The organism is Microcoleus sp. S1D4 (assembly GCF_036700765.1).
Lineage (GTDB): Bacteria > Cyanobacteriota > Cyanobacteriia > Cyanobacteriales > Microcoleaceae > Microcoleus.
Map to the genome: position 1 here is coordinate 1 of NZ_JAUBPP010000014.1, position 194,307 is coordinate 194,307.

Annotated in this window: 150 protein-coding genes, 1 tRNA gene, 4 pseudogenes and 1 riboswitch; of the genes and pseudogenes, 68 read left to right on the forward strand and 87 right to left on the reverse strand. The window is 44.7% G+C overall.

Features of this window, described 5'->3' with window-relative positions:
• Positions 1-111 precede the first annotated feature (111 nt).
• The 3 genes from QT998_RS15820 (at position 112) to QT998_RS15830 (ending at position 3,459) form a co-directional block, all read left to right on the forward strand.
• Positions 112-1,908, forward strand: coding sequence for a CHASE2 domain-containing protein (locus QT998_RS15820; RefSeq protein ID WP_333115333.1), 1,797 nt, complete (start codon positions 112-114; stop codon positions 1,906-1,908).
• 64 nt (positions 1,909-1,972) lie between these two features.
• Entirely contained in the window at positions 1,973-2,803 is an 831-nt protein-coding gene (locus QT998_RS15825) for a DUF928 domain-containing protein (RefSeq protein WP_333089856.1), read from the forward strand.
• Positions 2,804-3,195: 392 nt separating this feature from the next.
• The gene (locus tag QT998_RS15830; protein WP_333115331.1) at positions 3,196-3,459 is read left to right on the forward strand and encodes a hypothetical protein; all 264 of its coding nucleotides are present in this window, start codon (positions 3,196-3,198) and stop codon (positions 3,457-3,459) included.
• Between the two features lie 329 nt (positions 3,460-3,788).
• On the opposite strand, the gene tsaB is transcribed toward QT998_RS15830, so the two are convergent.
• The 3 genes from tsaB to QT998_RS15845 form a co-directional block, all read right to left on the reverse strand.
• Positions 3,789-4,496: a tRNA (adenosine(37)-N6)-threonylcarbamoyltransferase complex dimerization subunit type 1 TsaB gene (gene tsaB / locus QT998_RS15835; RefSeq protein WP_333115328.1), complete on the reverse strand. Its 708-nt coding sequence runs from the start codon at positions 4,494-4,496 to the stop codon at positions 3,789-3,791.
• A gap of 2 nt (positions 4,497-4,498) precedes the next feature.
• Positions 4,499-6,208 carry a serine/threonine-protein kinase gene (locus QT998_RS15840; RefSeq protein WP_333115325.1) on the reverse strand — a complete coding sequence of 570 codons (1,710 nt, stop codon included), beginning with the start codon at positions 6,206-6,208 and terminating at the stop codon, positions 4,499-4,501.
• 240 nt (positions 6,209-6,448) lie between these two features.
• The gene (locus QT998_RS15845) at positions 6,449-6,697 is read right to left on the reverse strand and encodes a Ycf34 family protein (protein WP_333089860.1); all 249 of its coding nucleotides are present in this window, start codon (positions 6,695-6,697) and stop codon (positions 6,449-6,451) included.
• 108 nt (positions 6,698-6,805) lie between these two features.
• Between QT998_RS15845 and QT998_RS15850 the strand changes: the two genes are divergently transcribed.
• Entirely contained in the window at positions 6,806-8,059 is a 1,254-nt protein-coding gene (locus tag QT998_RS15850; protein ID WP_333115323.1) for a CCA tRNA nucleotidyltransferase, read from the forward strand.
• Between the two features lie 182 nt (positions 8,060-8,241).
• Here QT998_RS15850 and QT998_RS15855 read toward each other — a convergent pair whose 3' ends face one another.
• From QT998_RS15855 to QT998_RS15865, 3 genes are all read right to left on the reverse strand, one after another.
• Entirely contained in the window at positions 8,242-8,592 is a 351-nt protein-coding gene (locus QT998_RS15855; RefSeq protein WP_333115320.1) for a DUF952 domain-containing protein, read from the reverse strand.
• A 270-nt stretch (positions 8,593-8,862) separates the two neighbouring features.
• Positions 8,863-9,300, reverse strand: coding sequence for a cupin domain-containing protein (locus tag QT998_RS15860; protein ID WP_333309780.1), 438 nt, complete (start codon positions 9,298-9,300; stop codon positions 8,863-8,865).
• A 274-nt stretch (positions 9,301-9,574) separates the two neighbouring features.
• Positions 9,575-10,345 (reverse strand): cysteine hydrolase family protein, encoded by a 771-nt coding sequence (locus tag QT998_RS15865; protein WP_333115317.1) that lies wholly within the window; start codon positions 10,343-10,345, stop codon positions 9,575-9,577.
• Positions 10,346-10,575: 230 nt separating this feature from the next.
• On the opposite strand from QT998_RS15865, the gene QT998_RS15870 reads away from it, so the two are divergent.
• From QT998_RS15870 to QT998_RS15890, 5 genes are all read left to right on the forward strand, one after another.
• A complete protein-coding gene (locus QT998_RS15870) occupies positions 10,576-11,985 on the forward strand; it encodes an amidohydrolase (RefSeq protein WP_333115313.1) in 1,410 nt (469 codons plus the stop codon).
• Positions 11,986-12,117: 132 nt separating this feature from the next.
• Positions 12,118-13,320 (forward strand): glycoside hydrolase family 10 protein, encoded by a 1,203-nt coding sequence (locus QT998_RS15875; RefSeq protein WP_333115310.1) that lies wholly within the window; start codon positions 12,118-12,120, stop codon positions 13,318-13,320.
• A gap of 14 nt (positions 13,321-13,334) precedes the next feature.
• Positions 13,335-14,015 carry a DUF2459 domain-containing protein gene (locus QT998_RS15880; RefSeq protein WP_333115306.1) on the forward strand — a complete coding sequence of 227 codons (681 nt, stop codon included), beginning with the start codon at positions 13,335-13,337 and terminating at the stop codon, positions 14,013-14,015.
• 122 nt (positions 14,016-14,137) lie between these two features.
• Positions 14,138-14,911, forward strand: coding sequence for a 1-(5-phosphoribosyl)-5-[(5-phosphoribosylamino)methylideneamino]imidazole-4-carboxamide isomerase (gene hisA, locus QT998_RS15885; RefSeq protein ID WP_333115302.1), 774 nt, complete (start codon positions 14,138-14,140; stop codon positions 14,909-14,911).
• Positions 14,912-15,013: 102 nt separating this feature from the next.
• A complete protein-coding gene (locus QT998_RS15890) occupies positions 15,014-16,432 on the forward strand; it encodes a cation:proton antiporter (protein WP_333089871.1) in 1,419 nt (472 codons plus the stop codon).
• Between the two features lie 124 nt (positions 16,433-16,556).
• Here QT998_RS15890 and QT998_RS15895 read toward each other — a convergent pair whose 3' ends face one another.
• The 3 genes from QT998_RS15895 to QT998_RS15905 all read right to left on the reverse strand — a co-directional run bounded on the left by QT998_RS15895 (position 16,557) and on the right by QT998_RS15905 (position 22,955).
• The gene (locus tag QT998_RS15895) at positions 16,557-19,397 is read right to left on the reverse strand and encodes a PAS domain S-box protein (protein ID WP_333115299.1); all 2,841 of its coding nucleotides are present in this window, start codon (positions 19,395-19,397) and stop codon (positions 16,557-16,559) included.
• Between the two features lie 41 nt (positions 19,398-19,438).
• Positions 19,439-20,443 (reverse strand): BMP family protein, encoded by a 1,005-nt coding sequence (locus QT998_RS15900; protein WP_333089875.1) that lies wholly within the window; start codon positions 20,441-20,443, stop codon positions 19,439-19,441.
• A gap of 337 nt (positions 20,444-20,780) precedes the next feature.
• Positions 20,781-22,955 (reverse strand): glutamine synthetase III family protein, encoded by a 2,175-nt coding sequence (locus QT998_RS15905; RefSeq protein ID WP_333089876.1) that lies wholly within the window; start codon positions 22,953-22,955, stop codon positions 20,781-20,783.
• Positions 22,956-23,478: 523 nt separating this feature from the next.
• Between QT998_RS15905 and QT998_RS15910 the strand changes: the two genes are divergently transcribed.
• Entirely contained in the window at positions 23,479-23,622 is a 144-nt protein-coding gene (locus QT998_RS15910; RefSeq protein ID WP_333089878.1) for a hypothetical protein, read from the forward strand.
• A 181-nt stretch (positions 23,623-23,803) separates the two neighbouring features.
• Here the strand turns inward: QT998_RS15910 and QT998_RS15915 are convergent, their stop codons facing one another.
• The gene (locus QT998_RS15915; protein ID WP_333089879.1) at positions 23,804-24,406 is read right to left on the reverse strand and encodes a 2OG-Fe(II) oxygenase; all 603 of its coding nucleotides are present in this window, start codon (positions 24,404-24,406) and stop codon (positions 23,804-23,806) included.
• A 218-nt stretch (positions 24,407-24,624) separates the two neighbouring features.
• Here QT998_RS15915 and QT998_RS15920 point away from each other — a divergent pair, with 218 nt between their 5' ends.
• On the forward strand, positions 24,625-25,662 hold the full coding sequence (locus QT998_RS15920) for an ankyrin repeat domain-containing protein (RefSeq protein ID WP_333115296.1): 1,038 nt from the start codon (positions 24,625-24,627) through the stop codon (positions 25,660-25,662).
• A gap of 85 nt (positions 25,663-25,747) precedes the next feature.
• Here the strand turns inward: QT998_RS15920 and QT998_RS15925 are convergent, their stop codons facing one another.
• Together QT998_RS15925 and QT998_RS15930 are read right to left on the reverse strand one after the other, a co-directional pair.
• Positions 25,748-26,092, reverse strand: a complete 345-nt coding sequence (locus tag QT998_RS15925) for a type II toxin-antitoxin system PemK/MazF family toxin (protein WP_333115294.1) — start codon at positions 26,090-26,092, stop codon at positions 25,748-25,750.
• A complete protein-coding gene (locus QT998_RS15930; protein ID WP_194012076.1) occupies positions 26,085-26,276 on the reverse strand; it encodes a hypothetical protein in 192 nt (63 codons plus the stop codon). Before QT998_RS15930 ends, QT998_RS15925 begins: the two co-directional genes overlap by 8 nt.
• Before the next feature lie 143 nt (positions 26,277-26,419).
• Between QT998_RS15930 and QT998_RS15935 the strand changes: the two genes are divergently transcribed.
• A complete protein-coding gene (locus tag QT998_RS15935) occupies positions 26,420-28,756 on the forward strand; it encodes a glycoside hydrolase family 31 protein (protein WP_333115291.1) in 2,337 nt (778 codons plus the stop codon).
• Between the two features lie 51 nt (positions 28,757-28,807).
• Here the strand turns inward: QT998_RS15935 and QT998_RS15940 are convergent, their stop codons facing one another.
• Together QT998_RS15940 and QT998_RS15945 are read right to left on the reverse strand one after the other, a co-directional pair.
• Entirely contained in the window at positions 28,808-29,896 is a 1,089-nt protein-coding gene (locus QT998_RS15940) for a PIN domain-containing protein (protein WP_333115288.1), read from the reverse strand.
• The gene (locus QT998_RS15945) at positions 29,896-30,243 is read right to left on the reverse strand and encodes a helix-turn-helix transcriptional regulator (protein WP_333115285.1); all 348 of its coding nucleotides are present in this window, start codon (positions 30,241-30,243) and stop codon (positions 29,896-29,898) included. Before QT998_RS15945 ends, QT998_RS15940 begins: the two co-directional genes overlap by 1 nt.
• A 186-nt stretch (positions 30,244-30,429) precedes the next feature.
• On the opposite strand from QT998_RS15945, the gene QT998_RS15950 reads away from it, so the two are divergent.
• Together QT998_RS15950 and QT998_RS15955 are read left to right on the forward strand one after the other, a co-directional pair.
• A complete protein-coding gene (locus QT998_RS15950) occupies positions 30,430-31,200 on the forward strand; it encodes a phospholipase D-like domain-containing protein (RefSeq protein ID WP_333115283.1) in 771 nt (256 codons plus the stop codon).
• A 121-nt stretch (positions 31,201-31,321) separates the two neighbouring features.
• Positions 31,322-33,187: an ABC transporter ATP-binding protein gene (locus QT998_RS15955; protein ID WP_333115281.1), complete on the forward strand. Its 1,866-nt coding sequence runs from the start codon at positions 31,322-31,324 to the stop codon at positions 33,185-33,187.
• Positions 33,188-33,189: 2 nt separating this feature from the next.
• Here QT998_RS15955 and QT998_RS15960 read toward each other — a convergent pair whose 3' ends face one another.
• Positions 33,190-33,390 (reverse strand): hypothetical protein, encoded by a 201-nt coding sequence (locus QT998_RS15960; protein WP_333115278.1) that lies wholly within the window; start codon positions 33,388-33,390, stop codon positions 33,190-33,192.
• A gap of 68 nt (positions 33,391-33,458) precedes the next feature.
• Between QT998_RS15960 and QT998_RS15965 the strand changes: the two are divergent.
• A pseudogene (locus QT998_RS15965) lies at positions 33,459-34,054 on the forward strand (Uma2 family endonuclease).
• A 235-nt stretch (positions 34,055-34,289) separates the two neighbouring features.
• On the opposite strand, the gene QT998_RS15970 reads toward QT998_RS15965, so the two are convergent.
• Positions 34,290-34,712: a hypothetical protein gene (locus QT998_RS15970; RefSeq protein ID WP_333089901.1), complete on the reverse strand. Its 423-nt coding sequence runs from the start codon at positions 34,710-34,712 to the stop codon at positions 34,290-34,292.
• A gap of 288 nt (positions 34,713-35,000) precedes the next feature.
• Between QT998_RS15970 and gnd the strand changes: the two genes are divergently transcribed.
• Positions 35,001-36,455, forward strand: coding sequence for a decarboxylating NADP(+)-dependent phosphogluconate dehydrogenase (gene gnd / locus QT998_RS15975; RefSeq protein ID WP_333089903.1), 1,455 nt, complete (start codon positions 35,001-35,003; stop codon positions 36,453-36,455).
• Positions 36,456-36,556: 101 nt separating this feature from the next.
• The gene (locus tag QT998_RS15980; RefSeq protein ID WP_333115276.1) at positions 36,557-37,018 is read left to right on the forward strand and encodes a restriction endonuclease; all 462 of its coding nucleotides are present in this window, start codon (positions 36,557-36,559) and stop codon (positions 37,016-37,018) included.
• A gap of 189 nt (positions 37,019-37,207) precedes the next feature.
• On the opposite strand, the gene QT998_RS15985 is transcribed toward QT998_RS15980, so the two are convergent.
• Positions 37,208-38,170, reverse strand: coding sequence for an NAD-dependent epimerase/dehydratase family protein (locus QT998_RS15985; RefSeq protein WP_333115273.1), 963 nt, complete (start codon positions 38,168-38,170; stop codon positions 37,208-37,210).
• Positions 38,171-38,432: 262 nt separating this feature from the next.
• Between QT998_RS15985 and arfB the strand changes: the two genes are divergently transcribed.
• On the forward strand, positions 38,433-38,846 hold the full coding sequence (arfB, locus tag QT998_RS15990) for an alternative ribosome rescue aminoacyl-tRNA hydrolase ArfB (protein WP_333089908.1): 414 nt from the start codon (positions 38,433-38,435) through the stop codon (positions 38,844-38,846).
• A gap of 33 nt (positions 38,847-38,879) precedes the next feature.
• Here arfB and QT998_RS15995 read toward each other — a convergent pair whose 3' ends face one another.
• Together QT998_RS15995 and QT998_RS16000 are read right to left on the reverse strand one after the other, a co-directional pair.
• Complete coding sequence (locus QT998_RS15995) at positions 38,880-39,164, reverse strand: helix-turn-helix transcriptional regulator (RefSeq protein WP_333218078.1); 285 nt, start codon at positions 39,162-39,164, stop codon at positions 38,880-38,882.
• A gap of 56 nt (positions 39,165-39,220) precedes the next feature.
• Complete coding sequence (locus QT998_RS16000) at positions 39,221-39,502, reverse strand: helix-turn-helix domain-containing protein (protein ID WP_194012524.1); 282 nt, start codon at positions 39,500-39,502, stop codon at positions 39,221-39,223.
• A 361-nt stretch (positions 39,503-39,863) separates the two neighbouring features.
• Between QT998_RS16000 and QT998_RS16005 the strand changes: the two genes are divergently transcribed.
• From QT998_RS16005 to QT998_RS16025, 5 genes and pseudogenes are all read left to right on the forward strand, one after another.
• On the forward strand, positions 39,864-40,862 hold the full coding sequence (locus QT998_RS16005; protein WP_333089914.1) for a hypothetical protein: 999 nt from the start codon (positions 39,864-39,866) through the stop codon (positions 40,860-40,862).
• Positions 40,804-41,031, forward strand: coding sequence for a hypothetical protein (locus QT998_RS16010; protein ID WP_333089915.1), 228 nt, complete (start codon positions 40,804-40,806; stop codon positions 41,029-41,031). The genes QT998_RS16005 and QT998_RS16010 overlap by 59 nt, the downstream gene beginning before the upstream one ends.
• Positions 41,032-41,369: 338 nt before the next feature.
• Positions 41,370-42,117: pseudogene (locus tag QT998_RS16015) on the forward strand (IS1 family transposase).
• 565 nt (positions 42,118-42,682) lie between these two features.
• A complete protein-coding gene (locus QT998_RS16020; RefSeq protein ID WP_333115268.1) occupies positions 42,683-48,136 on the forward strand; it encodes an ATP-binding sensor histidine kinase in 5,454 nt (1,817 codons plus the stop codon).
• A gap of 266 nt (positions 48,137-48,402) precedes the next feature.
• Positions 48,403-55,056, forward strand: coding sequence for an amino acid adenylation domain-containing protein (locus tag QT998_RS16025; RefSeq protein WP_333115266.1), 6,654 nt, complete (start codon positions 48,403-48,405; stop codon positions 55,054-55,056).
• 262 nt (positions 55,057-55,318) lie between these two features.
• Here QT998_RS16025 and QT998_RS16030 read toward each other — a convergent pair whose 3' ends face one another.
• Together QT998_RS16030 and QT998_RS27540 are read right to left on the reverse strand one after the other, a co-directional pair.
• On the reverse strand, positions 55,319-55,690 hold the full coding sequence (locus QT998_RS16030) for a transposase (RefSeq protein WP_333115264.1): 372 nt from the start codon (positions 55,688-55,690) through the stop codon (positions 55,319-55,321).
• A gap of 59 nt (positions 55,691-55,749) precedes the next feature.
• On the reverse strand, positions 55,750-55,929 hold the full coding sequence (locus tag QT998_RS27540) for a helix-turn-helix domain-containing protein (RefSeq protein ID WP_442921980.1): 180 nt from the start codon (positions 55,927-55,929) through the stop codon (positions 55,750-55,752).
• A 225-nt stretch (positions 55,930-56,154) separates the two neighbouring features.
• On the opposite strand from QT998_RS27540, the pseudogene QT998_RS16035 reads away from it, so the two are divergent.
• The 8 genes and pseudogenes from QT998_RS16035 to QT998_RS16070 all read left to right on the forward strand — a co-directional run bounded on the left by QT998_RS16035 (position 56,155) and on the right by QT998_RS16070 (position 62,989).
• Positions 56,155-57,231, forward strand: a pseudogene (locus QT998_RS16035) (IS630 family transposase).
• 520 nt (positions 57,232-57,751) lie between these two features.
• Entirely contained in the window at positions 57,752-58,306 is a 555-nt protein-coding gene (locus tag QT998_RS16040; protein WP_194069665.1) for a bleomycin hydrolase, read from the forward strand.
• A gap of 84 nt (positions 58,307-58,390) precedes the next feature.
• Positions 58,391-58,885: a bleomycin hydrolase gene (locus QT998_RS16045; RefSeq protein ID WP_194012005.1), complete on the forward strand. Its 495-nt coding sequence runs from the start codon at positions 58,391-58,393 to the stop codon at positions 58,883-58,885.
• 369 nt (positions 58,886-59,254) lie between these two features.
• Positions 59,255-60,532, forward strand: a complete 1,278-nt coding sequence (locus tag QT998_RS16050) for a HEAT repeat domain-containing protein (RefSeq protein WP_333115262.1) — start codon at positions 59,255-59,257, stop codon at positions 60,530-60,532.
• Between the two features lie 103 nt (positions 60,533-60,635).
• Positions 60,636-61,247 carry a HEAT repeat domain-containing protein gene (locus QT998_RS16055; protein ID WP_333115259.1) on the forward strand — a complete coding sequence of 204 codons (612 nt, stop codon included), beginning with the start codon at positions 60,636-60,638 and terminating at the stop codon, positions 61,245-61,247.
• 288 nt (positions 61,248-61,535) lie between these two features.
• Positions 61,536-62,408, forward strand: a complete 873-nt coding sequence (locus QT998_RS16060) for an MBL fold metallo-hydrolase (protein ID WP_333089927.1) — start codon at positions 61,536-61,538, stop codon at positions 62,406-62,408.
• 135 nt (positions 62,409-62,543) lie between these two features.
• Positions 62,544-62,768 (forward strand): DUF433 domain-containing protein, encoded by a 225-nt coding sequence (locus QT998_RS16065; protein WP_333089928.1) that lies wholly within the window; start codon positions 62,544-62,546, stop codon positions 62,766-62,768.
• A 44-nt stretch (positions 62,769-62,812) separates the two neighbouring features.
• Complete coding sequence (locus QT998_RS16070) at positions 62,813-62,989, forward strand: DUF5615 family PIN-like protein (RefSeq protein WP_333115256.1); 177 nt, start codon at positions 62,813-62,815, stop codon at positions 62,987-62,989.
• A gap of 262 nt (positions 62,990-63,251) precedes the next feature.
• On the opposite strand, the gene QT998_RS16075 is transcribed toward QT998_RS16070, so the two are convergent.
• From QT998_RS16075 to QT998_RS16110, 8 genes are all read right to left on the reverse strand, one after another.
• Complete coding sequence (locus QT998_RS16075; RefSeq protein WP_333115254.1) at positions 63,252-64,940, reverse strand: glycoside hydrolase family 44 protein; 1,689 nt, start codon at positions 64,938-64,940, stop codon at positions 63,252-63,254.
• 215 nt (positions 64,941-65,155) lie between these two features.
• Complete coding sequence (locus QT998_RS16080; protein WP_333115251.1) at positions 65,156-65,767, reverse strand: RloB family protein; 612 nt, start codon at positions 65,765-65,767, stop codon at positions 65,156-65,158.
• A gap of 5 nt (positions 65,768-65,772) precedes the next feature.
• On the reverse strand, positions 65,773-67,170 hold the full coding sequence (locus QT998_RS16085) for an AAA family ATPase (protein WP_333115248.1): 1,398 nt from the start codon (positions 67,168-67,170) through the stop codon (positions 65,773-65,775).
• 170 nt (positions 67,171-67,340) lie between these two features.
• Complete coding sequence (gcvP, locus tag QT998_RS16090; protein ID WP_333115246.1) at positions 67,341-70,286, reverse strand: aminomethyl-transferring glycine dehydrogenase; 2,946 nt, start codon at positions 70,284-70,286, stop codon at positions 67,341-67,343.
• Between the two features lie 265 nt (positions 70,287-70,551).
• Positions 70,552-70,941, reverse strand: a complete 390-nt coding sequence (gene gcvH, locus QT998_RS16095) for a glycine cleavage system protein GcvH (protein WP_194070545.1) — start codon at positions 70,939-70,941, stop codon at positions 70,552-70,554.
• A gap of 255 nt (positions 70,942-71,196) precedes the next feature.
• Positions 71,197-72,348: a glycine cleavage system aminomethyltransferase GcvT gene (gcvT, locus tag QT998_RS16100; protein WP_333115242.1), complete on the reverse strand. Its 1,152-nt coding sequence runs from the start codon at positions 72,346-72,348 to the stop codon at positions 71,197-71,199.
• A 123-nt stretch (positions 72,349-72,471) separates the two neighbouring features.
• Positions 72,472-72,544, reverse strand: a tRNA-Ala gene (locus tag QT998_RS16105).
• Positions 72,545-72,692: 148 nt separating this feature from the next.
• Positions 72,693-72,896: a hypothetical protein gene (locus tag QT998_RS16110; protein ID WP_194070547.1), complete on the reverse strand. Its 204-nt coding sequence runs from the start codon at positions 72,894-72,896 to the stop codon at positions 72,693-72,695.
• 161 nt (positions 72,897-73,057) lie between these two features.
• On the opposite strand from QT998_RS16110, the gene QT998_RS16115 reads away from it, so the two are divergent.
• Positions 73,058-73,297 carry a hypothetical protein gene (locus tag QT998_RS16115; protein ID WP_333115240.1) on the forward strand — a complete coding sequence of 80 codons (240 nt, stop codon included), beginning with the start codon at positions 73,058-73,060 and terminating at the stop codon, positions 73,295-73,297.
• 252 nt (positions 73,298-73,549) lie between these two features.
• Here the strand turns inward: QT998_RS16115 and QT998_RS16120 are convergent.
• The 17 genes and pseudogenes from QT998_RS16120 to QT998_RS16200 form a co-directional block, all read right to left on the reverse strand.
• A pseudogene (locus QT998_RS16120) lies at positions 73,550-73,658 on the reverse strand (transposase); the annotation flags it as partial.
• Between the two features lie 200 nt (positions 73,659-73,858).
• Positions 73,859-74,023 (reverse strand): hypothetical protein, encoded by a 165-nt coding sequence (locus QT998_RS16125; protein WP_333115238.1) that lies wholly within the window; start codon positions 74,021-74,023, stop codon positions 73,859-73,861.
• 523 nt (positions 74,024-74,546) lie between these two features.
• Positions 74,547-74,693, reverse strand: coding sequence for a hypothetical protein (locus QT998_RS16130; RefSeq protein ID WP_194070560.1), 147 nt, complete (start codon positions 74,691-74,693; stop codon positions 74,547-74,549).
• A 192-nt stretch (positions 74,694-74,885) separates the two neighbouring features.
• Positions 74,886-75,371 carry a glutathione peroxidase gene (locus tag QT998_RS16135; protein ID WP_194070550.1) on the reverse strand — a complete coding sequence of 162 codons (486 nt, stop codon included), beginning with the start codon at positions 75,369-75,371 and terminating at the stop codon, positions 74,886-74,888.
• A gap of 159 nt (positions 75,372-75,530) precedes the next feature.
• A complete protein-coding gene (locus QT998_RS16140; protein WP_333115236.1) occupies positions 75,531-76,424 on the reverse strand; it encodes a YsnF/AvaK domain-containing protein in 894 nt (297 codons plus the stop codon).
• A gap of 265 nt (positions 76,425-76,689) precedes the next feature.
• Positions 76,690-77,538 (reverse strand): DUF2382 domain-containing protein, encoded by an 849-nt coding sequence (locus tag QT998_RS16145; protein WP_333115234.1) that lies wholly within the window; start codon positions 77,536-77,538, stop codon positions 76,690-76,692.
• A gap of 137 nt (positions 77,539-77,675) precedes the next feature.
• A complete protein-coding gene (locus tag QT998_RS16150) occupies positions 77,676-77,825 on the reverse strand; it encodes a hypothetical protein (RefSeq protein ID WP_333089954.1) in 150 nt (49 codons plus the stop codon).
• 48 nt (positions 77,826-77,873) lie between these two features.
• Positions 77,874-78,389, reverse strand: a complete 516-nt coding sequence (locus tag QT998_RS16155) for a DUF1499 domain-containing protein (protein WP_333115232.1) — start codon at positions 78,387-78,389, stop codon at positions 77,874-77,876.
• A gap of 71 nt (positions 78,390-78,460) precedes the next feature.
• Positions 78,461-80,119 (reverse strand): adenylate/guanylate cyclase domain-containing protein, encoded by a 1,659-nt coding sequence (locus QT998_RS16160; RefSeq protein ID WP_333089957.1) that lies wholly within the window; start codon positions 80,117-80,119, stop codon positions 78,461-78,463.
• Positions 80,094-82,661, reverse strand: a complete 2,568-nt coding sequence (locus QT998_RS16165) for a response regulator (protein ID WP_333115231.1) — start codon at positions 82,659-82,661, stop codon at positions 80,094-80,096. Before QT998_RS16165 ends, QT998_RS16160 begins: the two co-directional genes overlap by 26 nt.
• Entirely contained in the window at positions 82,658-83,050 is a 393-nt protein-coding gene (locus tag QT998_RS16170; protein WP_333089960.1) for a response regulator, read from the reverse strand. The genes QT998_RS16165 and QT998_RS16170 overlap by 4 nt, the downstream gene beginning before the upstream one ends.
• A 215-nt stretch (positions 83,051-83,265) precedes the next feature.
• A complete protein-coding gene (locus QT998_RS16175) occupies positions 83,266-84,690 on the reverse strand; it encodes a hybrid sensor histidine kinase/response regulator (protein ID WP_333089961.1) in 1,425 nt (474 codons plus the stop codon).
• Positions 84,691-84,697: 7 nt separating this feature from the next.
• Positions 84,698-88,642 (reverse strand): PAS domain S-box protein, encoded by a 3,945-nt coding sequence (locus QT998_RS16180; protein WP_442921981.1) that lies wholly within the window; start codon positions 88,640-88,642, stop codon positions 84,698-84,700.
• Positions 88,643-88,942: 300 nt separating this feature from the next.
• A complete protein-coding gene (locus tag QT998_RS16185) occupies positions 88,943-91,711 on the reverse strand; it encodes a family 10 glycosylhydrolase (protein WP_333115228.1) in 2,769 nt (922 codons plus the stop codon).
• A gap of 264 nt (positions 91,712-91,975) precedes the next feature.
• Positions 91,976-94,717: a DEAD/DEAH box helicase gene (locus QT998_RS16190; RefSeq protein WP_333115226.1), complete on the reverse strand. Its 2,742-nt coding sequence runs from the start codon at positions 94,715-94,717 to the stop codon at positions 91,976-91,978.
• Between the two features lie 865 nt (positions 94,718-95,582).
• The gene (locus tag QT998_RS16195) at positions 95,583-97,649 is read right to left on the reverse strand and encodes a phosphodiester glycosidase family protein (RefSeq protein ID WP_333115224.1); all 2,067 of its coding nucleotides are present in this window, start codon (positions 97,647-97,649) and stop codon (positions 95,583-95,585) included.
• 309 nt (positions 97,650-97,958) lie between these two features.
• Positions 97,959-103,436: a trifunctional serine/threonine-protein kinase/ATP-binding protein/sensor histidine kinase gene (locus tag QT998_RS16200; protein WP_333115222.1), complete on the reverse strand. Its 5,478-nt coding sequence runs from the start codon at positions 103,434-103,436 to the stop codon at positions 97,959-97,961.
• A gap of 1,117 nt (positions 103,437-104,553) precedes the next feature.
• On the opposite strand from QT998_RS16200, the gene QT998_RS16205 reads away from it, so the two are divergent.
• Positions 104,554-109,326: a glutamate synthase-related protein gene (locus QT998_RS16205; RefSeq protein WP_333115220.1), complete on the forward strand. Its 4,773-nt coding sequence runs from the start codon at positions 104,554-104,556 to the stop codon at positions 109,324-109,326.
• A 657-nt stretch (positions 109,327-109,983) separates the two neighbouring features.
• On the opposite strand, the gene QT998_RS27545 is transcribed toward QT998_RS16205, so the two are convergent.
• Positions 109,984-110,412, reverse strand: a complete 429-nt coding sequence (locus tag QT998_RS27545; RefSeq protein WP_442921982.1) for a helix-turn-helix domain-containing protein — start codon at positions 110,410-110,412, stop codon at positions 109,984-109,986.
• A 355-nt stretch (positions 110,413-110,767) separates the two neighbouring features.
• Between QT998_RS27545 and QT998_RS16210 the strand changes: the two genes are divergently transcribed.
• Positions 110,768-110,926, forward strand: a complete 159-nt coding sequence (locus QT998_RS16210) for a hypothetical protein (protein ID WP_333089970.1) — start codon at positions 110,768-110,770, stop codon at positions 110,924-110,926.
• A 49-nt stretch (positions 110,927-110,975) separates the two neighbouring features.
• Entirely contained in the window at positions 110,976-111,437 is a 462-nt protein-coding gene (locus QT998_RS16215; protein WP_333089972.1) for a VOC family protein, read from the forward strand.
• Positions 111,438-111,463: 26 nt separating this feature from the next.
• Here the strand turns inward: QT998_RS16215 and QT998_RS16220 are convergent, their stop codons facing one another.
• Positions 111,464-114,085 (reverse strand): PAS domain S-box protein, encoded by a 2,622-nt coding sequence (locus QT998_RS16220; RefSeq protein WP_333115218.1) that lies wholly within the window; start codon positions 114,083-114,085, stop codon positions 111,464-111,466.
• Positions 114,086-114,229: 144 nt separating this feature from the next.
• On the opposite strand from QT998_RS16220, the gene QT998_RS16225 reads away from it, so the two are divergent.
• On the forward strand, positions 114,230-114,445 hold the full coding sequence (locus QT998_RS16225) for a hypothetical protein (RefSeq protein ID WP_194074291.1): 216 nt from the start codon (positions 114,230-114,232) through the stop codon (positions 114,443-114,445).
• A 780-nt stretch (positions 114,446-115,225) separates the two neighbouring features.
• Here QT998_RS16225 and QT998_RS16230 read toward each other — a convergent pair.
• Positions 115,226-117,376: a sensor histidine kinase gene (locus QT998_RS16230; RefSeq protein ID WP_333115217.1), complete on the reverse strand. Its 2,151-nt coding sequence runs from the start codon at positions 117,374-117,376 to the stop codon at positions 115,226-115,228.
• Between the two features lie 148 nt (positions 117,377-117,524).
• The gene (locus QT998_RS16235; RefSeq protein ID WP_333115215.1) at positions 117,525-117,842 is read right to left on the reverse strand and encodes a hypothetical protein; all 318 of its coding nucleotides are present in this window, start codon (positions 117,840-117,842) and stop codon (positions 117,525-117,527) included.
• A gap of 44 nt (positions 117,843-117,886) precedes the next feature.
• On the opposite strand from QT998_RS16235, the gene QT998_RS16240 reads away from it, so the two are divergent.
• The 4 genes from QT998_RS16240 to QT998_RS16255 all read left to right on the forward strand — a co-directional run bounded on the left by QT998_RS16240 (position 117,887) and on the right by QT998_RS16255 (position 121,038).
• Entirely contained in the window at positions 117,887-118,099 is a 213-nt protein-coding gene (locus QT998_RS16240; RefSeq protein ID WP_333115213.1) for a hypothetical protein, read from the forward strand.
• A gap of 108 nt (positions 118,100-118,207) precedes the next feature.
• Positions 118,208-118,651: a cyanase gene (gene cynS / locus QT998_RS16245; RefSeq protein ID WP_333115211.1), complete on the forward strand. Its 444-nt coding sequence runs from the start codon at positions 118,208-118,210 to the stop codon at positions 118,649-118,651.
• 380 nt (positions 118,652-119,031) lie between these two features.
• A complete protein-coding gene (gene clpX / locus QT998_RS16250; protein ID WP_333115209.1) occupies positions 119,032-120,411 on the forward strand; it encodes an ATP-dependent protease ATP-binding subunit ClpX in 1,380 nt (459 codons plus the stop codon).
• 66 nt (positions 120,412-120,477) lie between these two features.
• The gene (locus QT998_RS16255; protein WP_333115207.1) at positions 120,478-121,038 is read left to right on the forward strand and encodes a type IV pilin-like G/H family protein; all 561 of its coding nucleotides are present in this window, start codon (positions 120,478-120,480) and stop codon (positions 121,036-121,038) included.
• On the opposite strand, the gene QT998_RS16260 is transcribed toward QT998_RS16255, so the two are convergent.
• From QT998_RS16260 to QT998_RS16270, 3 genes are all read right to left on the reverse strand, one after another.
• Positions 121,030-122,352, reverse strand: a complete 1,323-nt coding sequence (locus QT998_RS16260; RefSeq protein ID WP_333115205.1) for a serine/threonine protein kinase — start codon at positions 122,350-122,352, stop codon at positions 121,030-121,032. The two genes, QT998_RS16255 and QT998_RS16260, sit on opposite strands and share 9 nt — an antisense overlap.
• 100 nt (positions 122,353-122,452) lie before the next feature.
• Complete coding sequence (locus QT998_RS16265; RefSeq protein ID WP_333115203.1) at positions 122,453-124,435, reverse strand: serine/threonine protein kinase; 1,983 nt, start codon at positions 124,433-124,435, stop codon at positions 122,453-122,455.
• 6 nt (positions 124,436-124,441) lie between these two features.
• Positions 124,442-125,080: a Uma2 family endonuclease gene (locus tag QT998_RS16270; protein ID WP_333115201.1), complete on the reverse strand. Its 639-nt coding sequence runs from the start codon at positions 125,078-125,080 to the stop codon at positions 124,442-124,444.
• Positions 125,081-125,249: 169 nt separating this feature from the next.
• A riboswitch (cobalamin riboswitch) is annotated at positions 125,250-125,396 on the forward strand.
• Between the two features lie 22 nt (positions 125,397-125,418).
• Here QT998_RS16270 and QT998_RS16275 point away from each other — a divergent pair.
• The 3 genes from QT998_RS16275 to QT998_RS16285 all read left to right on the forward strand — a co-directional run bounded on the left by QT998_RS16275 (position 125,419) and on the right by QT998_RS16285 (position 128,124).
• Entirely contained in the window at positions 125,419-125,829 is a 411-nt protein-coding gene (locus QT998_RS16275; RefSeq protein WP_333089994.1) for a DUF1636 domain-containing protein, read from the forward strand.
• Positions 125,830-126,105: 276 nt separating this feature from the next.
• Complete coding sequence (cobW, locus tag QT998_RS16280; RefSeq protein ID WP_333089995.1) at positions 126,106-127,140, forward strand: cobalamin biosynthesis protein CobW; 1,035 nt, start codon at positions 126,106-126,108, stop codon at positions 127,138-127,140.
• A gap of 303 nt (positions 127,141-127,443) precedes the next feature.
• Positions 127,444-128,124, forward strand: a complete 681-nt coding sequence (locus tag QT998_RS16285; RefSeq protein ID WP_333115199.1) for a CADD family putative folate metabolism protein — start codon at positions 127,444-127,446, stop codon at positions 128,122-128,124.
• 691 nt (positions 128,125-128,815) lie between these two features.
• Here the strand turns inward: QT998_RS16285 and rimI are convergent.
• Positions 128,816-129,433, reverse strand: a complete 618-nt coding sequence (gene rimI / locus QT998_RS16290) for a ribosomal protein S18-alanine N-acetyltransferase (protein WP_333115197.1) — start codon at positions 129,431-129,433, stop codon at positions 128,816-128,818.
• Positions 129,434-129,597: 164 nt separating this feature from the next.
• Here rimI and lysA point away from each other — a divergent pair, with 164 nt between their 5' ends.
• The 3 genes from lysA (at position 129,598) to QT998_RS16305 (ending at position 132,860) form a co-directional block, all read left to right on the forward strand.
• A complete protein-coding gene (gene lysA / locus QT998_RS16295; RefSeq protein ID WP_333115195.1) occupies positions 129,598-131,016 on the forward strand; it encodes a diaminopimelate decarboxylase in 1,419 nt (472 codons plus the stop codon).
• A gap of 183 nt (positions 131,017-131,199) precedes the next feature.
• Positions 131,200-132,093: a diadenylate cyclase CdaA gene (cdaA, locus tag QT998_RS16300; RefSeq protein WP_194011314.1), complete on the forward strand. Its 894-nt coding sequence runs from the start codon at positions 131,200-131,202 to the stop codon at positions 132,091-132,093.
• Positions 132,094-132,113: 20 nt separating this feature from the next.
• Positions 132,114-132,860, forward strand: a complete 747-nt coding sequence (locus QT998_RS16305) for an isoprenyl transferase (protein ID WP_194069556.1) — start codon at positions 132,114-132,116, stop codon at positions 132,858-132,860.
• A gap of 192 nt (positions 132,861-133,052) precedes the next feature.
• Here QT998_RS16305 and QT998_RS16310 read toward each other — a convergent pair whose 3' ends face one another.
• The 8 genes from QT998_RS16310 to QT998_RS16345 form a co-directional block, all read right to left on the reverse strand.
• Positions 133,053-133,325 carry a DUF3143 domain-containing protein gene (locus QT998_RS16310; RefSeq protein WP_194069554.1) on the reverse strand — a complete coding sequence of 91 codons (273 nt, stop codon included), beginning with the start codon at positions 133,323-133,325 and terminating at the stop codon, positions 133,053-133,055.
• Between the two features lie 56 nt (positions 133,326-133,381).
• Entirely contained in the window at positions 133,382-133,861 is a 480-nt protein-coding gene (locus QT998_RS16315) for a J domain-containing protein (protein ID WP_333115193.1), read from the reverse strand.
• Between the two features lie 41 nt (positions 133,862-133,902).
• Entirely contained in the window at positions 133,903-134,820 is a 918-nt protein-coding gene (locus QT998_RS16320; protein ID WP_333115191.1) for an Rpn family recombination-promoting nuclease/putative transposase, read from the reverse strand.
• 61 nt (positions 134,821-134,881) lie between these two features.
• Positions 134,882-136,465 (reverse strand): chloride channel protein, encoded by a 1,584-nt coding sequence (locus QT998_RS16325; RefSeq protein ID WP_333090008.1) that lies wholly within the window; start codon positions 136,463-136,465, stop codon positions 134,882-134,884.
• 105 nt (positions 136,466-136,570) lie between these two features.
• Positions 136,571-136,696, reverse strand: a complete 126-nt coding sequence (locus tag QT998_RS16330) for a hypothetical protein (protein ID WP_333115189.1) — start codon at positions 136,694-136,696, stop codon at positions 136,571-136,573.
• Positions 136,697-136,855: 159 nt separating this feature from the next.
• A complete protein-coding gene (locus QT998_RS16335) occupies positions 136,856-138,301 on the reverse strand; it encodes a hypothetical protein (RefSeq protein WP_333115188.1) in 1,446 nt (481 codons plus the stop codon).
• 62 nt (positions 138,302-138,363) lie between these two features.
• Positions 138,364-138,879: a methyltransferase family protein gene (locus tag QT998_RS16340; RefSeq protein ID WP_333090011.1), complete on the reverse strand. Its 516-nt coding sequence runs from the start codon at positions 138,877-138,879 to the stop codon at positions 138,364-138,366.
• 190 nt (positions 138,880-139,069) lie between these two features.
• Entirely contained in the window at positions 139,070-140,014 is a 945-nt protein-coding gene (locus tag QT998_RS16345; protein WP_333115336.1) for an aldo/keto reductase, read from the reverse strand.
• Between the two features lie 144 nt (positions 140,015-140,158).
• Here QT998_RS16345 and QT998_RS16350 point away from each other — a divergent pair, with 144 nt between their 5' ends.
• Together QT998_RS16350 and QT998_RS16355 are read left to right on the forward strand one after the other, a co-directional pair.
• The gene (locus QT998_RS16350) at positions 140,159-141,592 is read left to right on the forward strand and encodes a BCD family MFS transporter (protein WP_333090085.1); all 1,434 of its coding nucleotides are present in this window, start codon (positions 140,159-140,161) and stop codon (positions 141,590-141,592) included.
• 142 nt (positions 141,593-141,734) lie between these two features.
• Complete coding sequence (locus QT998_RS16355) at positions 141,735-142,568, forward strand: inositol monophosphatase family protein (protein WP_333090012.1); 834 nt, start codon at positions 141,735-141,737, stop codon at positions 142,566-142,568.
• A gap of 204 nt (positions 142,569-142,772) precedes the next feature.
• Here the strand turns inward: QT998_RS16355 and QT998_RS16360 are convergent, their stop codons facing one another.
• The 5 genes from QT998_RS16360 to QT998_RS16380 form a co-directional block, all read right to left on the reverse strand.
• Positions 142,773-142,955, reverse strand: a complete 183-nt coding sequence (locus QT998_RS16360) for a hypothetical protein (RefSeq protein WP_333090015.1) — start codon at positions 142,953-142,955, stop codon at positions 142,773-142,775.
• 256 nt (positions 142,956-143,211) lie between these two features.
• Positions 143,212-143,793: an NADPH-dependent FMN reductase gene (locus tag QT998_RS16365; protein WP_333090016.1), complete on the reverse strand. Its 582-nt coding sequence runs from the start codon at positions 143,791-143,793 to the stop codon at positions 143,212-143,214.
• 37 nt (positions 143,794-143,830) lie between these two features.
• Entirely contained in the window at positions 143,831-144,715 is an 885-nt protein-coding gene (locus QT998_RS16370) for a ChaN family lipoprotein (protein WP_333090018.1), read from the reverse strand.
• A gap of 574 nt (positions 144,716-145,289) precedes the next feature.
• Positions 145,290-145,652 (reverse strand): cupin domain-containing protein, encoded by a 363-nt coding sequence (locus QT998_RS16375; RefSeq protein ID WP_333090021.1) that lies wholly within the window; start codon positions 145,650-145,652, stop codon positions 145,290-145,292.
• A gap of 94 nt (positions 145,653-145,746) precedes the next feature.
• Positions 145,747-146,022, reverse strand: coding sequence for a hypothetical protein (locus tag QT998_RS16380; protein WP_194069534.1), 276 nt, complete (start codon positions 146,020-146,022; stop codon positions 145,747-145,749).
• Between the two features lie 161 nt (positions 146,023-146,183).
• Between QT998_RS16380 and QT998_RS16385 the strand changes: the two genes are divergently transcribed.
• The 5 genes from QT998_RS16385 to QT998_RS16405 all read left to right on the forward strand — a co-directional run bounded on the left by QT998_RS16385 (position 146,184) and on the right by QT998_RS16405 (position 149,763).
• Complete coding sequence (locus tag QT998_RS16385) at positions 146,184-146,822, forward strand: peroxiredoxin (RefSeq protein WP_333090025.1); 639 nt, start codon at positions 146,184-146,186, stop codon at positions 146,820-146,822.
• Positions 146,823-146,951: 129 nt separating this feature from the next.
• On the forward strand, positions 146,952-147,533 hold the full coding sequence (locus QT998_RS16390) for a Uma2 family endonuclease (RefSeq protein WP_333115185.1): 582 nt from the start codon (positions 146,952-146,954) through the stop codon (positions 147,531-147,533).
• A 36-nt stretch (positions 147,534-147,569) separates the two neighbouring features.
• Positions 147,570-148,154, forward strand: coding sequence for a Uma2 family endonuclease (locus tag QT998_RS16395; protein WP_333115184.1), 585 nt, complete (start codon positions 147,570-147,572; stop codon positions 148,152-148,154).
• Between the two features lie 65 nt (positions 148,155-148,219).
• Positions 148,220-149,194, forward strand: coding sequence for a cysteine synthase A (locus tag QT998_RS16400; RefSeq protein ID WP_333115183.1), 975 nt, complete (start codon positions 148,220-148,222; stop codon positions 149,192-149,194).
• Positions 149,195-149,457: 263 nt separating this feature from the next.
• Positions 149,458-149,763 (forward strand): (2Fe-2S) ferredoxin domain-containing protein, encoded by a 306-nt coding sequence (locus QT998_RS16405; protein WP_333090030.1) that lies wholly within the window; start codon positions 149,458-149,460, stop codon positions 149,761-149,763.
• A 220-nt stretch (positions 149,764-149,983) separates the two neighbouring features.
• Here the strand turns inward: QT998_RS16405 and QT998_RS16410 are convergent, their stop codons facing one another.
• The 6 genes from QT998_RS16410 to QT998_RS16435 all read right to left on the reverse strand — a co-directional run bounded on the left by QT998_RS16410 (position 149,984) and on the right by QT998_RS16435 (position 156,530).
• A complete protein-coding gene (locus QT998_RS16410) occupies positions 149,984-150,265 on the reverse strand; it encodes an HNH endonuclease (protein ID WP_333090032.1) in 282 nt (93 codons plus the stop codon).
• A 191-nt stretch (positions 150,266-150,456) separates the two neighbouring features.
• On the reverse strand, positions 150,457-151,080 hold the full coding sequence (locus tag QT998_RS16415; protein WP_333090033.1) for a cytochrome c oxidase subunit 3: 624 nt from the start codon (positions 151,078-151,080) through the stop codon (positions 150,457-150,459).
• Between the two features lie 221 nt (positions 151,081-151,301).
• On the reverse strand, positions 151,302-153,107 hold the full coding sequence (gene ctaD, locus QT998_RS16420; RefSeq protein WP_333090035.1) for a cytochrome c oxidase subunit I: 1,806 nt from the start codon (positions 153,105-153,107) through the stop codon (positions 151,302-151,304).
• 201 nt (positions 153,108-153,308) lie between these two features.
• Positions 153,309-154,310 (reverse strand): cytochrome c oxidase subunit II, encoded by a 1,002-nt coding sequence (locus QT998_RS16425; RefSeq protein ID WP_194068229.1) that lies wholly within the window; start codon positions 154,308-154,310, stop codon positions 153,309-153,311.
• 325 nt (positions 154,311-154,635) lie between these two features.
• Positions 154,636-155,400 carry a class I SAM-dependent methyltransferase gene (locus tag QT998_RS16430; RefSeq protein WP_194068228.1) on the reverse strand — a complete coding sequence of 255 codons (765 nt, stop codon included), beginning with the start codon at positions 155,398-155,400 and terminating at the stop codon, positions 154,636-154,638.
• Positions 155,401-155,516: 116 nt separating this feature from the next.
• Positions 155,517-156,530, reverse strand: a complete 1,014-nt coding sequence (locus tag QT998_RS16435) for a S66 peptidase family protein (protein ID WP_333090037.1) — start codon at positions 156,528-156,530, stop codon at positions 155,517-155,519.
• 291 nt (positions 156,531-156,821) lie between these two features.
• Here QT998_RS16435 and QT998_RS16440 point away from each other — a divergent pair, with 291 nt between their 5' ends.
• Together QT998_RS16440 and QT998_RS16445 are read left to right on the forward strand one after the other, a co-directional pair.
• Positions 156,822-158,252, forward strand: coding sequence for a carotenoid oxygenase family protein (locus QT998_RS16440; RefSeq protein ID WP_333090039.1), 1,431 nt, complete (start codon positions 156,822-156,824; stop codon positions 158,250-158,252).
• A 581-nt stretch (positions 158,253-158,833) separates the two neighbouring features.
• Positions 158,834-159,643 (forward strand): SDR family NAD(P)-dependent oxidoreductase, encoded by an 810-nt coding sequence (locus QT998_RS16445; protein ID WP_194068224.1) that lies wholly within the window; start codon positions 158,834-158,836, stop codon positions 159,641-159,643.
• 95 nt (positions 159,644-159,738) lie between these two features.
• Here QT998_RS16445 and QT998_RS16450 read toward each other — a convergent pair whose 3' ends face one another.
• The gene (locus QT998_RS16450) at positions 159,739-162,105 is read right to left on the reverse strand and encodes a CHAT domain-containing protein (RefSeq protein ID WP_333115181.1); all 2,367 of its coding nucleotides are present in this window, start codon (positions 162,103-162,105) and stop codon (positions 159,739-159,741) included.
• 153 nt (positions 162,106-162,258) lie between these two features.
• Positions 162,259-163,938, reverse strand: coding sequence for a N,N-dimethylformamidase beta subunit family domain-containing protein (locus QT998_RS16455; protein ID WP_333115179.1), 1,680 nt, complete (start codon positions 163,936-163,938; stop codon positions 162,259-162,261).
• A 370-nt stretch (positions 163,939-164,308) separates the two neighbouring features.
• On the opposite strand from QT998_RS16455, the gene QT998_RS16460 reads away from it, so the two are divergent.
• From QT998_RS16460 to QT998_RS16470, 3 genes are all read left to right on the forward strand, one after another.
• Positions 164,309-166,261 (forward strand): FAD-dependent oxidoreductase, encoded by a 1,953-nt coding sequence (locus QT998_RS16460; RefSeq protein ID WP_333115177.1) that lies wholly within the window; start codon positions 164,309-164,311, stop codon positions 166,259-166,261.
• A gap of 485 nt (positions 166,262-166,746) precedes the next feature.
• Positions 166,747-167,433: a class I SAM-dependent methyltransferase gene (locus tag QT998_RS16465; RefSeq protein ID WP_333090045.1), complete on the forward strand. Its 687-nt coding sequence runs from the start codon at positions 166,747-166,749 to the stop codon at positions 167,431-167,433.
• On the forward strand, positions 167,433-168,503 hold the full coding sequence (locus QT998_RS16470) for an aromatic ring-hydroxylating dioxygenase subunit alpha (RefSeq protein ID WP_333115176.1): 1,071 nt from the start codon (positions 167,433-167,435) through the stop codon (positions 168,501-168,503). The genes QT998_RS16465 and QT998_RS16470 overlap by 1 nt, the downstream gene beginning before the upstream one ends.
• Before the next feature lie 379 nt (positions 168,504-168,882).
• Here QT998_RS16470 and QT998_RS16475 read toward each other — a convergent pair whose 3' ends face one another.
• Entirely contained in the window at positions 168,883-169,356 is a 474-nt protein-coding gene (locus QT998_RS16475; RefSeq protein WP_333115174.1) for a hypothetical protein, read from the reverse strand.
• A gap of 154 nt (positions 169,357-169,510) precedes the next feature.
• Between QT998_RS16475 and QT998_RS16480 the strand changes: the two genes are divergently transcribed.
• Positions 169,511-169,858, forward strand: a complete 348-nt coding sequence (locus QT998_RS16480) for a type II toxin-antitoxin system RelE/ParE family toxin (RefSeq protein ID WP_332983946.1) — start codon at positions 169,511-169,513, stop codon at positions 169,856-169,858.
• On the forward strand, positions 169,827-170,222 hold the full coding sequence (locus QT998_RS16485; protein ID WP_333090051.1) for a helix-turn-helix domain-containing transcriptional regulator: 396 nt from the start codon (positions 169,827-169,829) through the stop codon (positions 170,220-170,222). Before QT998_RS16480 ends, QT998_RS16485 begins: the two co-directional genes overlap by 32 nt.
• A gap of 16 nt (positions 170,223-170,238) precedes the next feature.
• Here QT998_RS16485 and coaBC read toward each other — a convergent pair whose 3' ends face one another.
• The 4 genes from coaBC to QT998_RS16505 form a co-directional block, all read right to left on the reverse strand.
• Positions 170,239-171,438 (reverse strand): bifunctional phosphopantothenoylcysteine decarboxylase/phosphopantothenate--cysteine ligase CoaBC, encoded by a 1,200-nt coding sequence (gene coaBC, locus QT998_RS16490; protein WP_333115173.1) that lies wholly within the window; start codon positions 171,436-171,438, stop codon positions 170,239-170,241.
• Between the two features lie 144 nt (positions 171,439-171,582).
• The gene (gene isiD, locus QT998_RS16495; protein WP_006632739.1) at positions 171,583-171,795 is read right to left on the reverse strand and encodes a protein IsiD; all 213 of its coding nucleotides are present in this window, start codon (positions 171,793-171,795) and stop codon (positions 171,583-171,585) included.
• Between the two features lie 47 nt (positions 171,796-171,842).
• Complete coding sequence (locus tag QT998_RS16500) at positions 171,843-172,469, reverse strand: alpha/beta hydrolase (RefSeq protein ID WP_333115171.1); 627 nt, start codon at positions 172,467-172,469, stop codon at positions 171,843-171,845.
• 173 nt (positions 172,470-172,642) lie between these two features.
• Positions 172,643-174,553, reverse strand: a complete 1,911-nt coding sequence (locus QT998_RS16505; protein WP_333115169.1) for an ATP-binding protein — start codon at positions 174,551-174,553, stop codon at positions 172,643-172,645.
• Between the two features lie 733 nt (positions 174,554-175,286).
• Between QT998_RS16505 and QT998_RS16510 the strand changes: the two genes are divergently transcribed.
• Entirely contained in the window at positions 175,287-175,484 is a 198-nt protein-coding gene (locus QT998_RS16510; protein ID WP_333090057.1) for a hypothetical protein, read from the forward strand.
• Positions 175,485-175,893: 409 nt separating this feature from the next.
• Entirely contained in the window at positions 175,894-176,718 is an 825-nt protein-coding gene (locus QT998_RS16515; RefSeq protein ID WP_333090058.1) for a cyanophycinase, read from the forward strand.
• A 254-nt stretch (positions 176,719-176,972) separates the two neighbouring features.
• On the opposite strand, the gene QT998_RS16520 is transcribed toward QT998_RS16515, so the two are convergent.
• On the reverse strand, positions 176,973-177,221 hold the full coding sequence (locus QT998_RS16520) for a hypothetical protein (protein ID WP_333115167.1): 249 nt from the start codon (positions 177,219-177,221) through the stop codon (positions 176,973-176,975).
• Positions 177,222-178,399: 1,178 nt separating this feature from the next.
• Here QT998_RS16520 and QT998_RS16525 point away from each other — a divergent pair.
• Positions 178,400-178,780: a BON domain-containing protein gene (locus tag QT998_RS16525; protein ID WP_333115166.1), complete on the forward strand. Its 381-nt coding sequence runs from the start codon at positions 178,400-178,402 to the stop codon at positions 178,778-178,780.
• 495 nt (positions 178,781-179,275) lie between these two features.
• Positions 179,276-179,692 carry a DUF2294 domain-containing protein gene (locus tag QT998_RS16530; RefSeq protein WP_333090062.1) on the forward strand — a complete coding sequence of 139 codons (417 nt, stop codon included), beginning with the start codon at positions 179,276-179,278 and terminating at the stop codon, positions 179,690-179,692.
• On the opposite strand, the gene QT998_RS16535 is transcribed toward QT998_RS16530, so the two are convergent.
• On the reverse strand, positions 179,661-180,122 hold the full coding sequence (locus QT998_RS16535; RefSeq protein WP_333090065.1) for a response regulator: 462 nt from the start codon (positions 180,120-180,122) through the stop codon (positions 179,661-179,663). The two genes, QT998_RS16530 and QT998_RS16535, sit on opposite strands and share 32 nt — an antisense overlap.
• A 669-nt stretch (positions 180,123-180,791) precedes the next feature.
• Here QT998_RS16535 and QT998_RS16540 point away from each other — a divergent pair.
• Both QT998_RS16540 and QT998_RS16545 read left to right on the forward strand, forming a co-directional pair.
• On the forward strand, positions 180,792-181,595 hold the full coding sequence (locus QT998_RS16540) for a DUF2267 domain-containing protein (RefSeq protein WP_333115164.1): 804 nt from the start codon (positions 180,792-180,794) through the stop codon (positions 181,593-181,595).
• Positions 181,596-181,963: 368 nt separating this feature from the next.
• A complete protein-coding gene (locus QT998_RS16545; RefSeq protein WP_333115162.1) occupies positions 181,964-184,612 on the forward strand; it encodes an EAL domain-containing protein in 2,649 nt (882 codons plus the stop codon).
• Between the two features lie 471 nt (positions 184,613-185,083).
• On the opposite strand, the gene QT998_RS16550 is transcribed toward QT998_RS16545, so the two are convergent.
• From QT998_RS16550 to QT998_RS16560, 3 genes are all read right to left on the reverse strand, one after another.
• Complete coding sequence (locus QT998_RS16550; protein ID WP_333115159.1) at positions 185,084-186,739, reverse strand: alpha-amylase family glycosyl hydrolase; 1,656 nt, start codon at positions 186,737-186,739, stop codon at positions 185,084-185,086.
• Between the two features lie 225 nt (positions 186,740-186,964).
• The gene (locus tag QT998_RS16555; RefSeq protein WP_333090071.1) at positions 186,965-188,149 is read right to left on the reverse strand and encodes an RNA-guided endonuclease InsQ/TnpB family protein; all 1,185 of its coding nucleotides are present in this window, start codon (positions 188,147-188,149) and stop codon (positions 186,965-186,967) included.
• Between the two features lie 423 nt (positions 188,150-188,572).
• Positions 188,573-189,292, reverse strand: a complete 720-nt coding sequence (locus QT998_RS16560) for a response regulator transcription factor (RefSeq protein WP_333090073.1) — start codon at positions 189,290-189,292, stop codon at positions 188,573-188,575.
• Positions 189,293-189,824: 532 nt separating this feature from the next.
• Here QT998_RS16560 and QT998_RS16565 point away from each other — a divergent pair.
• Positions 189,825-191,720 carry a sensor histidine kinase gene (locus tag QT998_RS16565; protein WP_333090076.1) on the forward strand — a complete coding sequence of 632 codons (1,896 nt, stop codon included), beginning with the start codon at positions 189,825-189,827 and terminating at the stop codon, positions 191,718-191,720.
• A 333-nt stretch (positions 191,721-192,053) separates the two neighbouring features.
• Here the strand turns inward: QT998_RS16565 and QT998_RS16570 are convergent, their stop codons facing one another.
• Positions 192,054-192,581 carry an orange carotenoid protein N-terminal domain-containing protein gene (locus QT998_RS16570; RefSeq protein WP_333115157.1) on the reverse strand — a complete coding sequence of 176 codons (528 nt, stop codon included), beginning with the start codon at positions 192,579-192,581 and terminating at the stop codon, positions 192,054-192,056.
• A gap of 327 nt (positions 192,582-192,908) precedes the next feature.
• Here QT998_RS16570 and QT998_RS16575 point away from each other — a divergent pair, with 327 nt between their 5' ends.
• A complete protein-coding gene (locus QT998_RS16575; RefSeq protein WP_333090078.1) occupies positions 192,909-193,274 on the forward strand; it encodes a hypothetical protein in 366 nt (121 codons plus the stop codon).
• 256 nt (positions 193,275-193,530) lie between these two features.
• Here QT998_RS16575 and QT998_RS16580 read toward each other — a convergent pair.
• A partial coding sequence (locus tag QT998_RS16580; protein WP_333115156.1) for a glycerate kinase occupies positions 193,531-194,307 on the reverse strand: 777 nt, incomplete at its 5' end.

Below are 194,307 nucleotides of genomic sequence, written 5' to 3' on the forward strand. Positions count from 1 at the left end.
ATGGTTATTAAATGGGATCGAAAAATCAAAAATAAAGGCAATGCTATTTTATCCGGTTTAGCTGCGTAGCAGCTTATTAATGTAAAAGAAGATGAGAAAATCCTGAAAAACTTGTCTCCTAATGCTGATGTTAAAGTTTTAGTAGAACCCAAACGCAAAGAGATTACTGACGAGCTTTGGGAACAATCTTGGGATATTATATTTTTTGCGGGACACGGCGAAACTGAGGATGGTACTGGAAAAATTTATATCAATAAAGATGATTGTTTAACCATTGATGAGCTGTGGGTTGGTTTGAGAAAAGCGGTAGATAATGGTTTGCAACTGGCAATTTTTAACTGCTGTGACGGGTTGGGTTTGGCTACAAAATTAGATGATTTCCAAATGATTCCGCAAATGATTTTAATGCGGGAGTTGGTGCCGGATGTTGTAGCTCAAGAATTTTTAAAATATTTTCTTACAGAGTTTGTAGCTGGCAAGTCTTTGTATGCAGCAAAGAGGGAAGCTTGCAACCGTTTGGGGGATTTAGAGCATAAGTTTCCTTGTGCTAGTTGGTTGCCGGTAATTTGGCAGCATCCGACGGCGGTGCCTCTGATGTGGAGCGATTTTTTGATTGAGTCCGATGGGCCTGTTGTTGCTGAAAATTTGACGGCGGTTCCTAGGTATGAGAAAAGACCGCCAGTTAAGGGTTTTTCGCCCTTGAAGTCGGTGATTTTGGCGAGTGCGGCCTGTACCGTGGCGGTGATGGGAGCGCGTTCTCTGGGGGTGATGGAGGTGTTGGAACTGTCAATGTTCGATCGACTAATGAGGCAGCGGGAATCTGAATTAATCGACAATCGGTTGCTGGTGGTGCAAGTGACTAACAAGGATGTTGACAAGTACGACTATCCGCAAACTGATGCTATTATAGCTAGGGCGATCGACAAATTACTACAATTGAAGCCTGCAGCAATTGGTTTGAATATGCACCGAAATTCGCCAAAGGAACCGGGAAGAAAAGATTTGATTGCCCTTTTTCAAAAAAATCCTAATCTCATTGCTGTATGCACCTACAATGCAGGCAAAATCCTGGAGCCACCCCCAGAATTGTTGCAAAGTAAATTAGAAAATCAAATTGGTTTTATCAATTTACCGCCAGATGAAGCGCGTGACAATAAAGGTAGAAGTATTCGCCGCCAACTTCTATCTTATCACCCGAATCTTTCTAATTTCAAGGATAGTTGCAAAGCTCCGAATAGCTTAAGTTTTCTGTTGGCTGCGCGATTTTTGGAAAATCAAGGCATAAAATTGGAAAAAAACCAGAATGAAGAGTGGGTAATTGGCGGTGTTACATTCAAAAGATTAGCCTCTCGTACAGGAGGTTATCAACCGTTAAAAGAGCCAAAAGTCAGTCAAGTATTGCTCAACTACCGCGCTAACCCCAAACCAGCTTTTAAGGTGACGCTGCAAGAAGTATTGTCAGGGAAAATAGACCCGGATTTAGTCAAGGGTAAGATTGTCTTAATCGGTCATACTTCGGAAGTTTCTGAGACTGAATTCGATACTCCTTACGGTAAAATGCCGGCAGTTTGGATTCACGCTCATATGGTGAGTCAAATTCTCAGCGCTGTAATTGATAAAAGGCCGCTATTGCGGGTTTTACCTCAATGGTATGGGTTTCAGTGGGGAGATGCGGTTTTTGTGTGGCTGGCTGCTGTGACTGGCGGGTTGTTGGCTTGGCGTTGGCGATCGCCCTTGCTATTGACGATCGCCAGCGGTGCTATGATTTTTGTGTTGTATCAAGTTTCTCTGATAATTCTGATTTTGGGGGGCTGGATGCCTTTGGTTCCTGCAGTTTTGGCTTTAGTTACGACCGGTGGTATGTTGTTTGTGTACGATCGCTCTTCACAATCGCAAACAAAGCTGTGACGTTTGAAACCGCGCCCGTACAGGCAAAGTCTGCAGAAGCGGACTGGGAGATATCAGAGGTTTTATGTATAAAATGCCATTGCAGTTAGTGTTAGGTTTCATTTTGGCGATCGATGCTGCATCAGCGATGTCACATTCTGCTAATCTAGCTATTTTAGCAGACAATAGTTTGCTGGAAAATCATCCAAGTGCGATCGGGCAAAACGCCAAATCCAACAGCAAACCGAAGGTAAAAACACCAGTCAAGCAGCCCGACAAAAACACTAAACCAGGGGCCGGATCAAAAGTATCGACAACTAGCACACCACCCGATTCTAATACTAGACCTGGTGGCGGTCTCGACCCATCGAAATCATGCAAAAGCACAAATAAAATACTTGCCCTGCTAGTACCCCGCCAAAATCCAGTATTCACAACTTCTGCCCATCCTACCTTTTGGTTTTACATTCCCTATGCTGCCGAAGATATAAAAAAAGGAGAATTTGTCCTACTCACTCAAGACGAAAAAACCTTAATTTACAAAACTTCTTTCCAGCCACCTAAAACTCCTGGCATTGTGAATATTAGTTTACCTACATCTCCAAACTATGCTTTACAAACAGAGCAATCTTATCGGTGGTATTTGAGAATATACTGCAAAAATAATACAAACAATCTAGCCGATTTGACAGCCCAAGGAGGACTGAAAAGGGTAGCCACAACTGCTGAAACAGAGCGTCTGATTAATGCAGCCGCACCTGATATTTGGTACGATTCATTGACTCGTTTGGGCAATTTGCTGTTAGCTTCTCCAAGCGATCAAAAATTGAGAAGTGACTGGAATAAATTGTTAGAGTCTATTGGGGAAAAAGAGTTAAGTCAAGAACCACTAGCCGGCCCGGTTGTGATACCATAAATTACAATTGTAGGGTTTTTCGTCCTCCTATCGTTTCCGCTTGCATCGGAATTATTTAACCACAGAGAACACAGAGTACACAGAGGGAGAGAATATATATCTGAATCATTCCGATGTTACGGAATTTGATATCAAGCGTCAACTTGGACAAATGTGATATGTATCTTTACTTTTTTTTGCTCCATCTTTGAGCCTGACCTTGATTTATTTCCGGTTTTTAGGTAGTGCCGTGTTCCTCCTGTATTTGATAGATTTAAAAACTGCAATATTTCCGTTCTTTTTTTCCTAATTTGCGTTCCAATATCATTGACGCGACTGAGTTTTAGTTGGCGAACTCCCCAAACAAGAAATTGCTAAAATGAGCGAGTAGTGCTAACGAACTTTTGCCGGAAATGAGCAACAGCCTCATTAACCCCAATCCCGCAAACACCCACTGGGATTGCCCCGAGTGCGGCGGCACAGGTACAATCAGCACAGAAACTTGTCCCGAATGTCTCGGAGCAAAATACATTGATATCGATGCAATAACTAGCTGGATTATCGCCTTTATGGAATCTCGCGGCTGCAATCCTGCTGAACTAGACCAATTGCGAATCGAAAACCCAGACCCACTAACATTAACATTTTGCCTGGAACTTTGTCTCGCTCTCAAATAAACAACAACAAAAACTATCTCTTCTTGTCTTTTCCTTTGCCTTCTAGCGCTTGGGCGGTTCGATAAAATCTCACAAATCCTTAAAAATTATCAAATCAATTCCCAATATTCATTAGATTTTTTGCGTGAGTCTTTGATTGATATTGTATCCGGTAGCATCGGAATGATTCAGATATATATTCTCTCCTTCTGTGTACTCTGTGCTCTCTGTGGTTAAATAATTCTTATGCACGCGGAAACGATATGATACAAAAACCGCAGATTTCAGGCAGATAAACGCAGATAAACGCAGATACTTTTAAGATGTTTTTCTAATTTTGCAATTCAAGTCTATTGCCCCTTCACGGGATGTTGCCCGTAATAAGGCAAAGCATCCCACAACTCAGGGCGACTTCCTTGTTTCCACTGCAAATAAGCCAATTCCAACACACCAGAAACCGACGCACCCAATTCGCTGCCAACTTCAATCAATCGATAGGAATTTTCCCAACTTTCCAACTTTTTCTGCCAAGATTCCGCCGTCATTACCGTATCTGTAAACAACTCAGTTACACCATAATTACTGTTAGCTGCATAAACCGCCCCAAACAATTCCCCGCGCCCTGCAGGCATTTGCAGCGCGATATCCAAAACCCCCCCCTTAGCAAGGGGTAATTCCTCACTCAAAACCTCCCCCTTAGCAAGGGGGGGTTGGGGGGGTTCCGCCCAAGCCACAGCCGCCAAAGTTGAAATCGCAAAAACCGGAATATCCAATTGTTGAGCCAAAGTCCGCGCCGTCACCATACCCATGCGAGTACCCGTGAAACCTCCGGGCCCCTTCGCCACTGCAATAAAAGCCAAATCCGCCCACGTTTGCGGCTGGATAAACTCGATTAAATGCTGGTGCAAATCCGTTGCTAAACTGCGGCCCAAATTCCAAGTTTGGCAGCGAGAATCGCCGGAAAAATTGCTGATTGCTAAACCTAATTCGGGAGTTGCCGTGTGCAGGGCTAGGCCGTATTTTTTAACTGATATTCTGTCTTGGGGATTGCTATTCACGATTAATGATAATTTTCCTTTACAAAAAACAAGGGCAAAGCGACAACCAAACAACCCAAAAGAACGCCAAATATTCCCGTATTTAATATTCTTGAATTACCCATACCACCAGTTATCAGAAATAGTAAGACTAAACTGGCAAATAAATTTTTATTGGCAAATTCTTTGTTTTGAGAAACTTGATGTTTGACCGTCATAAAACCAGATGCAACTATTAGTGCAAATATTGAATTAAAAATGACGATTTGAGAGCCAAAGATAAACCAAACCAAAGCAAACATTAGCGAATCGATCCAAAAATCCGTATTTTTTAACTTCGGTAGCCAAAATTCTTGGGTAGCAACAGGGGCGATTTTGTTGATTAATTGATTTTGGTGCAGTCGCACGATTTTGTTTCTTAGTTTAATCTTGGGATCGATTTGCAATACTTCCTTCCACTCTGGGATGCGAGAATTGTTGACTCTTCCCAATAGCTTAATGGCTGTGATTTGATTTAACTGCAAATCGGTTAACCGGGTGGCAATTATTTGGGATAGGTGCGGGTAGTAAATGGGGTTGTCTTCGGTTCGGTTGATGACGATATTTAGTTTTTGTTTGGCTTGACTGACTTGGATTGTAACATTGTATGGGGCGATCGCATCTTGCAAAGCTTGCTGAATTTCGGCTTGCTGTTGGCGAGTGAAAAGCGACACACCGGGCGCAGGTGTAACCACCCGTTCTGCGGATGTTTCCGGCGCATCCAGCACAAGCTGCCCCTCTAAATACACCGGCTTGGGGTTCAAGTGCCGGATGACCGCAGATGCTGAATTGTAGCGCCGGTTGGTGGCACTTTGGAGCATGGTGTCGAGGATGCGGCCGAAATCGTCGCTAACAGCACTCTTCAAATAATTTCGCCAAGCCCAAGAATCCTCGGCGCTGTCGAACAAATCGAAGGGAGGAATGTGAGTCAGCAAGTGAATGCAAGTAACGCCCAAACTATAGATGTCGCTGGCAAAAACTGCTTTTCCCATCAATTGTTCTGGGGCTGTATAAGCAGCGCTGCCGATAATTGTACCTGTTTGTGGCAAGCCAGTTGTTGTTACTTTTTTAGCTGCACCAAAGTCTACTAAAACGATATCTTTTTGGAAAGGAGATGGTTGATAGGAACTTTCTAAGGCTGGTAAGGGAGTTGGAGATAGGCGGCGGCGAATGATATTTTCTGGTTTAATATCCCGGTGAATGACTTTGGATTTGTGGACGAAGTGGAGCACTGGTAATAAATCGTTGAGGAGTTGCCGAATTTGAGTTTCGGTGAATGCTCCTTTTTGTTCTAATTCTTGGGCGAGGTTTTTGCCGTCTATAAATTCTTGTACTAAATACTGTCTCCCGTCTTGTTGAAAATGGGCGATTAATTCGGGAATCTGGGGATGTTTTCCCAAGATTTCTAGCTGGGCTGCTTCTTGCTGAAATAGTTGGGCCGCTTTTTCGGCAGCGGTGTTTTGCGGAAAAAATTGCTTGATTACGCACTGCGAAAAAATCAGGGGTTTTGTTTCATCAACTGCTAGGAAAGTTCTGCCAAAGCCTCCTTGTCCGATCGCCTTTATGGTACGGTAACGAGATGCTAATGGCGATTTTTCGTTAGTTAACAACAATTTCGAGCCGCAACTTTGGCACAATTCTGCATTCCCTGAATTTTGCGGATTCTGACAAGTTGGGTTTAAGCAATAGGACATTGGATTTTATCTTTTATCTTTTATATTTTTAATTGTTGACTGTTATTGGTTATTGGTTAGTTGTTATTGGTTATTGGTTAGTTGTTATTGGTTATTGGTTAGTTGTTATTGGTGAATTGTTAACAACTAACAACTAAGAGGGCCCGCACGCACCATCCACCGCCCCTACCAACTAACAACTAACAACTAACAACTGCCAACTGCCAATTGCCAATTGCCAACTGCCAACTGCCAACTAACTTAAGTCGGTACGAGTTCGCCCGGCCGCAATTTGGCCCATTTGCCGGTCTCTTGCTTAAAACTTTCACAGCCGACTACATCCCATTCCATTTCTATTTCGTCTTGGCGGGGGCGGATGTTGACGTTGATGGTGGGTTCTACGGGGTCAAAATCTGGTGTTTCGGTGAGGTGAATCTGTTCGTGCTGTTCTTCTACGGCGTGGTAGGTGAAGCAGCGGTCTACATAGTGGCAGTTAATACAAATACACATTCTTGATATCCTCTGTGCATTTCAAAAAAATTGGTGAATTCTGAGCTTTCTGTTAATCTAGCTTAGCAAGAGTTTAATGGTTTGTAAGGAAAGTAGATTTTTGTTGCGATGCCGATTAATTTGCCAACTGCGCTATCTCCTGAGACTTGGCCGTTCGATTTGGAACTGCTGACACCGCCTGTTTATCTGGTGGGCGGTGCGGTGCGGGATGCGCTGCTGGGACGCCGATCGCACTATTTTGATTTGGATTTCGTTATGCTAACACGGGCGGTGAAGACTGCTCGAAAAATTGCCGATCGCACGAAAGGCGGATTTGTCTTGTTGGATGCGGAACGACAGATTGCGCGGGTGGTGTTTGCGGGCGGTACGGCGGATTTTGCGGAGGCTGTGGGGGGGAGTCTGGAGGGGGATTTGTTGCGCCGGGATTTTCGGATAAATGCGATCGCCTGCAATCCTTTTACCGGAGAAATCATCGATCCTTTGGACGGTCAAACTGATTTGCGGTTGGGTTTGCTGCGGATGATTTCGCGATCGAATTTGGAAGACGATCCGCTGAGGTTATTAAGAGCTTACCGCCAAGCGGCGCAGTTGGGTTTTGCGATCGAACCGGAAACTCAATCTGCGATTCGAGAATTAGCGCCGTTGTTGAGTCGGGTGGCGGTGGAACGGGTGCGGACGGAATTAGGTTATTTGTTGAGCAATCATAACGGTATTCCTTGGATTTGTCGCGGTTGCGAAGATGGTTTGTTTTCGATTTGGTTTGCAAGTGCGATCGACCGTTTCGATATCTTGACAAAAATCGACTCCTGTGCTGCTGATTTGGCGGCAATTTATCCAGACTTGGGGAGAGAATTTGGGCGATCGATTCGAGATACAATTAAAACGCCGTTGTTGGCAGTTGGGAAGTTAGCTATTTTAGCAAATTCCGACCCGACAATCGCTGAAACAGAGTTGCTGCGGTTGAAGTACAGCAATGCAGAGATTAAAAGTGCGATCGGGCTTTTGAAATACTTGCCCAAACTGCAAGCAAAACCGATTGCAGAAATGTCCTTGCGAAAACAATATTTTTTGTTTCGGGATGTAGGAATAGTATTTCCAGTTTTAGCAGTTTTAGCCCTAGCCGCGGGAGTCGCAGTTGATGATATTTCCCTGCTAATTAATCGCTACCTCGATGCCGATGACATTATCGCTCATCCCACCCAATTAGTTAGTGGCAATGAGTTAATGGAATCTTTGAATATTCCCAGAAGTCCGCTCATCGGTCAATTATTAATGGAGATTCAATTAGCGCGGGTAGAAGGGAGAATTGCGACTCGCGAAGAGGCGCTGAAACTGGCCGCCGACTTGATTGAAGTTGATTAATATTTGGGAAATATCGCAACAACAGTCTTGCTAGAAGCCAGTTCACCAACCATCTGTAATTCACATCCCAAATATCTATCAACCAGCCCCAGCGATCATCTGTAAATGCGTCTACATTTATCTGCGTTGCATCTGCTTGACATCTGCGGTTTAATTATCAATCTAAAAACAATGCAATAAGTTTATTTAAGGCTGGCTGTTAATTCGGCCGGCAATTGAAACTTACCATCTGCACCCGCTTCCAACTCAAAAAATTGCAAGACAGCATCAACATTCAGCGGCCCGTAAATGTGCGGGTAATCTTCACCAGCGGCAAATTCATACTTAACTTCAGATTCTACTTTCTCCGAATCAATCCACAGCAGCAACAATCCTGTTTGTCCCACAAAAAATTTATTAGCAGATTTCACAACTTGCGGCAAAGTCGAACAGTGGATAAATCCTTCAGTATCTAGCGTATCCCCGCGATAGAATTGCACTTGTTTGGCTTGTTCCCACTGTTGGCTGCGGGTGATGTGAAAGATAACGCTCATAATTAGATTGGTTTTAAGTGCGACTGGTACAAAACTTACAAATGCGGGGTCAAAAACTCGGTTTCTGTACCAAAATATTTCGCTATTAGCGACAATTTTTCAAAGAAACCGGATTTTTTTGCCTTCGTTGCGCCGCAGTACAATTCGACAAGGAAAACTCCCGCCGCAACTTACTGTCAGCGTCTTAATTTTAGCATCGATGGCCCGCGCTGCACCCGGAGCCACGCCAGTCATTTTTTCTGTTTGCTGACGGTAATCCTCACTAGAAACTTAGCACGTCACCAGTACATCCGATCGCCCGAGAACTCTCATATCTTCCTCATCGAGTTCGACTGGTGTACCGCTGCGAATTAGTTCCACAAAATCCTCATTCGGCACCATAATGCACAAAGTGTACAAACGTTCATTGCCCGTATTTTTAATTACATGAGTACCGGTTGGAGGCACTAACAAACTATCACCCGGTTTAATACTAACTGTTTTGCCGTCGCAGGTGGCTTCCCCTGTTCCTTTGAGTACAAAAAACATTTCTACTGCAAATTGATGGCGGTTAGGAGGAGTTTTGCCACCCGCATCGAAGATTTCGATGCAAACTGTTAAGGAAACATTAGCTATTACCGGATCGAAGACGATAGCTAATCTATTAGTATCGCCCGGACTGATGCGAAATGCTTGGTAGTCTTTCGGAGATTTTATCACAGGAATCATGCACTGATTTGTCATTTTTTTATTGTTAGTTATGGTTGAAGGCAGTAGTCAGTAGTCAGTAGTTATTGGTTGTTGGTTGTTGGTTATTGGTTATTGGTTATTAGTTATTGGTGGCCACTCACAAATAATGTCAGACAAATAACAATGCTATAGATGGCCAATGCCCAATTCCCAATGCCGAATGCCGAATGCCGAATGCCGAATGCCCTGTTTGGCCAATTCCCAATTCCCAATTCCCAATGACTAATGACTACTGACTAATGACTACTGACTGTTATTTAATTGCTTCTAACATAGCCTGAGAATCAGACAAAAAGCCAAAACATTGTTTAACGTTATAAAGAGTAGCTTGCCAGCAATAATCTGGCGATGTCGTAGCGGTACAATCTTTGACTAAAATACAGTCGTAACCGAGGAAATTAGCATCTTGCAGTGTAGCCATGACGCACTGATCGGCGTTTACTCCTCCGAAGAAAAGTGTAGTTCTGCCGAGGTTCCGCAAGATACTATCTAAAGGAGTATCCCAAAAGCCACTCATCCGATATTTATCCACACAAATATCCTCCGGTTTCTGTTCCAATTCATAGACAACCTGCGCCGCCCAACTCCCCGCCATCAGTACAGGTGCGCCGTTTTTTGGCAGGGGATCTCCCAAACCTACGCCGTCGCCTGTGGGATTGTAAACGTGACGGGAAGCTGCACTAATATTGAGTAAATCGGGGCGGTTTCCCCAGTTGATCCAAATAATTGGCATTGCGTGCGATCGCAATTTTGGCAGTAAATTTTGTAAAGGATTAATTGGAGTGCGCGCAGGTGTAACATCGACGCCGATGTGTGCTAGCCAACCGTCGGGGTGACAAAAATCATTTTGCATATCTATCACCAACATTGCAGCTTTGGCTAAATCCACACGCAGGGTTTTAGTTTCTGTTTCTAGGGTAACAATTTGCGGGTCAATTTGCGGGCGGGTGATGTCGGCAATTTTGGCATCAACTTTCCAAGCATTCGGCGGTACGCCCAAGGTGCGGAGAGAATCAGAATTCATTGCGATCGCGAGTCAAAAACAATTATTATTTTACATGACGAATTTTTTATATTTGCTCGTTCCCCGGCTTTGCCTGGGAATGCCTTGTAGGAGGCTCTGCCTCCAGTAAAGCACAGGAGAGGCAGAGAGAGCCTCCAGATATGCGTTAAGAGGCAGAGCCTGGGAACGAGATTAAAGGAGATTAAATCATAAAATATAAATAGATGTAAATTTACAAAAAGGGTAAATCTGTGAGCTTTACAATTCAAAATGCTTTAATTTCAGTTGAGAACGGTTATGAAAGTGCAGACGTGCGAGTGGTGGATAACTGCATAAGTGCGATCGCGCCCAATTTAGATCCGGCGATAACAGTTATTAACGGCAAAAATAAGCTGCTGCTGCCCGGTTTTGTCAACGCGCACACACACTCTTCTGAAATGTGGCAGCGGGGAATTATTCCTCCTTTACCTCTGGAATTGTGGCTTACAGAATTGTACGATTTTACCCCGTTAGAACCAGAACAAATTTATTTAAGCGCCTTGGGAACAGCGGTAGAAACTTTGCTATCCGGCGGTACGAGTGTCGTCGATCATTTAGTGTTAATTCCGGGGCAAGAATTAGAGACGATCGCCGCCGCAGTTCGCGCTTATCAAGAAATCGGCATCCGCGCTTTTATCGGGCCGTTAATTCAAGATCAGTCCCTGACTGCAGGAATGCCGGCGGGCGACGGCGGGCTCGAACACGCGGCTTACATTCGATCGACAAAGGCAACTTTGGAATTAATGGAATCAGCGATCGAACAGTTTCACAATCCCGAAAAAGGTGTTAATATATTGTTAGCACCGACCGGAATTCAACTGTGTTCCGATGATTTATTTGAAGGCTGCATCGAATTGAGCGATCGCTACAATCTTTGCCGCCACGCCCACCTCCTAGAAACCTCAGCCCAAAAACAACTAGCTCACGAAAAATACGGTTGCAGCGCCGTCGAACACCTGCAAAAAATCGGTTTTTTAACTCCTCGTACTTCCTTAGCCCACTGCGTCTGGCTGGAAGATTCGGACATCGCAATTCTAGCAGAAACTGAATCGACTGTTGTACACAATCCCCTCAGCAACCTGCGGTTGGGAAGCGGGATTGCACCGATTTTGAAATGCCGCCAAGCGGGAGTAAACGTATCTTTCGGCTGCGACGGCGCCGCTAGCAACGACTCTCAGGATTTGCTGGAAGCAATTAAAATGGGTTCGATTTTGCACAATATTACGGATTTGGATTACCGCCACTGGATTACGTCGCGAGAGTCTGTAGAAATGGCATCGCTGGGAGGAGCAAAAGGCTTGAATCTTGCCGATGAAATGGGTTCGCTGACTGTCGGGAAAAAAGCAGATTTTGTGCTGTACGATTTAACCAGTTTATCATTGTTGCCGCGCACCGATCCGATCGGCTTGCTAATATTAGGGCGCCCGACTAATGCGGTACACAGTGTTTGGGTAAACGGCAAGCATATTATTGGCGAAGGTAAGGTAAAAACCATCGATGTTGATGCTTTGAGGCGGGAATTATTCGATCGCAGCGAGTGGACTAGCAAGCGTCAATCGCAAACCGTGAGCAAGATTGAATCGCACTACCGCCAAGTGATGAAATTGCCTGGTTATTCTTAAGGGAGCGCAGAAATACTCGGCGGTTGAAACCGCGGCTATACAGACAAAACCCGCCTCCGCGGGTTGAAGAATAAAGGTGCGCCATGCGCACCCTACAGTATGATGTTAAACTGTGGTGTTTGCGAAAAATTGATGATTAAACTGCACAAATGGCGGCGGATACTGGCTTTAATAGTTGTTTTTGCGATCGCCCTTACCTCCTCCGCCCTTTTCTCCCCCCGTCTATTGGCTCAAACCCCGCCCAAAACCCCAACAACCGAATTGCGAGGCGTGTGGCTGACTAATATTGACAGCGACGTTATTTTCTCGCGCAACAGCATCATTGACGCTGTAAATCGACTGGATAAACTCAACTTTAACACCATCTATCCTACGGTTTGGCAAGGAGGCTACACGCTTTATCCCAGTGCTGCAGCCAAAAAAGTATTCGGAAAGTCGATCGACCCATCACCCGGATTGAAAGACCGAGACATTCTCAAAGAAATTATAGCACAATCCCACCCAAAAAATATAGCAGTAATTCCTTGGTTTGAATTTGGTTTCATGGCTCCTGCAGAATCGGAATTAGCCACACTTCACCCCGACTGGTTGGCGAAGCGACGCGACGGTTCAACTATTTGGAAAGAAGGCGAACACGATCGAGTTTGGCTGAATCCCTTTCATGCCGAAGTACAGCAATTTATCTTAGATTTAATCCTAGAAATTGTCGATAATTACGATATAGATGGCATTCAATTTGACGACCACTTCGGTTTACCAGTAGAATTTGGCTACGAACCGCTAACAGTGTCAATGTATCAGGAACAAATCAAAAGCCCTCCTTCCAATGACCCCCGCGAAACCTTCTGGGTGCGCTGGCGCGCCGACAAAATCAACGACTTTATGGGACGAATTTCCCGCGCCATCAAATCCCGCAAACAAAAATGTATTGTCAGCTTATCTCCCAACCCCCTGCACTTTGCTTTGCCAGCCCACTTGCAGGACTGGTTCACCTGGGAAAGACGCGGCTATATCGAAGAACTTATAGTGCAGGTTTATCGCAGCGATATCAAGCGTTTTAACGCCGAATTGGAACGGGAAGAACTCAAATTAGCTAAAACGCACATTCCAACTGCGATCGGCATTTTAACAGGATTGAAAAATAATTCAATTCCGCTGAAACTAATTCAAGATCAAGTCCAAGAAGTGCGAAAAAGAAATTTTGCAGGCGTTTCCTTCTTTTTCTACGAAAGTTTGTCGAATTGGGCTAACGAAACCCCCGAACAGCGCAATTCGGCATTGCAAGAATTATTTCCCACAAAGATGCAGCGCCCGCCATCCGAAGGTAGAATTTGAAACTAACGGTTAAAATGAGAAAAATCATAAAGCGCTTAGGAATTGTCATCTTATCTTTTACCGCTGTCCTAACAATTGGCTATCTAACTCCCAGAAAGTGGGGAAATTACTCGCAAGCAGATTGCACAATCTCTCTCTACATTTCTAACGAAGGCATCCACACCGAAATCATTGTTCCAGTTAAAAATCAATATTTTGACTGGAATCAATTTTTACCGCTAACAGAAATAGGGCGAGATACCACTTCTGATTATAAATATTTGTCTTTTGGCTGGGGAGATAGAGCTTTTATGCTGGAAAATCCGAGTTCGGGAAGTATCAATTTAGTTACAGGTTTGAAGGCGCTGATTTTTCCTACTCCGTCTACTGTGCAGGTTCAAGGTTATCGAGTTTTTCCCCCAGATCGAGAAACCAAATGTGTTAAAATTAGTGGAGCAAATTATTTGAGGATGGTAATTTTTATTAAAAATACATTCCAATTAGACACCGGAGGTAATAAAATAAAAATTAGCTACGGTGACAACAAAAACGACAGCTTTTATGAAGCAAGAGACAGTTACTCTATTTTGAGAACTTGCAACGACTGGACGGCAGAAGGTTTGCAAAAAGCTGAGGTCAATACTCCTTTGTGGTCAACTCTACCGTCATCGATTATGTTTCATTTAAACAGCGGTTGCGAATGTAGAAGTAATTAGTCATTTGTTGGTTGTTATTTGTTATTTGTTATTTGTTACTCGCTTGGGGCTGGCAATAACGAATAACCGATTACCAATTCCCGATGCCCAATTCCCAATTCCCAATTCCCAATTCCCAAATCATGAATATAATTCCAGCGATCGACCTATTGGACGGAAAATGCGTCAGATTGTATCAGGGAGACTACGCCAAGTCTCAAACTTTTAACGACAATCCCGTCGAAGTTGCCAGACAGTGGGTAAATCAAGGCGCGACAATGCTGCATTTAGTAGACCTCGACGGGGCCAAAGCCGGTCATCCAGTCAACCAAGCAGCCATTGAAGCCATTGTCCGCGCCGTAGACGTTCCCTGTCAAGTAGGCGGCGGAATGCGCGATCGCGCTTCTGTTGCTGCTATCCTCAATTTAGGAGTCAAGCGCGCCATTCTCGGGACTGTCGCCGTCGAACAACCGGAATTAGTAGGCGAATTGTGCGCCGAATTTCCCGGTCAAATTCTGGTGGGAATCGATGCCAGAAACGGTAAAGTTGCTACTAGAGGCTGGTTGGAAACTTCAGAAGTTTTAGCAACAGAATTGGCGCAAAAAATGGCCGAATGGGGGGCAGCAGAAATTATTTACACTGATATTCACCGCGATGGTACTATGGAAGGGCCGAACTTGGAATCTTTGCGCGAAATTGCTAACGCTATTTCGATTCCAGTGATTGCATCGGGCGGCGTTAGTTCGATCGCAGATTTGTTGACATTGTTGGCATTGGAACCAATTGGTGTCAAAAGCGCGATCGTCGGTAGAGCAATTTATACCGGTGATATATTGCTAAAAGAAGCAATTCAAGCCGTCGGACAAGGGCGGTGGCAAGATGTACCCCCAGATTTGGGTTCTTCCAGTTTTGCTTGAACATCTGAATCAGCACAACCAGCCTTTAAAAAACAGGACTCCTTGAGTTTGTCTGCATCCAGAATTATCTGATTAGAATGTCTTTCTTATCATCATTGTACCATGTTTTTTAACCCAACAATTACAGCTTTAAGTTCTGGGATGGCATCCTTAATTGCTCCCATACCTTTGCTAGCAACAGTCGATCCCGAAAATTCGCCGATCGTTCTGAGCGGAGTTCTGCTCAGTTTGGTAGTGATTTATCTTGCCAGCAAATTAGGCGCGGAAGCGGCTATGAAGTTTAATCTTCCACCAGTTTTGGGTGAACTTGTAGCAGGGGTGATTGTTGGCGTATCCGCTTTACACCTGATCGTTTTTCCCGAAGGCGGACTGTCAGCTTCCAACTCAGGAATTATGACTGTTTTGCAGTCGATAAATTCTCTGTCCCCTGCCGCCGTCACCAGCGTGTTTGAATCGCAGAGCGAGATCGTTTCTGTGCTGGCTGAATTGGGGGTGATTATTCTACTGTTTGAAATTGGTTTGGAGTCGGATATCAGACAACTCAAAGAAGTGGGAATTCAAGCCACCTTTGTCGCTGTTGTCGGCGTAGCAGTTCCCTTTGTTGCGGGTACTGCGGGCTTGATGATAATTTTTCACACGGCGGCGATTCCGGCAATTTTTGCAGGGGCTGCTTTGACAGCCACCAGCATCGGAATTACCTCAAAAGTTTTGTCTGAATTAGGACGGCTGAAATCCAAAGAAGGTCAAATCATTGTCGGGGCGGCAGTAATTGACGACGTGCTGGGAATTATTGTCTTGGCGGTAGTTGCCAGTTTAGCGAAAACAGGTGAAATTGATGTTGTTAATGTCATCTATTTAATCATTGGTGCAACTGCATTTTTGCTAGGTTCAATTCTGTTGGGCGGCATCTTTAATAAAAGCTTTGCCGCAGTAGTTGATAAACTCAAAACTCGCGGTAATATCGTCATTCCGGCATTTATATTTGCTTTTTTCATGGCGTTTATCGGCAACGCAATTCATCTCGAAGCGATTTTGGGTGCTTTTGCGGCTGGTTTAGTGTTAGATGAAAGCGATGCCCGCAATGAGTTGGATGAGTTGATTAAACCCGTCGCTGATTTGTTTGTACCCATCTTTTTTGTGACGGTGGGAGCGCGGGCAGATTTGGGTGTTTTGAACCCAACAGTGCCGGATAATCGGGCGGGACTTTTGATTGCCGTGTTTTTGATTGTGGTGGCGATTTTTGGCAAGTTGGTGACTGGTTGGGCGGTGTTCGGTCAGCCTGGAATCAATCGATTGGCGATCGGAGTTGGGATGATTCCTCGGGGCGAAGTTGGGTTAGTTTTTGCCGGTATCGGTTCGGCTAGCGGGGCTTTGGATAAGCCGCTGGAGGTTTCGATTATTATCATGGTAATTCTGACGACTTTTTTGGCTCCGCCTTTTCTGCGGATTGCCTTTGGCGATACGGTAGAGCCTCCTGCTAGCGGGGAACCTTCCAGCGAGCAAACTGCTATTGGCGGGTGATATTAAGTCTATTTTGAGGTGGTTGGGGGCGATCGGCTGGTTTTGAATCAGAAAGGGCGATCGTCTCCATTGCTACTCATTCGCCTCCCGGTTCTCAAAGAAATGGGTCTAATTGCGATCGCGGTTATTTACCAACGAGTGCTACAGAACCGTTTTGCAAAACAGGAATTTCAATTAGGAACTCTGTTCCTTGATGGGGTTGAGAAAAGCACTGGAGGAAGCCACCGTGCTTGTCAACTACAATTTGATAGCTGATGGATAGCCCTAATCCAGTTCCTTTACCAGTTGGTTTTGTAGTGAAAAAGGGATTGAACACCTGTTGTCTAACAGTTTCCGTCATTCCAGGCCCATTGTCTTGAATTTGAATCACCACGTTTTTACAATGACCGGGCCCAGTTTCGTTTGTGACTAGCTTAGTCCGAATAGTGATGCGACTGGGATGCTTTTGGATGTCTTTTGGAGAACGCTGATTGTCGTAGTTTTCTAAAGCATCGATCGCATTTGCCAGAATATTCATAAAGACTTGGTTCAACTGTCCGGCATAGCACTCTACCAGCGGTAAGTCGCCGTACTCTTTGACAATTTCAATAGCAGGATGAGCCGGATTTGCCTTCAGTCGATTTTGCAAAATCATCAATGTGCTGTCAATTCCCTCGTGGATATCAACTGGCTTCATTTCTGCCTCATCCAGCCGCGAAAAGTTTCGCAGCGACAGAACAATTTGACGAATGCGATCGGCTCCTACCTTCATTGAAGTCAGGATTTTGGGCAAATCTTCACTAATGAAGTCTAGCTCGAACTCTTCAACTTTTTCCTGAATTTGGGGATTAGTTGGATAGGTTTGCTGGTAAAGCTGAATCAACTTTAGTAAATTTTGCGTGTAGTCCGCAGTATGGCTCAGGTTGCCATAGATAAAGTTGACTGGATTATTAATTTCGTGAGCAACACCGGCAACCAATTGCCCCAAACCCGACATTTTCTCTGCCTGAATAAGCTGTGCCTGAGTTTGCTGTAAGGTTTTGAGTGCAACCTCAGCTTCCTCTTTTGCTTGCCTTAAAGCAGCTTCGGCTTGCTTGCGTTCAGTAATATCCAGTGCCAAGGATGCAACTCCCACAATATTTTCAGCATCCCCTACTAAAGGCGTATTGAACCATTCGCAAATAATGATTTTGCCGTTTTTTGTAATATTTTCGTTGACGCTGTACATTCCTTCGCTCTGCATCAACAACTCGCTCATAATTTGATCGACCATCTTTCGGGCAGATGCAGGCACTATTAATTCTGCGGGATGGTGTCCGATCGCCTCTGTAGCCGTGTAACCAAAAATCTTCGCTGCCGCTGGATTCCAGGTAGTGACTTTAAAGTTTAAATCCCATTCCACAACTGCCAGTGAAGTTTTGCGGAATATAAAAGATAGCCGCTGCTCCGACGCTTTGAGTTCTTCTTCTACCTGTTTTCGTTGAGTAATGTCAATCCCTGTTTTGATGATGTACTCAATTTCACCCTGATTATCTACTAAAGCAGTATCTGACCAAGCAATCAGTCTGAGTTGTTGATCTTTGCTCAACCAACTGCCTTCATATTGCTGGGGAAAATTACCAGCTTTTAAAGACTCAAAAGTAGTTTTGGCAAGTCCTGCTAAGTCTGAGTTCGGAAACAAATCCCAAAAGTAGCACCCCTTTACTTCACTAAACGAGTAATCAGTCATTTGTTCGCAAGCTCGGTTAAAGCGAACGATTTGTCCCTTCGGGTCGAGCACAACTACCACGGCACCTGCAATTTCAAGAATGGCTGAAACGAAATTCCGTTCTACTTCAACTGCTGTAATCAGTTCCTCTAACTGGGTTGCCATATTGTTAAAGGCGATCGCCAATTTCCCCAGTTCGTTTTGGCTGTCGATGTTGACCCGCGTCTCTAATTGCCCCGCACTGAGTTTAGTAGCTGCCGTGGTTAAGCGCTGGAGCGGCACCACAATTTGCCGAATAAATAGATACCCAATGCCAACAGCCACGAGCGTCACCACCGCCAATGAGCCTCCCATAACTGAGAGCATCTGGTAAACAGGAGCATAGGCCTCAGCCGTTGGCAGTTCTACAACCACATTCCAATTCACGCTCCGAACTAAGGCACTGGCTCCCAATACTTCTACCTGCTTTAGACCCTGATAAACGTTAAGGCGCTTAGTATCTTCGGATTCTTTCAAGAATTGAAAGAAGGGGCGCTGAGCAATATCTTGAAGTTTAAAAGTTTCTGGCTTACTACCCTTTTGAGCAATCAGAAAATTACGCTCATCAACTACATAAACATAACCCGTCTTGCCGACCTCCGTTTGGGAAACAACAAACCAGAGAAAGTTGAGATTTATCTCTGCTAATAGCACCCCATCCACCTCATCTCGCTCATTCCGAATTGGAACCGCCAGAATGGTGGTTGGTTGGTGGGTTTGAGGATTAATTTCTACAGGACTGACATAATCTTCCTGTTGTTTAAAGGCACGAATAAACAGTGGCGAATTGGCTGGATTTTCTAACTTGAGCGGTTCGTAGGGTGAAACTGACGCGACAACTTGTCCCTTCCGGTTCAAAATGGCAACGGCTTCATAAGCATCATTATGACGAGTCAACCCTTCCAACAGGCTCTGCTGCGCTTGTGGTTGAAAGTTTGTGAGTCCTTTGACCCTAGCTAAATAGCTCAGTTTTCGTTTCAAGTCATCTAGATAATTATCAATCTGCGCTGCTGCTGTCTGACTGCGCTCTTCTTGGAGCGATCGCGATTGCTGTATCTGCGCCTGAAAGCTGAGGTAGATCAGCAAGCCACCAGTGGGCAGTAAGCTCAGGAGAACCAAAAATATCAAACCATAGCGGAGCTGATTTGCAATAGAAAAAAAGCGTTGCCAGGGATGATAACGGCAGCTTCTGGCAATCGGCAGAACGCGCTCGTTGCGTTCGTTGCGTTGATTTTTCATCGGACTTAGGACAAATAATGGTAAATCAATTAATGGGCAAACTAAGGAGAAACATCGATTTTGCCAGTCGTCACAGCTTCTCGGATTATCTTAAAATTGTCCTCTTCCTGAGACGTGAGACTACCACGGAAAGGGGCAAAGTCGTAGATTTTTTCCTTGAGGCCAAACTTGTAAAGTTTTCCTTCCCAGCGACCTTGCTGGGTTAACACTGCCACATTTAGCACCAGATGGGGAATGTCCTGCAGAACGCTAGTTAGGACTTTGCCGGGAGCCACTTCGTACTGATCCTTTGTCCTACCAATCACAAAGACTCCTGGCTTTTGCGAAACGGCTTTTAGGGCGGCTAACCCTGCCTCACCTGCGTTGAATGCCAAAATATCTACTCCAGAAGCAACCATATCCGTTGCGACTTTGATGGCTTTGTCCGTATCAACCCAAGAGTTGAGAAAAGCCGTCGAGGCTTGAACAGAGGGATTCGTTGCTTTCACTCCCCGCCTAAACAAGGCTTCTTCTTCTTTGTAAACCGGATAAGCTTCACCCGCAATATAGCCAACTTTATTGCTTTTGGTCTTCATGGCAGCCAAAGCGCCTGTGAGGTAGCCCACCTCACCCGATCGAAAGGCAACAGCCCCCAAATTTCTGTTATTCCCTGGATGCGTTGTAATCAGGGCAAATTTTGTTCGCGGAAATTCTTTAGCGACCTTTTCGGCAACTTTGGAATAGGCACCACTGGCTGCAATTACCAGGTTATAGCCTGACTGGGCATATTTGCGAATGGCAGCTTCACTATGTTCACCGTCAAGACTATCAGTAACGTCTACCTGAGCGTTAAATTTATCTCTGATGAGATTCAATCCTTCAAAGCAAGCTTGATCCCAACTTTGGTTGTCTTTGGAGCCTGTGGTGAGCATTGCCACTCTAAAGCTGCTGGAGGTACTTGCTTCAGGGGAAGAGTCTATCTTCGGAGTCGATCGACTGCACGCGATCGCAAAAAATAGAGCTAGAGCCGCCAGAGTCATTTGTTTCAAGAGAGATTGAATTTGCATAATAGCTTTTCTGAGCAATATTACTTTTTTTTCTGCCGACAAATTTGTTGAAGGATATCTCAACAATCTTCACAACTCTTACTCTCGCTCGCATTTAATGACTCTGACAGATTCAGCGTAACACTCAATTAAGCTCAAAAACAAGTAAGGACACGGCACTGCCATGTCCTTACAACTCTAAGGATCGAAAACTTAATAAATTAAGCACCTCCTACAGTCTTCTCTCCTGTAACTTGCGATATCAAAGGAGGCTCTTCCTCGCCTATCTGCATTACCAGGATCTTCCTGGTAACGAGCAAAGCTTACAACTCTAACTGCAAATTAACTCTATTTGCGATTACTTAACAAACAGCATTTCTTGATAAGTAGGCAGCGGCCACAAATCATCAGCCACTTCAGCTTCCAAAGCATCAGCATACTCGCGAACCTCATCCATCAAAGGGCGAATTGTTTGCGAAGCGTACTGCATATGCTCGTCTGTTGTAGCAAAATCGTGCTTGCTCAAAGCATCGCTCAACTTGCTCGCGGTATCCATCATTGACTTAACCAGAGCAGCTACTTTTTCGGCAGTTGCCTTTTCCAATTCAATGCCAATTTCTTTCAACTTATAAATCGTGTTAGAAAGATCGGACAAATAGCTCACCGCTGCCGGATAAATCAGAGTTTTTGTCATGCTCAGTACAAGTTTTGCTTCGACTTCTATTGCCAGCAAATACTGCTCTGCATACACATCATAACGGCTTTCTAGTTCAACGGGAGTTAGAACACCTGTCTTTTCAAACAAGTCCTCAACGTATCCTTCCTTCAACGCCGACAAAGCATCTGCCGTAGTCCGCAAGTTGGCTAAACCCCGTTCTTCAACAGCCATTTTGTGCCATTTTTCTGAATAGCCGTTACCGCCAAATATCACTGCGCCGTGGTCGTCCATCACTTCTTTCAGAAGTGTTTGGATGGCAGCATTCAGTTCAGTTCCGTTAGCCAAATCGCTTTCTAATTTGTTAGCAACCCAGTCCAAAGAATCTGCAAGAATAGTATTCATTGCCACCAGCGGGCCGGAAACAGATTGACCGGAACCTACTGCACGGAATTCAAAGCGGTTTCCCGTAAAGGCAAAGGGCGAAGTCCGGTTTCTGTCGCCGGCATCCTTCATGAAAGTAGGCAGTGTTTCTACGCCTAAATTCATGATGCCTCGACATTGAGAACCCTTAACTCCTCCTTTGCTAATTTGCTCGAAGATATCTTCTAATTGCGAGCCCAAATAGACAGAGATAATTGCTGGCGGAGCCTCATTTGCACCCAATCGGTGGTCGTTGCTGGCAGTAGCAACTACGGCGCGCAACAAGGGCCCGTATTTGTGAACTCCGCGAATCACAGCGCCGCAGAAAACTAGAAATTGTATGTTCGAGTGCGGTGTATCGCCGGGGTCTAATAAGTTGCCTTGGGTGGCGTTACCGACTGACCAGTTAACGTGTTTGCCGGAACCGTTGATTCCCGCGAAGGGCTTCTCGTGCAGCAAGCACATAAAACCATGTTTCTTCGCTGTGTTGCGGAGAATTGTCATGGTTAATTGTTGGTGGTCGCTGGCGACGTTTGCTGCTTCAAAAACTGGTGCAATTTCAAACTGACCGGGTGCTACTTCGTTGTGGCGAGTTTTGGCCGGAATTCCCAGGCGGTACATTCTTTCTTCTACTTCTTGCATGAAGACTTGAACGCGCTCTGGGATGGCTCCAAAATAGTGGTCGTCAAATTGCTGACCTTTGGCGGGAGCTTTGCCAAAGAGGGTGCGGCCTGCTAGCAGCAAGTCTGGGCGGCTGTGGCCGAAGTTGGAATCTATAAGAAAGTATTCTTGTTCGCAACCGCAACTGGAATTTACGGGTGCAACTTCGGTGTTTCCTAACAGTTTTAAGACTCTGGTTGCTGCTTTGTTCATGGCGCTAATGGAGCGCAAAAGCGGGGTTTTCTTGTCTAGGGCTTCACCTGTCCAAGAGATGAAAACAGTGGGAATGCACAAAGTCATGCCGTTGTCTGTTTCCATGACATAGGCGGGGCTGGTGACATCCCAGGCTGTGTATCCGCGAGCGGCGTCGGTGGAGCGAATGCCGCCGTTGGGAAAGGAGGAACCGTCGGGTTCGCCTTGTACTAAAAGTTTACCTGCAAATTCTGAGATGACGGAGCCGTCGCTTTGGAGTGAGATGAAACCGTCGTGTTTTTCGGCGGTGCTGTTGGTTAGCGGGAAGAATACGTGAGCGTAGTACAGGGCTCCTTTGGAAATGGCCCAATCTTTCATTGCTACTGCAATTACATCAGCTACGGAAGGATCGAGGGTTTGCCCGGTTTGAATGGTGTTTTTTACTGATTTGAAAATATTTTTGGGCAGTCTTGCTTGCATTTGGCTCAGACTAAAAACGTCTGTTGCCCACATATCTTCTAACCGCTTGGGAGGCTTGGGTGGGGTCAGTTGGCGGTTGACGATTTGAGAAATTGCTTGAACGCGCGATTGGTTTCCACTCATGGTTATTTTTATTGGGATTAGGGGAGCAGTAGTTGTGAAAAATAGTGGTTAGCGCAAGTCTAACCGTTGATGAATCTGTTAGATTTACTAACATTTTTAGTCAAGGCTAACTTTTTGGAGAATGCCTTTTTTGGCAGGATATGAAGAATTGGATGAGCGAGGCGCAATAACTTCGCTTTCTGTGTTGCTGAGAATCCAGTGTTCGATAGATGCGGTGGGATTTTAGTTCTTAGCAATAAAATAGATGACAAGAGGCTGTACTAACTTTAGTTAACATCATAGATGTGGTCGCTGCACAGATTTAGTAGCTCATTTTAACCCTGGTAAGCTCAAAAACTTTGTGCTAGTCAATTCCGATTAATTCTGGTCAAAACTACTTATGGTTTTTAACGGTTCAACGATAAATCGCAGCCCAGCAAACAACGCACTCGTTTATTGTTTTGGGGAATTATGGAGACTACACAACCTACACTTGGAGAGTGTAAGCAATCATTAACTTAATTAATGTAGCACAGGCTACAGAATGTTACTTTTTTTTGCGGAATGGTCGATCGCCCGATCGCGCGTAACCGCAAAAGTTGAGTTTGACAGGAGGCCCGCGACTGAAACGGCAGGCGATCGCAGCAGTTGTAGGGTGCGCCAGCAGTGGGTTATTCGGATTATTTAGAGTTCAAATTTGATAACCGCTATAGCTGATCTGATGTCGGTTGAATTGCGCGCGATCGAACTTTGTCGCGTCGTGCGGGCGGGTTTATAGATATTGTGGGTTTGAGTCATCAATTTTTGGTTAACCAGCCCCTACAATTATTGTGGCTAATTTACGGCAGGTATCAGCGATCGAATAAACCTTACTTACTTTTGGCTTTCGCGGCCCTTGACTCCACCGTAAATCCGGGAATATCTGACAATTCTGTGGCGCTCAAACTGTACTGTTCGCAAACCAAACTTAAACGAGTTCCGCTACTTTTAACGGCGTTGACAGAGTGAGTCAAATCTCCTTGAAAATAGATGAGCGAGTTGGCTTGCGGCTTAATCTGTCCGACTTGCTGTTTGTTGCGCCGCAGTATCAACTCTCCTCCTTGCAAGTTTGGCGGTACTTGTACGTACAAAACGCTGACGGCGGCGGGAGGTTCGACGGTTTTGCAGTACGATCGCAAAGATCGATCGATATGCGGATCGACGCGGGAACCTTCACCCAGCAACAGGGGATTGAGATAAAAAGCGTTGCATTCAGGGTTTAATGCTCTGTCTAGATAGGGTTTGAAAAAGGGGAAGCGGCGCTCTACTTCGGCAATTTCGGAACGCTTAAACACCACCGAAAAGCCTTTTGTGCCAATGAAATCGCGGTTGAGGTTGTTGATTGCCAGATACGGGGATGCTAGAATTGAGCCTCGCAAGTCGTTGAGATAGTCGATCGAGAAAGCGTTAGGATGTTGGCTGTAATATTTCAAGGCGCTTAAAAATCATCAAAGTTTAACGGAAACAGCGGATAGGAATGTAGCAATCGTTAATATTTCGGATTGTTTTGTTCCTCGCGCGGGATCTGTGGAAGTTAAAAATTATAGTCTATTCCAGGAGCGACTGTAAGATAATTATGCGTTTTTTTAGTTTTGGCTGTCTTGGTATTTTAGGCTTCTTAATTATCCTCTCGGTTGCGCCCCGAGAAATTATGAAATCGGGTATTCGCAGCGCTAGTTGGAGTCCAAACGGCCAATATGCGATCGCCATTGTCAGACATCCGATGCTGTTTGCTATGCCTGGTGGGGGCAGCGATGCGCCTTGCGATGTATTTTTGTTCGATGCGTCTGGAAGGGAGTTGAAGAGTAAAAGTTTTGAGATGGTGCAACTTGTGTCTGCGGGCTGGCAGGGCGATATCGTTGAGGTTGGGATGTTCGATCGGTGGGAATTGCCCAAAATAGATAATATCAACATTCTGCTGTTTAGTGCGGCTTACACGGGCAATTTGGCGGAAGTCGAAAAGCTGTTGCCAAAAAATGCGGATGTTCATTTCAAGACTTATTTAAACCAAACACTGTTACACGCGGCTGCTTTTGGCGGGAATCAGACTATTGTAAAGTTGTTTCTGCAAAAAGGATTGAATGTAAAGGCGATCGACAAAGCAGGAAAAACTGCCCTGCACATGGCGGCTGCTGGAGGGGGTAGCGGGGTGATAGACTTATTGATTGCCAGCGGTGCAGATATGGAGGCGATCGATCGCAATCAACGCACGGCACTCAACATCGCAGCAGAAAGCGGTAATTTTGCAGCAATGAAAGCCTTGATTAATCGAGGCGCTAATGTGAACGATGACAAAAATTTGTTTACTGTTATTAGCAGGTTTAAACCGGGAAAAAAGAAACTAGAGATGGTTGAATTAATCCTGAAAAATCAAGCCCAAATTCCTAAAGGCTTGCTGTATAGTGCGGTGTCTCGTGGAGATATTGAGACTGTGAAATTATTGATCGATCGCGGTGCTGATGTCAACGCTCCCGATCCTTACGACAATACTACTATATTGATGAGAATTGTTCAACCGAATACGGGTATTTCCCAGGAATTAAAACCTGAATTAGTGAAGTTGTTTCTTTCAAAGGGTGCGGATGTGAACGCTCGCAATAAAAATGGTGCAACGGCTTTAACCATTGCTGAAAAATCATCAACTTCGGAGATTGTTAAGTTACTCAAGCAGCACGGCGCTAAAAATTAAGCGGTTTTCTGACAATCAAGATTTACGATTAAAATTGAAAATAACAGCTAGTACACGCTCTGAGAGAGCTACTGATTATCAGTTATTAACCCATGCCTTCCTCAGCGCTTGCGTCTTTAAATCCCAACCATAAGAGCATAATCTTTTCCACTTCCGTCATTTGCTCTGTTGTTAGACTTCCCAAATTTCGCAGCAGCTTGGCGTGAGGGATTGTAATAATGTTCTGCACATCAAATACTCCCGATCGCAAAAAGTGAGTTTTAATATCTACCTCAAATCTAGATCGGCGCGAGCTTGTTGTATGTGGAATTATAGTCGCTAATGCACGGTCTATATCCAAAGCCGGAATACTAATTACTAGGCACGGTCTGACTTTCGCTACGTAACCTAGATCTACGAGCCAAACCTCTCCGCGATTGGGACTACTCATAAGCCGATTCTTCTCGATCTAACTCTAAAAAAATTTCTTCAGCATTCAGAACTAAATCATCGTCAGACAAAGGTGGCAAGTCTAAATGAATGACTCGTTTCAAAATTTCTAACGCCACTTCCAGCCGCTCTGAGTCTGGTAGGCGATCGAAGGTGTTTAGGAATTGTTGTACTAAAGCGGTCATAGTTATTTTCCTGAGACACATTTTTAGTATAACACAAAATCTATCTGTTCGCTGCATTTACCATGACTGCTTATAACCTCAGAGAGAGCGCATTTTCTTTCTAAACTGCCATTATAGTTAGAAACCGCAATCTCAAACTACCCATGCCGCAATACTTCGGAAAACTCCAAACCACAGAACAGCCTTGGTCAACGATCGGCGCTGTACAATCGATCGCTCGAACGAATCGCACAATTCACTTCAACTGCGGCGAAACTTCCCTAAACATCAGCATCCTCGCCCCCAATTTAGTCCGAGTGCGAATGTCCCCAACGGGCGAATTTAAAGAACGATCGCACTCAGTAACTCTCCCCGACGAACAGTGGGAAATTGTACCCTTTGAAGTGCGAGAAACCGACGAAAAAATCGAAATAGAAACAGCACAAATAATAGTTTCTGTCAAGCGATCGCCCGCTGCAATCGAATGCTTCGACAAATCGGGAAAACCCTTTGCTAGCGACTGCGATCGCGCCCTAGGATGGCGCGCGGGTGCAACCGCAGGCTGGAAGCGCATCGAAGCCGACGAACACTTCTACGGTTTCGGCCAGCGCACCGGCTTCCTCGACAAACTCTCCGAACTCAAGACAAACTGGACAACCGACGCGCTAGACTACAATTCCCTCACCGACGAAATGTACCAGGCGATCGCATTTTACATCGCCCTGAATCCCGATCGCGCTTACGGCATCTTTTTCAACACTACTTTTTGGAGTCAATTCGATATCGGCGCCGAAAAACCGGGAGTTTTGCGGATGGAAACCAGAGGCCCGGAACTCGACTACTACATCATTTACGGCCCGGAACCCGCCCAAATTCTCGCCACCTACACCCAGTTAACCGGTCGGATGCCACTCGCGCCAAAATGGGCGCTCGGATACCACCAGTGCCGCTGGAGCTACGAATCCGAGGACGTTGTGCGGGAGTTGGCGCAGGAATTTCGCGATCGCAGCATTCCCTGCGATGTCATCCACCTCGACATCGACTATATGCGCGGCTACCGCGTTTTCACCTGGAGCCCGAAGCGTTTCCCCGATCCCGCGAAACTGATCGCAGACTTGAAAGCAGCGGGTTTTAAGGTGGTGACGATTGTCGATCCCGGTGTCAAGTACGAACCGGAAGCAGATTATGAAATATTCGATAGCGGTGTAGAAAACGACTATTTCGTCCGCACCGCAGACGGAAAGCTTTTCCACGGCTACGTTTGGCCGGATAAATCGGTGTTTCCCGATTTCCTGCGGCCGGAGGTGCGCCAGTGGTGGGGCGAGTTGCACAAAACCCTTACAGATATTGGGGTTGCGGGGATTTGGAACGACATGAACGAACCTGCGATCGCAGAACGTCCTTTTGGTGACGGCGGCGAACACATTTGGTTTCCGCTGGATGCGCCGCAGGGCCCGGATGACGATCGCGCGACTCACGCTGAAACGCACAATTTGTATGGGTTGATGATGGCGAAAGCTTGTGCGGAAGGGTTGCAAAAAGTGCGATCTAATGAGCGGTCTTTTGTGCTGACGCGATCGGGATTTGCGGGCGTACAGCGTTACTCTTCCGTGTGGATGGGCGACAATCAATCGCTGTGGGAGCACTTGGAAATGTCGCTACCGATGCTTTGCAATATGGGACTTTCCGGCGTAGCGTTTGTCGGTTGCGACATCGGCGGTTTTGCGGGGAATGCAACCGCCGAAATGTTCGCGCGGTGGATGCAGGTGGGGATGCTGTATCCCTTGATGCGCGGTCATTCTGCCATGAGTACGGCGCAGCACGAACCGTGGGTTTTTGGCGATCACACTGAGAAGATTTGCCGCGAATATATCAATTTGCGCTATCAGTTGTTGCCCTACATTTACACCTTGTTTTGGGAAGCTGCAACGACGGGCACGCCGATTTTGCGACCGTTACTTTATCACTTTCCGCGCGATCGCACAACTTATCACCTTTACGATCAAGTATTGCTCGGCCCGTCGCTGATGGCTGCACCCGTTTACCGGCCTGGAGTTGAGCACCGCGCCGTGTATTTGCCGGAGGGTACTTGGTACGATTGGTGGACGGGCGAATGCTATCAGGGCCCGACGCACATTTTGGCCGATGCGCCTTTGGAGAAAATGCCGCTTTACGTGCGGGGCGGGGGGATAATTGCGATGGAACCTGTGAGGCAATTTGTCAGCGAACAACAGCTTGATTCATTGAAAATGCGAATTTGGCCCGGAACTGGTGAATGGACGCTTTATGAGGACGACGGACAGAGTTTTGAACAGGAACAAGGTGTCTGGGCTACGACTAATTACCAGGTGTATTTTGAGGGTGAAAAAGTGATAGTTGAAATTGCGGCGCGGGAGGGAGCATTTGCGATTTCTGAACGTGAAGTTACTGTCGAAGTTGTTGGCGTTGGCGAACAGCAATTTAGGGATGATGGTGCGGTGCGGCGTTTGACATTTGGATAATTTATGAAGTGGCGATCGCATTTTAATCACAATACTGCTAATCAGTAGGTGTTAAAAGGCGGGGCGGGATTTCGGCAAATCTATCTGGATATTGAAATAGGATTCTGTAAAAAGTTCGAGCTGCTTTGCTTCTGCTTCTTCTATTAATTTCCCCTTCTGTTTACCCTCACCAAGAGGTTTAACAAATCCATCCTTACCCCGCTTTTCCAGCAATCCTGTATATAAAAACCATGTGAGCATTCTACTGGTATAGTCCTGTGAGGTTTTAGTGCTTACAGGCTTTTTACTCGGATATATATCAGCTATTAATTTCTGCACTCCCCATCTTGTCATAGTTTTGTGATGCTCTAGTTTCCTATATATCTCTTTAGTAACTGCATGGTTTTTTAATCGCTCCGCTAAATATTCAGTGAATTCCTTATCTGATAAATTTGACAAATATGGTTCAACTACTACTCTATCCCCTTCAAAAGATACCATATTAAAATTTTGAAAATCCAAAATAATACTTTTGGTAGTTTCTTTTGAATGCTCAGTTTGTATACTTAATTCCTCAAGAGTTATACCTGGCAAGTATTCTTTTGTTAATAATTTAAAAATTTTTAATACAGTCCCAATGGGATTTCGGATTCTGTAGCTCATGCTCTCAACCTCCCAGGTTGGAAATAGACACAACTGTACGGGTTTTTCCTGCTGGTAAAAACTGCGATTCAATAATATTTCTTCTAGCTGGGAACGTTTTGATAAATCACTCACTGAGAGAATTGACAAACCCGAACCCTCAAACTTTTGAGGATTCTGGGTGACAATTGCACTTACATTCATCTCAATTGCACAAGCTACCTCCATTGCCGATTCAAAATGCCTGATAGGTAATGACCTTGCTTTCTCTTGAATACCGGGGTTAACAGGGCAGACTTTTATATGAAGTTTTTTAATGTTTAAAACAACTTCATCAGCAATTGGTTCACCATTCAGGTCCCTTAAATAAGAGTGAATTCCATTTAAACCGCTCTCAGTTATGTACCCCTGAACATGAGGAAGTTTAAGAATCTGCCAGCAATTTTCCGCATCTTCTACAAATTGACTACGATTTAGCAAAGCCTCCAATATGAGGCTTGGATCGACTTGAATCTGCATTATTCATATACCTCTTGCTTTTCAAACTCCCCCTTCGTTTCAGGATTAGCTGTTTGGGCGGGTTTGTGGGTATTTAACATCCTTCGCAAATCTTCTAATGTAGGCCGTTTTGCATTAGGCTCTGCGGGTTGAGTCTCTACGACATACTCGATCAAGTCTTCCGCGCTACAGTCAAACAGCTTGCAGACCTTGACAATCCTTTCTATCCATTCTATTCCACTTCGTCCTTTCTCCCAGTTGGCGACTGTGTTTTCCGTTACTCCAAGCAGTTGTGACACTTCTAACTGGGTCAACCCTGCCTGCTCACGGAGTTGAGCGAGCCTTGGGACTGGCTTTGTACGTTCCATAAGTCGTTTTTCTCCACGCTGATCAGAGTATAGCACAAATTTGCCTAAAAGAATTTGGGCAAACCCCTTGACAGCCTAAATTTTTTTGGGCAAAATAGGAGTATCCCTGCTCCTAGAGGCACGACCTCACAAAATCGTGTCGAGCTAAGGGAAGACAAGTAACCACCCTATGTAATGGAGCCAATTATGGGTAATCCCAGCTTTGACATATCAAGTTTGCAGGATTTTAAGCCAGCAAAGGCTCACTGCCAGAAATGCTACGGCCTGCACAAGGTCATCCCTCAAAATAAGAAGCAACAGATTCAGTGTCAAATTTGTGGTGTTCAATATGTTGTTCATGGTCACGCCCAAATAGAGAAATTTCGCTCCCATTTCAAAGAGCGGGGTCTTTATATTGAGTTGAATGACAATGTGAAACATATTGAGCGACTTGGATCTATCGCAAGTCGTTTACGGCAATACAAGCCAGATTATTCGCCTATCAATGGATTATTGGAAGGACTGAACCAAGCCCAAAATTTTGTCCATTTCACAACTTTTGGCACTTGCAAGGAGATTCTGGGCTATTTGAAGTACGCAGCACAGAAGGTTAAGGTGCGTGGCATTGTATCTATACCTTCCAACCAAGAAAATTGGCTTTTGCCTGAACTGGAAAACTACAAAAACGAAGCGCCGAATTTAGAAATTAGGATTGTTCGCAGTTCAAACTGGCAACAACTACCTCATCAAAAACTGCTGGTGATTGATGGTTTGGTAGCTTTCACAGGTGGCGCTAATCTCACTCTAACTGGATGGCGTAAAGCATATCGGGGATACGATCACGTAGAGGTTATAACTGATCTTGACAAGGTGATTGAACTACATAATCGCCTATTCTCACCCCGTTGGGCAGAATTGAGCAATTATGGCGACACGATAGCTATTGGTAATGAGCTGATTGACGATAATGCTGCTTGAAATAAGAGAGGCAGGGATTTGAATCCCTGCCGACCTAATTGTAAGGCAACTAGATTACTTAACAACTACTGTTATAATACAGCATGAGGAGATGAACAAATAAAATTATTGTGATTGAATTATGCAAGCCATCCAAATTACCACATTCCAAGCTTTGCGGCGCAGCTTGGGCCTGATAATCAAAGCCGCACCCATTGAACTCCGCAATTTAATATTACTCAATATCATTCGCGGTACAGCCCCATCTGGCGTACTATTTTTAGATAAATTAATCATTGATGAAGTCTCTCGCTTGCTGTCGCAACCCAAAACAGCACAGCCCTTAGCTTTGATACTTTCTCATCCAATATTGCTGTGGAGTATTGCCGGAGTCTTAACTCTCAAATTAGTCAGCGATTCCATCGATACAATGAGTTCCTTTACAGTAACATCTTTGCGCGATCGCCTTCAAGGCGCAGTTGAAGGAAAAGTCCTGGAAAAAGTCGCCAATTTCGACGATATCGCCCTGTTTGAAAACCCAGAACTCTTAAATATTGTAGAACTCGCAAAAACCGGAGTATCCCGAATACAACAACTAGCATTCAGCATCAGCATGACAATCACCGGAATTTTTATTTTTATTCCATCTGTCAGCCTTGCTGCTGCTATAGCGTGGTGGGTACCCGTGCTGATGTTAATCTCATCACTTCCCTCAATTTACATCGAAAGAAAATATACCAGAATCATCTGGAGAGTTCAAAAAAAGCAAGCTAAAATTAGTCGCGAAATGAACTTGTCATCCCGAGTATTAACTGGGGAAGAATACGCTAAAGAATTGCGTTTGTTTGGGTTGCAAGAACTTTGGCTGAAACGCTGGCAAAGTCAGTTCGTGCAGTTTTTTAGCGAGATGCAGGGCATCCGAAAAAAAGCATCAATTATTGTACTGTTGTGGTCAATATTTAGTAGAGTAGGAGTAGCTTTGCCTTTTGTTTATGTAGTAATGGGAGCTTTGGGAGGGCGCTATACTTTGGGGGATTTGGCGCTATATTCTGGCTTGATAGTCCAAGTAGAAAACAGTTTAGAATTATTGATTAATAGTTACACTAATTTGTACGATATTGGCCTCGGTGTCAGTCCGATTTTTCAACTATTGGATCTGAAGCCAGAATTGCAGTCTCCGCTGGTAAATGTAGCATCTCGCTTGCCAAACTTGCCGGCTCGCAGCCAAGATGTTGAGGTGAGAAAAGATAAAATTGGCATCGAAATTAAGGATTTATCTTTTGGCTATCCCGGTAGCACTAAAAACACAATTACAGATATCAACTTAACCATCAATCCGGGGGAAATGCTCGTGCTTGTTGGGGAAAATGGCGCGGGGAAAACGACTCTTGGCAAACTCCTCGGCCGCCTGTACGACCCGACAAGTGGTACGATCGCCTGGAACGGTCAAGATTTGCGATCGTACTCTCTAGCATACGTGCGATCGCGCATAGCAGTAGTCATGCAAGATTACGCCCGTTTCCCCTCCACAGTCCGCGAAAACGTCGGTTTCGGCGACTTGCTTTCCCTGTCGGATGACACCGCAATTAATCAAGCAATTTCCGAATCAGGAATTGCAGCTAAAATCAACAGTTTAGACAAAGGTTTAGAAACACCCTTGGGGAAACAATTAGAAGACGGCATAGACTTATCGGGGGGACAGTGGCAAAGAATTGCGATCGCCCGCGCCCTCATGCGGCTTTCTACAGCCGAAGTGCTAATTTTTGACGAACCAACCGCCGCCCTCGACCCCAAGACAGAACACGAAATTTACAGCATCTTCCGCCAAATCGCCGTCGGAAAAACAACGATTGTCATCAGCCACAGATTGGGATTGGCCAAAATTGCCGATCGTATCGCCGTGATGGAAAATGGTAAAATAGCCGAAATCGGAACCCACAACGAATTGATAGCATCAAACGGAATTTACTGCTCAATGTTCACCCGTCAAGCTAGCAGCTATATTTAGAGTCAAACAAACAAAATTTCGGTAGGGGCGGCTTCACCAACTATATCCAACTCCAACAGACAATCTACATAAACCCGCCCCCACCAAGCGACAGAAATACGATCGCACTTCCATCGCTGCGTAGCGACAAACCGGGTTTCTGCGACAATTTGCAGATGAGTACCAGAGATATCGGCAGAAACCAAGTTTCTGGGGTTAGCCACTTTTTTGAGAAACTTGTCAGAAAGTGCGAGTTATAATAAAACCAACCTAGTTGGCAATAATATCAACGATGGAAACTATAACTCTCAACCTACCTGCAGCCGTCGCTTTAACCGACGAACAATTTATCAATTGTGCATCGCTAATGAAGAGTGGCGATTAGAACAAACCCCAGAAGGAGAACTAATTATTATGCCTCCAACAGGCGGCGAAAGCGGCATCAGAAATTCCGAGTTGACTACAGACCTAAATTTGTGGAATCGTCAGATTCGATTGGGAAAAGTCTTTGCCTCTTCCACCGTCTTTCAATTACCTAACGGTGCGAAGCGTTCCCCTGATGCTGCTTGGGTACTCCTAGAACGTTGGGAAGCATTATCCGCAGAAAATAAGCGCCAATTTCCTCCCCTGTGCCCGGACTTTGTAATTGAATTGCGTTCTGCAAGTGATTCCCTAGAAACATTGCGGGCTAAAATGCGGTATTATCGAACTAATGGCTGTCGCTTAGGTTGGCTAATTGACCCGCAAACGCCTTTAGTAGAAATCTATCGGTTGTCCGAAGATGTAGCAGAAGTAATTAATTTCTCTTTTGACCAACCGCCAAAACTTTCGGGTGAAGACGTACTTCCCGGATTTGTTCTCGATCTTACACCTATTCTCAATCCTTGAATCTCGATCGCACTTCAATCGCTGCGTAGCGACAAACCGGGTTTCTGCGACAATTTGCAGTTGAGTACCAGAGATATCGGCAGAAACCAGGTTTCTAAGATTAGGAAAAATAGCGACAAACCGGGTTTCTGCAACAATTTGCAGTTGAGTACCAGAGATATAGAAAGAAACCCGGTTTCTGAGATTATTGTGCCTCCGAAAAGTCGTAGCGTAGCGGGGCGTAAGCCATCGCCAATTACCTCCCAGTCAGCGTATCAGCATAAGGATCTGGCAAAGCTTGCTGCACCTCCAAAACCGACAAAGAATTACCAGTCAACGGTTCGCTAATCAACTTTTTTTTTACCCCATCCCCGCGCCTGTCCCGTTCTTGCAACTTCAGCAATTCCTCTTGATACACAGCAACAATTCGCCCCAAACTCACCACCAAATCATCCCAATTCTCATCTCCCACCAACTTCTCAGAAATCCCCTCAAATAACTCTCCAGCTTGCCTTTTTTGAACATACGCTTTCAAAAGCTTTCCCGACTTTTGCAAAACCGCCTGATAAATGTCCCCATCAGACCACCACAGCCCCTGTTGACTCAGCAGCCAAGTTAAAATATACTCGCGAGCGTGTTGCTCCTTCACCCAGGCCGCCAGATACTGCAAATCTTCCATAGTTACAAAAGTCTCCTAAATTTTCCTCAAAATGTGCGCTTGTTTGTATCTATCGTTACTGCGATCGGCACAATAGTGGCCTTAGCATCACCAGTCCTTGTCTTTAATATCCCTTAAATCTTAAAAAAACCCTACTGATTTACCAAACAGCAATTCTTACAATATAAAAATAAACCTAAACCTCCTCGGTCTATTGTCCAATACTTTAGTCCACCGGAAAGCGGTATACCCCGCCTCGCTTTCCTCTATCTCAAATCAAACCTCCAGCGAAACTAGCGGGTTATTAGCATGACAAAGCAAAATTTTGGTTTAATCGGTCTAGCCGTAATGGGCGAAAACCTAGCCCTCAACGTCGAAAGCAGAGGCTTCTCGGTAGCTGTATACAACCGCACAACAGCTAAAACCGACGAATTCATGGCCAAACGCGCCCCCGGCAAAAACATTGTAGCCGCCAAGACTCTCACAGAATTCGTCGATGCCCTAGAAACCCCGCGCCGCATCTTAGTCATGGTGCAAGCTGGGAAAGCCGTAGATGCAGTCATCGATCAGCTCAAACCCATGCTGTCACCGGGCGACATGATCATTGACGGCGGAAACTCGCTATACGACGACACCGAACGCCGCACCAAAGATTTAGAAGCAGCCGGACTGGGATTTGTCGGCATGGGCATCAGCGGCGGCGAAGAAGGCGCGCTCAACGGTGCTAGCCTGATGCCCGGTGGCACCCACGCCGCTTACGGCATCCTAGAGCCAATTCTCACAAAAATAGCAGCTCAAGTAGATGACGGCCCCTGCGTCACATTCATCGGCCCCGGCGGTGCCGGTCACTACGTGAAGATGGTGCACAACGGCATTGAGTACGGGGATATGCAGCTCATTGCCGAAGCCTACGATTTGCTCAAAAACGTGGCGGGACTCAACGGTCAGCAGTTGCAAGAAGTATTTGCCGAATGGAATACCACCGACGAACTCAACTCGTTTTTGATTGAAATTACCGCGAATATTTTCAAGTACATTGACCCAGAAACTAAGCAGCCCTTAGTTGAGGTAATTATGGACGCGGCCGGTCAAAAAGGCACGGGCCGCTGGACTGTCATGAGTGCTTTGGAATTGGGCGTGAGCATTCCCACAATTATCGCTGCGGTGAATGCGAGAATTATGTCTTCTTACAAAGAAGAGCGCGTCAATGCTTCCCACGTACTGACGGGGCCTACCACCAAGTACGAAGGCGATACTAAGGAGTTTGTTAACAAAGTTCGAGATGCGCTTTACTGCTCGAAGATTTGTTCCTACGCCCAAGGCATGGCGCTGTTGAGCGCGGCCTCGAAGTCGTACAATTATCACTTGAGTTTGAGCGAAATTTCCCGAATTTGGAAAGGCGGCTGTATCATTCGGGCTGGATTTTTGGACAAGATTAAAACAGCTTTCAATGACGATCCGGCGCTGCCGAATTTGCTGTTAGCGCCGGAGTTTAAACAGACTATTCTCGATCGCCAATCAGCTTGGCGCGAGGTGTTGTCTACCGCTAGCCTGCTGGGGATTGCAGTACCGGCCTTCAGCGCGTCGCTGGACTACTTCGACAGCTACCGGCGCGAAAGATTACCGCAAAACCTGACGCAAGCTCAGCGCGATTATTTTGGGGCTCACACCTACGAGCGCACCGACAAACCGCGCGGTGAATTCTTCCACTCTGAGTGGACGCAGGCTGCTGAAGAGTCGCTGCAAACCGGCACTACGGACTAATTTGGTGTAGGGTGCGTCAGGCGAGGCGATCGGCAAAGTGAGAAAACATTCAGCCCGCTCCGCACCCTACAATCTACTTGCAATATTATAAATCTAATTTTATGAAACCTTTTATAGGAAAAGCCACTGCTGTTATCGGTGAGATGGCAGTAGCAGTATTTGACACACTTAAAGAAGAAAAGTCAAGAAAACGTTTATTAGAAAGTGGTATTGTGGAAGTGGATGAAATGACAGGAAAAGAGTTTGAAGAATTTCTACGTGTTCATTTTATAAACTGTGGCTACACTGTTAATTTAACTCAAGATAGTCAAGATTATGGGGCTGATTTAATTTTATACAAAGATGGCTCAACAACAGTGGTTCAAGCAAAAAGAAGCAAAAATTCAGTTGGGATTAAAGCCGTTCAAGAAGTAGCAGGAGCCGTCAGACACTACAAAGGAAATAAAGGCAGAGTAATCACTAACAATAGATTCACAGAAAACGCTCAAAAAATTGCTAAATCTAACGAAGTAGATTTATGGGATCGAAAAAAACTAATCGAATTCATCCTGATATCTGAATAGTGTAACTAATTTATATATAGCAATCCTAAATCATTTGTGAATTTCTTACTCCCTCCCCGAACTCGCGGGGAGGGTTGGGTGACGAGAAATATAGAGATCAACCCGGTTTCTGAGATTTACGCAGAATAGATATCAAATGGTTCTATACAAGTTCTGCATCGCGAACTAATTGCCTCAAATCAAAACAATTCAACTAGCACTCGCTCCCCAGGTATCAACCGTTTGCTGCAAACCCTCTCGGTAGCTTGCATAGCGCGGACTCCACCCAAACTGCTTGCGGAATGAGTCGCTGTTGACAGTAGTAGAAAGCTTTAATAAATCGACTTGTTGAGGGGTGACAACTAACACCAGTGCTAGCGGTGTCAGCCACATGGGGATCCGCGCGGGGCGTTTTCTGCCCAGGGTGAAGGCGAATCGATCGATAAAATCAGCAAAAGACACCGGCACACCATCGACAACGTTAAAAATTGCACCCTTTGGTTCCGATTCGTCGGCTACCTTTACCAAAGCCGCCGCCGCATCCTCAAAGTGCAGCCAGTTTCCCAGATTGCTCTCAGGCCCGGCAAAATAAGGACGACCCATTTTAAACGATTTTATATACAGTTTGAGGTCTTCCGATTCAGGCCCGTACAGGTATCCCATCCGCAATACACAAGTCGGAATCTGACTGTTTGTCACCTGATTTTCGGTGGCGATCGCCATTTTGAAAATTGCGTCATCTCCTGGTACGCTCAATGGTGTGTTTTCTGTTGCTTCCTTGGTGTTACCGTACAAAAAAGTGTAGCTAGTGTGAATTAGCAACTTAATATTTGTGTCTTTTACCGCTGTCAGCAGTGCGCCAGTTGTTGTAGAAAGCGTTTTATCGAATCCTTTCCAATCTTGTCCGTCGCTGAGCAGGGTATTTGCTTTTTGCGGGGTGAGGTTGACAACCACATCTGGATTGGCGGCGAGAATCGCATCCCTGAGTTCCACACCGCTGGAATGGTCAGTTTCTACTGCAACTCCGCCGGCTGAATGCACGGCTGCTGCACCGTCTTTTTCCTGTGTCAATCCAGTTACTTTGTGTCCCTGCGCTACAAACTGCCGGACTGTTGCTTCTCCGAGTTCGGAGTCGGCGCTGGTAATAACAATGCTCAGCTTTATATCTGCCATCTGCTGGATCACCTATTTTTTCTGTTTCTACATACTTACTATTTTTGCAACCTCAAAAGCGACTATCTCTTGGTAGAAAAAGTAGTGATTAGGATTTATGCAGGAGGGATGAGAAACCGGGTTTTTGGAGAAAATATTTAGTTGTAACCCGCAGTCAGGGTAAAAAAACCGGTTTCTGTGGTCTAGATGTGTCAGTCGCGGTTATTCTAAAGATTAAGTTACCCAAATTATCTCTACAGCTTGCTCGATCGCCCGCCCAATCATGCTAGAAATTTCCAACACAGTATTTATTGCCGATCGCGAAATCGAGATTAGCGCCATTCGCTCCCAAGGCGCGGGCGGGCAAAATGTCAATAAGGTGGCGAGTGCTATTCACTTGCGCTTTGATATCCCAGCTTCCTCATTGCCCGATCGCTACAAGCAGCGTTTGTTGCAAATCAACGACGGGCGCATCACCTCCGAAGGTGTGATTGTCATCAAAGCGCAGGAACACCGCAGCCAGGAACAAAACCGGGAGGAGGCTTTGAGGCGGCTGCAAGAACTGATTAAAAGTGCGATCGTCATCCCCAAAAGGCGCAAACCCAGCAAAGCGACTCGCAGTTCCCAGCGCAAGCGTCTCGACAGCAAAACCAAGCGGGGGCAGATTAAGGCTCTGAGAGGGAAAATTACCGATTGATGGACGAATCGGGCGATCGGGCTTTTTGACTTTTTATTGGTCAGGATTTTGTGGGCCTAAATCGTTGGGTAAATCGTTAAGCGTTTTTCCCAGAGCTTTGCAAAGGGCTTTCATTTGAGCAATAGTCAGTTCGGGTTCGTCTAATCCTCGCTCCCACTTGCTAATGGCTTGCTGACTTAGGGTTTTTGCGCCCGTTTTGTCGGGAATTTGCTTTGCTAAGGCCGATTGCGATAAACCCACAGCCTCCCGCCAGATTTGCAGTGCTGGTATATCTTTGGACTCTTGAGTTTGTTTATTTTGGGGCAGATCATAGCAAATTCACAGCCAAAGTTGTTGACAAATCGACGATCGAGATCTTGGTTTAGCTGTGCTTGTTAGTTGTCGTTCGGCGAGGGCTCGCGACTTGGTAAGTCATCGGGAATTTCGGTTACGTCTAATCCTAAAAGCTCAAACATAGTTTTTAGAGAAACCTGGTACAGGTTAGCCATCGCAAGTATGTTTTCAGCATTAGGTAGAGCCTTGCCGAGTTCCCAGTCAGCTTGTCTTCGCTCGGAAATTCCGATTTTTTCTTTGACTTGAGGGCGTGTTAGTCCAGCTTGTTCTCTGAGTCGTCTCAATGGAGACTTCTCCTTTTCTTGTAAATCTTCTTCAATCATAGGACGAAATATTCATGATGCCAACGTCTTGACAAAGAGTTTAATAAGACGTAAACTTCATGTTGGTAGGCAAAACAAAGGCGGCCGAGCGAGCCGAACATTCAAAACGTGCAGGTTTGAATAACCGCCTTATTTGCAGTGTCTGTCAATTGTGCTTGCATACCCAAGCTGATTTTTGGAGGTTGGGCGCATACCTCAAGCCTCTTTTCCTCAGCGCCGAGGATGTGGTGCCCTGCTGTAAGGTCGATCGACCTACAGCACAACCCAACTCAAAATTGTATCAAAGAACCCGACCAAAACTTCCACTTTGCGATCGCACAACTTCCGTGTTATCGTTCCATTTCTCCACCCATTCCCGATCGTGACCACATCTACCGAAAACTTCTACCTAGGCGATATCGCCTCCAACTTTCACTTTGCAGGCCCGCTGCTAGACTTTGAAGAAGAAATCCAAAATCAATCTCCCTTTCACGATTTAGACTACCTGACAGGGGAAATTAAAAGGGGATTTCTAGACTACGTGCGGCAAGGAATCATGCTGGACGCGATCAGAAAACTGCGATTGTACAAACACAAATTCAAAACTTTTAAAAGTTACTGCGAACAAGCATTAGGCAGACAGTATTTTTACTGCACACAAATCATCAAATCTGCTGGCATTTGCCTGCGCTTAATCAAAGCCGGATTTGAGATTTTGCCAAGCTGTGTCGCTCAAGTTGTGCCTTTGTTCAAACACGCAGTTACAGACCAGTACGGTGACTGTGCTTTAGAGGAAAAGTGGCAAGAAGTGGTGGATGTCATCCCCAAAGAAAGGATTACGGCAGTAACTATTGCCGAAACTGTTGACAACAATCCCAACCTCCGGCTCAAGCAAATTCGCATCAAAACCGATACCTACGACCTTTTAACCAAAAAGGCGGCCGCCGCAGGAATGTCAGTTTCGGAATTTTTGGCAAGGTTGGTTGACGAATATAACCCCAGAAACCTAGAGCAGCCGGCGGAACACACTCCCGAACAAGAGGAGATTTTAGACCAGTTGGACGCGGAATTTAAGAAGCCCGCAGCGGAACAGTCTGCAACTGGAGCTAAAGGTAAAGTTAAATCTAAAGGTTTTGGAGGTAAAATTGAGCCGAAAGGTGCTAAAAGGGAAGTTAATGCGAAAAGTTCAGAAAGTGAAATTAAGGCGAAAAGTTCAGAAAGTGAAATTAAGTTGAAAAATCAGAGAACTGAAATTTTAGCAGAGCAACAGTCCACTTTATTTAAGGAGAAAAATAATGAAATCCTCAGCCCAAAATCCTATCATGCGTCAACTGAAGCTGATGGAGGCTCAATTAAGCCAGATTCAGTGCCAACTGATTAAAGCCACTGTGTTGAATTGGTGGCAAATTGTTTTGCCTGACGGACAAAAGATTGCGATCGAGCACGCGGGCGGCGGACACTGGATTTTTCGGGCTAACGGGCTGGAGAAATCGCATCCTGAAGTGCGTAAAGCTGTGTTAATGGCGATCGCCGAAGGTTGCCGCAAGTAATCTACGGATCTCGGGCGCGGCACGGTGCCGTGTCCCCGATCTAGTGGGCGATCGGGATTTGACAGGATGTTGGGTTGATTTGGGGATGTACGGGGGCGATACCTTCGGTCTGCTTCGCTTACGGCATTAGTATCGAGATTGGTTAAAAGTGCGATCGGAATACCCCAACTGTGCGGCGAGATTTAAGATTCCGGCCTTGTGGACTGATGACGGGTGTCAACGATTTATTCTGGGGTTTGAGAAGATGGGTGAGGATCAGAAATCGGCGTTGCTGAATTAGGATATGATGAAGTGGTCGTGCGAATACCAAAAAATAACACTCATTAAAATACAATATTATGCAATGCCCTGAATGTCACTCAACTAATTTTAATAAAAATGCTCATAAAAAAGGCAAACAGAATTATATCTGTGTGAAATGTAAGAGACAATTTATAGATTATCAAGCTCAAAAAGGCTACTCCGAAAAAGTGAAACGTGAATGCTTAAAAATGTATGTTAATGGCATGGGTTTTCGAGCAATTGAAAGAGTCAAGAATGTGCATCATACTACAATTATTAATTGGGTAAAACAAGCAGAAAAATTCTTGCTAGATTTTTATGAGCCACAAATAAATCCATAAGTGGGAGAATTAGATGAATTACAAACATTTGTCTGTTCAAAAAAAAACAAGACCTGTATCTGGAAACCAGTAGACCACTTTAAGCCAGGTATTTTAGGATGGACTTTAGGCGACCATAGCGCAAAAACTTTTGAACTACTATGGGATGTTGTTAGTAAATGGAAATGCTATTTTTATGTGACAGATGGCTGGAAAGTTTACCCAAATTTTATTCCAGAGGGAGATCAGATTATTAGCAAAACCTATATGACAAGAGTTGAGGGTAAAAATACAAGACTAAGACACCCGGATAGCTCGCTTAAAAAGAAAAACTCTTTGTTATTCTAAGTCTGAACAAATGCTAGGCTATTCAATTAAATTACTAATTCATTATCTAAAATTTGGAGATGTTCCAATTCCCCATCAAAATCCCAGAAATCATTTTCGGCTCCCCTCTCGTACTTGGGCCCGTATCATACCCTGATTCAGCAACGCCTATTTTTTTAAAGATGTGCTATAGATCAAGTCCTAGCCCCCCGATGCCTTGGGGGGGGTAAGATGTAACGCTACTTAATGAAATTGGTATTAGACACCAGCTCAGATAGAGGAATGGTACAAAGCCAGAAAAATCCAGCTTCTTCTGGCTGAGTGTTGGAGAGCAAAGTGGCTCGTTAAGAACTATTATTCAATTGAAGAAGTGCTATATCTTTAGGAAAATGCCAAAAAAGGAAAGATCGGATTTCAAAGTTTTAAAATTTCTCAACCCGAATCCACTACATTTTAACAGTTTTAACTTATTATTAATTCTCCAACATTTGAGATTTGATGCCAGCACAAATGAAGCGAGCGCCCCACTCTCGCAGAACCCGTCAATGAAGCCATCTTCCACCCATCTACTATGTCAATCAAGCGATCGCACTCCATCGAACTCACGTTCAGTTATATTTAAGTTGCAGGATCGAAACCGTAAAATCACTGATGCAAAACTAAGATGAATCAATTACAATTATAAGAATTATAAACTTTCTGCTGACAATTAGGAAAAAGCCATGTTTATTATTGCAGGTTATGAATACTTAGAAAAAATTCACGATAGTTTAATGACCCAGGTTTATAGAGCGCGGAGAATTCGAGATCTTCAACCTGTTATTGTTAAAATTCTAAAAAAGGCATATCCTTCCAGTCAAGACATTTATGTATTTAAACATCAGTATGAATTGCTGAAAAACTTAGATTCAGAAGGCATTGTCAAAGCTTATAGCATAGAAAAATCTAACAATTATATAGCTATAATTTTAGAAGATTTTGGTGGTAATTCACTGAAAAAATTTTTAAATACTGATACAGTTATAGATTTATCTGTATTTTTGCAAATAGCAATTGGATCAACTAAAGCTTTAGAAGAAGTACATAAAATAAATATTATACACAAAGATATCAAGCCCGATAATATCATTATTAACCAGCGAACATTAAAAATAAAGATCGCAGACTTTTCAATTGCATCACTTCTGATGCAAGAAAAATATCTAGCCAGCAATCCCGATCTATTAGAAGGAACTTTGGCCTATATGTCCCCAGAGCAAACTGGTAGGATGAATCGCGCGATTGATTATCGTACTGACTTTTATTCTTTGGGTGTCACATTTTATGAAATGCTGACTAGACAGTTGCCATTTCAAACTACAGATGCGATGGAACTCGTTCACAGTCATATTGCCAAAATACCCGCTTTACCGCATGAACTAGATCCAACTATCCCGAAAGTAGTATCTGATATCGTGATGAAATTATTAGCCAAAACTGTTGAGGATAGATATCAAAGTGCTTATGGAATTAAGGCAGATTTGGAAGCGTGTTTAACTCAACTACAAACTAATGGAAGAATTGAAAATTTCATTCTCGGTCAGCATGATGTTTTTGCTAAATTTCAAATACCCCAAAAGCTTTACGGTCGCGATGGAGAAATTGCTACCCTAAACGCTGCTTTTGAAAGAACCAGTCAAGGTAAGAGTGAGATGATACTTGTTTCCGGTTCCTCAGGAATCGGCAAGACAGCCTTGATTAATGAAATCGATCGACAAATTGTGCGGCGAAAGGGTTATTTTACTTCAGGAAAATGCGATCAATTTAAACGCGGTATTCCTTATGCTGCACTAATTCAAGCTTTTCAGACCTTGATTCGCCAGCTATTAACTGAAAGTGAAAAAAAAATTCAGATCTGGAAAGAAAAATTATTAAAAGCTTTGGGTACAAATGGCAGAGTTATTATTGAAGTCATTCCTGAAGTCGAATTAATTATGGGGTCGCAACCCCCTATTCCTCAATTAGAATCTGGAGAATCACAAAATCGATTTTATTTAGTCTTTCAAAAGTTTTTAGGTGTTTTTACCAGTAAAAAACATCCTTTAGTTCTTTTCATAGACGATTTACAGTGGGTTGATTCTGCCTCATTAAAATTACTCCAGCTACTAATGATGTCATTAGATAGTCAATACTTTTTGTTAATTGGAGCTTACCGAGATAACGAAGTGAATGAAGCTCATTCATTGACGTTGCTTTTGAATGAAATTCAAAAAGCTGGAGTTAAAGTAAATCAGATCGATATACAACCTTTAAATACTGTTCAAGTTAATGAATTAATTGCAGACACGCTTCACTGCGAATTAGAAAAAGCCTTACCTTTAGCAGAAATAGTCTTTAATAAAACGGCTGGCAATCCCTTTTTTGTAACTCAAATACTTAAAACATTCTACCAAGAGAACCTACTCTCATTCGATCCGAATGCTGGTAATTGGCCGTGGGATATTCAGCAAATTAAACAAGTTCAAATTACGGATAATGTTGTTGAATTAATGGTTGACAAAATTGAAGAACTTCCTAGTTTTACGCAAAATGTTTTAAAAGTAGCAGCTTGTATTGGTAATACATTTACATTAAACGATCTAGCAATAGTCAATGAAAAATCTTTATCATCTACAGCAACAGAGCTTTGGCAAGCACTTCAAGAAGATTTAATTTTTCCTTTAAGCGGTGCTTATAAAATTCCTTTAGCTAATGATTTAAATACATCATTAACATTAGTTGATGAGTCAGAAAAACAAAGTAATTTATCTCTAAATATTGAGTATAAATTTTTGCACGATCGCGTTCAACAAGCCGCTTATTCTTTGATTCCAGCAGAGCAAAAAAAAGAAATTCATTTAAAAGTCGGTCAACTACTACTAAAGAATACTCAAACGACAGAAATAGAAGAGAAAGTTTTTGATATTGTCAATCACTTAAATATGGCTATAGAGTTAATTACAAGTGAAAAAACTAAACAAGAGCTAGCTGAGTTAAATCTGTTGTCTGCGCGGAAAGCAAAGGCAGCAGCAGCTTATGAACTCGCGCAGAAATACTTAAATTTCGGGCTAGAATTACTTGCAGAAGATAGTTGGAATAGTAATTATAAATTAACTTTTTTTCTGTATATAGAAACAGTAGAAGTAGAATATTTAAATAACAATTTTGAAAGTTCAAGTTCTCTTGGTGATATTGTTTTAAAAAAAGCTACTTCGCTTTTACAAAAAGTCAAAGTATATGAAATAAAAATCCAATTTTATATTTCTCTCAATCAGATGCAAGCAGCGCTTGACACATCGTTGTTAGTGCTGGAAATGTTAGGAGAACCTTTAGTTGAAAAATTGCCTGAAGAATTAGATATTGATAATTTAAGCAATTTACCAGAAATGACTGACCCTGATAAACTTGCAGCCATGCGAATATTAGTTAAAGCGATAACACCTGCTTATGTAATGAATCCAGCACTTTTAGTACCGATCGTGTTTACGATGGTCAATATTTGCATTAAATATGGAAATTCATCACTATCTACTTTCGCTTATACTTTTTATGGCTTACTCCTTTGTACTTCAATAGACAACATTGAACGTGGATATCAGTTCGGTAAATTAGGAATAAATTTAGTCGATCAATTGAATGCCAAAGAAGTTAAAGCTAAAGTGTATGAACTATTTTATGTTCATATCAAACATTGGGTAAGCCATGTTAGAGAAACCATAGAACCTTTACAAGAAGCTGTTCAATATGGTTTAGAGAGTGGTGATTTAGAGTATGCTGGTTACGCGGCTATTTACACTTCAGTTTATCCTTTTTTTGTAGGCGAGCATCTAAATGAAGTGTGTGCCAAACAAACTATTTACACAAACATATTAGTTAATTTAAAACAAAATTACTTGAGCTTTTCTATTATAATTTGGCGACAGTTAGTTTTGAATTTATTAAATAAAACCGAAAATGAATGTAGAGCAATCGGTAATTTGTTTGATGAAGAAGTAATGCTACCTATTTTTACTGAATCAAACAATGGTGCTTTACTTTTTTCTACGTATCTTTCCAAATCAATATTTTTATATTTACTTCAAAACTACGCAGAAGCAGTTAGTTATGCAAAGCTAGCTGAGCAATATTCTGGTTATTCGGCTGGGTTAGTACATACAAGCGAACAAAATTTTTACTATTCTATGATTCTACTTGCACAATGTTCAATTGTAGGAGAAATTGATAGAGAAATCAACCTGAAACAAGTGGAAGCAAACCAAATTAAATTAAAAAAATGGTCGTTATATGCTCCCATGAATTACGAACACAAATATTATTTAGTAGACGCAGAAAAGGCTAAAATTTTAGGGCATATACTGCCAGCAATGGAATATTACGATCTAGCAATTCAAGGAGCCAAAGAGCAAGGTTATATTCACGAAGAAGCACTAGCGAATGAAAAAGCAGCAGAATTTTATCGTAGTCTTGGAAGAGAAAAGATAGCTCAAACATATTTACTAGAGTCATACTATTGCTATGCTCGTTGGGGAGCCATAGCAAAAATTAAAGATTTGGAATCAAAATACCCGCAATTACTATCTTTAACCTCTAATGAAACTTCTAGTCGAGAACTAACTGTTACGACAAGTTCTTCAAGCTTCGGAACTAAAGCCGATGTTTTAGACTTAGCAACTATAATCAAAGCATCGCAAGCTCTTGCTGGCGAAATTGTACTTGATAAATTTTTGGACAAATTGCTAAAAGTTTTAATGGAAAATGCAGGCGCTCAAACTAGCTGCCTTGTTTTAGAAGCCAATGGTATTTTAACGCTCAAAGCAACTGGTACTGTAGAACAAGAACAAATAACTTTGTGGACATCGATATCTATAGAAAACAGTCCAAATTTACCAGTTTCTTTAATAAATTACGTAGCTAGGACAAAAGAAAATGTTGTTTTAAATAATGCCGCAAAAGAGGGAATATTTGTCAAAGACTCGTATATCATTAAAGCTCAAGTTAAATCCATTTTATGTGCTCCAGTTATCAATCAAAATAAACTAATTGGAATAATTTATTTAGAGAATAATTTAACTGTTGGGGCATTTACACCTGCTCGTTTAGAAATCGTTAAAATCCTTTCGACGCAAATAGTTATTTCCTTAGAAAATGCTTTGCTTTATAAAAATTTAGAAGAATACAGCCGTACGCTAGAAGAAAAGGTGAAAGAACGCACCTTTGAACTAAGCGAAAAAAATGATAAATCAAAAGATCAAGCAATTAAATTACAAAAAGCTTTGGATGACCTAAAGCAAGCTCAAGCACAACTTATCCAAACTGAAAAAATGTCTAGTTTGGGACAATTAGTTGCTGGTGTTGCTCACGAAATAAACAATCCAGTCAACTTTATTTATGGTAATTTAAGCCACGCTAGCGAATATAGCGAACAATTATTACATTTAATTGCTCTCTACCAAGACAGCAATCCTAGTCCTCAACCAGAAATTCAAAATTATATTGAAGAAATTGAGTTGGAATACTTATTGGAAGATTTACCTAAATTGTTTTCTTCAATGCAACTGGGAGCAACCCGTATTCGCGAAATCGTTTTGTCACTCAGAAGTTTTTCTCGTTTAGATGAAGCAGATATCAAATCAGTAGATATCCATGAGGGTATTGAAAGTACGCTGTTAATTTTGCGAAACCGTTTGAATAAAAAGGCAGATAATTCAGCAATTCAGGTAACTAAAAACTATGGTGAACTGCCATTAGTAGAGTGTTACCCAGGGCAATTAAATCAAGTATTTATGAACGTTATTGCTAATGCTATTGATGCGTTAGAGCAGCGCGATCGCCATCGCTCGCAAACACAGATGAAGGAAAATTCTAGCACCATTCTTATCGTAACTGAAGTAATAGATTGCGATTGGATAAGAATACGGATTGCTGACAATGGAACTGGCGTAACAGAAGAAGTGCGTACTAAACTATTTGATCCATTCTTCACAACCAAACCCGTTGGTTCTGGAACGGGTTTGGGGTTGTCTATTAGTTATCAAATTGTGGTTGAAAAACATGGCGGACAACTGAACTGCGTTTCAACACCAGGTCAAGGTGCGGAGTTCATAATTGAGATTCCCGTGAATCAGCAAAATCGCCAAAAGTCAAGCTCCCTAATGTAGATTTTATTTGGTTGATTCTGAAGGTAGTAAATATTTTTGGATCGCTCCTACCTAAATTTGTGATTTTTTTCAATTTGGAGTAATCTATATTTAGTAGCACCGATCCAAAAAATAGCGAACAGAAGAGTAAGCTTTAAACTTAGCTCGAACCTGTCAAGCTTTTCGCTAAACACAAAGGCTTTTAGTTGAGCATTGCTTCAGAGTGAAAGTTATAGATAATCGCTGACAATCAGTCACTTAGTATAATTAGTTGGAGGAAACATCAAATGTCCGATCATTTGAAAGGTGGAGCTATTCATCAACTGTTTGAATCTCAAGTAGAGCGTACACCGGATGCGGTGGCGGTGGTTTTTGAAGGACAAAAATTAACTTATCGAGAATTGAATGTAAAAGCGAATCAGTTAGCGAATTACCTGCGATCGCTCGGAGTAAAGCCAGAAGTGTTAGTAGGCATCTACGTCGAACGTTCCTTTGATACGATCGTGGGAATCCTGGGCGTACTTAAAGCTGGTGGTGCTTACGTCCCCATAGACCCTGCCTATCCATCTGAGCGCATCGCTTATATGCTAGATGATTCGCAACTACCAGTTCTATTAACTCAGAAACAACTGATTGCCTCGTTATCAGAACATCAAGCACAGGTAGTTTGCTTGGATACTGATTGGGAAGAAATCTCTACCGAAAGTGAACTTCCTCCCACCACGGGCGTAACGCCCGATAACTTGGCTTATGTCATTTACACCTCCGGTTCAACAGGAAAGCCCAAAGGGGTTTTGATTCCCCATTCAGGGCTGTTAAATCTAGTTTTCTGGCACCAACGCGCCTTTGAGGTAACATCATTAGACCGGGCTACTCAGCTAGCTGGAAGTGCATTTGATGCTTCTGTGTGGGAAGTGTGGCCTTATTTAGCATCAGGATCCAGTATTTATTTAATCGATCCTGATATTCTTCTGTCTCCAGAAAAACTGCGCGATTGGCTATTGACCAAAGAGATAACAATTACTTTTGTCCCTACCCCCATAGCAGAAAAGCTGTTGTCGCTACAATGGCCTTTTGATGGAGCTTTGCGAATCATGCTGACGGGTGGAGATCAGCTTCATCAGCATCCATCAGCTTCCATTCCCTTCAAATTAGTCAATAACTACGGGCCGACTGAGAATACTGTAGTCACGACTTCTGGGTTGGTCGAAAGCGATGGTACAAATAATACTTTGCCTCACATCGGTCGTCCGATCGATAATACTCAAATCTATATTCTCGATCGCGATCTCCAACCAGTTTCCATCGGCATTCTTGGAGAACTCCACATTGCTGGTGTGGGACTAGCAAGAGGCTACCTCAACCGTCCCGAAACTACTCAAGAGAAATTTATTCCCAATCCCTTTAGCAATGAAGCTGGTTCGCGCCTATACAAAACTGGTGATTTGGCTCGTTACTTACCAGACGGTAATATTGAATTTATCGGTCGCATCGATCATCAAGTCAAAATTCGCGGATTCCGCATCGAACTGGGAGAAATTGAAGCATCACTGCGACAACATCCTGACGTGCGAGAAGCCGTTGCGATCGCGCGGGAAGACGTACCGGGTGACAAGCGTTTAGTCGCCTACATCGTCTCTAATCTCATACCGGAACGGATACCTTATCAAAGTCCTTGCTTGGTTGAATTTGATGGTAATCGTATTATAGAAGTAACCACGGAAGACATTTCAATAGGTGGGATTAGCTTAGTAGGAATGACAGAAATTTTAGAGCAAGGTAGTCGCGTCCGCTTGCACCTACAGCTACCAGAAAATTCTCAACTTTTGTGGGTAGAAGGTAAAGTAGTATGGCAAGAAAAACAGCAAACGGGGATTCAGCTCGAGCTAACGCCAACGCAGCAAATTACCATCCAAGCCAGCTTAGATAATCTCCTGGAAAAACAGAAACTTTTGAGAGTTTTGCAACGCACTGTTAGCCGTAACCTACGCAACTTCTTGAAACAGAAGTTGCCTGAATACATGGTGCCTTCTAACTTTGTCATCCTGAAAGAATTGCCGCTAACTCCTAACGGAAAACTGGATCGTCAAGCGCTACCTTCACCGAAACAAATTAGAAAGAAACTGACAAATAGCAATATTGACTCTGTAACTGATATTGTAGATAACCCAGATGTTTTAGAACGGGAGCGAGAGCTTGAGTTAATGCCTTTCGTTCCTCCTCGCACTCCGGTTGAAGAAGTGATAGCAAGAATTTGGGCGGAAATTTTAGATTTAGAGCAAGTTGGGATTCATGACAACTTTTTGGAATGCGGAGGACACTCGTTACTAGCTACTCAAGTTATCTCTCGCATCCGAAATACGCTTGCAATAGAATTGTCTCTGCGCTCTTTGTTTGAAGCACCCACAATAGCCGAATTAGCCCAGCAAATAGAAACAGAACTTCAAACAAACTCAAGTTTACAACTTTCTCCAATCGAAGTGATTTCTCGCAACCAGAATTTGCCTCTTTCTTTTGGCGAACAACAGATGTGGTTTTTGGCGCAAGTGGAACCGGGTAATCCTTTTTATAACGAACACTTTACAATTTACTTACCTAGTTCCCTCGATCGATTAGCGTTAGAACAAAGTTTCAACGCAATTATCGATCGCCACGAAATTCTGCGAACCAACTTTTCTATCTTCGATGGGCAACCAGTTCGGATCGTTCAGCCAAGTTGCCATTTACCTCTGCCATTAATTAATCTTCAAGAAATAGCGTCAGAAAGCGATCGCGAAACAGAAGCTTTGCGGTTGGTAACAGAAAAAGCACGGCAACCTTTTAATCTTACCTCTGATTTGTTGTTGAGAGCTACTCTAATTCAACTCAGCGAGACGGATTACAGACTATACATAACCGTACATCACATTATTTTAGATGCGGTTTCTATATACAGCGTACTATTTCCCGAACTGGTGACACTCTACGAAGCTATTTGCGATCGCAAACCCTCCTCCCTACCAGAACTAACCGTTCAGTATGCCGACTTTGCCTACTGGCAACGGCAACAATTACAAGTAGAATTACTGAAGTCACAGCTAGCTTACTGGAAACAGCAATTAGCAGATTTGCCCCCGCTACATTTGCCCACCGATCGTCCAAGACCGCCAGTTCAAAAGTTTCGGGGCGCAATGCAAACTCTGGCACTTTCCAAGAGTTTAACTGAAGCTCTGAAAGCTTTATCTCGTCAGGAAAATGTCACTTTATTCATGACATTAATGGCGGTATTCAAAATTTTGCTCTACCGCTATTCGGGACAAGAAGATATTCCCGTCGCCACCGTTACTGCTGGGCGCAACCGACCGGAAATTGAAAGATTAATTGGGTATTTCCTCAATACGCTGATCCTACGTACTGACCTTTCTGGTTTTCCCAGTTTCAGACAGTTACTTTCCAGAGAAAAAGAAGTAGCTTTAGAAGCTTATGCTCACCAAGAATTGCCATTCGAGAAGGTAGTGGAAGAACTTCAACCAGAAAGAAAGCTGGGTCAGAATCCATTATTTCAAGTGTTGTTTATTTTGGAACCACCAATTGCAACCTTGGATTCTAAGGATTGGCAAATCAACCAGATGAACATTCATATCGGTACGTCAAAATGCGATTTGTTTCTTCAATTAGAAGAAACACCGGAAGGAATTCTGGGTCGTTTTGAGTACGATACGGACTTATTTGAGGCTGCTAGTATTTCCCGGATGGTTGGACATTTTATCACTTTGTTGGAAAGTATTGTTGCCAACCCAGATCAGTCTATCTTGAAGTTGTCTTTGTTGACAATTGACGAACAAAAGCAGTTAATAAATTGGAATGCTACTGGAGTCAATTATTCGCATAATAAGTGCGTTCACCAGTTATTTGAAACTCAAGTAGAACGAACTCCCGATGCGGTAGCAGTTATCTTTGAGGGGGAGCAACTCACTTATCGGGAGTTGAATCAACGGGCGAATCAATTAGCGCATCATTTACGATCGCTAGGAGTTGTACCAGATACGGTAGTTGGTATCTGCTTAGAACGATCGCTGGAAATGGCGATCGGACTTTTGGGCATCCTAAAAGCAGGTGCAGCTTACTTACCTCTCGACCCAGCTTATCCGCAAGAACGGATAGCTTATATGCTGGAAAATGCCGGAGTTCCAGTAGTGCTAACTCAGGCAAGTTTATTGCCGCCACTGTTAGAGTATGGGATACCAGCGATCTGTTTAGATCGGGGCTGGAAATCGATCGCCCAACGCCCGCAAGATAACCCCACGACAGCCGTATTACCCGACCATTTAGCTTACGTTATCTATACATCAGGTTCTACAGGCAAACCTAAAGGGGTGGCAATGAGTCACCGTCCCCTGGTGAATCTGATCGATTGGCAATTACAAAATTTCGCTTTCCCTGCTACTAAAACCCTCCAATTTGCCCCCATCAGTTTCGATGTTTCTTTTCAGGAGTGTTTTTCCAGTTGGTGTTCTGGCGGCACTTTAGTGTTAATTTCAGACATGATTCGGAAAGATGCAGTAGCTTTATTGCAACTTCTCCAAGATGAAGCGATCGAACGTTTATTTCTTCCTTTTATTGCCCTTCAACATCTAGCTGAGGTTGCTGAGGAACGAGGAACCGTACCTCATAGTTTGCGAGAAATTATGACGGCTGGTGAACAGTTACAAATTAGTCGAGCGATCGTCAATTGGTTTAGTCAGCTAAAAGATTGCACTTTGCACAATCAATATGGCCCTTCTGAAAGTCATGTTGTAACGGTATTTACTCTCACTGGTTTACCTGAAAACTGGCCTAAATTGCCTTCTATCGGTCGTCCTATTGCCAATGCTCAAATCCACATCCTCGATTCACAATTACAACCAGTACCTATTGGTATTCTAGGAGAAATTTACATAGGTGGTGTTAGTTTAGCCAATGGTTATATCAACCGACCAGATTTAACACCCCAACGGTTTATTGCCAGTCCATCATTAAATAGTAATGAGTTATTAGTTTTGAACTCTGAATTAGAAGAAAACTCAAAATTCAAAATTCAAAATTCAAAGCTGTACAAAACTGGCGATCTAGCCCGCTATTTACCAGATGGTAACATCGAGTATATGGGTCGAATGGACGACCAAGTAAAGATTCGCGGTTTTCGGATTGAGTTAGGAGAGATTGAGACTGCATTGGGGCAACATCCAAATGTATTGGGAGTTGTTGTTATTGTTAGGGAAGATATACCGGGCGACAAGCGTTTAGTTGCTTATATAGTTGTCTCCAAAGAGTTAGCATATTCTGCCAACGAACTGCGGCACTTTTTGCAAGAAAAGTTACCTGAATACATGATTCCTAATGCTTTTGTATTTTTAGAAGCACTGCCTTTAACTCCTTCTGGAAAAGTAAATCGACGAATCTTACCAGCGCCAGAAGGAAATCGAGAAGAACTAGAAACAGCATTCATTGCGCCTCGTACTCCTGTGGAAGAAAAGTTAGCTGAAATCTGGAAAAAGATTCTCGGTATCGATCGAGTTGGCGTTTACGATCGCTTTTTCGATTTGGGCGGCCATTCTTTAAAAGTTACTCAGCTAATGTTTAAAGTGAAAGATGCTTTTCAGGTAGAAGTATCGCTAAGACAATTCTTTGAAGTACCGACTATTGCTGGAATTGCGGATGTGATCGCTCTCGCTAGTCGCCCAGATTTCAATTCTACATCACCACAAAAAGAAATTATCAATCTCAACGGGGAAGCAATTCTAGATCCTACCATCTCTCCTGAAAATATTAATTTTGAATGGGGTAAAGAACCATCCCATATCTTATTAACAGGAGCAACCGGATTTCTCGGTACTCACTTACTTAATGACTTACTAAACAAAACGCAGGCAAATATTTATTGCCTGGTAAGAGCATGCAACCTCGAACAAGGCATCGAAAGAATCCAAAAAAGTCGAGAACGCTACTTACTTGATAACCAACCTATCAGCAACCGCATCATTCCCATTTTAGGAGATTTATCTCAACCCTTCTTAGGGCTTACATCAAATCAATTTTACGCATTGGCAAGCGAAATCGATGTAATTTACCATAATGGTGCATCAACAAATCTGATTTATCCATACTCTGCATTGAAAGCGGTAAACGTTCTCAGTACGCAGGAAGTTTTGAGATTAGCCTGCATTATAAAAGTAAAACCCGTGCATTTCGTTTCTACCATTGGCGTATTTTGCTCGGATACTTACGAGGGATATACAGTAGTTCGAGAACAAGACGAACTACCTGATAGTGAAACTCTTTCTGAAGGTTACGATCGAAGTAAATGGGTAGCTGAAAAATTAGTTATGATTGCCCATTCTAGAGGGCTACCCGTTTATATTTATAGACCGGGATTCATCTCAGGAGACAGCCAAACGGGTATTTGCAATACTGCCGATCTGCTCCGCAGAATACTTATAGGTTGCATTCAAATGGGAAAAACACCTGATTTAGACATGATGGTAGACATGACTCCTGTGGATTATGTTAGCCAAGCGATCGTTCATTTATCCAAACAAAAAGAATTGGTCGGGAAAGCTTTCCATTTAGTTAACCCTCACCCCATTGTTTGGAATCAGCTTTGCGATTCAATTCGCTCTCTTGGCTGCTCACTCGAACGCATTCCTTATAAACAGTGGAAATTTGAGTTATTAAAATTGGTTGAAAATTCACCAGAAAATGCTTTGCATCCAGTGGTCAGCCTTTTCTCTAATGAAACCGTAATTTTACAGACAATCACAAGTCTTTACTTTGATTCTCAAAACGCGATCGATGGTTTAGTTGGTAGCTGCATTAGCTGTCCACCTATAGATGAAAAATTGTTAAATACTTACTTATCGTACTTACTGAAGTTTAGACTAACCGCGCCTTATACCAATTCTCTAAATGCCGACTACAGATAACACCTCCAATATATATGTTCTTCCAAGAATTATAGATATTGTCTACTTATTTTGACGAACAGTAGAAACTAAAACGGTAGTAATAAATATGTAGTGATATCATGTCCGGTAGCATAACCATAATTAAGCCACCACTTGGGGCCACCAATGGAAATTTGTCAAACCTCGAACTAAGTCTTGCTGTTGGAGTAATTGTTGGCAACGATTAAATAAAATTTCCTCTAATTCATCAAGATTTTTAAATGTTCGATTAGCAAGAGGCTCATTTGTAAGTGGCTAAAGTCTTTCTGCGCCTTTCTAGTTCTGGAGAGTGAGAGGGCATTTCTATAATATGAATGCCCTGCGGTACATCAAGTTTTTTAGCGGTATGCGATCCAGCTCGATCTAAAGTCAATACGACTTGTTTATTTTCCCCGACTTCAAAATGTTGGGCGAAATCGGCTAAAACTTGATTAAAAATTTCGGTATTCACAAAAGGTAGAATCCACGCCTTTGTTTCTTCAGATTGTGGGTGAACGAAGCCATACAACCACAACCATTTAAATCGCCAATTTACCGATGCTACGGGTACTGTCGATTCATCTACCCAAATACGTCTAATTATTGGTTTCAGCCCAACTCTATGTTCATCCATTGTCCAAACTTCTACATCGGCATTTGGGTACTCTTCTTGAACTTAATTCACCGTTTTTGCTAATTTTTTTTCCATTGTTCCTGTTCCGTAAAGTCTGCTTCCTGATGAGAGGGTCGAGGTACTCTCAAACGTAGTCTCATTGCCTTCAAATACTCCCAACCTCGTTGTCTACTAACTGAACGTCCTAATAATTCACTCATCCAATTTGCAACTTTCTGTCCGTTCCAAAGCCCACCCACAGTTGGAGGTGATTGTCGCGCTTGCCATAGTTGTGCTTGTTGTACATCATTCAAAAGTGTATGGGCATCTGGATGTTCATGCCTTTTATCTCCAAGTGATTTTGGACCAATGCGGTTAAGCTGATACGCAGCTATACCGTATAATTTAAATATAAATTAAGGGATAATTAGTTGTAATATATGCTAGCTCAAAACCATCTATCTCAAAATAAAAAATAGAGACTTATTAAACTACTAAAAGAGTCTGATGATAATTACATGAGGGAAAAAGCTCTAATTTTATTGCTAATAAATGACGAAAAAACTTATCGAGAAATTAGTGAATTTATGGAAATTGCTTACACAACAGTGGCTTATTGGTCAGTTCATGGCGATCCGGATAATTTGGATAGTTTTTTAGATAAAAGAAGCCCAGGAAATTTTCGCAAAGTCACTCCAGAGTATGAACAAATATTGATAGATACAATCGATAAAGCTCCGGAAGAATATGGATATGAATTTGGGAGATGGACGGCAGCCAGATTAGCAAAATATTTATAAAAAGTCACAGGAATTAAATTGAGTGGTTCCCAAATATCCCGGATATTACATAAAAAAAATACGTTTACATTTGGGCTAAATACAGCTTAAAATCCAAACAGAATCCCCTTGAAAGGGAAGTATTTAAACAGAAATTATCGGAGTATTTAAGAATAACTGAACAAACGCCAGAGCTTTTACAGGTATGGTAAAAGGCGTGAGAGTGGATTCAGTTTACGAGTGATAAGAAGAAAAAATTGGGGTAAAAAAGGTAGTCGAAAAAAAATTACATATCAAAGGGAAAGAGGCAGAGTAAATATCATGGCTGGGTTGAGATATCATGACAAAAAAAGGTTAAATTTTGTGATAAAAAGAGGAGACTAGAATACATTTTATGAGCAAATTAATGCTTTAAATGATTCGATAGTTCAAGAGTGGAGAGAACTGGGCAATCAAACTGAAAACTTTGCCTAATCTGGAATGAAGATTGTAATCATTTTAGACAATGCTAGTTTTAATAAAAAGAAAGATATTTAGAGCCAAATCTCAGCCGAAATGCCTCAGATTATTTTAGAATTTTTGCCGCCTTACAGCCCCGATTATAATTTGATTAAATTGGTATGGCATTCAGCGAAAGAATATATCGCACATCGACTGTTTAAGTCGGTAGAAGAATTGTCTGATTTGCTACATAAATTATTAAATAAAGGAGAAATGGTTATTAAATGGGATCGAAAAATCAAAAATAAAGGCAATGCTATTTTATCCGGTTTAGCTGCGTAGCAGCTTATTGGCGGAATCGGTGGCGGGCAGCGATCGCCCTCGACGGTACTCAAGACTCCCAAGCTAAAGAATTGCTCTCGGAAGTGCAGCGGGATGAGCATTACAGGGTGGTTGCTGCGGCTTTGGAAGGCACTGTGGCAGAAAACTGAGAAAACTCGCGAGGGCGATCGACTCACGGGCGAGATCGAGGAGCTCGACCAGACATACATAATTTGTTACCCGTGAGCCGAGGATCGGCAACTGTCTCGCAGCTTCCCCCAGAAATTCTCCCAAGCAGTCTGGCTGGACGCAGGCGGACTCAAAAACCCGCTTTGGGCCTCAAGCATCTCTCGGAGAAACCGCGTTTTTGCGTAAATCCTCCCCTGGTAGGATGATCCACGCCCTGTATCCCCTATAGCAGAATGTTACAGATTATTACTTTGTTTCTAATAAATGAGACTGAGAGGCCCGTTGTCTTTTATGTTCTAAATCGACTTGTTAAATAACAAGATTTTTACCTTTTATTCAGAAGGAGAGCTCAATGCTAGACGCATTTTCCAGAGCCGTAATCACGGCAGATGCCAAAACCGGTACTATTGGTGGCGCTGAACTTACTTCACTAAGAAGCTTTATTGCTGAAGGCAACAAGCGCTTGGATGCAGTAAACGCGATCGCTAGCAACGCTAGCTGCATAGTTTCTGATGCCATCGCCGGCATGGTCTGCGAAAACCAAGGTTTGATTCAAGCCGGTGGCAATTGCTACCCGAACCGCCGCATGGCTGCTTGCTTGCGCGACGGCGAAATCATCCTGCGTTACATCAGCTACGCTTTGTTGGCTGGTGATGCTTCCGTTTTGGACGATCGTTGCTTGAATGGTTTGAAAGAAACCTACATCGCTCTGGGCGTGCCTTCTGGCTCCGCAGTTCGTGCAGTTCAAATCATGAAAGCTAGCTCTGTTGCTCACATCAATAGCACCAACACAGAAGCTCAAGCTGGTAATCGCTTCCGCAAAATGGAAACCATCGATGGCGACTGCTCCTCTTTGGCATCTGAAGCTGCTAGCTACTTCGATCGCGTTGCTTCTGCTCTGAGCTAATTCAAGCAGACCAATAGTTACTGGCTCTGCGGCCAGTTGAATTGAAACAAACTGTCAAAAATCTATTTCTGGAGATCTCAGAACATGAAATCAGTAATCACCACAGTAGTTACGGCTGCTGATGCGGCGGGGCGTTTCCCCTCCTCTTCTGACTTGGAATCGGTTCAAGGAAGCATTCAACGCGCTGCTGCTCGTTTAGAAGCTGCTGAAAAGCTGGCTGCTGGAATCGACGCAGTTGCTAAAGAAGGCTACGATGCTTGCATCAAAAAATATCCTTACTTGAACAACGCTGGCGAAGCCAACGAAACTCAAGTCAAAAAAGACAAGTGTATGCGCGACATCAAGCACTACCTGCGCTTGATCAACTACTGCTTGGTAGTTGGCGGCACCGGCCCTCTTGATGAATGGGGTATTGCTGGTCAACGCGAAGTTTACCGCGCCTTGAACTTGCCTACAGCTCCTTACGTTGCTGCTTTGGTGTACACTCGCGATCGCGCTTGCGCTCCTCGCGATATGTCTCCTCAAGCCTTGGTAGAGTTCCGCGCTCTCCTCGACTACACGATCAACTCTCTTTCCTAGAAAGCTCGATCGCTTAATTCACGGCTAGGTTGGACATAAGTTCGATCGGTTGTGGGGGACTCTTGGGACGCTGCAAAAGCCTAAATCGGGTTTAGTGTCGTGCTAAGAGTCCCTTAACATTTGTTAGTTGTCAGTTGTCAGTTGTCAGTTGTCAGTTGTTAGTTGTTAGTTATTGGTTATTAGTTATTGGTTATTAGTTATTGGTTATTAGTTATTAGTTATTAGTTATTAGTTATTAGTTATTGGTTATTAGTTATTGGTTATTAGTTATTGGTTATTAGTTATTAGTGATGAAAAGGGATTAAAAGAAATAATTTGTGTATCGGTGTTTTTGGTGGTATCGTACTGTTAGTTGTTGGTAATTGGTAAGTGGATAAGCGTTTTTTTAATTTATTTAATCTGACAGAAGAACAGGCGATCGCCATTTTGGAAACGCCGGCCCAAAAACTAGATGACCCTTACGATCGCTACATTGCAGCTTCTCATTTAGTGAATTTTTCCACAGAAAAGTCGATCGCCGCCCTGATTGTAGCCGTGGAAAATACCGACGATGGTCTTGACAATCGCTCAGTTCGCCGCAAAGCAGCAGAAACCTTGGGGCGCTTGCAGGCAAAATCTGCACTCACATCTCTCCATGCTTGCTTGGGCGATGATGACTGTTACGTGGTAGAAAATGCAGTTTGGGCGATCGGCGAAATCGGCACAGAAAATCCCGATATCTTAGAAGATATTGCCAAATTGCTCGACAAACCAGCTCAAAGCTATCGGGTAATCATCCACGCTTTGGCAAAATTAAATTACACAGCAGCAATCTCGCGCCTCAACAAATTTGTAGAGGATAAAGATGGGATGATTCAAGGTGCAGCAATCACCACAATCTGCCGCTTTTCGGGAGATTACTCGCAAATGTCGCGTGTGGTAGAGTTGCTACAAAGCAGCAATGTTAACGATCGCCGCAGCAGCATTCAAGATTTAATAGACGCCAAATATTACAAAGCAATTCCCGAAATTTCGCGCTGTCCCGTGTCTTTGGTGTTTCGCCTGCGGGCCGTGCGGATGCTAGCGAGTGCGGGGATTCCTGCTGGAGAGATTGCTTTTGCCGAAATTGAACCGATTCTCGATCGCATAATTGGCGATCGGCCCGACGACCTCGATTTAGTACACGAATACGACCAACTACCAAGCCTCGAATTTGCCATTAATGAACTCTACGAAACCGATTTCGGACGCTGTTATCTGGCAACCAAAACCATCCTAGAATCCTACAAAGATGAAGCACCGGAGGCCTTACTGGCAACTTATGCAAAATCAGCATACAACGATTACGGCGCGCACTATCATGTCATGAAACTGCTGGGTTGGCTCAACTACGCCCCTGCCTTCGATTTACTCATAGAAGCCCTGCACAATCGAGAACCGCAGTTTCAAAAATCCCGCGCCGCCGCAGCCTTCGCCCTCGGCGAAATCGGCGACAAGCGCGCTATTGCTGAACTAAAAGTTTGTCTGGAAACTAGAATTTGGGATTTGAAATATGCTAGTTTGATGGCATTGAAAAAATTAGGAGACAAAAGCGGCTGTGAGATTTTGGCTGCCGATGAGGATTTGCTGCTGCGGGCAAAAGCGGCGAGTTTAATCTCTAGAGTATAATAATTTAAGGTTGTTGACTGTTGACTGTTAACTGTTAACTGTTAACTGCCAACTAACAACTGCCAACTGCCAACTAACAACTGCCAACTGACTACTGACTAAAATGCCGAAAGAAGAACTTTTCCAACAGCTAAAGCATCCAAATCCGCACCTGCGGAAACGCGCAATCAGCGAAATAGCTGAAACTCGCGATGAAACGACTATTGGGCAGTTGATGGGAATTTTGGACGAGGAAGATGTTGTTTATCGCCGATCGGCAGTGCAAGTTTTGGGGATAATCGGTAACGATGCTGTGCCGTTGCTGGTAGATTCTCTGCTCAATAGCAAGAATGCCACGATTCAGGCGAGTTGTGCAAAAGCATTAACGGCGATCGCTGTCAACTATCCCGATATAACTTTTCCAGAATTAGGATTGCAAGGGCTGCAAAAAGCACTAAGCGATCCGAATCCGGTGGTTTATATCTCCTCGGTAATGGCGCTGGGACAAATTGGTACAGCCGCGTTGGATATCTTGATTGAGACGATCGAGAATACTGACAATATTGCCTTGGCTGTGGCGATAACTGGTTCCTTGGCGACAATCGGAGGTACAAAAGCCCAGGAGGTTTTGGAGGCGGCGGCGGCCAATCCTGATGCCGATCCTTATATTCGTGAGTCTGCTGAAAGTGCTTTGTCTCGAATGAATCAGGTGACTAAGTGGAATTCCGGCGGTTAGTTGGATTGAATGGGCGATCGACCATTTAGATCAAATTCGCTTAGATCCAAATAATACCGCAGTGCTGTCTGCAGCGGACAGAACTGCACTCTCAGAAAATTATGATTCCGATACAAACGGAAAGAATATCAGAGCCCGTCCGATCGATTACCATAACAAAACGGTTAATTCGCGCGTGCGGACTTGCATACGCTTGCTTGGTTGCGCCCCAAGTCCCCACTAAGAAATGTAAAATGGTAGAAGATGTTAGCGTGAACTAACATTTTCAATTTTTCAAGAGGTAAAAAAATGGCTAATATAAATTTGCGCCGCCCCGAAAATATCAGCGGTAACTTTTATGTAGACAGTACCTGTATAAACTGCGATACTTGTCGCTGGATGGCACCGGAAGTATTTACTGAAGCCGGAGAAAAGTCGGCGGTTTACCAGCAACCGACAAACGAAATAGCATCCATGCGAAGTCTCGCGGCTCTTTTATCTTGTCCCACAAGTTCGATCGGCACTGTTGACAAACCGAAAAACATTAAAGAAGTTCAGCAAAATTTGCCTGCACTCGTAACAGAAAATATTTACCACTGCGGCTACCACTCCGAGAAATCCTACGGGGCTGCTAGTTATTTAATTGTTCGTCCAGAGGGCAATATTTTAGTCGATTCTCCCCGTTTTGCGCCGCCGCTAGTTAAAAATATCGAAGCAATGGGCGGCATTCGCTATATGTACTTGACTCACCGCGACGATGTAGCAGACCATCAAAAATACCACGATCATTTTGGGTGCGATCGCATTCTCCATGCTGACGAAATTAACGCGGATACTCGCAGTGTAGAAATTCACTTATCAGGCAGCGAACCGTATCAATTAGCCGATGATTTGTTGATTATACCTGTTCCCGGCCACACGAAAGGTCACACAGTTTTGCTTTACAATAACAAGTTTTTGTTCACCGGCGATCATCTTGCTTGGTCGGATAATTTGCAGCAGCTAATGGCCTTTCGCGAAGTCTGTTGGTATTCTTGGCCGGAACAAATCAAATCTATGCAAAACTTGGCTAATTACTCGTTTGAATGGGTGTTGCCGGGACACGGCCGCCGATATAATGCCGATCGAGAAACGATGAGCAATCAAATGCAAAAGTGTATTGCTTGGATGGTCGATGCTTAATCTGATATACTGAATACAGCCTTTCGAGATATCATATGAGGTACTATCCGGCATAGGGCATAGGGCTTTGCGGGCCTAGGGCATACCTCACTTTTTTGAGAACCGCTATATAAGTTTTTACCATCATTAACTTGAATGTTGGAACTACTTGCAAGAATCACAATTAATCCCAGACAGTGTAGCGGTCGTCCCTGTATTCGCGGCATGAGAATTCGGGTATCAGATGTACTAGACTTATTTGCGGCTGGTTTGAGTGCGGAACAAATTCTCGAAGAAATGCCCGATCTGGAAATAGACGACCTCAAAGCATCTCTTTTGTACGCCTCACATAAACTTAATCATCCAGTATTGGTTGCATGACGATCGGGGTAGATGCACATCTGTCACCAGCGATCGCAACCTCGATGACTAATACACTAGGAGTAGCAGCGGTAGCCTTGCGCGACATTGGACTCAGAGATGCTGAAGATCCTGAGATTTTCGAGGCAGCCAAAGCGCAGGGAGTTATTTTGATGACTAAAGACAGTGATTTTGTTGATTTAGTCGATCGTCTTGATTCCCCCCACAAATTATTTGGTTGACGTGTGGCAATACATCAAACGATCGGTTGCGAGAGATTCTCAGTGCAACGTTGTTAGATGCGCTGGAACTTTTGAGAACAGGTGAAAGGTTGGTGGAGATTAGCGGGGATTAGTCGCCACAGTAAAAATTCCAATGCTAGGGGATTTGACAACTGATATCAAATCCGGTAGCATCGGAATGATTCAGATATATATTTTCTCCCTCTGTGTACTCTGTGTACTCTGTGGTTAAATCATTCCGATGCAAGCGAAAACAATATGACTAAGCTTTTTCCTTGGGAATGGCAACCAAAGTGATAGAATTAGCGGGATAAGTTGCCTTGAATCCAGCACCGCTGACAGCCAAATCATCCTGACGGACGATCGCCTGCAAATTTGCCTCGCTGTAAGTGTAAACTTGAGCTTTACCCGCCGATTTAAATCCTTTCAAACTCAAGTTGCTAGTCAATTTTTTACTGGTTTTGTTAATGATTACTAGCGTCAAAGCACCGTCGTTAGTGCGTTGCGATCCGTAGATTGACAAAAGTTCTTGGTCTGTGCTGTGCGATCGCACCCAAGTATCGCCGTACTTGCTGCCCTTCCCGTCATAATTCAGGTACGTGCGGAAGGCATAGGAACCCGGTTCAGAAGACTTCGGAGGCCCCCACAGCGTCGCTAAATCGAGTTGTTCTCGCCCAAAAATCCCCAGGATATCGGCTTGAGTTAACGCGCCGTTCATCGACTCCAAACCGCCCCAATTGTATTCAGTAATTGCAAGTTTTGTACCTGGATAATCCTGCTTTATCCAGTCTCGAAACCGGGGAATAATTGTTAGCGGCGGATTCGATTTACCAATCCAACTTTCATCAGTATAAGTGCTGTCCCACAGAGAACGAGTCGATCGCAACCGGGCGGATTGCGTCTTAGCGTCACCTACGGGACAATTCGCCAAACAGAGGTCATCGACGACAGGATAGTAGTGTTCGTCGAAATAGTCGAGAATCCGCACACCTTTTTGCTGTTCGTAGGCGCGCATTTGCTGCAAGTACCACCGCCCAAACCAGACACCGCCGTGTTTTTCGCGATCGCCCTTTACTCCCGAATCCACATAAACAGGCCAGCCAAAATCCGACGGGCCCAGTACCTTAGCGGTGGGATCTGTGGCTTTTACCATTGACGCATATTGGTAAGTGCGATCGCGCAATTCATCATAACTTGTCGCTTCTGGATGAACATCGCGGTGAGTGTTTCCCCAGCCGCTTGGTTCGTTGTCCATTTGATAAATTTGCACGCCGCCCGATTCAGCAGTACCGTGGGTTTTAACTAAGTGTTGAACCCAAGCTTTCTGGAAAGCGGCATCGCTAACAATACTAACATCAAGGCGATTATTATCAGTTATCAAACTGCCATCTGGACGCTTTCCGTTACCGCACTTGTCGCCTTCTGGAAAAATGTAAGGATTGGTTTTTTCTTGGGCGCCGTATTTGGCTACTCGAAAGCCGCAATTCCAGATGCTCAATTTATTTACATAGCCAATCATCGGGATAGTAACGATGCTTTTGCTGCCGTTTTTGCGGTTGGTGTTGACAATTTTGTCGATCGAATCGCCGGGAATCGGGTTTTTGTTGTCGCCGCCGCCCACGAAGAAGAAGTCATCGCCGCTGTTGGAAGAATCGACTAACCAGTTGTAGCGGCTGGTGTGATTTGCGCCCCAGCGTTCGAGTGGAATTCGCAACTCTTTGGCGATGGCGGGATCTAGGGCATAATCGTTCATACCGTAGATGTCGGGGCTGATGGAATGGCGATCGGCTGTAACGTCTACAGATAAGGTGAGATTTGCTGTTTGGGCGATCGCGCTTTTGAAGTAAGCTGCGGTGGCGATCGTTGCCAAAGCAGCCAAAACGCCTAATAATAGTAGGATAATCCAACCTAGTTTGTTGGAGGGCGATCGCCACAAAAATCGTTTATTCATTTTGATACTGCTTTCAAACTGGTTGTGCCTGCCAAAAATGTTAATTAAATTATATTAATCTCTTATTCACATTGTAGCAAATGTTGAAATCATAATCATGTCCGTTCGATTGACTGCAATAAGTAAAGTTCGTAGTGCGGACTTGTATCCTCCGCCCAAGAACAAACTTTCGGGCGCACTACGAACCATTTTCGAGTAATTGACCGGACATGATATTAGAAGTGACTACCCAAGCTTTCCAGCACAATCTCCACAAGTCTATAAACATGGGTTCCTAGTGTTGGGGGCCAACTTTGTTGAGAATTTTGATGTAGATTTTTCGCTCTATTTACTGCATTTTCAATATTGTCTCTGTAAGCACAAATATCTAAATTGCTACCATTGTAACTTCCTAAAATAGTTCTCAGTCTTGCCTTGAAATTATCGCAAGTCCTATCCTGGGAATTAAGATCTTCAAAATGTAGAGTCAACCATACTTCAAAACAAGGATTACTAATTGCTAAATTATAACCTTTTTGCCTAGCTTGACTGCAGACAGAACTCAACTTCCTTGCACCCCAACGATCCACATCAGAAACCAGCCAAAGCATATCATCCTCATTGAGATCGTATCGTTCTTTGAAGATATCTAAACGCTCTAAGACATATTCAGGTGAAGATTTGCCATCTTCTGTAGTTGCTAATATCTCTAATTTAATTCTCGTGCTCTTAAACATCCTAAAATATTGTTTTTCAGTTTCCTTACCTTCCGTAGCAACTATAAAAAGTTTGGCATCTCTGCGATCCTGTTGGCGATCTAATAATTTTGTACGCTTAATTTTTCCCATTGCTATTAGTTTATTTGCACAGATAAATCGGTTTCGCAATTAAGCCAGCCTAAACTTTGTGGATTTCCAAAGAATGGAATAGCCCCAAAACGTCCGTTCAAATAACCTTTCTCAATCTTAAGATCGGGCTTCATTTTAAATTCGGCTAAAGAGTAAAGATTAGACACACCTTTTTCGCACTTTTCCACAAACCAAATTTCATCTCGTCTGAGTAAATCTAAGTCTAACAAATTGGTATCATGGGTTGTAAAAATAAGTTGATTATTTGTGTCTTTACAGTTAATTGCTACTTCTACAAAAATCCGAGAAAGCAGAGGATGCAAACGTCTATCAAGTTCATCCAGAAAAATAACTTTTTCTTCTTCTTGTTTTAAAATAAAAAGAGCGGGAATCAAATTAATGAGACGTTGAGTTCCTTCTGATTCCTCTTCTATTGAAAAGTCAAAAAAATCTCCATCTTCACTGCGATGACGAGTTCTGAGTTGAATCAAGCTTACTTGATTTTCATCATCCTTAAACAACAGAAATCTTCCACCTCCTAAGTTTTCAATCATTGCGATGGAATTTTTTTCTGCTTCATTCAGTTTTTGAATAATATTATCTCTTAAAACTTTAGGCATAGTTGGAAAGTGTCGATCGAAATCTAACTCTACTTCGTCTGTGATTATGGAATCAATTCCTGTTCCTGCAAACTTCAGAAACTCACTCAGAAAGTCTGTAAATGATTCATCACTGAGTACACCAATTTCTAAGCCAGTATAATCTGCTTCTGCTGGAATAATAGTCAATACTTTTCTAAACCAATCAAAAATAGGTTTTAAAATAAGAACATTTCGTTCAAGACTTTCTGTCAAAAATAGTTGATTGGGGCGAGTACCTTGGGCAATAAAATCAAGAAACTGTTGGCGCTTCTTACTTCGACCTTTAAGTTTTGAACCAAAGTCAACTTTAGTTTGTTTTTGTGATGACGTGACTCGCTCAAAGTACATTACTTCCTGCTTTTTACCATTAGGAATTCCATAAAGCCATTCTTCAAAAATTTGCTCTCTATTTAATTTAAATCCGTAGGAGTATTGCTCGCCTTGGTGCGTAAAAATAAACTCAAATTTGCTTGGTTGCTTACTATAATCACCCAGTTTAAATGAAGAAACAGGGATAGTTTGGCTGCTGCGAGTTCCCTGTACCACTAAGTTTTTTGCAAAACTTATAGCTTCGATTAGATTAGATTTGCCGGCTGCATTTGCTCCGTAGATTGCTGCAATTGGCAATATCGATCGCCCTTTTCCTGCTGCATCTTCAGCAAGGTGATCTATATGTTGTCTATCACTATTAACTCCCACCATACTAAAAGTGACTTCATCCCTGAAGGATAAAAAATTTTGTATAGTAAGTTGAATTAACATTGTTTTCACCCATTAGGAGGCATTAGATTATACTACTTTCAGCCACTATGGTAGCCTAAAACTGGTATTTAGGAGAAAAAATCTCCTAAACTACCTAGTTTTATGCAAATTTTCTCTCTATAGACAGAGATGTGGAGATACTACGGGCTCTAGACTCGTGGATTGCAATCTTAAGTGTAAGCCTCCATTGGTAAACAAGAACAGACAAAATTACGATCGCCAAAAGCATTATCTATCCGGCCCACCGCAGGCCAAAACTTATATTCGCGAGTCCCAGCAGTCGGATAAGCAGCTTGCGCGCGAGTATAAGGACGGTTCCACTCATCAACCATCAGAGATTCTGCGGTGTGCGGCGCATTTTTCAACAGATTATTTTGCGCGTCAACATTGCCTTTTTCAATCTCCGCAATTTCGCCTCGAATCGCAATCATCGCATCGCAAAAACAATCTAATTCCTGTTTTGATTCGCTTTCCGTCGGTTCCACCATTACCGTACCCGCGACAGGCCAAGAAACAGTCGGCGCGTGATAGCCGTAATCCATCAAGCGTTTGGCGATATCATCAACTTCGATAGCAGCAGATTTTTTGAGAAGGCGCAAATCCAGAATACACTCGTGCGCCACTAAACCCGATTTGCCTTTATACAAAACCGGATAATAAGATTCTAAGCGTTTTGCCATGTAATTAGCATTAAGAATTGCAACTTTTGTCGCCTCAGTTAAACCCACTCCTCCCATCATCCGAATGTACATCCAAGAAATAGTCAAAATGCTGGCACTTCCCCAAGGTGCGGCAGAAACAGCGCCAACTGATGTTTGTTGACTGTTCACTGTTGACTGTTCGCTGTTAAGAATAGAATGACTGGGCAAAAATTCCACCAAATGAGGCATAACTCCAATCGGCCCCATCCCCGGGCCGCCGCCGCCGTGAGGAATGCAGAAAGTTTTGTGCAAATTTAAGTGACAAACATCAGCACCAAAATCACCGGGGCGGCACAAACCAACTTGAGCATTCATATTTGCGCCGTCCATATAAACTTGTCCGCCGCAGTTGTGGACAATCTCGCAAATCTCTTTAATTTCTGACTCAAACACGCCGTGGGTAGATGGATAAGTCACCATCAAAGCAGCAAGTTCGTTTTTGTGTTTCTCGGCTTTTTTCTGCAAGTCGGCGACATCAATATTCCCCTGGCTATCGCACTCGACAGCAACTACTTTCATCCCCGCCATGACTGCGCTAGCCGGATTTGTACCGTGGGCTGACTGGGGAATTAAACAGATATTGCGGTGAGATTCGCCTCGGTGTTCGTGGTATTGGCGAAGGACTAACAATCCCGCGTATTCTCCCTGGGAACCGGCGTTTGGCTGCAAAGAAATTCCCGCAAAACCGGTGATTTCTGCCAGCCACTGTTCGAGTTGCACGAACATCATTTGATAGCCGCGAGTTTGATTGCGGGGTGCAAAGGGATGTATCTTCCCAAATTCGGCCCAAGTTACCGGCAGCATCTCGGCTGTTGCGTTCAATTTCATCGTGCAGGAACCCAAGGGAATCATCGATGTGTTTAGCGATAAATCCTTGGTTTCTAAACGGTGCAAGTACCGCAAAAGTTCGGTTTCGGAATGGTAGCTGTTGAAAACTGGATGGGTGAGATAGCTGGTTGTGCGATCGCAAAAATCTGGTAAAGTCAAATAGGAATTTAATGCGTCTGCATCCAGCGGAATATTGAGAGCGTTCTGCCCCTCGACCCTGATATAATCCTTATGCTGTCCGAAAATTTCCCATAAATCTTGCACGTCTTCAACAGTAACAGTTTCATCTAAAGTTATTCCGACTGTCGCCTCATCAAAAACTCGAAGATTAATGTTGCGAAGTTGGGCAGTTGCTAGAAGTTCTGACAGCGGTTTGTCTCCCAATTCTACTCGCAGAGTATCGAAAAAAGGTTGAGAACCAATTTTGTATCCGAAACTTCTTAAACCGGATGCCAAAAGTGCAGTTAAACTCTGTACTTTTTCTGCAATGTCTCTGAGTCCAGACGGGCCGTGATAAACAGCATACATACTCGCCATCACTGCCAGCAAAACTTGAGCAGTACAAATATTGCTAGTTGCTTTTTCGCGGCGGATGTGCTGTTCGCGAGTTTGCAAAGCCAAGCGTAACGCAGACTTGCCGTTGGCATCTTTGGAAACGCCGACAATTCGCCCCGGAACTTGCCGTTTAAACTCTTCTTTTGTGGCGAAATAGGCTGCGTGGGGCCCTCCGAATCCCATCGGCACTCCGAAGCGCTGGGTGCTTCCTACGGCTATGTCAGCGCCGAATTCGCCGGGGGGCGTAAGCAGGCAAAGGCTCAAAATGTCGGCGGCGACTGTGACTAATGCGCCGACTTCGTGTGCCGATCGAATAAAATCTCTATAGTCGTAAATTGTGCCGTCTGTTGCTGGGTATTGCAGGAGCGCGCCGAAAATTGTACGATCGAACTCAAAGCTTTGATGGTCGCCCACAATAACTTCAATTCCCAGCGGTTTAGCGCGAGTTTGCACCACTTCCACAGTTTGAGGGTGGCAATCTCGGGACACAAAAAACGCTTTTGCTTTATTTTTATTAGCGCCGTAACTCACCGCCATCGCTTCCGCCGCCGCAGTCCCCTCATCCAGCAAAGAAGCGTTAGCAATTTCCAAACCCGTGAGCTCGATTATCATCGTTTGGAAATTCAGTAAAGCTTCCAATCGTCCTTGGGCAATTTCGGCTTGGTAGGGAGTGTAAGCTGTATACCAGCCGGGATTTTCCAGAATATTGCGCTGGATGACCGGCGGTGTGATGCAGTCGTGATATCCTGTCCCGATGTACGATCGAAATATCTGATTTTTTGCAGCAATTTCTTTCAATTCTGCCAAAGCAGCGTACTCGCTTTGCGCTGCGGGAAGTTGCAGGGGTTGATTCATGCGAATCGTCGCTGGAACAGTTTTGTCAATCAACTCATCAAGGCTGGAAATACCCAAAACATCCAGCATTTGCTGGATTTCGCTGGGTGTCGGGCCAATGTGCCGCCCCGCAAAACCACCGATGGGGGAAAGGTTTTGCTGCTGGCTGGGTTCAACTTTCGGGCTGTAGAGTACCAAGGCTGATTCTCCTGAGTTAACTTTTGCTTCTTTGTTTGTAACATTTAGTCACAAAAGAAGTCATTAGTCATTAGTCATTAGTCATTAGTCATTAGTCATTAGTCATTAGTCATTAGTGCTGTCCCCCCGAGCGAACGTCTAACGTCATCAGGAAGATGGAAGAAGGAAGATGGAAAAAGGAAGATGGAAGAGAAACGATTTCCCCCTCTCCCCCTCTCCCCTCTCCCCTCTTCCCTCTCCCCCTCTCCCACTCTCCCCCTCTCCCCTATTCCCCTTCCACCATTTTGCGGTACTCTTCGACAGACAAAGCATCACTGGCGTCGCTGAGATTGTCAACGCGCACTTTCAGCAGCCAGCCAGCCCCATAGGGGTCTTCCGCCAAGTTTTCGGGAGACTCTATAATGTCATCGTTGCGTTCTACGACTGTACCCGTAACAGGCGCTTTCAAATCTTCAACTGCTTTCACAGACTCGACTGTACCGAAAGCTTCGCCCTTTTCCAGCCCTGCGCCGACTTCTGGCAAATCTAGAAATACAATATCGCCGAGTTGGTCAACGGCAAAAGCGCTAATCCCGATGGTGGCGATTTCCCCTTCGAGTCGGATGTATTCGTGGGTGTCTAAGTATTTCAGGTCATCAGGGTATGTTTGTGCCATGTCAATTCCTTGCAATCAAAAAGTATCAGTTAAATCTTATTAAATTATGGGCGTTTAATATCTGAAACTCCCACGGTGCGTCAGAGGGCGATTTTCTCAATTTGCAGCAGACTTCTGGCATCCCTTCGCTTTCCTTTGTTAAAAGCATCTGCGTTTATCTGTGTTGCATCTGCCTGACATCTGCGGTTGTCATATAAATCAAATATCTCTGCTATCTTGTCTGGCGCAGATAATTTAAGCTGACGCACTCTACATTTAATTGGGGCGGTTGGGAGAGCGATAAAATGGTTTTTTAACCACCGTCGCGGGATAATTTTTCCCGCGAATCTCGACTTCTAACCGCTGGCCGATTTTCGCTAATTTTACCGGAAGCATCGCGAGGGCGACGGCCCGATTCAAGGTAGGCGACAATGTACCGCTAGTAACTTCTCCTACTGTTTCGCTTTCAAATATTATCGGATAGCCGTGGCGCGCAATGTGTCGCCCTTCCATTTCTAACCCTACCAACCGCTTCGATACTCCATTGGCTTTTTGCTGTTCCAAAACCTCGCGCCCAATAAAATCGCCTTTGCTGTCGAGGTGAACTACCCAACCCAATCCAGCTTCAAAAGGTGTGGTACTGTCGTCGATATCTTGACCGTAAAGTGCCATTCCTGCTTCTAAACGCAAGGTATCTCTGGCCCCCAATCCGCAGGGAACAACGCCAGCATCGAGGAATTTTTGCCAGAGTTTTTTGCCTGTTTCTATATCCACCATGATTTCAAATCCATCTTCGCCGGTGTAACCTGTTCTGGCGATAAAACTCGGCTGTCCTAACAGTTTTGTTTCTAAGTGTCCGAAGGCTTTAATTTGTGCTAGGTTGTCTTCCACAAAAGGCTGGAGATAGTTGACAGCTTCCGGGCCTTGAATTGCAATTAAAACTTGGTCTTTGGAGGTGTCGGTAAAACTAATTTCGCTAGATGCTAAGTGGGCTTCTATCCAGGCTTTGTCTGTGATGCGAGTGGCGGCGTTGACAATGATTGTTGCACGTTCTTCGTTGGTGTTCGCGTCGGGTTCTTGGCAGTAGAAAATAATGTCGTCTATGATGCAGCCTTGGTTATTTAATAAGACTGTATATTGAGCTTGACCTGGTTGCAAGCGACTCAAGTCTGAGGGTACTAAGGGTTGAAATTTTTCCATTAGTTGTTTCCCTTTCAAGCAGAATTTTCCCATGTGGGAAATGTCGAACATTCCAGCTTGTTGGCGTACTGCTTGGTGTTCGCTGCTGATGCCTGCGTACTGCACTGCCATCTCCCACCCGGAAAATGGTACCATCCGACCTTTGAGCTGTAATGATAGGTCGTACAGAGGCGATCGCGCAAGCTGGCTCGGCCTCTCTGGATTGTTGGGTTCAGTTGACTTTGCCACGGGATAATTGCTTTTTTTGCGGGTAGATTGTTTTAATTTTACGGGAAAGTGCGATCGAATTTAAGAAGACGCTGGCACTTTCAACCGCCGTCCGATCTAATTTTGTTGCTCTAATCTTGTTTATGGAGAATAGCGGGCTCGAACCGCTGACCCCTACAATGCCATTGTAGTGCTCTACCAACTGAGCTAATTCCCCTTTCTTTTCGCGCTCTCAATCATGCCTTAATGGAGTAATGTTTGTCAAGCCTTTTTGAAAAAATAGTTTGAAGCCTTGAACTGGCAAGGCTTTGGACTTTTTTTAAAATCTCCTGGCTGCTTTTCAATGAACGAATCCCTAGGATTATTTAATAAGTGTGTTGGGATATTGCGGTTAAATGGCTCAAGCAAGAGCCCATGAGGAAGTAGACGACGATCAGGGCTGCGGCTGAGACCGCGACTAGGATGCCGGCTAGGATTAGTGAAAATTCCCGTTGCGCGATCGCCTCTTGCATTAGGTGCAAGGACCAGGCAACTAGGGCCACGTCAATTATTAAAATAGAAATCAGCATAAGTTACGTTTTGTAACAGCGTACCCATTGTAACAAAACTTTTGACTGCTTGCAGATTAGGTTATACGCATTTAATTATTGGTGTAAAACCACGAGGGAGCAGCAAAAAGGCACTGAGAAAAAAGGATAGCTCTGCCTAATCATTACGATATGCAAAGTAAATGAGAGCTGGCTCAGCTATGGAGGGGCGGCGGGTGCGATCGCTTTTTTTGAGGGTAGGTGCGTTAGGGAAGCGCGCGCCTGCGGGAGGCCGATCGACGAAGAGGATCGCCCGTTTTGAGTGTAGCTGGATGGGAGAATGGCAAAACCTAAGAGTGCGATCGACTTTTTTGGTGATGAATCGATTTATCAAGAATTTGTCAAGAGCGATGGGGTTAAAAGTTGCACTCCAGTTTAACTAAAAAGAGTTACGCACTCCGCCAAAGAAACCGGGTTTTTGACCTAATCTGTCGGTAAGAACCAAAGATTTTTGGAAAAAACCCGGTTTCTGACCATCTGTGAATCAGCCATATTTATGACATACAGCACTTCCGGATATTATGAGGTACAGTAGCAGCAATTAGTAAACCAGTTTTGGAGATGTTTCGGATTAATTAAGTCAATAGCCACAGCAATTATCGTTTCAACCATTTTAGTGCTGGTTGGTGAAAACTGTCGCAATAAAGATTTGAGTTGCGACCACCATAATTCAATTGGATTAAAATCAGGAGAGTATGGAGACAAACACAAGACAGAAGCACCCACCGCTTCAATCATAGGCTTAATTGAATCTACTTTAGGCGCTGGTAAGTTATCCATATAGGCTCGCTTTGCCTCGTTGGAAGCATGAGTTCTGGTTAAACAAGTGTAATACTCCAGTTTCATCTAAAAATACTAGATTTTTTGTGTCGATATGCTTGACTTTCCCCCCTACTCTAACCTTAATTTCATGACTCTTTCAGTGCCGAATTGGCTACTTCTTACTATTTTTTTTGGGGATTATAATCCCAACTTTTGTAAGGCGTTACACATGGCTGTTCTACCACCAAATTTCCTGTCTTTTGGGCGAATAACTCACACAATTCTACCAAGGTTGTATCGGGATGTACTGCCACTATTTCTCTCAACTCTTTTGACGCATTATTCAAATGACTGAATCTGGGTTTACCCCTAGGTTTAGGCTGTAAATTCCCTCGATTTTTTGTTTATTTATAAGTTTTTGAACTAAGATGTTACTGCAGGCAAATATTTTTGCTGTTTTTCCGATCGACAGCTTCTGCTGTAGATGGGCTGCTACTATGAAAGGCTCGCAAATCTACTGAGTATGCTTTCATTAGTATATTATTTTTAGTCGATTCTATTGTACCTCACAACATCTGGAAGTGCTGTAGGATAGAAATGACTACAGAAAAAGGAAATATCCGCCCTCAGTCATTAGTTAGTAGTCATTGGTCATTAGTCATTAGGAAGAAGAAATCAACCATCAAATCAAGGCTTTCAGAAATTAAGAACTTCCTAATTTTTTTGGCCGTTGCTATAAAAATGAATGCTTTTAAATTTATTCAAATTTTAATGGTACGGACTTCACTTTTCATAGAAATTGGAGGACTGAAGTCCTCACTACGAACCAATTTGATTGGAGTCGCAGTCAGGATATAATCTCAATTATTATTACTTTTCTTTAGGGAATGATGCCATACCTACAAACAGCATGGCCAGCCCACCTCCCAGAATCGCGAAGGCTAGTAAGCCTACAGCTAAATCTAATCCCGATGTATTTTCCATTAAATTAAACGATTCTCCAATTAAATAATTCAATCATCAGTATTTATTAATTGCTGATTACTTCTCAACAATGGGGAAGAGAAGCAAAAATAAGTCAACTAATCGTAGTATGGTGCGTCTGGGGGAAAATTGTTAGTCTGTATGCAAAACATTCACCCCAGACGCACCATACAATAACTAAACATCCATCTGTTATATCTGTTGAAAAATTCGTTACCGAACTGCTTATTTTGCCAATTCTTTTTCAATGGCGGCGATCAGTTCGGGGGAATCTGGGCCTACGCTGCTGCGGAATCTGGCAACTACTTCACCTTGTTTGTTAACTAAGAATTTCTCAAAATTCCAGGAAACATCACCCTTGGGGTCGGCTTCACTCGTAAGTTTAGCGTACAGCGGATGCTGCTGACTGCCTTTGGCGCGTACTTTGTCAAACAATTCAAAGCTGACTCCGTATTTGGTAGTACAGAAATTGACTATTTCTGCGTTACTTCCAGGTTCTTGTGCTCCGAAGTCGTTGCAGGGAAATCCTAAAACGCGGAGTCCAGCAGCGCTGTATTTCTGGCTCAATTCTTCGAGTCCTTTGTATTGAGGTGTATAGCCGCATTGAGAAGCTACGTTAACTATCAAGAGTACCTTACCAGCGTACTCTCCTAGCTGCTTGTCTGCGCCTGCGATCGTTTTTACTTTAATGTCGGAGATGGTGCTGGGCATTTTCAAATACTTGTAAATTTGACCACCACGATTTTACCGCAATTTGGTAAGATTTGGTCGGTATGCCGATCGCTCAAAATTTATAGGTGTTGCTAGTAAGGAATGCAAGTCCTCATAAAAATCAGAGGACTTGCATTCCTTGCTACAAACTAATTTTATTTAACTGTCGGAGTGGCTTTCCGTCATCCATTTTTGGTAAGTTTCCTCTAGTTGCGGGTTCTCCAGAACGAGTTCGAGGCGGACTTTTACGCAACCGTGGCGGGGTTGAGAGGCGATCGAATTTAAGATTTTGCTGGCTTTCTGCACCGAGGTAAACTCAGCCTTAACTGTCGGTTCATCGCGATCGTGCTTAATTCCCGTCAAATCTATACCCGTGATGCTTCCCTCGCCCAAATCTATTTCGGCCAACACCTTCGGATCGTCGCCGACTTGTTCGACAATTAGCTTTTCCCACTGGATGGGCACTTGTACCATCCGAGTTTCAATTTCTTTGCGGACAATGACTTCGCCAACTTTACGCTTGCTGCGATTGATCACCAATCGTTCTTCTAGCAGGCGAATTACTTCTCGATCGACAATATCAAAGTCTTCATCCTCTTCACTCGTCTCCAAATTCTCATTTTGGCGATCGGAATCTGTTAGATTTGACATAACTTTTGAGGGTTGGGTTGACTCGCTATTGGTTAATTCATTCAGCGCGTCTGAGGAATTTTCTACAGACTGAGCCTCACTATTTGCCGAAATTCCCGGCAGCCGATCGACTTCATCTGAATTAACACTTACAAACAAAGATTTTTGGTGATAATCTACTTTTTTGAGCAGCTTAATACTCACTAAAAAAATCCGAGCTTTCTCGCTGCCTAGCCCTGCTACCACAAAATTGAGTTGACCGCTTTCATCAAAATATACATCTTTTATTTTACCTACCAAGTGACCTTGATTGTCTTTTACTGTAAAACTTTTTAGCTTAGTTCTGACTTTTTCCGGTACCCGGTTGAGACGAGTAATTGATTTTGCCGCTGCTATTTTTTCGGCTGATGCTTGACCGTTCATTTTTAAATTTTCCTGCTAAAAAGACGGGGCGGTGGAAACCAGGTTTATACTTGTCTTTCACCCGACAGTAGCGGGGTGAAGAACGGGCGGTTAAAATTACGTTATTTTCTTGAGCCCGTTTGGCACGGACGAAAGTTTTTGTAAAGCTGATTTCAACCGCCGTCTGCATCTAGGAATTGCGCGACTATCGCACAATTTCAACCAGCGATGTGACAGAATTATGTGATTAATCCGCAATTCCTATTCAATACCTGCTGCAGTTGGTTTAGATCTTTTTATTATCTACAACCGGAGTGCCATCGGTGTTAATGTCCAATTCTTCACGGCGCAAGGTTTCTTCGCCCTCAACCGTGCTGCGAACAACTTCTTTTCTGATGTTGACTTCTTCGCGCACGTAGGCTTCCTTGTGAATGTCGGCCGTTTCTTCGTAGACTTCCATGCGTGCAACTTCTCCTGATTGGAAGTCAGCTTCACCGACTGAAACTACTCGACCCGCTTCTACGGGCGTTACTCGCTCGATTACAACTCGTTCCTTCTCGATAGGTACTGATGCTCGTGCTGTTTCAGTTTCCACGCGCTTGCCCACTGCTACTTCGCCTGTTTTGGCGCGGGTTTTGTTGGCAATCAAGCGTTCTTCATAAAGCTTGAGGTTTTGGTGTTGTTGTTCGTTTGTTTCGTAGAGGGGGCGATCGAGATCGTAGCTGTAGTTACTGCGATCGTAGCTGGCAGGAGTGGCAGTTGCGGCTGTGCCTTGATTGCGGTAAACGCCTCTTACCTGTTCTTCGCGATCGTAATCTAGTGGTTCTAATTCATTGTAAGCAGGCAATCTTTCTGCTTGATCTTTGCTGCGAAGGCCTGTAGCGTAGACGCGACGAGCTCCGTAGTCGAAGCGGGCCGAGCCGATCGGCAGCAATACTTTTTTGCCAAAAATCCAAATCCCGGTATCAATTACCAGATAGCGAAAACGACCGCTTTCATCAACTAAAGCATCATAAACGGTTCCTACTTTTTCATCAGAGTCGCCGGCATAAACATCAAATCCCTTGATGTCGTCTCCAGCAAAAATTTCTTCTTGATAGTTAGGATAAAATTCTTCTAATCTTTGAAGTGTCATGTGTTTTTTCCTCGCTTGTTTAATTAAATTTATAGTAAAAATTAATTGGGTTGACTTACATCTCCCTAAAGTCTGAAGTGTACAATTTAGGGCGTTTAATACTATAGGAATAGTGCCTGGTGCGGGGACGAGCGCACTCAGCTATGCAAAGCCCGATCGACAATACCTAGCGGTTGAAAGTGCCGATCGAGGCAAACTCTCACTCCGGCGGATAGGGTTTGACTCGATCGGGCGGTTAAGACTCGGTTATGCTCTTGAGTCCGCTGGGAGGGGACATCGTTTGACAACACCAGGTTTCAACCGCTGTTTGAGCTTCGGGATATCTAGAAATTAGCTCACTGTGGATTTAGTTGAGCTCTGAGTGTCTCAATTCGTTTGCGGTTAACTCCTAAATCCGACTGTCCCAGACGCGATGCCGATCGCGCGTGAATGACTTTTGCGCCATCATCTACCAAAAATTCCACGTCATCGACAAACCCCATCAAAGGACTCGTGAACTCCGCATAGAGGTAATTATCAGTTGCAGTGATAATTTTAGTTTTCCCCGACGACTCGATCGCCCCTTTGAGCTTTGCCATTGCTTCTGTAGGCGACGAAGTGTAGGCCAAAGGCTCAATTTGGTGTTCGGCATCTTGACTAAAGCTGCTGACGCAGTTAGGCGAAGCAGGGCACGCTGCGAGTTTTCCTGACACAATACCGATATTGGCGGGTTTTTTTCCAGCAAACATTGTTTTTTCTCCGGGAATTAGGATAAAAATAGCGATCGACAGTACCGCTACCGCTAGCAGTGATATTAAAATAACTAGGACTCTTTTCAATGCTTGAGGCGATTTTGTTTCAACTGTCTGCAAAGGATTATCCCTCCTGAAAGTGCAAATTCATTCTAATTTTAATATTATTAATTGAAATTGACCTCAAAAAATCAAAAAACTTTACCTTGTTCTTCAATCAACCAATAAGTCAACATTGTTCCTTTACCTTTTACCGAAATCTCACCCCGTTCTTCAAAAACAAACCGAGCTTTTAATCGCTCGTAAGTTGTCGCAGTCACTTGAATTTTACCCGGCAATCCGTTCGACTCCATCCTAGACGCAACATTCACAGTATCCCCCCACAAATCATAGCTAAATTTGCTAATTCCAATAATTCCCGCCACCACCGAACCGCTGTGAATTCCGATCCGCAATTCAAAACTTTCTCCAACTTTAGTATTAAAACTTCTCAAAGCTGCCTGCATTTCCAAAGCTAAAAGTGCGATCGCCTCAGAGTGATCCTCCCGCACCGTCGGCAAACCTCCAACCACCATATAAGCATCCCCAATCGTCTTAATCTTTTCCAACCCGTGCAACTCAGACAACCTATCGAACTCCGAAAAAATCGCGTTCAAAATTTCTACCAACTGCGTCGGACTTTTGTGAGCAGAAAAATCTGTAAAACCCACCAAATCAGCAAACAATACCGTCACATCATCAAAATGATCCGCTATCAACTTTTGCTCTTTTTGCAAGCGATCGGCAATAGGTTTCGGTAAAATATTCAGCAGCAATTTCTCTGTTTGCTCTTGCTGCAATTTCAGCGCTGCTTCAGCTTGTTTCCGCTGAATCAGCGAACCTAGCTGCATCGCAACCGCACTCACCAATTCCAACAAGCGCGGCTGACATTCCAGATTGTTTTCTTGATAAAAAATCAAAATTGCTAACACTTGATTGTCTGCCAAAATTGGCACACCAAAAGCCGCTTTTAACCCCACATTCATCGCAATTTGCGATTGTAAAAAAACTTGTTCTGGTGCAGTAGAAACATCCTCTATCCATTCAGACTGCTGCGACTGCCAAATCCTCCCCGGGAGTCCCACACCAGCAGCAAAAGTTAACTCCCAATTTGTCTGTCGGAATTGGGCAAAACTCGAATCGCTGACGTACCTACCTGTAGCGCATTTTAAAACGCCCTCACTGCAAGGAATCCAAGCTTCGCCCAGATTCCATTCAATAGTTTGGCAAATTAAACCTAAGATCACATCTATAGCCGACTCAAAACTCTCAGATTTACTAATAGCTTGAGTAGCCTTCAGCAGCAACCTCGTTTCCATTTCCACCTGGTGACGTTCGGCAATTTCCTCGTGCAACTGGACATTTTTAGTCGTCAATATTTGATTTTTTTCTTGCAATTGCATTTGCAAGGAACGCACAGTCAGTTGATTGCTAACTCGCGCCAATACTTCTTTTACCTGAAAAGGTTTTGTGATATAATCTGCTCCGCCCACCTCAAAAGCTTGTGCCTTATTTATTCCTTCTTCTAGCGCGCTGAGAAAAATAATCGGAATTTCTTTAAATTCCGGTTGTGATTTCAATTTCTTACAGAGTTCGTAGCCGTCAATATCCGGCATCATAATATCTAGCAAAATCAAATCTGGTACGCTAGATTGAATTGCATCTATAGCAGAAAAACCGTTGGTAACAGGTCGGACTTTATAACCATTTTTTTGCAGAATTCTAATCAACAAACGCAGATTATCTGGCGTATCATCAACTACTAAAATATCTGCTTGATAGTTTTCAGTTTGTTCCGCCTTCATCTGCATTATTTGATTCCTCCGCCTCGGTAATTAAATTAAGAATTTTCTGATAATCAAAATTATCGAGATGCCCCTGGAGGATGTCGGAAAATTCACGATGAGCATCCCTTATTTCCTCGATTGTCCTGGAAATTAAGTCAAAATCAGCATTACGGATTACCTGCTTCATCTTCTCTATCCATTCTGCGGGAAGTGCAGGTAAATAAGCAAGCGCAACAATAGAGGGAGAGTTAGATAGATTATCGCCCCTTGACATCAAATAAGTCGAGGGAGAGTAGAGATACTTGACCCCTAAGTGTTGGTTGAGGCTATTAAATATATCATTTTTGCGGAAAGGTTTGCTAATAAAATCGTCGCAGCCGACTAATAAAGCAAAGGATCGCCTGCCTTCAATTGTACTAGCAGTCAAAGCAATAATCTTCGGAATCGGGGATTCAAACTCACAAACACTCATTGGAGCCTTGCCTTGCTGCTTTTGCTCTCTCTGCTGTATTCGGGTTCTAATTTCTTTAGTAGCTTCGTAGCCGTCCATCACTGGCATTCGCACATCCATCAAAATTAAATGCGGCTGCCAGTTTTCCCAGATTTCTACTGCTTCGCTGCCGTTGCTGGCTTGTTGCAGCACAAAACCCAAAGGAGAAAGCATTTTGACTAAAAGTTGGCGGTTGTCTTCGCGATCGTCCACAATTAAAATCCGGTAGCAAGGTTGATTTGGTTCCAATCCCGTAACTTCCAGGTTAATTTGTGGTTCGGGAATATCCGCAGCATAAACCGCACCGACTGGAATCTCAAATTTAAAACTCGTGCCAATTTCCAGTTGACTTTCTACGACGATTTCTCCTCCCATCAAGCGGACAAATTGACGGCTGATAGTCAATCCTAAACCAGTACCTTTCTGAGCATTTTGACCCGAAGTCGTCTGCACGAATGCCTGGAAAACATTGCCCACTTCTTCGGGAGAAATGCCTACTCCTGTATCTTTTATTTCAAACTGAAGGAAAACCATCGGTTCTGAGTTTAAATCTTCAGTATCCTTTGTCAATTCAACTATTGCTAATTCCCTGGAAGTTATGGCGAAGTCCCGAATACTTGTTGCGGTATCAAACATAACTGTAGGTCTATCTAATAAATCTACTATTCCAGAATATTTTAACTTTCTAATTCTTAAAACTATTCCGCCTGTCGGTGTGAATTTAACGGCATTGCTGAGGAGATTTATCAGGACTTGCCGCAGTTTAACCTCATCGGTTCGCACGTACTGGGGAACGTCAGCCTCGCGCTCGAAAAGCAATTGCAATTCTTGACTCTGTGCTCGAAATTGAAACATATCTTCCAAGTCATCAAGCAAGCGGTAGAGGTCGAAGTTTTTCGGGACGACCGCCATCCGTCCCGCTTCGATTTTTGACAAGTCTAAGGCTTGATTGATCAGAGTCAGCAAGTGTTCGCCGCTGCGGTGAATAATTCTTAAATTTTCTCGATTTTCAGCAGAAAAATTGGGGCTTGGTTCCATGATTTGTGCAAACCCGAGTATGGAATTGAGAGGGGTTCGCAACTCGTGGCTCATATTAGCAAGAAACGTGCTTTTAGCTTTGTTTGCTGCTTCAGCAGCTAAGGCGGCTTGTTGCAGTTGTTCTGTGCGTTCGTCAATTTGGACTTCTAAGGTGTGCTGGTAGTCTGCTAGTATTTTTTCGGCTTGTTTGCGATCGCTAATATCTTGAAAAACTGCGATCGCATAAGTAATATTTCCGCTAGCGTCAAAAATCGGTGTGGTATTGATCTCGATCGCAATTATTTTGTCATCCTGACGGATTTCTACATCGTCAACCCTGACAAATTCCCCTTTCAGCGCGCGCAAAACTGGCAAATTATCCGGCGGGTAAAGCTCATCAGTATTGGCAACATAAAGTTGATAACTTGCAGCTAATTGTTCCGCTGTGCTTTCCGGGATCGTGTCTGCACCCAGCAAATCCCGCGCTGTCTGGTTAAAATAGGCGATCGAGCCGTCTGGATTGTAAACAGATACCCCCACTGGTAAAGCTTCTAAAAATTGATTCAGGCGGCTTTCACTCGCAGACAGCGCCGCATTTACTTGCTTCAACTCCTGATTTACTTCTTGCCGTTTCAGGATTTCATCTGTTAACTTTTGGTCTTGCAAATAACTGTGAACAGCTTCTACTACCGTTAATTTCAAATCTTCATTTTGCCAAGGTTTAGGGATATAACGGTACAACTTAGCATACTTAATAGCATTGCTCAAAGCTTCCAAATCTGCTTGGCCCGTCAGCATAATCGTCAGCGTATCCGGCGAGCGTTCGTGAATTTGCTTGAGCAATTCGTCCCCTTTAATATCCGGCATGATATAATCGGAAAGCACCAAAGCAATCTCGTATTCATCTGCCTGCAAATCTGCCAGCAACTCTAAAGCATCTTCCCCTCCTTCCGCCGTTTCAATAATACAACTATCCCCGATCGCCTTTTTCAGCTCAATCTTTAAACTCTTCAAAACATCAGGTTCGTCGTCAATACAAACAATTACAGGTTTTTTCATAACTTGGCCAGCCCAGATTTTATTGTCTCTATTAACTCTTTGCTACTCCAAGGTTTGTACAAACAGCAGTATAAATCGGCTTTTTTGACTGCCCGCTCAACTGCCGCTGCATCCGCTTGTCCCGTCAACATCACCGTAATAATTTTAGGATATTTTTGGTGAACTTTAATTAAAAGTTCGTCACCTTTAATTCCCGGCATCAGCCAATCAGAAACAACCACAATCACCTGAAATTTTTCTTGAAAATCCTCAAGTAAATCTAAAGCTTCATCACCACTTTCAGCCAATTCGTAAAAGTAATCATCTTTAAATTCATTCTTGAGCTGCATCTTGAGAGTATTCAAGATATCTGGTTCGTCGTCAACGCAAAGGATTACAGGCTTACTCATTTGTTTAATCGCTGTTGGGATTTTAGCCAGCGGGCTTGCGAAAATTACTTGCTGCTAGGTGATTGATTTCAGGCGAGCAGACAAGGTATCTATCCCCCATCTTATACCATTTTCCATTGGAGCATAGGAATTGTCAATTTGGAATCATTCATGACATAATAGTAGGGAGCGCCGGTTTAAATTTGCCTTCTTTTTTAAAAAAAAGTAAGTTTTATTTAATAGATTGGCAGCGACACTGTAAAGGTTGTCTGCCCCGGTACAGATTCTACATCAATTGTGCCTTCGTGTTTCTTAACAATTTTTCTCACAATATCCAATCCCAAACCGCTACCTTCCCCCGCAGATTTAGTCGTAAAAAATGGCTGAAAAATTTTGGGAATAACTTCTGGGGGAATACCTTTGCCATTATCAGTAAACTTGAGAATAATATTTGCCTCTTGCTGCTGAGTCTCTAGAGTCAAAATACCTTTATAATCCATTGCTTGCAGGGCATTGTGAATCAAATTCGTCCAAACTTGATTTAAGTCATCGGGATAGCAAGTTATTTCGGGTAGATTTCCATAATCTTTAACTACTTCTATACCGTGTTTCAGTTGATTTTGATAAAGAGTTAACACCGTGTCAATACCGTCGTGCAAGTTCGCATGGACTTTTTCTTGCTTGTTATCGAAATGAGCGTAACTTTTCAAGGCAAATACTACTTTCCCCGACTTAGCTGTCGCTCTTTGGATCAGGCTAATACTTTTTTTAAAGCTCGAAAATTGATAAGCAGTATTGAAAACTACTTCCCAATCAGGCAATTTGAAAAATGGCAACAACTGTTCTATGTTGTCGTAAATTTCCATATCAACTAAAGTATCAGCAATTTCATCAGGGGTTGGAACCGATTCTGCAGTCAAATCTCTAATCAACTGCTGCTTAAATTTGCGTTTCTCCCTACTGGTAAATAAATTTGTTTGATTGGTAGATCGGTAAAGTAAACTTAAGAAGTAACCTTTACTTTCTTCAGAAATCTCTTGAAAAAATTGAGGCATTTTGGGTAAATTATCGTCCCAAAAATTAGCTATGTTATCAATAGAGGAACCTATAATGCCCAGGGGCGTATTGATTTCGTGGGCAATGCCGGCAATCAGTTGTCCTAGTGCAGCCATTTTTTCCGATTGAATCAAATGCTCTTGGGTGGCTTGTAGTTCCTGGATCGCAGTTGCTAAATCTTGATTTTTTTCTTGCAAAATTTGTTGTAGCGAACAAATTTTTAAATGAGTTTCGATCCGGGCTAAAACTTCTTCAACTTGAAACGGTTTGGTAATAAAGTCCACTCCCCCAACTCCAAAAGCTTTGACTTTATCCATCACGTCATTAATCGCACTGATGAAAATCACCGGAATATCTTTTGTGATTTCAGAATCTTTAAGCTGCTGACAAACTTCATAACCGTCCATTTCTGGCATCATCACATCGAGCAACACTAGATCTGGGGGCATTTTTTGAGCTGCAGAAAGTGCTAGTTTGCCGTTGGGAACCGGGCGAACTTTATAGCCTTTTTCGCTCAATATTCCTGCCAGCAATCGCAGGTTTTGTGGCGTGTCATCTACTACTAAAATATTAGCTCGATTAATGTTAGTCAAAGTTGAATTCATTGGGTATTTACTGTTTTTGGCTGCGAGAAATTGTGTTTAAAATTCTGTCGTATTCAAAATTATTAATGCAGTCTTGAAGCGCGTCCGCAAGAGAGGGGTTGACAGTGCGAACTTGTGCGATCGAACTGGCGATCGCCTCCATGTCCACACTCAAAATATTTTGCTTGAATTGAGCCATCCAATCGTCGGAAACAGAGGCGATCGCCTCCGGTGTCAGTATATCTTGACTTGAGTCCCCTAAACCTGTCGCGCTGACGGCAGTTGAATCTTCATAAATATAGCGTACTCCTAAATGTTTACCCATTGCCACAAAGATATCCTCTTCTCGGAAGGGTTTACGCATAAAATCATCGCAACCGGCCGAAAGAATCACCGCCCGTTCTTCCTCCAAAACACTAGCAGTCAAAGCCACAATCGCCGTTGCTTGCCCGCTAGTTGTAGTTTTAATCTGTTTCGTTGCCTCGTACCCGTCCATCACAGGCATTCTCATGTCCATCCAAATCAGATGCGGTTCCCACTCCATAAAAATATCCACCGCTTCTTTACCATTACTTGCTTCTCTCAACTCAAATCCGAGCGGACTCAGAAGTTTTACCAAAAGTTGACGGTTCAGGGGTTTGTCGTCCACAATTAGCAAGCGGTAACGCGGCTGATCGGGTGCGAGGGCAACAACTCGAACTTGAGTTTTTTTGCTTTCAATATCGGCAGTTTCCACCAGATGAACTTGGATGTCAAACTGAAATATTGTGCCATTTTCTAGCTCGCTGCTAACAGTAATTTCACCTCCCATTAATTGTACAAACTGTCTGCTGATCGCTAAACCTAAGCCAGTTCCTTCCTGAGAATCTTTACCTGTTTGTGTCTGTACGAACGCTTCAAACAAATGAGGAATTTCCTCAGCAGCAATACCTGCACCAGTATCTTGAACTTCAAAATGCAGCCAGTAGCGACCGGGCAATTGGTTAAGGCTGTTTTTGTGTAGCTTTCCTCTTCCTGCTTTGACTTGCACCGACACTCCCCCTTCGGAAGTAAATTTAATTGCATTGTTGAGCAAATTAATTAAAACTTGGCGCAATTTGACTTCATCGGTGGAAATATAATGGGGAACTTCCGCCTCTCGATCGAAGATTAAATGCAAGCTTTTTTCCTCAGCTTTGAGCGCAAACATATCTTCTAAATCGTCTATTAATCGGTATAAATCGAAGTTTTTTTCATAAATAGTAGTACGTCCTGCTTCGATTTTTGACAAGTCTAAAACTTGGTTTATTAAAGATAGTAAATGTTCGCCACTCCGCAGGATAATTCCGACATTTTCTTGATTTTCTTGAGACATAGTTTTACTGCGGAGCATGACTTGAGCAAAGCCGATGATTGCGTTTAGGGGCGATCGCAATTCGTGACTCATATTGGCGAGAAATGTACTCTTAGCTTTGTTTGCTGCTTCAGCCGCTTCTTTCGCCTGCTGCATTTTGATTTCCGCTTGTTTGCTATCAGTAATATCCTTAATAAAACCTTCGTAGTAAAGTAGACTTCCGGCGACATTGCAGACAGCGCGAGAATTTTCAGAAATCCAGATAATGCTGCCATCTTTGCGGTAAATTTCCGATTCAAAGTTAGCCAGTATTCCGTACTCGTTCATCAGCGTAATAAATTCGTCGTGGCGATTGGGATTTACATAAAGCTGGTTATTGAAATTCGGCTGGGATGCGATTAGTTCTTGCGACGATTCGTAACCGTAGAGGTTAGCTAAAGCGGGGTTAGCGCTGATGTATTGTCCGTCAGCAGCAGTCTGAAAAATGCCGTTTAAAGCGTTTTCATAAATGTTGCGGTACTTTTCTTCGGCTTCCCGGAGAGCGTTTTCTGCTTTTTGGCGATCGGTAATATCGCTCGAAATCGACAGAAAACAAGGTTCTCCGTCAATTTCGATGGTTTCAATAGACAGCAGCGCCGTTCTTTCTGTACCGCTTTTATTGCGAAACCTGAGTTCGTAATTGTGAATAGCCGTTTTATTTTTTAACATTTGAATCATCCGATCGCGCTCTGCCAAAGTCGCCCAAAAATTCAGTTCAACCGCTGTTTTTCCAATAATTTGATCGTGACTATAGCCCATCATCCGGCAAAAGCTGTCATTAACTTCAATGTGACTACCATCACTGATTCTCGTGATCGTAATCGCATTGGGACTGGAACGAAAAGCCTTAGAAAACTTTTCTTTTGCTTTCACAAAATCGGCGGTACGTTCTGCAACTTGTACTGCTAAATTTTGGTTGTATTCGGTTAACAGTTTGTCCGCCTGTTTGCGTTCAGTAATATCTTGAAAAGCGCACATTCCGTAGATAATGTTGCCTCGATCGTCGTAAATAGGAGTGCCCCAAACTTGCAGGGGAACAATTTTGTCAGTCAAGTAGATTTCAACGTCATCAACAGTGACACTTTTGCCCTGCAAAGCGTTTAAAACTGGGTCGCGCTCTGCTGGATAAATTTCCTGAGTACCAGCTAAATTAACTCGGTAGGATTGTCGCAAATTTTCAGAGTTTGCTGCTATAATTCCTTGACCTAAAAGTTGCTCCCCTGTAGGATTAATATAGTGAGGTTGACCATTTGGCTCGACAATAAAAATGCCAATCGGTACTGCATTTAGAAATTGTTTTACTCGGTTTTCGCTTTCTAAAATCGAAGTAAATGAGTGCTGTAATTGCTCTGCCATGCTGTTAAAAGCAGCCGCAAGTTCTCCGAGTTCATCTTCGCGATTCAGAGCGAGCTTTGTATCCCATTCATTCTTTGCCAAAGCTTTCGCCGCTGCATTCAATTTTAAAATCGGCTGCACCACCCATTTAGCAGTAAAAATTCCTAGAATTGTCGCTACGATCAAAGCTGCAACCGACAGCAAAACAGTCGTGCGGGTATTGGCGTTAATTTGCTCCATAAAGTCGGACTCTGGTACAACTACGACAATCAGCCAATCCAACCCCCGATCGTCTTTAAAAGGAGTTACCTCCATAAAATTGCGCTTTCCGTCAATATCAAAAGTAAGCTGTTGAGAATTTTTGATTTTAGCTAAGCTTTGGTAGGTTTTTTCTAAATGCTGTGCGGTTAGGCGAATTACGGGATTTTTGCTGACTGAAGCTTGGACGCGCTTTGCTTCTTTACCTTCCACTGCGAATTTTTCGCCCGCCGTTGAAGAGGCAATTAACATTCCCGATCTTTCCATCACAAAAGTTTGCCCAGATTTACCAATTTTGAGGCTGACGAGAAATTGTTTAATTTTGGAAAACAGCAAATCGCTGCCAGCTATTCCTAACAGCTTCCCCGCAGCATCGTAAATAGGCATAGCAGCAGTAATGGCTAGCTCTCTTGTCAAAAAGTCTGTATAAATTGGACTCCAGATAGGTTTTTTTGCGAGCGCCGCTGCTACGTACCAAGGACGAATTCGCGGGTCGTAAATATTATTAGATATTTCTACTAATTTAACGCGGTTTCCTTGAGAATCACCAGTATATCGAGCTAATTTATTGCCAGTAGATTTGTCAGCAGCAGAGATGAGAATCCGATCTTTAGTGCGAATTGCTCCAGAGTGTTCTCCATTTTCTGTGGCTACGTAAATGATGCTTATTGTATCAAAATATTGAATTTGTTCGAGGAAATGAAGTTCTAATTTTTGTTTGTCTTCGAGGTTCAACTGCCCCAATTTTATGCCTTGAACGTTGAGGTGATTGACAATGTGGGGAATTGACATATAGTTTTCCATGCGGTCTTTGATGCGATCGCTAATTTCTCCCCGCAACTGAGCTGCTACATCGTTAACCGCCCGCTGACCGTTTTGGAATGATAGCCAACCGACAACTCCTACGGTGCCGACAATTTGCACTAAAAAAGGCACTACGAGCACTGTTTGTAATGGAACTTTACCTAACATTTTGGTGGCAAAGCGATTCAGCGGTTTAGGAAACATATTCATCCTAAGAATAATTGAAATTGGCAAGTGAAATTAGTAGATGTTAAAATTTTGGAGCGATAGACGAGCTAGTTTTATTGAATCCGGTTACTTACTTAAAAAAAAGTGGGGAGCATTTGGGACTTTTTACAAAGCCCCAGATGCTCCCGAGAGATTATTATGAGTGCAGGGCTGGGATTTTACCTTTTTGACAAACGTACAGGCATTCATTAATATTAATATACCGTATTTTTGCGGAGAACAGGTGATTGGGCGCGATCGCCCTATCGGTAGCTGCCGGCCCCCCTAAAACTGCTTTTACTTGCGATTCAACTCCACCCTTTCGCCGTAACGCAACAGCATATCCAAACTCTCCAAACGATTTTGCCAAGTTTGTACCTGATAGCTATTGTCCCGAGAATGCAGCCGCATCAAAGATGAAAACTGAGATTGAAAATTTGCCAACAATCTTTTAGCCGTCGCTAAACTTTCACCCGAAGGATTTGCCGCCAATTTGCTCAAAGCTTGCGCCAATTCATCCGATCGACTTTGGAGAACTTTCAGTTCAGATTCCGACACCTGCAACTGATTGTTAGCCAACAAAAAACTCCATTCCTGCTTGAGAGCAGTATAGCGCGAAGCCGCGGCTGCAAACGGCTGCCGGTAAGGAATCGGTTCTGCAGCATTCGTAGAACGCACCCCTCGCCCTTGAGTGCGGTTAAAAAAGCCTTGCATGGCGCTGCTGATACTTTCCACCGCAAAAATAGCATAGCCCCCTGTCGGCAAATCGCGCAAAGCTTGAATTTGGTCGATCGCCACAACTTGCGGGAGAGTCAACAACTTAACCGACGGAGAAATCAAAGCCGAACCGAGCATTTGTTCCTTCGCCAACGGTTCCGTAACGCGCTGAAGTCGGTTAGTATCCAAAGCATAAGTCATCGGCACAATCAAATCTACAATACCCTGACGGGCCCAAACTTCCCAATTTTGCTGAATTTTGTAAATCCGCTGACTTTCTGGGTGAGGAAACACCGCCACCGACAGAATTGTGCGGGGAGAATTCGACCCCAAAAGCCGATAAACTTCAGCGACAAAACTATTAATTTGATTAGTTTTAAATTCAACCCACTGCCGCCACAAACTGCCGTCCTTGGGGGAAATATTCACTGGATCTGTACCAGTCAACTGTTTGAATTGCTGCCTCGCCACAGCACCGTAGCCGTAGGTAAAACCCGCGTTATCATTTTGAAAAGGATAGCGAATGTAGTCTAACTGTACTCCATCTACTTTGTAGCGGGTGGCAATTTCGTTGATAATTTGGAGTAGATAACTGCGCGCTTCCGGGTTTGCTGGATCGATATAAAATTTACCGTCATTAGGATTTTGGATGCGTCCTTTATTGTCAATATTTGCCCAACTTGGATGAGCGGAAAGCACCGGGCCAGGATAAGAATCAGGTTGACCAATTAAAGCATTGTGGCGTTTATTTCCGGTGGCAAAAATCCAAACCCAAGCGTGCAGTTCCAGGCCTCGCTCGTGGGCTAATTTAACAGCAGATTCCAGCGGGTCCCAGCCAACTGTGAGGGGGTTTTGTTGGGGTGCAACTTGACTGGGATAAATTGGATATCCGGCATTCACAGTTTCAAAGAAAACGGTATTGATACCAGCGGCGGCGAGCCGATCGAACACTGCGGCCAAACCTTGTTCAGATCGAGCGGCCACGATCGTACCGCGATCGAGCCAAACCGCCCGAATTTCCGCCCCGACGCGCGGCCCTTCCTGGGGGTAATTTTGCCAGAGTAACTGGCGCGCTTGCACCCACTGCTGTCTGGCCTCGGCGTATTTTTGTTGTTGCAGGAGTTGGTCAAAATTTTGCAAAACCTCCCGCGCGTTGGCGATCGCCCGCATCATAGTCCCTGGTATCACAGACGGACGAATGGCGGCTGGGCCGCCGGCACTGTTGCTTCCAGCCACGAGTTGAGCGGGGTTAGGAGCACTGAGATTGACGGCGGTATTCCCGGAATTAGATGCTGTCAGGGCGCTTTCAAACCTACCGAGGAGGTTGGTGAGTTCTTGGCGCATCAAGTAGGCTTCAATGCTGACGATCGGCTGATTGGAATTTGCCTGCACGTCCAAACCCGCCGGCGCTGACTGATCTGAAGGGTCTGTAAAATTTGCGGGGACTGGTTCGGGAAGCGAGGGAGCAGGAGAAAGTGTGCTCAGCGGGGTACTGCGCGGCGCAGGGGCGGTGTTTCTTGGGACTCTGGAGGGGGGGGGAGAAGGAAGTGGGAGAGCAGCGGCTGTTGGCGCTGTTGCGGCGGAACCGGTTGTGCCTCCCCAGCGGGCGATCGAGGCCTGCAGCCAAGCTTTGTCTAAATTTGACGAACCGTCGGTACCCCAGCGCCAGCCGAGATAGGTAGCGCGATCGGTGGCGATCGCCGCCGAGGAACCGGAACTATTTTTCCAAGTCGCGACTGTTTGACTGTTGGCGTCGGCGGGAATCAGGACACCGCCTAGAACTGAGCCGTTTTGTTGTTGGGCCGGCATCCAATTGCTAGAAGTATTACAGGCGAGATCCCGACAGCGCGCGCGCGGTTGTGGTACCGCCGGCTGGGTTAACGGAAAAGCCCAATAGGCCCCAAGGAGCGATCGTAAAGATTGGCGCACCAAAGCCGGGGAACTGCGCCCTACAGGGCCAGAAGCAATCAAACGGCCGCCCTGGGATGCCCAAGCTTCTAAAACTTTAATTTGCGCCGGGGTCAAAGTTTCTATGTTGGGCAAAAACAGGACGTTAACGCCTGCTAAATCCGCCGTACTTTTGATTTCTTCGAGATTAATTGGTTTGTAAGCAATGCCGCTTTCCCAGAGGCGCGTGGTAATTTTTACCCAGTCAGGAGAATTTTCGGAACTGCGAACAACGCCCAGAACTACTTCGGCGAAACTGGGTGAGGGAAATAGAATGAATGTATTTAGTAATGTACTCGCTAGGGTTCCAATCAAGACTCTTTGCAAGAAGGTGAAAAGGCGATTTTTTTGAGTCTGAGAGATGGTTTTAGGCGTTTGACTGGTTCTTTTGAGCTGTTGCATTGACACGAGAATTACCCACCACACCGCTTAATAAAATTTTAATAACAATTTAGATCGATCCGCACCATACAATTTTTTCTTCTGTCGTGCAACGTGCGATCGGGAAAATATACGATCGCCCGCTGAGGATGGGAGCGCATTCGATCGCAAATTTTATCCTAAACTCAGATTGCGCGCGATCGAACAACCGCCATAAAAAAGGTTCGATTGTTCGGACTTTAGTCCGCAAAAATCAGGACTTTAGTCCGAACGATCGAACCTTCACTACTGAATTGCAGTTTCATTTACCGGGAATCGATCGATCAACTGCATCGCCCGACAAGCATTCCTCCGCAAAGAATCCGAAACGTGAGGAACATGAGGAATCTGAGACAAGAAATCCAAAGTCCGGCGCAAAATTCGCACCACATCTCCTTCATCCAAACTCGTATGACTAATCAGTTCCAGCCATTCCACACCCAGAGCCCACTGTTCCACCAAAGTCACTAAATCCCGTTCCAGCCAAATCGGGATCGCAGCTTCGTGGCGGTACTGCACTTGAAACAACCGGCGGCGCAGGCCTTTTTGCAGGTTGTCCAAAGGTGCTAAAACTTCCGGCGACAGCGAGTAATGAGTCCAACTGTCAGGCCTGGAAACTTCTGTAACCAAGGCCGCGCAAGCAGCAGCGAGGTGGTGGGGGTCGAGTTCGTCAAACTCTGAAGACATCAGGGACAAACCCAGCCACAGTTCGTTATCGCCGCGAATGGCGGCGCAGGCTTGGCCCAAAACTGTGGGTACTAACCTGTCGGAGGAGTCGTCTCGGTTTCCATCTGCCGAAATTACTCTTTCCAAACAGCCGAAGTTTAGCAAGATGTCAATTAAGTTGAGAAATTGCTCCCAATAGCGAGCTCGCTGCTTTTCTAAGTCTTGTTCGCTTTTGCGGATTTCTTTTTTCAATTCTTCCCGGCGGCGCTGGCGTTTGAGCAAAGTACCGGGATTGCCCCATTCTAGAACTGGGTGAATTTCTAGTCGATCTTCTAGGGCTGCGATTTTCTGCAGTTGCTCGATCGCCTCCGGGCTCGGTTCTGGTGGGGGCAATTCTGGGATCGATCGGGCAATTGCCACGGTTTCTTCGGTTCCCAAGCGACACTGGCCGAGTCTCAGAGTCAGTTCGGCCGGGGGGATCAAGGTATCTGCGACACTCAAGCGAGGTAGTTCGGCGTGGAGGGTGGCGACATCGCTAATGGCGACGATGTACCAGCGGTTGTCTTTACCCAAGCACACCAAGTTTGGTGCTTGGCCCGAACCTGCGATTTTGGCAACTAAGATGGCGGGTACGGGGGTTGCGTGCGATCGTTTGGCTGTCGGAACGTGCTTGCCTTTGAGACTCAGAACCGTGCCGAGCACTGCAAAAGACACGGCTACGGACATCTCCTTAATGCGCGCTTCTTCTGCTTGCTGCAATAAAATTTTGAGCAAACGTTTGTCTTCTTTGAGTCTTCCCTGCAATTTTTCGTAATCGGCGAGTTGTTTTTCTAGGTAAGAGACATTACCTCCGGCCGCCAGGGATTTGTCGATCGCCACTAATTCTGTTTCCAGTCGGTCTAATTCTGCTTGCTGCGGCTGCAAGTACAAGGTAGACAGGTATTGACCGAAACTGCGCTCTACTAACTCTTGAGCTTCATCGATCGTGTGAGTTTGCAGCAAATTCAGCACCATGCCGTAGCTGGGCGTAAATTGACTGGCGAGGGGGTCGGCTTTGGCTGTTGCCAAATAAGAGGCTTCTTTTGCACCTTCAAAGCGCGTCTGAACTGCGACAACGTGCCCCAGTTCGTCCATCCCACGGCGACCGGCCCGACCGGCCATTTGCAGGAATTCTGAAGCGTTTAGCAGTCGGTGTCCCTTGTCGGTGCGCTTGGACAAGGTGGAAATGACTGTGGTGCGGGCGGGCATATTAATCCCGGCTGCGAGGGTTTCGGTGGCAAATACGACTTTAATCAAACCTCTGCCAAAGAGTTCTTCTACTAAGCCTTTCCAAGCGGGTAAAATGCCTGCGTGGTGGGCTGCGATGCCTTTTAAAAGTGCTTCTTTTTGACCTAAGCGTTCTGCTTCTGGGTTTCGCTGTAAAAAATCGTCAATGATGCGTTTGAGTTCGGCTGTTTCGGCTTCGTTAACCAGGGATAAATTTCCGACTTCTGCGACTGCTTGGTCGCACCCGCGACGGCTGAAGATAAAGTAGATTGCTGGTAGCATATCTCGATCGTCCAACCGGCACAAAACATCGGTCAAACTGGGAGTGGGAATGCTGCCTCTTTCTGCTTTTTGCTGCTTCTTTTTGGGGACTAACCGCGGATTAGCTCTTTTGCCGGTTTCGTCTAGCAGGGGAAATATGCCTTTTTGATTGGCAAAGTGGAATTGCAGGGGTACTGGTCGAAAGTCTGAGTAGACTAGCTGTGTGGGCCCGTGAACTTTGTTAATCCAGTCTGTGAGTTGGTCGCTATTGGCGACGGTGGCTGAGAGGGCGAGCAGTTGAATTTCGCCGGAACAGTAAATGATCGATTCTTCCCAGACTGTACCGCGCTGGCGATCGTTCATGTAGTGACATTCGTCGAGCACTACGGTTTCGACTCCGGTGAGGGAAGCGCCGACTGCTCCGATCGGCGTACCGTAGAGCATATTCCGAAATATTTCCGTAGTCATCACCAAAATCGGCGCATCTCGATTGACAGAGATGTCGCCCGTGAGCAAACCTACGCTGTCGTCTCCAAATTGCCTGCGGAAGTCGCGCAGCTTTTGGTTGGAGAGAGCTTTTAGGGGAGTGGTGTAGAACACGCGCCGCCCCCGGAAAAGTGCTTGATGGATGGCGTATTCGCCGATTAACGTTTTCCCGGAGCCTGTGGGAGCGCACACCACAACGGATTTACCTGCATCGAGGGCGGCGATCGCCTCTCTCTGAAAGTTATCTAGCTCGAATGGAAATATGGTCTTCAGATCCAGCTCTGGGCGGTTCTGGGAATTATCTGGCACAAGGATTATTCTGAGGTTGCAGGGTAATTATGCTTAAATCTTGCTGAAAGCAAGGCAGCAGAGGACTGTATTGATTTTAAACCTTTGTCAGCCGATCGGCACTTAAAGGAAGAAGAGAGGGGGCATGGGATAATTTTTCTTTTGCTTTCAATTGTTGCCTAACTCAACTTTCAGCACTCAAGTCCTGAGTACAAACTTACAGCGCTTTTGAGGTATTCAGGTGCGCGACAACTCGGTTGCTGCAGGCTTGGGCCTCCTGTAGGCCCTGATTCCCGGTTGGGAGTGCGTACTGAATCGGCCTGCAATCTGCTTTTTGCGATCGGCAAAATTTTAATTTTATGACATATTATTTTATGACCTCATGTAGATTTTGGCTTAATTTGAGAAACCGGGTTTTTGGCAAAAATACCGACTCAAAACCTGTAATCCCGGTAAAACCCGATTTCTTGGCACGGCGGCGGTTCATAAATCGGGTTTTTTACGACAATATTTCGCGTCACAGATTCTCTAAAACCCCGGTTTATTCGATCGCAAATGCCCCAAATTAATGCCGCAAATTAATACCACAAATTTACGCTTTGCACGCAAATTCTCCGGCGGTTGGAAACCGCTCCTACACAGACGAAACCTGCCTCCGCAGGTTGGAAAATTCACATTTCCCAGCAAATGCCCCGGCGGTTGGAAACCGCTCCTACACAGACGAAACCTGCCTCCGCAGGTTGGAAAATTCATATTTCCCAGTCCACGTAGGTGGACTTTGTTTGTGTAGTAGCGGTTTCTAACCGCCGAAAATTAACGCCGAAAATTCATGCCGAAAATTCATGCCCCAAATTAATACCCCAAATTAATACCCCAAATTAACTAATTAAGGTTGAATGAAAATGCCGATCGCATTATGGACTCTCGCAGCAGTAGACGGCGGGCGATCGATCAAACTCCCTCCCAAATACAAACTCGTCGAACTTCCCCCATCCAAATTTAAAGCCTCCACAGCACCCATTTGCTGCAATATCTGCGCCAGTTCCGCAAAATTTGGACCCGCCCCGCCCGCGCGATTGTGCACCGCTACAATCAGCAAATTCCCCGCAGCAGTTCGCCCGATCGCACTCCGAATCGCCGTCTGTCGAACATAGGCATCGCTAAACCCTTCCGCCTTAGCATCCAAAACAACTCGACTGTTTTGTACCAACACCGGCCCGCCGCCTAGAATGTAAGGAAAACGGTTAAAATCTGCCGGAATTGTGTTAGTTTCCAAACGCAATAAACTGCCAGCAGTTAATTGAGAAGCAGGGGAAAAATTGGAACGCCAAGCCAAAACATAACCGTTTGCTGGAATCGGGAAATTTGTTGTTCCCGGCGCGCCTCCGGGAGATTGGCTGACAACTCTATCGCCCGTAACTGTCACAACTATTTCATTATCAGAAAACGGAGTATAAGTTTTTCCCCAATCGGGATTGTAGCGGCCGATTCCTGATGTCACATAGGCACTATTTAACTGTGAAACAGACAAACGTTGATTTGCAGGAGTTATTAAAGTTTCTTGCAAAGTCAAACGATCGATCGCAAATTCGCCCCGATCGTTCCAAGCGATCGCCCCCCGATTCAAAATTGGCCCGGAAAGCCATTTATTTTCCCGCCGAATCGCGCCTAAAGCTAATCGATTGATGCGATTGAAAAATCCGGCATTAATTGCAGCCACAGTTCCCGAAAGTTCTGCTGTTTGCAATAGAGGTGCAGTACCTTGATCTGTCGGCGGATTGCTCAAAAGCGGTCTAATTGTGACACCGGATTGGCGGGGATTAATTTCTAACCCAACTACGGGAAAACGAGCGGTTCCTAAATTTTGATATTGCTGCCGCCACCGCACGCCCGGAGCCCAAAGAATGTTTTTTTCTACTAGGGAATCCGGGCGAATGTCGATAACTAATCGATTGGGATTTCCTAAACTGAAAACTTGTGGCCGCCAACCTAATGGAATTTGTACCTTGACTTTGGTTTGATTCCCCGCAGGTTCGATTTTTAACGATCGCACTTGTTTGCTGGTTGCAAAAGCGCGATCGATCGAAGTGAGATCGATCTTGGCATCGATCGCGATCGACCATTCTTGAGTGGCGATCGGCGCAGAGGGCGCTAGCGGCTGCGAGAACGCGGGTTTAGTCGGGTCGTCTGGTGTTTCGAGGTTTCGGGCTGGGGGCGCTGTCTGCTGCGGGATAGCGGGCTTTGTGGGGTCGTCGGAAGTGTCTCGCGGTGGGTTTGTTGGGGACGGGCTCGGTGTATCGACGAAGTTGACTTGCCACGGGGCGGGGCGATCGAGATCGATCACTGTGCGATCGCCCCATTCTCTCGCTGCTTGCCGAATGCCAGTAATATTGGCAGTTGGAGAAGTAATTTTTAGAACATTGCCCTCAGCAGATATCTGCCAGCCTGCAAGTTTAGCAAAATCTGTAACATCTAAGTAACGATACGAGCCTGTTGCCCTGGCTGTCAAACTTTTAGCATCGGTGAAAGATACCGAAAACCACTGCACCGGTTGTTTGTTACTGTCGGCGGTGTTGAGCAAATCCACTCCCGCACTCTGCATCAAGCCCACATCAGCAATCCAAGTTCGGAAATTTGCCGAAGTGCTGTTTGTTGGCTGCACAGTCCAAGCTAAGGGCAGAATCCGGCCGTTGAGAGACACTTGGCGGCCTTGTTTAATTCTGGCAACTGGCGGTACAGATTGAGCCAAATTGACCTCCGTTAATTCACGATTCAGGAACAAGGAAGAGGGCAATAAATTGTGTAATGGATTGGAGGAAAAACTAGAAGTTCTCCCACTCGAAGCCTCTTGCGCTATTCCGGGTTGATTCCAAAGCAAAGACTGGGCGATCGCCAGTACAGGTAAAATCGAGACTGACAATATTGAACGCCAATAAGACAAATTACATTTCATATCAAATCCTCTCTTCATCGGAATAGTAAATTCACTGTTGACTGTTAACCGTTAACCATTAACATCATAAAGAGTGCAACCGGAATTGATATCACAACTTACAACTCACAATTTCAATCCTAAACGAATATAGGAATCCTAAATCATTTGTGAATTTCTTACTCCCTCTCCTTAGAAAGGGGAGGGTTGGGGTCGGGTAAAAAGTTTACGACTCATTTAGGATTGCTATAGGTATATAGCAACCCGGAATATCCCTATGTTTCTTCTTACTAAACGGCGCTAATTGCGTTAAAGTCTAGCACGAACTGCTCATACCGGAATAGAAATCACAAACTCCGAACCCTGCCCCAAGGAGGAATTCACGAGTAACGTACCTCCATGTTTTTCCACAACAATTTGGTTGGCGATCGACAATCCCAATCCAGTTCCTTGACCCACAGCCTTAGTTGTAAATAAATGGTTAAAGATGTTTTCCTTGACTTCCTTCGACATCCCCACTCCATTATCCTTAATCCGAATCAAAACCTGATTTTTATCTTCGCTCAGAACAGTTTGAACCGTGATTTGATTAGGTAGGACTTTAATTTCACTAAAACTGCGCTCCTTATTTGACTCTTCCAGAGCGTCAATGGCATTAGCCAGCACATTCATAAATACCTGGTTCAACTGTCCGGGAAAGCATTTCACTAGGGGCAAGTTACCATACTCTTTCACAACTTCAATAGCAGGGCGTAACTCGCTCGCTTTTAAACGGTGCTTGAGAATCAGCAGAGTGCTTTCAAGTCCGTCGTGAATATTGAAAGAAACTGGTCGATCGCTATCAGCCCTAGAAAACGTTCTCAAACTCGTACTGATATTACGAATGCGATCGACTCCCTCATTCATTGAGCTAATCAATTTCGGCAAATCTTCTCGCAAATACTCCAAGTCCATCTCCTCAATTTCTGCTTCAATTTCCACTCCCGGAGCCGGAAATTTTTCTTGATACAAGTCGATCAAGTGGAATAAATCCCCCACGTATTCTTGAGCGGGTTGCAAATTGCCGGCGATAAAGCCTACGGGATTGTTAATTTCGTGGGCTACCCCTGCTACTAAATTTCCGAGAGCAGACATCTTTTCACCCTGCACCAATTGCAGTTGCATCTGTTGAAGATTGTGGATAGAGGACTCTAGTTTTTGGGCATAATCCTGAGATTGTTGATACAATTGGGCGTTTTGTAAGGAAATTGCTGCTTGCGAGCAGAGGATGTTGAGGATGGCGACGCGATCGCGCGTGAATACTCCTGTTGCTAGATTATTTTCCAGATACAAAATCCCCATCATTTTGCCTTGATAAAGGATGGGAGTGCAGAGGATACTCTTAGATTGCTGTTGGAGAATGTAGGGGTCAGATGCAAATCTTGGTTGAGTGCTACCATTATCCAAAACTAGGGTTTCTTTTGTACGTTTGACGTAGTTGATTAGGGTTAGAGGAATTACTTCGCTCTCCTCAACCGGAATAGATTGCAGAAGGCAGTCTTGACGGTTTGTGCAGTGGACGTTTATCTTCCAGTTTCCCTCTTCATTCAAAATTAATGCTCCGGTTTGTGCTCCGGCATTCTTCACCACCACTTGCATCAGGGTAGTGAGCAATTGATCGAGTTGAATTTCGCTAGATAAAGCTTGAGAAGCTTTGATAACTGTCGGCAAATCTACTAATTCCGAACTGCAGCTAGTGCTACCGATAAGTGTTCTATTCGTGTTAGATAGGGATGATTCACTATGGCTGGAGGTATGAATTGTTTCGCTTGGATACTGGCGAGTTCGCTCCTGTTGCAGGATCGGAGCAAGCAATTGGGGATAGCGCTGTTCTAGATAATCAATCTTTGCTTTTGCTCCCCAACGAGCGTAGGCATAGTAAGCATCGATTAGATAGGGTTGTGCAAGTTTTTCTTTCCCCCATTCTAAGTAAAATTTGGCGGCAAGTTCGTGAGCTAGTGCTTCTTCGTTGATGTACTCGTTTTCTTGGGCGAGGGCGATCGCTTTGTCGTACATCTCGATCGCCTCTATTTTTTGGTTTAAAACCCGATGCCGTTCTGCCTCCACTAGATAGAATTTGTGCAGATAATTCATGGGGGCATGATGCGCCCATTTCTGCATTTTTTCTTGATTAGCTTGTACTCTGTCAAGAATACCCTGTTGCTCTGACTGTGGAGTATCAAAATACACCGCCAACCTCACTAGAGAATCGTAGAAATAGAAGATAGGAACAGCAGGTAATCCTATCACTGCGTCTAAATAATTTTCTACTAAAGCAATATTTTCCATCGCTTTTGAGTAATTTTCAAACCAGTAATTAAGTAAAACTTTGTTCCAATATATGTAAGCAACACCCAATCTGTCGTTTGCTTGCTGGTGCAATGGTAACGTAATTTGCTCGTCGCAGGCTTCACCCTTTAAAATGCAGGAACTTTCACTTTTGCCGAGCATATTTAATGTAGCCTGCCAATAGGTTTCTATATAATGAAGCGGTGTTTCTTGCTTGATTTTATCAACAGCATCTCTGTAAGTTGCCATCTCTCTTTCAAGGACAGTCAGTTCTTTGCCACTCAAGTAACTGAAACACGAGTACATTAGTAGACCATAGCCAGCAAACTCTAAATCACCTGTCTCCAGTCCGCTAGAGTAAACTGACAGTAAAGGTTCTAAGGTTTCTCTCAGATGATCTTTCCAAGGTCGGATAAATATATTTACTATGAGGAGTGTCTTGGCTTTAATTTCTTGAGCATTTAACTTTGACACGAGAGTTAAAGCCAATTGACCGAACTGATAACCTGAATCAATATCTCCTACAACTCCGCAAAGCAGAAGACCATAATTGGCATAAGCAAAGGGAGACACGGAAGCATTACCATATTGAACGGATAAATCTACTTGTTTGCACACCGTCAAAGGCACCAGTTCTGGGGCTGCTATATATGCAGGAGTAAAGATAATTGATAAAAGTCTTATGGCTGCTAGTTTATAGGGATCGCTCATTTGAGGTAGGTCAATTAAATCCTCAATTCGCTTCCCCTTGAAAATTGATGCAGTTGCCCCTAGTGCCTGCTCAATATCTGACGGGTTCACTTGAGAAGGAAATTCGACTCCCAACACCTTTAAGACTTGTAGCGTTGTATTAACTGCTTCTAGTAACTTGTTTTGAGCTATATAAGCTTGAATTTGAACTTCGTACACTTTTACTTTGTCCAGCAGCGTTTTGGCGCAGTTTTCCACGACTGATGCTAATTTGTCCATCTGGTCAAAATCACCGCTGAGATAGGCCGCTTCTGCTGCTTTTGTAGACAATGCTAAGGTTAGTTCGTATTGATTGTACCAACAATTTTCTGTCAGTAATTTCCTGCCAATATTGAAATATTCAACCGCTGCAGTATAAGCGGTAGCAGCTTTGGCTTTTTTTCCAGCAACCAGATTCAACCGTGCTAGTTGCTCCCGTTGTGCCTCTTGGGTAATTAGCTCAACTCCCACATTCAAGTGGTTGACAATATCAAAAATTCTTTCTTCTCGATCGGCTTCGGGCGTATTCTGTAATAACAGTTGACCGATTTTTAAGTGAGTCGAGCGCTTTTGGTCATCGGGAATTAGGGAATAGGCTGCTTGTTGAACGCGATCGTGTAAAAACTTGTATTTGGGTAATTGGTCGTGGGTAATTGATAATTGATCAAATTCATTCCCATTCCCAATTACCGATTCGCTATTTCCCTCTCCTTGATAAAACTTGTAAACCTCGCTAACAGGTAAAATCAATCCTTCTTGCAGCGCCTTCCATAAAGCTGTTGCGGTTTCTACTGGCGAATTTTCATCAACAATTGCTAACGTCGCCAAATCGAACTGACTGCCAATACAAGCAGCTAACTTTAAAACGAACTGTGTCCTGGTTGGCAACTTTCGCAACTGAAGTGCCATGAATTCTACTACATCATCTGTTAGTGCCAAGGTTCGCACTCGGACGATATCGCACTGCCAATACCGAGATTCACAATTAAATTCAATTAGCCTATCTTCATGCAAAGACTTGAGGAATTGTGTGCTAAAAAATGGATTGCCTAGGGTTTTTTGATAAACGAGTTCTGTCAAAGGTAGAGCCAACGCTCTAGAACAAGCTAGAGTATCGGCAACTAAACTATTTACGTCGGCTCGATCGAGGGGAGCTAAGGTAATAGTATTCACCTGGGCCGCGGTTTTTTGAATCTCTGCTAACGTCAGCATCAATGGATGCGCTGGAAACACTTCGTTATCCCGATAAGCCCCAATTAATAAGAGATAGCGGTTATCAATATCGCTCATCAGCAGTTGAATTAATTTTAACGATGCTGAGTCTGCCCATTGCAAATCGTCCAAGAAAATCACTAAAGGATGTTCTTTTACTGTGAAGACTTGAATGAATTTTTCCAACAACAAATTGAAGCGATTTTGACCGGCACTGCCCGAAAGTTCGGGGACTGGCGGTTGCGGCCCCATAATACGTTCGAGTTCGGGAATGACTTCAACTATCGCCCCAGCGCTATCGCCCAAAGCTGCCACAATTTCTAACTTGAATTTTTCTAGTTTGGCATCTGTTTCCGATAGCAATTGTCCCATTAAATCGCGAAAAGCTTGGACAAATGCTGAAAAGGGGAGGTTGCGTTGGAATTGGTCGAATTTGCCTTTAATAAAGTAGCCGCGCTGCCGCACGATGGGTTTGTGGACTTCGTTGACGACGGCGGTTTTACCAATGCCGGAGAAACCGGCCACTAGCATCATTTCTGTGCTGCCGCCACTGACGCGCTCGAAGGCGGATAGCAGGGAGAATACTTCGCTTTCTCTACCGTATAATTTTTCGGGGATGATGAAGCGATCGCACAAATCTCGCTCCCCGATTGTAAAGTTAGTCAGCGCCCCTGTCTCTTGCCACTCGTGCCAACAAGTTTCCAAATCAAACTTCAGGCCTAGGGCGCTTTGATAGCGCTCTTCAGCATTCTTTGCCATCAGTTTGCTAACAATTTCAGACAGCACCAATGGAACTCTCTGGTTGATAATTGAGGCTGCGAGTGGTTGTTTGGCGAGGTGGCAGTGTACCAAATCCATTGGATCGTCTGTTTGGAATGGTAATTTTCCTGTTAGTAATTCGTAGAATGTTACTCCTAACGAGTAGAAATCTGTGCGGTAATCAATGCCTCGGTTCATTCGCCCAGTTTGTTCAGGAGATATGTAAGGTAAAGTGCCTTCGAGGACGTTGGGAGTTTGAATTTCTTGGGTTTCGCGAGGTAGCAGTGAGGCGATGCTGAAGTCAATCAGCTTGACTTCTTTGCTGGTGGGGTTAATTAGAATGTTGGCGGGTTTGAGGTCTTTATGAATAACGTGGTGGCGATACAGTCCATCAAGCGAGTTGGCAATTTGAATTGCAATGGGAAGAAACTCGTTAATGGGCAAGCCTTCCAGAGGTTCCTTGCTGGCGAATACTAAACTAGCGAGGTAGCTATTTAAGGAAATTCCGCCAAAGTCTTCCATCACCAGAGCATAGTGGTTATGGTAAGTCTCCAGGCTGTATGCCTTGACACTGCCGGGGATCTCTAAGTTTTTAGCAATGACGTACTGGTTACGGAAGTGAACCAGTTCGTTGAAGCAGGGAAAGTTATTTCGCAGTAGTTTGATCGCGACCGGCTGCCCATTTGAAGAGCGAAGACCGCGATACACTAGAGTTCGAGTGCCTGCGTATATTTGCTCGTTTATGTGATATCCTAGAAAAAGATTTGTTATGCTACCCATACCTACGTATTCCTACTGTTTTTGTCAAGCCTGAAGCTTTTTATAGTTGCTATCTACTATTGTCGCTCTATCTCCCGTGCTCTAGCTTGAATTACATCTTTCTTAACATATTTGGGAGAGCAATTTATGAAAGAGCTATTTGAACAACAAGACTTAATATTTTATGTAAGAGCTGTTGATACGGCAGTTGAGACTAAGTAGAAAATGACTTAGCTAAAGCTGATGGAACAACAGCAGTTCAGGGAAGAGGAACTTCAGAAGCCCATTAATAGGCGTGGCATAATTATGGGATAATTTTTGACACTCTCGGCCCTAAATAAACTGAGATTCTTGATTCAAAAAGGTGGCGCTGGCTCTACCAGATACTCCCAAGTTGTCAGAAATCCTTGAAATAGCCTTCATTGATGAGTTACAAACGAACGTTTGTAGCTAAAAAAATACAAATTAGGGTTAGGGACAACTGTCAACCTTTTTCGGCAAGCCATCTTAGCCGGGGTTCTGGACGATCGCTTATAAGACTTGCACCCCAACTCTGACTATAATGGGTGAAATTTTATCAATTTTTTGATAAACTTGATGTTCGCGGCTTGAGAGTTGACTTCACAATAAGACAGGTTTCACCAGTTGTGAACCGCGCTGCTACATTGCACCTACCGACTGAGCGGGCAGGTGGTTTTTGTGTCTGCGGGCGCTGACGAAAGCAACTCAACAGCGCAGCAAGCAAAATAACGCTAAAGTTACTATCTACCTGAGTCCGCAAGGCTACCCTTCCGAACTCAGGAAAAACCCACACAAAAAACTCGCGAAGCGCAGCTATCCCGTAGGGAATCCCCTGCAATGTATCTAGTTGCAGGGCGGCGATCGCCCAAAGAATCACTGTTTTTTCACAGCAGGGTATTCTAGGAGACATCTCCGAGAGGATGCGAGCGACATAATTTAAAATTGGCAAACAGGGTTTCAGTCCTCAGTGCAGGCAGCATCGACGTAAATTTTTATCTAAATCAGCTTGCTATGTGCTGTTTCAAGATTTACTAAGATCCCACCACTCGGCAGCCTTCTCTCTCCGAGCTATAAAAACGCATCAACCACACAATCACGGAAATAACATTCAATCAACATGGGTAACACGATCGATCCAAACAGAAACGTGCATCAGACTGAGCGAGGAACTCCCTATGCCGGCCAAAGCTGGTTAGTGGAAGAAAGAGATGCCTGCGGTGTGGGGTTTATTGCCAACCAAAGCGGCGAAGCTACGCACTCGATTATTGAAAAAGCACTCCCAGCTTTAACTTGTCTGGAACATCGCGGCGGTTGCAGCGCCGACCAAGATTCCGGCGACGGTGCGGGTTTGATGACCGCGATTCCTTGGGAATTGCTGGATGCTTGGTTTGCCGAACAAGGAATTGTGCCTCCGGCGCGGGAAAACTGCGGCGTGGGAATGCTGTTTCTGTCTCAAGATAAATTTCAAGCAACTATAGCGCGGCAGGTGGTTGAGCAAGTTCTGACCGATCGCGGGCTGAAACTTTTGGGATGGCGCAAAGTTCCCATTGTACCGTCGGTTTTGGGCGAGCAAGCGCTAGAAAATCAACCTCAAATCGAACAAGTAATAGTCAGTTCACCGCACTTAGCCGGAGATGAACTCGACAAACATCTATTTTTGGCGCGCCGCACGATCGGACACGCGCTGTCAAATCGCCCCAACTTCACCCGCGAAGACTTTTATACTTGCTCTTTCTCTTGTCGCACGATCGTCTATAAAGGCATGGTGCGATCGGCCGTACTAGCAGAATTTTACCCAGACCTGAAAAATCCCGCTTATAAAAGCTCCTTTGCCGTCTATCACCGGCGCTTCAGCACCAACACCCTGCCCCGCTGGCGCTTAGCCCAGCCGATGCGCTTGCTGGGACACAACGGGGAAATTAACACGCTGTTGGGCAATATTACCTGGATGAAGGCGCGGCAAGCCAATTTAGCTCACCCGAATTGGAGTCAAGCTGATATCGACACGTTTAACCCAATTGTCAATCCCGAAAGCAGCGATTCGGCAAACTTGGACAACGTGATGGAGTTGTTGGTGCACTCCGGCCGCACCCCCCTGGAATCCCTGACAATTCTGGTGCCCGAAGCTTACAAAAATCAGCCGGATTTGGCTGACTATCCAGAAATTGTCGATTTTTACGAATATTACAGCGGCATTCAAGAACCTTGGGACGGCCCCGCACTGCTGGTATTCAGCGACGGCAAACAAGTAGGTGCTACGCTCGATCGCAACGGTTTGCGGCCGGCCCGCTACTGCATTACTAAAGACGGATTGGTAATTGTGGCTTCCGAAGCCGGAGTTGTCGATATTCCCGAAGCAGATATTGTCGAAAAAGGCCGTTTGGGGCCAGGACAAATGATTGCAGTTGACCTGCAAACCCAGGAAATTCTCAAAAATTGGCAACTCAAGCAGCGAATTGCTAAGCGGCATCCCTACGGTGAATGGCTGAAACAAAACCGCGAAACCTTGGAACCGCAGCCTTTTGCGGAAACAGCAACCCTCGACTCGCAAACGCTGTTAGCAACCCAAACTGCTTTCGGCTACACGGCCGAAGATTTGGACATGGTGATCGTCGAGATGGCGAGTTCTGGGAAAGAACCGACTTTCTGCATGGGCGATGACGTTCCCTTGGCTGTGTTGTCAGAAAAGCCTCAGTTGCTGTACAACTATTTCAAACAGCGGTTCGCTCAAGTTACAAATCCGCCGATCGACCCCCTGCGCGAGGGGATGGTGATGTCGCTGACGATGAATGTGGGCCTGCGGGGCAATTTACTGCAAGCAGTGCCGGAAAATGCCAAGCGGATGAAAATTGATTCCCCCGTACTCAACGACGCTGAACTGTCTGTCTTGAAAGACCAAAAGTCTTTCCTAGCTACGGAATTGTCAACGCTTTACAAAATTTCTGCCGGGCCTGGAGGTTTGAAGAGCGCAGTCGAGCAACTTTGTCAAGAGGCGGCTGCTTCGGTGCGCGAGGGTTCGAGAATTCTGATTTTGAGCGATCGACCATCGAAGGAAGAAGGAAGAAGGAAGAAGGAAGAAGGAAGAGGGGAGAAGGAAGAGGGAGATTTATCTAGTGTGGGATTGAGTGCAGAATGCACTTATATTCCGCCCTTCCTGGCAGTTGGTGCGGTTCACCACCACTTAATTAGCGTCGGGCTGCGGATGCAAACTTCGCTGGTTGTCGATACCGCGCAATGTTGGAGCACTCACCACTTCGCTTGTTTGCTGGGTTACGGTGCGGTGGCTGTTTGCCCTTACCTGGCCTTGGAAAGCGTGCGCGCTTGGTGGTATGACACCAAGACTCAAAATTTGATGCAGCACGGCAAAGTTGCCAATATTACCGTGGCACAGGCTCAAGCTAGATACCGCACAGCGGTGGAAAATGGGCTGCTGAAGATTATGTCGAAAATGGGGATTTCGCTGCTGTCTAGCTATCAAGGGGCGCAAATCTTTGAGGCGATCGGCATTGGCGGTGATTTGCTCAATTTGGGCTTCAAAGGCACTGTTTCTCGCATCGGCGGTTTGAGTGTGGCGGAATTGGCTAACGAGGTAATGTCTTTCCACAGTCAGGCTTTCCCAGAATTGCACCTCAAAAAGCTGGAAAATTACGGCTTTGTGCAGTACCGCCGCGGTGGTGAATATCACATGAACAGCCCGGAAATGGCGAAGGCTTTGCACAAGGCTGTGACTACTTTTAAGGCTCAGACTAACGGTAACGGCAATGGGGCCGAACCAAAAATGACACCCATGGGTGTCAAAAATTCTGAAACGGCTTACGATCACTACGAGGTTTACAAGCAACTGCTCGAAAATCGCCCGGTAACGGCTTTGCGGGATTTGCTGGATTTTGTGAGCGATCGCCCTTCCATTCCCATTGAAGACGTAGAATCTGTAGCAGATGTGGTCAAGCGCTTCGCCACCGGCGGAATGTCTCTCGGCGCTTTGTCCCCGGAAGCCCACGAAACGCTAGCGATTGCGATGAACCGTATCGGCGGCAAATCCAACTCCGGCGAGGGTGGCGAAGACCCGGTGCGCTACAAAGTGCTAAACGATGTGAGCGAGGCAGGTTTCTCACAAACGCTACCTCACTTAAAAGGTTTGCAGAACGGCGATACAGCTTCTTCATCCATCAAACAGGTAGCTTCGGGACGCTTCGGGGTGACTCCTGAGTATCTGATGAACGCCCAACAAATCGAAATTAAAATCGCACAAGGTGCGAAACCGGGTGAAGGCGGTCAATTGCCAGGGGCGAAAGTGAGCGAGTACATTGCTTATTTGCGCCGATCGAAACCGGGTGTCACGCTGATTTCGCCTCCTCCTCACCACGACATTTATTCGATCGAGGATTTGGCGCAGTTGATTTTTGACTTGCACCAAATCAATCCGAAAGCAGGAGTTTCGGTGAAATTGGTGTCGGAAGTCGGCATCGGGACTGTAGCCGCTGGTGTCGCCAAGGCAAATGCTGATGTGATTCAAATTTCCGGCCACGATGGCGGCACTGGTGCTTCTCCATTGAGTTCGATTAAGCACGCAGGTTCTCCGTGGGAACTCGGATTGACAGAAGTTCACCGGGTGCTGATGGAAAATAAATTGCGCGATCGAGTTTTGCTGCGCGTTGACGGTGGCTTTAAAAGCGGCTGGGACGTGATTGTAGGCGCTTTGATGGGTGGCGAAGAGTACGGTTTCGGCACGGTGGCAATGATTGCAGAAGGCTGCATTATGGCTCGCGTTTGCCACATGAATAGTTGTCCGGTGGGTGTGACTACTCAACAAGAACACTTGCGGAAACGGTTCCCCGGAACGCCGGAACACGTGGTTAATTTCTTCTATTTCGTAGCACAAGAAGTGCGGAGTTTGCTGGCAAAATTGGGTTATAAGTCGATCGCAGATATCATCGGCCGTGCGGATTTGCTGAAAATGCGCGATGGGGTGAAACTAACTAAAACTCAAGCGATTAATTTGGATTGTTTGACGAAGTTACCGGATACTAAGAGCGATCGATCTTTCTTGATCCACGGCGACGTAAACACCAACGGGCCTGTGTTAGACGACGATTTGCTGGCGGATGCTGAGATTCAAAGGGCGATCGCCAATCACGGCACTGTTAGCAAGAGTGTAAAATTGGTGAATACCGATCGCACTGTAGGCGCAAGAATCACTGGTGCGATCGCACAGCAACACGGTAACACCGGCTTTAGCGGTCAAATCACCCTCAATTTCACTGGTAGCGCGGGCCAAAGCTTCGGCGCGTTCAATTTGCCGGGGATGACGCTGGTACTGTCAGGCCAAGCCAACGACTACGTTGGTAAAGGGATGCACGGCGGCGAAATCGCGATCGCACCGCCGGCTGGTGCGACTTATGATGCTTCTGAAAATGCGATCGTCGGTAACACTTGTTTGTATGGTGCGACGGGGGGAACTCTGTTGGCTGCGGGTAAAGCTGGCGAACGGTTTGCGGTGCGAAACTCGATGGCGAAAGCTGTGATCGAGGGTGCGGGCGATCACTGCTGCGAGTACATGACTGGCGGCGCGATCGTGGTGTTGGGAAAAGTCGGCCGCAACGTCGGCGCTGGAATGACTGGCGGCTTGGCTTATTTCCTCGATGAAGATGGCAGTTTCCCGGCTCATGTCAACGGGGAGATTGTGAAGATGCAGCGGGTTTGTACGGCGGCTGGGGAGGCGCAATTGAAGGAGTTGATTGAGGCTCAGTGCGATCGAACTGGCAGCAAGAAAGCTGAGAAGATTTTGGCAAATTGGGCTGAATATTTGCCGAAATTCTGGCAAGTTGTGCCGCCAAGTGAAGCGAATTCGCCGGAGGCTTCGGAACAAAAGATTGCTGTGGAAGTGTAATTTTACAGTTGCTTAAATAGATGAGGGGCGACGCGAGTTGCCCCTTTTTTGGGATTATTCCTTACTATAGCAATCTTCAATCATTTTCTATGTATAGGTGTACTGATGGATTTTGGGAAAATCAAATTTATGTTCCTTTGTGAAAAACTCAAACAAAAATTTAATTATCTTAAAAAACTTACATAAATACCAATACTTTCGTAAAAAATTTTTAGATTGTAACCAAATAGCTTCCACGGGATTCTGTTCGAGAGCATTGGGAGTAAATAAAATACAAGTGATGGATTAATCATCAGGTTATTTCTCACGATTAACTTCTGACAAATAATCTCTAAATTCTCCATATCTATGATAAATAGCTACATCCAAAATCAAGATAATTTTCCGCTCTTTGTATTTATTTTGTAAGTATTTTTTTATGAATTAAAATGTTGATTTTAAATCCCCAGATTTATAAACTTTAACATGGAATTGTTTGGTTTGATAATGAGCGTGCGCCAAAATAAGTTTGTCTATTTTTTTGATTGGTAATTGGGACTTCAATTCTTAGATCGGAGCGAGCCCAAGCTTCGCCATTAATATCGCCATGAAGTAGATGACATTCATCTAAAAAAAATACTATTATTTCTCTAGATTCTATACCAACCTTGTTTTTGGCTAAAATATTGTTAATTTATTCCCTCTTTCTTTGACCAGTTCTGGTTCAGATTTGGGATTGATTTTCTGAGTTTTTTTCCAGATGATCTTCGCCAGAGATAAGAGTTCATAATAGCTATGTTTAGATTTATAGCTGACACCAAATTCTCGCTCTAAATAAGTAACTCGCTCATCAAAATCCCAATATTCTTTATTCTTTAGCCCTTCGATTACTTCAGTTTTGTGTAGAGATGTTAAATATCCTTTTGACCCTTTATACCCTAGTTTGATTCCTGCGATGCCTGTGGTTTTAAATTGTTTTTTCCAATAACCAATAAAAAATTTACTTACACGCCATATTTTGCTAATTTCATGGTAGAGCTTACCTTTGATAGCTATCCTTACAGCTATTGCTCGCTTGAGTTCTCTTACAGTTCGATCGCTTTTAATGAAAGATTCTAACGCCGCTCTTTCTTTTTCTTATCTTTCTGTGGCAGTTGTAAGTTATTAATCTTTTTATTGTCACAATCAATTATTGCATATAATTATAGCGGTTTTCACAAAAGTGAGGTATGCCCTATGCCCACGGAGGCCTATGTTCTATCCCAAATAGTACCTCCTATGAGAGCTTGAAAAGCTATATATCATAATAAGTTTAGATAATGATTTAGGATTGCTATAGTCTTAAACATTATCAGCGCCTAAACGAACCAAAGTCTTTTGATGTAAGGGTTTTAGGCTTATTCAGCAAGCCCTATTTACTCACTCCCCCTTGACAGATCAAGACAGTATCTACAAAATGCTAATGACCAATGACTACCCTTCGACTTCGCGATCGGCTAAAATGACTAATGACTACCCTTTGACTTCGCGAGCAGCTAAAATGACCACCATTCGACTTGCTTCGGCTCCCTTCGGCTTCGCGATCGGGCAAGACGCTGGCTCACAAGTCGCGAGCGGGTAAGATGACCAATGACTAATGACTTCTTCTATAACATTCGCAATTGACAACCATGCAAACTAGCGAAAACACCGTCAAAATTGCCCTCGCGCCGGGGAATTTGCGCCGCGTTCACCATATCGCTTTAAACGTGCGGGACATGAAAGCTTCCCGCTACTTTTACGGTACAATTCTCGGTTTGCACGAACTCACAGGTGCAGAAATTCCCGCAAGTTTAACAGAAATGGTAGCAGCGGGTAAAGTGGCTAATTTCATCACCCCAGATGGGACTGTAATTGACTTATTTTGGCAGCCAGATTTGGAACCGCCAAACCCGAACCCGGAGAAAGCTTTTACTCGCGCCAACCACTTGGCTTTTGATATCGATCGCGATTTGTTCGATCGCGCGATCGAAGTGCTAAAATCTCATCAAATTGCGATCGACAGCGGCCCCGTAACGCGCGCTACAGGACGCGGCATTTACTTTTACGATCCCGACGGATTTATCATCGAAATCCGCTGCGATGCAGCTTAAACGGTCGCTATCAGGTTTGCGGTGCGCTATCCACGCCCCACATTTACTAGATTTAAAGTTGTGTCACTTCCCTCTTTGCTAACAGGTTGCTTCGGCCAAGTAAATCTAAAAATTGCTCCTTCACCTTCCGCAGATTCCAGCGAAATAGTGCCCCCTTGGCCTTCCACAATCTTCTTCACCAGCGACAAACCAATACCAGTATTTTCAACTTTATCGCGAGCTTCCAAGGTCTGAAAAATCACAAAAACTTTATCGTGATATTGAGCAGCAATCCCCGGCCCGTTATCGGCTACTGAAAATTCATAAAAATCATCTAACTCTGTAACGGATATATTTACATCACCGGATTCAGCTCGATTGTGCTTGATAGCGTTACTAATTAAATTAGCAAAAACCTGGTGCAACGCCAATTTTTCGGCGACAAAAGTTGGCATTCCCGATTCAACTTTCACATCAAATCCCGCCGGCGGTGCCAAAGAATCAATAATTTCTGCTAATAAATTCTCAACTTTTACAGTTTCTGAAGCTACTTGAATGCGCCCGACGCGGGAATATTGCAGCAGTCCCTCAATCAATCCTTCCATCCTGTGAACTCTGCCGCGCAGCAGGTTCATTTGGTGCAGAGTATCCTCTGTCATGGACTCGCTGAGGTCTTCTTCTATCCAACTGCTGAGATTGGCGATCGCCCTCAGCGGCGCTTTCAAGTCGTGAGAAACCACATAAGCAAACTGGTCTAATTCTTGATTCCGCTTTCTCAAAACACTCGTCATTTGAGCCAGCGACTGCGCCGTCCAACTCAACTCTCTAGCGCGCAACTTAAGGGATTCCTCAGCTTGTTTGCGTTCCCTAATATCCTCTATCACACACATCAAAAATTGACTGCCATTTTGTTCTCGCAGCAGCGAAACCGTCAAGTTTGTCCACACCAACTCTCTGTCTGGGCGGACAAAGCGCTTTTCTACACAATAATTATCAATTTCTTCTGCTAACAATTGGCGCAAAAATTCTAATTCCTTTGCCAAATCTTCCGGCAAAGTAATCTCCTGATTTTTTTTCTGCATCAATTCTTTCCGGCTGTAGCCCAAAATTTCGCAAAGTTTTTGGTTGACTAACATAAATTTGCCTTCTACAGTGGTTTGGGCCATGCCGACTGCCGCTTGTTCAAAAGTATGGCGAAACCGGAGGGCACTTTCAGCTAAGGCAATTTCTGAACGTTTGCGATCGCTAATATCGTTGCTGATCTCCAAAATTGCCACCGGTTGATCTTGCTCGTCGTGCTGCAAAGTCCACCTGCTGGCTACCGTTATTTTTCTGCCGTCTTGCTTGGTTCGCACCATTTCTCCTTGCCAAGAACCATGCTCAAAAAGCATTTTTTGAATTTGCTCAAAAGGCTGCTTCCATTCAGTTTGCAAAATATCGTGAATATTTTTGCCGGTTGCTTCCGACTTCCGCCATCCGTAGAGCAACTTCGCCCCCAAATTCCAATAATAAATCTCCCCTTTCAAGTCTAGTACCGCGATCGTATCGTTCGCCAAATCCAGCATTTGCGCTTGCTTGCGGAGAGTTTCTTCAGTTTGTTTTCTTCCTCTGATATCGCGGCAAATCGCAATAAACAAGTGTTGATTTTTCAGACGCATTTCGCTGATGGCCAACTCCATCGGAAACTTGATTCCGTCGCTGCGAAGTCCCATTGTTTCTTGCTGGTAAGTTGTCAGCTTAGCATTAGGATTTAATGTGAAATATTCGATCGAATAATCTCCGGCGCTGCAGTGCGGTTGCGGTTGAGCTATCAGCCGGCGCAGGTTCGAGCCAATTGCGCGATCGGCACTTTTGCCAAAAATCTTTTCGGCTGCCGTATTAAAAGACTCAATATTTCCCCGTTCATCCAAAGTAATGATCGCGTCAGCCGCATTATCTACCACAGCTTGAATGCGAGTTTTGCTTTCTTCTAAGCCAGCTTCCCGCTTCTTCAATTCCTTCTCTAAACTATCAAATAAATACCAGCAAGCCACGGCACCCAAACAGCCGACAAGCAAACCACCTATTTGCAGGAAATTAGTTAAATCTCTCAACTCCCGTATTTGCCGCTCTTGAACGTTCTGGTAAGCTTTGTTTGCTTCACCAAACGCATCAATTTTATCGCGCAGCTTATCCATCTTCAATTTGCCTATACCGAACACCTGATTTATTTCTGGCGACGGCACTCTTGTTGCCGAACTATCGAGCTGCTTTAAAGTGTTTTGCAAGAAATTGATGTGTTGTTCGGTAATTGTTTTAATTTCTGCAAATTCCTGAGCTTGCGGTTGATTTTTCCCCACCCTCAACTTGAGTTTAGCTAACAGCGGAGGCAATTTTTTTTTTGCTTCTAAATAGGGTTCTAGAAATTCGGGGCGCTTCGTTAACCCGTAACCGCGAATTCCGGTTTCTGCATCCACCATTGCTGTTAACAAGCGGTTGGTTTCGTTAAGTATTTCCTTGTTAGTATTTGCTTGATTTCTGAGCTGTATGGCACTCTCGCGGAGTCCTGAAATTGCGATTAGTGAGGCAAACATACCAATCAAGGGGATGGCAACGATGACTGTTCCCCGCTGGCGAATTGGTCGGTTTGTCCAGATCAGTTGGACTAAGCGATCGAGCAAATACTTCACGGATCTTCAAGGAGAAAGTTTGCTGGCAGTATATCGCTTTTTGGCAATTTATGCTATTGATTAAGTTGTTTTTTTTGTTGGGCGCGAGCCCGGGCGTAACCGTGGAAACTAGATCCGGCCCGGGGCGATGGCTATCTGCTGAGAGTGACAACAGATTTTTTAGCCAGCTTTTTGAAGGGAGGCAATGAGAAGGAAAGGCGTTTGTTCGGCAACGATATTGTAGGCGAAACAGGAATTGTTGTTTCTGCTTTACCTGCGTTTTCGCTTTCGGCTTTTGCTTTCCAACTAGAGTCTGTTGCGGAAGGGTTCTCAACTGTTGCGATTACAGTAGTCCACCTGCCTGTAGCGGGATCGCGATGACAAGTGAAAGGATTTGTGTTTAGCGGTTGACTGCAAGGTTTAATCGACATATAGATGCACTCCTTTGATTCTGATAACTTGCGCGCTGTTGAAGGCGGCATTGCTATGAAGCCTGTAGAGGCTGCTGTTGGAAGGCCCTTCGGATTCGGCAAAAGACACCTATGGTGTTTCTGCCTCCTTAAGCCTGTGAGAATTCCTGATTTCCTGTTAACTTTTGCCTTCTACTGGTTAGCGACCCTAGCATTATTTTTAACAAATTGTCTTTCTACAAGCAATCCCCCCTCAATCTGATTGAGGTGCGACTTTTGAATAATGCAGCGAGGCGCTAGATCCGGGCGACGGCAAAAGTTTAGGATAATAAGATATTCTAAGCTGGGAACAAATATTATTGTGTGATGAGCAACAGAGGTCGATCGCGATCGGTGTCACAATTAACAGATTATGATAATTAGGGATAGGTCTTTAGGAATAGCTCATATAGCCTGTCTCAAAAAGCTCAGGATTTTAGATTTTCGATTTTCGATTGGGGGATTGAGGGATTGATACCTCATTTTTGTGAGAACTGCTAGATTAAGTGCGATCGATTACCACAACAAAAAGGGTTCGTAGTGTGGACTTTATTGATTGCATTTAATCCACCGAACATGATATTATTAGGAGTTTGTCATTGAGAATCGCTTGACCCATGACCAATGACCAATGACCAATGACCAATGACCAATGACCAATGACCAATGACCAATGACCAATGACCAATGACCAATGACTAATGACCGATGACTAATGACTAATCTCAACTTGTGCCTTTAATTTAACAGTAAAAGTAGAGCCGACATCCAACTGACTATCAAGACTAATATCGCCGCCCATCATCTGACAAAACAAGCGGCTAATCGTCAATCCCAAACCGGTGCCGCCGTACTTGCGAGTAGTCGAAGCATCGCCTTGCACAAAAGGTTGAAACAAACTCTGCTGCTGCCAGACCGACATTCCAATGCCCGTATCAGATACCTGCAAATAAACCCAATCGCTACCCCCTGCTGCTTCCTTAGTCGCACTCAGCAGCACAGTTCCACCTTCGGTAAACTTCAAGGCATTCGATAGCAAATTGAAGAGAATTTGCCGGACTTTAGTTAAATCTGCGTACATAATTCCCAAATTCGGAGAGTAAGAAACCTGCAATTGATTGTGATTTTTTTCCACTAAAGGGTGCAAAGTTGCAACGACTTCTTCTATTAAATTACCGATGTCGAATTCTTCTAAATAAAGCTCCATCCGACCTGCTTCTATCTTAGACAGATCGAGAATGTCGTTGATTAAAGTCAGCAAGTGTTTGCCTGCGTTACGAATTTTTTGGGTATCGGGAATGATGTTTTTTAGTCCTGATTCGAGTGCTTCTTCTTGTAGCATTTCGCTGTAACCGATAATGGCGTTGAGCGGTGTTCGCAACTCGTGGCTCATATTGGCTAAAAAAGTGCTTTTAGCTCTGGAAGCTGCTTCAGCTTTGTGTAAGGCTTCTTGCAAGGCTATTTCGGCTCTTTTGCGCTCGGCAATTTCGATGCGGAGCAGTTTGTTGGCGGCGGTGAGTTGAGCGGTGCGCTGATCGACGGTCATTTCTAGCTGGGCTTTGGCTTTGGAAAGTGCTTCCTGAGCGCGCTGGCGTTCAAATCCTTCGATCGCCAGCGCGACCAAATTTGCTAAAGAATCGGCGAAGGTGCGTTCCTCCAGAGCCCACTGGCGGGGCGCGCCGTGTTCCAAGGAGAGGATGCCTACGATCTGACCGCCGAGCCTGATTGCTACATTTAATATAGATGAGTTTGGTTTGTTGGGATTCGGTAGCGCGGGGGAGTGTTGGGCTACCGGAGATGAGTGGCACAAATTTGTGGCGATCGAGTTTGAAGTGTTGGGCGCAGTTTTTAATGCTTTGTCCTCAGCTAAGTTTTCGCCCGGTGTGTCGCCTTCGACATCATCTAAGATTGATGAAAGTTGTAAATCGCTTGTCGCCGATAGGGGCTGGCGGCTCAAATGATTCTCGCTGGTGCGATCGTACAGGTCGAGACAAACTAATCTGAGGTTGGAGATTTTAAATTTAGAATGATTGACCAAATCTGGGTTTTCTTCTCGGGCGGCGGTTTCTGGATCGAGTGATTCTGTTTGGCTGCGGGCGATCGCTCGGTTGATAAAATTTAGCTGGGGTTCGATCGAATAGCGACTGCCAAATCTGAGATGGTTGTAAAGCCAGACGCTGACTTTTTCCACCTCCAAAGTGCGGGCTGCAGCCTCGGTAATTTCGCGAATTCCCACATTCAGCGCACCGCTGTTGAAAGTCCTCTGCCGGCCTAGCTGCAACAAAGCCAGACTCTGGCGGCGGAGACGCTTTTCGCTCTCTTTAAGGGTTTGTTCTGCTTCCTTGCGCTGGGTGAGGTCGTACAAGGCGCACAATGCTGTCTGTTGACCGTTAAACAGCAGGGACTCAACGGAGATTGTGGCCCAGAAGGGAGTACCATCTGACTTTTTGCAGTGGAGTTCGTAGTTTTGGAGGTATCCGTTTTTGGCGAGGGCTTCTAGTACCTTTGGGCGATCGTCCGGGTTTAAATAAAAGTCTGGGGTGCTGCAGCCGATCAATTTTTCTAGGGGTATGTTCAGCAGAGAAGCCAATTGAGAATTCGCATACATAATTAAGCCGTCACCGAGGCGAGAAACCAATACCGGAACGGGAGTTGTTGAGGCGATCGCCCGAAACTGCTCTTCGCTCGATCGCAGCGCCACATCAGCTTTAGAGAGCAATTGAGCGTCCATCGTGTCCGAATGTTCGGTGGTAGTCTCCAGCAAAATTTCTAGGTCAGCTTTTTCGCGCTTCAAGTTTTCAAGTTCCGCACTCAGCCGCTGAACGTCCAAAAGTAGCTGTTCTCTCGATGGTTCTTCCTGCATGGCAATTGACAATTAGTATTTTTTAGTTGGGTCGGAAGTTTTTTAAGGTTCGGGGCTAGCTTAACTATGACTTACGAGCCTTCACTTGAGTCTCCCGATCTCGGTTCTCGGACTTGGGGTGGGACTCACATAGAGCTTTTGCGATTTACTATTCCAATTGTAAGTGCAAGGAAGGGATCGGCCGCTGTAATTTTTTCAGGAATTTTTCCCGCCAGGGTATTTGTTTAGAGCCTTTTAGGGTTATTTGAATATTTTTTTGCTGGCGCACTTCGATCGCAAATTTTGAGAGGATGTTAATTCCCGAAATATTTAAGAATTCTGGCTTTCGTAAGTCTAAAGTAATCGTGTTTGGCGAGGAGTCAGCAACAAACTTGAGCAGCATGGGCGATCGGCGCGTATTCTTGGGCCTGTCTGAGCCGGAACGAGCCGCAGCAGGTGATTGTTTGGGCAGCGCGATCGTACTCAATGCTATAATCTTTAACCTGAATCTCCATACTTCAGTTGCCGGTTGTGAACGGTAAAGAAGTTGTGGCTGCGGTAGCCAGCCACCCGTGCGTCAGGCTGGAGCGATCGAATTTCTGCCTAAATGTGGCCCAATGCCTTAGTTGGTGTAACTTGCACTGCATCTACTGCCAACTCTACCATTGCGGCCGGGCATTTATGAGTTATTTTGCGATCGATCTGTTGCAAGTTGTGGAAGTTGACGAGACCAGCTTTTGCTGAAATTCCGAGTTATCAATTCAGTTTGTTTTTTCGGTTTGCTATTGACAAAATCCCCAAAATGTGAGAGAAATTTCACATCTAGCATCTCAGTGAGTTGGAGAATATTTAATGGCAATTTCTGAAATTACAGAAAAGCTTTTGGCTGCTAAAAAAGCTAAAGGAATTAGTTTGGCAGAATTGGAAAAACTTTTGGATCGCGACGAAGTTTGGATTGCTGCGGTTATTTACCGTCAAGCTACGGCATCGATCGATGAAGCAGAGAAAATTGCCTCAGCCTTGGGACTGTCGGGCGAGATTGCTGCGGTGCTGACCGAACCTCCGTTAAAAGGTTCTTTGGATGCTGCTGTTCCGGTAGACCCGTTGATTTATCGCTTCTATGAAATCATGCAGGTGTACGGAATGCCGCTCAAAGCAGTAATCCACGAAAAATTTGGTGACGGGATTATGAGCGCGATCGACTTTACTATGGATGTCGAGAAAGAAGCAGACCCAAAAGGCGATCGAGTAAAAATAATTATGTCAGGCAAATTTTTGCCCTACAAAAAATGGTAAGCCCGTGCCGCTTTGCCCGAAAGTGAAAATTTAAAATTTAAAATATGGTCGCAGGGCTGACGACTAATGACCGTGCCTCAAAAGTGCTAACTTAGAAATAGAGACCGCGAAGCTTGACCAGGCAAAAATTGAGACTAGCCCCTGACTTAACTCGTGTATATCCCCAAGTTTTAGACCAAGGTTCAACTTCAAAAATTTATTTGTGGAGTAAATCTCAAATCTCAAATCTCAAACTCGTACGCTCGCGAAGCCGAAGTATCTCAAATCGACAGACTGGCTTGGGTGTTCTTTCGGGAAATTTTTCTAGGGCAAAGATATCGCTCCCGCCGCAACTTCCCCAGTCAAAACAAGCAACCGCAACCGTAAAGTAAGAGGCAAATATGTCAAAGTATGACTCCAATCTCAGATGCTCCTTTTGCGGCAAGTCGCAGGAGTACGTCCGCAAGTTAATAGCTGGGCCCGGCGTGTACATTTGCGATGAATGCGTGGAACTGTGCAATGAAATTTTAGAGGAAGAATTTTTTGACTCTAGCAAAACAATTGGTCAACAGATTCCTCAATCAGAGGTGCGAGAGTCTCAGGGACAAGGAACGCGACGCCCGAGTCGATCGAACAAATCTAAAATTGTCTTAGCCCAAATTCCCAAACCCACAGACATTAAACAGCATTTAGACAACCACGTCATCGGCCAGCACTCAGCCAAAAAAGTCCTTTCTGTCGCAGTTTACAACCATTACAAGCGCTTGAGCGCCGACCAAGCCAAAGACAGCGGCAAATCTTCCCCCGACGGCGATGTCGAACTGCAAAAATCCAACATCCTGCTAGTCGGGCCCACAGGTTGCGGTAAAACTTTGTTAGCGCAGAGTTTGGCACAAATGCTCGAAGTTCCTTTTGCGGTAGCCGACGCAACAACGCTAACAGAAGCTGGATATGTCGGCGACGATGTAGAAAATATCTTGCTGCGGCTGTTGCAAATGTCGGATTTTGATGTCGAATCAGCACAGCGCGGGATTATTTATATTGACGAAATTGACAAGATTGCTCGCAAAAGCGAAAACACTTCGATTACCAGAGATGTATCGGGAGAAGGAGTGCAGCAAGCGCTGCTGAAAATGTTGGAAGGAACGGTGGTTAATGTTCCCCCGCAAGGCGGCCGCAAACATCCTTACCAAGATTTTATTCAAGTTGACACTAGCAAGATTCTATTTATTTGCGGCGGTGCTTTTGTCGGTTTGGAAAAAATAGTCGATCAGCGTTTGGGTAAAAAATCCTTGGGCTTTATTCAGCCAACTGAAAGTGACAGCAACTCGACAATGGCTGCGAAGGATAAGCGGGTTGTTGATATTTTGCAACAGGTACAGCCGGACGATTTAGTTAAGTTTGGTTTGATTCCTGAGTTTGTCGGGCGGATTCCGGTGGTGACGGTGATTTCGCCGCTGGATGAGGCGGCTTTGATGCAGATTTTGACTGAGCCCCGGAATGCGCTGGTGAAGCAGTATCAAAAGCTGTTGAAGATGGACAGTGTGGAGTTGGAATTTGAGCCGGATGCGCTGCGGGCGATCGCCCAGGAGGCCTATCGGCGCAAAACCGGCGCAAGAGCTCTCCGCAGCATTTTAGAGGAGTTAATGCTGGATGTGATGTACGAGTTGCCTTCTCGCAAGGATGTTGCTGACTGTATGATTACCAAGGAAATGGTCGAGAAGCGATCGACTGCTGAATTGCTGTGGCATCCCGCATGGCGGAAGCACGAAACAGCTTAATTTGTAGTATGTAAGGTTCGCGCTGCGTACCTTACATACTTAGCAATATTTTATGACACTAAAAAAATGTCAGCAAATTTAACTAAACCCAGTAAAAAATCGAGATTGCCAGTATCCAGTTTGCTGCCGAGGATTGCAATTTACAGTGCAGTTGTTGCTGGCATCATGGCGTCATTTTACGATTTTGAACTCAATAAACTTTCCCCATCCCTTAACATGGAAGCCTCAGAAGCAAAACAAGTTATGGCTAGCATTAATAAAGCGCAGCAAGCTTACTATGCAGAAAACAGTCAATTTAGCGATTCCATTGCAAAATTGGGTATGGGAGTTCAAGAAAAGATGGGGAACTATCGTTACTTTATAACTTCATCACTCGGCCCTGTTCAAAGTTTACACAATCAACGCGAACCTGCACAATTTGAAAGCGTACTCGCGTTCGGCAAATCTGAAGGCATTGGTGGAAAATCGTATATAGGTGCAGTATTTACTTTCAAAAAAGAGGGTAGCAATCTACTAACAACGATGTCAGCAATCTGTGAGTTCAGTAGCAATAACCCAATTAGCAGTATGCCAATTTTTGACAGCCAAGAAATTCACTGCCCGCCTGGGAGCACTATTTTAAGGTAAGACCTTGAAAATTTTTTGCACCTTTCTTTCATTGGGTGTATTGTGTAAGGTAAATTTAAACTTCCAATTGCCAGGTTTGTCATCTTTTTGAAAATTGTACCAACACCAAGTATTTAATCTATCTCCCGTCGTTTTCAAATAAAGATCATAACCATTACTCTGGGCTACTAATTTTCCTTGAGAGTTGAAGACCTCACAAAATGCTAGATATTTTCTCTCTGGTAAGTTAGCAGCACTTACAGTAAAATAGACTTTCTTGTGCTGTTTCAAGGACAAAACATCTTTAGTCTTTCTCGATTTTAGTTCGTCAGTTAACATCACTTGAATCTGAGGTTTCAACGTTTGTCCATTGGTTATTTTTTCAGATTCAACTACTGCTTGAGGTTCTGGTTTAGATTCAACTATTGCTTGAGGTTCTGGAAATTTTACAAAAAGCGAGATAAAAATAGCAGCAATTGCTGTTAATAATCCGACTGATATCAGTGCGAGTTTTGACTTGTTACGCTGCTGAACTACCTCTAGGGGAATCAAAGCATTTAGGGCTGCATCTGCCGAAGCGTAGCGGTGTTTAAAATTGGGTTCCACCATTTTTTGCAGCCAGTCAAGAAATTCTGGAGTTAGGTGCAGCAAGCGATTTTTAAAATTAATCCGCCCCGTCTCGTCCATCAAGCTGCCAACTTCGGTAGAATTGATGCCGATTAGCAAGCAAATTAGCGTGGCGCCGAGACTGTATAAATCGGATGCGACTGTTAGCTGGCGGTTGAACATTTGTTCGGGCGGCATAAAGCCCAAGGTGCCTTTGACAACGCTGCTGGCGGCAACTTCTCCCCCACCGATTCTAGCAAATCCGAAATCGACAAGGCTGACATTTAGGCGATCGTCCACCAAGATATTTTCGGGCTTCAAATCTCTGTGAATAACTGGCGGCACCCGATTTTGCAGGTATTTGAGTATTTCTAACACAGAAATAGCAATTTGCTTAGTTTTTTGCGGTGTTTGCTGCGGCGAAGTTGCCAGGGAATTGGCATCTTTGTATTCCTGTACCATGCAGAAACCCGATGCAGTTTGGAATGAGTCTAAATAACGGGGAATGTTGGGGTTATCGAGTGCTCGCAAAATCTCAATTTCTTTTTCGTAAGCTTGATATTGGGCCCAATTAGCACCAGTCTGGGCAAATTGAAATTGTTTAACAACAACGGAACGTTTGGTATTAATTTCGGTAGCGAGATAGGTAACTCTACCGCCCGCGCGGTTGTGTCCGAGTTCGCGAGTTACTTGATAGCCGTAGTTGGAAAAGTCAGGAAAATCATTCATAGGTAATTTGTAAGGTTCGTAGTAAAGACTTCAGTCCTGAAAAAGCTTGTAGTAAGGACTTCAATCCTTGAGCACTAAAGTCCTTACTACGAAAAAAAATTTACGGTTTAATTAAATTTGGTTTAGATTTGCGATACTTGGCAATAATCCTTTTTGGTTTAAAAATAATTAGGTCAATTAAGGGAATTGCAGTGACGGCTAAAGATGCCATTGTTGTTCCTCCTACAGCTATCATTTCCATTGGTTCCACCCATTCTAATTGAGTATAAAATTTAAAAAAAAGTGGAAATGCTGCTCCCAAGCTAGTACAAAATCCGGCAGTAAGAAAGGCTATTTTGGCAGCATCTAATTTAAGGATTTTTCTGGTTATCTGCTCGGAAACTAGAGTGTTAGCAATCGGATTGACTATCGCGTAAGCCAAAGCGGATATCAACATCATAAATGCGATCGGCAGAATAACCAGCAACAATGAGGGCCACGTCAAACCACACAATGAAAGAAATAAAAACAGCGAAACCACTAAAACTCTAGCATTCATTATATTGCCGACTAAAGCTCCAAGTAAAATTAATGATACAGGAACAACCACTATAACAATGAACTGATAAATTATATTACTGTTATAGGCTAAATTATTAGTAGGTATTAAAAGATTTATGAAGACAGACAGTATAGCTGCCATTGCACCTGCAAACAACGCTCCGAACCAATTTGAATGGTATTTGTTTAACTTTGCCACGCTTGTGATTTCAGCAACTGAAAACCCAAATAATACACTCACAAAAGTGGCACTAACAATATAATTTTCGGTTGCTTTATCGTCAAAGAAGTTGGGGCTTGCAATCTGGTGTAGCATAAAACCTGATAAAATAAAAAAACTGCACATGAAAGCCAGCCTGCCTACTGACACAGCATTAGTTTTTTGCGGTACTGGTAGGGCAGATGTGGTGACTTGCAACTCTATTGTATGAGTTTCTGGCTCGGAATTGGCGCGCAGAAGAATTTGGCGTTTGTAAGTTTGACTTGCCAGCAATGTGCTTGTATCAATTCTAATTTGACACTCGATATTATTGCTTTCAAATGACTGCGGTTCAAAGGAAATCCAAGAGTGGTCGTAGGGCGTGTGGGGCGGATCGTTCGGATGCGGCGCGACTTCCCATCTCCCTGAGAAAATTGTATCGGGAATTGGGTTGCTAATGGCTATCGCGCCTGTTAATATTTCTCCATATTCAGTAGCTGTAAATTCAAGCAGATCGCGCTCAATTCTCACTTTAGGTAAACGGCTGACATCCAGAGATTTCAAAACGGTCAAAGCATCACCAGCCGACTTGTATCTATCTTGAATTCTCGGCGCTACCATTGTTTCCAGCCAATTCATCCAACCCTGCTGCAACGGCGGTACTAAATGCCGAAAATGAATGCCATAATTAGCATCAATTAAATTACCGACATCCGCAGATTTTGTACCAGTTAACAAACAAATCAGCGTTATCCCCAAGCCGTAAAGATCCGAGGCTTTGGTTAATTCTCGGTTGAACATTTGTTCCGGTGGCATGAATCCCATCGTGCCTTTGACGACGCTGCTGGCGGCGATGTTTCCGCCTCCCAAGCGGGCAAAACCGAAGTCTACTAAGTAAACATTTAACTCGTCATCGATTAACAAGTTTTCCGGTTTTATGTCGCGGTGAATTACGGGCGGTTTTTGGGATTGCAGGTAAGCTAGAATTTCTAAAGTGCCGATCGCAATTTGTTTAATATCCGGCGGCGAGAAATTTCGGGCGATCGCACTTTCGGCATTTTTGTATTCCTGCACCATGCAAAATCCGCTGTCAGTCCCGAAAGCATCGAGATAGCGGGGAATTCCAGGGTGTGCGAGCTTTTTGAGCACTTTGATTTCCTGTTCGTAAGCTTCGTATTCTGTCCAACTAGCACCTAATTGCGCGAATTGAAATTGCTTAATTACAACTAATTTTTGAGAGTTCGTATTTTTTGCTAAATAGGTAACTCTGCCACCGAGACTGTTGTGGCCAAGTTCTCTTTCAATTTGATAGCCGTGAGTTGAAAAATCGGTGAAGGCATTCATATAGTTTCACTCCTCAGATTCAGATTCAGATTCAAAATCCACGCGGTCGTAAATATCACCCAACCGCATCTCAAACTCCACACAACTCAATTGTAATACCGTATCAGCACCATCATACTCAGACAAAATCCACTTATTATCATCCGTCTTGCAAAAATGTTCAACGTGCATCTCGTATTGATCGATCAAAACATACTCTCGAAAACTAGGAATAGAACGGAAAAGCTTAAACTTGCCGCCCCTGTCATAATCCTCCGTCGATGGCGATAAAACCTCAGCCACCATCACCGCATTAGTAATCGTATCTTTCCTACCCTCAGCAAACTCCAATTTCCCCGCCACCAACATTACATCAGGATAAGTATAAACCCGCTTCGACGGTATCCACAAACGCAAATCGTTGATAAATACTCGATACGGTTGTCCTTTCGTAGCAAAATTTAGTGTACCGCTCAAATTAAGAGCTATTTGATTGTGATTTGGTGTTCCGCCTGTCATAGGGATTATCCTGCCATCCTGATATTCACTTCTAAATTCTGCGATTTCTTCCAGTTTTAAATACTCTTCAGGAGAGTAATAAGTATGTACTTTTTTCTCAACTTTTTCCTCAACTACTTGTTCGCGGATTTCTGTTAATGCAGTCATAGTACATCCTCGGACTATCGTACTTACAATTATACAGGAATTCAATCCTTAAAAAATTGGAATGTCAGGACTAAAATCCTTGCTAAGAACGGGGTTGATTTATGTGTGTAGATATTAAAACTTGCTTTTACCAAGATAACTTTTTTGGAAAAGGGCGCCAAGTGCGGTATGATGTGAAATTGCGATCGGTTCTAGCGGGGAGCAGCCGCTAGAGGAAACGGGGAAAGTTCGGTGCAAGTCCGGCGCTGTCCCGCAACTGTAATGAAACCCTTGTGGTTTATAAAGTCAGAATGCCCGCCGATATCTAACTCACTTTTGAACGCATCTGCGAGGTACGGATGATGGATGGAATTAATGCTGCTGTACGCACAAAGCACAGTCTGTTTGTTTGTACTGCTTGCGCTAGTATTTGGAAAGACGGCAAGCGCGAAGGCAAAAGCGGCGGCCAACAATTTATGGAAGATTTATCGAAACTTGCTAAAGATTGGGAGTTTTGCGATCGATTTGAGATTCAAGAAGTTGAGTGCATGAGTGCTTGCAGTCACTCTTGTGCGGTGTCTTTTGCTGCTGTGGGAAAGTACACTTATCTATTTGGTGATTTGCCTGCAAATGAGCCGGAAAGCATCGAGGCTGTACTGGAATGCGCGGGTCAATACTATGCTAAACCTGATGGTTTGTTGCCTTGGTCAGAGCGTCCTCAAGCTCTGAAAAAAGGCGTTTTGGCTAAAATTCCGCCGCTGGGGAATTAGAGCCTTTTCTCGTTACCAGGCTCTGCTTATTGGTGACAACTTAACGTCAAGCCGACCGGATCTCTTGTTTTTATCAAAATCTAGATCCCCCCTAACCCCCCTTAATAAGGGGGGGACAAGAAATATGCTCAAAGTCCCCCTTCTTAAGGGGGATTTAGGGGGATCTAGACTTCGCATAAAAACGACATTTATTGTGGGTTTTAGTCTTAAATTCTCACCTATGGGCAGAGCCTGGGAACCAAAGATCCCATCACAAAACAAAAAACAAAATTATCAATGCACAAAATTCCTGTTACGGTTATCACTGGTTTTCTCGGTAGCGGCAAAACTACCTTAATTCGCCATTTGTTGCAAAACAATCAAGGCCGCCGCATTGCTGTTCTGGTTAACGAATTTGGCGAGATTGGAATTGACGGAGAGTTGCTGCGCGATTGCCAAGTTTGCGATGAAGAAGAAACTGTCAGCAGCAATATTGTTGAACTGACAAATGGTTGTCTTTGCTGCACTGTTCAAGAGGAATTCTTGCCGACTATGCAGGAGTTATTGAAGCGCAAAGACCAAATTGATTGTATCTTGATTGAGACTTCTGGCTTGGCACTTCCTAAGCCTTTGATTCAAGCTTTTCGCTGGCCGGAAATTCGCACTGGCGCTACTGTAGACGGTGTGGTTGCTGTTGTTGATTGCGAAGCTATTGCTAGCGGTAATTTTGTCGGTGATATCGATGCTTTGATGGCGCAGCGGCAGGCTGATGATAGTTTGGATCACGAAACTCCGATCGAGGAATTGTTTGAAGACCAGTTGGCCTGTGCTGATATGGTACTGTTAACGAAGGTCGATCGCGTGGATGCGGAAACTCAACAGAAAGTTCAAACCTGGTTGCAGCAAGAGTTGCGCCCGAGTGTGAAAATTGTTCCGTCTAAGGGTGGCGAAATTAACCCTGATGTGCTGTTGGGATTTAATGCGGCGGTTGAGGATGATTTGGAGTCCCGCCCGAGTCACCACGACACGGAGGAGGAACACGAGCACGATGATGATATTAACTCGACTTTCTTTATTGCCGATCGCGAATTTGAACCGGAAGCTTTGGTGAAAAAGCTGAAAGCCTTGATGCAGCAGGAAGAAATCTATCGGATTAAAGGGTTTGTGGCGGTTCCCAAGAAGCCGATGCGGATGGTGTTGCAAGGTGTGGGCGATCGTATAGAATATTTTTACGATCGCCCTTGGCAACCTTCCGAACTCCGTCAAACCAAATTAGTGCTAATCGGAAGAGAGTTGGAGCGCGATCGAATTGCAGCTATAATTAGCAGTTAATTATCCGAAATTCTTAGTCATATCGCGTGCGATCGACCCACTACAAACGGTTCGTAGTGCTGACTTCAGTGCGCTTTCATGTGGCGGACTTAAGTCTGCACTACGAAAAACTTTGATGGCGGTTAATAATAATCGCCCGCGATATCAGCATCAACAACGATTCGATCCAAACACAAACAATTGAAAATTTAGTCTTGACAAAATGCTAGATTACGATAACATTTTAGTCAAGGACTGAATTCCTCACTACTAACCCATTTTATCGCAGGTTTGCTGCACTATCCTTAAGGGCGATCGACAATTATGAACAAACAGCAATTTCTCGAACAACTCAACAGCATTCTCGACCAAAATCACCTGCTGAAACACCCATTCTACCAAATGTGGAACGAAGGCAAACTAGACATCGCAATGCTGCAAGAATACGCACAAGAATACTACCTGCAAGTCCACAATTTCCCCACCTACGTCAGCGCTACCCACGCCGCCTGCGACGACATCAAAATTCGTCAAATGCTCCTCGAAAACCTGATAGAAGAAGAGAGAGGCGCAGCAAATCACCCCGAACTGTGGCTGCGCTTTGCCGAAGGTTTGGGTTTAGACAGAAACGCAGTTCTCTCGCGCGAACACTTAGAAAAAACCACCGAATCCGTCCGCATTCTCAAAGACTTAGCCCGCAGCGAATCTCCCGCCAAAGGTTTAGCAGCCCTTTACGCTTACGAAGCGCAAATCCCCGAAGTTTCCACAACCAAAATCGCTGGTTTAAAGGAATTTTACGGCATCGATTCACAAGCAGCTTTGTCTTTCTTTCAAGTTCACGAAAAAGCCGACGAGTTCCACTCCGAAGCCACTCGCGAAGCTTTGTTACAGGTTTGTGAAACTGAAGAAGCACAACAGGAAGCACTGTTAGCTGCTGAGAAAGCAACTTCTGCTCTTAATTTACTGCTTGATGGGGTTTACGAAACCTTTTGTCAAGCTAAGTAAGCTTCAGTTGACTGTTGCTTTCTGGTAAAAAACGCATATTTGCAGGGCGGGTTTAGGTAGTGATTTTGACACTCGCAAACAATCCTAAAAAACCCGCCCCCTCTCGCTTTGTTTATCTCTTAAAACTATCTGCGTCGCTCTGGGTTAATCTGCCTTATATTAAATCCTCTCTTCATCGGAATAGTAAATTCAGGCGTGGCTTAATCAGGGTATGAAAAAAATAAATTGAAAATTTAGAAGTTTTGTGGATTCTGGTTTCTATGACTTGCATATTTAGCATTTCATACCGTAAATCAGCAACGCCCTACAGTACACAATTTCTAACCAAACTAACGCGAACTAACCAGGGTTCGCCCGTTATCGCATCCTACACGCGAAAAACAACTGCTGCTCGTTAGTTGCAGTAGCACTACATCGCTGCTAACCTCAACCCTGTTGGCAAGAAACTTCTTCTTGACAATCCAGGCGACACCAGCGCTTACAGCCGCGTTCACGCCCGCTACCACCCGGTTTTTCGCAATATAGTTGAAAAATACGGTTACGATTAAGCGTCAGAGGGCGTGAATTCAGGATTAGCTATCTTGACTCGATTTCGTGGGACTTCGACCAAATTAATCGCTGCGTTCAAGTCCCGATTCAGCAACAAACTGCAACACTCACATAGACGGTAGATTCTTCGCTTCACTCAGAATCACAAGTATTTAAATCGATCGCCCAATGTGAATTTTTCTCTCTGCAAGCGATCGCAAATTTGCACTTTTTCAACCGCCAAATATTGCTGAAACTCCGGTTTCTCCAAACCGCTGCGCCACATCACCAGAGCATCTTCTCCGGTATCTTCGTAGTATCGTTTCCGCCTTCCTGCTTCTTTAAATCCAAATTTTTTGTACAGCGCCACTGCTGCTAAATTAGATTCTCGCACTTCTAAAGTAGCCCGCTCTAATTGCCTGTCGCAAGCCGATTTTAGCAGCGCCCAAAGCAGAGCTTGCCCGAAACCCCGACCTTGAAACTCAGGATGAATTGCCAGCATGATAATGTGAGCTTCTTCTAAAATTACCCACAAACAACCGATACCGATGAGAGTTGGGGGAATCTGTAGGGGCGGTGGATGGTGCGTGCCCGCCCGGTTTTGACTTGATTCAGAGTCCTCAATTTCGCGCAGCCACAAACCCAATAAATCGCTGTTAGGACTGTCTAATTCGCGCCTGTAGCCTTCGATCGTCCAAAGTCCGCCAAAACAAAGGCGATCGAGCTCGACCGCACTGTTGAGGTGTTCGGTGGCGATCTGTTTAATTTCTAGAAAACGCACGGCAGTAAATTGTACACTAGAAAATAAAGTAGCGATTAGTTTTTTTTTGCTATTGTCGAGTAATTGCTAATCAGTCTCCTAACATTAGTCTACAGCAGCGACTGTTCGCTGCCGGCTGAGGACTGCTGACACATGAATAATCACCAAGGATAGTTATTGCGCCGATGGTATCTACTCAATCTCTGAGGGCGGAATCTGGACTTCAGTACCTGTCTGAGTCTCAAGAGGCTCTCTCAAGCCGATCGCCCAATCAAGAACTTTTACCGCTGACAGCCCGCGTTAACAGCCGAGACAGGCTGGAAATCGGAGGCTGCGAAGTGACAGCTTTGGTGGAGCAATTTGGCTCGCCACTGTACATTTTAGACGAAGAAACGCTGCGGGCGGCTTGCACGCAGTACCGGGATGCTTTTGGACGTTACTATCCGGGCGAAACTCAAGTGCTCTATGCTTCTAAGGCTTGGAGTTGTTTGGCGGTTTGCGCGATCGCAGCTTCGGAAGGTTTAGGAATAGATGTAGTATCTGCAGGGGAAATTTACACTGCACTGCAAGCTGGCGTTAGCCATGACAAAATCTATTTCCACGGTAACAACAAGTCCCGCGAGGAATTACAGCTAGCTGTCGAAAGCGGCTGCATTACCGTAGCCGACAATTGGCAGGATTTAGAAACTCTTTCTGAGTTGGGAAAATTGGGTGTCACCAGTAAAACAGGCGGGCCGACACGAGTTATGGTGCGGTTTACTCCGGGAATTGAGTGTCACACCCACGAGTACATTCAGACTGGTCAAATCGACAGTAAATTTGGCTTCGATCCCAATTCGCTCGATCGAGTATTTAAGTTCATCAGCGAACAGCCGTCCTTATATTGTGTGGGAGTGCACGCTCACATCGGCTCTCAGATTTTTGAACTGCAACCCCACGACGACTTAGCCGAGGTCATAATTCAGGCCTTGACAAAAGCACAAAGTTATGATTTGCCTGCGACAGAAATTAATATTGGCGGTGGGTTGGGCATTCGCTATACTGAAACGGACGATCCTCCTAGCATTGACGATTGGGCTCGGACAATTTGCACCGCAGTGGTAGCAGCTTGCGAGCGGCACCAATTGCCATTACCGAAATTGCTTTGCGAACCTGGTCGATCGCTCGTCGGTACAGCCTGCGTCACCGCTTACACCGTAGGTTCTCAAAAAGTTATTCCGGGAATGCGGACGTATTTAGCTGTGGATGGGGGAATGTCGGACAATCCGCGTCCTATTACCTATCAATCAGTGTATCGAATCCTCGCAGCCGGCAAAATGCGCGATCCCTTAACGGAAACAGTGACAATTGCTGGAAAACACTGCGAGTCAGGCGATGTTCTGATTAAAGATGCTAAATTGCCAGAGTGTCACGCCGGAGATATTCTCGCCGTTACGGCGACAGGAGCATACAATTACAGTATGTCTTCTAACTACAACCGAGTACCCCGACCGGCAGCGGTTTTAGTGAAAAATGGGGAAGTTAACACGATTTTACAGCGGGAAACTTACCAGGATTTGCTGAGGCTCGATCGCCTTCCGGCACGACTCGGAACTCAAAAGTAAGAAGTAAAAAATAAAAAGTAAAGAGTAAAAAGTAAGATAATTCATTTTGATTTCTTGATGATTGTCTTTTAACTTTTTACTTTTGGCTTGTTTAGTCACGCGATTGGAATAACAACTGTTCATGGTTCACGGGTTCGAGTGCATCACGGTTCGCGGTTCACAGGCGGTAGCGTTCGATGAACCATGAACAATCAACAATCTGGCTATAACTTTGGCCTCGTTGAGTCCTTATTGGTTCAGGCGATCGATATTGGACTGGTATTTACGCTTGCGTATTTGGTGCTCGTCATTGTCGGGGAGCGCCGGACGCTGTGGATGGTACGGGGATTTATTATTTTGATGCTGGCGACGGCACTGAGCAACTGGGCTGGATTGAGACTGTTGCACGTTGCCCTCAACAGCTTGGTGACAGGTTCTGCTGTGGCAATGGCGGTAATATTGCAGTCGGAGTTTCGCCGATTTCTGGAACAATTAGGGCGGGGGGAAATTGTACAATTGTTTGGACGCGATCGCCGACCAACTCCCGCACCGGACAGCGTAATAGATGAAATTGTGGACGCAGTAAAAGAACTTTCGCAAAACCGCACGGGCGCTTTATTAATTGTAGAAACAGATTCTCCGATCGACGATCGGGATTTTTCAGTGCCGGGAGTCAAGCTAAATGCTGAAGTCTCTAAAGAATTGTTGCAGACAATCTTTCAGCCGCAAACTTTGCTGCACGATGGTGCGGTGTTGATTCGAGCTTCGCGGATTGTGTCGGCGGGGGTAATTTTGCCTTTGTCCGATCGCAGCGCGTCGCGACAGTTGGGAACCCGCCACCGGGCGGCGATGGGGATTACCGAACGGGTGCAAGCTTGCGTGTGCGTGGTGGTGTCTGAGGAAACGGGTTCGATTTCTCTAGCGCAGATGGGAATGTTAAATCGACCTTTGACTAGCAGCAAACTTAAGGAATTGCTGGAAGCAAAGCTGTTTCCGTCGGAGGGAGAAAGAGTTGTGGCTCCAATTCCGATCGGCAATTTCGGACGGCAGATAGGATTGAAGGGAGTGACACTGTTAAAGCGGATACTGCGCCGTTAGTCGGGTAATCGGGAGAAACCATGAGTCAAGGAATTTGCTTGGAAAAGCTGCCGGAGGATCTACAACAAGAACTACTGCCTAAGCACATAGCAGTGATTATGGATGGCAACGGGCGCTGGGCTAAGAATAAGGGGTTGCCGCGGATTGCGGGACACCGCCGGGGAGCTAGCGCCCTGAAGGAATTGTTGCGCTGCTGCAAAGATTGGGGGATTCCCGCTTTAACGGCCTATGCTTTTTCGACGGAGAACTGGGGGCGGCCGGCTGGAGAGGTGGATTTTTTGATGAGTTTGTTTGAAGGCAAGCTGCGACAAGAATTGCGGGAGATGGTGGACGAGGACGTACAAATTCAATTTATGGGGAATTTGGAGGCTTTGCCGAGGTCTTTGCAGGCGGAAATCGAGCGTTCTGTAGCCGCAACGGAGCACAATCGGGGGATTTTGTTTCGGGTGGCGACGAATTATGGCGGCCGCCAGGAGATTGTACAGGCTTGTCGGGCGATCGCCACTCAAGTACAAGAAGGCAAGTTGCAGCCGGAGGAGATTGATGAGGTTTTATTTAAACGCTATTTGTATACTGCTGATGTTTGCGATCCGGATTTGCTGATTCGGACTAGCGGGGAAATGCGGTTGAGCAATTTCTTGCTGTGGCAAATGGCTTATGCGGAAATTTACATTACTGAGACGCTGTGGCCGGATTTTGATCGATCGGAGTTTCACCGCGCTTTGTCTGATTATCAAAAACGCAGCCGCCGATTTGGCAAAGTCTAAGGATTTGGGATTTGAGATTTGAGATTTTTTGGTTGATTTGTCAGTTTCTAATTAGATGTGGATTCTCGCTTGATTCCCAATCTAAAATCTCATAGCAATTTCACCGATGTCTCGATCTACAGAACAATCCGATTTTAGATCGTCGATTTGATTACAAATCTAAAAATCTCAAATCGCCAATCTAAAATCAAATTAGGGGCCCGAGAAAACGGCATCTTCAATGTCGTGACGCGAGAGAGAGTATTTGAAGGCTCTTTGAATGTCTTTACCGTCGGCCCCTGCGTCAATGTAGCGGACGGTGATTTGGTCGATATCCAGGAAAAGTTCTGCTTTCCAGGTAGGTCGATCGATCTGCCAGCAGTGTAGTTCTTGCCGGTCTTGCTCGCAGCCGCGGCTTTTTAGCCACTGCTCGATTTCTGGCAGCGGATGGTTGTACAAAGGAGTATCAGCGGAAGGAAGAGTCATGGGATTTTAGATTTTAGATTTTAGATTGGGAGATTTTGGATTGGGGATTTGAGCGTTTAATTGCCGCGAATTAAGCCGATCGCGATCGCCAGTACCAAACATCCGATTAAAGTAGTTCCCATGATAAACAGGGCGAATATTTCTCCTGGGGAAAGAGGGCGATCCGTGGGGTCTAGATAAGCCGAGTTAGAAGTTTTTTCACGCGATCGAGAAACCGGAGTGTTAAAACCAGGGGGCTGCTGAATCACGTTCATCCGAGAATAGCCTATTTTGAGGTCGTAGGCGAGGCGGCGTTCTGGGTTGCTGAGGGTGGCGTAGGCGTTGTTTAGCTGCTGAAATTTAGCGGTGGCGACGGAGGGTGGCAGGTCGGTGGTATCGGGATGGTAGAGTTTGCTCAGTTCCCGGTACGATCGCCGAATTTCGATCGCGCTGGCTGAAGGATGGAGCCCTAACAAGCCGTAATGACTGGAACCCAAGGGGGTTTTGCCTGGTGTTTTCTGACTTTTGTTTTTAGCAGTTGCCTGGTTAGGATTCACCTCAGCGCCTCTAGGCTTGTTATGAATACTTTTCGATCATTTTAGCCTAAAGTTGGGGGCAACGCCTGTGTCGATCGCAAGTTCCGCACATCCTCCAGCGTCAGCCCTGTTGTTTGGCTGATGGTTTCGTCATCTAGACGTGAAAGTAGTTGTCGGGCGATCGCCAACTTCTCCAATCGCATCCCTTGTTCTATGCCCTGTTCTATGCCTTGTTCTATGCCCTGTTCTATGCCCTGTTCTCGCGCTTCTAGAGCCGCTTTCATAATCGCCCCCTGTTGGTCATAAATAAACTGTTCTCTTCTGTCCAAATCTGCCACTTCCTCTCGGCTTAACTTGGATTGATTCGCAATATTAAAAGCTGACTGTATTTCGGGTATGCTATCCATTGCTTCTGGGATTGATGTGAGACTTCTGGCATTTTTCATGAAATAAATCCATTTATCTGCTAAGGTTTCCAGTTCCTCCTCTCCTTTAGTAAACTTGGGCAACTCTACAAACACTAAATCCAGGTCGTTTTCGGGATAAGTAAAGTTTTTATTCACTTCCTTGAACACAAATCTCGAAATAAATTCTTCACTGTTAGCAAACATTTCAAAATCCGTAATTGTCAAAGCAATCACTGGCTTCAGCAATCGATATCCTTGTGCTGCTTCCAATTGAAAAGCATAGGTTTTTGCTGCATTGTACAAAACTCGCTTGCCAAAAGACTGGACGTTTAGCACTTGCATTTCAATGATGACTAAAGTGCCGTCTTTGAGTTGGGCTTTCACATCCAGATAACTATCTTTTAATCCTTCAAGTTTGGGCGGCAGATTTGGGTTGATAATTTCTAAGTCTTCGATGGTAGAATTACCTTCATAAATTAAGGCGTTGAGAAAGCTAATCAGAATATCTTTGCTTTCTGATGAACCGAAGATTTTTTTGAAGGCGTAATCGGTTTTTGGGTTGATAAATATCATGGCTTTAATATTTAGGTTTTTGGTTATTAGTTTTGTGACGGAGTAGGGGATTTGAGAGCAGTCAAACTGCTGATTTTGTTTCAGGCAAAGACTTGACATCTTTGGGTAAATGTGCATTAGCGATCGCCAGCACAGACTCATCGTCTCTTTGTTCGCCGTCAATGGGGAGCTGGCAAGAAATTAGTTCTGTGACAATCCGATCGCCCAGAGCATCTTCCCAATCCTGCAACTGTTCTCTGGCTGCGATCGGGGAATTGACAGCAACATCTACGCCCATTTGGTGCAGGTTAAGGCTGTGAGTGGTCGATCGGCGGTTGACAAACTCCACCAACCAAACGCTCAATCCGACAGCAGCCATCAAAGGCAAGACAATGCGGTAATCGCGGGTTAATTCAAACATCAACAGGATGGCTGTCAGCGGTGCTTTGGCGCTGCCGGCAAGGATCGCGGCCATGCCCACCATTGCATAGGCAGCAGGGCCTGCAACTCGATCGCTCATTGCCGGCAACATTTCCAAAAAGATGCCGTAAGCCGAACCCAGACAAGCTCCCAAAAACATCGCCGGAGCGAATATCCCCCCTACCAAACCGCTGCCGAGGCTGATTGCTGTCACCGCCAGTTTGACGAATAGCAGCAACAACAGCAAAGGCAAGGAAAATTTCACATCTTGCAGCATGGCTTCAACTGTTTCGTAGCCTACGCCCAAAACTTGAGGAAATTGCAGGGCGACTAAACCAACAATCGCACCGCCGACGATCGGATGAAACGGGCGGGGCATTCGTCCGAGCCAACCAAATCCTCGGATTTTTCCTTGAAAACAGCGATCGGTCAATTGAATTGCTTCTGTATAAGCTAGGGACACACAGCTCGCCAAAAGCCCCAATCCCATGTATAGCGGCAGTTCTAGGGGGCTGCGGACATCGTAGACAGGCAAAGCAAAGGCCGGCTGAGCTCCCAAACAAATTTGAGCGATCAGCGCCGAAACGACAGCAGAGAGCAAGACAACGCTGACTGACGAAGTGGCGAAGGTGCTGCCGAGCACGACTTCTAGCGCAAAAAAGACTCCGGCGATGGGAGAGTTAAACCCGGCGGATAAACCTGCTGCTGCTCCGGCGCCCAGGAGCAAGCGCTGCCGTTCTGGGGAGAGCTGCAAGACTTGAGCTAGCAGCATTCCGAAGTTGGCGCCGATTTCGACGCTGGGGGCTTCCGGGCCGAGAGATGCGCCGGTGCCGAGGGATACTGAGGCGGCCACCATTTTGGTGATGGGTTTGAGGGGGGAGAGTTCTTGCAGCCCGCGGGTGGCTGCAATTAACGATGACATATTCGGGCCAAAATCCCGAAACCGCCAGCGCATCAGCCCGATGATGACTCCGCCTAGAGTGGGAATGCAGGCTAGCGTCCAAGGGCCTTTCGAGGCGATCGCCCCCATGAAGTCTTCCAGCATCACGCTGTGGATGAAGTGGATCAGATAGTGAAAGGTGACGACGCCCGCGCCCGTAACTCCCCCAATGACTAGGGAGAGGATGAGCAGGAGGGTTTCGGGGCTAGGGTGCAGGCGGGTGAACAACGGGCTGAGGCGGGAGGCGTCGGGAGTTTCTGCGGTTGGCTCAGGTGGCGGCAGATCCACAGGAGGGGTGGCTGTCATTGAACGGTTAATTCTTCTGTGAGAATTTAGATAAATATTACATTTTATTTCTTATTTTCATTTTGAGTGATTTTAGGGGAATTGACAACTTAATTAAGGCGTATTTTACGGTAGATTTTGGCGGCCAGTGGTTGGGGTGGAACGACCGATTCTGAGAGTCGGCAAATTGGGCGCGATCGAATTCTCAGTTACATTCAAACCTAGATAGATTCTGGCGATAATAATGCTCATTAACTATATTTACAGTGTTGGCGCTAGCGGGCGATCGCATCCATGAACTTGTAAAATCGTATAATTCAGTGAAATACAACATTCCGATTGAAGAATTGGCGATGCGAGATTCTACCTTAAAACCACAAATCTCAAAGCTCAAATCGATCGCGCCCAACATCAGATATGTTGTTTATCCGGCGGGATTCTTGGTCTGGCTTTGGCGATTAACATTAACGGATCGCCGATGGTGGCGACTTTCCAGGGAGGGGATTCTAGCTGGCGGGCTGCCATTAAAAAGGGTGCACCTCGTGTTAGGCGATCGACCATTATTTTAGGTGGAAGAAATGCAGCCAAAAAAGGTTCGTTGACGCTACCAATATAGGCGTAAGCGCCATTTTGCAACCACCTACCAGCAACGGTATTTACATCATCGGGAGCTGATGCTGACCAACTGTGAATCATGTGGATTGCTGCAGGAAATTGCAGCTTTGGTATGTCGTCAACTGCCGCGTCGCCGTTACCGACTTGAAATGATTTTGGATAGCCTTTGGAATTCATCAATATTAAGTCAAATGCCCAGGGTATTGCTGCTAAACTCCGCCACTTTTCCAAGCTAGCTTCTGGTTGTTGCACTAATTCTACGTTAATGCCTATGCTTTTTAGTTTGTTAGATGCTTCTTCCATTCCATATTTTCCCCAGTTTCCTTCTGTGGGGTAACTGTTATAAAGCATGGCTGTTTGGCTGTCAAGAAATATGGCACACATGGCTTGATATATCGATCGCACTTCGGAGCCGTAAATCCAGCCGGCAGCGGCCCACCGTTCGCCGTTGGGATGCCTTCCTAAACCGTCGGTAACAGCCCATTGTTCGTCTTTGTTTTTGGGGGATTGATATTTTACTGCTAGTTGGCGTACAATGGTAATTGTGTCGATCGGATCTCCGAGTTGAGAGTAAAAATATCCAGTGGATTCGACGGCTTTTGTAACCGCTGCTTGCAGATTTTTCCACTGTGTATCATTGAGGTTATCGTTGGGTTTTCCGAAGTTACCTTCGAGAAATACTAAAGGTTCGCCGCGGGCTGCTGCTAAGGCAACTGCTGCTGTACGTGCGGGGTCGTTTTCTGATGTGATTACTACTCCTGGAGGTTCCCAGCCCAGCTCAGTCCATTTTGCTTTTAAGGTTTTAGTATCCGTGGCATTCCAGGCTGCTGCTGCGCTGTTGAGCATTAATTGTTGGAGTTTTTGACCTTTTGGGAGTTGCTGTTTGATGCTCGGCAAACGGATGATTTCTTCGGGTTGGAAGCGCTGCACAAACATCGGCGCATATTTTTTATCTTCGATGAGAATGGGCCAGTTTCCTTTGAGATTCCATTTTTGGATTGCTGCTAAGAATGTGGCTTCGTCTGGTACTAAAACTATGCGATTAACTGTTGGGATGTTTTCGCGGAGGATGTTGACTCGGAGGCCTGTTTGTACTGGCCAGGGTTCTTGTTTGGCTGAGTCGGGAAGTTTAAAGGATTTTGTTGCAATAAAAAAGCTACATCCATTAATTATTGTTAAAAACGAGCACAAAAATAGGATTAATGCTAGAATTTTAATGTGTAACTTTTTGCGATTTTTCATATTTTTTTTACCGCAGATTGAAGCAGATTTACGCGGATTAACTCAGAGGTCGATGGGTTCTATTAATAAATGCCCGGAATGAGTTTTTTGACTCGCTGGCGATATTCTGAATAGTCGGGATATTTTTCACTCAACCAGGTTTCTTCACGATTGGCTTTGATATCAAAAAATATCAGTAAAATTGCAGTTGCTATTAAGTGCGATAGGCTCATTTGAAAAATTGCCCAACCGAAAGCTGCTAAAACTAAGCCGCTGTATAAGGGATGCCGCACTATGCTGTAAATTCCTGTTTGGATTAATTCTCCGTTTTCTATGGGATAGGGTAAAGGTGTGAGGTTTTTTCCTAAGTCTATCAATCCTTTGACGATTAAAATTAATGCACCCAAGCCGAGCATAGCTGCCAGAAACCAGGTAACATAAATTAATTGAGTTGATTCAATTTTGAATCCCGGCATTTGATAAACTGGTAAAATGGCAAATCCTGCTAGCAATGCTCCTTGCAGTAATACTAAATATTCGCCGCGGCTGTTGTGACGCAAGCTTTCGCGGGTGAAACCCCAGTCAGTTAAAATTTTCATAGTTGAAGGAATTGGGAATTGGGAATTGGGAATTGAGAATTGGGAATTGGGCATTGGTAACTAATGACAACAGTCAACAGTCAGTAGGGGCGGTGCCCCCGTGCCCGCCCTCAAGCGTCAACAGTCAACAGTCAGTAGGGGCGGTGCCCCGTGCCCGCCCTCAAGCGTCAACAGTCAACAATTAACAAATTTATTCTAGCCAAGGACGTGTCATTAGCTCTAGTTGGTTGACTTCATCTTGGCTTAAAGTCCAACCTAATGCGCCTGCATTTTCTTGGGCTTGTCTTGCGGTTTTAGCGCCGGGAATGGGGATGACTCCGTTTTGGGCTATTAGCCAGTTTAGGGCTACTTGGGCGGGCGTGCGAGATCGCTTTTTGCCCATTTTCCGCAGGGTGGACATGACTAATTCGATTTTTGCGATGCCTGTTTTGCTGAAGCGGGAGTCCAGTTTGCGGGCTCCTGCCGGTTGTTCTTCGGCGGTGTATTTACCTGTCAGCAATCCTTGGGCTAAGGGGCTGTAGGCTAAAATTGTTACTCCCAATTCCGAGGCGGTACTGACAATTTTTTGTTTTTCTACTTGCCGCGACAGCAATGAATAACGGACTTGATTGGTTGCTAGGGGTACGCCTCTGGCTGCGAGTATTTTGTGGGATTCTCGCATTTGTTCTGCTGAATAGTTGCTGACTCCTACTGCTTGAATTCTGCCTTTTTTTACTTCGTCTGCTAAGGCGTTCATTAGGCTTTCTTGACTCAGTAAAAAAGTGAAGGGCCAGTGGACTTGGTAGAGGGTTATTTGTTCTACTTGCAAGCGTTTTAAGCTGGCACTCAAAGCGTCGGAAACAGATTTTCCGGTAATCCGCCAAGGTACGGGGCCGAATTTGGTGGCTATTTGGACGGGTTGGCTGGTTTTTTTGATAAACTGTCCCAGCAATTCTTCTGACAAGCCGTTACCGTAGACTTCGGCTGTGTCGAAAAAGTTGACTCCTGCGTCTAGGGCTGTTTTGAATGCTGCTTCTACTTCGGTGGCGCCGTAGTTGCTACCGTAGTTCCAAAATAGTTTATCGCCCCAAGCCCAAGTTCCGACGCACAGGGGAATGACGGCTGGGCCGTTTTGTCCTAGGGTAATGGTTGTCACGGTTGGTAAATCCACAGTTATTGATTCTCTTTATTTTTATATTAATTTATACGAATAATCGCATTTGAGCTTCGGGCTTTGGGAGGAAAGGCGGCTGTATCTCAGTTACTATAAATGAGTCATGCTGTATTTATTTTAATAGTTATGTCGATCGACCGTTTGCCAGATTCTAGATTAACAGATTCCGCGACTGCTGCTATCAAGAGAGTTACCCTCGTGACTATGTTCCGGCTGGGTTTGTTTCAGATGGGGCTGGGTATGATGTCGATTTTGACGCTGGGGGTGCTCAATCGCGTGATGATTAAGGAGTTGGCGATTCCGGCTACTGTGGTGGCGGGTACTCTGGCGATGCACCAGTTTGTCGCCCCGGCTAGGGTGTGGTTCGGGCAAATGTCTGATGCTAAGCCTTTGTTCGGGCATCACCGCACGGGTTATGTGTGGCTGGGAGGGCTGTTGTTTGTAATTTCGGCTTTTTTGGCGGTGCAGGTGATGTGGTGCTTGGGCGACAGTTTGGAGGCTGTGGGATGGACGACTCCTACTTACGGTTGGGTGGGTTTGTTGGGTTTGGTTTTTGCAATTTACGGTATCGCGATTTGTTCGAGTTCGACTCCTTTTACTGCTTTGTTGGTGGATGTTTCGGATGAGGAAGACCGATCGAAGTTGATTGGTGTTGTGTGGTCGATGCTGATGGTTGGTATCATTATCGGGGCGATTGTCAGCAGCGGTTTGCTGAAGCAAATTGATGGGGATGTGCCTCGGGAAGTGTTGCAGGCTTCGATTAACGGTTTGTTTGTGAAAGTGCCGGCAGTTGTTTTGCTGTTGGTGGCGGTTGCAACTTTTGGGGTTGAGAAAAAGTATTCGCGGTACGGGGTGCGATCGATCTCAGTTAATCGAGAAGATAAAATTACTCTGGGAAGTGCGCTGCGGATTTTGACTGCTAGCCGTCAAACCGGTTTATTTTTTACTTTCCTGCTGATTATGACAATTTGCTTGTTTATGCAGGATGCGGTTTTGGAACCTTACGGCGGGGAAATTTTTAAGATGCCGATTTCGGAAACTACGCGGTTGAATGCTATTTACGGTACTGGCGTGCTGTTTGGTTTGAGTGCCACTGGTTTTTTAATTGTGCCGCGCATTGGCAAGCAAAATACGATTAGGTTGGGTTGTTTGTCGGTGGCTGCTTGTTTTTGTTTGATTATTTTATCGGGATTTACTGGTAATCCAATTGTGTTTAAGTCGGCTTTAATGTGCTTCGGATTAGCTTCAGGAATTACGACGACTGGTGCGCTAAGTTTGATGTTGGATTTGACTGCTGCGGAAACGGCGGGGACTTTTATTGGCGCTTGGGGTTTGTCGCAGGCGATGGCGCGGGGTGTGGCGACTGTTAGCGGCGGTGCTATTTTGGATTTTGGCAGGAGTTTGTTTGGGGTGCCGATGTTGGCTTACGGGTTAGTATTTGCTGTACCGGCGGTGGGTATGATTCTGGCTGTTTGGCTGTTGGGTAGGGTGGATGTGCGGGAGTTTCAGGATAATGCTAAAAGTGCGATCGCCACTATTCTTGAAAATGAACTAGACTGATATTTTGTCAGTTGGCAGTTGGCAGTTGCCCGTTGCCCGTTGTTAGTTTCAATAACTAATAACTAATAACCAATAACCAACAACAAATAACCAATAACCAATAACCAATGACTAACAACAAATAACCAATAATCAATAACCAATGACTAATTTTTGGGACTCTATTTTAACTTTTTCTCAAACTACTGTCAAGACAATTGGACAGCAGTTTTTGAAAGATTTCGGTTGCGTACAAGCCGATGAGAAGGATGATGGCACTTTGGTTACGCAGTCTGACAATTGGGCGGATGCGGAAATTAGAAGTGCGATCGCAATTGCGTTTCCCAGCCACGGGATTTTGAGCGAAGAAGGAGAACACGTTTTGCCCGATACTGAATGGTGTTGGGTTGTAGATCCCTTGGATGCTACGACTAATTTTGCTCGCGGAATTCCAATTTGGGGGATTTCTTTAGGCTTATTGTATCGCGGAACTCCAGTTTTTGGCTGCGTGCATTTGCCGCCGCTGAATCAAACTTTTCACGGTTTTTATGCAGAGGATTTGGCGGGCAATGATGTATTGACAAATATGCCTCAAGGTGCGTTTTTAAACGATCGCCCAATTCGCCCTAGTCCTGATAAAATGAGCGGAAATCATATTTTTAATTTGTGTTCCCGGAGTGTGGGAATCGGGCCTAATCTTCCGAGTAAAATTCGGATGTTGGGGATGGCTAGTTACAATTTTTTGATGGTGGCTTCGGGTGCCGCTATGGGAGGCGTGGAAGCGACTCCGAAAATTTGGGATATTGCCGGGAGTTGGGTAATTGTGAAGGCTGCGGGTGCGGTTTGGTTGCCGCTGGAGTCCCAGGCGATTTTTCCGTTGGAAGTGGGGAAAAATTACGGGAGGGTTTCTTATCCGACTTTGGTAATGAACCGGCAGGAGTTAGTGTCGGTATTTTTGCCGTTTGTGGAAGCTTGGAAGAAAAAGAAAATGGGCTGATATTAATGTAGCCTCGAACCTGTTTTATCGTCGTGCAGGGATGACCCAATCGGACAATTTTAAATAAAACTGCATGGCAGGTGTGACGGAGGAGTCTCCCACGCCTGCCGTGCGGTTTGTAACAAGTATAACCGACCGATGACCGATGGTTAAATTATGCTTGCTCTTGTGCATTTCTGCCAATGTGCGATCGGGTGGTTTTCTTTAGGTCGATCGGGTGATGCGGTAGTGGTAAAATTTGTGGTAATCTTTTTGCGAGTTCAGGGATTCGTCAGACGGATGATTTTCTAAGTGCGATGCTAAAGCACGGCTGCTGGTTTTTGCTAGCGCTGCTTCTTCAGTTGTCAGTAATACAGGTGCTGAGTTTGGATTTCCGGTGAATGTCATGTTAATTTTGGGGTGAGAATCACCAGCAATCAACTATAGCCTTTATCAGAAAGATGAGGTACTATCCGGCATTGGGCATTGGGCATAGGGCATACCTCACTTTTTTGATAACCGCTATATAATTGTAGCAATTTGAGGACGCGATTTGCGATCGGGATAGCCCATATGCACGTACTTTATACAGCAAGTAAAATAACAAATATTAGGATTGGGACACAACATTGTTGTGTCCCTACCGCCAAATCAATTTATCGCCTTATGCGATTAATTTAGACAGGATATTCGACAATTTAGCACCGAGATTTTCCACAGATTCCTGCTGTTGGGCATCTTTCATCGTACCGTCATCATTAAACGCTTCAAAAGCTTTGGGAATTGCTTTCTGATCCGGGAGGACAAACACGCTAATATTCCCCAGGATAGAGCGCAAATGAACCAATCCCCGCAAACCGCCAAGTCCGCCAGGGGAAGCACTCATAATTACCGCTACTTTGCCAGTAAATGCCACTAATCCCGGTTCGCCGGGAGCTGGGCGCGATACCCAGTCGATCGCATTTTTCAACACAGGCGTAACCGAACTGTTATACTCAGGGGAAGCTATCAAAAACCCGTGATGCGCTATCATCAATTCCTTCAACTTCCGGGCATTTTCTGGCATTCCCTCTTTTGCTTCCAAATCTTCATCAAATATCGGCATCGGCAAATCGCGCAAATCTACATAGGTAACTTCTGCACCCGCCGCCCTAGCACCAGCCGCAGCAACTTTTACCAGCAGTTTGTTGTAGGATGCTTCGCGGGTACTTCCGGCAAATGCCAGTATTTTTGGTCTGTTTGTCATTGATTTTTAGGGATAATTGCTTCCGAGTAAAATTTTACTATTCTTGGTGCTGCCAAACAAAGTCAGCAATGGATTTTTCTGCCGACAAAGTAGAATTTTCACTGGAATTGAATACAACGGATCGCGTTTTTACCTTCCCGACTCCCAAACGCCTCTCGACGCGGCTGGGAATGCCGTAACCGTAAATAATATGCCCTTTTCCCGCCAACACTACAACTTGATAGTCGGGGTTAGCTTTGACAAATTTAGCTATACTTTCGGCCATAGTTTCATCCCACAAAACTTGGGCTTGCAAAAATCTTTCAAAAGCCGTACTATTTCCCTGTGCTGCCTTTTGGTGTTGCTGGTAAACTTCTAGCAGCATTTGCCGGTATTCGGCGTTGTCGGTGCGAATTTCCGAAATCGGCGGAATGTGCTTTTTTTCCTCGGCTGTCAGGCTTTCTAAACCTTGACTGGCAACTTTTCTCGTTACTTCGGACGGTGTATTTAAGGCGAGGACTGGTAGTTGATTTAATGCGGCAAACCGCAAAATGGGGGCGTAAGATTCCCAGGGAAAACGCCATCTGCGATCGTACTCTGTTTGCTCGACTAATTGCTCTTCAGTCAGTTTACCTGCTAAGTAGTTGTCGATCGCACTTTGGAACGGACGCTGAAACATTTCAAGGGCGATCGCAATTTTACGATTTTGCCGCTGCATTTCTCGAATAATTTTCAGTTGAGCTTGGTGGTCTGCCTCGCTATCGTGGGTTTCTCCGAGATACACAATTTTCGCCTTCACCAACTGTTGCAGAATCTCTTGGTTAGTATAAGTTTGCTGGGGTTGAGGCTTCACAGTCGGTTCTGCTGTCGCTATTACATTGCTACACAGCAGGAAAATGCTCAGCGATAAAACACACAGTTTGATGAGTTTGGTTGTTTTCATAAAAATATTATGCCTGTTTCTCGCAGCAGCAACCACAGCCGAACTCTAGGATTTTACCTGGGCATCCACAAAGCTCAATGCTTCATTTAACTTCACAATTTTCCGCAATTATCTACGCCCCTAGAGGGTTGTCTTCCCTCTTCCATATTCCATATTCCATATTCCATATTCCCTCTTCCATATTCCCTCTTCCCTCTTCCATATTCCTTCTTCCTTCTTCCCTCTTTTGTAAAGTTTAGTTGCAGGTGCTTGCGCTTCTTGAAAAAGGTGGTAAATTAAAAATATGAAGCGAACAAAAAGCTTCTCTGACAGATACCACATCCAGATACCACAGCGAAGTTCACAATAGAATCTAAGGAGTAAAACGCTGTTTAATCTCACATCTGTCTCATTAAAAACCAATAGCAGCACCCACCAACAAAGCTGATACTTCCTCAACTAATTAGAAGGGAGAAATGCAAGTTAATCCGAGGATTATTGCAGCTCCGAATCAAAGTTGAAAAAGAGGAAATCACTCGGTATATATGGCTGGGTGCTGTTGTTGTTAAAGTTGTTAAAACAGAATTATCGACACTTACTGAAAAATTGTCTCGTCTTCCTTTCGCCACGCGGGATCGACGATACAAATAAATATTAGCGGCTCTGTGCCGCAGTTGTAAATAAACTGCTTGGCGTTGGGCGGAATGTAAACTGCATCTCCGGCTTCCACCAATTGAGTCTCATCATCGATGTGCATTTCCCCAACGCCGCTGAGGATGTAGTAAACTTCAGAAGTTGTCAGGGAGTGCAGCGCCGAAGTTTGTCCCGCTGGCAAAGTGGCGCGGGCTAAACTGTAACGCAAATCCACAGCTTGTTTGTCTGGATGCAGCAATTCTCGCAGTTGAGTACCGTCGCCAGCAATAAACTCGTCACAGTCATTGAGCTTTTGAATTAGCATTCTTTCCACACTCCTGAAAATCTCTTGAGCACAACTTAAGTTTAATTGAAAGAGCGAGGAATATTAAGAAATGTTTAAAAAGGCGGTCGATTTTTTAACCGTAAGTTCCCGAATGCGATCGATAATCAGGACAGTCGATCGCATCTTCAGATAAAGCTATTGTAGGCTGAACGGGACACTTGAGGTGGTAGTCGCCGGTAAAAAATACGCAGTTAGCGCAAGGGATTTGGTGCATCCGCCCAGCTCGGTGCACAGAGTCGGCGACAGCGCGCCCGACACTCGAACACAGCAAAAAAACTAAAGCCCAAGCGGAGACAAAACACAGCGGAACTAAAATAGGTCGTATTGCCTGAAGCAAAAAATAAAGCATAGCCAGAAAATTTAGCGGTACAAGGCGGGCTATAGATTACCGTAATGGAATTGGCGGGCGATCAACCAAAAAGTTTAGAATCATTTACAGTGCGATCGATAAACCGGGCAATTATGGGATGATAGAGAACCGTCGTTAAATAAAATTAGAGGAAATCAGTTATGTCACTGCGATTAGGCGATACAGTTCCCAACTTTACCCAAGCCTCGTCTAAAGGGGAAATCAATTTCTACGACTGGGCCGGCGATAGTTGGGTGGTGTTGTTTTCACACCCGAAAGACTATACCCCAGTGTGCACCACCGAACTCGGTGCAGTCGCCCGTCTCAAGTCGGAATTTGACAAACGTGGCGTGAAAACCATCGCCCTCAGCGTCGATGATGTGGATTCTCACATGGGTTGGATCAAAGATATTGAGGAAACTCAAAATGTCACCCTCAATTATCCGATTTTAGCAGATGGCGATCGTAAAGTTTCCGACATTTACGACATGATCCATCCCAACTCCCTCAACAACTTAACAATTCGCACCGTTTTTGTAATTGACCCAGAAAAGAAACTGCGTTTGAGCATTACCTATCCGGCGAGCACCGGCCGGAATTTTGGTGAAATTCTGCGAGTAATTGACTCCTTGCAACTTACGGACAAATACAGCGTTGCGACTCCAGTTGATTGGAAAGACGGCGACGACTGCGTAATTATACCTTCGATTACCGACCCTGCTGAGTTAGCAGAAAAATTCCCTAAAGGTTACACACCAGTCAAACCTTATTTGCGGATGACTCCTCAACCGAATAAATAAGTTTGATTTACAAACAAGTTTGTAGTTAAGGCTTTAGTCCTCAATCCTGAATTTTGAGGACTAAAGTACACACTACAAACACAGAAATCAACATTTTTATTTAATGATTTAGATTTCAGGAAAACCAAAATGCTGTCATCAAAAATCCTGTTGCGAATACCGCCCAAATTGCAAATGACAGACGAAGATTTTTTCGAGTTCTGTCAAATCAATAGTGAATTACGCATTGAACGCAACAAATCGGGAGAATTGCTAATTATGCCCCCTACTGGTTCGGAAACGGGAAACCGCAGCGGTAGCGTCTTTGGAGAGTTGTATATTTGGGCCGGCCAAGATGGAACCGGTATTTGTTTTGACTCCAGTACGGGATTTAAGCTTTCAATGGGTGACAAGTCTCCCGATGCTGCTTGGATTAAACTGGAAAGATGGAATGCTTTGTCACCAGAACAAAAGCAAAAATTTGCTCCTATTTGCCCGGATTTTGTAGTAGAACTCAGGTCTGCTTCAGACAATCTCAAGCCGCTGCAAGAAAAAATGCAAGAATACATGAAAGAACCAGGAGTGCAGTTGGGCTGGTTAATAGACCGCAAAAATCGCCGAGTTTACATTTACCGTCCCGATTTGCCAGAAGAATGTTTGGAGAATCCGGCTACAGTCAGCGGCGACCCCGTTTTGCCCGGATTTGTACTCAATATGAGCAAAATTTGGTAAGCTTAGCACAGGAGAAACCCACCTAAAAACTCAATTATGCTGTCATCAAAAATCCTGTTGCGAATACCGCCCAAATTGCAAATGACAGACGAAGATTTTTTCGAGTTCTGTCAAATCAATAGTGAATTACGCATTGAACGCAACAAATCGGGAGAATTGCTAATTATGCCCCCTACGGGTTCGGAAACGGGAAACCGAGAAGGCAACATATTTGGGCCTCTGTGGGTTTGGTCAGAACAAGATGGTACAGGTTTAGCGTTTACTTCCAGTACAGGATTTACTTTATCAACTAATGCAGAAAAGTCTCCCGATGCTGCTTGGATTAAACTGGAACGGTGGAATGCTTTGTCACCAGAACAAAAGCAAAAATTTGCCCCGATTTGCCCGGATTTTGTAGTAGAACTCAGGTCTGCTTCAGACAATCTCAAGCCATTGCAAGAAAAAATGCAAGAATATATGAGAGAACCAGGAGTGCAGTTGGGCTGGTTAATTGACCGCAAAAATCGCCGAGTTTATATTTACCGTCCTGGTTTGCCAGAGGAATGTTTGGAGAATCCGGCTACAGTTAGCGGCGACCCCGTTTTGCCCGGATTTTTACTCAATATGAGTAAGATTTGGTAAAACTGCTAGCAATAAATATCAACTTATTGTAAAAATTAATCATAGGATGCAAACACGCAAAAAATATGGATATTAAAAACGGCTTTGTAGGCACAATCGGTAACACACCACTAATTCGGTTAAACAGCTTCAGCGATGAAACAGGTTGCGAAATTCTGGGCAAAGCAGAGTTTCTCAATCCCGGCGGTTCTGTTAAAGACCGGGCTGCTTTATACATCATCAAAGATGCAGAAGAAAAAGGCTTGCTAAAACCTGGCGGCACCGTTGTTGAAGGCACTGCCGGCAATACTGGCATCGGTTTGGCGCACATTTGCAACGCCAAAGGTTACAAATGTTTGATTGTGATTCCCGATAACCAATCTCAAGAAAAAATCGATGCTTTAAAAACCTTGGGCGCTGAAGTTCGGACTGTTCCCGCTGTTCCTTATAAAGACCCGAATAATTATGTCAAATTGTCGGGAAGATTGGCTGCGGAAATGGACAATTCAGTCTGGGCAAATCAGTTTGATAATTTAGCCAATCGCCGAGCTCATTACGAGACAACTGGCCCGGAAATTTGGGAACAAACAAACGGAAAAATTGATGCTTGGGTAGCCGCAACGGGTACGGGCGGGACTTTTGCTGGGGTGGGAATGTTTTTGAAATCAAAAAATCCCGCGATTAAAGCTGTTTTGGCAGACCCGATGGGCAGCGGGCTTTACAGTTATTTTAAAACTGGGGAAATTAAGACTGAAGGTAGTTCGATTACTGAGGGTATTGGTACCAGTCGCATCACTGGGAATATGGAGAATGCGCCGGTAGATGATGCTATTCAAATTGATGATGCTGAAGCTGTCCGCGTGATTTACCAATTGTTGAGACAAGAAGGGCTGTTTATGGGCGGTTCTGTGGGGATTAATGTGGGGGCGGCGGTGGCTTTGGCGAAGCAAATGGGGCCGGGACATAGGATTGTTACGGTACTCTGCGACGGCGGGGCGAGGTATCAGTCGCGTTTGTTCGACAGAGAATGGTTGGCGGCAAAAAATCTGTCGCCAGACTAATCGTTTGATGCGCGCGCCGCTGCGGTTCTAGAGGCATGATGGCTCAAAAAAACTGGTTTTTTGCAGAGTCTGCGGGGCTGACGGGAGTTTTGTGGAAAAAAAATCGGTTTCTGACTGCTGGCGAGTTCAAAACTGATTAATCATCAAGTAGGCAGCGCGCAACCTAATTTTCCAAAAATTGTCACAATAGATGTTATATGGCCGCACCTATTCCCATGATAAAAAAAATAGCATATATGTAGTCGAATGTCAAGTAAAAAAACATGAAAATCACAGAATCTTCTAGGCGAGTTCTTGTTTGCCAAAACCGCACTTGTCGCAAGCAAGGTGCAGCAAAAGTACGAGCAGCATTTGAGAAATTGTCCCCCTCAGAAGTTGAAGTTGTTGCTAGCAGTTGTTTGGGGCAGTGCGGCAACGGGCCGATGGTGTTGGTGCTGCCCGAAGAGGTTTGGTACAGTGGGGTTTGTGCTGAGGAAGTTGCGGCAATTACCGATCGACATTTGCGGGGAGGAAAGCCGGTAGAGGCGATGCTTTACCGCAAGTTTCACGGGCTTTCTCAGCAGCCATAACCCGGTGTTTGAGCAATTGCTATCTATTAATTAAAAACAATAAAATTGGTTCGATCGTTCGGACTTGAGTCCTTGATAAATGCTGACTAAAGTCCGAACGATCGAACTTGGGGACTAGATATAGCGGTTATCAAGCGTGGTGAGGTATGCCCCATGCCCTATGCCGCATAGTACCTCATCTTTATGAAAAAGGCTATATCTGAGTGCTAGTTTTGCATTGTCAAGCTTTTTTGCCATGTACTTGAATGCGTTTGTCGTTTTTTTGTTTCTTCACCCAAGAGAGAAATTTCTGGAATTGGGGGTCATTTTTGAGCTTTTCTAGGGTGTTGAGCTCTTGGGCGAGGTGTTTGTTGTCGAACAGAGAGTGAATCTGGCGGTGACAAGCGGAGCAAATGTCGATCGTCGGGCTGGGATCTTCGTTTTTCCGCTTGGTGTTTTGTTTGGGGATGAGGTGGTGGGCGGTTAATGCTGCCATTTGTCGATCGCACAATTCGCACTGCATAATTTTCTCAATGCTGTTTGATAGGCAATTGCTTCTTTTAATTTAGCGTAGTTTAGGGCGATCGGCTTTCAGAAAGTGAGTAAAGGTCGATCGCACTTTGCAAACAATAAAAAACCCCCAACGGGGGGTCATATTAATTTCTAGTGGGGCAGGCCGAAAAGCCTGCCCGCTAAGTAGAAAAACCTACAGGTTCAAATCACGTACAACAGTACAAACAAAACAATCCAAATCACATCGACAAAATGCCAGTAAATCTCGGTAGCTTCGATGCCAAAATGGTGTTCGCTAGAATAATGACCTTCCACGCGCGATCGCCAAACTACCCCGGCCATCAGCAGCACTCCAAATGTAACGTGCAAGCCGTGAAAAGCAGTCAAAACGTAAAAGCAACTAGCGTACAAATTAGTTGTCAGGCCAAACTCTAAATGAGTGTATTCGTAAACCTGACCGCACAAAAACACTACGCCCATGAGGATAGTTGCAAGCAACCAATTCCTCATACCCGCTGCATCGTTCTTTTTGATTGCAGTATCGGCATTGTGAATCACAAAACTGCTAGCAATCAAAATTATCGTATTAATTCCCGGCAGCAATAACTCGCGATCGGGCGTACCTTCAGGCGGCCACACCGGGGCCATCGCTCGATAAATCAAATAGGCCGCAAACATACCCAAAAATATCATGCCTTCAGCGCCCAAGAACACAATTACCCCTAAGATTCGGTGGTCGGGATGCTCTTCGTGCCCTTCTATTTCGGCGCTGTGGTGGTAATTGAGAGCTGTTTTTTCTGGATCGATCGTTGGAATTTGTTGCATGATAAATTGCTAGTTGGTAATCAAGAAGTCAGTTGGCAGTTAGTTGTTGGCAGTTGGTTGTTGTCATCAGTAGGGGCGGTGCCCCTGTGCCCGCCCTTCTTACTTAGCAGTCATCAGTCATCGGTTAGTTGTTGGTTGTTAGTTGTTGGTTATAATAACTAATTAGCAATTCCCAATTCCCAATTCCCAATTCCCAATTCCCAATAACTAATGACTGATGACTAATTGTCATCTTGACTTTCATCCGCAGGAGAATCAGCTTTTATTTCTGATTCAGGAGCGACTAAAGTTGCAGTACCGCCAAAGAAAGTTGAAGCTTGAGCCTCTGCAATCGGAATACCTTCTTTCTTGGCGCTGCGGGTGGCATTTTCCCTCAACTTCAGCCTGAGACGCTCCCCAGTATGCTGAATTTTTTCCATGCCGTAATCGTAAGGCCCGGTTGCTAATACCGGCACTCCTTCAAAATTTTCGATCGGCGGTGGCGAAGTCGTCATCCATTCCAAACTCAAAGCTTGCCAAGGATTGTCACCTGCTTTCGGGCCATATCTCCAGCTCCAAATCACGTTAACAATAAACGGGATTGTAGAGACTGCCAGCATATAAGCGCCCACAGTACAAATGACATTAATCGTGGTAAATTTCGGGTCGTACATTGCCACCCGCCGGGGCATTCCTTGCATCCCCAAAGCGTGCATCGGCAAGAAAGTTACAGTGAAGCCCACATAAGTTAAAACAAAGTGAACTCTACCCCAAAATTCGTTAAGCATCCGCCCAGTCATTTTGGGGAACCAGTGGTAAAAAGCAGCGTAAATTCCAAACACTGAGCCGCCAAACAGCACGTAATGTAAGTGAGCGACGATAAAATAAGTATCGTGAACGTGAATGTCAAAAGGTACGGAAGCTACCATGATCCCGGTGATGCCGCCGAGGACGAATGTTGAGATAAAACCCATCCCAAATAGCATGGCGCTAACTAGGCGGAGTTTTCCTCCCCAAATAGTGGCCAACCAGCTAAATATTTTAATCCCAGTGGGCACGGCGATGATCATAGTTGTGATCATGAAAAACATCCGCAGCCAGCCAGGAGTGCCGCTGGTAAACATATGGTGCGCCCACACGATTAAGCCCAAAAAGCTGATCGCGAGACTGGAATAGGCGATCGCCAAATAACCAAAAATTGGCTTGCGCGAATGCACCGGCAAAACTTCTGAAATCACCCCGAAAAAGGGCATGATCATAATGTAAACTGCCGGGTGCGAATAAAACCAGAATAAATGCTGGTAGACAATGGGATCGCCGTTACCTGTCGGGTTAAAAAATGCCGTCCCCGCTAACAAGTCAAACGACAGCAAAATCAAAGCTGAAGCTAACACTGGAGTAGCAATTAAAGTCAGCGCTGCCGTCGCAATCATTGCCCAGCAAAACAAAGGCATTTCATTGAGACTCATGCTCGGAACCCGCATCGTGAAGATGGTAACGGCAAAATTCACAGCTCCCAAAATCGAAGAAGTTCCGAGAATCAAGACGCTGAGAATCCAAATTTCTTCTCCGGCTTGAGCAGTAACTAAGCTCAAAGGCGGATAGGAAGTCCAACCAGCCTGCGGAGCTCCCACCAAAAAACTGCTCAGCAGCAATACGCCGCCTACTGGAATTAACCAAAAGGCAACCGCATTCAGCCTAGGAAATGCCATGTCTTTTGCCCCAATCATTAAGGGGATCAAAAAGTTAGCAAATCCAGCTCCCGCTGGTACGATCCACAGGAAGATCATCACCGTGGCGTGAACGGTAAATAAACTGTTGTAGAGTTCGGGGGTGACAAAATCGCTATCGGGGGTGGCGAGTTCGGTTCGCACTATTGTCGCCATCACGCCGCCGATTAGATAGAAACAAAATGTTGTAACTAGGTATTGAATACCGATTACTTTGTGGTCGGTACTAAAACCGAAGTAATCTCGCCAATGTCTGTCGGCCGGCGCTGTGCCGCGAGCCTCAAGGTTGGCAGTTTCTTGGAACTGTGCTTGTGTCATAAGAACAATATAAAGGCTTCCTAGTTTGCCGTGAAAACTTCAATCTTAGTTTGTAGTAACTTTTTCAGTTTTTTCTACCCTTGGGAGCCGGACTAAAGTCCTTACTACGACAATTTTTGCAGTAAGGATTTTAGTCATTGCAATCTTGAGCCGGACTAAAGTCCTTACTACGAACCTTTTAGATGAAGGTACGGACTATTTTTAGTGATGGTTTGGGTGAAGTTTTTCTAGGGTTTCTGGATTAATTTTTATTTCCCTGACGTAGGGAGCTAAAAATTCTCCGTCTGACATTTCCCCAGGATTAATTGCTATTGCTTCCTCTAAGTTTTGAGTGCTAGCAATTTGCTGTTCCTTGACCCAATTATCGAAGTCTTCGGGGGTGTGAACGAATGCTAAAGCTTTCATCGCTCCGTGATAAGCGCCGCACAATTCTGCACAAACAATCCGGTATTCGCCGACTTTATTTGCTGTAAATCTCAGTTCGCTCGGCCTGCCGGGAATTGCATCTTGTTTGAGGCGAAATTCCGGCATCCAAAATGCGTGCAGCACGTCTTGAGCTGCAATATTTAGCTGCACGTCGCGGTTGGCTGGCATATGCAGTTCGCCGGAACTGACACCGCTTTCTGGATAGCTAAAAATCCAGGCGTACTGCAAACCCATGACGTTTACAATTAAGTCTGGTGCTTTATTTTCATTTTTTGGGGATGCGCCAACGCCAAGAGCAACGAGCTTTTGAGAGGGAATTTTAGGGGCGTTTTGGGGTGTATCTGACAGTGTGGCCGCGATCGCACTTCCGCGCATTTGAGATTGCGATTGCATGGTGCCGTGGTCATGATTGCCCATCGGATCGAGGCCTCCCATTGAGTTGTAAATCTCAAAACTGTAGACTCCGATTCCTAAAATTATCACCGCTGGCAAGGCTGTCCATAGAATTTCTAAAGGAAAGTTATCATGCCAAGGCGGGCCGTCTGTGTTGTCTCCTTTACGGCGGCGGTATTTAATTGCAGCAACGATCAGCAGTCCCTGAACCATGATAAATAGTCCGGTGGAAATGGTCATCATTGTGTTGAAGAGTCCGTCTACCTGGGAGGCCTCCTCAGAAGCGGCGATCGGCATTAAACCATGATTCTGCCCGTACCAGAGACTGATCAGAGTCACTCCGATACCGGCGAGCATGGTGATGATGGAACTTGGAATGTTCACGCTGATACCTTAGTAGTAGCGACACTTCTTCGCTTGAACAATTAGGGAAGCAACTCTGGGTTGTCAATTTTTAATTGTAAATTGACATTTTGAGTGCAATCCCTATCTTAATGCTTACTTAAGGCTTATACCATTTTTGATTGCTGATTTGATATTTTTGATGGGGAATGACTTATGCTCTAAGGGTTTGGAGCTAAGAGGAGCGGTAACATTTTTTTGTGAAACTGAGATGAGTTTTTTTTGGCGATCGCTCGTTCAAATTAATACGGTTTATGTCCCTTGACAAAACTTAGAAAATATGGTAAACAATTGGTATTTTTTGTTACTAAACTTGAGATTGTTTCTCAAACACCATTAAATGCTGCTGGGGTAACATATCTTTTGTCTCTTTCCATACTAAACCGACGGCGGCCATTTCTTTTTTTACCTGTTTTTGGGTCATTTTGTGCAAGCCTTTAATGGGAATCATTGGATTTTCGCCCCGATACTCGATCGATACCGCGCGCCCTCCCGGCTTGAGTGCTTTGACAATTCCTTCCATCATTTCTCTGGGATATGCAAACTCGTGATAAGCATCCACCATCACAACTAAATCCACGCTATTTTCCGGCAAATTCGGATTGTCAAGACTGCCCAAAACTGGCTCAACATTAGTAATATTTTTTTCTTTTTTGTTCAACTCAAGAAAATTAATCATTTCCGGCTGCACGTCAACGGCGAAAACCTTTCCTTCGGGAACTAGGGCAGCGATGCGAAAGCTAAAATACCCGGTTCCGGCTCCAATGTCTGCTACAATATCAGTTGGTTTTAAATCGAGATTGTTGACTAATCGAGCGGATTTTTCTTCCATGCCGCGAGATGGTCTTTCCAGCCAACCAGCGCCTTCATATCCCATGACTTGGGCAATTTCTCGACCCATGTAAAATTTGCCTATACCGTCGGGATTGTGGACGGTTCGCTGCTGATAAATGGTGTCGCTGCCGACAATTTTATTTGCTTGTGCTGCGGTGCAAGCAGTCTGGGAGAACAGGCAAATAATTGTCAGGATTATTACTGTTAATGGTTTAATCAACTGTGCGGCTTTTTTCACGACGATATTTCGGATTTTGTGTTTGAATATTGGCTCGTTGTTTCTCGTTCCCTGGCTCTGCCTGGGAACGCAGATCCAGAGGCTCTGCCTCGGCAAGAGCGAAAATATTTCACTATTTAATTGACAGCGGATTCTAATAATTTGATTGTACCAGAATTTGCATCGATTTCGACTTCTTTGCCGATCGGCAAAGTGAACTTATCCCGAATGTGTCCTGTCATGGAACCGTACCACGCGGGAATATTCAAGGGGCGAATCAGATCCGTCAACACTTGATCTAAGGTTAAGGACTCTTGCGGTTTTTCAGCTTCGCACTTGGTACACTGTCCGAAAATAAAACCGGATATTTTATCTAGAATGCCCGCTAATTTAAGCTGCGTTAACATTCGATCGATTCGATAAACTTCTTCGCCCACTTCCTCGACAAACAAAATACTATTTTCCCATTCCGGCAAATAAGTAGAGCCTACCATTGCTGCAATTACTGATAAATTGCCGCCGATTAGTTTTCCCCTAGCTGTGCCGCGCCGGATAACTTGAACTTGCACGCTTTGGGAGTTTTGCATGGTGACAGCACCTCCGTCAAACAAAACTTTTTTGACGTAATTTACTGTAAAGGGACTCCAACTTGAGACACCTAAAGGGCCGTGAAAAGTAACTATATTAGTTTTAGCATGAATCGCTAATAAAAGTGCTGTAATATCGCTGAATCCCATAATTATTTTGGGATTGTTGCGGATAATGTTGTAATCTAGGAGCGGCAAAATTCGGTTGCAGCCCCAGCCGCCCATCCCGGTAAAAATAGCTTGCACTGAGTTATCGGCAAAGGCGCTGTTGACATCGGCGGCGCGATCGGCATCCTTCCCTGCTAAATAGCCGTAGCGATCGTAAAAATGCTTTCCCAGTTTAACTTTTAAACCCAGGTTATCCAATACTTTAAAAAAATCCTGGATTTCTTTTTCGTAACTGAAAGCGGCAGGATTGATTAAAGCAACTGTATCACCGACTTGCAGGCGGGGAGGCTTAATAATTGTTTGGGGTAAAATGTTGTTTTGGGCGATAGGCAAAAGTATCGTGCCAATAGCAGTCAACCCAAAAGTTTTGAGCAGATAGCGGCGGGGGAGAGTCATAAATGTTATACCATTTTTCAATTAAGTGAAATTTTAGATACTTCGGCTTCGCTCAGTACGAGTTTTAAATTTTATATTTGAGGAATTGTTAATTAATTGGTGAATACTTGACTCGCTTGAGAACGGCTATAGATAACTTCTGCTATAGCGGTTCGATCGCGTTGTGAGGTATGCCTTATGCCCTATGCCCGGTTTGGCCTATGCCGCACAGTACCTCCTATGAGAGCTTGAAAGGCTATATAATTGTATATTGAAATTGCTGCCAGCCCAGTTAAAAATTGCCAGTTTAACATGAAAACAGACACTAACATCTCAGCTAAAAAATCCTGGGCTAAAGCTTTAGCCACTCCGGCTGCGGAGTTTCCGCTGACTCAGCTATCGGTTAAAAGCGGTAAAATTCCCGACGGATTGCGCGGCAGTCTCTATCGCAACGGGCCCGGACGTTTGGAACGCGGCGGCATGACTGCGGGACACTGGTTTGATGGCGACGGTGCAATTTTGGCAGTACATTTTACTGATGTAGGTGCTACTGCTGTTTATCGCTACGTGCAAACAGCGGGATATTTAGCTGAAGAAAAAGCTAATAGATTTATCTATACTAATTATGGCATGACAGCACCGGGGCCTGCGTGGTTGCGGTGGACTAAATCTGTTAAAAATGCTGCCAATACTTCAGTTTTAGCTTTGCCCGATCGCCTTTTGGCATTATGGGAAGGTGGCCCGCCTCACAGCCTAGATTTGCAAACTCTGGAAACTAAAGGAATCGACAATTTAGGCAATTTAGATAGTAAATTTTCTTATTCAGCTCACTGCAAGCGCGACCCGATTACTGGCAATATTTTTAACTTTGGAATTACCAGCAGTGCGAGTCCCAAGTTGAATTTGTATAAAAGCGATTGTACGGGCAAAATCGTGCAAAAAGCAACTATTCCTTTAAAGGGGATTTCTCTCGTACACGATTTTGTTTTGGCGGGAAAGTATCTAATATTTTTTGTGCCGCCGATGCGACTCAATGTTTTGCCAGTGTTAGCTGGAATTAGTAGTTATGGCGACTCGTTTGACTGGAAACCGGAGTTAAAAACGCAGATATTAGTTATTGATTCGGAAACTCTGTCTTTGGTTAGTTGTGGCGAAACTGATGCTTGGTTTCAGTGGCACTTTGCTAACGGTTTTGTCAAGGAAGATGGTTCGGTGGCGGTAGATTTTGTGCGTTTCGCTGACTTTCAAACTAATCAGCGACTGAAAGAAGTACCGACAGGTGAAACTCGCACTGACGCGGAAGGTTCTCTGTGGCGGGTATGTTTAAATCCTGAAACTGCCGAGGTGATAGCAGCCGAACAATTGCTGGATCAAGCTTGCGAGTTTCCGGTTGTACCTGCTTACGAAATTGGTCAAGACTCGCGGTATATTTATCTGGCAATATATCGGTCTGATGTTGATATTGTAGCGGAACGTTACGGGGCGATCGCCCGTTTGGACACACAAACCCGAAATCTCACAATTGCCGATTGCGGCGAAAATCGCTATCCCACAGAACCCATCTACGTTCCAGATATTTCCTCGGAGAAAGGTTGGATTTTGACAGTTGTTTATGATGGGAATTCTGATAGCAGCGAAGTCTGGATATTTGACAGCGACGGACTAAACAGCGCTCCTATTTGTCAGCTAGAATTGCCCGGTGTCATACCTTTGAGCTTTCACGGTACTTGGAAATCCGCCTGATGAGAAAATTGTAAAGAAGTGTTGCGGAAGATTTATTAAAAATTGTTGCCACTTTTCTGTCAAGTTGTTAAGGTGTGTGTAGAAGCGAAAAACTCATATCTAGGAGGTATGTGATTGATGCTCTATATTGCTCAAAAATCCCCGGCGAATATAATTCGCGGCTGCACAAACAAAGTCCGCCTGCGCTGACTAACCAAACAGGGGAATTAAGCCAACCAAATTCGGTAAGATTTCTTACCTTGTTTTACAATCTCAAGTTTATCTGCTTGAGTAAGGTATAGCAGCCAGATTTCTGGCAAATTTCTGGCAAATTTCTGGCAAATTTCTGGCAAATTTCTAGCAAATTTCTGCCAACCAAAAGTTTAGAGGACTTATGCAAAAACTCTGTTTGTACGGTTCGCCCACAAGCACCTTACAGCAATACCACATCGAAGGATTTTTTGCATAAGTCACAGTTTAGTTGAGTTTAAATCGCGCGCGTGTTGGCGATTCAAAAGTTTTGAATTAACTCCACAAAATTCATAACTCGCAACTTGTAACTCCGCGCGCGGCGATCACTTCAAATCCAGAGGGTTTAATGTATGCAACTTCAAGGAAAAACAGCTCTAGTGACAGGAGCTTCGCGCGGAATTGGGCGATCGATCGCTCTGGAATTAGCGCGACAAGGAATCAAGCGCTTGGTAATAGTAGCGCGCAACCGCCGGCAATTAATTGAACTGGCAGAGGAAATCGATGTTTTTGGTACAGAAATAGTGCCGTTAGCTTTGGATTTAACTCAGTCAGTAGCGGTGAATATTGCGATCGCCCAAGCTTGGCGCGATTGCGGCCCAATTCACCTGCTAGTCAACTGTGCGGGCGTAGCGCACCAAGCATCATTCTTGCGTGCCCCGCTACCGTTAATCGAGGAAGAAATCGCCTTAAATTTGCTCGGAACCTACACAATTACCCGCTTAATAGCGAAGCGAATGGCGGCGCAAAAAGAGGGAACAATTGTCAATGTTTCGAGCTTGATGGGCAAAATTGCGGCTCCGACAATGGCGACGTATTCTGCTACAAAATTTGCAATTTTGGGATTCACCCAAGCCTTGCGTAGCGAGTTAACTCAGTACAATGTTCGAGTCACAGCTTTATTGCCATCTCTCACAGATACCGACATGGTGCGAGATTTGGAACAATTCCGGTGGGTAGTGCCCACAACTCCCGAAAAAGTTGCCCTAGCGCTTGTGGCGGGATTGCACAAAGATGCGCCGGAAATCTTGGTGGGATACCAAAGTCATCTAGCAGTTTTGTGTCACCGAATTGCCCCTTGGCTGCTAGATTTTGTGTTGCGGATGGCAACTCCCAAACTTCGCAATGGGGCGCGGGACGATCGCAAATTGCGCGAGGCTTAGGCTAACGGGCGATCGACTAATATGATGTCTAGTCGATTACCGTAACAAAAACGGTTTGTAGTGCGGACGACCGTCCGCACTACAAACCTGTCAATTTACAACCAATTGCCAACTAAAATATATGTCGCCCAAATATTCGCCGGCTCATATCTTTCCAACAGAGACTTTTGTGCAAAATGCAGCGCTTTTGCCCTAGTCATTCCGGGTTTCGACAGTTCCTCATAAAACCGTAACATCAGTTCCGTATTTGGTGCATCCTGCGCTTCCCACAAAGTTGATAAAGTGCTGCGCGCCCCCGCACGCACCGCTATTCCCGCAAGTCCTAAAACTGCTCTATTATCTCCCGATGCAGTTTGACAAGCACTCAAAACAAGCAATTCAATATTAGTTTGCTGCTGCGGAGTTTCGGTTTCGATTAAATTAGCGATATCTTGACCTTTCAGGAGTTTTTGGTAAGCCACAATATAGGTTTCATCTGGGTCTGAACTGAATTCGCCGTGAGTTTTTAGGTGTATTGCTGAAAAGTTGCCTGTTTGGAGCTTATTTTGAATATTGGCTTTGGTGAAATTCGCCTCAAGCAGGGGTTGACTGGCGGGAACTTTTTGGCTAATTCCTTCTAATTCTTCCTTTAATTTTTGGATTGTTTCAAACTGTTTGCCGTCAATGTTTTGTGATTGACCGATGCCGCCGACGAAGACTTTGAGTTTTTGTTGTAGCGGTTGAGGTGCAAAAAGTGTGAGTTGCGGGGAAATGGCGATCGCATATTTATCTTGTACTAAATATTGCTCGGTTTTTTCATCGTAAAGCACCGCCATCGGGATGTTCCGCAAATCGCCATCGAGGACAAATACTAATGTTTCAATTTGAGGATTTTTGTCGAGTTCGGGTTTCAGCGGTGCGATCAACCATTGGTACACTTTTTTGGCATCCGCTATTACTTCAGGATTATTGCCCGGTGTTTGCAAATTCTTGCGGAGTTGTTGCAGGGTAGTTTCTACTTTTTTTCGGGCTACAGGAGTTTCACGATATGTCAGGGGCTTTCCTGCTACTTGAAAAATTAGTGCTATTTTGTCTTCTAAGATAATTGGATAAATTAGTGTAGCTTCAGGATCGGGTATTTGATTGATGGCAACGGTAGGAGATAAACTGCACCGCAAAAAGTTTTCAATTTCCGCTAGTTGAAGTGCGTCAATCTGTTGGATTGCTTGTTCTAAATTTGCTTGATTTGGTTGAGTGTTTCCCTCAGTTGTCACGAGTAAATCTACGAGTTGGCGGTAAACTGGTTCGGCATTATCTCGGAAGGAAAACTGCACGTCGGGATTGACGGCAATTAAATCTTTGCGTAAAGATTGGAGGGTTTGAACTGATGCTTGATAAGCTGCGATCGCACTTTTTTTGTCTCCCTTACTTTTCACCGTCAATCTGCCTAATTGCCACTGCCATCGATAGGCAATATCCGCCGCCTGAATTGACTGTGCAATGCCTAAAGCTTCCGTGGTTAATTGTTTGGCATCGGATAATTGTCCGGTGATTTCGTACAATTCGCCGAGACTGCCTTTGGCGTAGGATTCTGCTCGCAAATCGCCTAATTTTGTAGCATCTTTTGCTGCGGATGCCAATAGTTTCGCAACATAAATTAATTCTGGGTTTCCTAGGGTTTGACTTTTGGCTGCGACAGCACAGTGTTGGACTGCAGGCGACAAAGGTAGTAAGATTTTCTCGATGTGCGATCGCTCCATTGTTTGCACTTTCAAACAAGTCAGGCTTTCGGCAAAGTCGATGCGGGCATAGATGGATTCAGTGGTGACGGGCAAATTGTCAACTTTTGACTGGATTTCTTGCCACAAATTGCTGATATCTGAGTATGGTTGAGTTTCCACAAGCAGGCTCAGTTTACTTAATTTAGCTTGCAATTGTTCGGTTTGGGCAGCAAGGGCGATCGCCCTTTCGTAAAATTCCAAAGCTTGGGCATAATTAACCTTAGCATCCTTGCGGATATCTTCTTGCCGTTTGGCGATCGCTCGCTGGAGATTTCCCAAACTGAGATAAGCGGCGCTGATAGCTTCATTTAACTGCAAATTTTGGGCAATTTCTAAACTGCGGTTTAACATGATTGCGGAAGTTTTCAAAGCACCCGTGACGCGCAGTACATCGCCTAAAGTTCTCAATCCCGATGCGCTGAGTTCCGTGTCTGCCAAGTTTTCAACTGTCGCTTTTTCTGTCGGAGATAGTTGATTGTCGATCAAGCTTTGGCAGTTGAAATTACCAATTTCTAAAACAGGGAGCAAACTATTGCAAGCTTGGCGGTAAAGTCCGGCTGATTGGAGATTTTGGGCGGCGGTGAGTTGGCTGTTGGTTTGAGGAAATCTGGCAATTTGAGCTAAAATAGGGATTTGGAAACAAGATATAAATGTTGTTATTGCTGCTATTATTAACCAGGTTTTCCACTTTTTGAGATTCATTGGTGTTGGTGTAATTTAGGAATTAAGAAAAATCTAACTGTTACCTCACATTTTTGAGAAAGGGTATAATCGTCCTTCTGGTTAGAAAACTCCTTCTGGGATTATCCCCTCAGCAATCGAAGTAAAAGCATCGTCTGATAGCTGATCATTAATTCAATGTTTAGCTGAATTTAACAGCTTGGCCAAAACATTTCGCGTTATCTGCTGAGCCCCGGTATTTATAACCGAATCCCGCAACTGCGGCGCGTTGAAATCGTCCAATCCCCAAACCCACTGCATTGAACCGGTAGCGAATACTTTTGCCCCGGAATCTGCTGTATAAATCGTCATGTCAGCATAGCGGGTACCCCCGCCGTGAGGGTATGGAGAATGGGCGACGCGAACTATATTTTTCGGGGCATTGCCAAACATTCGATCGACTTCGTAGCCCAACAGTCCAGACAATTTGTCACCATTTTTTAAGGATGTTTTGTCTAGCAGCCAATCGGGGACAGTTTCATCAATTACAATATCAGAATTAACCTGAAATGTTTCGTACATAACTCCGATTAAAGCATCTTCGGGACGACCGACAGCGCTGTCTCGCCAGCGGCTAGTCACCAAGGAATAGAGTGCCGGCGATTGATTGGAAGTAGCTATTGGGCCGCGTCCCGGTTGCCCAATTCCTAACTTTAATTCTCCCGCAGTGGCTATTTCTAAAGGTAAATCAACTCCGCCAACTTCTGCTCTAAATCCGTTGAGCGGATCTAAATCTGCCATTTCTTTATAAGCAACAACAGTGCGGTTAATCTCTCCAGTAATTCTGCTCGGTTCTAAGCGAATTTGCCAATAGCAAGTATTAGAACCAAAAAAACCGACACTTACTCCATTATTTCTGGCGGCTTCTATATTTGACCGCATATTCTTTGACCAATATTCGTCGTGACCTACGGACAAAAATACTTTGTGAGATAATAGCAATTCGGAATTAAAATGCGTGTCGATGTTAGTAGCATAGCTAACGTCGTAGCCTTCTTTTTCCAGCCACCTGACCATATTATATTCCCAACCAGCGCTCGAAGTTCTCCTTTTTGGCTGAAAGTTGGTCAGAAATTCCCCCGCACCTACGCCATAAGCTGCTTTGCGGTTGGGACTCATGGCGTAGGGCCGATTAAACGAAACTTTGTAGGCTTGTTTGGCTTGACTGTTCCAGCGGTAAAGCGATTTGTAGCCCCAATTGTTGTAGGCTTGAAATGTGGTAACGCTGGATTGAAATAAAATGGCGGATTTGCGATCGTCATCCCGCACGACAAAGATAATATAACTTTGCTTGGACGTTCGGCTGGCGGTTAGTTTGGCTAAATAAATGCCGCTTGTCCAGTCATTCGGGCGATCGCCAATTTGTAAAATATACGGGTCTTTCCAATCGCATTCTATCAGTCCCGATGCTTCATCTTCTCTCGGCGGAGGCTGCCTGATTCCCTTCCGCAAAATTGGGTCAGTCATCCGGCGGCCGCCTAGTCCGTCATACCATCCGGTGCGGAATATTTCTATGGTATAATTAGGCTCTTTAGTATTGACAAATAATTTAATTTCGCCGCCCAGATTGACGCTAGTCAGAGAGGCATAACCTTCAATTTCTCGCTTGTTTGCAGGATTTTCTAACTGCCAGTCAGCAGTGCCTGGTTTTTGGTTTTCTCTGGCTGTGGGATTAACGGCTAGCGTACTTTTTTTTAGATTTAAATAGTCTTGAGAATGTGCTGCGCTGTTATAAAAAAAAGGAGCGATCAAGCCGAGTGAGAAAGCTTTCAGAAACTCTCGACGGCGCAATTTCCACAATAGTTTAACGGTCACTGGTTTAAATCTCTGAATTTCAGGTGATAGATTTTACAGTTTGGTTTGGGTGTAGCAGGCGTTACATTAATTGAGATTAACTAAGAAGACATCATACCTCGGATAGATTGTGTGTGAAAACATTTGGTCAGCAGATTTAAGATTTAAGATTTTAGATTTACTAGCATGATTGAATCTGGAAGCTTGAACTTCCGCCTACAAATTGGGGTTCACCATTAAGCGAGTAAATGACACGATATGGGTTTTTGGGCGTGTCAAAGGCGATCCGATCGGGGGATATATCTTAGTATTTCTTCACATAGCCTGATTTGGGTCTATGATTATGCCTTATGGCGTCCTTGTGTTTAAAGCCCGTTATCGCGTATCGCTGATGAGTCAATCAACCAATCCACCACAATCCCAACCAATTTCTCGAAGAACCGCCCTCAAAATCCTCGGAGTCGGTGCCACCGGCGGGCTGCTGGGCTACTCTCGATTTTCCAAGCCAGAACCCGCCGTTTTTGGTCAAGATTCTCTTGACTTACCGCGAATGCTGAATAACCGCAAAACCGTAGCAGTTGTCGGAGGCGGCTTAGCCGGGCTCGCCTGCGCTTACGAACTGTGTCAGCGAGGTTTCGCGGTGACGCTACTAGAAAAATCGCCCCAACTCGGAGGCAAAATAGCTAGTTGGCCGATACAAGTCGGGAACGAAACTTTTATGATGGAACACGGTTTCCACGGTTTTTTTCCGCAATACTACAACCTCAAAAGTGTAGTTGAAGAATTAGAAATTACCGATAATTTTGTATCTTTAGAATCCTACGCCGTCCTGTTTAGAGACGGTAAATACAAACCAGAAGTTTTCCGTCCCAACCATTCAGCTTTCCCCTGGAATATAGTTGACCTGGCGATATCTTCTCCCAACCGTCTCAAGTGGGGAATCAACCTGACAAAACCCGCTCACTGGGAAGTGTTTCGAGAAATTGGCGGCTTTCAAACGCAAAAAACTTTTGATCGCCTCGACAATATATCAGTTGCTGATTGGGTAAAAGGTGAATTTCCGCGCGGACTTTACGACTTGTATTTTTTGCCTTTTGCCAAATCCAGCCTCAACGCTCCCGACAAATTGAGCGTCGGAGAATTAATGCAATTTTTCCACTTTTACTTTTTCGGAAATCCCGAAGGTTTGGCCTTCAACGGCACGCGGCAAGATATGGGTACAAGTTTGGTACAGCCTATTGCCAGAGCAATTGAAAGCAAAGGCGGCAAAGTATTAACAGATGTCGCAGTTAGCAATATTCACTGGGAAAACGGCAGGATTGATTCTCTGAGTTATCAGTCGGGAGACGTGCAAAGTAAAGTGCCTTTTTGGGTAAAACGAAACGCCTTGTTAACTGACAGTAACTCTACAGAATATTTCGGCGCGGGAGACAGCGTATTTGCCAGCACCCCTGGAGGAAAAGAAGCAATTTCTCTAAGCTGCACTCACCAAGGCTGCACTGTTCAGAAACAAAACGACGGTCAATTTCACTGTCCCTGTCACGGAGCAGTTTTTGATGCTGAGGGACGAGTTGTGAGCGGGCCTGCTCAGCGGGATTTACCCAGATTTAAGGTCGTCGATAAAAAAGCAGATGAGGTACAGTTGGCAGCAGCAGTAAACAAATCACAACCGCAAAAATTGGGAGAAACATTGCAGGCTGATTACTATGTTTTTGCTGCCGATGTTCCTGGGATGCAGCATTTGTTTAGTTTAGCTAGCGGTGAGGTAAATCAGCAGGTGCAGAGCCGAATCGAGGGCTTGAAAATAGCCGATCCGTTTGCGGTGGGCCGTTTTTGGTTCGATCGCGAATTTCCGTGGGAACACAGCAATTTTAGTTCGCTTTCCGGCTACAAACTGACTGACAGCATCACACTTTACCACAAAATTCAAGATCAATTCATCGAGTGGCATCAGAAAACTGGCGGTAGCGTAGTGGAACTGCACGCTTACTGTTACAAGGAGAAAGAATTTCCCAACCAGGAAGTTTTGCTCGCTACTTTTGAGCAAGAATTGTATGAAATTGTGCCGGAATTAAAAACAGCAAATATGCTGCACCGGGAACTGGTAAATCAAAAGAATTTCTCCGGTTATCCGCCCGGTAGTTATGCGGAACGGCCAGACACTAGCTGCGCTGTACCCAATCTTTTGTTTGCCGGAGATTGGGTAAAAATGCCGTTTCCTTGCGGTTTAATGGAAAGGGCTGTGAGCAGCGGTTTATTGGCAGCTAATGCGATATTATATGAGGAAGGTTTGCAGAGGCGATCGCTCTTGACGGTTAATCCAGAAGGCGTGCTGAAAATCTAAGGTTTGCAGCGGGGCGGATTTTAGATAGTGTCTGCAGGGACAAAAACGGGTTTGTAGTGAGGACTTTATTCCGCATCCATAGAAGGACTAAAGTCCTCACTACGAACCTTAATAAAATGGGTTCGTACTGTGGAATTTAGTCGCAAAATATATCTTGCTATTCGTACCCCTGTGGTGGGTTGGGATCGGTGCAATTTACTATACCACCTCGCGCCAAGATGAGGATAAACCCGATCGCCCGATATGCAGTCCTGCACAACTAAGCTGCGGCTTTTTTGGCGCTACTTTTAGCTCTTTTAGGAGGATTAGGAGCGATCGCCTTTCTGACTTGGTTAGCAATCTTAGTAGAAATTCAGATGAATTACGGTTTGTAGGTGTGGTTTCGCCGATTTAAAAAAAGGCATAGCTTGCGAACAAAAAAATTATCGGTGTCAATATGGGTGCATCTGTGGTTAAAATATTGAATGAGTATAAAGCCATAATAGATGCCCAATAGTAACTGGAAAATTCGTAATAAATCTGTAATGTTTGATGCTTTTGCAACTGAATACGATTTCGCAGCCACCTTGCAAAGTAAAAACAATTTTTTTACTAAAAACCTATCTACCAGCAAAGGTGCAGCATTAGATATTGGCTGCGGTTCTGGAATTTTGGCTTTTGAATTAGCCAAGTATTACGATAATGTCGTAGCCGTCGATATTTCAGCAAAAATGCTGGATATTGCCAATCAAAAACGCTCAGCGCCCAATATCGAATATATCCAAATGGATGCGAATCAATTAGCGCTCGGTCGCAAATTTGATTTAATAGTTAGTGACACCACTTTTCACCATTTATCCAATCTCCCCGCCACTCTATCATTAATTAAGAAACTGTTGAATCAGCAGGGAAAAATTGTCTTTTTAGATGACATTTCTGGAGTCGAAAGACCTGCTAAGATAAGCTATATATTAGGTGCCGTGAGAGATTTTATGCCCGACTGTTCCAAATACGGATTTCGCAAGGCTTCAAGATTATTAAAATTTAGATTGTCGCCAAGCTGGTTGAAGCATTTAGCCAGCAACAGGTATTTATCAGAAGCGAGATTTAAAAAAATGTACGGTCGTTGCTTTCCCGGCTGTTATTTTGTAAGATTGGATTGTTTGATGGGCGTGATTTGGGAAAATTTGTAATGCAAAACAACGGGATAAAATCAGTATCTGCGCGGGAAAAAAATAGTCACATCCGCGAGTTGAGCATTAATTTGGAGCAATGGTATGCAGTCGCCCGCAGCACAGAGGTACAGAGTCAGCCACTACCCGTGATATTGTGGCATCGGGCGATCGTGCTTTTCCGCGACAGTGCAGGCAAAATCAACGCTTTAGAAGATAGATGTCCGCACCGACAAGTTAAACTTAGCCACGGCCAAGTTAAAGGCAATTTAATCGAATGTGCTTACCACGGATGGCGGTTAAATGCCAGCGGAGAATGCGCCGAAGTCGATTATTTAGCAGAAAATCAAAAACTACCTAACTGCAAAATTCGCTCCTATCCAGTCCAAGAACAAAACGGTTTTATCTGGCTGTTTCCCGGCGATGCAACCCAAGCCCAAAAAATAGATTTATTAGACTTACCAGAGTGGGAACATCTCAATTATATTGCCACAGTTTCAGTCATCGACTGTCATGCCCACTATTCATTTTTAATTGAAAACTTGATGGATATGTACCACGGACATTTGCACGAAGACTTGCAAGCTTGGGCAAATCCAGTATTAGATACTTTAACAGAAGACGAGCATCAAGTAACAGCTTGCTATCAGGCACAAAGTTATTACAAAATAGATAAAATATGGTCAATTTCCCAGTTGTTCTTTAAATCTCTGCGCCGACTGCACCCGGAACCCCTGGATGTGAGTTATGTTTACCCGCACTGGGTTTCAACTTTGGGGAGCGATTTTAAGATTTACTGCTTGGTTTGTCCGGTGAGCGAGACGGCAACTCGCGCTTATTTAATTCATTTTACCTCATTAAATGCGTTTTGGCGGCTGCACAAATTGCCTGTTTGGTTTCGCAGGTTTATTAAAGATAGTTTGTTCGGTGCTGCTCAAAAGTTATTAGATGGTTTGGTGCGGCAGGATGTGTTAATGATTGAAGAAGAACAGCAGGCTTTTTTGCAGAATTCGGAAAGAAAGAGTTACGAATTAAATCGGGCTTTGGGGAGCGTGCAAAAGTTGATGAGAACTCAGGCAGAAAAACCGTAAGGTTAGCTTACAAACTGATAATTTTGTTTGTAGTAAGGACTTTATACCAATTTTTTATGAGGCCCCGTAGAATCCGATCCCCCCTAGCCCCCCTTAATAAGGGGGGACAAGATTCCGATCAAAGTCAACCCCTACTCCCCTTCTTAAGGGGGATTTAGGGGGATCGAGATATGTGCAACTTCACATTAAATTGGTATTAGTCCTAATTGATATCAAATCCACTCTTCATCAGAATTATTCATCTCTCTTATCTCCCTCTGTGTTCTCTGCGTTCTCTGCGGTTAAATCATTCCGATACAACGGGAAACGATATGACTCGGAGGAAGGACTGAAGTCCTCACTACAAACCTAAAAAATCTAGTTACCGCCAGCACAAACTTTACTTTTTAGGTCGCTGCTGCTGGTAAACTTTGACAACTTTATCCGCATAAGTAGCAGTTGCGCCGCTTTTGCAAGCTGCCGATTCCCCAGTCATCCACCAGCAAGCGGCGCGGCGTACAGCGGCGGTTTCATTGTTGCTGCTAGCTTTGTATTCGTCGCGCAGCAAATCGCCCACTATACAGGTAACAATTGATTTGGCTTTTGTCGCGTCGGCCTCAAATTGTTGGGGTGTTAAATCTTGTTTGGTACAGAATTTTGCCCAGCGGGAAATATTGTTCGGTAAAACTTGCCACTGACTGTACATTCCGTCATTTGCGGCTTGTGGCGGGGCGGCTTGTCGCAGCGCTTCTACGAGGGCGGAAACTTGCGCGTCGGTGACTGCTTGCGCTGTGGCTGGAAGTGCTTGCAATCCGAGGCTAATTATCAGGCTGCCGAATAGTAGATTGGTTTTTGCGATCGATTTAAAGTTCATTCACAATGCCCTGTTTGATTTAAACTTTGTTTCCTCAAACAAGGTTTACTATTTTGTCGCTCGAATGCCTCTGTCTTAAGTATGATTTATTTGCCCACTTAATGCACTGTCATCGCGCTTACGATAGAAATTGTTAATGAATTAGGATAAAATTATGGAAGTACAACCGAGGGAAATTCGACGTTACATCCGACCCGATGGCAGGATTCCTTTTTTAGAGTGGTACTATTCCCTACGAGATGGCAAAGCCCAAGTTAAAGTTGATGCAAGACTTGAGCGAGTTAGTCTCGGCAATCTGGGGGATTATAAGTCAGTCGGAGATGGTGTCTGTGAACTTAGGATTAACTACGGCCCTGGCTACCGGATTTATTTTAGACAAATAGGAGCGACAATTGTGCTTCTGCTCTGTAGTGGGGATAAAAGTACCCAAGAACAAGATATTCTCAAAGCGAAGGAGTATTCGGCAGACTATGAAAGAAATGAAAATGCCTACCAGCGATAGCTACCGCGAGTACCTCATTGAATCTCTCAAAGATGCCCAACACGCTGCTGGTTTTATCGGGGCTATCTTAGAAGAAAAAGACCCTGAACCAGCACTTTTGAGAAATGCCATCAGAAAGGTAATTGAGGCTCGAATCAGGATGAATGCTCTTTCGGAGTCAGCAAAAGAGCATCACGAAAAACTCGATAAGATGCTGACTGAAAGCGGCGGTTCGGAAATTAACTGTTTGGTAGAATTGCTGGAAGCATTAGGATTTAAACTAGAAATTACTGTCGCAGATACTGAGTTGTCGGCTGACTCGAAATCAACGGATTTTGGGGAATCAGAATTATCGCCCGAACCAGTAGTAATTAATCCCAGTTAATGAGTAAATCGCCCCCTCACCCGTTCATCACAAAATCTAACAATCGGTGAGCCATTTCTAGCTTGCTGCAAGAGGCTATTTCTACTTGCTTGCCGGCGGCATTAATTAATATTGCTTGATTGGTATTGCTGCCGAAACCTGCACCTATTTGATCGATCGGGTTTGCGGCAATTACATCCAGTTTCTTCGATCGCAATTTCTCCAAAGCAGGCTTGACAATATCCCCAGTTTGTGCTGCAAAGCCGATTAATTTTTGGTGTGGCTGTTTCAATTTTCCTAACTCTGCCACAATATCCGCTACCGGTGCCAAAGGTAAACAATTGGGGAGCGATCGCTTGGGCAATTTCTCACTACTGTACTCAGCCGGCTTCACATCCGCTACCGCCGCCGCCATCACCGTTAAATCCGCCTCGTGAAAGCATTGCAGCATCGCCTGCCGCATTTCTTCTGCACTCGCTACTGCGATCGCCCGCACCCCAGACAGCGGCAACTCCCCAGTTATACTGTGTACCAGCGTCACCGTCGCGCCGCGGTGCAGTGCAGCTTGCGCCAAAGCTATGCCCATTTTGCCCGTGGAAGGATTGCCGATAAACCGCACCGGATCGAGATGTTCCCGCGTTCCTCCCGCACTGATTAACACCCGCTTACCAGCTAAATCTCGATCGCCCTTCGCATACAACAGCGATTCAATATGAGGCAAAATCTCATAAGGTTCTGCCATCCGGCCGACACCCGCGCGATCGCACGCCAGCATACCCGCCCCCGGATTCGCAGCATGATAGCGCCGATAAGTCAAAACTTCTCGCCAATTCCGCTGCACCGTCGGCTGTTCCCACATATCCGTATTCATCGCCGGTGCCAGCAAAATTGGGCAATTAGAAGCTAAGACAGTATTAGTCAGCAAATTATCAGCAAAACCCCCCGCCAACTTAGCCAAAGTATTAGCCGTCAGGGGAGCAATCACAAAAACTTCCGCCCATTCTCCCAGTTGAATATGCAGCGGGCGCCCGTGACTTGGTTGCCAAAAATCTTTGTCAGTAAAAGCAGGATGGCGGCACAGAGTAGCAAAAGTTAAAGGCGTTACAAACTCCCCCGCAGCCTCAGTAAGAATCGCTTTCACTTCAGCTCCAGCTTTTGCTAAAGTTGAAACTACTTCGCAAACTTTGTAAGCCGCAATCCCGCCACTAACGCCGATTAAAATTCGCCTGCCTTTCATGTCATTTTTTCATAAAAAAAAATCAAGAAAGAAGTTGAGATTAAAACAGACAACAATCTATAATTCATCTGTTCAACCCGCAACAAAAAATGCTGCTAACTTCTTCCTTAATTCCGTCGAAATTTTTAAGCTAGATTTTTAAGCCTATGCTTCGTCGTAGGCTTCCATATCCAGAAGGTGGAGATAAGGTTCAACCAGCTCCGGCCGCTGAAAGGCAAGCGATCGCAACAAATGCCAATCATTCAATCCCTCAAAAGGATCAGTATAATCGTCAACCTCCAAACGGACAGCCAATTCTGCCACGTCTTGAGAAGTAAGTACAGCAATATCGCGCGATGCTTTGGTTAAAGTTTTCATGTTTTTTACCCCTGCCCTAGACTTCCGCCATACTATATACTAAGCCTTTAATCACATTTCGACACAGTTTCTACAACAAAACTTCGCATTACATCTACAACTTCCGGTAGAATCTCGTGTCCCATCTTAAATTCTCGATACTGCACCTGAGCTCCCCAAGCAGTCAAACTGTCGCGCGATCGCACAGCAGCACTAACAGGCACAATAGTATCTTGAGTACCGTGCGCGATTAAAACAGGCGGCAAAGCACTCCCGGCAGCGGGCGAAATCGACGAGTGCAAATAACCGCTCAGACAAATTAAACCCGCTAGGGGCAAAGTCAATCCCACATCCAGAGTCATCGCTCCGCCTTGAGAAAAGCCACCTAAAATCGTGCGAGACAAAGGCACGCCCGTGCTGCTTTCCAAAGACAGCAACAATTCCCTCAGCAATTGCCTGCTTTCTACCAATCCCCCAGCATCTTTGCTTTGAAGGTCATACCACGCTTTGCCCCCCGTTACTTGGGGATGGGGAAATGGGGCGTCGGGAAACACAAACTGATAATCCGGCAAATTGAAAGCCGGTGCTAAAGAAGTCAAATCCCGAGCATTAGCACCCCATCCGTGTAAAGCGACAATCAAAGCGACAGGTTGGCGATTGGTAGTTGGCGGAATGCTAATAAATTTTAAAGACATCGTAGTGAGTAATTGGTAATCGGGTCTTGTGAAAATTATAAATTGTTGTGGCGGTTCAAACCCAACTTTGAACGGTAGGGTGCGCATTGCGCACCTTACCTAAGTCAATTCGCACCTGACTAACTGTTAAATTTAGGGTGCGCTGCGACCTTACCCAAGTAGCAATCCGCCGCTTACAAAACAGTCCCGATTTCCTTCAAATAAACCCGCGCAAACGGTTCCCCATCCCCCAGACTGTACTGTTCGATCAATCCCTGGCGGCGAATAGAAATATTACTTCCTTCCCTCACCACAACAGTATCGTCATCAGTGCTTTCTCTGACCAAAATCATCTCTGTTTCCCCCGGATTGTCCAGCACCACCATATTGCTGCCACGATAAAACATTCCCTCTGCTTCCAAAACATCTTCGGGATATTCAGCAATCAACAAATCTAGCTTGGGATTCCGCAGCAAAGTTTGCACGTTAAGATTGTAATTATTGTGCAAAACTTTTTCAGAACGGTTGACAAAAAGTCCAGCGCGACAAACAGCACCGATTGTCCAATCGGGATGCAGCAATAGAATATGGTCGATGGTTTCTTGCAGTTCCTGCACGGAAATTTTGTTGAAACTAATAATCGGAATTCTGGCGGATTTTCCCGATTCAAAAAAAGTATCGATAATATGCGAAGGCACATCAACACTTTCTCCGACAGCCGGGTTGAGGTGCATAAAAATTCCCGGCGCGGCATTGATTTCAATAATCCCAAAATTGCCGGTTTTCCAAGATTTCGCGAGAGATTCTGTTACCACATCAATGCCCAAACAAGTTAACCGAAAATGTTGGGCGATATCTTGAGCCAAAATTATGTTATCGGGGTGAACGCTGCGGGTAGCGTCGATGCTGACGCCACCTGCTGAAAGATTGGCCACTTTCCGCAGAGAAACAGTGCGATCGCCTTCTAACACGCTATCCAATGACAGCCCTTGTTCTTCCAGATACATTTCCATCGCTGCGTCGGACTGAATTTTGCTCATCGCCGAAGTTGGCGTATCCAAACGTTCGGGTTTGCGGTTTTCGCGGCGGATTAATTCGCGAATAGTTGAGTCGCCGTCTCCTGTTACCGAAGCGGGCCGGCGTTCAGTTGCAGAAACAAATTTGCCGTCAACGCACAGCAGCCTAAAATCCGATCCTTTGATGCTATTTTCCACAATTACTCGCACCGGTTCTGTTTCGGGAATTGCCTTAACTGCTCTTTTAAAAGCCGCCTGCAATTCTTCAGCATCTCGGACATCTGCGGTGACACCAATTCCTTTATGACCGACTACTGGCTTAACAGCAACTGGGTAGCCAATTTCTTTGGCAACTGCCAGAACTCGGTTTTCTGTGGAGACGATATCTCCTTTGGGAACGGGAAATCCCAAGGTAGCGAGAAAAGCTTTACAATCGTCTTTGCGTGTAGTAAAATCTGAGTCTAAATGGCTGTCGCAATCAAACGTTGTTGCAGAGCCGCGCACCAGTTTTTTGCCGTAACCGTATTGCATCAGTCCTTCATCCCACAAATAAAATGCGGGAATGCCTTTTTGGGAGGCCGATCGCATTAATGAATAAACTGTCGGGCCTCCGTAAACAGACTGCCGGAACATATTTTGCAGCGCGCCTATTTGTGCTGACAGTGGGAAGTCTTGATTTTGATCGATGGCTTCAAACCAATCCCAAACAGCGTAAACTACGGCTCGGGCGCTGCGGGCGTGAAGTGCTTCTATGCTGATTCTGTCAAACTGAGAAAATGCCTTGATGTTCCAGTGTTGGAAGTGCAAACCCATGTCTAGTTTGGCTACTTCTGAGGCGGTACGCCCGAACAGTTGAGCGTGGTTCGAGAAAGTTTCGTGCAGCAGTTGCGGGTAGCGATCGCCAATAATTTTACGGTAATGCGCGATCGGCTTTGGTTGCCGATCGTCCGTCACTGCAAAATCGAAAACTAAAGCGGCTGTTTCTAAATAAGGGTTGGGCCCGATATAGTATTTGAAATGGAAAATATCAAATACATCTGTTTTTCGAGCATTGACGCGGGCTATCTCGGTGCTTTTTTCTTGCAGCATTTTCTAACCTCCTTGTAACTAATTTGTCAGATTAACTCTCTTGTCGGTGCATTGCATACTACCTGCCGACATAGATATAGCCTTTCTCAAAAAGCTGAGAAGTTGAGATTTGAGATTTGAGATACTTCGGCAACGCCGGCGTACAAGTTTTAGATTTCAGATTGACGACTCGATACCTCATCTTTGTGAGCACTGCTATATTTCAGAGAGCGAGCATCTGTGTTTGGCTTTCGCAGTGATGTCCTCAGTCGCGAAGTATACAACACTCGCGCAGCATACAAGACCATTAGTGAAAAGTTAAAACTAACGCTGCATTTGTCAATCGATAAAATTACTCAAAAAACTGCTTTTGAGAAAAGTAGAAAATTCGCGATTTGGGGTGAGGGGGCATAAATACGGCGCTCCCCACGTCCGCCCAAATCTCAGTTTTATAGCCAAAATATAAGTAAAATATGAGTAAAATTGCTGATTGACAAATGCTTCCCTAGTTGAAGTCGTCAGCAATAATACAAAACTCGCGAGCGTGACAGCACTCACACAAAAAAATTATTTTCACAGATAACGATCTGCTCCCCAGGTATAGTGCGAGAGGAAGACAATTGCCCGATCGCCAATTGCCCGCGAGCAATTACCAATAACTAATGACTACTTAAAAAAACTATAACTTTGGAGAGGTACAACGCCAACTAAAATTGGCTATGACTGTGAAAAAGGATTTAAGAGGTACCCAATTATGAAAATCGCACAAACTGCTCTAAGGGATAAAGTTCACCAATTAGCTGAGGAAGCATTTCACCTGAAGCTGATTTCTGGGTACGGCGACGGTCAAAACAGCAACGAATATCAGATTGTCTGGAACGGCAAACCGAGACACTTGCCTTTAGAACGGGCGCGTACAATATTGAGCAATTTGATCGAGCGATCGCACTAACTGGCGATCGGACTCATTTAGCACTTGCGCTCATCAACCCGGTTTGTCGGAAAAACTAACATCAGGATAGGCGAAAAATCTTATCCCAAAGGCGGTTGATGACCCCGCCCGCGTAAGTCCGAGAATGTAAACTCATTTTTTGACCCCTCCCCTGCTAGGAGGGGTTAGTTTTTTTCGATCGAAAACTGGGAGGGCGATCGCCGCATTTGTAATTCTGTAAAAAAAATATTTACTGCATTCCGACACAAATGCTTCCTCACAATCTCCGGTGAAAGCAATCCCAAACTTTTGCTAAACCCTACTAATCCGTAAGTTATAAAATTTCTGTATGCATATCTACCTTTTAGTAGTTTTTCGGAAAAAAACTTTATGTTTTATTTAAATATAATCAATTAAAAGTGCAAAGCGTATGGCGGGCAGCAAAAATCAGGGGAAGTTGCTAATTATTGGCGGCGCTGAAGACAAAGACGGCGACTGCAAAATTTTGCGGGAATTCTTGCGGTGCGCCGGAGGCACTAAAGCCCGCATTGTAGTGATGACGGCTGCGACAAGCCTGCCGGGAGAAGTCGGAGATAACTACATCCGAGTTTTTGAGCGGCTGGGCGCAGAAGAGGTGCGAATTGTTGACACCCAGAGATCCGAAGATGCCGACAATCCAGATTATTTAGAAGCGATCGAACAAGCGACCGGGATATTCTTTACCGGGGGAGATCAAGCGCGGATTATTAGCTGCTTGAAAGACACCAAACTCGACGCAGCTATGCACAAACGCTACTCCGAAGGAATAATCATTAGCGGCACCAGTGCCGGCGCGGCGATGATGCCAGACATGATGATTATTGAAGGAGACTCCGAGACAAATCCACGGGTTGAGGTGGTAGCAATGGGCCCGGGAATGGGTTTCCTGCCGGGAATTGTCATCGACCAGCATTTCGCCCAGCGAGGTCGTCTGGGACGCTTAGTTTCGGCACTCTTGCTGCAACCAGCAGTCTTGGGATTTGGGATTGACGAAAATACAGCTATTTTAGTCAGCGACGACGAGTTGGAAGTCATTGGCGAAGGCGCTGTAACTGTCATCGACGAGTCGGAAAAACTCCACGACAATATAGACGGACTGTTGAAGGATGAGGCTTTGGCGATTTGCGGCGCGAAGTTGCACATTCTCCCCCACGGATACCGATTTAATTTGAAAACTCGCCAGCCGATGTTGGATCGGTTAGCAGCGGCAGTATAGAAAGAAAAAGCTAACTTATACCATTTTTCTAAAGATGTGGTATAGATAAAATCTTAGCCACCCCGCGAGTTCGGGGGGTTGGGGGGGTAATATCTAGCGCTACTTTATGAAATTGGTATTACTTGCAACGCCGCCAAAATCTCAAAATTGTCTAGGGTGTACGCCTCTTCACCGGTTGAGCTGGCAATGCGTCCGCGAACTAATAAAAAGAAGAGGATTTGACCTCTTCTTTTATTGCTGCGGTTTCTGCTTGTTTAAGCACTTTTCTGTTGGTCAAAAAACGAATTCTGCCCTTCTTCAGTCGATATTAAATTCCACCCTTGAGTTGTCAGCTTCTGAAAAGTTGCCCATCCCTTAGAACCGTCCTTTTCCAGGTAGTCGGACGCCGCGAACTGCGGAAAAGCTGTATAAGGCCGCCATGCTTGACGTAGTTCGGTACGCAAGTGCAATATCTTTTCTCCATTGCCTCCCAATCGGGGCAACCAACACATTTGTTTTAGCATTTTTAACACTCCAGAGTTTTACAGTAACGGTAATTCGCCAACATCCCAAATTAAACTTTTAGAACCCTAGAGATACTGCTCGGAATATCTAACAGGTAACAGGGACGGATGAGATTTTCACCGATTACCAATTACTGAGGTAGCAGCAGTCGTCAAAGTTGATTTGGGTTCTCGAAAATTTCTCAGTCCAAGACTAGAGAACTAATACTGTCAAGGCATAAGCAAAAATAATCATTGCTATGATCTGCTCAAACTTGACTTAAAGGCGATCGCGCGAAAATCCAGTTGCATAAAGCATTAATTTTTCTGGTTTCCCTTGCTTGGTAATTACAAGCTCATGCTCCCCCTTTCCGCCTAAAATTACATCTTTCTACAGTATTAGTTTTGTAAGCTAAAAAATGTTCCTTTAGTTACAATTATTAAATTTTTATCACGATTTATATTGTTATCAAAAGTTCAATTACTTTTCATAAACAGCGATTAATAATTTTTAGTAACTTTAGCTACATTTGCTCTGGATGGGTGAACAGTTTGGACGATCGACAGGGCGAACTCCCAACCGGCCCAACAAACTGCAATGGTTTTTATTAAAATATAGACCTAATCATGAGTTTCTGGAATGTTACAAAAACCTGATTTTGGTGCGGCCAAGTTTGCCTGCACTTTAAACTAAAAATATATATTTTATCCAGAATATTAAGCAGCTAAAGTGTTAGCTTACTACCGTTGAAACGATTATAAAAGGCGAGCTGTAGTAACCAATTCTTATGATAATTATCTATCTGGTAACAGCATTCCTAACTTTCCTGCTGTGGGGGCTTGGCACATTGGGCGTACAACAAAATTGTACAAGTTGGGGAATAAGACTTTAAGTTTGATTGGCGGACACGGTGAGCGCTGGTATTTGTTTGAGAGTGGGAGAATTTATGTCTCGAGACAGATGATCTGCGAACTCATGCAACATTAAATGGTATTTAAGACTGGCGCAAACAACTCACAAAACCCGGCTTTCCTAGCGGGGATGATGGTGAAACGATGTTTTTTTGTATAAAAATTCGGTTTCTGCGTCTAGCGAGTACGATCGCAATTCCTGGTATTGAGCATAACAAATGTACTGCGATCGGTCAACTGTCACTTAACACAAAAATTAACACAAACTTTGTCGGAGGACAAACTCTATGGGCTGGCTAAAAAGATTGTTTGGTTTAGAAAAACTTGAAAATCAAGAAAATGTGCAAGCTCCAGCTTACCAAGCGCCTGTAGCTCAAGCTCAAGCACCTGCTCAACCTGCTGCTGCGAGCCCTCAGACAATCCCGCCGGAACGCATGGGATTGAATGGAGAATACGATCAAAGCGGTTTAGCTAAACGGGTAGCTCAGGCCTTTGATGCAAATCCTGATGTTGCGGATATTGAGACTGTTTATGTGGCGCAACTCGGCACTACGGTTGTTCTCAAAGGTACAGTTTCCAGCCAAGAAATTGTCAACAAGTTGGTGACAATTGCTAAAGGTGTTAAGGGTGCAACTGCCGTGGAAACGAATGAAGTTACTGTCGGCTAGCACGAAGGTTTTTATAACAGTTAACAGTTAAATGTTAACTGTTATAAAAAACCGCCCGTCATAGTTAGGCGTTCTTAATTGCACTTTCCCCATGCAGTCGATTGCAACGGATGCCTCGGGAGTTTTGCAAAAATCATTTTTATTATAGTGCGAGCGTCCCCGTTCGCGAGTTGTAAAATACGTTATTCGGGGACGCTCGCACGCTCAAATGCAAAACACCAGATGCTCCCGACTGCAACGGAGGCTTCTGGCGACGATAACTAAACAGTTCATTCTTATGCCTCCAGCCTCCAGCCTTCTTCCTAATGACTAGCCTTCGACTTCGCTCTTTGGCTAGAACGACTACTGACTAATGACTAATGACTACTGACTACTAAGAGGGCCCGCACGCACCATCCACCGCCCCTACTGACTACTGACTACTGACTACTGACTAATGACTACTGACTTCTTATATAACAGTTTTTTTGAATTATCTCGCTGTAGCTAAAAAATATGACCGGGGAAATTTTAGTACCTACTCGTGGCAAATTAGAACGGACTCTTGCACAGGGTGTTCAAGCTTTGTACCGCTCTCTACTAGGACACCAAACGAGTCAGGCTCTGTGCAATATTTTGGATAATAAATTGATAATTGTGATCGAAAATGCGATTACTCAGCCTGAAAAGTTGCTGGCTCAGAACGGTCAGGAAGATTTGGCTTCGCAGGTACGATCGCAATTAGACTCTGTTCTGGAATTGCAACTGAAAGACTTAATCAAAGAGGTTTTAGGTGTGGGCGTGACAGATTTGCTCAGCGATGCGACTTTGGAGACTGGCCGCACGGGAACCATAGCAATTTTGGAGTCTGCACCTAAAGTTCGCGAGGCGAGTTCTAAGTCTAAAACTCAACCAGAAACGGCTGATAGTTGAGGTGGTGGCGGATAATAGTTTCTAAATCCTTGATATTAAAAGGTTTAGAAAGGTATGCAACACACCCGGCTTGGAGAATCCGATCGCGGTCTTCTGTTTTTGCTAGGGCTGTGACAGCCACGATCGGAATATTGGCGAGTTCGGGGTTTTGTTTGATTCGCTTGACGAATTCTATACCGTCTAGATCCGGCAGGCAAATGTCGAGTACGATGAGGTCGGGAGAGCGATCGGCTGCTGCTGCTGACAGAGCACTGTAGCCGTCAACGGCTCCGATGAACTCGCAGCCGAACAAATCGAGTATTTGCGTCAGCAGTTCCAAGTTGTCGGGATTGTCGTCTACCGCCAAAACTAGAGGACGGTTGTTAATCGCCCATTGACCGTTATTTAAAGACGATGATTCCAAAGTCTGAGTCCAATTAGGGTAGTTCATAAATATCGATCGAAAAACGATCGTCAAAGTTATCAGCGAGGCATTCCTCAAGTGGCGCTCCGGCACTCGAAACAGATTGGCTCGTATTTGTAGCTCTCAGACGATCGGTCTTTGGTCTAGCTCGATTGTACAATATCGCTGCTAGTTGGGGCAAAGACTGTATCAGTCTATTGATACCATAGCATCTCCATAATTTTACTGATCTAGAGTGCAAATATATCAACTTATACGAACCCGTGCGCCAGCCTTGGCAAGCAGAGGCGATCGCCACCAAAAGTCTTGCCAGAAAAGCCTTTTATTTTAATTGCTTTCATTGTTTTCAACAGTGGTAAAGGCTTTGCTGAATACTACCTGCACAGTCCCGGAGGCAAAAAACCAGATTTCTCGGAAAAATCGTCGATCTATTCCGAGAGATGCTTGACGCAGAAACCGGGTTTTCGACCTCGCCCCCGCGCAGGACTACCAACAGCACACTGAGGTTTAAATCAGTAAATATACCTAAAGCAAGATTATAACAGACACAAATGTTTAACAATTTCCCCCTGTTGAGAGATACTTGTTGAGCAGATTTATATTTTAATGTTTGTAAGTAGTAATTATGGCAATTTTAGCAATTAAAAATATGATTTTTTACTTGCTGTTTGCCGGATATTAACCAAGGAGATATTGATGACAATTGCAATCAGAGACGACCTGACTTACATTTTGCTCAAACAGATTGGCAGCGGCAACGCCAAGGGAGAGTCGGCAATTAGGAATGCAGCCGAAGAATATGTCGGTCGAGAAGTGGCTGAAGCGGAATTGCTAGGTCACTTGGACTACCTCAACCAAAAAGAATTTATCAAAGCAGAGTTTAGCGGAGAGCCTTACGGAGGGACTGAGTTATTGCCGCCTTTAGTGGCATTTCAAACAGCCGATTTAACCGAAAAAGGTCGCAAAATGTTGCAGAAAATGGAGACGAATCCTCCTAAGTCCCTGCATCAAGAAGGGTCAGCAGTTCCGATCGCCTCTAAGGATATGCCCTTTTTGGAAAAAGTGATGGTAAACGGTCATTTGGAGGATATTTTTGATGCCCGCGATATTACCGAATTGGTGTACCGGACAATGCGAGACTTGATGACAACAGAAGCAAGCGATCGCGTGGAAGCCGAACTGCACACAGAAGTTTTGCCGACGACGGACGACAAAACCCTGCAAAAAGAAATAGCAGATCTCTGGAAAGATACGAATCCGCTGGTGGGATTGCTGAGCCGGGTGCGCCCGCCTTGGCAAGGGCCTGCACCTTTTGTCATCGATTCCAACTTGTTTATTTTTCGGGTGGAACAAGAAGGCGGACTTCCTTCTGGGGTAAAACCGGAAACTGCGATCGCCGCCGTATTTTCCGCAACAAAGGATGAGTTGTCCGAGGAACGAATTCAGGAAATAGCGGGCTTTTTGCCGGACAGAATTCTGAAAATTTGGCAATCGGCTTGACAGGATATTTCCGAGTATAAATACTTAGCAACCGGGTTGAGGAACCAGCATTCTGTGCGTATTGCCAGAAACTTGTCTCGTCAGCCCGGTTTCTGTGTGCCTCCAATTAGTTCGATCGAGACGAATGCAAGTCCTAAATGGATCTGGAGTTCCATGTTTGTCGGTCGAACCTTGTAATTGCTTGCTGTGAGAAACCGGGTTTCTCGCCGAAATTTGTCGGCAAGTCAGAACGATCCCTAAAAACCAAAATTCTTGGTTTTACGTTGAATAAATCCCCCAGACGCAGCGAAAGTGTTGTATTCTATACTACAGGGCGAGTTGACACAGCAGCTCGCAAAAATGCTGTCAACAGCCGGAGATCAAAAGGGATGGCCCGTGCAAAAGTTAGACCCATGTCAAGATCGACTCTCGAACAAGAAATTTTACTCAATCGCATTACTAATCGCATTCGCAACTCTTTAGAACTGCAAGAGATTTTGACGACAACAGTGCGAGAAATTCGCAGTTTTTTAGGCAGCGATCGGGTAAAAGTTTATCGCTTTCAACCCGACGGTAGCGGTGAAGTGATTGCTGAGTCCATCAACGGCGACAATTTGCCATCCCTGCTTGGTTTGCACTTTCCGGCAAGCGATATTCCCAATAGTGCCCGCCAAATGTTTGTCAAAGCGCGGCAGCGAGTGATTGTAGATGTCCAATTGCAGCATCAAACAATTAATCGGTTAGATTGTCCCGAAACCGGCAAAACTTTAGCAGTTGAAGATATTCGCTATTCTCCTGTAGACTCCTGTCACGTTGAATATCTCACGGCTATGGGGGCGCTTTCTTCTCTGACGGTGCCGATTTTGCATCAAAATCAGCTTTGGGGGCTGTTAGTCTCTCACCACGGCAAACCGAAACGGTTTAGCGATCGAGAATTGAAAATGGTGCAGTTGCTAGTGGATCAGCTTTCAATTGCGATCGCCCAATCTTTTCTGCTGAGCCAAGCCCGACAGCAAGCGCGCGACGAAGCCGTTGTCAACCAAATTAGCAGTTTGCTGCACTCTCCTCTAGAACTCCACGAAATTCGGCAAGTAGTTCTCGAACAAACTGTCAAGCATTTGCACGGTTCGGGAGGGCGGCTGTACATTGCAGCCGAGTTTGGCGATCTGCCCGCTCAACTTTATACCTGCGGCCAGCAGCCTTCGGAGGGCGACTTGGAACTCAGCGAGTTTTGGCAGCAGATCATGGGGTTTTCCAATGAAAACGAAGCAGAACAAACTGCCGTTAATACCAGCCAATTAGGTGTTTTTCCAAATTTACATTCCGAGCATTACAGTTCAATTGATACAAATATTTCCGGTTTAATCGTACCGCAATTGTACGCGATTTCCGATATTTCTCAAGAACCTCAACTCAAATCTTTATCTGCCAATTTGATCGAATCTGACCTGCGGTCATTTTTGGCAATACCGCTGCAATACGGCCAACAGTGCATCGGCTGTCTCACCGTTTTTCGCAGCCCCGTAGAAACCGAAATTTGGTGGGCTGGAAATTGCAATTCCGACGCCCGGAACGATCGTCCCCGACAGTCCTTTACAGCTTGGAAAGAAATCAAAACCGGGGAAACTCAACAGTGGAACACTGAGGAACTGAAGCTAGCAAAATCTTTGGGAACGCACCTGTACATGGCTGCAATGCAGAGGCGCGTCGAGGCGATGATCCGACATCAAGCTTCTCACGACCAACTAACTGGTTTAGCGAATAGATTGCTGTTTAATCAAAGGCTGTCTTTAGCTTTAGCTAACGCTCACCAAAACGCCGAAATGCTGGCGGTAATCTTTCTAGATTTGGACAGATTTAAAAATGTTAACGATACTCTCGGACACCCCGTGGGCGATTTGTTGCTGCAAGGTGTATCTCGGCGTTTGACTAACTGTTTGCGCGCGGGTGATTCCCTCGCTCGTTGGGGCGGGGATGAATTTACCGTGCTGCTGCACAATATCAACAGCCCAGAGGAAGCAATTAAGGTTTGCAAGGAAATTATCCACAGTTTGAGCAGTCCTTTTGATTTTGACGGGCTGGAGCTTTATACTAAGGCTAGCTTGGGAATTGCTTTGGCTCCTTACGACGGAGAAGATGCAGAAACTTTGCTAAAAAATGCTGATGCTGCGATGTACAGAGCCAAACAGAAGGGTCGGAATAATTATCAGTTTTACACGCGGGCGATCGGCAATCAAGTCTCCGAAGAACTTAACTTAGAAAATCAGCTTTACAAAGCTCTGAAAAACTCAGAATTTGTGCTGCACTATCAACCGCAAATAAACTTAAATACCTGCAAAATAGTCGGAGTGGAAGCTCTGATCCGCTGGCAGCATCCCGAACGCGGTTTGATTGCTCCCGATCGATTTATTCCCTTGGCTGAGGAAACAGGATTTATCTGCCAAATAGACGAATGGGTGATGCGGACTGCTTGCTTGCAAAATCGTGCGTGGCAGTTAATGGGATTGCCGCCCATGCGGATAGCTGTGAATTTATCAGGCCGCCAGTTTATGCAGCCTAACACGGTACAAACCATCGCTAAAATTTTGTCAGAAACCGAGTTAAATCCTGAGTATTTGGAAATAGAAATTACTGAGAGCATTGCGATGACCGATGTGAATTTTACGGTGTCGGTATTGCGGCAGTTACAGCAAATGGGAATTCACATTTCTCTGGACGATTTTGGCACCGGTTATTCTTCTTTGTGGTCTCTGAAAAACTTTCCGCTCAATAATTTAAAAATAGACAAATCCTTCGTGGCAGATTTGCTCAACGGCAGCAGCGGTGCTACGATTGTGAAAGTGGCGATCGCCCTGGGACAGGGCTTGAATTTACAGGTGATTGCAGAGGGTGTGGAAACTGCCGAACAGTTGGCATTTTTGCAGTCGTTGCAGTGCGAGATGGGTCAAGGTTACTTCTTTAGCAAACCATTACCGGTGGCTGCCGTAACCGAATTGTGCCGGGAAAATCAACTGAGTAAAATATGTAGTTTAAATTAACAACCCGGAAGCAAAACAAAAAAGGGCGCTGCCTAATTGCGGGATGATTTTGATTGTTTTGTGGGATGGGAGTCGGGCCCGAAGGCGTGTATTTTCAAAGCACGTACTACCAGAGGCAGGCATTCGCGGGGTGTACAGCAACGGTCACAGCGCGATCGGGCATTTTCGAGTGCCCAAATCATTGCTATTATTACCTCTTCCTGCTGCCTGCTGCCTGCTGCCTGCTGCTGTACTTCATAAACCTGGAATATGCTGTATTTCTTGGGTTCAGGGCATCGGTCTACACTGCTTTCTCCTGTAAGTTGCTTTCCTCGAAGGAGGCAGAGCCTCCGGATCTGCGTTACCAGGCAGAGCCTGGTAACGAGCAAACAATCAACAGTCAACAGTCAACAATCAACAGTCAACAGTCAACAGTCAACAGTCAACAGTCAACAGTCAACAATTCCGGTATGAGTGCAAGCGGAATTGATATTACTGCCAAACAAAGACTTTTGCTTCGTATTCCGGCAAGTCAATCATAATATGGTCATCGCCGGATTCAACATCATAATTTCCCGTCCATTCATGCCAAGTTCCGTTGGCCGGGAAGTGGGGAACGCTGTAATCTGCCAGATAATTTTCCGACATATTCGCCACTACCACAACTCTCGAACCTTCATCGTTCCAACGAGTGTAAGCAAACACTTTCGCGTCGGGATCTTCGTGGAAAAAGTCGATGTTTTCTGTGTAAAGTGCTTGGTTATTTTTACGCAGGTGAATCAAGCCTTTGTAGTATTCCGACAAACCTTTATTCATGTCATTTCCTAGCAGCGTCCAGTCGATTTTAGATTGCTCGATTGTTTTGGGTTTGTATTCGCCAAATTCTTCGCCCATCCAAATCAGCGGCACGCCAACTGCCGTCATTAACAGCGCAACTCCCAACTTCGCCCGCTTGAATGCTGCTTCATCCAAAATTCCGCGATCGCCCAATTCTGAGAATAGGCGATCGTGGTCGTGATTGCTCAAATAATTGACTACATTTGTAGCGCCCAAGAAACCTTGGCGCTTGCAGTCGATTATCTCTTTGAGCCCCTCTAAATCAAAATTATCGCCGCACAGTTGTGGAATCAGCGAGTGATAGAAACTGTCGTGCCAGCAGCCGTCCATCGGCCCGTCTACATTGGTGATGCTAGGCTCTTCGGGAATGTATTCGGCAATAGTGTAAAACGGTTTTGGGCCGGCGACATTTTTGGCTTCTTGAACGATCCAGTGCATGAAATCGTAGTTGGCAATTTGTCGCGCTGCGTCGAAACGAATGCCGTCGAGATGGTATTCTTGAACCCAATAGCGGACTGCATCGCCGGCAAATTTGCGCGCTGGGTAAGTTCCTAACTTTTCGTCGTAAAATTCGTAGTTGAATTCCGGGCCCCAATTGTTGTCTGGATCGCGGGGGGCGTGGTGGTACCAATAATCGTGATCGATTTGGGTGAGGGGGCTGGATGATTCGGAGTGGTTGTAAATCCCGTCGATGATGACGCGAATGCCGCGGGCGTGACACTCGTCTATGAGGTTTTTGAGTTCTTCTGTGGTGCCGTAGCTGGACTCTGCTGCGAAGAAGTAGCGGGGGTTGTAGCCCCAACTGTAGTCGCCAGGGTATTCTTTGAGGGGCATTAGTTCGATCGCGTTGATGCCGAGATCTGCTAGGTAATCGAGTTTTTCGACTACGTGCTTGTACTTGCCGCGGGCGAGGGGATCTGCTTCGCCGCCGGAAAAGTCGGCAACGTGCATTTCGTAAATTATTAATTCTCGATCGGCAGGGAGGGGTTTGTCGTCGTGTTTCCAGACGTAGCTATCGACGATGCGATCGCCATTTTTGATCCTAACAACGGCGTTTTGACTCGCATCGTCAATAATATCAGTCGCGTAGGGATCTACTAAATCTATCCACTGATCTGCTTCCAGAAACCAGCTTTTCGACTGCACGCGGAATTTGTATTGATAAACGCCATCCTCCAAATCTACTTTGGTGCTGAAATTACCTTCTTCATCCTTTTCCATCGGGATTTCTTCCCAATTAGAAAAACACCCCATCAAGGCAGCTCCTTTGTTGTAAGGAGCAAATAATTTGAATTCAATTGGAGCCGCCATACTACCTCTTTTAGAATATGTCAGTAAGAGTTGATAATTTTAATTTCGCAAATTTAAGCGAACTCAGGCATCAGTCTGCGGATATAACTTTTTTAACTGCTCAACTATTCCTCAAAGCAGGGTATTTTGCCCTGGCTTCTGAATTTTGTGAAGTGAAATCGCGCCAGTATTCTTGACACTCCCCTGCTATCGAGGCGAGGGGATTCTTGGATCAACCAGTCGAACTTATCTCTGTTTTGTCGCCACCAGCGAGTAGAGATCGGTCTGTCCCCCAGCGTGAATTCCGGTGTGCCCCACCGTATTTAAATTGATTCCTGCACGGGCTTTCAAACCCTTTGCTAAAATATTTCTTCCAGCGTTGTGGTCGCGATCTAGTATCGTTCCGCAACCGCAAATATGCGTTCGGGTTGATAAAGTTTTCTTAACAATATTGCCACAGTTTGAGCATTCCTGAGATGTGTATTGTGGCGGAACAGCGATAACTGTTTTGCTGTACACTTTTCCAAAATACTCTAACCATTCGGCAAATTGTGACCACGCGGCATCACTAATTGATTTAGCAAGTTTGTGGTTCTTGACCATGTTACGCACTTGAAGGTCTTCGTAGGCTACAAAATCGTTAGATTTCACCACGTACAACGCCGTCTTAATGGCAAAGTCTTTACGCTGCCGACTCACCTTTAGGTGCTTTCTTCCTAACTTGTTGATTGCCTTTTTACGGCTTTGGGAGCCTTTCTTTTTCCGAGAAACTCGCTTCTGCAATCTCTTCAAAGCTTTTTCGCTTTTGCGGAGATACCGAGGATTGGGAACTGTTTCACCGTCGCTGTCAGTATAGAAGTGGTTTAATCCCACATCTATGCCGATAGTTTTGCCAGTAGAAACGGCTTCCTCTTTTCGTTCGATGTTGATGCAGAATTGGGCATAATAGCCGTCGGCACGACGCACTACCCTAATTCGCTTGATTTCATCGGGTGCGGAGAAATGCAAATCCCGATTACCAATTAACTTGAATTTTCCAGCAGCAAAGCCATCCTTAAACGTTAGGCATCTTTTGTCACTAGAAAGCGCCCAGCCGGATTGTTTGTACTCGACGGAACGAGTGTACTTCTTGAACTGCGGGTAGCCCTTTTTTCCGGGCTTCTTAGCTTTACAATTGGCGAAGAAACGTTGGATAGCAAAAATAGCACGTTCCGCCGAAGCTTGACGGGCCGTCGAGTTAAGCTTGCCTGCCCATTCAAATTCTTTCGCCACAACGGCGCATTGTTTGTACAGGTCTACTAACTTAATCCTGGAATTGTCTATCCAATGTCTAAGAGTTTTGTTTCTGACAAATTGAGCCGTCCGAATCATGTCGTCGATGATTCGATATTGCTCCGCTTTGCCTTTCAACTTAAACTCTAAAACTATCATTGGAATAGTTTATCACTTTTGCTAAAATTTTTACTTATAAGTCTGTATACTTAACAAGTCTTCACACTTTGTTATAATTAAAGCCGTCCTATAAGGACGGGGCTTTAGACCCAACTTTTTGGTAAGTGCGATCGCCATTTGTTTTATTTACGATCGTTCAATCTTAACTATTAGTATTTATATCATTATTTGACATCTATCTTAAGGTGTATTTACTGATAAATAATGATTTAAAAATATCTGCACTGGGATAGATGCGGAGGTAAATATAGCTTTTTAATACTTAAAAATATCGGGGTGGCGATGGTGAGATTGCCGTCTATATTTCTGGCAGTAAGGTGCGCGTTGCACACCCTACAGGATCTGGGTAAGGCGCGCCACGCGCACCCTATGTTAACTACTTTTTCGCCTTTGGATAACGCTTCATCCAACCAAGCCAGAACGGAGGGCGAGCACGGCCGCCTGAGTGCGATCGTCAGCGCACAACTTGTTTAAAATATTGCGGACGTGAGTCTTGACCGTACCGACAGTAATGTAAAGCTTTTCGGCGATCGCAGCATTGCTGTAACCCTGCACTATCAGTTCCAAAACTTCTAATTCTCGCTCGGTTAAAGGGTAAGTTTCAATGATGTGAGTGAACTCGGGTTCGGCAGCCTTAATTGTGACTCTTTTGCCCTCAACCTTCGGTTCTTCCGGGGCAGACTCTTTGGTGCGAGCTTGTTTCAGAACAATGCGCGCGATCGCCGGATCGATCCAAGAGTTACCTTCGTGAGTTACTTTTACCACATCTAACAACTGATCGAAGCTGATATCTTTCATGCAGTAAGAATCAGCTCCGGCGGCAAAAGCTGCCAGCACTTCTTCTTCATTGTCCTGAAAAGTCAGAATCAAAATTTTGGTATCCGGATCGGACTCCGCTACCGATTTTTTGAACTTTTGTGTAAGTTCAATACCGTCAAAATCTGGCAAACCAATGTCTACAATTGCCACATCAGGCTTTGAAGATTGAAGCAGTTTCAATCCGTCTGTAGCGTTAGCTGCATCGCCGACAACTTCTATCGTGTCACGCTGTTGTAAAGCTGTGCGGATGCCGACTCTTGTCAGGTCGTGGTCTTCTATCAATGCAACGCGAATTTTACTCATGTTTCTTCCAATAGTCCCCTAAACTTTTAAAATATCGTCCACTGACTCAGCCAAACTGAGTAAATTTGAGAATGTGTGCTGATTTAGAGTTTGACAAGCCGCACATCTTGTTTAAGCATACTCATGCAGTTGCCCTCTTGCAAGTTAATTTTTAAATTATTTTGCCGCCCTTGCCAGCTTGCGCCCGATCGCGGGACGGTTCAACAGTTGACCGGGGACTGTTGAGTGGGGACTATCACCTCGTACTCGATCGCGAAGAGATTGTCAGCGAGGGAAATTAATTTTTCCTTTCTCCCTCCAAAGGGAGGCTTTAAACCCATTTTTTTGCTGGTAAGCTCTCAATGTTTTTAACAGTTTAACTGAATTATGCCATTGTCCGCCCCTTGATAGAGGTAAAGATAACACTACTCAGATACATTTAAACTATAAAAACTTTTGATGCTTTCGGGCAATCAAAATAAATAAAGCTAGTAGCGCGATTCTTGAGTCGATGTTAGGGCTCGAGTTGAGTGCTTATTGATAAAAACCAGTTATGACTCACTATCACAGCAATAACTCTTTTCGCTCCGAGTTTTCCGACACGGAAGTGTTACACAAAGTATCAGAAATAACTTCCCCCCAACGACAAGTTTGGGACTGCAAAACTCAGGACGATCGCCTGCGATCGGCAATTCCTCACATAGTTTGGAAAGTAAATGCAAAGGGCTGGGCGACTTATTTAGGTCATGGCTGGGAGGAGTATACGGGGGTACCAGCAGCAGCAGCCTTGGGTTTCGGCTATTTAGCGCGCGTTCACCCAGAAGACCGTCCTCGTCTTTTGGCCCGATCCTCTTCGTTGGCGCAGCCCCCGCAGGGGCGGGCTTCGCTAACGCACAATCCTCAAACCCCGCCGCCAAGTTACGAAATAAAATTTCGTCTATTGGCGCGCTGCGGCACTTACCGCTGGAACCTAGCCAGAGGAGCGCCCGCGAACCCAGAAAGTCACGATATTTTAGAGTGGGTGGGAACCTACACAGATATGGACGCGATCGAACAAACTCAAGCCGGGACAGAAGCAGAACCAGAATTTTTGGGGCCCCAAGCGTGCTCGCAAGCTAACTTCCGAGCCGAAAATTTGTGCGAAAACAAGACGCTAACGCAGGTGGGGCAAGATTTGCAGGCGATCGAGCGGTTTACAAATTTGTTAAGCCAGCGCGCGGGTAACTTGTCGGAATTGTTACAAGCAATCGCAGACGCTACTTTAGAGGCGATCGCCGGAGCTGAATTTTGCCTGGTAGCGCTCCCCGACTGCGATTGCAGCGGCCTCAAGCTCACCGCTGTCGGAGGCTCCCAAAGCTTTGAGAAAGGCAAAACCCCGCAGGTGCAAAACAACCTGCTGTTGAAAGCGTTTGCGACGGGAGAGTCGCAACTGTGCTACTCTGACTGCGACTCGGGATTCCCGGCGGCGACAATCGCTGCGGCGATCGAGTCGGGAGAAAGTGGGCGTTTGGGCGTGTTGGCGATCGGCACCGGGAAAGAGTGCGCGGCAATTGAGGGATCTGTGCAACTGCTGGCGGTAATGGGAAAACAAGCTGCGATCGCGATTAACAACGCGCGGGCGATCGAAAAATTAAAAAAGCAAGAACAGCTTTTAGAGTTGCAAAACGAGCTATTAATTCGCCAGCAGGAAGAACTCGAAAATCAGGGCCGGCGCATTCAACAGCAAAAATTGCAATTGCTAGAAGCAGCGAAGTTAAAATCCCAATTTTTGGGCACCATGTCCCACGAATTGCTAACTCCCATGAATTCGATTATCGGCTTTTCTCAATTGCTGCTGCGCCAGCACAAACAACTGCTGACAGAGCCGCAAACAAAGATGGTATCGCGGATTTTAAATAACGGCAAAAACCTGCTAACCCTGATTAACGATATCCTCGAACTCTCCAAAATTGAGAGTTGCCGCACAGAATTAGAAATAGAAGAATTTAATTTAGCGCACTTAGTAATGGATGCCGCTCGGGAATTTGGAACTCAAGCCACCGAAAAGAATGTAGCAATGTCTGTTAGCGTCTGCTTGCAGGAGCGGTTGATAGTTAATGACAAGTGGCGGCTGCGGCAAGTTTTGGTTAACCTAATTTCCAACGCGATTAAATTCACGCATCAGGGCTGCATTTCGATCGAGGTGCGGGAATTAAATGGCGATCGGCTAAGTATCACAGTTCGGGATACAGGAATCGGCATCTGTGAAACTGATATGCCTAAAATTTTTGACAAATTCCGCCAAGCCGACCAAACCGCAGCCCGCGCTTATCCAGGTACCGGTTTAGGATTAGCGATTTGTACTTCTTTAGTTCAGATGATGGACGGCACAATTGCCGCAGAAAGTCAACTAAAACAAGGTTCGACATTTACGATCGAAATTCCGCGCAAAATTCACGCTCAGCTATAAAAAATGCAGGAAACAAAAGGAAGAAGGAAGTCCGGTTAGATCCTTTTTGATAGCATCAAAATTATGTATTGCTGTCTCCGAAGAGCGAAATCGATCGCTATTCGGGGACAGCACTCTTAAGGATGCAAATATACAATTCTGATGCTACCGAATTTGATATTGGCGATCGTATTATGTGCGATCGATTACCAAAACAAAAACGTTCCTAGATTGCGGACTCGCATTCCGCAATCCAGGAGCGGACTCCCATTCCGCGCTGCGAACTAACCTATCTGTGCGGTTAATCGCTCGGACAGGATTCTGCGTTTAGCTCGAAGCGGTTTTAACAACCGACTAAAGACTAGAAGTTTTCCCAACTTCAGCCTGAGTAGCAATTGGTTTAACATCGGTGTGGCCCATATTATTAGCTACATCGCGCAGCACCGAAATTTGCTGTTCAAAATCAAGACCTTCAATTTCACCCAACACGCCATTGACAGCCTCAGTTGCCTCATATCCTTCGGGGATATCGACAATTTTATCACCCATACCAATAGCCCAAGCATACCAAACCACCAACTGATTATTAGCAGTTAAAGCTCCGTAATCGCGAGAATAAGGCGTGTCATCGCGGTTGACAATAGCTCGCATTATATTCAGTTGTTCATCATCAGAAAGGTTGTAAAAATCACCTAGCAGCACGGGAGCTAATTCTGGCTCTGCGACTTGGGGAGCTGCTGGTGTAATTGAATCTCCCATTTCTTCATAAATAAAGTAGAGCAGCGCCAGTTTTTCATCTGTACCCAACCCGTTGATTTTCTGAACTATCTTTTGAGTGTCGTTGGAGAGAGAGTGAGAATTGGTTTCGGCGGGTGAGTTCATAAATAAGTTCCTTAAAAATGCTTCCAGAATATATAGATATCAAGATTGGTAAGTACAAGTCACCATCCTCTAGAGGTAATGTGATTTAAGATTTGAGATTTGAGATTTGAGATTTAAGATTGGCAAATGACTGACTTTATAAGGATTTGGGGTACGGTCTGGCGGTTAGATTAGTTTTTTATACGGACGTAATGTTTAGCCACCAGTAGTCAAAAGTCATCCTTAAGATAGAAGCCACCGATACATCTGCAGATAGATGAAAAAGCTGCGAAATTAATTTATTATTTAGATATTGAATTCTTAAATAAAACTAGCAAGGAGTCCGATATGTCTGAAGTCAGTAAACAAGCAAATAACTCTCAAACATTTGACGCTCAGCAAATAACTGAAAATGTGGAAGCTGGAGAACAAAAGTTGCAGAATGTTGATGTATCGGCAGACTACGAAGCTTCCAAAGAATTCAGCGTTAGTGAAGTCGATCGCACAAGTGCAGGTGCCAAAGCTGCCGCCGCCGCAACTAAGCCTAAATTTGATGTTCCTGCTCCTAAAGATATCCCAACATCGACAAATTCAAGCAGCAAGCCCGATGATTTTCGGGCGATGGCTAAGGAAGTTAAGCCTGCTGGTACACCGGCGAATGTTACCGACGATTTGGTAGAGAAGGCGATCGATCGCGGTACTCCTGGCAGTTAATTGAGAAATTCTCAATCCTCGACACATAATATCAATTCCAGTTGCACTCCAACATGATGTTAACTGTTAACGGTTAATAGTTAACAGTCAACAGTCAACAGTCAACAGTGAATTTACTATTCCGATGAAGAGAGGATTTGATATAATACCAATTTCATAAAGTAGCGCTAGATATTACCCCCCCCAAAGTATGGGGGGTAAGACTTCATCAGCAGATCTTAAAAAAAATTTTATATCTATGAAGTTTTAAGTGTCGCTAATTGCTTGATTTTAAGTCGATCGCCCGACAAATCTTGCTCGCAGTGCGATCGTCCAAAATTTCTATTACCAAGTCTACCCGATCGCCCTCCAGCATCGACTGCATAAATAACTCAGGATGCAGCGCTTTCCAGAAATATTCAACAAACCGATTAATTTCGGCTTCCGACATTCCCGACTTACCCGCCGCCATCATTTCCCGTTCCGCCTGATTGCGCCACACTTGAGAAACGCGGTAATCTCGGGGATACAAAACCATCAACCGATCTAATCGGTTCCACAGCGGCAAATAGTCGTGCAGCTTCGCATTCATATCGCGCGCAAACTGACAGTCAGCCTCTGTAGTAAGCGGAAACGGCGCAGTTGCTAAAAACTCGTTCAATGTGGCATCAGCGACTGGATTCATGCCGACAAACCAACCTTCAAACAGTACAATATCCGCACCGGAAATAATTTCGGGTTGAGTTCTGTCTCCCGCACCACCCCAGGCAGATTTGTCAAACCGGGGAATTTCTATATTTTTAATTATATCTGTTTTCGGGAAATCGGATTTTAGATTATCAACTGCTGCTAATTCGCTAGTTTGTGAACCGCGCAACTTGTCTAAAACTGCGATTCCCAAGTCAATATCGTGAGTTCCGGGGGGGCCGCGCCAAATTAAACGGGGGTCTGTTTTTTGGAGTTGTTGGCGATCGGCATAAGTCTTGTAAAGGTCATCTAAAGAAATGCTGACCGTAGAATATCCCATTTTTCCCAGAATCACCTTCAAAACGTG

Bases quoted from the DNA above. Each gene is read 5' to 3' on its own strand.
- QT998_RS15825 (WP_333089856.1), top strand. From the start codon at position 1,973: ATGTATAAAATGCCATTGCAGTTAGTGTTAGGTTTCATTTTGGCGATC.
- QT998_RS15830 (WP_333115331.1), top strand. From the start codon at position 3,196: ATGAGCAACAGCCTCATTAACCCCAATCCCGCAAACACCCACTGGGAT.
- QT998_RS15840 (WP_333115325.1), bottom strand. From the start codon at position 6,208: ATGTCCTATTGCTTAAACCCAACTTGTCAGAATCCGCAAAATTCAGGG.
- QT998_RS15845 (WP_333089860.1), bottom strand. From the start codon at position 6,697: ATGTGTATTTGTATTAACTGCCACTATGTAGACCGCTGCTTCACCTAC.
- QT998_RS15850 (WP_333115323.1), top strand. From the start codon at position 6,806: ATGCCGATTAATTTGCCAACTGCGCTATCTCCTGAGACTTGGCCGTTC.
- QT998_RS15855 (WP_333115320.1), bottom strand. From the start codon at position 8,592: ATGAGCGTTATCTTTCACATCACCCGCAGCCAACAGTGGGAACAAGCC.
- QT998_RS15860 (WP_333309780.1), bottom strand. From the start codon at position 9,300: ATGATTCCTGTGATAAAATCTCCGAAAGACTACCAAGCATTTCGCATC.
- QT998_RS15865 (WP_333115317.1), bottom strand. From the start codon at position 10,345: ATGAATTCTGATTCTCTCCGCACCTTGGGCGTACCGCCGAATGCTTGG.
- QT998_RS15875 (WP_333115310.1), top strand. From the start codon at position 12,118: ATGATTAAACTGCACAAATGGCGGCGGATACTGGCTTTAATAGTTGTT.
- QT998_RS15880 (WP_333115306.1), top strand. From the start codon at position 13,335: ATGAGAAAAATCATAAAGCGCTTAGGAATTGTCATCTTATCTTTTACC.
- hisA (WP_333115302.1), top strand. From the start codon at position 14,138: ATGAATATAATTCCAGCGATCGACCTATTGGACGGAAAATGCGTCAGA.
- QT998_RS15890 (WP_333089871.1), top strand. From the start codon at position 15,014: ATGTTTTTTAACCCAACAATTACAGCTTTAAGTTCTGGGATGGCATCC.
- QT998_RS15895 (WP_333115299.1), bottom strand. From the start codon at position 19,397: ATGAAAAATCAACGCAACGAACGCAACGAGCGCGTTCTGCCGATTGCC.
- QT998_RS15900 (WP_333089875.1), bottom strand. From the start codon at position 20,443: ATGCAAATTCAATCTCTCTTGAAACAAATGACTCTGGCGGCTCTAGCT.
- QT998_RS15905 (WP_333089876.1), bottom strand. From the start codon at position 22,955: ATGAGTGGAAACCAATCGCGCGTTCAAGCAATTTCTCAAATCGTCAAC.
- QT998_RS15910 (WP_333089878.1), top strand. From the start codon at position 23,479: ATGTTACTTTTTTTTGCGGAATGGTCGATCGCCCGATCGCGCGTAACC.
- QT998_RS15920 (WP_333115296.1), top strand. From the start codon at position 24,625: ATGAAATCGGGTATTCGCAGCGCTAGTTGGAGTCCAAACGGCCAATAT.
- QT998_RS15925 (WP_333115294.1), bottom strand. From the start codon at position 26,092: ATGAGTAGTCCCAATCGCGGAGAGGTTTGGCTCGTAGATCTAGGTTAC.
- QT998_RS15930 (WP_194012076.1), bottom strand. From the start codon at position 26,276: ATGACCGCTTTAGTACAACAATTCCTAAACACCTTCGATCGCCTACCA.
- QT998_RS15935 (WP_333115291.1), top strand. From the start codon at position 26,420: ATGCCGCAATACTTCGGAAAACTCCAAACCACAGAACAGCCTTGGTCA.
- QT998_RS15940 (WP_333115288.1), bottom strand. From the start codon at position 29,896: ATGCAGATTCAAGTCGATCCAAGCCTCATATTGGAGGCTTTGCTAAAT.
- QT998_RS15945 (WP_333115285.1), bottom strand. From the start codon at position 30,243: ATGGAACGTACAAAGCCAGTCCCAAGGCTCGCTCAACTCCGTGAGCAG.
- QT998_RS15950 (WP_333115283.1), top strand. From the start codon at position 30,430: ATGGGTAATCCCAGCTTTGACATATCAAGTTTGCAGGATTTTAAGCCA.
- QT998_RS15955 (WP_333115281.1), top strand. From the start codon at position 31,322: ATGCAAGCCATCCAAATTACCACATTCCAAGCTTTGCGGCGCAGCTTG.
- QT998_RS15970 (WP_333089901.1), bottom strand. From the start codon at position 34,712: ATGGAAGATTTGCAGTATCTGGCGGCCTGGGTGAAGGAGCAACACGCT.
- gnd (WP_333089903.1), top strand. From the start codon at position 35,001: ATGACAAAGCAAAATTTTGGTTTAATCGGTCTAGCCGTAATGGGCGAA.
- QT998_RS15980 (WP_333115276.1), top strand. From the start codon at position 36,557: ATGAAACCTTTTATAGGAAAAGCCACTGCTGTTATCGGTGAGATGGCA.
- QT998_RS15985 (WP_333115273.1), bottom strand. From the start codon at position 38,170: ATGGCAGATATAAAGCTGAGCATTGTTATTACCAGCGCCGACTCCGAA.
- arfB (WP_333089908.1), top strand. From the start codon at position 38,433: ATGCTAGAAATTTCCAACACAGTATTTATTGCCGATCGCGAAATCGAG.
- QT998_RS16000 (WP_194012524.1), bottom strand. From the start codon at position 39,502: ATGATTGAAGAAGATTTACAAGAAAAGGAGAAGTCTCCATTGAGACGA.
- QT998_RS16010 (WP_333089915.1), top strand. From the start codon at position 40,804: ATGCGTCAACTGAAGCTGATGGAGGCTCAATTAAGCCAGATTCAGTGC.
- QT998_RS16020 (WP_333115268.1), top strand. From the start codon at position 42,683: ATGTTTATTATTGCAGGTTATGAATACTTAGAAAAAATTCACGATAGT.
- QT998_RS16025 (WP_333115266.1), top strand. From the start codon at position 48,403: ATGTCCGATCATTTGAAAGGTGGAGCTATTCATCAACTGTTTGAATCT.
- QT998_RS16030 (WP_333115264.1), bottom strand. From the start codon at position 55,690: ATGGATGAACATAGAGTTGGGCTGAAACCAATAATTAGACGTATTTGG.
- QT998_RS16040 (WP_194069665.1), top strand. From the start codon at position 57,752: ATGCTAGACGCATTTTCCAGAGCCGTAATCACGGCAGATGCCAAAACC.
- QT998_RS16045 (WP_194012005.1), top strand. From the start codon at position 58,391: ATGAAATCAGTAATCACCACAGTAGTTACGGCTGCTGATGCGGCGGGG.
- QT998_RS16055 (WP_333115259.1), top strand. From the start codon at position 60,636: ATGCCGAAAGAAGAACTTTTCCAACAGCTAAAGCATCCAAATCCGCAC.
- QT998_RS16060 (WP_333089927.1), top strand. From the start codon at position 61,536: ATGGCTAATATAAATTTGCGCCGCCCCGAAAATATCAGCGGTAACTTT.
- QT998_RS16065 (WP_333089928.1), top strand. From the start codon at position 62,544: ATGTTGGAACTACTTGCAAGAATCACAATTAATCCCAGACAGTGTAGC.
- QT998_RS16070 (WP_333115256.1), top strand. From the start codon at position 62,813: ATGACTAATACACTAGGAGTAGCAGCGGTAGCCTTGCGCGACATTGGA.
- QT998_RS16075 (WP_333115254.1), bottom strand. From the start codon at position 64,940: ATGAATAAACGATTTTTGTGGCGATCGCCCTCCAACAAACTAGGTTGG.
- QT998_RS16080 (WP_333115251.1), bottom strand. From the start codon at position 65,767: ATGGGAAAAATTAAGCGTACAAAATTATTAGATCGCCAACAGGATCGC.
- QT998_RS16085 (WP_333115248.1), bottom strand. From the start codon at position 67,170: ATGTTAATTCAACTTACTATACAAAATTTTTTATCCTTCAGGGATGAA.
- gcvH (WP_194070545.1), bottom strand. From the start codon at position 70,941: ATGGCACAAACATACCCTGATGACCTGAAATACTTAGACACCCACGAA.
- QT998_RS16110 (WP_194070547.1), bottom strand. From the start codon at position 72,896: ATGCTGATTTCTATTTTAATAATTGACGTGGCCCTAGTTGCCTGGTCC.
- QT998_RS16115 (WP_333115240.1), top strand. From the start codon at position 73,058: ATGAGAGCTGGCTCAGCTATGGAGGGGCGGCGGGTGCGATCGCTTTTT.
- QT998_RS16135 (WP_194070550.1), bottom strand. From the start codon at position 75,371: ATGCCCAGCACCATCTCCGACATTAAAGTAAAAACGATCGCAGGCGCA.
- QT998_RS16140 (WP_333115236.1), bottom strand. From the start codon at position 76,424: ATGAACGGTCAAGCATCAGCCGAAAAAATAGCAGCGGCAAAATCAATT.
- QT998_RS16145 (WP_333115234.1), bottom strand. From the start codon at position 77,538: ATGACACTTCAAAGATTAGAAGAATTTTATCCTAACTATCAAGAAGAA.
- QT998_RS16160 (WP_333089957.1), bottom strand. From the start codon at position 80,119: ATGCAGATGAAGGCGGAACAAACTGAAAACTATCAAGCAGATATTTTA.
- QT998_RS16165 (WP_333115231.1), bottom strand. From the start codon at position 82,661: ATGAAAAAACCTGTAATTGTTTGTATTGACGACGAACCTGATGTTTTG.
- QT998_RS16170 (WP_333089960.1), bottom strand. From the start codon at position 83,050: ATGAGTAAGCCTGTAATCCTTTGCGTTGACGACGAACCAGATATCTTG.
- QT998_RS16175 (WP_333089961.1), bottom strand. From the start codon at position 84,690: ATGAATTCAACTTTGACTAACATTAATCGAGCTAATATTTTAGTAGTA.
- QT998_RS16180 (WP_442921981.1), bottom strand. From the start codon at position 88,642: ATGTTTCCTAAACCGCTGAATCGCTTTGCCACCAAAATGTTAGGTAAA.
- QT998_RS16185 (WP_333115228.1), bottom strand. From the start codon at position 91,711: ATGCAACAGCTCAAAAGAACCAGTCAAACGCCTAAAACCATCTCTCAG.
- QT998_RS16195 (WP_333115224.1), bottom strand. From the start codon at position 97,649: ATGAAATGTAATTTGTCTTATTGGCGTTCAATATTGTCAGTCTCGATT.
- QT998_RS16200 (WP_333115222.1), bottom strand. From the start codon at position 103,436: ATGGGTAGCATAACAAATCTTTTTCTAGGATATCACATAAACGAGCAA.
- QT998_RS16205 (WP_333115220.1), top strand. From the start codon at position 104,554: ATGGGTAACACGATCGATCCAAACAGAAACGTGCATCAGACTGAGCGA.
- QT998_RS16210 (WP_333089970.1), top strand. From the start codon at position 110,768: ATGACCAATGACTACCCTTCGACTTCGCGATCGGCTAAAATGACTAAT.
- QT998_RS16215 (WP_333089972.1), top strand. From the start codon at position 110,976: ATGCAAACTAGCGAAAACACCGTCAAAATTGCCCTCGCGCCGGGGAAT.
- QT998_RS16230 (WP_333115217.1), bottom strand. From the start codon at position 117,376: ATGCAGGAAGAACCATCGAGAGAACAGCTACTTTTGGACGTTCAGCGG.
- cynS (WP_333115211.1), top strand. From the start codon at position 118,208: ATGGCAATTTCTGAAATTACAGAAAAGCTTTTGGCTGCTAAAAAAGCT.
- clpX (WP_333115209.1), top strand. From the start codon at position 119,032: ATGTCAAAGTATGACTCCAATCTCAGATGCTCCTTTTGCGGCAAGTCG.
- QT998_RS16255 (WP_333115207.1), top strand. From the start codon at position 120,478: ATGTCAGCAAATTTAACTAAACCCAGTAAAAAATCGAGATTGCCAGTA.
- QT998_RS16260 (WP_333115205.1), bottom strand. From the start codon at position 122,352: ATGAATGATTTTCCTGACTTTTCCAACTACGGCTATCAAGTAACTCGC.
- QT998_RS16265 (WP_333115203.1), bottom strand. From the start codon at position 124,435: ATGAATGCCTTCACCGATTTTTCAACTCACGGCTATCAAATTGAAAGA.
- QT998_RS16270 (WP_333115201.1), bottom strand. From the start codon at position 125,080: ATGACTGCATTAACAGAAATCCGCGAACAAGTAGTTGAGGAAAAAGTT.
- QT998_RS16275 (WP_333089994.1), top strand. From the start codon at position 125,419: ATGATGGATGGAATTAATGCTGCTGTACGCACAAAGCACAGTCTGTTT.
- cobW (WP_333089995.1), top strand. From the start codon at position 126,106: ATGCACAAAATTCCTGTTACGGTTATCACTGGTTTTCTCGGTAGCGGC.
- QT998_RS16285 (WP_333115199.1), top strand. From the start codon at position 127,444: ATGAACAAACAGCAATTTCTCGAACAACTCAACAGCATTCTCGACCAA.
- lysA (WP_333115195.1), top strand. From the start codon at position 129,598: ATGGTATCTACTCAATCTCTGAGGGCGGAATCTGGACTTCAGTACCTG.
- cdaA (WP_194011314.1), top strand. From the start codon at position 131,200: ATGAACAATCAACAATCTGGCTATAACTTTGGCCTCGTTGAGTCCTTA.
- QT998_RS16305 (WP_194069556.1), top strand. From the start codon at position 132,114: ATGAGTCAAGGAATTTGCTTGGAAAAGCTGCCGGAGGATCTACAACAA.
- QT998_RS16310 (WP_194069554.1), bottom strand. From the start codon at position 133,325: ATGACTCTTCCTTCCGCTGATACTCCTTTGTACAACCATCCGCTGCCA.
- QT998_RS16320 (WP_333115191.1), bottom strand. From the start codon at position 134,820: ATGATATTTATCAACCCAAAAACCGATTACGCCTTCAAAAAAATCTTC.
- QT998_RS16325 (WP_333090008.1), bottom strand. From the start codon at position 136,465: ATGACAGCCACCCCTCCTGTGGATCTGCCGCCACCTGAGCCAACCGCA.
- QT998_RS16330 (WP_333115189.1), bottom strand. From the start codon at position 136,696: ATGAGCATTATTATCGCCAGAATCTATCTAGGTTTGAATGTAACTGAG.
- QT998_RS16335 (WP_333115188.1), bottom strand. From the start codon at position 138,301: ATGAAAAATCGCAAAAAGTTACACATTAAAATTCTAGCATTAATCCTA.
- QT998_RS16340 (WP_333090011.1), bottom strand. From the start codon at position 138,879: ATGAAAATTTTAACTGACTGGGGTTTCACCCGCGAAAGCTTGCGTCAC.
- QT998_RS16350 (WP_333090085.1), top strand. From the start codon at position 140,159: ATGTCGATCGACCGTTTGCCAGATTCTAGATTAACAGATTCCGCGACT.
- QT998_RS16355 (WP_333090012.1), top strand. From the start codon at position 141,735: ATGACTAATTTTTGGGACTCTATTTTAACTTTTTCTCAAACTACTGTC.
- QT998_RS16360 (WP_333090015.1), bottom strand. From the start codon at position 142,955: ATGACATTCACCGGAAATCCAAACTCAGCACCTGTATTACTGACAACT.
- QT998_RS16365 (WP_333090016.1), bottom strand. From the start codon at position 143,793: ATGACAAACAGACCAAAAATACTGGCATTTGCCGGAAGTACCCGCGAA.
- QT998_RS16370 (WP_333090018.1), bottom strand. From the start codon at position 144,715: ATGAAAACAACCAAACTCATCAAACTGTGTGTTTTATCGCTGAGCATT.
- QT998_RS16375 (WP_333090021.1), bottom strand. From the start codon at position 145,652: ATGCTAATTCAAAAGCTCAATGACTGTGACGAGTTTATTGCTGGCGAC.
- QT998_RS16380 (WP_194069534.1), bottom strand. From the start codon at position 146,022: ATGCTTTATTTTTTGCTTCAGGCAATACGACCTATTTTAGTTCCGCTG.
- QT998_RS16385 (WP_333090025.1), top strand. From the start codon at position 146,184: ATGTCACTGCGATTAGGCGATACAGTTCCCAACTTTACCCAAGCCTCG.
- QT998_RS16390 (WP_333115185.1), top strand. From the start codon at position 146,952: ATGCTGTCATCAAAAATCCTGTTGCGAATACCGCCCAAATTGCAAATG.
- QT998_RS16395 (WP_333115184.1), top strand. From the start codon at position 147,570: ATGCTGTCATCAAAAATCCTGTTGCGAATACCGCCCAAATTGCAAATG.
- QT998_RS16400 (WP_333115183.1), top strand. From the start codon at position 148,220: ATGGATATTAAAAACGGCTTTGTAGGCACAATCGGTAACACACCACTA.
- QT998_RS16405 (WP_333090030.1), top strand. From the start codon at position 149,458: ATGAAAATCACAGAATCTTCTAGGCGAGTTCTTGTTTGCCAAAACCGC.
- QT998_RS16410 (WP_333090032.1), bottom strand. From the start codon at position 150,265: ATGCAGTGCGAATTGTGCGATCGACAAATGGCAGCATTAACCGCCCAC.
- QT998_RS16415 (WP_333090033.1), bottom strand. From the start codon at position 151,080: ATGCAACAAATTCCAACGATCGATCCAGAAAAAACAGCTCTCAATTAC.
- ctaD (WP_333090035.1), bottom strand. From the start codon at position 153,107: ATGACACAAGCACAGTTCCAAGAAACTGCCAACCTTGAGGCTCGCGGC.
- QT998_RS16435 (WP_333090037.1), bottom strand. From the start codon at position 156,530: ATGACTCTCCCCCGCCGCTATCTGCTCAAAACTTTTGGGTTGACTGCT.
- QT998_RS16440 (WP_333090039.1), top strand. From the start codon at position 156,822: ATGAAAACAGACACTAACATCTCAGCTAAAAAATCCTGGGCTAAAGCT.
- QT998_RS16445 (WP_194068224.1), top strand. From the start codon at position 158,834: ATGCAACTTCAAGGAAAAACAGCTCTAGTGACAGGAGCTTCGCGCGGA.
- QT998_RS16450 (WP_333115181.1), bottom strand. From the start codon at position 162,105: ATGAATCTCAAAAAGTGGAAAACCTGGTTAATAATAGCAGCAATAACA.
- QT998_RS16460 (WP_333115177.1), top strand. From the start codon at position 164,309: ATGAGTCAATCAACCAATCCACCACAATCCCAACCAATTTCTCGAAGA.
- QT998_RS16465 (WP_333090045.1), top strand. From the start codon at position 166,747: ATGCCCAATAGTAACTGGAAAATTCGTAATAAATCTGTAATGTTTGAT.
- QT998_RS16470 (WP_333115176.1), top strand. From the start codon at position 167,433: ATGCAAAACAACGGGATAAAATCAGTATCTGCGCGGGAAAAAAATAGT.
- QT998_RS16475 (WP_333115174.1), bottom strand. From the start codon at position 169,356: ATGAACTTTAAATCGATCGCAAAAACCAATCTACTATTCGGCAGCCTG.
- QT998_RS16480 (WP_332983946.1), top strand. From the start codon at position 169,511: ATGGAAGTACAACCGAGGGAAATTCGACGTTACATCCGACCCGATGGC.
- QT998_RS16485 (WP_333090051.1), top strand. From the start codon at position 169,827: ATGAAAGAAATGAAAATGCCTACCAGCGATAGCTACCGCGAGTACCTC.
- coaBC (WP_333115173.1), bottom strand. From the start codon at position 171,438: ATGAAAGGCAGGCGAATTTTAATCGGCGTTAGTGGCGGGATTGCGGCT.
- isiD (WP_006632739.1), bottom strand. From the start codon at position 171,795: ATGAAAACTTTAACCAAAGCATCGCGCGATATTGCTGTACTTACTTCT.
- QT998_RS16500 (WP_333115171.1), bottom strand. From the start codon at position 172,469: ATGTCTTTAAAATTTATTAGCATTCCGCCAACTACCAATCGCCAACCT.
- QT998_RS16505 (WP_333115169.1), bottom strand. From the start codon at position 174,553: ATGCTGCAAGAAAAAAGCACCGAGATAGCCCGCGTCAATGCTCGAAAA.
- QT998_RS16510 (WP_333090057.1), top strand. From the start codon at position 175,287: ATGAAAATCGCACAAACTGCTCTAAGGGATAAAGTTCACCAATTAGCT.
- QT998_RS16515 (WP_333090058.1), top strand. From the start codon at position 175,894: ATGGCGGGCAGCAAAAATCAGGGGAAGTTGCTAATTATTGGCGGCGCT.
- QT998_RS16520 (WP_333115167.1), bottom strand. From the start codon at position 177,221: ATGCTAAAACAAATGTGTTGGTTGCCCCGATTGGGAGGCAATGGAGAA.
- QT998_RS16525 (WP_333115166.1), top strand. From the start codon at position 178,400: ATGGGCTGGCTAAAAAGATTGTTTGGTTTAGAAAAACTTGAAAATCAA.
- QT998_RS16530 (WP_333090062.1), top strand. From the start codon at position 179,276: ATGACCGGGGAAATTTTAGTACCTACTCGTGGCAAATTAGAACGGACT.
- QT998_RS16535 (WP_333090065.1), bottom strand. From the start codon at position 180,122: ATGAACTACCCTAATTGGACTCAGACTTTGGAATCATCGTCTTTAAAT.
- QT998_RS16540 (WP_333115164.1), top strand. From the start codon at position 180,792: ATGACAATTGCAATCAGAGACGACCTGACTTACATTTTGCTCAAACAG.
- QT998_RS16545 (WP_333115162.1), top strand. From the start codon at position 181,964: ATGGCCCGTGCAAAAGTTAGACCCATGTCAAGATCGACTCTCGAACAA.
- QT998_RS16550 (WP_333115159.1), bottom strand. From the start codon at position 186,739: ATGGCGGCTCCAATTGAATTCAAATTATTTGCTCCTTACAACAAAGGA.
- QT998_RS16555 (WP_333090071.1), bottom strand. From the start codon at position 188,149: ATGATAGTTTTAGAGTTTAAGTTGAAAGGCAAAGCGGAGCAATATCGA.
- QT998_RS16560 (WP_333090073.1), bottom strand. From the start codon at position 189,292: ATGAGTAAAATTCGCGTTGCATTGATAGAAGACCACGACCTGACAAGA.
- QT998_RS16565 (WP_333090076.1), top strand. From the start codon at position 189,825: ATGACTCACTATCACAGCAATAACTCTTTTCGCTCCGAGTTTTCCGAC.
- QT998_RS16570 (WP_333115157.1), bottom strand. From the start codon at position 192,581: ATGAACTCACCCGCCGAAACCAATTCTCACTCTCTCTCCAACGACACT.
- QT998_RS16575 (WP_333090078.1), top strand. From the start codon at position 192,909: ATGTCTGAAGTCAGTAAACAAGCAAATAACTCTCAAACATTTGACGCT.